Below are 223,839 nucleotides of genomic sequence, written 5' to 3'. Positions count from 1 at the left end.
GAAACAGGTCGAGTCGAGGACGACGCGGTCGTCGAGGACGCGCTCGACGGTCGCCTCGAACGTCCGGCGGTCGGTCTCGGTGAGGTAGCGTTCGGTGGTCACGACCGGCAGAACGCGCTTCGACCACTTACGGGTTCCTGGACCGCTCGCTCCTGTCGCTTCGGGGAAACGCGCGATTTAGCGCGTTCGAGAGGCTGTGAGCCGCGAGGACGGGTGAAATCACGCGACGGACCGTCCCGCCCGTCGTAACGCCTAAGAGCCGAACAACCGTTTTGCGATGTAATGAACTATCAGAGTGTATTTCCGAAAGGGAGGTGTTGCCGTGGGCGTTGAAATCCAGGAGTCGCCCGTCTCCGAGAGCGCGTTCGAGGAGATGAAGACGTTCGTGTTCGACTACCTCGACGCGAGTGTCGAGAACGAGGACGACGGCGGACGGATGCGGTGGTACCCCTGGCACAGTGCGGAGTACCGCTACAACCACATCCTCAACGTGGTCGACCTCGCCGCGCACATCGCCGAACGCGAGGGAGCGGACGTCGACGTCGTCACCATCGCCGCGCTCTTTCACGACATCGCCAAACTCGAAGCCGACCAGGAGGTCCACGCGGAGGAGGGTGCACGCGTCGCCCGCGAGTACCTCACGTCACACGGCGACTTCGCTCAGTCGCTCATCGAGCAGGTGTGTCAGGTCATCTCCGAACACTCGTATCAGGGACCACTCTCGGACGTCTCTCTCGAGACGCGCTGTCTCATCGAGGCGGACATCATCGACAAGGTCGGCGCCAACGGGACGGCGCTGATGCTCCTGCGGATGGGCTACGAGGCGCGGACCCACATGGACGCCGCGGAGATGGTCCAGCGCGTCCTCGAACGCGGGAAGGACGCGTCACGGCGGGTCGAATCGGACACCGCCGGGAGCCTCGTCCACCAGCGGCTCACGCGCGTGAAGTGGTTCCAGGAGTGGCTCGAAGAGGAGGTCCCGAACATGGACCATGACGGGTTCGGCGAGTAGCGCGACAGCGAGTGAACGTCAGAGCGTGTCGAGCACGCCGAGAACGCGCTCCTCGTCCGAGCGGTCGGGACCGACGTCGCTCCCGTCGCGCTCGGACTCGCGGTGGTCGGCCGCCGTCGCGAGCATCGCCGACGAGAGCGACGTCGACGTCCAGCCCAGGTCGGCGAGTTTCGCCGTCGACATCACGTGAGGATACGACCGATACAGCGGGAAGTCCGTCGGGGAGAGTCCGCCGGCGGCGAGTTCCCGCTCGCCGGCGGTCACGACTTCGATATCGGTCCCCATCGCGTCCGCCGCGAGGCCGACGTACTCCCGCAGGGTGGTGAGTCGGCGGTCGCCGACGTTGTACGCCTCGCCCGCGCTCCCGCGTTCGGCGACGAGTCGCAGCGCCTCGGCGACGTCGGGTGCGTACGCCCGATGCCAGACGTTCGTCCCGTCGCCGGGGACGAGCACGCGGTCGTACTCGTGGACGCGGGCGAGCCAGTAATCCGTCCGCTCCGTGTAGTCGTGGGGGCCGTAGACGACACACGGCCGGACCGACATGGCGCGGACTCCGTCCTTCGAAGCCTCGAACACCGCCCGGTCGCCCGCGGCCTTCCGGGCCCCGTACGTGTCGGGGGAGTCGTCCGTCGCCTGTTCGGGCGTACACGGCTTCAGCCCCGTCTCGCCCTCGCGTTTCGGGAGTACTTCATCGCCGTAGGCCGCCCCGCTGGAGACGTAGACGTAGGCCTCGGCGTCGGCGAAGACGTCGACCGCCGTTTCGACCTCACCCGGACGATACGCGACGACGTCGAACACCGCGTCGTAGTCGACGGTCATCGCCGCCGCCTGGAGGTCGGTCTTCACGCCCCGGTCGCCCTGGACGTGGTCGACCCGGTCGTGGGAGGCGAAGGGGTTCTCGTGCGTGCCGCGGTTGAACAGCGTGACGTGGTAGTCGTGGTCGAGGAGGTGGTCGACGAGGTGGCGACCGATGAATCGAGTCCCGCCGATGACGAGTGCGGCGTCCATACGCCGTGCAGTGGGTGCCGACAGTAAAGCGTGTCACCCTCGGCGGGGGCGCGGACAGGTGGCGCGTCTACGGACTCGCACACGGAGCGGACGCGCCACGCACCCGCAGGCGCTCCGTGGCCCCGTTCGGGAGCACACCGTTCGGTGGCCGCGGCATCGGACGAGAACGTTCGGCCGCGCCGAGAGGCCGGACGGCGAAAGGAGAGGCGGGGGAGCAGGAACCGGCGCGGTCAGTCGTCGCTCGTCGTCGCGACGCCGCCGGTGTCGGTGTCGACGGCCGACGCGCTCGCCTCCTCGGGAAGTTCGGTGCGCACGTCGTCACGCGCCCGTTCGGCGATGACCTCGGCGTAGGCGTCGGGCATCACCTTCACGAACTGCGCTCTGACCTCCGCCCAGTCGTCGAGCATCCACTCGGCACGGTCGGAGTCGGTGTACTCCGCGTGGTTTTCGACCAGGCGACGGAGCATCGCCTCGTCGGAGTCGTCGAGCGTCTCTTCGAGGGAGACCATCCCGGTGTTGGCCTTCCGGGCGAACTCGCCGTCGGGGTCGTAGACGTACGCGACGCCGCCGGACATCCCGGCCGCGAAGTTCTTGCCCGTCTCACCGAGGACGGCGACGACGCCGCCCGTCATGTACTCGCAGCCGTGGTCGCCGACGCCCTCGACGACTGCCTTGACGCCGGAGTTCCGAACCGCGAACCGCTCGCCGGCGACGCCGTTGATGTAGGCTTCGCCCTGCGTCGCCCCGTACAGCGCGACGTTGCCGATGAGGACGTTCTCGTCCGCCTCGTACGTCGCAGCGTCGGGCGTGCGGACGATGAGCTTCCCGCCGGAGAGACCTTTCCCGACGTAGTCGTTGCAGGCGCCTTCCAGCCGCATCGTCACGCCGCTGGCGAGGAACGCCCCGAACGACTGGCCCGCGATGCCGTCGAAGCCGATGCTGATGGTGTCGTCGGGCAGGCCCGCGCCGCCGTACGCCTTCGAGATTCGGTTCGAGAGCATCGCGCCGACCGCGCGGTCGACGTTCGAGATATCGGAGGAGATGCGGACGCCGCGACCCTCGTTGAGGGCCGGCTGGGCCTGCTCGATGAGGTCGTGGTCGAGTTGCTTCGCGACGTCGGCGTGTCTCTGTTCTTCGGTCTTGTACCGCGGGCCCGGCGCGGGCTCGGCGATGACCGCCGAGAGGTCGAGGTGCTTCGCCTTCGGGTGGTCGGTCTCGCGCTGGCGGAGCAGCGAGGGACGACCGACCATCTCGTCGACCGTTCGGAAGCCGAGGTCGGCCATGATCTCTCGCAGTTCCTGGGCCATGAACGTCATGTAGTTGATGACGTGCTGGGGCTTGCCGGGGAACCGCTCCCTCAGCTTCTCGTTCTGGGTCGCCACTCCCACGGGACAGGTGTTCTCGTGGCACTGCCGGGCCATCACGCAGCCGCCCGTCACCAGCGAGGCCGTCCCGAAGATGTACTCCTCGGCGCCGAGAAGCGCGGCGACGGCGACGTCGCGACCGGTCATCAGGCCGCCGTCGGTCGACACCTTGATGCGGGACCGAAGGTTCGTCGCCCGGAGCATCTGGTTCGCCTCCGCGAGGCCGAGTTCCCACGGGAGGCCGGCGTTCTTGATAGAGGTCTTGGGCGAGGCGCCCGTCCCGCCGGAGTCGCCCGAGATGTGGACGACGTCGGCGTTCGCCTTGGCGACGCCGGCCGCGATGGTGCCGATGCCCGCCTCGGAGACGAGTTTGACGTTGATGTCGGCGTCGGAGTTGGCGACCTTGAGGTCGTGGATGAGCTGTTTGAGGTCCTCGATGGAGTAGATGTCGTGCAGCGGCGGCGGCGAGATGAGTCCCACGCCGGGGGTGGAAAAGCGGACGTGCGCGATCATCTCGTTGACCTTCTTGCCGGGGAGGTGCCCGCCCTCGCCGGGCTTCGAGCCCTGCGCCATCTTGATCTGCAGCTCCTCGGCGTTCGTGAGGTACTCGGAGGTGACGCCGAACCGACCCGAGGCGACCTGCTTGACGTTGCACTCCTTCTCGGTGCCGAACCGCTCCGGCGGTTCGCCGCCCTCGCCGGAGTTTGACTTGCCGCCGAGGCGGTTCATCGCGATGGAGTTGTTCTCGTGTGCCTCGGGCGAGAGCGACCCGAGCGACATCGCCGCCGTCGAGAAGCGCGTGACGATCTCCTCGATCGATTCGACCTCCTCGATGGGGACGGGGTCGCGGTCGGAGTCGAACTCCAAGAGTCCGCGGAGCGTCTGTAGCTCCTTCGACTGGTCGTTCACCAGTTCGGCGAAGTCAGCGTACCTCTCGTAGCTCCCGGAGCGGACGGCCTGCTGGAGCGTCCCCACGGTTTTGGGGTTCCAGCGGTGGTGTAGGCCGCTCGAACGGTTCTCGTACTCGCCCGAGCGTTCGAGGTCGGGGTCCGCGCCGAAGCCGACCGCGTGACGAGTCAGGAGGTCCTCTTCGATCTGGGGGAGGCCGATTCCTTCCGTACGGATTTCGGTCCCCTCGAAGTACTCGGCGACGAACCCCGAGTCGAGGCCGACCGCCTCGAAGATCTGTGCGCCCTGGTACGATTCGACGGTCGAGATACCCATCTTCGCCATCGTCTTCAGGAGGCCGTCCTCCAGCGCCTTCTTGTACGCCGCGATGGCCTCCGCCTCGTCGGCGCCGTCGGGGCCGGCGACGACGTCACAGATGGTCTGGTACGCGAGGTAAGGGTTGACCGCGTCGGCGCCGTAACCGACGAGCGTCGCGACGTGGTGGACCTCCCGCGGGTCGCCCGATTCGAGGACGAGACCGGCGTGGTTGCGGAGGCCGTTTCTGACCAGGGAGTGGTGGACGGCCCCGGTGACGAGCAGGCTGGGAGCCGCGACACGGTCTTCGCTGAGGGTTCGGTCCGACAGCACGACGACGGTCGCGCCGTCCTCGATGGCGGCCCTGGCGTCGGCGCGGATGCGCTCGACCGCCGATTCGAGGTCGGTGCCCTTCTCGTAGGTGATGTCGACGACGGTCGACGAGATGTCGCCGTCGAGCCTCTCGATACCCTCCAGCTGAGCGTCCGTGAGGATCGGCGAGTCGAGGACGAGTTGCTGGGCGTGTTCGGGGCTCTCGTCGAGGAGGTTCCGCTGGTAGCCGAGACGGGATTCGAGCGAGGTGACCAGTTCCTCTCGGATGTAGTCGAGCGGCGGGTTCGTCACCTGCGCGAACAGCTGTTTGAAGTAGGTGAACAGCGGTCGGTTGATGTCCGACAGCACCGAGAGCGGCGTGTCGTCGCCCATCGACCCGACGGGATCCTTCCCCGACTGGGCCATCGGCTCGATGAGGTGGTTCAGCTGGTCGTGGGTGTAGCCGAACGCCGCCTGCCGTGCGCGGAGGTGCTCGACCCGGTCGCGGGGGAGCATGTCGGCGTCGTCGACGAGGTCGGTGAGGTCGACCTGGTGTTCGCGGACCCACTCGCCGTACTTCTCGTCGGTGAGTCGGTCGAACACCTCCTCGTCGGGGATGACCCGACCCTCGGCGGGGTCGGCCATGAACAGCTGACCCGGCTTGAGCCGGCCGCGCTCTTTGATCTCGGCGGGGTCGGTGTCGAGCGCGCCGACTTCCGAGGCCATGATGAGCGTGTTGTCCGTGGTGACGTCGTAGCGACACGGCCGGAGACCGTTGCGGTCGAGGACGGCGGCGACGCGGTCGCCGTCCGTCGCTGCGACGAGCGCGGGGCCGTCCCACGGCTCGATGAGCGAGGCGTGGAAGTCGTACCAGTCCTTGCGTTCTTGGGCCATCTCCTCGTCGCCCTCGAACGCCTCGGGGATGAGCATCCGGAGGACGTGGGGGAGCTCTCGCCCGGTGTTGAGGAGCAGTTCGATGGCGTTGTCCACGGACGCCGTGTCGGACTGGCCCGGGTCGTTGATGACGGGTTTCAGCGTCTCCAGGTCCTCGCCGAATCCGGGGTCTGCGAGGTCGGTCTCCCGGGCGCGCATCCAGTTGATGTTGCCCTGGATGGTGTTGATCTCGCCGTTGTGGATGATCCCCCGGTACGGGTGTGCGAGGTGCCACGCGCCAAGCGTGTTCGTCGAGAAGCGCGCGTGGACGAGCGTGAGCGTCGTCTTCACGCGCTCGTCGGTGAGGTCGGGGTAGTAGTCGGCGACCTGGTCGCCCTTCAGGAGTCCCTTGTACACCAGGGTTTTGCGGTCGAGCGAGCAGACGTAGAAGCGCTCCGCGCCGGCGACGTTCGCCGACTCGACGGCCTTCTCGACGGCCCGGCGGCCGACGTACAGCGCCCGGTCGAACGCGTCGGTCGACTGGTCGCCGAGGGGGGCGACGAACACCTGTCGAACGTCCGGTTCGGATTCGAGGGCGGTCTTGCCCAGTCCGGCGTTGTCCGTCGGGACGTCGCGCCAGGTGAGCACCTCGACGCCGTGGTCGGCGAGCGTCGACTCCACGAGTTCTTCGAGCGCACGGCGGTCGTCGCCGTTCTGCGGCATGAAGAGCGACCCCACGGCGTACGTCTCGGGGAGGTCGATGTCGACGACTGCCGCAAAGAAGTCGTCGGGGCGCTGGATGAGGACGCCGGCGCCGTCGCCCGTGTCCTCCTCGGCACCGGTGGTGCCCCGGTGTTCGAGGTTCTCTAAGAGTTCGAGTCCATCCGCGACGACGTCGTGGGACGCCCCGCCGTCGAGGTCGATAACGGCCCCTACGCCGCAGTTCGAGCGCTCGTCCGTGGGGTCCGCGAGCCCCGCCGACGTGGCGTGGGTGTCTCTGTGTGGCTTGGTCATACCCCTCGATTGTACTTCGCACTTATCAGGCTACTCATCAAGGGATAAGGGTGTGTTAATCACATATAAGGTGATAATATCAATCCGTATCCGATTAGGACGGGAACGACGGATGCCGAACGGGACGAACGACCGTGTAGGACTCCGGTCCGCGTGCGGCGACGTGGGCAGTCTCCGGGAGCGCGAAGAGAAGGTCGGTCGAGGCGTCTTCGGGTCGCGGCGGTCGAGTGGTTCGACGAGGACTGGTCAGTACGACTTCGCGAAGTACGCCGTCTCGACGGCGTCCTCGCCACAGATCGCACAGTCCTCGCCCTCGTGAATGAGTTCGCCCGGTTCGTCCGCGGCGTGGAACGGCACCATGACGATCTCGGCGGCGATCTGGTCTTTGATCTCGGTCTCGCACGCCTCGTCGCCGCACCACGGGGCCTTCACGTAGCCGCCGTGTCGACCGAGCGTCCCGAGGATGTCGGCCCGGGAGTCGGCCTCGCGGACCGCCCCCTCCAGCGTCTCCTCGGCGGCGGCGTAGAGTTTGGCGTACACCTCGTCGAGGTGTTCTTCCACGGTGTCGACGACGCCCTCGCGAGCGACTTCGTGTTTCTCGCCGTCGGGTCGGTGTGCGAGGGTGAGCGCCTCGTCGTCGACCTCGTTCGGCCCGATTTCGATCCGGAGGGGGACGCCGTTCAACTCCCACTCGTTGAACTTGAACCCGGGGTTGCGCTCGTCGCGGTCGTCGAGTTCGACTCTGACGCCGGCCTCTTCTAACTCGTCGGCGACGCCCTCGGCGTAGTCGAGCACCCGCTCTTTCGTCTCCGACTGCCAGATGGGGACGATGACGACCTGCTCGGGGGCGATGGCCGGGGGAGGACGAGCCCCTGTTCGTCGGAGTGGGTCATGATGAGGGCGCCGAGCGCGCGCCACGAGAGCCCCCACGAGGTCGTGTGAGCGACCTGTTCGTCCTCGTTCTCGTCGGTGTAGGTGATGTCGAACGCCTCGGCGAACGAGGTGCCGAGATGGTGGCTCGTCGCGCCCTGGACCGATTTACCGTCGGGCATCAGCGCCTCGACGGTGGTGGTGGTGTGCGCCCCGGGGAACTTGTCGTGGTCGGGTTTCTGCCCCCGGAGGACGGGGATAGCGAGGACCTCCTCGTACGTCTCCTGGTACTGGTCCAGTCGGAGGATGGTCTCCTCCCACGCGTCGTCGTGGGTGTCGTGGGCGGTGTGGCCCTCCTGCCAGAGGAACTCCTTCGTCCGGAAGAACGGCTTCGTCTCCGTCGCCTCCCACCGCACCACGGAGGCCCACTGGTTCACGCGCAGGGGGAGGTCGCGGTGGCTCCGGACCCACCGACTCATGTAGGGGGCGATGATCGACTCGGAGGTCGGTCTGACGGCCAGTCGCTCGTCCAGTTCCTCGTGCCCCCCGTGGGTGACCCACGCCACCTCGGGGTCGAACCCCTCGACGATGTCCTTCTCGCGTTCGAGGTACGACTCGGGGATGAAAAGCGGGAAGTACGCGTTCTGGACGCCCGTCGCCTTGAACTTCGCGTCCAGCGCGCGCTGGAGGCGCTCCCAGAGCGCGTAGCCCCGCGGACGCGTGATGATGAAGCCGCTCATCCCCTCGGGGGCGTAGTTCGCCAGCCCGGCCTTCTGGACCACTTCGGCGTACCACTCGCCGGTTCGGTGTGATTTCGACTCGGTGATGCCGAGTTCCTGGTCGTCGCTCATTGCCGGTGCGTTGCGTCAGCGCCGTCTTAAAGACCCCGAAGCGGCCAATCCGACGCGAGCGAACCGGTGGGCCCGTCGGCGAACGCGGTCGACATCGACGGCGGTCGTGTGGGGAACGTCCATCCAAGGGATAGTTACTTGTTAACAATCGCCGTATTTCGGACGGGGATGTCAGCGTCGACCAACAGTCCCGAGCGGTACTCCCGCGCGGGACAGACGACGGGGAGACGACTCGAACTCTGGATACGGCCGGGCACTCGTGAGAACGGGGCCAGACGGCTCGTCGCACGGGCCAAGGCACTCGAATCCGACGGCTGCGTCGAGGCGGTCGAGGTCCGCGAGTGGGACGCACATCACGACCTCTCGTCGCGCCTGCACAGCCACCGCGAACGGGAGGCACGGGTGGCGCTCCAGGCGTTCAAGCGCTGGGCGTGGCAACACGGCTCCGAACTGGTGGGGTTCGGCGAGCGCCGCCGCGCCGGACGCGGCCGTATGGGAGCGGAGTACGTCACCCAGCGCGTCCCGTGGGCGCTCCTCGCGGAGTACCAAGACGGGGTGCTGGTGAACGTCACTCCCTGTGACCACGAGCGCCGAGCGCGGTGCGTCTCCGAGCGACTCGAACGGCTCGACGGCCCCGAGTCCGCTGACGAGTTCTCGTCGCGCTCGCGGCTCATCGGCTGACGCGTCGAGGGGCCCACCGGCCGACGCGTCGGAGGCGTCACTCGCGCGAGGGCGGCGACACCGCGAAGGGTCGTGGTCGCGCCACGACCACCCGGGAAGCCGCGTCTGAAAGCCCGCCGCGAGCGCCGCGTCGAGGTCGTCGACGCCGGCCGTTCCCTCCGTGTGAGTGAACACGTCCGCGACGTGGAACGTCGCCTGGGCGAGCAGCGCGAGCGGCTGACCGCCGGCGATGGTCGCCGCCAGTTCCCTCCCCAGCACCTCGTCGACGACGAACCCCGGATAGTCGCCCTCGACGTCGATGTCACGGAGGATGCCGATGTAGGCGGCGACGTTGACCGCGCGCTCCCCGTCGACGAAGACGGCGTCGACCTCCGCGCGGTACTGGTCTTCGGTGACGGGGTCGACGGTCACGCCGAAGACCTCTCCGAGTCGCTCGCGCGTGTCGTTGATCACGCTGACGACGCGTGAGGCCCGCGCCCGTGTCCACTCGTACTCGCGTTCGACCCGGTCGGGAGTGAGTCGCATGGGGAGACGAGGTGAGCGGGGCACTTCGGATTTGCGAAGGCTTTTATAACTCGGCGGTGATAGACCCGATTAAGCGGGTTTTCACTGCCTCTTCCCGCACCGCAGTCACGACACTGCACTACTGACCTAGTCGATAATGCACTCTCTCGGGTCTCCCCTCATCGGCACGCGCTGGACAGAGCGCTCGCCACGGGAGTCGAGAGTCCCGACCGCGGCCACGGAAGAGACAGCCGAGCCCGACCCCGATGCGTCCACAGGATGGGCGAATCGCTCTCAGCTATGAGTTCCGTAGACAAGCAACTCGATGAGTTACAAGCAGAGATCGAATCCGAGCTGCCGACGGACATCTCGGTCTCGGACGTGAAGTACGAGGGGCCGGAGCTGGTGGTCTACACCCGGCACCCGAAACAGTTCGCACAGAACGGCGACCTCATCCGGCGGCTCGCCTCCAAGCTCCGGAAACGGATCACGGTCCGCCCGGACCCCGACGTGCTCGCCTCGCCCAGAGAGGCCGAGGCGCAGGTGCTCGACGTCATCCCCGAGGAGGCGGGCGTCACCTCGCTGGATTTCCACGAGGACACGGGCGAGATCGTCATCGAGGCCGAGAAGCCCGGGATGGTCATCGGCCGGCACGGCTCCACGCTTCGAAAGATCACACAGGAGGTCGGGTGGACGCCCGAGGTGGTTCGAACCCCGCCGATCCAGAGCGCGACGGTGTCGAACGTCCGCAACTTCCTCAAACAGGAGCGCGAGGAGCGCCGCTCGATCCTCGAACGGGTCGGCCGACAGATCCACCGTCAGGAACTGTCGAACGACGAGTGGGTCCGCATCACGACGCTCGGCTGCTGCCGTGAAGTGGGTCGTGCCTCGTTCATTCTCTCGACGCCCGAGACGCGGGTGTTGATCGACTGCGGCGACAAGCCCGGTGCCGAGGGGGAAGTCCCCTACCTGCAGGTTCCCGAGGCGCTCGGTGCGGGCGCGAACACGCTCGACGCGGTGGTGTTGACGCACGCGCACCTCGACCACTCCGCCCTCATCCCCCTGCTGTTCAAGTACGGGTACGACGGGCCCATCTACTGCACCGAACCGACGCGCGACCTGATGGGGCTTCTCACGCTCGACTACCTCGACGTCGCCTCGAAGGAGGGCCGCACCCCGCCGTACGAGTCGGAGATGGTCCGGGAGGCCATCAAGCACTGCATTCCCCTGGAGTACGGCGACGTGACCGACATCGCGCCCGACGTGAAGCTCACGTTCCACAACGCGGGCCACATTCTCGGCTCTGCCGTCACCCACTTCCACATCGGCGACGGCCTCTACAACGTCGCGTTCTCCGGCGACATTCACTACAAGGACACCCGCCTGTTCAACGGCGCGGTCAACGACTTCCCGCGCGTCGAGACGCTCGTGCTCGAATCCACCTACGGAGGACGAAACGACTACCAGACCGACCAGGAGGACTCCGAGCGGAAACTGCTCGACATCATCCGGGAGACACACGACCAGGGCGGGAAGGTCGTCATCCCCGCCTTCGCCGTCGGGCGCTCTCAGGAGATCATGCTCGTCCTCGAAGAGGCGATGCGCAACGACAAGATTCCCTCCATGCCGGTCCACCTCGACGGGATGATCTGGGAGGCGACCGCCATCCACACCACCTACCCGAGTACCTCCGCGACGACCTCCGAGACCGAATCTTCCACGAGGACGCCAACCCCTTCCTCGCCGAGGAGTTCAACCACATCGACGGCGGGGAGGAAGAGCGTCAGGAGGTGAAAGACGGCGGCCCCGCCATCATCCTCTCCACCTCGGGGATGATCACGGGCGGCCCCATCATGTCGTGGCTCCGCCACCTCGGCCCGGACCCGGACTCGAACCTCGTCTTCGTCGGCTACCAGGCACAGGGAACCCTAGGGAGGAGAATCCAGAACGGCTGGGACGAAATCCCCGTCAACGACCGCAACGACATGGGGCGCTCGTCGACCCTCTCGCTGAAGATGGGCGTCGAGACCGTCGACGGCTTCTCCGGCCACGCGGATAGACAGGGGCTGGAGAACTTCGTGAAGACGATGAACCCCCGTCCCGAGAAGGTGCTGTGCGTCCACGGCGACGAGCGCTCGGTGCAGGACCTCTCCTCGGCGCTGTACCACAACTACAACATGCGGACGTTCGCGCCGAAGAACCTCGAGACGTTCCGGTTCAAGTAGTCGGGCCGTCGGCGCCACTCGGTCGACGCCTCGAAGACCGAAGCGGGGCGGCGTCGTATCGCTGCTGCCGCTGGGTCGGCTCAGCCTGTAATCGTGACCGGCCGCGTCGCCGAAAGCATGGTGTCCTGAGAGGTACTGCCCAGGAGCACCTTCTGCACGCCGGAGCGCTTGCGGCCGCCCATGACGATGCAGTCGACGTCGAGTTCTTCGGCGGTGTCGAGGAGTTTCGACACCACTTCACCACCGATCACCAGTCGGTCGATAGTGACCCCCTCGCCGTCGAGGTACGCGGCCGCCTCGACAGCGGCGTCGACTTCCGCGAACTCGTGTGGCGGCGCACCCGCGTAGTCCTGATGGGGAAAGACGTAGCAGACGGTCGCGTCGACGTGTTCCGCGGCGTTCGGCAAGTTCGCGACGTACCGCGCCTGGGCCAACGCCCGATCGACGTCGCGGTCGACCGGGACGAGGACCTCACGCCGGCCCGTGCCGAGTGTGACGGTCCCACCGGTGACCGTGACGGGTCGGTCCGCCGAGAGGACGACGTCCTGAACCGTACTCCCGAGCAGCACCTGTGTCACCCCCGTTCGCTTCCGCCCACCCATCACGATCTCGTCGGCGTCGATGTCGTTCGCGGTGTGGATGATCTTCTGCGGGATGCCGCCGTTGTCGACGACCCGTTCGACCGAAACGCCCGCCTCTTCGAGATGATCGGCCGCCGTGACCGTGCTCTTGAGCGTGGAGAACTCGACGTCTTCGGGTCGGTCGAAGGTGTTCGGGGGAACGACGTAGAGAACGGTCGCCTCGACCGCTGCACCGCTATCGGCGAGGCGGGTGACGTACGTCGCCTGGTGGAACGCTCGGTCCGTGTTGCGGTCGACCGGGAGCAGGACAGAGTACATAACGAATATAAGTTATGATTTGTTTGTAATATATCTGGGCGACGCTTCCGTGCGGATGAGAACGGCCGAGAGTGACGAGCGGGCACGAACGACCACGACGGCGTGGCTTCGCGACCGAGGACGGTCACCGTCCGCTCCTCGCTTCCCGGCCTGCCCGTCGGGCACCCGCCGTCGTCCAGCCCGTAGCTTCAAGCCACGCCTCACACACTCTTCGGTATGCGTCTCGCGCTCATCGCTCACGACGAGAAGAAGCCCGAACTCATCGACTTCGCACAGGAACACGAGGAACTCCTCGCCGCCTGTGACCTCGTCGCCACCGGCACCACCGGAAAACGGCTCCGCGAGGAGACGAACCTCGACATCGAGCGGAAGCAGTCGGGGCCGCTCGGCGGCGACCTTCAGATCGGCGCCGAAGTCGCCGAGGAGAAGTGCCACGGTATCGTCTTCTTCCGCGACCCCCTCACGGCTCAGCCGCACGAACCGGACGTCTCCGCCCTGCTCCGCATCTGTGACGTCCACGACGTCCCGCTCGCGACGAACCGCGCCAGCGCCGACGCCATCGTCGAGGTGATGACCGACGTCTGACCGGAAAGTAACTCTCAGGACACTGTCTCTACACGCGATACTTTTGGTTCTCGACGCCCCAACTCGGATATGGTCCTCCGCGGGTCGTTCAGCGAATCGGTCCGAGTCGCACTGGTCGTGGCGCTCTTAGTCGCCTACAGCACCGCCGGTTCCGCAGCGGCCGCGACTGCCGGAGCGGACGCCGCGCACGCTGACCGCTGTTTCCCGTCGGACGGGACGGAGTTCGTCGTCGGCACCGAGGGCCCACAGATACGGTTCGTCGTCCACCTGTCGCTCCTGTCGGCGGTCCTCCAGGGTGACGAACCGGTCAAAACGGGCACGGACACGAACCTCCCACCGGCCGCACTCGGCGCGCTCGGCTTCGAGGCCGTCGCGACGACCGAAACCGCAGAGGTCGTCTCGCTGCAGACCGGCGTGCTGTTCGAGGGGAGCGAGGACGCCACGGCGTTCCTCTCCGACCCCTTCGGTCCCTTCGCGTTCGCCTTCGACTACCGGCTCACCATCCCCGCGTTCGAGGGGACGGTGGCCGACGCCGACTATCGAGAGAGCGACGTCCCGGTCGACGGTCCGGTCGAGGAGGCGGCCTGTTCGCGCTGACCTCGCTACGCGGTCGAGGAGGCTCAGACCGGCCGAACGCGGACCCCGACGCCGTCCGGGTCGGTGAGAGCGAGCGTGTCCCCGTCGCGGTCGGCCTCGTGGGCCGCGTCGCGGCCGAGCGCGTCGTGAAGTGCGTCCACCTGCGCCGCGTCGGGAACGAGGAACTCGAACCACTCGACACCCCGATGGTCGCCCGCCGGAGTTCGTCGGCCGTTCCACGTGTTCGACCCGACGTGGTGGTGGTAGTCGCCCGCGGCGACGAACAGCGCGCCGGGGTACGACTCCGTCCGGACGTTCAAGCCCAGCGTGTCGACGTAGAAGGCTCTCGACTCCCCGAGCGACGAGACTTCGAGGTGGACGTGGCCGAGGTCCGTTTCGTCGGGGAGCCTGTCGGCGCTCGCGCCCGTCGCGGCGTCCCCGAGCGCGTCGAGGTCGAGCGGGAGCGTGTCCATCTTCACTCTCTCTCCCTCGAAGGTCCACTCCTCGCGCGGGCGGTCGCGGTACACCTCGACGCCGTTCCCCTCGGGGTCGCGGAGGTAGAGCGCCTCGCTCACGAGGTGGTCCGACGCGCCAGATAGAGAGTACGAGGAGCCGTCGACGCGGGAGAGGACATCGCCCAGCGCCGCCCGGGAGGGGACCCGGATAGCGAGGTGAAACAGCCCCGCGGCGTCGCTCGGGCGCGAGGGCGCGTCGGAGTCCTCGTTCAGGAGGACCAGCGGAGTCCCGCCCGCCGAGAGGACGGTCGTGTCGCCGGTGCGGTCGACGTCGAAGCCGAGCACGTCCGCATAAAACGGGAGGAGTCCGTCGACGTCGCCGACGCGGAGCGCGATGCGGCCGGGGTGCGCCGAGGCGGGCATCGAGTACGCGGAGTCGGTGGTCATACCGACCCTTGACGCGGCGGGAACAAAGGTCAGTCGGCGGCCTGGGCGGGGTCGACCACCTCGCCGTCGAGTTCGTCGATTCCGACTCGCTCGCAGAGGTCGTACAGCGGGCACGCCTCGGGCCCGTCGAGACACGCCGGTTTCCGGGCCGAGCAGTACTCCCGACCGAACTGGATCATCGCGGTGTGGCCGAAGCCGCACTTCTCGCCAGGAACGTCGCGCTCTAGGTGTTCTCTTACCTCCTCGTGGTCGGCGTCGGGCGGCGCGAGCCCCATCCGCCGGGCGATGCGGTGGACGTGGGTGTCGACGGGGAAGACGCCGCCGCGCCCTCCGGCAAAGAGGAGGACGCAGTCGGCCGTCTTCGGGCCGACGCCCTTCAGCGAGAGGAGGGTGTCGCGGACCACCCCCGGCTCTCCGTCGCGGACGAACCGGTCGAATTCGGTGGTCGAGCCGTACTCGTCGAGCGCCCACTCCGCCACCCGAACGATGACCTCCGACTTCTGGTTGTACAGTCCAGCGGAGGAGATGGTCTCGGCGAGTTCGTCTTGCGGGGCGTCCGCGAGGTTCTCCGCCAGTTCGTCGGCGGGACCGTACCGATTCATGAGGCTGTCGTGGGCGGGCTGGCTCGCCTTGTCGGAGGTGTTCTGGCTCAGAATCGTCCGGACGAGGCACTCGAAGCCGTCCTGTCCGCCGTAGGCCTTCTGCCAGTACATCGCCCCGAGTTCGTCGACGACGGCCTCCGCGCGCGTGGTCGGTCCCCCTTCGGCGTCGGCGTCGAACGCGGTGAACGCGCCGCCGCCCTGCTCGCCGCCGCTGATGTTCTCGGCGGGTTCGTCTCGCTTCTCGGTCATCGGGTGTGGGGTAGGACTCGGTGGTACAAAGTGTGACGGCCCAGTTGTGGTGACGAGCAGGTGGTGGATGGTCGACGAAGGGCGACGAGTACGGAGAACGTATCCAGTGATTGTAGTCTGTAGAGTCTCCTCTGACTCAGTCGGTGAGAGCGGGATAGTCGTGCGGGGCACGGGCGCGGTGAACCGCCTGGCGCTCGTGCGGTCCTCTCTGTTACGAATACACTCATGAATGTGCAGTTGGCGTATCCAATCACTCCGTAAATCCGCTCACGAACCAAGACCCACCGGGAGAACCCTTTTGCCCGGACCGCCCCAAGCCTCACTATGGCCTTCGAAGCACTCACACTGGTCCCCCTCCAACTGGGATTAGGGCTCGGCGTCGCCGCCATCGGCGTTCTCGTCCTGATCCTCGCCATCGCAACGGTGTGGTCGATGGTCGAAATCGTCGACGCGTACGAGAAAAAGGCGCTGACGGTGTTCGGCGAGTACCGCAAACTCCTCGAACCGGGCATCAACTTCATCCCGCCGTTCGTCTCGCGGACGTACGCGTTCGACATGCGGACGCAGACGCTCGACGTGCCCAGACAGGAAGCCATCACGCGCGACAACTCGCCCGTCACCGCCGACGCCGTCGTCTACATCAAGGTGATGGACGCGCGGAAGGCGTTCCTCGAAGTCGACGACTACAAGAAGGCCGTCTCGAACCTCGCCCAGACCACCCTTCGCGCCGTCCTCGGCGACATGGAACTGGACGACACGCTCAACAAGCGCCAGGAGATCAACGCGAGGATACGGAAAGAACTGGACGAACCCACCGACGAGTGGGGCGTCCGGGTCGAGTCGGTCGAGGTCCGCGAGGTGAACCCGAGCCCCGACGTCCAGCAGGCGATGGAGCAGCAGACCTCCGCCGAGCGCCGTCGCCGCGCGATGATCCTCGAAGCGCAGGGTGAACGCCGCTCCGCCGTCGAGACCGCCGAGGGTGAGAAGCAGTCGAACATCATCCGCGCCCAGGGGAAGAAGCAGTCGCAGATCCTCGAAGCACAGGGTGACGCCATCTCGACCGTCCTCCGCGCCAAATCGGCCGAATCGATGGGCGAGCGCGCCATCATCGACAAGGGGATGGAGACGTTGGAGAAGATCGGTCAGGGCGAGTCGACGACGTTCGTCCTCCCGCAGGAACTCAGTTCGCTCCTCGGCCGGTACGGCAAGCAGTTGACGAACAGCGACGTGCAGGAACAGGCGGGTCTCAACAGCCTCGACTTCGACGAGGAGACGAGACAGATGCTCGGCCTCGACGACATCGACGAGATCCTCGGCCAGATCGACGAGGCCGCCGAGATGGACGTCGAGCAGATGGAGAAGGAAGCCGAGGCCATCAAGGCCGGCAACGTCGACGCCGACATCAAGAGCGCCGACGAGGTGGTCGCCGAGGCCGACGAGCAGTCGGCGATGACCGAGGAGGAAGAAGCCATCACCGAGGTCGACACCGACGGCGGCGACGCGACGGCGGACGACAGCGAGGCGGAGATGGAGTTCGAGACGGACGTCGAAGACCGCTGAGCCCGGTCGTCGACACCGCGTCACTCCCTCCTGACTTCGACGTTCGAACGTTCGACACTGAACAGCGTGTGCTGGACGGGCACCGGCAACGAGAGCGATCGTCCGCCATCGTATAGATATAACAGACTGTCTTTGAAGACATACATTAATGTCAGTGGGGTGTCCAAAATCTCACCCGTGAGAGCCGAGCCCGAAGCCTTTTCATCGAGAACTCGCCTACCTCTATCCGAACCATGACCGACCAACCGAGCGTCGACGAGGAGAAGCGGGCGACGCTCCGCCGCTTCGCCGCGCTCGGAACGGCGACGCCGTTGGTCGGCCTCGGGAGCCGGAACGACGCGGACGCCGGGACGAGCGAGACGCGTACGGCCATCCGCGGTTACCTCGCGACGACGCCCGGCGCGCACTTCTCGAAGGTCCGCGACGACCTCAAACTCGGCACGGGCGAGACCCAGCACCACCTCCGTCTGCTGGTCGACGCCGGTGCCGTCGAGACACGGAAGGACGGCGACTACCGGCGCTACTTCGCCGCCGGGCAGTTCTCCGACTTCGAGCAGGTCGCGCTGGGCTACCTCCGGCGGGAGACCGCCCGTGGCGTGTTGCTCGCGCTCCTCCGCGACCCGACCGCGACGGGCAGCGACATCGCCTCGGCGCTCGGCGTCTCCCGGGCGACGGTCAGCACGACGGCGAAGGAACTCGACGCCGCGGGCGTGCTCTCGCGCGCCGACGGCTACGCGGTCCGGAACCCCGAGACGGTGCTCACGCTCTTGGTCCGGTTCGCGGACTCGTTCGACGAGGACGCCGTCGCGTTCGCCGGCGAGGCCGCCGACTTCATCCGGTTCGAGCCGCGAGACTGACACGTCAGCCGATCCGACCCGCGAGGCCGACGACGGACTGTTTACGACCGACCGTTTGCGACGCGACCGGGTGACTGCCGCTCGTCGGCGCGTCGTCGAACGGAAAAGAGCACGTGTACGTGCGCGGTCGCTCACCGCGGTCGAGGGCGAGCGAGCGTTACCGCGTGACCTTCCACGTCGTCCCCGAGGAGTACCCCCACTTCTCGACGGTGACGTCGAAGTCGCCGTCGAGGATGGCCCGCATGTTCGCGCCGACTTCCTTCGCCGAGAGGCCGAGGTCCTTCGCGATGAGTCGGGACTTGAAGTAGGTCTGGTCGGCGGCGTTGGTCCGGAGGTACTGGAGGATGCGCTGCTGTTTCGTCGAAAGGTCGGTCGCGGCCTGGGTCGTGCTCATACTCACTCCATGGGGTCCGTTCCTCATAGGGGGTTTGGTACACGCGGTTAACAGGCCGCTGTCGTGCGTTTTGCTCCGACGAGCGACGGAAGAATACCGCCTGCCGGGAGGGTGTGGGTACAGTCGCCTAACGCTCACGGCGCGTCGAGCGTCACGCTGACGAGAGAGTCACCGGGGGTGGAGACTACCCGTCGAGGCAACGTATCGAGTCAGAAAGTTCTTGACTGCGCGGGGGTGATTGAGCGCAAATGGGGTCCGCGGCGTCGGTCGAGGTGAGCGTCGTCCTCCCGGCGTACAACGAGGAGGGCAGCATCGAAGGAACCGTCGAGAAGACGCTCCAGACGCTCGATAGCTTTCTCGACGGCGGGTACGAGGTTATCGTCGCCGAGGACGGCTGTGACGACCGAACGCCCGAAATTGCGAGTCGACTCGCCAGGGAAGACCCCCGAGTCCGACACGTCCACAGCGACGAGCGGTTGGGACGCGGCGGCGCGCTCGAACGCGCGTTCTCGGCCGCCGACGGCGAGGTGCTCGTCTACTTCGACACCGACCTCGCGACGGACCTGAGCCACCTCGAAGAACTCGTCGAACGGGTCCGCTCCGGCGAGTACGACGTCGCCACCGGGTCGCGGTGGCTCCCCGGACGCGTCGCGGACAGGCCCGCGAAACGGGGTGTCCCTTCGCAGGGGTACAACGCGCTCGTCCGCCTCTTCCTCCGTTCGGGCCTCAGGGACCACCAGTGTGGCTTCAAGGCCTTCTCGAGGGAGGCGTTCGAACACCTCTCGACGCAGGTCGAGGACAGTCACTGGTTCTGGGACACGGAGATGCTCGTCCGCGCCCAGCGCGAGGGGTTCCGCGTCGCGGAGTTCCCCGTCGAGTGGACGCCGAAGGGCGACACGAAGGTCGACCTCGTCCGCGACGTGTTCGGGATGGGTTCGCAGATCCTCCGCACGTGGTGGCAACTGTCGGTCCAACCGCGCGTCACCCGGCGCGTGACGCTCACCGCCGGCGGCTTCCTGACGCTCCTCGCGCTCGTCTTGATGACGCAGTACATCGACTTCGGGGCGGTCGTGACCGAGATGCAGCAGGCCGACCCGGCGCTCGTCGTCGCCGGCGCGCTCGTGTACGTCCTCTCGTGGCCGATTCGAGGGCTCCGGTACCGCGACATCCTCGCCGAACAGGGGTATCGGGCCAGCGTCGGCTTCCTGACCGGAGCGGTGTTCATCTCACAGACGGGGAACCTCGTCTTCCCCGCTCGGGCGGGAGACGCCGTCCGGGCGTACGTCGTCAAGATGCGTCGGGGCATCCCGTACCCGTCGGGCTTCGCCTCCCTCGCAGTCGAGCGGGTGTTCGACCTCCTGACCATCACGCTCCTCGCGGGGGTCGTCCTCATCGGCTACACGGTGACGGGCCAGACCGCAGAGTTGGCCCGGACCGTGACGGGCGCGGAAGGGGCTGGACGCGTCGCCGTCGGCGTCGCCACGGTCGTCGGCCTCGGTGCCATCGTCGCCGTCGCCGCCATCGTCGCCTCGGCGCGGTCGGGGACGAACTTCGTCCGCCGAGCCGTCCATCGGATCTCGACCGACTCGTACGCCGAGTACGTCGCCGACGTGGTCGAGCAGTTCGTGGGCGACATCCAGCGCGTCGCCGGCACGCGCGCGGGGTTCGGCCGAATCGGCCTCTCCAGCGTCTGCATCTGGACGCTCGACGTCGTCACCGCCGTGTTGGTTCTCAGGGCGTTCGACCCCGGGATGGGGCTCGTGACGCTCGTCTCCGTCGGTTTCTTCGCCGTCAGCGTCGGCAACCTCGCCAAAGTCCTCCCGCTTTCGCCGGGCGGGGTCGGCCTCTACGAGGGCGCGTTCACCCTCCTCGTGGTCGGTCTCACCGGCGTCGGCTACCCGCTCGCGCTCGGTGCCGCCGTGTTGGACCACGCGGTCAAGAACCTCGTCACCGTCATCGGCGGCGTCGCGTCGATGCTCGCGCTCAACGTCTCGTTGACGACCGCCGTCGACCAGGGACCGGGCGATAACGACGTCGAGGTCGACGTGGTGCAAGACGACTGAAACGTTATATACCGAGGGAGGGTGGTGGACGTGAGTAACACATATGTTCGACGTAACAGAGACATCGATCGACGAGGTGCACGCGGCGTACGAAGCGGGCGACCTCACCTGTCGAGAACTCGTCGAGGCGTACCTCGACCGAATCGAGGCGTACGACGAGAACGGCCCCGAACTCAACGCTATCGTCACCGTGAACCCCAAGGCGACGGTGCGGGCGGACGAACTCGACGCGGCATTGGACGCGGACGGGTTCGTCGGCCCGCTCCACGGCATCCCCATCGTGGTCAAGGACCAAGTCGAAACCGCCGACGTCCGGACGACGTTCGGGTCGGAGGCGTTCGCCGAGTACCAGCCGGCGACGAACGCCACGCTCGTCACGCGTCTCGAAGACGCCGGGGCGATTATCCTCGCGAAGACGAACCTCCCGGACTGGGCGACCTCGTGGTTCGGTTACTCGTCGGTTATCGGGCGGACCAAGAACCCCTACGACCTCGCTCGCGACCCCGGCGGGTCGTCGAGCGGGACGGGTGCGGCGGTTGCCGCGAACCTCGGGACCGTCGGTATTGGCGAGGACACTGGGGGTCGATTCGGCTGCCCTCCGCGTACAACAACCTCTTTGGCATCCGCGTCACGCCCGGCCTGTTGAGCCGAAGCGGGATGTCCCCGCTCGTCGCCTCACAGGACACGCCGGGCCCGATGGCGCGGTCGGCCAGGGAGTTGGCGCAGGTCCTCGACGTGACCGTCGGATACGACGCCAGCGACGAGTACACGGCGGTGACCGAACTCACAGACGACGCGGGGCACTACGTCGACTCGCTCGACCCCGGCGCGCTGTCGGGCGCGCGCATTGGCGTCCTCCGCGACGCCTTCGGCGACGAGGACGACCCCGACAGTGGGCCGGTCACGAGCAAGGTCGGCGACGCGCTCGAGACGATGGCCGACGCCGGAGCCGTCCTCGTAGACCCCGTCGAGATTCCGGACCTCGACAGCCACATCGAGAAGACGCTGCTCTACATCCTCCAGTCGAAACGCGACCTGAACGCGTTCTTCGCGGCCCGTGACGACTCGCCGGTCGACTCCGTGACCGAGTTGTACGAGTCGGGACAGTACCACCCGATTCTCGACCTGCTCATCGGTATCGCCGAAGAGGGTCCGGAGAACCCGACCGACGACCCCGGATACTGGGAGAGCGTCGCCGCTCAGACGCAGTTCCAGCGCACCGTGTTGAACGTCTACGCCGCCCACAACCTCGACGTCCTCCTCTGCCCCGACGCGCAGGTCATCCCACCGACGGCCGAGGCGATCGAAGCGGGCGAACTCGATACCCTGACCTTCCCGACGAACACCGTGCTCGCCTCACAGGCGGGGCTGTGTGCGATATCCGTTCCCACCGGACTGACCGACGACGGTCTCCCGGTCGGCGTCGAACTCATCGGCAAGCCGTATCAGGAGACGACCCTCCTGTCGCTCGCACACGCGTTCGAACAGGTCGCCGAGCCGCGCGCTCCGCCGGAGACCGCACCGCCACTCGACGACTGAACACGAACTAGTACTGGTCGCTCAGGAACGGCCCGGCCGCCGCGGCCACCGCGGCTTCGAGCGCGTCGGTCCGTGTCAGTCGTCCGTTGGTGAACGCTCCGGCGGCACCCTGTTTCTTCGCCACGTCGTCGGCCCCGAGCACGTCGTCCATCACGGGACCCAGTTCCTCGCCCGCGCGGAGTCGGGCGGCGACGTGGTCGGGGAGCGGAAGGGTCGGCCCGCCGCCACACGAGAGTCGCTCCCCGTCGGTGACCGCCGCCCACATGACGAGCGCGAGGCCGTCGCCGACGACTTCGACGTCGGGGGCGAGCGGGTCGGTGTCGGCACCGAACGTCTCTCCCCCGTCCTCGACAGTCGCCGCGCCCCCCTCGACCGCTGCCACGCCCCCCTCGATGCCCACGGCGAGGTCGTAGCGGCCGTCGTCTTCGACCGCCAACGCCCGTCGCGCCCGCGTAACCGCGCCACGGCGCGTCTCCTCGTGTCCGAACGGCTGTTCGCTCACGCCGGAGTCGACGACGCACACCTCGACCGTCGCCGCGTCGAACACCCGCGCAGTCGCGTCGCGTTTCACCGGATTCCCGCTGCCGACCGCGATTCGCATACCCGAGGCTGGGACCGCGAGGCGTAAAACCGGTCCGTTCGCTCTCCGGCGTCGTCGAGGTGACCCGACTCGTCGCTCGCATAGAATATATAAAGGTACGGTAACACGTGTCGTGATCGGCCGAATCGAGGCGACTCCCGGACACTTCCGTCCGAAATACGACAAGTTTATATAATACCACTCCGTCGTCAACGCAACAGACTGCTCCGGCCTTTTCGCGGACGCCACGGACGCCGGGAGCACCTGCCGTCGTATCCATGAGCGAGAAAACATACGGACGAACACGACTGCGAGACGCACCGCGCGAACGGGACGAACGAACGAACGAAACCGAAACCACCGGAGACGAACTGACCTGCCCCGAGTGTTCGGGCAACGTCGTCACCGACGACGAGCACGGCGAGACCGTCTGCTCGGAGTGTGGGCTCGTCATCACCGCCGACTCGGTGGACCGCGGCCCCGAGTGGCGCGCGTTCGACTCCCGCGAGAAGGACCAGAAGTCCCGCGTCGGTGCGCCGACGACGAACACGATGCACGACAAGGGGCTGTCGACGAACATCGACTGGCGCGACAGGGACGCGTACGGCAACTCGCTCGGTGCGCGCCAGCGCCAGAAGATGCAGCGCCTCCGCAAGTGGAACGAGCGCTTCCGCACCCGCGACTCGAAGGAGCGAAACCTCAAGCAGGCGCTCGGCGAAATCGACCGCATGGCCTCGGCGCTGGGCCTCCCGGACAACGTTCGGGAGACCGCGTCGGTCATCTACCGCCGCGCTCTGGGTGAAGACCTCCTTCCCGGGCGCTCCATCGAAGGCGTCTCCACCGCGTGCACGTACGCCGCCGCGCGAATGGCCGGCGTCCCCCGGTCGCTGGACGAGATTGCAGAGGTCTCCCGCGTCGAGAAGAGCGAAGTCGCCCGCACCTACCGCTACGTCTCCCGGGAACTCTCCCTCGAAGTGAAGCCCGCCGACCCCGAGCAGTACGTTCCGCGGTTCGCGAGCGAACTCGACCTCTCGGACGAGTCGAAGATGCGCGCCCGTCAGCTTCTGCAGAACGCGAAGGAACAGGGCGTCCACTCGGGGAAGTCCCCCGTAGGGCTGGCCGCGGCCGCGGTGTACGCCGCCTCCCTCCTCACCAACGAGAAGACGACGCAGGCCGCCGTCAGCGAGGTGGCCGACATCTCCGAGGTGACGATTCGGAACCGCTACCACGAACTGCTCGAAGCCGAAGAGCAGGTCGGCCTGGCCTGAGTCGCCGGGAACCGAGGTTCGGGTACCCTTCGTCGGCAAGGTCGTGAGTGGCGACTGTCGAGAGCGTGTGGAGGCTGTCGTCGGGGTGCGAGAGGATTTGGAAGATGCGGAGCGGTCGCTCTCGTTCTCGGTTTTTCGAGTCGACGTCATGCGATTTCACCGACACGCCCACCGCGTCACACCCGACCGCACGGTACTGGACCCCAAGACCTACTAGTCCGGCCACCCTCCATCGGTCGATGCGGACCGAGCACGTCCTCCGTGTCGGGGACAGTCGGGCGTCCGAGATGGCCGACGAGAGCGTCGACCTCGTCGTCACCTCGCCGCCGTATCCGATGATCGAGATGTGGGACGAGCAGTTCGCCGCGCTCTCGCCCCGGGTAGAGGAAGCGCTCGACGAGGGGAGGGGGGACGACGCCTTCGACGGGATGCACGCGCTCTTGGATGCGGTGTGGGACGAGGTCGAACGCGTCCTGCGCCCGAGCGGCATCGCCTGTGTGAACGTCGGCGACGCCACCCGTTCGCTCGGAGACGAGTTCCAGTGTTTCCCCAACCACGCACGGATCACGCGGGCGTTCCGCGAGCGGGGCTTTACATCGCTCCCGGCGGTGCTGTGGCGGAAGCCGACCAACCGGCTGACGAAGTTCATGGGCTCGGGGATGCTCCCGACGAACGCGTACGTCACGCTCGAACACGAGCACGTGCTCGTCTTCCGGAAGGGGCCGCGCAGACGGTTCCCGCCGCACGACGACGCCCGGTACGAGAGCGCCTTCTTCTGGGAGGAGCGCAACCGCTGGTTCTCCGACCTCTGGAAACTCCCCGGGGCGTCCCAGGGGCGAGACGGCGACGGACGCGACCGGGCCGGGTCGTTCCCGCTCGCTCTCCCCCTTCGACTCGTTCGGATGTACTCGACGTACGGCGACCGCGTGTACGACCCGTTCGTCGGCACGGGGACGACGACGCTGGCGGCGATGCTCGCCGGCCGCGACTCCCGTGGGACGGAACTCGAAGCCGACCTGTTAGAGGAGTTCGACGCGCGGCTCGACGACCTGCCCGAGCGGTCGAATCAGCGGCTCGACGCACGCCTCGACCGCCACCGCGCGTTCGTCCGCGAGCGGGAGGAGCCACTGGAGTACGACGCCGTCCACTACGACTTTCCGGTCGTGACGAAGCAGGAACGACACGTCCGCTTCTACGACGTGACCGGCGTCGAGACCACGGACGGAGCGTCCGAAAGGCGATACGTCGTGTCGTACGAGCCGCGGTGAGCGGGCGTGGAACGCAAACGCGAGAAAATGACGAGCAATGTAAACGCGGAGAGCCGACGGTCGAGGAGGCTCAACTGGAGCGCGTAACGAGGGCCGACCGGAGCGGAAACCGACAGCGGACGACGGGCTGACGCGCGGCGGACGGCCGGCCGACACCGTATCCGGACACTTAAGCGGGCGGGGCGTCCTCTTGGAGCAAGAACGAAATGTCGAACCCACGCCGCCGCGCGTTCGTCGCGGCTCTCGTCGCAGTTCTCGGCGCGACAATCGGTATCGCCGGGGCCGGTCACGCGTACCTCCGCGAGTGGCGACGCGCGATCGCGTGGTTCACGTTCGTCCTCGGCGCCGAACTCGTGTTGCTCTCGGTGTTCACGGACCCCGCGACCGTCGTCGGTTCGGAGTCGTCGACGCCCATGACCGTCTCGGCGCTCACGTCGGCCGCCTCGGCGCTCCCCTCGACCGTCACGGGACCGCTTCTCGTCTTGCTCGTGTTGAGCACCGTCGACGCGTACCGCCTCGCGCTCGCGAAGGGCAGCGTGGGCGAGAACACGGGGCCGTCGTGTCCGTACTGCGGACAGGAGGTCGACCCCGAACTCGACTTCTGTCAGTGGTGTACCGGCCGGTTCGAGACGGCGCCCGCGGAGGGAGAGACGGCCGAACCGCGACCGGCGACCCACGACCGCGGGTCGCGTCAGTAGCCCGAATTTACTTCTCGATGATGGACTCCTCGACCGCCTCGCCGAAGTGCCGCGCGGTGTCCTCGTAGTACACCAGCACCTCGTCGCCGGCTTCGAGGTCGGTCACCGCCTTCCGCCCCTCGCGGGTGTGGACCTTGATCGTCTCGGCGTTCTGCAAGAGCGTCTCGATTCGGTCCTCCCCCTCCCCGGTCTCGACCCGCGCCTGCACGCGGAACATCGGCCGCTTCTCGATCTTGCAGCGCCCGACGATGGCCTCGCGCGTGTTGCCCTCGCTGTCGACGACCTGCACCTCGTCGCCGCTCTGCAGTTCGGCGAGGTAGCGTGTCCCGCCATCGGGGGCGCGCACGTACGCGTGGACCGCGCCGGCGTTCACCCGGAAGGGGCGGGAGGCGACGTAGGGCGACTCGGCCGTCTCGGCGTGGACGAAGAACAGTCCTCGGCTCATGGACCCGACGAGCATCCCCTCGTCGTGCTCCATGAGGGAGCCAGTGTCGACGCAGACGCGGTCGGCCATCCCCGTCCGCTCGACGGCCGTCACCTCCGCCCACTGGAGGTCGAGGTGTTCGCGCTCGGCGGCGTCGCGCACTTCGCACGTCCGGCGGATCTCGTCGGGGTCGTCCGAGTCCAGGAGGACCGAGTCGGCACCCTGTTCGAGCGTCTCGAACGCCGTCTTGGCCTCTTCGGCGCTCGTCACGCCCGCGATGAGTTCGGTCTCGTCGCCGATGCGGGCGATGAGGTTCTCCAGCGGGATGATGGTCCAGTCCTCGCCGACGACGACGGTGTGGTCGGCCTCGTGGGCGGCCTCCTCGGCGAAGCGCTCGTACTCCTTCGAGAGGATGCGGACGTACGCGCCCTGTACGCGGTCGTCGCTGCGGCGGAGCGCCGTGAGGTCCGCCGACCCAGAGAAGTCGTTCGGGAGGTCGATGGTGCCGTCGCCCTCTGACTCCTTGCCGACGAAGTACGCGTCCGCTTCCGAGGACACGCTGTCGTCGCTCTCGGCGTCCATCACGTGGACGTCCGCGTCGGTCCGGAACGCGGCCACCCTCACGTCACCGAGGTCGCGGACGCGGTCGACGTCGCCCTCGTCGACGAGCACCCAGTCGACGCCGGCCTCCAGGCCGGCGGTGATGCGTCGTTTCCTCGTCTCCCAGTCGCCGACGCTGTCGTCGGCCTTGAGCCAGACGCTCCGTGTCATGGGAGTAGCCACTCGATGAGCGGGCTTGAACGTGGCGAATCCGACATCCAGCGGCGCGATGCGGCGGCGAGAGGGGAGAAATTACTCCGTCGCGTCCGTCGTGAACCGTTCGGCTTCCGCCGTTGGGTGCTCAGCATCCGCCGTGGGACGCTTGGCTTCCGCCGTGGGATGCTCGGCGTCCGCCGTGAGGTGCTCGGCTTCCGCCGTGGGATGCTCGGCCTTCGCCGTGAGGTGCTCGACCAGTGGTCGAGTGATGCGCGTGACGCGGTACTCGCGTTCGCCGTTCTCGTACACCGACGGCGGCGGTGCGGTGTCCCGATAGCGGTACACCTCCGTGTGGAGCAGGTCGTCCTCGAACCGCGTGGTCGTCGCCGGGAGGAAGTCCACGAGGTCCACGGCGGCGTACTCGTCCCAGTCCGTGTTCCGAACCCGGGGCGAGAGCGGTAGCGAGGGGGCTCTGAGCGTCACGTCAGAACACCTGAAGCCCGCCGTCGACCCACAGCGTGTCGCCCGTGACGTAGCCGGCATCGTCGCTCGCGAGGAAGAGGTACGCCCCCGCGACGTCCGCTGGCTCTCCGGCCCGGCCCAGCGGGACGTGCTTGATGACCTCGCCGGCGCGGACCTCCCGCGGGGCGCTCTCGGACCACCCCTCACTGATCTCGGTGGCGATGTGGCCGGGCGCGACGGCGTTGACGCGGATGCCGTACTCGGCGAGTTCGAGCGCGGCCCCCGCGTGATCATCTTCACGCCGCCCTTCGTCGAGTCGTACTGGACGTGGTCGAACTGTGCGAGTTCCGCGCTGATGGAGGCCGTGTTGACGATACAGCCCTCGACGCCGCGGTCGATCATGTCCTTCGCCGCCACCTGCGTCCCGTAGAAGACGCCCTTCGCGTTGACCTCGTGGAGGCGGTCGAAGTCCGCGGGGTCGAGGTCGAGGATGTTGCCCGACCGGAAGATGCCCGCGTTGTTCACCATCACGTCGACGCCGCCGAACTCGCCCGCGGCCTCGACGACAGTCTCGATGTCCCCGACCTCGGAGACGTCGGTCTCGACGTACCGACCCACGCCACCGGCCTCGTCGACGAGGTCGTGCGTCGGTCGCTCGGCGTCCGTGTCCTTCGGGTCGGGCCTGACGTCGGCGTTTATCACCGCGGCGCCGGCTTCGCCGAACCGTCGGGCGACGGCGCGGCCGATGCCCGAAGAGGCGCCGGTGACGATGACGGTGGTGTCGGCGTAGTCGTAGGAGACGTGGGACATGTGCGGTCGGGCGTACGGGAGACGCCGAGAAAAGTGGCAGTGTCGACACCAGCGGTCGGGTCGCACACCGACGCGACGAGCGCCGTACAGCGAGCGGCCTGAGTCCTCCAACGGGCGGACGACCGCCTCCAGTCGATGCGCCTGCCGTCTACTCGACGACGAAGTGCGAAAAGCCCGAAGTCGACGTCGTGGTGGACCGCTCCATCGACGCCGTCACGCGGGGCTGGTCGCGTTCGAGCCGCTGCATCCGCGTTTCGAAGCAGCGGGGACACTCGACGAGGCCCCCACGCCGAGCGGCCGACCGTGTCATCGGCTCCGTCGCGAGGGGAATCCGGGGGCAACGCGTCGTGGTGTGGAACACGTGCTCGGTGTCGGCGACGACGGGGACGTGGACCGTGGGATTGCGCGGCGTCGGCATGTGTCGTGGCTGGTGGCAGTGTGGCGAGGTGAAGTTACGGTCCCTCGTAGACCGACCGGAACTGCTCGTACAGGTGCTCGTCGAACGAGGCGCGGGTCGGAAACCCCACCCCGCGCTCGACGTCGTCGATTCGGGCGTCGTATCCGGCGACGAACATCGCCCAGGCGAGCGACTCGGTGTGCGTTCGGCCGACGGTTCGGGGTGGGTTGGTCACGCTCGAACTCCGAGGGTTCTGGTGGCCGGGAGCGACAGTCATGGGTTGTGGGTTCGTCAGACGACACTCGGACGGGATAGATAACCCCTTCTCCCCAGAATCAACCGTGATACAGCGTGTCATGCGTGCGTCAGACGCAGGGCAGACAGCCCGCGAGGCGGCCGCGTCAGCGGTCACTTCGCCGCAGGGTGTACGCGCGTCCGAGCAGGTCGAACAAAGTCGAGTCGAGTCGAGTTAGGCCTCGGCGCCGGCCTCTTCGGAGAGACCGGCGACGTCGAGCGCCTCGTCCGCGGAAGCGTCGTCGTGGATGATGGCCGAGACGGCGCGCGTGATGGCCTCGGGGTCGTCGTGCTGGAAGATGGAGCGTCCCATCGAGACGCCGGCGGCGCCGCCGTCCATCGCCCCGCGGACGTTCTGGACGGTCTGTCGGTCGGTCCCCTTCGCGCCGCCGGCGATGACCACCGGGAGTCGAGTGGACTCGACGACGTGACGGAAGGAGTCCGCGTCGCCGCTGTAGGCCGTCTTGACGACCTGCGCGCCGAGTTCCTCCGCGAGGCGGACGGCGTGGCCGAGATACTCGGCGTCGTGTTCGGGGTCCTCGCCTTCGAGGTTGGCGCCGCGGGCGTACGACATCGCGAGGACGGGGACGCCGTACTCGCCCGCGACGTCGGTGATGCGCGCGAGTTCGGATATCTGGTCCGGTTCGTAGTTCGAGCCGACGTTGATGTGGTAGGAGACGGCGTCCGCGCCGGCGCGGATCGCCTCTTTTACCGTGCCCGTGTGCCGTTTGTCGTTCGAGTCCGGACCGACGCTGGTCGAGGCGTTGAGGTGGACGATGTAGCCCGCCCCGTTCTTGTGCGGGTGAACCCGCGGGGCGATGCCCTTCTGCGTCAGAACGGCGTCGGCGCCGCCGCGCGTGATGCCGTCGATGGTCGATTCGATGTCTTTCAGCCCCTTGATGGCACCCAGCGTGATGCCGTGGTCCATCGGGACGATGAGGTAGTTCCCCCCTGTCGAGATGCGGTCGAGTCGTGCGGTGATTCCGGCGTCCATGGTTGTAGTGTGAGAATCTGTAGCAATCGGTGGTTATGTGCGTTCCGTTTGCGGTGTCGATTGCGCGGTTTCGGCGCCCCTGAGCGCGCCCTCTTTCAGTTCGCGAGCCTTCTTTTCGAGGCGACGGGCCGTCTCCTCGGTCGGCGTGTCGTTCTCGTACCCGTCCGCCACGATGTCGACGAGCGCCGAACCGACGATGACGCCGTCGGCACCGGCGCGAACGACCCGTTCGGCGTGCTCGCCGGTCTTGATTCCGAACCCGACCGCCTTGGGGACGTCCCACTCGTCGAGTCGCGCGAGCGACTCGTCGGTCTGGTTGGAGACGTCGTCGCGCGCGCCGGTCACGCCGAGGCGCGCCTGGACGTAGACGTAGCCCGACACCTGCTCCATGATGTGGCGCAGTCTGTCGCCTCTGGTGGTGGGCGCGACGATGAAGACGAGGTCGAGGCCGAACTCGTCGCACGCGGCGCGCAGGTCGTCGGCCTCCTCCGCCGGGAGGTCGGGCACGACGAACCCCTCGATGCCGACTTCGGCGGCCCGTTCGACGAACGCGCGCGGTCCGGGGTCGCCCGTCCCGCTCGCGGCTTCACCGCTCGCCGTTTCCGAGGCGCGTCGTGCCTCGCTCCGCCCGTACTGGTAGATGAGGTTGTAGTAGGTCATACACACCAGCGGGACGTCGACGTCCAGTTCGTCGACGAACTCGAAGAAACGCGTGGGCGTCATCCCGTTGTCCAGCGACCGGACGATGGCCTGCTGGATGGTCGGTCCTTCGGCGATGGGTTCGGAGAACGGTAAGCCGAGTTCGATGATGTCCGCGCCGCCGCGCGCGAGTGCCTCGACGTACTCGATGGAGGACTCGTAGTCGGGGTCGCCCGCCGCGAGGTACGGGATGAACGCGGGGCCGTCGGCGAACGCCTCGGCGATGCCCGACATCACAGCCCCCCACGAACATGTCCATGTCGGGCGCGTTCTCGATGTCGCGCTCTGCCGTCTCCTCGATGACCGTCTCCAGGTCCTTGTCGCCCCTCCCCGAGACGTTCACCACGGTGAGGTCGCCGACCCGGTCGGGGTTCTCCTCTAGGAAGCCGAACGCGTGGGCCGTCTCCAGCGCCGGGATGATGCCCTCGGTCTGGGAGAGTCGGTGAAAGCCTTCGAGCGCGGCGTCGTCGTCTACGGTGACAGGAGTGACGCGGCCGGTGTCGACGAGGTGGGCGAGTTCCGGGCCCACACCCGCGTAGTCGAGCCCCGACGAGACCGAGTGTGACTCCATGATCTGTCCGCTGGAGTCCTGTAGGAGCTTCGTCCGGGCGCCGTGGAGGACGCCCTCGTTCCCCGTCGACAGCGACGCCGAGTTCGGCGCGACGCCCGCGTCCTCGTCGACTGCGAGCGAGGAGCCGCCGGCCTCGACGGCGAACAGTTGGACCTCGGAGTCGTCGATGAAGTTCGCGAACGTGCCCATCGTGTTCGACCCGCCGCCGGCACACGCGAGCACGGAGTCGGGCAGCCGACCCGCCTGCTCTCGGACCTGCCGACGGGCCTCCTCGCTGATGACCGCCTGGAAGTCCCGGACCATCGACGGGAACGGGTGCGGACCGACCACGGAGCCGATGACGTAGTGGGTCGTCTCGACCGTCGTGGCCCAGTCGCGCATCGTCTCGGAGATGGCCTCCTTCAGGGTCCCTCTCCCGACAGTGACGGGGTTGACCTCGGCGCCGTTGATTCGCATCCGGAAGACGTTGGGGCGCTGGCGGTTGATGTCGCGCCTGCCCATGTATATCTCGCAGGGCATGTCGAGGTGTGCGGCGGCCATCGCGGTCGCCGTGCCGTGCTGGCCCGCGCCGGTCTCGGCGATGATGCGCTCTTTGCCCATGTACTTCGCGAGGAGCACCTGTCCGAGGGCGTTGTTGAGTTTGTGTGCGCCCCCGTGGAGCAGGTCCTCGCGCTTGAGATACACCTCCGTCCCGTAGCGCTCGGAGAGGCGGTCCGCACGCTGGAGCGGCGTCGGACGGCCACCGAAGTCCCGCAGTCGGGACCGGAACTCGTCCATGAAGCCCTCTTCGTTCTCGAGGACGTACCGCTGGTACGCGTCGGTGAGTTCTTCGATGGCCGGCATCAACGCCTCCGGCACGTACTGTCCGCCGTAGTCGCCGAACTTTCCGCTCGTGTCCGTGCTCATTGTGTCGTCTCGGTGTTCGTCTCGTCCGTTCGCGTCCGTTCGCTGCGGACGAACCGCTCCGTGTTCGCTCTCACGTCGCCGTCCATGATGGCACTGCCGATGAGGAGCGCGTCGGCACCGGCCCGCCGCATCCGCCGGGCCTCGTCCGGCGTCGTCACGCCGCTCTCTGCGAGGAGCGTCACGTCGTCGGGGGCGTCGGGGGCGACCCGCTCGAACGTCGACAGGTCGACCTCCAGTCGTGCGAGGTCGCGGTTGTTCACGCCGATGATCTCCGCACCCGCGTCGAGCGCGTCTCGGAGTTCCGCGCGGGAGTGGACCTCGACGAGCGGCTGGAATCCTCTCGCTCGCGCCGCGTCGACCATCGTCGAGAGGTCCTCGCCGAGGAAACGGGCGATGAGTAAGACGAGGTCGGCCTCGACGAGGTCTAGCTGTGCCTCGTGCAGGACGAAGTCCTTTCGGAGCACGGGGACGTCGACGGCCTCGCGGACTCGCCGGAGCGCGTCGGGTGACCCCCCGAAGTGTTCCGGTTCGGTCAGCACCGACAGCGCCGTCGCGCCGCCCGAGACCATCTCCCGGGCCAGGTCGACCGGGTCGCTCTCGACGCGCCCGTCGGTGGTCGGACTCGTCGGCTTCACCTCCGCGACGACCGGGACCCGTCCCTCGGCCTCCGCAGCCGCGACCGCCTCGGGGAACGACCGCGCGTCGACGGAGAGACGGGTGTCGCCCCCCGAGCGCCCCCGCGCGGCCGCGAGAATCGAACGCACCGCGGGGGCCATCTCTTCCTCAGTATCGTTCATCAGTGTACACTGATGGACTGATTTGTTCATAAGACTTGCGGGATACGGCGGGCGTCGGAGGGACGGGGCGGTGGAAGACGGGGTTGAAGACGCTCCGGTGACGACTGTGGGGTATGGCTCCGGATGCAGCGACGGATGCGGGTATTTTCGCCCGGTCGTTCGAGGATTGCGTGGTCGAAATCGGTGTCGCAAGCGGCCGCGTCGTCGGCGTCTCCTTCCCCAGCGAGGTCCCCGACGACGCCGCGAGCGACCACGCGCTCCTCGACCGCGTCGAGGCGTACCTCCGAGGAACGGAGGACCACTTCGACGACGTACAGGTGGCGCTCACGGTGCCGACGGCACAGCGGCCGGTACTCGAAGCAGTGCGGAACGTCCCCTACGGAGAGACCATCTCCGTCGGGCGACTCGCCCGTCTCGCCGGCCTCGACCCCGAGAACGACGGAGACGTCGAAGCGGTCGAGACGGCGCTCCGTGAGAACCCGGCCCCGCTGTTCGTGCCCGACCACCGAGTCGAGGCGCCGGGGGCGACCCCCGAGCGGGTCGCTCGGCTGTTTCGCGCCGTCGAATCGTAGGTGTGGAGACGCCAGTGTGAGGAAGGAGTATCGTCGAGGAGACGAGACTTCTTGTACGAGGCCGGGGCCACCGAGTCGTGTGCGGTGAGCCCCGCTCCGGGACGGTCAGCGACGTGACGACACCCCGTCTCGGAGGAGCGCGTGTCGTCCGTCAGCCCCCTCCTCACCCCCTCAGTCCGACGCGGTGGCCGTTCGTTCCTCGTCGGCGTTCCACGTCCGGGCGAAGTCGACGAAGTTCGCGAGGAGTTTCAGCCCCGTCTCCCCCGACTTCTCCGGGTGGAACTGCGTGCCGACGACGTTGCCGCGCTCGTTCGCGGCAATGGCGGCGAACCGTCGGCCGTGCTCCGCCGCGGCGACGGTGTGGTCGTTCACCGCCGTCGCGTACGAGTGGACGAAGTACGCGTAGTCGTCCCCGATGTCCTCGACGAGCGGATGGGCTCGCTCGACGGCGAGGGTGTTCCATCCCATGTGCGGGACCGTGACCTCGTCTGCCGGGAGGCGTTCGACCCGACCGGGGATCAGATCGAGTCCGGCGACCGTCTCCCCATCGGGTGCACCCTCGGTGCTCTCGGTGAACAGCAACTGGAGTCCGACGCAGATACCGAGGACGGGCGTGTCCTCGGCGGCGTCGACGAGCACGTCGTGGAAGGGCCGTGAGTTCCGCATGCACTCTTCGAACGCGCCCACCCCGGGGAGCACGAGCGCCTCCGCGTCGGCAATCGTGGCGGGGTCGGAGCTCTCCTCGACCGTGGCCCCGGCGCGTTCGAGCCCGCGACGGAGGCTCCGGAGGTTCCCGACGCCGTAATCGATGACGGTGACGTTCACGACGGAACGACGCACAGCGATCAAAAGAGCGTGTCGCTCGGTGCAACCGATGGGACCAGTGCGACCGATGCGACTGACAGACCGTTCCGCGAGCTATCCGACGCCGACGCCCTCGTGGACGAGGAATTCCAGCGCGTTCACCAGGTAGTGGGCGACGACGACGACGGCGAGGCTCCCGGTGAGCACGAACGCGGCCGCGAGGACGAACCCCAAGACGCCGGTGACGACGATACCGGCCGGTCCCTGCGCGCCGTGGCCGAGCGCGAACGCGACCGACGAGCCGAGCGCGAGGAGCCACGGCGAGACGCCGAAGCCGGCGGAGAACACGCCGACGAGCACGCCACGAAAGAGGAGTTCCTCGAACCCCGCGATGATGGGGAGAACGAGGAACAGGAGGACGGCCCATCCACCGAGCGAGTCGGGAGCGAGCGCCTCGCGGAGCCCCTCGTCGGCACCGATGCCGAGCCGTTCGCCGACCGAGGCCCCGGCTTCGTTGGCCACGTAGAGCGCCACGCCCAGCGCGACCCCGACACCGAGCATCGACGCCGAGACGAGCGACGAGGAAACGCCGAACGCGGCGAGCGGGATCTGAGTGAACCAGGCACCGGCGAGGAGCAAGAGCCCGAACGTGCCCTGTGAGACAGCGACGTTCGCCAACAGCGCAATCGTCGAGAGCTGAGGCGTCGCGTGCGGTCGGTCGGTCGGCTCGCCGTGACGGGTCGGCGAGTCGAGGACGCGGTCCGCGAGCCGAACGTGGACGTCGGCGACGGCCGGATCGACCGATCCGGGTCGAGGTCGCGACCAGTCGCTCCGCGGGAGCGCGTCACCACTCACGGCCGCTTTCGACGCGTGCGCGAGAAGGAGGAGCAAGACGAGGACGACGCCCGCAAAGCCGGCGAACGTCGCCCAGTCGGGCATTTACTGCGGGCTGGGGCTCGAAGGACCGCGGACGCCCTTCTTCGGAAGCGCCGAGCCGGTGATGGTCTTGAGCCGGTCGACGAGCGAGTCCTTTTCGGGTTCGCCTTCGAGGGCGACGTCGAGAACCTCGCTGATGTGCGAGACCGGGATGATCTCGACCATCTCCTTGTACTCGTCCTCGATCATCACGTCCTGCTCGTTCGCGGCGGGGATGATGACCCGCTTGCAGCCGGCTTTCGCGGCGGCCTCGATCTTGTGCGTGACGCCGCCGACGGGGAGGACGTCACCGCGGACCGAGAGCGACCCGGTCATCGCGAGCGCCTGGTCGACGGGGATGTCTTCGAGCGCCGAGATGACCGCCGTGGCGACCGTGATAGAGGCGGAGTCGCCGTCGACGCCCTGCTGTCCGGTCTGGACGAACTGGACGTGGACGTCCATCTCGGAGAGGTCCTGATCGGAGAACTTCTTGATGATGGCGGAGACGTTCTGGACGCTCTCTTCGGCCATCTCCTTCAGTTGGCCCGTGGCGATGACCTGACCGGGACCCTGCGAGGGGGTCACCTCGGCCATGACGGGCAGCATGATACCGGAGTCCTGCCCCATGACGGCGAGGCCGTTGACGCGGCCGGTGACGAAGCCCTCGTTGACCGAGAGTTCGTAGTCCTTGCGCCGCTGGATGTACTCGTCGGCGATCTGCTGCTCGATGGAGCGGGCGCGACCCTTCGCCTGGAGGACGTGGTCGCGCGTCGTGTTCTCCGCGTCCTCGGAGCGAGCGATGTCGCCCGCCACCCGCACGAGTCCACCGAGGTTCCGGAATTCGAGGGTGAGGTGGCCCTTCCGACCCGCACGGCGGCGGGCTTCGAGGATGACCTCCTCGACGGCGTCGGAGGTGAAGTGCGGAAGACGGCCGTCCTTCGCGACCTCCTGAGCGACGAACCGCGCGTACTTCCGACGCATCTCCGGGGAGTCCTCGATGGTGTCGTCCATGTACACCTCGTACCCGTAGCCCTTGATACGCGAGCGGAGCGCGGGGTGCATGTTCTCCATCGCGTCGAGGTTCCCGGCGGCGACCATGACGAAGTCGGTGGGGACGGGTTCGGTCTGGACCATCGCGCCCGAGGAGCGCTCGGATTGGCCCGTGATGCCGAACTCGCCCTCCTGAATGGCCGTCATGAGGTGCTGCTGGGAGCGGATGTCCAGCGTGTTGATCTCGTCGATGAACAGCACGCCCTTGTTGGCCTTGTGGATGGCGCCGGGTTCGACGCGGTCGTGGCTCGGCGTCTCCATCCCGCCGGACTGGAACGGGTCGTGACGGACGTCGCCGAGCAGCGCACCGGCGTGCGCACCCGTCGAGTCCTCGAACGGTGCCGTCGTCTGGTCGGCGTTGTTGACGATGAGGTTCGGAATCATCGCGTCCCCGCTCCGCGAACCGTAGCGGAACGCGAGATAGATGATACCCGCCGCGAGGATGCCCAGCAGGATCTGCCCGGCGATGATCAGCGAGTAGCCGAGGACGATGGCGATGATGATCCACATCAGGAAGGAGCGCATCTGGTTCCGCTTGCGCGCCTCCTCCTTGTGTGCCTCGACGATCTGCTCACCCTTGCCGGAGGGGACAGTCCGGACCTTGGGCTTGTTCCCGTCGTCGGGGTTGTGGTAGACGAGGACGTCCTGCAGTTCCTCCTTCGGGAGGAGTTCGGACATCGCCTTCGCCAGCATCGACTTGCCGGTCCCCGGCGAACCGATCATCATCACGTGGCGGCGCTGCTTCGCGGCCTTCAGGATGACGTCCCGTGCGTGTTCCTGTCCGATGACCTGATCGACGAGCCGATCCGGTACCTCGATCTCCTGCGTCGAGCCGATCCGGAGGCCACCGAGGAGGTCGTCCTCGGAGGGGTTCTCCTCGATGGTCGCTTCACCGTCGACCTCGACGTCGACGGCGCTCCCGAGGTCGTCGAGGTCGTTGACGGTCTCTCTCTCTGTCTCGTCGGATCCGTTCCCGTGCTCGCGCCGCGGCACGTCGCCAGCGCCGCGGTCTGTCTGCTCCTCCCGCTCGTGGGACTCGCGCGACTCCCCGTCCGAGGGGGCGAGTCGGGGTGGTCTTCACTCCCTCGTTCCGGGGGAGTTTCGTCAGATTCCATGTCGTTGCTCATAGAAGCGTTGCTATCCTGAGACAGGGGTGCGCGACTGATATACTTTCTCCCCGTCGGCGTTCCGAACGCATCACCCAAACCCACTCGTCGGCGGTGCTACGACGTGAATTCGGCGTCTGAGCAGACTCGTGTACTTTATAAAAGGCGGCGGAGAACCACTCTGCCATGCGGGGGTTCTACATCGGACGGTTTCAGCCGTATCACAACGGCCACCACAGGATGGTCGAGGAGATCGCAGCGGAGGTCGACGAACTCGTACTCGGCATCGGGTCCGCGGGCGACTCGCACTCGCCGCGCAACCCCTTCACCGCCGGCGAACGGGTCATGATGGTCACCAAGTCCGTCGCCGAGTTCGACGTCGTCAGCTACGCGGTCCCCATCGAGGACCTCGACCGCAACTCCGTGTGGGTGAGCCACGTCCAGTCGATGTCGCCGACGTTCGACGTGGCGTACTCGAACAACCCGCTCGTCATCCAACTCTTCCGTGAGGCGGGCGTCGAGGTGCGTCAGTCGCCGATGTTCAACCGCGACGTCCTCGAAGGGGCCGAACTCAGGGAGCGAATGCTGTCGGACGGGGACTGGCGGTCGCTCGTTCCCGCCCCTGTCGTCGACATCGTCGAGGAGATCGACGGTATCGAGCGCATCCAGCGCGTCTCCGAGACCGACTCGAACGGCGACGCGACGAGCGACCCCGAGTGAGAGCGGAGATGATCACGCTGAGTTCGGACTTCGGTTCGCCGTACCCCGCCGCGATGCGCGGCGTCCTCCTCTCGCACGACCCCCAGGTTCGGCTGGTCGACGTCGCCCACGACCTCCCCCGTCAGGACGTCCGCGCGGCCGCGTTCTGGACTCGCTTCGTCCTCCCGGAGTTTCCGCCTTCGACGCACCTCCTCGTCGTCGACCCCGGCGTCGGCACCGACCGTGCCGCGCTCGCCGTCCGCGCGGGCGACCACGCGCTCGTCGCCCCCGACAACGGGGTCGCTCTCCCCGCGGCGCGGGCGCTCGCTGGCGAGCAGGCCGTCGAGGTCTTCGCGTACGCGTACGACGAGCCAGCCTCGAACACGTTCCACGGCCGTGACGTCTTCGCCCCCCTCGCCGCGGCCGTCCACGAGGTCGGCGCCGACCGGATCGAGGAACTCGACCGCGTCTCGCCCGCCGAGGAGTACGTCGACCACCGTCTCCCCGAAGCCGACGTCGCGGACGACGGTCTGACCGCTCGTGGCGAGGTGCTCGTCGTCGACGACTTCGGGAACGCCATCACGAACGTCCCGGGCGCGTTCCTCGCTGGACTCGACGACGGCGACCGGGTACGGGTGAACGGCGAGGAGGTCCCCGTCGGTGAGTCGTTCGCGTCGGTCGCGGAGGGCGAGCGACTCGTCACCGTCGGCAGCCACGCGTTCGTCGAGTGTGACGTGAACCGGGGACGGGGCGACGAGGCGTTCGGGCTCTCGGCGGGCGACGAAGTCGTCGTCGAGCGCGAGGAGTGAGGAGACGCGACGGACGGCGGACTCGGAAACCGGAACGCGAGCGGCCCCGTACCGACGGGGGAGAATCGTCGAAGGCGATGAATAGTTCAACCGTTCGACGTGCCCGACACAACGAATGAGCAGCTAAGCCGTCTGCCGACGAACGTTTCCTGCCTTCTGGACGTCCCGAAGGCGGGGAGACACATGTCAGACGAAGACAAGTCGTACGACGAACTACCGGCGGAGGTCACGATTTCGGTTACGAGAGAGGAACTGAACAGCGTCGCGAAGAAGGTCGGGCTCGACGACGGGCGAGCGTTGTACGCGATGCTCGTCGCGCCGTCGGCAGCGGGGGACGTCGGCGACTACGAGAACTGCGTCATCCACTGCAGCAACCTCTTCGAGGGGGATGCGCTCGTCGCGTGCATCGAAGGCTGTGCCAAGGTGACGAGTTCGTTCACGGCGCCGACCGTCGGGCCCGCGACGAGAAGCTGAGCGAGCGAGCCAAGAGCAGAAAAGCCGGTGAGCGGCACCACACCCTGCTATTTTCGCGCCACTGTGTTCGACAGCGGAACGGAAGAGCGACCGGATATCGGCCAGAGAGAAGGCGAGAGCGAGCCGATTACTCGGCGGCGATGACGTCGTCGATGCGGAGGATCATCGTCGCGGCCTCGGTCGCCGACTCGACGGCCTCGCGCTTCACCGCGGCGGGGTCGAGGACGCCGTGCTCGACGGGGTCGCCGATCTCACCGAAGCGGCCGGTGGCGACGACGCCCGCGCGACCCTCGCTCTCGTACCGCGAGCGCAGATCGACCAGTGCGTCGATGGGGTCCATGCCGACGTTCTCCGCGAGCGTGCGCGGGAGCGCCTCGACCGCGTCCGCGAACGCCTCGACCGCGAGCTGTTTTCTTCCTTCGATGCCCGCCGCCTCCGACCGGAGGTGGTCGGCGATGGCGACCTCGGTGCAGCCCGCGCCCGGGACGACACCGCCCTTGTCGATGGCGGCGATGGTGACGTCGATGGCGTCGTTGATGGCGCGCTCCAGTTCGTCGACGACGTGCTCGGTGCCGCCGCGCAGGAGGAGCGTCACCGACTTCGAGGCCGCGCCGCCCTCGACGAACGTGAGTTCGTCCTCGCCGTACTTCTCGATGGAGACCGACTCGGCGTGGCCGAAGTCGTCGGTGTCGATGTCAGTGACAGAGCCGAGGCGCTTCGCGCCCGTCGCGTGGGCGATGCGGCGCGCGTCCGACTTCTTGACGCTCTTGAACGCGAGGATACCCTCCTTCGCGAGGTAGTTCGCGACGCGGTCCGAGATGGACTTCGTGCAGAACACGACGTCGACGCCCGCCTCCTTCAGCGAGGTGGCGTACGACCGCAGTTCGCTTTCCTCGGCGTCGAGCGCCGCGGTGAGCTGTTCGACCGAGGAGATGTTGTACTCGGTGTCGGCCTCGGCCTTGCGGACGTCGAGCTTCACGTCGACGACTGCCACGGTCGCGTCCTCGACGGAGCGGGGCATCTCGTCGTTGACTGGCTCCTTGTCGATGATGACGCCCTCGACGAGTTCGGTCGCCGACGAGGAGGCGCCCGTCCGGGTGTGGACGTTGATGTCGTCGCGGTCGAACCGCTCGGCGTCGTCGTAAACCATCCGGACGGCGCGGACGACGTGCTGGGCGAGGACGTCGGCGGTGACGTCGCCGGTGCCCTTACCTGTCATGGAGGACTCGGCCACCTTCACGAGGAGGTCGTCGTCGAGGTCGACGTCCAGCACCTGCGCGTCGATGGCGTCCTGGGCGAGGCGGGCGGCCTCGGTGTACCCTTCGACGATGACCGTCGGGTGGATGTCGTCGTCGAGGAGGTTCTCGGCTTTCGCGAGGAGCTCCCCTGTGAGGACGGCCGCGGTGGTGGTGCCGTCACCGACCTCGTCCTCTTGGGTCTCGGCGACCTCGACGATCATCTGCGCGGCGGGGTGCTCGATGTCCATCTTGTTGAGGATGGTCGCCCCGTCGTTGGTGATGACGACCTCTCCCGAGGAGTCGACGAGCATCTTGTCCATCCCTCGGGGGCCGAGGGTGGTGCGTACGGCGCTGGCGACCGCCCGGCCGGCACGGATGTTCGAGTCCTGTGCGGACTGGCCGCGGGTTCGCTGGCTGCCCTCTGCGAGAATGAACAACGGCTGGCCCTGCTGCATGCGGGATGACATAGTAATCACCAGTAGATGGTTTGCAGTTCTATATAAGCGTTTCTTCGATTTGCCTGCCAAAACCGCATGACTGCGTAGCAAGGGACGTGTGTGCACGAGTCGCACCTGGGAGACGAGACACGGGGACTGGCTCGTGCGACGGGCCGTCCTCACCCCGCTGGCTTATAGTCCGCCCCGGCGACAGTGACAGCTAGAGGATGCTGGAACTGGAACACGGCTTTCGCGTGGTCGACGTCCGCGCGCGGCTCGACCCGAACGGCGACGAGAGCGCCCGGTTCGGGCGCGAGATGGGTCCCGAGCGTCTCGAACGCGAGTTCCACCAGGCGGGCGTCGTCAGGGCACTCGTCGCGCCGGGGCCCCGTCCGAGAGGGGAGGGTTACCTCAGGGTGAACAACGCGGTGGCGCGGCTGAGCGTCGACCGGCCGTTCGTCCCGCTGGCGCGACTCACGGGGCCGCGCGACCCCAGCGACCGCCCCGCCGCCCGCCTTCGGAACCTCACCGCCTCGCGCGCGGACCACCACACCACGCCGGACGACGTCGAGCAGTACGGCTACGGCGACCGGTTCCACGGGTTCACGCTCGACCCGGCACACGACGGCCTCCCCGACGAGGAGACGCTCGACCGTCTCGACAGCGTGGGCCTCCCCGTCGTGGTCCGCGCCGGGGACGGCTTCACTCTCGCGGCGGTGGAGGCGACGCTCCTCCGGTACTCGTTCCCGGTGGTGCTGGAGCGGTTCGGCGGCTACCCGCTCGACCGCGAGCGGATGCACGCGGCCGTCGACCTGCTCGACCAGTACGACGGCCTCTACGTCGAGACGAGCTTCGTCCGCTACCGGGACGTGCTCGAACGGGGGCTCCTCGAACACCCCGACCGGGTGCTGTTCGGGTCGGGCGCGCCGGCGACACACCCGAACGTCAGCGTGATGGAACTGCTCACGCTCGACGTGAGCGAGGACCTGATGCGCCGCGCGTTCGAGAAGAACGCCGTGCGGGTGTTTCCGGGGCTCGCGTCGTCGGCGTGACGGGGGGAGCGGCTACTGGGAGGAGGACTGCCGCCAGTCGTACTGTGCGACGGCGCGGTCGGCGCGGGTCGAGACGCCGCGGGGATTGCGCGTCGGCGTCCGGTCGCGGGCGCGGGCGACGAGGCCGTCGCGGAAACCCATCGTGATACCGACGGTGACCGACCGGCTGGTGCCGAACCACGACGTCGGCACCGACTCCCCCCGCAACACGTCCTTCGCGGTCGACAGCGCGTCCGACCCGGCGTGGCGGAGCGTCCGCCGAGCGACCTCCGGCCTGAGGCCGTAGTTCTTCACGAGGCGGTACGCGAGCGCACGATACTTCCACTCCCAGTCGCGGGTCTCGACGCCGCCGTCGGTCTCGTGTTCGAGCGACACCTGCATCTCCGGTTCCCACGCGACGCCGTAGCCGAGGCCCGCGAGGCGGTGGGCGGCGTCGCGCGCACCGCCGGTCTGGAGGTACTCGTCGAACCCGTCGAGGTCGTCGAGGGCGTTCCTTCGAAAGGCGACGTTGCCGCCGTCGAAGTACGTGACGTCGCGCTTGCAGATGCGGCGTCGTTCGGGGGCGTCGGCGGTCTGGCCGCCGTAGACGCGGCGGCGGGTCGGCCCGGTGACGACGGGGTCTTCGACCAACCGGTCGCAGAGGGCGTCGGCCCACCCCGGTTCGACGGCGAAGTCGTACCCGAGGAAGGCGACGGCGTCGCCGCTCGCGGCCTGGATACCGGCGTTCCGGGCGACGTTCAGCGTCCGCGCGGAGAGTTCGACGAGAACGTCGACGTCGTCACGGTCGCGCACCATCCCGGTCGTCCCGTCCGCCGAGGGGCCGTTGACCACGACCACCTCGGCGTCGGGAGCGTGGGCGGCCAGCGAGTCGAGGCTGGTGGCCAGCCGATCACGCCCGTTGAGCGTCGGAACGACTACCGAGAGGTCCATGTCCGTCCGTCGGCGAGCGAACACTTAAATCCGGCCGCTCCGCCGCTATTCCGCCTCGCTGGCCCGTTCGACCGCCTCACCGTCCAGTTCCGGAACCTCGGCGTTCCAGTACGAGACGGAAGCGAGTCGCTCGCCGACGCTCGTGTCGCCGACGGCCGTGTCGACGGAGCGGATGTCGGAGGCGATGGCGCCGGGGATCTTCCGGTACACGCCGTAGGGGACGACGAAGTCGTGTGACTCGGTGGCGAGCGAGAGCCCGGCGCCCTCGACGAGCCGTTCGACGTCCTCGCGGGAGTACAGGTGCGAGCCCATCGGGAGGAGCCAGTTGTAGACGACCCGCGTGGAGAAGTCGTTGAACGTGTCGAAGAAGACCTGTCCCTTCGAGACGCGGGCCATCTCCGCGAGGAACTTCGCGGGGGTGTCCGCGAGGTGGAAGAAGCGCATCGCGAACACGGCGTCGAAGTAGTTGTCCGGAAACGGCAGTCGGGCGGCGTCCCCGAGCAGGAACGAGATGTGGTCGGCGACACCCGCTTCGTGGGCCTTTTGACGGCCCTGCGTGAGCATCGCCCGGGAGATGTCGAGCCCGACGACGTCCGCGCCGCGTTCGGCGAGCGTGACCGAAAACCGGCCGGTGCCGCACGCGATTTCGAGGACGCGCTTCCCGTCGACCGGTGAGAGCGCATCGAGCACCGCACCCTTCTCCCGGCGGTCGATGAGCCGACCCCCGCGTGAGAAGCGTTTCGAGTCGTACTCTTCGGCGACGTCGTCCGCCTTGTACCACTCTTTTCCTTTCACTCGTACCGGTTCTGTGAGCGCCTCCACTATGAACGTACTGGAACGTGAACGACGAACAGCCAGCGCACGAGCGCACTGGAACGGCGTGCCGCACCGAGCGCGTCGGTCAGCGTCGACCGCGCGGATGTCAGCGGACGCGCAGACGCGTTCGGACGCGTGGTTTCGTACTCCCCTGTGTGCGACGGCTCCCGGCCGCCGGCCGACCGGGCGCCGGCGTCGTGTAATTATTATGTGTATAAGGTGTACGGATTGTTTTGTCACACATGTAGCTAACCTTTACCACACGGCGTCGCTCTACGGTCGGTATGAGCACCAGTACCGCAGAGGGAGAGGCCGAGAAGCTCTTGTCCGAAACCGAATTCCGCGAGCGGCTCCGCGAACTCCCGCCGAGCGCGAAGCTCGTCGCCAAGGTCCTGCAGATGGACGCACCGCTCTCACAGGGGCAACTCGCCGAGGAGTCGCTCCTGCCCGACCGGACCGTCCGGTACGCGCTCAACCGTCTGGAGGAGTCCGACCTCGTCTCCTCGCGGTACAGCTTCAAGGACGCCCGGAAGCAGGTGTACTACCTCAACACCTGAGAGGGCCTGTTGTCGGTCGGTCCCGGTCGTCGTCGCCCCGGGGGCGGCGGCCGGGACACGGCGACGGGAGACCGTACGAAACCTCGACACCCGAACCGTCCACAGACACGACTGACCACGTACCACCTTTTCCGTGCAGCACACCGCCGTTCCAGTCGACCGATCCGTCCCCACCGGGACGACGAACAGCTACCTCGTCGGCAGCGACCGCGCCCTCCTCGTCGACCCGCCGGCGCGACACGCCGACCTCGACGCGCTCCTCACGGGGCACACCGTCGAACACCTGGCGGTCACGCACACCCACCCGGACCACGTCGGCGGCGTCGCCCACTACGCGGCCGAGACGGGCGCGACGGTGTGGGCGCGTCGCGGACGCGAACGCGCGTTCGAGGCCGCCGCCGGCCTCACGCCCGACCGGGTGATGGCCGAGGGAACCGTCATCGACACCGACGACGGGTCGGTGACAGTGCTCGACACGCCCGGGCACGCGCGCGACCACGTCGCGTTCGAGGTCCGCGAGGACGGGAACGAGATACTCTGTGGCGACCTCGCCGTCGCCGAAGGGAGCGTCGTCGTCGGCGCGCCCGAGGGCGACATGCGCGCGTATCTGACGAGTCTTCGTCGCCTCCGGGCACGCGCTCCCGCCCGACTCCACCCGGGACACGGCCCGCACATCGACGACCCGCGCGCGACGCTCGACCGCCTCATCGACCACCGACTCGCCCGCGAGGCGCGCGTCCGAGCGGCGGTCGACGCCGGCGCGCGAACCCTCGGCGAGGTGGTCGATGCGGCCTACGACAAGGACGTCTCGGGGGTTCGCTCACTCGCTATCGCCACCGTCCGCGCCCACGTCGAGAAGCTCGCGGTCGAAGGGAAGGTGCGGTGGGACCCGGAGAGCGAGCGCGTCGAGCCGAGCGACGGGGTTTAGTCCGGGCCGCCACGAGAGAGGGGTGTGTCATCGTCCTCTCCGCCCCCGTCGCTGGAGACCGAACTCGCCCGCGCCCGCGACCTCGACGTCGCCGCGCTCGCCGACGCCATCGAGTCCATCGGCTTCGAGTGCACCCGCTGTGGCGCCTGTTGCAAGGGGTACGAGACGTGCGGGAGCGACGGCGTTGACGAGGACGGACGAGCCGAAGGCGGGCGGGACGGAAGCGAGCGGGGCGAGGACGAACCGAGCGGACGGGAGCCACACACGGCGACGGTGTTCCCCGACGAGGTTCGGCGGCTGATGGCGGCGGGCGAGGAGGGCGAAGCGTACGACTGGCGCGACGTCGCCCGGCCGATGCCGTACGGGCTCGGCGAGGAGGGAGGGGGAGAGACGTTCGAGTGGGCGCTGCAGACGAGCGACTGTGGCGACTGTACCTTCTACCGCGAGGAGGGGGGCGAAGGGGCGTGTGCGGTCCACGAGGACCGGCCGCTCGTCTGTCGGACGTACCCGTTCAGCGTCGCGCTCGGCGGGACGAGCCAACCGATGGGGGAAGCGGTCGACACCGAGGGGATGGTCCGGGCCCACGAGTGTGAGGGTCTCGGACGCGACATCTCGCGGGAGGACGCCGAGGAACTGGCGACGGCGTTGAAGACGCGGGCCGTCCGCGAACTGGAGGAGGCCATCGGCGTGCGGGACAACTACCGCCCCACGAGCGTCGACGGGGTGGTGGTTCACGACTCCGAGGGACAGAAGCGGCCGGACGGGCGCCCGCTCGGAGAGGGGACGTAGTCGGCACTCGCCGACGTCCCCCGAGGCCCACGGACGGTCCCGGACGGTCGAACGCGTCCGAGGCCGAAACGGGACGAACGACGGCGTCGAACGCCCCGGAGCGGTCAGAGCGGTCGGTACCTCTTTGATGACGGCCGATATGAGTACTGATGGAGGTCTCACTATGGAAATCTCAGATAAGCTCCTGTGTTTGTTCAACGCCGAGGTCCGGTCCGAGGACGACAAGTACGTCGTCGAGGTCCCCCGTCGTGAGGTCGAGACGGGCAGCGTCGACCCGGGCGAGATCTACCGCGTCGCGCTCATCTCCCGGACGGAAGCCGAAGAGTCCCGCCCCGAGCGGAAACAGACCGACACGTCGGAGCCGCAACCCCCCGTCGAGGTCGGCGAACTCCGGTACGTCGAAATCGAGGACATCGGCAAGCAGGGCGACGGTATCGCCCGCGTCGAGCGTGGCTACGTCATCATCGTTCCCGGCGCGGAGGTCGGCGAGCGGGTGAAGGTCGAGGTGACGGAGGTCAAATCGAACTTCGCCGTCGGCGAGATCATCGAAGAGGACTTTTAAGCGTCGTCCGGGCGACCGGGTGGGACAGGTCGGGACCGTCCCGCGTCGTCCCGGTACGGGCTCGAATCGGAATCAGTCGCCCTGCCCGGGCGAGACCGTCACGAACCGCGAGAGGTCGACGTCCGCACTCCCGGGCAGTTCCTCGACGGCGGCGTAGGGGCGTCCGACGACGATGTCGCCCGCCGTGCGCTGGCCGACGCCGGGAATGGACGTGAGTTCGTCCAGCGACGCCGCGTTCAGGTCGAGTGGGTACGGAACGCCGGTCACGGACCGATAACCGTAGTCGACGACGGCGACGTCGAGCGTCTCGCCCAGCGGCCGCTCGCCGGGAATGGCTACGAGAAGCGAGTACGTTCCCAACTGGCGGCCGAACGTCTTGCCGTCCTGATGATACTCGAGGTGGACCTCGTCGAGGACCGTCCCCGGCGGGAGGACGCGCTTCAGCATCGGGCGGTCGATCTCCTCGCGGACCTCTCGCTTGTAGGGTTTGAACTGCTGTTTGTGCTCTTTCGCGATGTCCGCGCCGGCCTCCGACATCTCCGTTCCCGCGAACGCCATCACCTGCCGGATGTTGATGCGGCGGAGCATCAGCCCCTCGTCGTACACCCGTTCGAGAAAGCGCTTGTTGTGCTCGTACGTCTCGGGACGCTCGCCCATGAGGCCGTGGACGAGGTTGATGCCCGGGAGGAGTTTCGGGAGGTGGTCACCCTCAAGCGAGGGGCCGCGCTTCTCCTCGTCGCCGGGGCGCCAGCCCCCTTCCTCGTTGACGACACGGACGGCTTCGAGACACTCGTCGGCCGAGACGAGGAGGTTGTTCTCCGCTTGGACCACGGGATCGGCCGATTCGAGGCCGAACGCCGCCGTGTCGCCGGGCGTGTTGTGCTCGGCGATGATTCTGATCGCCTCCCTCGACCGCTCGGGATAGTCGACGATGGTCACGGGATTCATGTTGTCGAGGTGTAAGGTACCCAGGTCGGGGACGACCTCGCGGATACCGCCGTACAGCTCCCGGAGCGCGTCGGGGTTGGGCGCCTCGCCGTCGCCGCCAAAAGCGAGGATGTCGGCCTGTCTGCCGATTCGGAAGTGTCTCACACCCGAATCGGAGAGGCGGTCGACCTCTCGAACCACCGACCCAGGGGTTCGGAAGTTCGGGTCGCCGTACAGTGGCTCGGTGCAGAACGAGCACCGGTACGCACAGCCGCGGGAAGTCTCCAGTTCCGCGATGAGGTAGTCCGGATGGTTGGGGTGTTGCTCGACGACGAACGCTCCCTTCGAAGCCCACCGCTCCACCTCGCTGTACTCGCGCATGCGGTCGTCGAACCCCTCCAGTCCGGCGGAGACGAGGTCGTACGCGGCGGCCTCGACGTCGCCCTTCGCGACGAAGTCGTAGTCGAGGTCCTTGCGCTCGGTGTCGGAGGCGCCCTCGTTCTTCTCGCCGACGCCGAACTTCACGGGGCCGCCCATCAGCGTCGTCCCGTCGGCGGTCCACGCCAGCTCCCTCACCTCGTCCGGCTCCGCGGGCGTTCCTCCCACGTACTTCCCGGGGACGGTCATGCCGCCGACGTAGACGAACAGGTCGGCGTCGGCGACGGCCCGCCACTTCTGTCGATCATCGCGGAGTTCGTCGATGGTGTGGTACGTGACCTGCTGGGGTGGAACGCCGGCATCGACGAGCGCGCCGGCCGTGTAGCGCGGGTACGTGGAGATGTACGGCGGCACGCCGAAGTGGGCGGGTTCGTCGACGTAGCCGTCGACGATGACGACCTGGAGGGACGCCGGGTCGCGCGTCCCCCCCGACGGCGTCGATGTCGGTGCCTCTGTCATGGCTCGTGGTTCGCTCCCGGCGTGGGTAAACGGCACGGTCCGGGCGGCGCGTGCCGAGTCACAAGCGTTCTCGAGGCGTCCTTAGTGAACAAACGAAATTCTGCTAATTCGCTCGATATCCATACCATAGACTACTTCAACGGGTGATTTAATGATAATCTGCGAGCGGCTGTTGGACTCATGGACGAGTGACAACTAAACCGTCCGCTCGCGGCCAGAGGACGATGACAGCAATCACCGAAAACGGAGAGACGACGAGGGAATGACAGACAAAAATAGATTGAACCGCCGACAACTGCTCAAGTTCACCGGCGCCGGACTCGCGGCCGGGGCACTGAGCAGCGGTGTGGCGAGCGCGGCGTCGACCGAGCGGTACGGCATCCAGTTCGAACGGGTCGTCGACGCGGTCGACGACCTCGGGATGGACCCGAACGGGAATCGCGCTATCGACGGTGCGCTCGAACGGACGATGCGACAGGGGGATACGCTCGTCGAGTTCCCCCCGGGCGAGTACCGCATCCGCGACGAGATTCGAGTCGGAGGCCCCGAGAACTGGGGAATGCGAGGGCTCGGCGACGACCCCGAGGACGTTCGATTCGTCTCGAACTCCAGAGAGGGCCTCCAGGCGATAAACACGTGGAACGGGAACGGTGTGCTCGTCGAGAACGTCGCACTCGACTACAGCCAGCGAAGACGGGGGAAACTCGGACTCAGGATCGTCGTCTACGACAACCTCCGCGTCCAGGACGTCCACTTCATCGGGTTCAATCCGACCGAGAGCAACGGCGCCGTCGTGACCCTCAGTCCGGTGGTACTCGACCCGGACGGCGAGGGAATCGTCGACGGCGTCGAACGGACGGGCGGCACCGAAATCAAGCCACACCGGAGCAAGACGAACGACCCGAACGCCCCGGGCATCATCTGGGCGGGGGCGAGACACAGAGGACGGCTCTACGTTCGGAACAGCCGGTTCGAGAACGCGGGCGAGAACGGCATCTACGCGTCGGCCCCGTCCGGGGACGTTCGGATCGAAGACTGCACGTTCGTCAACAACAATCAGGCGGCGGTCAGAATCGGCGGTGACGGGTCGTACGTCAAAGACTCCGAGTTCATCGTCGACTCGGACGCCGCCGACCGAGTCAACAGTACCCCGCTCATCAACCCGAACATGATCGTCTGGGAGACGGACCAGCGCGGCGAGTCGGGCGGCTCGGTCGAGGGGTGTACGTTCACCTACGACTCGGTCCCCAAGCCCGTCACCGCGCTCTGGGTCGACGGGTCGGCAGGCTCGATGACCGTGCGCGACTGCCAGTTCGAGATGAACGCCGACGGGGTTCGGCCGATTCGTGTCGACGACCCGGTGAGACAGGCTCGCCTCGGCAGGACCGCGGAGCGGCCCTGGGGAGTAACCATCGAGAACGTCACGATCACGGGTGACTCCAGCGGGTCCCCCGCGGTGGAGTTGTTCCGTCGGCCCGACAGCACGGTTCGTGACTCGTGTATTCAGATGACGGGTGGCCGTGACGGCGTCAGCGTCTCCGATTCGAGCGGGTGCGAGGTCGTGAACACGAACATCAACGTGGACGGCCGCCCGACCGTCACGAACAACGCCACGCTCAGCACCTCGAAGCTTCGATTCGACGGGAGTTGTCCCCTCTCCGGAGCCACGAGTGCGGACGACAGCGCCGACGACAGTTCCGACGGCTCCGACGACTCCGACGATGCCAACGACGGCTCCGACGACTCCGACGACTCTAGTGGTGGCTCCGACGACTCCGCCTCCGACGGCGTCCGGAAGCTCGTGGTACACGGGGCGGGGGACGGTCGGTACGACTACCGGATCCGGTACGAGGGAACCGCGTCCACGGACGAGCGAGGGGACTCCGCCAAGAACGGCATCATCGAGGGCGAACTGTACCGGTGGAACACCGACACGTTCGAACTCGAAGGCGAGGTCGTCGAGATCGTCGAACTGACCGACGGCGCGACCGTCACTCTCGACGGCGAGCGCATCGACGACTCGTAAGGCGAATCGGAACGCCTCCGCGTTCACGGCCGACGACGACTGGTCCGGCGGACGTCCCCGCCGCCAGTCGACTCCGGACGCGAACGCCGCCGAACGTTCGAGACGGTCACACGATATCCGTCTTCGAAAAAGGTATCGGCACCCCGCCAGAAGAGTCGAGCATGCCAAAGACGGAGGAACTCCGGTGTCTCAACGACGAGTGTGAGCTGGACATGTTCGAGAACCACTACACGTACGACGTCCCCGACGACCTCTCCGTCGAGGACCTGCAGTGTCCCTACTGCGGGGAGACCGACACGCTCGAACTCATCGAGTTGTGAGCGGAGCACCGGGTGAGTAGCGCAATCGAACAACGCTTTTCTCCCGCCGGCCGCTAGCTCCGGGTACGAACGATGACAGGTATTCGTGAGATCGGAGAGTCGGTCGCCAACACGGTCCTCGAGCGGGTCGGGCGCGGGATGAGTCGCGTTCAGGAACGAAAACCCCTCCCGTACGACCTCCTCGAGAGCGACGACGCGTATTTGGTCGTCTTCGACGCCCCGGGCATCCAGCGCTCGGACGTCCAGGTCCGCTTCCTCGACGGGCAGGTGCAGGTCCGCATCGACCGGTTCCGTGAGTTCTACGAGGGCTTCGAGATGCGCTTCCCCGGCCGCGGTCTCTCGCTCGACGGAGAGGTGACGCTCCCCGACGACGCGGCGGTCAACGCCGACGGCGCGTCCGCGACGCTCGCCGACAACGGCACCCTGCGGATTCGAATCCCCAAAGACGACCGCGCGACGGACGTCGAGGTCCGAGACGAGGAGGTCGAAAGCGACGACACGGACGACGCCGACGCGCCCTGAGCCGGGTCGACACGTTCTCGCTCCTCTCGGACTCGCTCCGAATCGGCTCAGCGGCCCTGGTGTTCGGCCGGAAGGAGCGACGCGAACGCCCGTGACCCGAGCCAGTCGCACACCCTGTCGAGGTCCGCGACGGCGGCGTCGAGGAGTCGCTCACCCGCCTCGGCGCTGCCGTCGGACGGGACGCCGACGACGCCGTTATCCGAGAAGTCCGCGGCGTCGTCGAGTACCATCGCGCCGCCGACGTGGACGCCCCAGACGTCCCCCGCTCCGGCGTCCGCCTCCCCGACCCGCTTCTCGTCGACGAGGTCGGGTGCCAGCGCGCTCACGGCGCTCGTCTCGGCCGCGCCCGCGTGCCCGACGTGGTCGCGGCCGAACAGTTCCTCGTGCTCGTCTGTGAGGTTCGACCACCAGTTCCACGGGACGACGAACGCCGTCTCCGCCGCCCGGAGCCGACGCGCGACCCGCCGGAGTGCGTCGTCGTTACCCCCGTGGCCGTTCACGACGACGACCTTCCGCAGGCCGTGCGCGGCGAGGCTCTCGACGGTCTCTCGCACGTACGCCTCGAACGTCTCGGGCGACACCGAGAGCGTCCCCGAGAACTGCCGGTGGTGGTCGCTCACGCCGACCGCGAGGGGAGGGAGAACGACGCAGTCCTCGCGGTCGAGTCGGGCCGTCACCCCGCGGGCGGCCCGCGTGTCGGTCCCGAGCGGGAGGTGCGGTCCGTGCTGTTCCGTCGCGCCGGTCGGCAAGAGTGCGACGTCGGCGTCGTCGAGCAGGTCGGCGGCCGCGGCGGTCGAGCAGTCCGCGAGCAGTGGCGGGCTCATACGAGGTGCTCGGGAGGGCGACGACTTATCGACGACGAAGAAACGGAGACAGACCGGAGACGACCGGGAGAATTACCCGCAGAACTCGTCGACGCCGCGGGCGGGGTAGCCGACGACGATGTCGACGCCGACCTCTCTGAGTTCGCGAACCTGCTCGCGGACCACGTCGGGCGCGCCGACGAGCGCGTAGTCGCGGACCGCCGCGGAGAGTACCTCTCGGGCGCGTCCCGCGGCCGTGGCGTCGACCGATGCGCCGTCGGGAAGCGCGCGGGCGACGGGACGACGGCGCGCCGCGTACGACCCCACGGCGTCGAGCACGACGTCCTCGTCGTCGGTCAGCACCGTCGGAGCGTACAGCGCCACCTGTCCGTCGAACCCCGCGGCGCGGAGCGCGCGAACGTCCCGCTTCGTCGACCGCGAGAGGAGTTCGTACTGCGTCCCGCCGGCGGCGAGCGCGATGCGTTCGATGCCCTCGGTGCCGACCCACGCGCCGGGGGCTCGCTCGCGCGCCGCGCGGAGTCTGGGAGCGACGGCGCGTTTCTTCTCGTCGTCGGAGAGATACGCGCCGTGGCCCGCGACGAGCACTCGCTCGACGCGCTCGGGGATCGACGCCCAGCGGGAGTCGTCGCCCAGCGGGTCGAAACCGTCGGCGCGCACGGGAATCGTCAGGCGGACCGTCTTCTCGGCGGCGAGGCGGGCGAGGACCTCGGAGTCGGGCAGCGACTCGCGGCCCTCGTAGTCGATGGCGACCGTCGGCAGCGGCACGTCCAGCGCGCGGCGCACGTCGCACTCGGCGGGCTTCAGCGCGAGCGCGTCGAGGCCCGTCTCGGCGACGGCGCGCTCACCAGTCAACATCGTGAGCCACCCCCTGCACTAGCTCCATCGGAAGGACGGTCACCGTCGTCGCGGAACGCGATCCATCGTCTGTGCGACCATGGGGTGAGTATCGAGGTTCGGGACAAAACGCTGTCGTTCTTCGCCCGAGAACGTCGGGCGCTTCGCGTCGGTCGAGGCGGGGAACGACCGATCGCACGCGGCGGGCGAACCTTCCGGATTAACGGCTCGTGAAGTCGTTTTCGGGGGTTTCAGTGACTCTACCACCCCGTTTCTCGGGTCGTGAGAGCCACAGATCGGTTATACGCTCTCTCTCGGAGTAGGAGGAAGTGGAGAACGATCATGACTACCAACAGAGTCGAGTGGTTTGGCAAGCCCATCGAATTCACCTACTCGGAGTCGATTACTGGATACGTGACGGTCATGCTGCGGCTCATCACTGGCTACTGGTTCCTCAACGCCGGGGTGAGCAAGTACACCTTCGTCTCGGGCGAGGCGTTCAACGCGGCCGGGTGGCTGGCGAACGGGACGGCCGGTAGCCCCATCCACGGCTTCTTCCTCTTCGCCGCGGAGACGCCGTGGCTGCTCGGCTTCACGAACCTCGCCATCCCCGTCGGCCAGACGCTCATCGGACTCGCGCTCATCCTGGGCGCGTTCACCCGCTTTGCCGCCTTCTGGGGCGCGTTCCTGATGGTGTTCTTCTACCTGGGGAACGCCGACTGGGCGCACGGCTACGTCAACGGTGACCTGTTCGGTCTCCTGATGTTCGTGGTCGTCGGCACCCTCGCCGCGGGCCGCATCCTCGGCCTCGACCGGATGCTCGAAGCGACGGAGTTCGTTCGCCAGCGCCCCGTGCTGAAGTACCTGCTCGGGTGACCATCAGCACCTCCGGTGCCCGTCTTCGATTCTCTTCTTTCGGCCCGTCTTCGTCTGTCGACCGTCGGTTCCGGTTCGTGTCCCGACCCCGGCAGACCCTCTCTCGTACCGGCTATCGGGTACGCCCTGCGACTCCTCGACTAATGGGAACGCCCTGCTACTCCGCCGCGCTGTCGCCGTTCTGCTCGATGAGGACGAGTCGATTCCCGTAGAGGTCGTACGCGACCGCCTGTACCCCCCACGGAACCGACTCGGGTGGCGAGTGGAACTCGACGCCACGGTCCGTGAGCGTCTCGTACGTCTCCCGGCAGTCGTCGACGGAGAAGGCCAACTCGGGGCTCTCGCCGATCATCGACCGTCGCCGGACCACCTCCTCGTCCTCGAACCAGTCCGGCGACTGGAGGACGATTTCGAGGTCGCCTTCGGGTGGCGCGACGGTCACCCAGCGTTTGTCCTCGCCCATCGGTTCGTCCGCCCGCTTCTCGAACCCCAGTTTGTCGGTGTAAAACGTCGCGGCGTCGGTCTGGTTCCCTACGACGAGGGTCACCTGCGATAGCGGACCGATCATACACGTCGCGGTAGCGGACGCCTCCGCTTCAGCCCACACCTTGCACGTGGAGGCAGGTATCAGACGTCGGACGCCCGCCGTGTGCACGAGAGACTCGTCGAATCGGAGGGAGAACCGTTCGGGTGACCGTTCGTGGAACAGTGCGTGAGCGTGCGCGCGAGGAAGAGATCAGACCGGCAGGTCGGCGTCGGGGTCGACCACGCGGTCGACTTCGGGTGGCATCCGCCAGTCCGTCGTCAGTTCCAGCAGTTGGACGAGCATTCGCCCCGTGGCGCCCCAGACGGTGTAGCCGTCGACGTGGAAGAAGTGGATGCGGATCTCGCCGTAGTGGGGGTGGTCGCGCTGTTCGGACTCGTAGTTGGCGCGGTCGGTGAGGTCCGCGACGGAGAGAACGGCGATTTCGGCGACCTCGCGCTCGTCGGGCGTGTACTCGCGGTCGGGGATCCGCGCGACGAACGGCCGGACCGAGTAGTCGGTGACGGTCTCGATGTCGTCGAGCCTACCGAACAGTTCGACCTCCTCGGGCCGGAGGCCGATCTCCTCGTGGGCCTCGCGGAGCGCGGTCGCCTCCAGCGACTCGTCGCTCGGTTCGCGCCCGCCGCCGGGAAAACTCATCTGTCCGGCGTGCTCGCCGAGGTGGTCCGCGCGTTTGGTGAAGAGGAGGTGGTCCTCCCCGTCGCAGTCGACGGCGGGAGCGACGACCGCCGCCTGCCGCGACATCCCCTCGAGCGAAGCGGGCGTGTGCCGACCGACGCCGGAGAGGTCCATACTCGACACAGCGGGCCGAAGGTCTTAACGCTGTATGCATGGGGCAACGCTTGGTCCGTCAGCCGCCTGCGCGCCGTCGGCACCACCTATGCGTTCGGCCCCTCGTCCCCGTCGTCGTCCTCATCCGACGCCGCCAGCGCGTCTTCGAGCCGTTCGCGAACCTCCCCGACATCGACGGGCGCCCACGCCTCCAGGTCGTAGGTCACGTCGAACAGGTGCTGGATGCGCGCCTCGTCCTCGGCGACGACCGCACGGGCGGCGTCGCCGCGAAGCCGCGTCTCGACCGCTCGCGCCAGCGACTCCCGCACGACCGTGCGCGTCTCGAAGTCGAGGATGTGCGGGAGGTCCTCGGCCTCCTCGGGGAGGGAGGGGAAGGCGACGGGACCGACGGTGAGGAGCGGGTCGTAGGCGGCGTCCCCGTCCACGTTCTCGGTGTCTCCCCGGTCCGCGTCCTCGGCGTCCCCGTCCGCGTCCTCGGCGTCCCCGTCCGCGTCCTCGGCGTCCCCGTCCGCGTCCTCGGCGTCCCCGTCCGCGTCCTCGGCGTCCCCGTCCGCGTCCTCGGCGCCCACTAGGTCAGTGGGCGTGTACTCCACGAGATAGTATCGTTCGACCGCCCAGGCGACGGCGCGGTCGGTCGCCTCTTCGACTCGGTCAGCCCGAACGTCGCCGCGCTGTCGGTACGCGAGTTCGACGAGCGCGGCGGCAATCTCCTCGGAGGAGAGGGCACCGAACAGGTCCACGACGCCCGCGAGTTCGTCGGCGTCGTCGACAGGGAGGACGTCGGCGTCGAACGGCGTCGGGGCGGTCATTCGCGCACCTCCCGGAGGTCTTCTCGGGACCGCTCGCGGACGTCACGGGGCGTGATCGGGGCGTCGCTCCACGCCGGGAGGCGGTCGTCCTCGGTGGGCGGGACGACCGCCTCGGCGTATCGGTCGACCTGTGAGCGTTCCTCTTCCGTGGGGTAGTCGAAGCCGTTGAACGCCGCGTCGGTCGCGTAGGCGCGGACGAACCGGTTCGCCGTCTCCCGGTAGCGGTCGGGGAGGCCGCCGTAGTCGGGCGTCACACCGTGTTCCTCGACCGTCGAGAGGAGCGCCCGGCCGACGCCGCGGGACATGTCGGAGAGACCCGTCGGGCCCGAGACGGCGCGGTGGTCGTGTTCGTACGCGCCGAGGTCGACCTGCGCGCTCCCCTCGAAACCGGCGTGGGCGAACGCGTCGCCGAGGGTACCGACTTCGAGCCCCCACGAGCGCTGCATCCGGAGTCGAGCGGCGAGGTCGCGCGTCGCGGCGAACTCCCCGGCGAGCGCGTAGCGGAACGAGTCGAAGTAGTCGATGACGGCGGCGTCGTGTTCCTCGTCGAGTGCGCGGACCAGCGGCGCGTAGAACAGGCGGAAGAGCCGCCCGTAGAGCCGTCGGTCCTCCACGCGGGCGTAGTACCCCTTCGAGAACGAGTGTCCACGAGCGAGCGGGAACAGGAGACGGTGGACGTACGAGGCGTCGTACGTCTTCGTGTCGGCGTCGTGGAACACGACGAACTCGACGTCGCCGTCGTCGACGAGCGCGGCGCCGAGCGCGAGCCAGACGTCGCGTCCCTTGCCGCGCGTCCCGTCGAGGTCGTGTTCGTCCAGGAGCGCATCCACCCGCGGCCCGTCACACCAGACGACGGTGAGCGGGAGGTCGTACTCGGCGAGCCAGTCGGCGAACGCGCCGGCGCGTTCGGCCGGCGCGCGGAGGGGGACGACGACGCGGGCGGGGGCGACGCGTTCGAGCGACGAGAGGACGCGGTCGGCGGCGAGGCCGGCGTACTCGCGCTCCGTCATCGGCACGACCACCGCGGCCCGGTCGACCGGGGCTGTCGGCGCGGCGTCCCCGAGGTCGTGGAGCGTCGTGACCCGCTCTTGGACGTACTCCATCACCCGATTCAGGGAACCGAGCGGCAAAAGTCCCGCGACAGAGGACCGGAAGTCAGTCGCACTCGCTCTTCGTGTCGGTGAGACGCTCGGCGACGACCCGACTTCCGGTCGACCCGGGGACTCGGCCGAGGGCCCAGAGCGTGCCGAGGACGGCGACCAGGCCGACGAGGCAGAGCGCGGAGCCGGCGAACACCGTGTCGTAGGCGATACCGCGCTCGACGAGCGTCCCGACCGCACCGGAGCCGCCGGCCTGCGACAGCATCATCCCGGCCGAGTAGGCGGCGTAGGCGCTGCCGCGCGTCTCGTCGGGGAACGTGTCGAGTAAGAACGTGTCCATCGCCGGGAAGATGCTGTGGATGACGTAGCCGATGACGGCCGTGACGACGAACAGACCGACGAACCCCGTCGTCGCCGTGAGGACGAACACGCAGGCGGCGAACGCGGCGATGACGCCGAGGATGTAGGGGAGATAGGGGAGTCGGTCGGCGAGTCGCCCCGAGACGAAGAAGGCGGGCACGCCCGCCGCGAACACGACAGTGAGAGTGTTTCGCGCCATCGCGGGCGAGAGGCCCTTCGTCCGCATGTACAGTTCGTAGAAGTTGAACAGCCCCTGCCAGACGAAGCCCGTCGTCCCGAGGAGACAGATGCCGACGACGATGAGCTTCCACTCGTGTCTGATCCCCGCGAGGAGGTCGCGGTCGTCGGCACCGGCGTCCGGGAGGTCCGTCCGCCGCGTGGTCACGAACAGGGCGACGGTGGCGGCGAACGCGCCGACGCCGATACAGACGAACGCGACGCGCCACGAGTACCAGAGCACGAGCGTCACGAGCGGCGCGGCGACAACCGCGGCGACCTGCGAGACCATGCCGTGGATGCCCATCGCCCGCCCGACCGTCTGGGGGTAGAGTTCGCTCACCAGCGGGTTGGCGGCGACGAAGTAGGCGCCCGACGACAGACCCATCAGGAGCGCACCGAAGGCGAGAGTGAAGACGGTGTCGGCGGCCGCGGTGAATCCCGAGGCGACCGTGAGGATCAAGCCCGTTCCGAGGACGACGTGGTGCCGGGGGACGCGCGTGAGAAGCCAGCCGGCCGGGAGCCGCGGGAGGGCGCTGCCGACCCAGACCACCGTCACGATGGCACCGACCGTGGCCTCGCCGACGTCGAACACCGTGATGAACTCCCCGACGAGCGGGGCGAAGACGACGCGTGCGAGGTTCACGAGGAACACCATCGCACAGAGGGTACCGAAGAGGGGACGTCTGCTCACGGGAGGACGATTCACGGGCGGAAGTCACAAGCGTTCCGACTCCCCCGCACGGGTGCGACGCGGTGACAGCTAGCTGTCGAGTGGTCTGCTGTCGTGCCGAGTCACGGATGGTAGACCGATGATGACTATCCGAACGCGGCCACGTGTCGGCCCCACGTCAGACACGGGGTGGGGTCTTTTTCCCCCGGCGTCTCGAACGGCCGCGTATGAAATCGACGCGGAAGGGGCTTCGAGAGGGTGAACTGCACAAGGACAACTACGAGCGCCTCGTCTGCAGCGACTGTGAGAAGACGCTGAAGAAGAAGAACGACCCCGACGAGGTGTTCTCCGTGCGGACCTGCCCCGAGTGCGGACGGCAGTGGAAGGAACTGCGGTAGGGCGAGGGGTCGGGGACGGGTCACTCGAACACCGCGTCGAACGCCCGCGCGCCGAGCGGGTCGAACGTCCCCGCGGCGACGTTCTCGGCGACGTGGGCTCGACTGGCGGTCCCGACGAGCGAGGCGGTCACGCCGGGTGCCGACCGGGCGAAGTTGAGCGCGCGCTGCGCGGCCGTGTCGCCCGCGAGTTCGACGTCGACGTCGGGCGGGAGCGAGCGGGCGAGGTCGCCCTGGCCGATGCTCGCCGAGGTGAACACGTGCAGACCCCGCTCGTGGGCGTATTCGAGCGCGCTCTGTTCACCGCCGTCGCCGTGGGCCGCGCGGGTGAACGCGTCGGCCATCGCCACGTTGAACGGGAGTTGAACGGCCGCGAGCCCCGACTCCTCGGCACCGACGCGCTCAGCCGCTGTTTCCGCGCGGTCGACGACCTCGGCGAGCGAGAGGTACTGGTCGTGGTCGGGCGGTACCCGGAAGGCGTTCCAGGTGGCGACGCCGTACGCCCCGACGTCTCCGTCCGCGCGGCGCTGTTCGAGTCGCTCGAACGCCGCTTCGAGGAGGTCGTACACCGCCTCGCGCGAGCGCACGTGGAGTTGCGTTTCAGGGTTGTGGACGTAGTAGAGGTCGACTCGGTCGAGACCGAGGTTCGACAGCGAGCGGTCGAGCATCGCGTCGAGGAAGTCGGGCGAGAGCGCGTGACTGCCGCGCGCGAGGTCGTCGGGTGCGAGGAGGCCCGTGTCGAGGAACGCCTCGCGGACGTACCGCGAGGGGTCGTCCGGAGGGGAGCCGTCGAAGGGGAGGAAGCCGCCCTTGGTCGCGACGACCACCTCGTCGCGCGCCACCTCCGCACTCGAAAGCGCCCGGCCGACGACGCGCTCGGAGCGCTGACAGCGGTAGTTGATCGCGGTATCGGCGAGGTTGACGCCGCTCTCGAACGCCGTCACGAGCGCGTCGTGGTAGCGGTCGTCGACGGCGTCCGTGGCGTCGCCGAGGTAGGTCCCGATGCCGAGAGAGGAGACGACGCCGGGGGGAAACCGCCGGAAGTAGGTGCGGCCGAAGCTGTCGCCGAAGCGGTTCCGGTACCGCCAGGTGCCCTCGCGAGTGGCCATGTATAGGGTACGTGGAGCGGACCCGTTAGGCGTTCGTGTTCTGAGCGCGGGAGGAGTGTGTGAAGAGCTATCAGTTACAGCGAGGATCAGCGGTTTCGCGTGAAAACCCGGAGAGAGCGAACGAGAGCGGACGCCAGAGCGCTGAAGCCACGGCCTCCCCAGCCGATTCGCTCGTTCACTTCGTTCACTCGCTCATCCCTCGCGTGTGTCGGTCACGGACGGAGCCGTGACCGTCACGCGCCACCGCGGTACGGTTGGCGCGCGGGAGTGAGCGAGTGGAACGAGCGAACGGCGCGCGAGGGTTGCTCGCGGCTCCGTCCGCGAGCGACCGGGTGGGGAGGAACGCGGCTGCGGTCCACCGCGTCCGTGTACCGCGGTGCACCGCGTCGACCACACCACAGACGCTGAACCACAGTACGAAGCTTACGCCACCAGACCGCCGACTTCAGCCCACTTAGTCACGTCTCACCGGACATCGAGTCGAACAGCCGTTTGACGAGCACTTCGCGCTCGATACGCGCGCCACCGTCCGTGTCGACGACGCCGTCACTGTGAGTGATCTGTGCGCCGCCCATCCGCGCGTGGCCGCCCGCCGAGGACCCGGGCACGTCCGTCAGCGCCGTCTCCAGCGTCCGGCCCATGTGGACGCGGTCGTCGCGCGACCGGCCCGAGAGGTAGATGTTGCCGTTCTTCTCGCCGACCACCACCGTCGCGGTCACGCCCTCCATCTTGATGAGTTCGTCCGCGGCCTGCGGAATCGCATCCAGATTCGACAGCGCGCCGATGTCGCTGACGAGGAACGGGCCCTGGACCTGCCGGCCGGCGATGGCGCGCGCCTTCGCCTCCAGCACCTCCTTCGACACCTCGGGGTTGGCGATTCGGTTCAGCAGGTCCTCGTCGATGCCGGGGTACAGATACCCCGCCGCCGAGAAGTCCGGGGCCGAACAGCCCGCGGTGAGCCGGTTGGTGTCGGTGAGGATGCCGTACAGGAGGCCCGTCGAGACGGTCGACGGCAGGGTGTACTCGGCCGTGACCTCCGAGGCGTGCATGTCCGGCGGGACGGGCGTCGCGCCGATGTCGCGGAAGTACTCGGCGACGATGCTCGAACACGACCCGTAGCCGGTCCGGACGTCGGTGAACGCCTCGCCCGTGCCGTCGCCCGGGTGGTGGTCGACGACGGCGAATGGGAGGATGCCCTCGGCGCCCGCGAAGCCCCGCGGTTCGTTGTGGTCGACGAGGACGACCGCTTCCGCGGCGAGGTCCGACACGTGGTCGATAGCGTCCATGTCGAGGTCGAGCACCGTCCGGAACGCGCGGTTCTCCTGATGGCGGATCTGCCCGGTGTACTGCAGCGTCGCCTCGGTGCCGACCTGGCGCGCGATACACGCGACGCCGATGGCCGCGGCCATGGCGTCGGGGTCGGGGTTCGGATGCATCAACACCACGACCTCGTCACGGCTCGCGAGCGTCTCCAGAAACCGCGTCCCCATCGGGCGCTTGAAGCGCAAGAGGGCGTACGCCCCGCCGACCAGCGCGACGGCCGCGAACGCGACCGCTACCGCGAGCTCGGGATACGTCCGCACGAACGACTCGGCCCCATCGAGAACCGACCCGATGTCCTGGAGGAGAACGAGGGGCTCGATTCTCGCGGACATACCCACCCTGTCTGTGCGGTGGGTCATGAAGATTCCCACATTCCGCCCATCGAAAGAGGACAGAATCGGCTCACGCGTCGCCCCGATACGCGTCGACGGCGGCCCGGTAGCCCTCGCGGAACGTCGGATACGCGTACTCGTAGCCGAGCGTTCGGAGGCGGTCGTTCGAACAGCGCTTGCTCGTCAGGATGCGCCGCCGGGCAGCCTCCGAGAGGTCTCCCGCGGCGAGTCGCTCCTCCTTCGTGCGTTTCTCGGGACGGTCGACGCCGCACGCGTCGGCGAGCCAGTCCGCGAATTCCCACTTCGAGACGGGCTCGTCGTCGACGACTAAGAGAACGTCGTCGACCCCCTCTTCGAGCGCGAACCGCACCGCGCCGGCGGCGTCGTCCCGGTGGACCATGTTCAGATAGCCCTCGGTGACCGGTCCCGTCAGATAGCGGTCGAGCCGGTATCGCTCGGGGCCGTAGAGGCCGGCGAAGCGCGCGACCGTCGAGGCGAGCGGGGCCGACAGCGCCACCGCCTCCGCCTCGGCGAGGACGCTCGTCTTGTCCGTGGTCGGGTCGAGCGGGGTGCCCTCGTCGACCCAGTCGCCGCCGTGGTCGCCGTAGACGCCCGTCGAGGAGGTGTAGACGAGCCGTTCGGGTGGCGACTCGCGGGAGGCGAACTCGTCGATAGCGTTCTTGAGACCGTCGACGAACACCCGGCGCGCGGCGTCGGCACCCCGGCCGCCCGAACTGGCCGCGAAGACCAGCCAGTCGGCGTCCGGCACGTCCGAGAGGGTCTCGGGGTCGGTGACGTCCGCGCGGGCCGGGTCGAGACCGGCGTCGGCGACGGACGCCAGTCCCGACTCGGAGCGACGGACGCCGACCACGTCGTGTCCGTGCTCGCGCAGTTGCCGGCCGAGTTCGAGCCCGACGTAACCACAGCCGAGGACGACGACTCTCATGGTCGTACTCAGCGGTCGTTCCGGACGGCGATGACGCGGTGGATGGCCGCGAGTTCGGCGAGCGTCGTCTGCCGACGCCCTTCGAGCGACTGCTGGACCTCCTGACCCGAGAGGTCGAGGTCGGTCTCCGCGGCGAGCGTGTCGACGTCGAGGACGCCCGTCGTCATCCCCATGAGGAGTCGGTCCTGAAGTTCGAGTGTCATGGTCTCGGCGTCGAGGTCCGCGTCAACGGCGAGGACGGCCATCGCCTCTTCGACGGTGAGGTCGGCCTCCTCGCCCGCGGCGAGCGCCGAGAGACGCTCCGCGTCGACGCCGGACTCGGCGGCGACGGCCGCTGCGCCGTGCTCGTCGATGACGTCGGCGAGCGCCCGCTCGTACGCGGCGCGGAGTTCCCCCGCATCGTGTGACGCCGGGTCGTCGACCACGTCGTAGAACATACCGGTGTGTGGACCTGGGGGATGAAAACGGTTGTCACTTCGGTGTCCCGGAACGCTCCGTAGCTCAGGGGGAGAGTCGACCGACCGGGGGACGGTACTGCTCCTCCGGGTTCTCCTCCCAGGGGTACGGCTCGTCCCACCCGGGCGAGTCCTCGACGGCCTGACCGTCGGTGTCGCCGACGCCCGTCTTACCGGGCGGGACCGCGACGAGGACGACGGTACGAACCGAGACGTCGACACGCGACGCACAGCCGAGTTTCTCCTCGCTGCCGTCCTCGTCGATGTCCAGCGTCGCACAGCCGCCGTCACGGACGTACGTCACCGTCTTCCCGGGACCGCCCCGCGTCGTTCGGACGGCGAAGCGCGGGTAGTACCCGCGAACGTGGACGTCCCAGACGTTCACGGTGGCGTACCAGTTAGTCGGCGTCGGGAGGAGCGGGAGACCCGCGGGGAGCACCACTGCCTTCCCCTTCGTCCGCTTCGCGAGTCGGTCCGTCCCGTTTCCGACGGCCGCCCCGACCGCTTCGGTGGCCGCCGCCTTCGAGAACTCCCTGACCGCGCTGGCCGCGTCGTCGACGTACTCGCGCTCGACGCGCGTCTTCTCGCTGTCTCGGGCCTTCGCCACGGCGGCCCGGAGGTGGACCCGAACCCGAGCGGCCTCCCGTCCGTCGAGGCCAGCCTCGTTGACCACGCGCGGGACGAACGAACCGTTCGTGACCGCGAGCGCTCGCGCCGAGGTCCGGTTCCACGTCGCGAAGGCGTCGTCGACGGCTCGGTCCGCGTCCGAGTACGAGAGCGTCGTCTCGCGTCGGAGGACCTCCCGCGTCCGGGAACCGACGTGGTCGAGCGACCGGGAGACTCCCTCGTCGAGGGCGTCGCGTCGAGTCGCCGGCATCGACTCCTCGGCTCGTTCGGCGGCGCGGAGCGTCACGGCCGCGGTGTGAAGCCGGACGGTCTCCGTCTCGGTCGTCTCGAACACGGCGTCGACCGCGTCGCCGTACGGGACGGTGAACACGTTGACGTTCCGCGTCCGCAGCGGGTACTCGGTCCCGTGACGCGTGCTCCACGCCGCGTCGGTGCGGTCGACGCCCTGAACGTCGAGGTACGGCGGGCCGCCCTGCGGGACGAACGCGTCTTCGCCGCCGAGCGGTCCGCCGACGGAGTACGGGTCGGGGGACGTGTCGGTGCGGGTGGACATGACCTCCGTCGCCCAGCCGTCGAGGTCGACGCCCCGGTCGCGCAGGACGCTTTCGAGCCGGTCGTTCGCTCCCGCCGCCGCGTCCGAGCGGTCCGAGAGCCGTGCGTCGACCCGCGCGAGGTACGCCGCCCGGACGGCGACGCGGGCACGGTCGGCGGCGCCGTCGTACTGCGTCGGGGCGTCGACGAGCGCGTCTCGACGAGTGGCGAGCCGTGCTGAGAGGTTCGCCGACGGGTTCGCCCGCCCGGTGGCGGCGTCGCCCATCCGGACGGACGTCGAGGCGTTTCGGACCGCCCGGTTGAGGGCGAGGAGGTCCGCCGTGACCCACTCGCGGAGGTCCGCCGGTCGGTCACCCGTGACCGTCCCGTTCCGGTCGAGCGCGTCCGGGCCGTCGAGCGCTCGCGTCTCGGCGATGCTCCGGACGCCGCCCCGGTCCGCGAGGAACCCGTCGGCCTCTGAAGGAACGTCGCCGAGGTTGGGACCGTCGAGAGCGCCGCCCTCCTCGAAGACGGGAACGACCGGCCTGTCGGGGGTACCGGGAAGCGCCGGGAGGGAGCCGTCGACGGCGACGCCGACGGCGTACCGCTCCCGCACCGTCGCCGTCGACTCGAAGGTCGTGTTTCCTCGCGCCCAGGTCCACCGGAGGGTGTGGCTGACCGCGACGTGCCGGGTCTCGGCCCGGAACCGGGTCGCGTTCGGCGGACGCGCCGGCAGCGACGCCGACCCGGGTTCGACCGTCGCGCGGGACGTGACCGACTCGTTGACGAGCGTGACGTCGGGACGCGGGGGTCGTGGCCGCGGCCACGGCTCCGTCTCGACGAGCGTCGCTTGCGTTCGAAGGGTGAGATTCACCCGGTAGGCGCGTTCGAGCACCTCGTCGAGCGACGGACCCGAATCGCCCTCCTGCAACGCGGCGTACGCCCCGTCGGCCGTGTCGTTGACGCCGACGTCGACCCGTTTCTCCGGCGTCGGGGCGTCCGAACGCGCGAGTCGCGGCACCTGTCTCGGTGCGTCGTCGGGGTCGACCGTCGGCGGCGGGGCGACGCTCGTCGCCAGACTCGTCCCGGGCGTACTCAATCCGGCGCGGGCCTCCTGCTGGGCGAAGCGAGCGAGCGCGGTCCGCTGGGCCGCTCGGCCGGTCGGGTCCGCGTGCCCGTACGCCGCCTGCTGGAGTTCGAGGACGGCCCCGTTCGTCGCCACGCCCACGTGGCGAGTGCTGACGACGTTGCTGACGGGCGCGCCACCCCACTGCCCGTAGCCGCGCGCCCAGGCGAGTGGGTAGAGACGGGCGGTGAGTCGCCGTCCGAGTCCGGGCCCTTCGAGCGGGCCACGCGCCAGCGACTCCTCGAATCCGACTGTGCGGTCGTGGAGCGCGAGGACGGGCGTCGCGACGATGACTGTCCAGTTCGTCGTCTCGCGAGCGACTACCGTCCCCTGCTCTCGGGCGACCACCGAGACGTTGCTGAGGCGCACCTCCAGCGACGTGCCGTTCTCGACGCTGCGGACGCGAACGCGGTCGAGTCCCCGGTCGAGGGCTTCGGCCGTCGGCGTCGCCGGCAGCGAGGCGGCGGCGACGACGTCACCGCGGGAGTACGAAGCGCGCTCGAAACTCTCGCGTGCGGCGACGTAGATTCTGATCCGGAGGCTGTCGCGGAACGGCCGGGAGTCGTTCACGACGTCGCCCCAGGTGTTGGCCGCCGGGTCGACGACGGGCGTTCGCGCGGCGTCCCGAGCGGCGCGCGAAACCGCGGTCCGGAGCGCCGTCTCGGAGGCCGCCGCCGCCCGGTCCATCGCCACCTCGGCGTCCCGGTCGACTCTCGGATTCCCCGTGGCGAGCGTACTCGCGTACGTCGTGCTCCCGAGGAGGAGCAACACGCCGATGAGCGCGAACGGGACCCGCCCGCGGGTGTCGTCTGCCAGCCGCATCAGGACCACGTCCTGACGACGACGGTCACGCGGGCGGTCCGAACCGACTCGGCCGCCGCCCGCGGCGTCTCGAACCGCCGCTCGAAGGACCGTTCGGTTCGTTCGGCGACTGCCACCGCGAGGTCGGTCGTTGCGGGCTCGACGCCCGCGTCGAACGTCGTCTCCGAGCCGTACGTCGACCGCATCGACGCGAACCGCTCGCGGACGACGACGGCGTCTGCCGCGCCGCCGCGCAGCGCGACCCGCGTCCGGCGGGGCGGGAACAACCCGTCGACGGTGCGGCGGGCGGCGACGTCCGCGACGCGTCCGTACCCGCCCGACGAGGCAGCCAGCGCCGAGTCGCGGGCGGCCGGCATCCCGCTGTCGACCGACAGGGTCGCAGCGTGGACCGTCGCGCCGGCCGGCGGCGTGGGACCGACGCGGACCTCCCCGACGAGGCCGCTCCCCGGGAGGGGTCGCCACGTCGCGACGACCTGCGTCCGGCCGTCGAACAGCGGCGTGACGGACGCACGGACCGCGTCGACGAAGCCGGCGGCGTACGGCGAGGTGGGCGTCCCGTCGACCGAGGCGTTCGCGACGGCGGCCTCGGCGAGGAGTTCGGCCAGCGTCCCGTGGCGGACGCGCTCGATCGGCTCGCCGGTCCGGTCGTCGACGCCGAGGTCGTATCCGACAGTGGTGGTGGTCGTCGCGAGCGTCTCGACCGTGGCCTCGTCGCGCTCGGGAGTCACCGTCGCGCCGACGGGGTCGGCAGGGGCGGTCACGACCGAGAACACCGCGGCGCTCACGAGGAGGAGAAACACCGACACGTCGACGACGGTGCTGATTCCCCGCTCGTCGCGACTCATCGCCACACCACCGCCCGGAGCCGGCCGTGGCGCACGCGTCCCGGCCCGAGGCGGACGCTCACGCGCCGGAACGCCCGGTCGCCGCGTACCGCGGCGTCGGGCCCTACCGTCCACTGTCGCCCGTCCGTCGTGAGCGAGACGTTGAGCCGGGAGCCGAGCGGCCGCGCGTCGAGTGCGCGCCCGAGGCGGTCCGGATGGACGACGCCTCGAACGGAGACCTCGTCGTGGACGGCAGCCAGCGCCGGGCCGGCAGCGTCACGGTCGGTCGAGACGCCGGCGTCGGCGACGACGAGCGCGTACGTCGACAGCCCGACACAGACGGCGAACAGGGCGGCCAGCGCCGCGAGCGGTTCGACCTGTCCTCGGCGAGAGGGCGCGGGGTCGAACACGCTCAGACGCCCCCCGGTCTCGCGTCGAGCGTCCCGACGAGCGTGACGTCGACGCCGCCCCACGAGACGTGGCGAACGACCAGGTGGTCGCCCGCGGGCCGCCACGCGGGGTCCCGTGCGCGGGCGGCGCTCACCGCCCGCCCGAACGCCGCGGAGGAGTCGAACGCCGACTCCGGGGTCTCTCCCCGAAGCACGCGGACGAGCCTCGCGTCCCGGGTGACAGAAACGACGCGATAGCCGAGGGTCGCGTGCGTCGTGCCGGCGTCGTTTCGGAGCCCGATGCGTCGCGGGCCGACTCGGATCGTCTGCGCGTCGAGCGCGCGGCTGACCGTCGTGTCGTACTCGGTCGTCGCGACGGCGTCGACGGTCCCGGCGACGTCCGAGGCGTCCGGCGGCGGTGCCGTCGGGAGCGACGTGACGACGCCGAGAACGACGAGTGCCGCGGCCGAGAGGCCGAGCCACGCGTACCACGCATCGACTGGAGCGTCGAACATGGGCGCTCTGGCCGCGTCTCCGTATAAAAAGACTCAGACGAGGAGGCCGGCGGCGACGACGCCGACGAGGAAGGTCGCGCCCGCCAGGACGAGCGCGATGCCGACCCGGTAGCCGACGCGTGTCGGGTCGAGACCCGATTCGAGACCCGTCGCGAGCGCCGTCAGCGTCGCCGCCATGACGAAGACGTACACCCCGAGGACCGTCCGAGTCCCGGAACGGCGAAGGCGGGGCCGACAGCCGCGCCCGTCTCGACGCTCGCGATGCGCGCGGCGAGCGCAACCGTCGCGCCGCCGACGAGCGGGCCGAACACGGCCGCGGTGTTGGCGAGCGTCCCGCTCACCGCCGCGAGTTCCTGCTTCCCTGCCTGTTCGGCGCGTTCGAGTTCGCGCAGTTGCGTCGCCATCGTCACGACAGTCTCGCCGGCGGGCCGTCCCTCGACCGCGGCCACGGAGAGCAGTGTCGCGGCCGCGCGGGTGCGCGGACTCGGCAGATGCGAAAGCACACCGAACTCGCCCAGAAACGCCTCGTAGAGCGTGACGCCGAGCCGACGCTGGACGCCCGACGCCGCCGCGAACAGCGCTCCGGTCTCGGTCGACAGTTCCTCGCCGACCGTCCGGACGGCAGCCTCGACGGACGTCCCGTCGCGGACGTGCCGGCCGACGAGCGAGAGCGCCTCCGGCAGCCCCGCTTCGACGGCGCGGGCGCGCTCTCTGACTGCGACGGCCGGACGGAACCGGGCGACGAGCGCGGCCCCGACGCCCGTGCCGGCGGCGACCACCGGTGCCGCCCACGCGCCGACGACTGCGAGCGTGACGGCCCAGGAGAGGCCGGCCGTCAGGAGGCCCGCGAGAACGGGGAGCCACCACGGGACCTGCGCGTCAGGATGCGTCCGCGACACCGACGGCGTCGCGAACGTGACCGGTCGGCGGACGACGAGCCACCCCGAGGCACCGAGCAGCACTGCGGGGAGGAGGAGGTCGTAGCCGAGCGCGAGCGCCGTGAGCGAGACGGACGCGCCGGCGACGCCCGCGGCCGGGAGGATACCGACGAGCGCCAGCGGGAGCAGGACGCCGAACGCGTACAGGGCGGTCGCGGGGCCACGAACGTCGGCGGCGAACGACGCCATCCGCTCCCGTGTCGCCCTGACGACGACCGAGCGTGCGTGGTCGAGCAGTTCGGCCCGCTCCGACGCGGGTGCGTCGACGGCGGTCGTGACGAGGTCCGCGGCACGTTCGAGCGCCGGAAACCACGGCCGCCAGGCCGCGGCGAAGCTGTCGAGCCCCGACGCGGGCGTCCCGGCCGCCCGTCGGACGTGGTCGTCGAGGCTCCGCGCGAGCGGCCCCGTCCCCGTCCGCGCGGCGAAGCCGACCGCCGGTTCGACGGCCGCGGTGAGCCGCGCGTGGAGGACGACCCGACCGACGAGGTCGCTCGCCGCACACAGCGCGCGCGTCCGCTCGACGGCGGCGAGCGCCGCCGGTCCGCGGTGAACCGCGTGGACGACGGTCGTTCCGCCGACCGCACCGACGAGCAGGGCAGCCTGAACGGAGAGTCCGAGAGCGACACCCACGAGACCAGCGAGAACGGCAGCGAAGAGTCCGGCGGTGTAGCCGGCGCGGACGACCACGTCGGACCGAACGGGGGCGTCGAGAAATGCCAACTGCCGGTCGAGCGACTCGTCGGTGTCGACCGACCCCGGCCAGGGGCCGGCGAGTCCAATGAGTACGTGCGCGAGCGTCGACGTCATCTCAGTAGCCCCGCTCCTCCGGGGCCGTGAGCCCAGCCTCCGCGTGGCATGCGATGGCCTCGCCGCGCTCGGACACCCGGGCGCGGACGTCCGCGTACGACTCGCCCGGGAGCGCGAGCGCCGAGAGGAGGACGCTCTCGCCGCGGTCCAGTACGCCGGTCGACCGGAGTCGGTCGTCCCCGTCCTCGATGTCGAACAACGTGGCGAAGTGGACCCTTTCGTCCGTCGTGCGGACCTCCTCGACGCGCGTCACACGACGGCCGGCCTCGGCGGTGAGCGTCACCACGAGGTCGGTCGCGCCGAAGGCCCGCTCCGAGACGGAGAGGTCCGTCACCATCCGCGCTTTTACCCCGTCGCCGCCGACGCCGTGGACGGTCCCGAGGACCGCGCCGTCGGCCGCACCGACGCGCATCGCTTCGTAGAGGACCTGCGCCTCCTCGCCGCGGACCTCCCCGACCGCGAGCGCACCGTCGCCGAGACGCAACGCCGCCCGGAGCGCCTCGTCGGGCGAGAGCGCGGCCCCGTCGTCGAGTCCGGTCCGTATCGACTGAACGTCGCGGTCCTGCTCGCGGAGCGCGGCGACCGGGAGTTCGGGCGTGTCCTCGACGACGACCGCCCGTGTCGTGGTGGGGAGTTCCCAGAGGAGCGCGCCGAGCGTTGTCGTCTTCCCCGCGCCGCGTGGGCCGGCGACGAGCGTCGCCGCCCCGCGCTCGACGGCGACCGAGAGCAACCCGGCCGCAGAGGCCGGGAGCGTCCCGAGGGAGACGAGGCGGGCGAGCGTCCACGCGGTTTCGTCGTGCGCCCGGAACGCGAAGCCGAGGCCGTCGCTGGCGGGCGGAGCGACACCGGCGAGTCTGATGCGGCGGTCGGTCTGTGTGTCGACCGTCGCGTCGAGCGTCGGCGTCGCCCGCGAGAACGCTCGACCCGATGCCCGTCGGAACCGCGAGGCGAGCGCCGCCGCGCCCTCGGGCGAGAGGTGGACGTTCGTCGCCAGACGAGCGCCGTCGACGACGACGCGAACGGGGTTCTCGTCGACGGGGCTCGTGACGAAGACGTCGGTCACCCGAGAGTCCGAGAAGAGGTCGTCCAGCACGCCGTGGCCGCGGGTGTATCTCGCGAGGAGCGCGCCGAGTTCGTCGACGGGGTCGGCGTCGTCCGCGACTCGTCGGGCCGCCCGGTGGGGAGCGCGAGGCCCGCCCGAGACAGCGCCAGTGGCGAGGAGACGACGCGCAGCGCCGAGGGTTTCCAGCGTCGCCCCGTCGAGGGAGTGCCACGCCGGGAGCAGGTGGTAGCGCCGCCTCCCGTCGGTCGCGTCGTACAGCCGGACGCGCGCCCCGGTATCGAGGTCCCAGGCGTCACGGAGCGTCGCCCCGACGGGCGGGTCGACGTCGACGCGACATCGGGCGACGGTCGGTGCGACGAACGCCCGAAGGACGGAGCCGTACCCGTCCTCCGCGGCGACCCGTTCGGCACCCAGTGCGAGGCCCGTCTCGGCCGCGAGTCGCGCGACGGGTCCGGCCCGTCCGGTCGCCTCGTGTGCGGCACCGAGCGGGTCGTACAGCGCCCGCGCGGCGAGGCGCTCGTCGTGGTGAGCGGCGCGTTCGGCGAACCGCCCCGCGGCGACGAGAAACGCACAGGCGTCGTCGACGTAGGTGCGAACGACGCCGCCGGCGCGGATGCGGACGACGTCGGCGTCGCGTTCGGTGAGCGCCCCGATCACCGTCGCTCGGCAGTCGGGTGAGGAGGTCAGGTCACCTTCCCCGGGACAGTTGTCCGCGTCGACGCGGAGTTCGGTGTCGGGCGTGGTGTGGGTGCCGGCGGGTGTCTCGAAGGAGACGTCACACGAACACGCCACCTCGGACTCGGTTCCCAAAAGCGCCCGCGAGCGGTCGACGAGCGCGGTGAGTAGCGTCATGCGCCGGGGTGGCCCCGTTCCCGTATTTGAACGTTCGCAGAGAACGAGGGCGAGAGTCCAGGGCAGGAGAGAAAGGGCGTTCAGGCAGCGGGGGAGTTCAGGGAGCGAGGGAGCGACGCTCGGCGTCGGCCGGTGTCGCCGTCGAGATCGGGGGTCCCGTCCGGTTCGTCTCCCTCGTCGACCCGGCGTGACCGACCACGCTGACGCGGACGCCGGTCGCCCCGCCCCGCCGAACGAGTGTCAGTCGAAGCGTGTGTCGGCCCGGCGGGAGAACGAGCGGGCGTTCGCCGACGAAGAACCGGACGCCCGCGTCGAGCCGTCGTGGGGGGCTGTCGGCGACGCGGTAGCCGACCGTCGTCGGCGGCTGTCGGGAGTCGTTCGGGAGACCGCCGATGGAGAGATACGCGGCGCGGGCGTCCGCGAACCCGCCCGACGGGAGCGAAACCACGACCGTCCGACCCGCGCCTCGTTCACCGGCGGCGACCGGGTCGTCGGCCGCGACGAGAGCGGCCGAGACGCCCGACAGCCGGGTGGCCGCCGCGTCGAGTCGCGCGGCGGTGCGGTCGGTTCGAGCGTCCTCGACGGCCGGCAGCGACGCGCCGAGCAGCGCCGTCGCGACGACGACCGTGAGAAGCGTTCGGACCGCAGTCACAGCGCGTCCCGGAGTCGCGCGACGAGCGACGACTCGCGCTCGGTTCGAGCGGCGTCGAGAACGCCCGAGGACGGTCGGTCGACGCCGACGTTCGTATCCACGTCCGTGGTCGGACCGGTCGGCTCGGTGTCTCGTCGCTGACCGCCCGGACCTTCGTCGTCCGGCCGGTCCGCGCTCCGACCCTCCGTCGCCGGGACCCGTTCGACGGCGAGTCCCTCGTCGGCGTCGAACACGTGGGCTTCGACCGCCTCGGCCTTCGCGAGCGCCAGCGCCGCCTGGCGTTCGACGTCCTCGGTGACGCCGTCGACGCCGCTGAGGTAACCGCGCACCGCCTGCGTCGTCGCGTCCAGGGTGTCGAGTCGCGCTTCGAGCGCGTCGAGTCGCTCCTCGACGGCGGTGAGTCGTCTCTCGACGCTGGCGGCGTCGGCGAGGTTCGTGAGGTCGGTCTCCCCGTCGGCGACCGCCCGTTCGACCGCGTCGAGCCTGGTTCGGATGTCGTCGGTCATGCGAACCGGTGGCCGCCTCCTCCGATAAAAAAGCTCGTGGGGCGTGGACGGCGAACCACGAGCCCTCAACGGGTCGTGGGTCGCCAACGGGTCGTGAAACACCGAAAATACCATACGCTGACAGGTTTTCCACTCACACATGCAGTCCGCCCTGATCGGCGTCGGTCAGGCGGGCGGAAAACTCGTCAGCGCCCTCCAGGCGTTCGATGCTGACGAGAACCACGGCTCCGTCCGCCACGCGGTCGCGATCAACACCGCCTCGGCCGACCTCCGCCCGCTCCCCAACACGGTACAGACCCTTCTCGTCGGACAGTCACGCGTCTCCGGCCACGGCGTCGGCGGCGACAACGAACTCGGCGCGCAGGTGATGCGCGAGGACCGCGAAGAAGTACTCGACACGGTCACTATCGACTCGGCGACCGAGGCCGTCTTCGTCGTCGCCGGACTCGGCGGCGGCACCGGGTCGGGGGGCGCGCCGGTGCTCGTCCAGGAGTTGAAACGCGTCTACGACGTGCCCGTCTACGCCATCGGCGTCCTCCCCGGGCGAGACGAAGGAGCGATGTACCAGGTGAACGCGGGGCGCTCGTTGAAAACGCTCGCACGCGAGGCCGACTCGGTCCTCCTCGTCGACAACGATTCGTTCCGACGGGCGGGCGACAGCCTCGGGTCGGGCTACGAGCGGATCAACGAGGCCATCGCGCGCCGACTCGGACTCTTGCTCGCGGCGGGCGAGGTCGACACCGGGAGCGACGTCGCCGAATCGGTCGTCGACGCGTCGGAACTCATCAACACCCTTCGGAACGGGACGCTCGCGACGATCGGTTACGCGGACGCGTCGGTCGCGCGCGATGCCGCCGAGAACGTCAACGTCGTGACGAGCACGACCCGCCGGGCGCTCCTGACCGGGACGGCCATCGAGGCCGACAGCGCCGACGCGGCGCTCGTCGTCGTGGCGGGGCGGCCGGAAGCCATCCCGCGGAAGGGCGTCGAGCGTGCGCGACGCTGGGTCGAGGAGGAGACCGGGTGTATGCAGGTCCGCGGCGGCGACTTCCCCGTCGCCTCGGAGAAACTCGCGTCGCTCGTTCTGTTGAGCGGCATCGAGCGGACGGCGCGGGTAGAGTCGTTCTTCGAGCGCGCGCGTGAGGCGGCGAGCGGGAGTGAGAGCGAGTCCGACGCGTCGGGGTCGGGGTCGGAGCCGAGAGAGTCGGCGGCCGACCAGTGGGCCGTCGACGAACTCGACGACCTCACCTGATTCCGGAAGGACCGCCCGGGGGAACCGCTACTGCCGGACGAGGCTCGCGCCGTCGAAGTCGGTGCGGGTGTATTCGAGTTCCATCAGGTCGAGGATGGTGGGCGCGATGTCGAACAGGTCCGCGTCCTCGATGGCGACGTCGGGGTCGTCGACGATGAGGGTCGCGTTGTCGAACGAGTGCATCCCGTTGCGCGGGCCCTGTGCGAACACCGACTCCTTGGCCTTGAAGCCGGACTTGAGGTCGAAGCCGTGGTTCGGCACGACGACGAGGTCCGGGGCGATGTCGTCGTGGTCGCCGCGGAACGCCTCCTCCTTCTCGACGACCTGTGCGGCGACCTTCTTCCCGTCGGGCCCCTCCCACGCTTCCAACGCCGCTTTGAGTTCGTCGCGGACGGACTCGTACTCCTCCTGCGGGACGGAGCCACGCGGCTCTCTTCCGTCGAGGTTGATGTAAAAGCGCCCGGGGATGAGCGAGTACGCCCGGGTGTCGTCGGAGATGTCGCCGAGTTCCTCGTGGTCGTCGTCGTCGTACGAGAGCCAGCCGTTCTCTTCGAGCCAGGCGTTGCAGTTGACCTCGTGGTCGAGCGACGTGAAGCCGTGGTCGGAGGCGACGACGAGCGTCACGTCGTCGGGGAGCATCGAGCGAATCTTCCCGATGTACTCGTCGACCTTGCGGTAAAAGTCCAAGAAGAGTTCGCGGTTCTCCTCTTTCAGCCCCTCGGTGTCGCCGGTCGCGCCGGGCGCGAGGCGCTCGTAGTCCTTGAAGAGGAAGTGGTTGACCCGGTCGGTCGTCATGAAGACGCCGAAGAAGAGGTCCCAATCGTCCTCCTGAATGTAGTGGCTGAACGCCTCGAACCGCCTGTCGATAGTGCGGTGGGCGTCGTCCATGAACTCGCTTTTGTCCTCCTGGTGGCCGAGTTTGGCGTTGACGTCGATGGCGTAGTCGATAGACTGGAGGTAGCTGGCGAAGTCGTCGGGGTACGCCGCCTTGTCGACGGAGGGCGAGAGGAAACCCGAGACCATCCGCTGGACGTTCCGCTGGGGCGGGAACGTGACCGGGACGTTGAGCACAGTCGCGTCGCGGCCGTCCTGGCTGACGCGGTCCCACAGTCGGGTCGCCTGGACGTCACGTCCCATCGGGACGTACGTGTCGTACGAGCCGACTTCCCGGTCCTGAAAGCCGTAGACGCCGGTCTCGCCGGGGTTCACGCCGGTGGTGAGCGAGGGCCAGCAGGCGCTCGATTCGGGCGGGACGATGCTGTCGATGGGGCCGGCGCTCCCCTCGTTGATGAGCGAGGCGACGTTGGGGAACTCGTCGGGGTGCTCCGAGAGGAGCGTGAACGGAACCCCGTCGATTCCGATGAAGGCGACGCGCGGGTGGTCGGTTCCGCGCAGTCGGTCGAACAATCCCATACCCGTCCATACCGAGGGGGGCCCCAAGAAGCTTCTTTTCCAGTGACGTTCTTGCGAAGACCTCGGAGAGAAGCGAGAGCGCCGGGTTTTTCGAACGGGGGCGACGAACTGCCCGAGAGAGGGGATAGATGGAGTCGAACGACACGGGGGACGCGCGACACACGGGCGCGGTGAGGCCACACCACCGAGGTGGCTTCGCCGCTTCGAGCCTTCGTTCGGTTCCCTCGCGAAGACCTCGCGCGCGGGTCGCGGACCGACGTCTGCGACGCCACGCGCTACCGCACCGTCCTCTGCGGTGGTGGGGGGCGCGCGATGAACGAGCGAACGAACGTGAGCGAGTGAGCGCGCGAGGGGCCTGCTCGCGGCTCCGTCCGCGAGTGACCCGGCTGGGGAGGGTTGAGGCTGTGGCTCACCGTGCCCGTGTGCCGCGCGGTAGTCTCGCTGTCCCACACTGACGAGACTCCGCACAGAACGTGTGTCACCTCCACAGCACCCAGCCCGGCTAGACGACTGTCCACCTAGCGGCGAAGGAGCAAAGTCCGACCCGTGGGTAGAACAGGTGTGAAAGAGTACCAGCAGAAACAGCTGTTGGAACGCGTCAATCGGGAGGGTGCGACCGTCGGCGCGGACATCCCCGACCGCATCGCCGTCCAGGGGGAGGAGGTGAACCTCCGGGAGTTCGTCTTCGAGATCAAGCGCCGCGACACCATCCCGCCGGGCGAGCGCGACCGGGTCGAGCGCGCGAAGAAGAACCTCCGCCGCGAGCGACTCCAGCGCGTCCAGCAGATCGAGCGCAACGAGGTCAGCTACGAGGAAGGGGCGGAACTCGTCGAGAGCGTCATCGGCATCGACCGGGCGCTGAACGCGCTCGAACAGCTTCGTCCGGCGGACCTCGAACGCGAGGCGAAGGCCCAGCACGCGGCCGACCAGAAGCGGTGGATGAAGTTCCTCAAGCAGGCGCTGGGGCGCGAAGACGCCAACAAGCCCAACCGCCGATGAGCCGGAACGACGAAGTCGCGAGCCTGTTCGAGGAGTTCGCCGACCTCCTGGAGGCCCAAGACGTCGCCTACAAACCCAACTCGTACCGCCGGGCGGCCGAGAACATCAGCGAGTACCCACAGCCCATCGAGGAGGTCGCCGCGGAAGGCGCGGAGGCGCTGGAAGAGATCGACGGCGTCGGCGACGCCATCTCCTCGAAGATACTCGAGTACTTCGAGACGGGCGAAATCGAGGAGTTGGAGAAAGCCCGCGCGGCCCTCCCGGTCGACATGGCCGGCCTCACCCGCGTCGAGGGCGTGGGACCGAAGACCGTCGGCACGTTGTACGAGGAGTTAGGAGTCGAGACGCTCGACGACCTCGAATCCGCGGCCCGGGAGGGAAAGATACAGGAGGTGAAGGGCTTCGGGAAGAAGACCGAGGAGAACATCCTCGAGAACATCCCGTTCGCCCGGGAGTCCCGAGAACGGTCGCTCCTGGGAGACGCTCGCCCCGTCGCGGACGACCTGCTGGAGTACCTCCGAGGACGCGACTCGGTCGTCGAGGCGGATGTAGCCGGGTCCATCCGGCGGTGGCGCGAGACGGTCGGGGACATCGACGTGCTGGTCGCCGCCGAAGAGCCAGAACCCGTCGTCGCGGCGTTCACCGACTGGGGCGGCGTGACGGGCGTCATCGAGTCGGGGACGAAGAAGGCGGCAATCCGCTCGGACGGCGAGCGGGTCGACCTCCGCGTCGTCGTCCCCGACGAGTACGGCGCGGCGCTGCAGTACTTCACCGGGAGCAAAGAGCACAACGTCACCCTTCGGAACCGGGCCATCGCCCGCGACCTGAAGATGAACGAGTACGGCGTCTTCGACGTCTCAGAGGTGGATGACCCCGACGCCGGCCAGCGCGTCGGCGAGCGGGTTGCGGGAAAGACCGAAGAGGAGATGTACGAGGTGCTGGACCTCGCGTGGATGCCGCCCGAACTCAGAGAGGACACCGGCGAGGTTGACGCGGCGGCCCGCGGGGAATTGCCGGACCTCGTGACCACCGACGGAGTCAGGGGTGACCTCCACACCCACACGGACTGGTCGGACGGACGCGCCACCCTCGAAGAGATGCTCGCGGGGGCCACGGAGCGAGGCTACGACTACCACGCCGTCACCGACCACGCCACCGGGCCGGGAATGGTCGGTGGCGTCGGCCTCTCGGACGAAGAACTCGAAGAACAGGCGTCGGTCGTCGCCGACGTCGCCGACGGTTTCGAAATCGAAGTGTTCCACGGCGTCGAGGCGAACATCGACGCCGACGGCGGCCTCTCGGTCGGCGAGGGACTCCTCGACGAACTGGACGTCGTGGTCGCCTCGCCGCACGCCGCGCTCGACCAGGGGCGCGAGGAGGCGACCGCACGGCTCGTCGAGGCAGTCGAACACCCGGCGGTCGATATCCTCGGGCACCCGACGGGCCGGCTGTTGAACCGCCGCAAGGGGATGGAACTGGACTACGAGCGCATCGCCGAGGCGGCAGCCAGCGCGGGAACGGCGCTGGAGGTGAACGCCAATCCTCACCGATTGGACCTCTCCGGCGCGGGCGTCCGCGCGGCGGTCGACGCCGGGGCGCCGGTCGTCGTGAACACCGACGCGCACTCGGTGGGTGAGTTCGACTACGTCCGGTACGGCGTCCACACCGCGCGGCGCGGGTGGGCCGAGGCGAGCGACGTGCTCAACACGTGGGGCGTGGACGAGGTTCGAGCGTTCCTCGACGACTGAATCGATACCGATGGCTCGACGGCTCCTCCTCGACGTGATGCTCGGCAAACTGGCGCGCTACCTCCGGATGTGTGGGTACGACGCGGCGTACGCGCTCGACCACGGCGTCGAGGCCGACGACGACGTCCTGGCGCTCGCCCGCGACGAGGACCGGCAACTCGTCACACGGGACCGACAGTTGGCAGAACGTGCGCCGGGGGGAGTCCACGTCGGCAGCCGGGAAATCGAGGACCAGCTTCGCGAACTGCGACGGGAGGGGTTCGAACTCACGCTCTCCGACCGACCGACGCGGTGTGGGCGGTGCAACGGCCGGGTGGAACCAGTCGACGCGGGAGAGGCAGTCCCCGACTACGCCCCGGACCCCGCCGACACGCCGTGTCACCGGTGTCGTGACTGCGGGCAGGTGTTCTGGAAGGGGAGCCACTGGGACGACGTCCGAGAGCGACTCGCGCGGCTGTGAGTTCGAGAGTCGTTCAACGGTGTTTCAGTTCGACTCGCCTCGCGTGGAACGGCACCGTATCGACGTTCTGGACGGCGTGGGGTCCTCGGGGCGGATGCGGCGTCGCGCTCGACCTGGAGACGGAGTACCTTGCGGAGTCGGTATCGAAGAGAAACGGAGGTGAACGCGAACTTAGTGGCGAGAACGGTCGTGACTGTGTATCTCGTGAGACCGCTCAGCGCGGCGTCCACTCGTCGCAGGCGTCCATGTCGTCCATCAGGTCGTCGTGGAGGCCGCAGTAGGGTCGGATGCCCTCGCCCGTCCGGACGTAATCGAAGTGCTGACAGCTCCCGCAGTACTGGTCGCCGACCTGGCGAGGGGTCGGTTCGTCGCCCGGGTTGGGGACGAACTCGGTGCCGTCGTCGCCGCTCCCGTCGAGCGGCGAACGGATGTCGGAGGAGGCCGCCCCACCGTCGGAGGCCGGCGTCGACGACAGCGAGGCCGACTGTGGCTCGGAGGACGACTGCGACGACTGCGGTGTCTGTTTCGGCGAGAACATCGCCGAACTCCACGAGGTACCGTCGCCGGTTCCCTCGGGCCCCGTCTGGGTCTCGACGCCGCCGTCAGGCTGGGAGCCGAAGAGGCCGACGCTGCCCGCGCCGGGCTGTGGCACCTCGACGACCTTCGTCTCGCCCTGGCGGGTGACCTCCATCTTCACCGTCCCGCCGGGTGCGTTCCGCGTCTTGAAGTTGGCGATGCCGACGAAGAGCCACCAGAACGTCGTGATCGCGCCGAAGAAGTAGATGCCGACAGTCGGTAAGGTGAGGTCCATCAGTCCGGCCCCGCAGTTCGACCCGGACCACTGGCAGGGGTACGCGTGCCAGAACATGCCGACGCCGAGGACGGCGATGGTGGCCCCGACGAGCGCGGCCATCCGCGTGCGTCTGGCGGAGGGGAGGATCGTCAGGACGCCGAGGAACACCGCGGGAACCCCGATGCCGCCGAGGACGCCACCGACGTGACGGCTGTTCGTGATGCCTTCGACCGTCGCCGTCGTGTAGAGGAGGTCCGTCGCCGCGACGAGGATCCCGCTCAGCACGAGGAGTGCACCGACGAGGAAGAGGCCAACGCCTGCGTACAGCCGCCGGAGGTCCGGGCGGTGTGTGCCCGACCGTCCCTCCCCGGTGTACACCTCCGAGAGACTGGTCATACGCCCGAATACAGCGGCCGTGCACAAAACGCTACGTCAGACATCCGCAAGACGCCGTGGACGTGCGGCTCCGTGCAGGTCGCGTCGGGCCGTCGTCCGGTCGTGTCGGGAACGTGATCCGGGCGGACCGGGCGGGGCGGACGGGGAGACCGAACGGGGCAGGGCGGGAAGGGAAGGGTTTACTGTCGGTGATTGCCAAGCGACGCGCATGGCAGACGACGAAGACGCAGAGGAAGAGGAGGCGCCTGCCGTCGAACTGGGCGAGCGCGAACCCGTCGAGGGGCAGCCGCTCGCACGAGTCGCGTCCCGACTGACCTGGCCGCACGAGAAGAGCCGCGTCATCGAGAAGGAAGGCGGGAGCGTCATCCGAACGCCCGACGGTCCCCAGTCGCTCGCGGACGTCCTCGCGGACGTCGACGTCACGTACTTCGACACGCGGCAGTCCTTCGTGACGGCCGTCACGGCGGCGGCCGGGGACGCCCCTGTTCAGACCGAGTGAGGGCGTGACGCGACTCGAACGGTTCTCTCTCGCTCGACTCGACCGACTCTCGTGGGTCCAGCGGACGCTCCTCGTCGGACTGGTCCTCTCCGTGCTCTGGAGCGCCTGGCAGATACCGCACGGAAACCTCACGATGCGCGCCCTCCGGGATACCGTCGTCTTCATCGCGTTCCCGGCGGCGCTCGCCATCACGCACGGCCGACACCTCGGCTGGCGCGTCGACCGCCGCGCGGTGCGGAACGCCGTCCTCATCGCGCTGTTCGTCCTCCCCTTTTACCTCGTGGGCTCGTCGCTTCCGAGCATCCGCGCGTACTACCCGATGTGGGAGACGTCGACGGCGCTCTCTGCGTTCCTCCCCCACGCGCTCCAGCAGTTCGTGGTGGTCGTCGCCGCCGAGACGTACTACCGCGGCCTCCTCTGTGTCGGCGTCCGAGACGAACTGGGCTTCAAGAGCGTCTTCATCTCGCCGGTCGTGTACGCGCTCCACCACGTCGGGAAGCCACCCATCGAACTGCTGCTTTCGGGACCGACGGACGTCCTCTTCGGTGCCGTCGACTACGACGCTAACTCGATTCTCCCGTCCATCGTCGCCCACGGGCTGGGACTCGCGCTCCTCGACTGGCTCGTCCTCCACCCGCCGCTTTTCCCCCCCGAACAGGTCCTCGAGTGGCTGTCGTTCCTCCCGATTCCGCTGTGAGCCCCTCGGCCATGCCTCTCCGCTGCGTTTCGACGGTGGTGTATTGCGCTCGAATCGCACTACCGTGCCTTTTCGTCCGTCGCTGTCGAAGAGATGAGCGATGACACTCCCAATCGATCCGTCCGTCCTCACGAGCGAGGACATCGGCGAGCACCACGCGACGCTCCACATGGAGCACGAGGAAGCCATCGAGCACGTCCGCGACGCGTTCAAGCAGGCGGGCTTCGGGACGGCCGTCGAGTTCTCCCTCTCCGATTTGCTCCACGAGAAGATCGGTGCCGACCGCGACCCCTACTACGTCCTCGGTGCGTGCAACCCCGAGGTCGCAGACAGAGCCCTCGACGCGACCGACAACAGACTCGGCGGACTGGTCCCGTGCAACGTCGTCGTCTGGCAGGTCGAACCCGGCGTTCAGGAGGTCTACCACGTGAGTATCATGCGCATCGCTCGGCTGGTGGGGATGGCGCCCGACGACGAGGAGATGGCCGACATCGTCGCCGCCACCGGCGAGATGGTCGAGGAGGCGTGGGGGAACCTCGACACGGCCGTCGAAACCGAAGCCGACGACTGAGCCGACGCGTCCGGCCTACGCGAAGCGTTCGTCGTCCCCGGCGTCGGTGGCGGCACTCTCCCCGGTAGCGTTCTCGTCCGCGCCGTCGGCATCGAGTTCGGACTCCAACTCCTCGACACGCGCTTCGAGGTCGGCGACGCGGTCGCCTTTGAGATACCGCCACCCGAGGAAGGCGGCGACCACCGGAACCCCGAACAGCGCGACGAGGAGCAGGAGGATAACGAGCAGTTCCGGCCCGCCGGGAACGCCGGGGAACAGTGGGACCATATCCGAGAATCCGGCCCGGGGAGTAATCGGCTTTTGGTTCCGCGTCGGTCGCCGGGAGGGCAAACGAGGGGTTACTCCCCGACCGAGAAGTCGGTCAGCGTCGCCTGCAGGCCGGAGACCATCGTCGACTTCCGCCGGAGTCGCTGGAGCGAGACGGGGAGGTACGGCGACACCGACCGCACCGCGTCGTCGAGCGTCTCCGCGTCACCCCCCTCGTCGAATGCGTTGCGGACGCTCTCTCGCACCTGCCAGACCCCACACGGCCCCCAGTAGTCGTCGGAGACGTGTCTGAGGACGAGCGCCTTCGCCTGTCGGCCGCGCGATTCGAGGTGTTCGAGGACGCCCAGTCGGGAGGCGTGGTACGCGCCTGCGGTCTCTTCGACGTAGCCGGTCCGCCCCTCGTGTCCCTCGCGGTCCGCGGCCAGCCAGACGCCGGCCTCGGGGTCGGGGTTCCAGACGCTCCCCGGCGCTTTCATCTCGACGAGTTCGAACTCCCACTGTCCGGGGACGAGCACGACCCAGAAGGCGTTCCCGAGGAACTCGTTTCGGTACACCTCGACCGAGTCGACGGACGGAGCGTCGCGGATTCGACCGCGGAGATACTGCCCCAGCGTGTCGTCGACGGCGGTGATGGACCACCGCGTCGGGACCAGTTTTCGGTTCCGGGCCTGTCCGAGCGCGCCCGCCGAGAGGATGGTGTTGATGTCGTAGACGTCGAACCCTCGTCGGTAGAGGTAGGTCATCGCCCCCTGCGCGTTCCAGTCGTCGTCCTCCAGCGTCTTCTCGACGGGGCGAGGGACGTGTGGGTTCTCCCCCAACTGTGCGGAGCGGGCCCGTGCGCGCGGACCGGTCGGTGTGGCGATGTCCTCGCGGCCGGGTTCGAGGTCGAGGTCGGGCGTCCCGTCCAGGCCGATCTCGACGGTGACGGGGCGGTCCGCGATGGCGACCTCCCGCTGGACGCCGAGGAAGCCGTCCCACGCGTCGTGGACGGACTCGACTTTGGTGGATTGGTTCGAGTTGAGAAGCGAGGTCCGACGCTCGAACACGTCGGAGATGGAGACGCCCTCGTCGTACCACTGGCCCGAGGTTTCGAACGTCGCGGCGTCCTCGTCGTGGCCGACGGGCGAGAGGATGCCCGTCGAGACCCGCGGGTAGTTGGCGCGTCCGACGAAGATGGAGGGTGAGACACCCCCGTACAGCGAGTCGCCCTGAACGACCTCGTCGAACCGGTCCTGGAACGTCTCGAGGTGGTCGAGGATGGCGTAGGACTTCTCCTCGACGAGGCGGCGGCGCTCGGCGCGCTCGTTCTCCTCGATGTCGAGATACTCGTCGAGACGCATTCGGTCGTGCTAGGGTCGGTTCGATGATAAGGGTTGTCGGCCGTGGCGCTGTTTCCGGTGGAGACGGCCACGGGCGACCGCCCACTCGCTCACCCGCGCGCCCGCTCCAGAATCGCGTCGCGGGCCCGCTTCGCACACCCCTTGTCGTTCCAGCCGAAGTGGAGCGTGCGCTCGTTGACCGGGTCGGAGAGGAGTCCTCCGGCGTCGGGAGCGACGCCGGCCAGTTCGAGTTGGAGGTAGCCGATCGTAATCCCGCCGTCGAAGTCGACACCGGTGATCTCGTCGACGGGAACCGTCGTGTCGTCGAACGACGAGCGTGCGGGCCGGTCGATGACTACCCGCTCTTCGTACACCGCGAGCGTCCCGTCCTGGAACTCGCAGACGACGACTGCCTCGGCGTGACGGTCCTCGTCGACGGCGTCGGCAGTCCCTCGTGAGTCGGCCTCGTCACGGTCCCCACGCCAGGGGAAGTCTATCATCGTTCTCGTGTACCGCGCGAGACGGCAAGAAGCGTCGGGTCCAGGGTCGAGGTCGCTTCCGGTCCGTCGACCGGCCGCTCAGTTGTGGATGCCCATCGCCTCGATCTGTTCTTGGTACCGGTTCCGAATCGTGACCTCGGTGACCTGCGCGACGTCGGCGACCTCCCGCTGGGTCTTCTTCTCGTTACAGAGGAGCGAGGCGGCGTAGATGGCCGCCGCCGCGAATCCGGTGGGGGATTTCCCCGAGAGCAGTCCCTTCTCGGCCGTCGTCTCGATGATCTCCTCGGCCTTCGACTGGACCTCCTTCGGGAGGTCGAGTTCCGAGCAGAAGCGCGGGACGTACCGTTTCGGGTCGACCGGCTTCATCTCCAGCCCGAGTTCCTGCGAGATGTACCGATACGTCCGCCCGATCTCCTTGCGCTCGACGCGGGAGACCTCGGCGATCTCTTCGAGCGACCGCGGGATGCCCTCCTTGCGGCAGGCGGCGTAGAGCGCACTGGTGGCGACGCCCTCGATGCTCCGCCCCCGGATGAGGTCCTCGCTGAGCGCACGTCGATAGATCACCGAAGCGACCTCGCGTACCGAACGCGGAACGCCCAGCGCGGAGGCCATCCGGTCGATCTCCGAGAGGGCGAACTGGAGGTTGCGCTCGCCCGCGTCCTTCGTCCGAATGCGTTCCTGCCACTTTCGAAGGCGGTGCATCTGCGAGCGTTTCTTCGAGGAGATCGACCGGCCGTAGGCGTCCTTGTCCTTCCAGTCGATGGTCGTCGTCAGGCCCTTGTCGTGCATCGTCTGGGTCGTCGGGGCACCGACCCGCGACTTCTGCTGGCGCTCGGAGTGGTTGAACGCCCGCCACTCCGGCCCGGGATCGATCTGCTCCTCCTCGATGATGAGTCCCGTCGGTTCGTGGATGAGTTCGCCGTCTCCCGTCCGGATGATCTCCTCGGAATCCACCTCGTCGAGGTCTATCGTCTCCGTGTCCTCGTCCTCCTCGTCCGCGTCCACGTTCCATCGACGCCGGTCGCCATCGCGCTCGCGTTGACGGGTGGGCCGTGTCATCACATTTTTCACTACCATTCCCACTGACACTTAAGCGTGCGGGCCCGTGTGGGTATGGATGACACAGGAACCCGGATCGAGGGGAGGGCGAACGCTCTTAATACGTGCTCGCCGAAGCGGGAACGATGCCAAGCGTTGCGTGCGACCCGGAGGAGGCACGGCGACGGCTCGAAGCGGCCGGCGTCGACGTCGAACCCGGGAACACCGAGTACGAGCGGTGGCGGGCGTCGCACGAGGGAGCCGTCGCCGTCGCCTACGACGACAAGGTGGTGGTGCAGGGGGCGACGCCCGTCGACCTCCTCGCCCACCTGCGTGAGAGTGGCGGCCGCGCACACGTCTACTTCGACGGCGCGTGTCGGGGGAACCCGGGACCCGCCGCGGTGGGCTACGCCATCGTCACGTCGGATGGCGTCGTCGCCGAAGGGAACGAACGCATCGGGCGGTCGACCAACAACCGTGCGGAGTACGAGGCGCTCGTCCGCGCGCTGGAAGTCGCCCGCGACCACGGCTTCGACGAGGTGGACGTCCGCGGCGACTCCGAACTCGTCGTCAAGCAGGTCCGCGGCGAGTGGAACACGAACGACCCCGACCTCAGAGAGCGGCGCGTCACCGCGCTCGAACTCCTCTCGGGGTTCGACCGCTGGTCGCTCGAACACGTTCCGCGGGAGATAAACGACCGCGCCGACTCCCTAGCGAACGAGGCCCTCGACGATGGCTGACGACCTGCCCGACGAACTACCGGCGGACCTGCTCGACGACGCCGAACGGCTGACTCGACTCGCACGCGACGTACCGAACCCCGACGAGGCGGCGGCTCACCGGAACCGACGGGACGAACTCCTGGCCGAACACGGCTACACCGCCCGATACCGTGAGGACGACGACACGCTCGTGTTGAACCCGTCGGACTGGTTCGAAGACGGCGTCGCCCGCACGGACCGTATCGACGACCTCTCCCGAGCGGTCGAGGTTCCCCTCTCGGACGCGGGCGCGGACGACGACTGGCGCGAGGTCGAAGCGGAGAACGCCGCGCTCGTCGAACGGGTGAGCGAGGAGCACGGAGCCGTCCACGCGGCGAACGCGCGCGCCTTCGCCGATTTCCTCGGCAACCACTACACCCGGCGAATCGAGGCGGCCTCGGGGAGAGAGGTACGGGAGTTCCTCACCGAGTACTACCCACGTAACGCCTGGCCGACGGCGGAACAAAAAGCGGTGGTCGAGGAGTCGTTACGACTCCTGTTCGATGCGGCCGGCCGTGACCGACCGAGTTACAGGTGACCGTCGACGAGTTCGCGGACCTCGTCCGCGCGCTCCTCGCTGGTGACGAACTTCGACAGCATCCAGTTGAAGCGGTCGAGGACGGTCTGGTGGCCGTCGTCGGTGAGTTCGTACTGATTCGTCCGCTTGTCCAGTTCGCTCTTGTTCACGAGCCCCATCTCGACGAGGTCGTCGAGGTTCGGGTAGAGTCGCCCGTGATTGACTTCTGTGCCGTAGTAGTCTTCGAGGTGTCGCTTGATCGCGAGTCCGTACATCGGTTCCTCAGCGAGGATAACGAGGATGTTCTGTTGGAACGCGGTGAGGTCCCGCGCCATGCCAGACTCGGTGCCCAGTGATTGTGCCTCTGACATACCTCTGGACATGTCACCCGACTACTTAACACTTCGTATACCATTATTTATTTCGGTATCTACAGTATTAAAATATCATATTTAGAGATAGAATTTATCCGTTTAAGTCCCCTGAACCGGTCGTTTCCGCGAGGTAGTGATTGAGTGTATCACTCGTGATCGGATCGCACATCCACTCGTGAGGCCGCGCGCTGCAATAAATGACCGCCTGCCGTCCGTCGGAGGGTCCGCTCGGAGATACCGACGGATTTTTGCGCCACTCAGCGGACGGACACGTATGGTCAACCTCTGGGAAGACATGGAGACCGGTCCGGACGCGCCGGACGTCGTCTACGCCGTCGTGGAGTGTCTGAAGGGAGAGCGAAACAAGTACGAGTACGACAAGGACGTGCCCGGCGTCGTCCTCGACCGGGTCCTCCACTCGAACGTCCACTACCCCTCCGACTACGGTTTCATGCCGCGGACCTACTACGACGACGGCGACCCGTTCGACGTGCTCGTCCTCGTCGAGGACCAGACGTTCCCCGGTTGCGTCATCGAGGCTCGACCCGTCGCCCTGATGGGGATGGACGACGACGGCGAGAAGGACGACAAGGTCATCGCCGTTCCCACCGAGGACCCCCGCTACGACCACGTCACCGACGTCGACGACCTGACCGCACAGACGAAAGCCGAGATCTCGGAGTTCTTCGAGACGTACAAGAACCTCGAAGAGGGCAAAGAGGTCGAGACGCTGGGCTGGGAGGACGCGCAGGCCGCGAAGGAGGCCATCGAGCACGCGATGGACCTCTACGAAGAGAACTTCGCGTAACCTCCTCGAACGACCGGTCGAACGGGCTTTTTGCCGCTGTTCTCGGACGGACGAGGCGTGTCCTCCCTCCGACCGTCGCGGCCGGAGGAAGCCGTCGAACGACCGACGGCGACGGCCCGCGGGGTCCTCGACGAGCGCTGTGGGCAGAACCCGTATGTGTCTCGGTTATACCGGGTTGCCGGCCAATAAATTATGCGCATGGGTAATTTTTTGCGGGGAGAGGACGTAGCCGATGGTGAGATGAGTTCGAGACGACCCCGCGTCGGCATCGACCACCGGACCGTCGTGCCCGCCCCGGCACTCGACGAGGACGACCGGTCGGCCGCCGACACCGACGAGACGTAAACCGCCGCGTTGTACTTCCCGTGCGCAGGAGGGCAACCCCTTTTAGCACCACGCTATTAGGCGTGGGTAATGGCGAAGTGTGACGCGTGCGGCAAGCACGAGAACTTGCCGTACCAGTGTCGGCGCTGTGGACGCACGTTCTGCGGGGAACACCGCCTCCCGGAGAACCACGACTGTCCCGGCCTGAACGACTGGGACGACCCCTCCGGCGTCTTCGAGAGCGACTTCGACGACTCGGTCGAAAAGCGTGGGAGTCGTTCGAAGGGCGTCCTCGACCGGGTGACGTCGACCGGCGGGCCGCTCGGGTACTTCCGCGGGAACATGAGCTACCTGTTCCTCGGTCTGATGTGGGTCACCTTCGCGTTGCAGCTCCTCTTTCAGTTACTCGGTCTGAGCCCCGCTCTCTACCGCACCGTGTTCGTTCTCAGCCCTGGGAACATCGAGTACGTGTGGACCTGGGTGACCTCTATCTTCGCACACGGCGGCTTCACCCACATCGCGTTCAACAGCATCGCGCTGTACTTCTTCGGCCCCGTCGTCGAGCGCTACCTCAACACCAGGCGGTTCACGGCGCTCTTTTTCGGCGCGGGCGTCCTGGCGGGCCTCGCACAGGTCGGGACGACGCTCCTGACGGAGGGCGCGGCGGGTCCCGGCGTCGTCGGCGCCTCGGGCGCCATCATGGGCGTTCTCGGCGTCCTCACCGTGTTGAACCCGAACCTGAAGGTGTACCTCTACTTCATCATCCCCATGCCGCTGTGGGTGCTCACCTTCGGCTTCGCGGCGTTCAGCCTCTGGGCCGGGTTCGGTGCCGCGAACGGCGTCGGCGCGCTCGGCGGCAACGTCGCCCACTTCGCTCACCTCGTCGGCCTCCTCGTGGGATTGGCCTACGGCGGCCGGGTCAAGGGACGGGTCGGCGTCCCCAAGTCGCTGCAGTTCGGCGGCGGCGGCGGTGGGGGAGCGGGAGGACCGGGTCGCGGTCGGTTCTGAACCATGGAGCCGCGCTACCCCCAGTACCTCCCCGACCCCACCGCGACGCGCGAGGAGATGGAGGCCCTCCAGCGCCGGGTCGCCGAGGCGGCCACCTTCGACGACGCGTTCACGTTCGACCCGACCCGCGTCGGGCGCGGTGACGACGAACAGACGACGCTCGGGGGCGAGCGGGGGGGACCCTCTGGACCGGACGCCCCAGTCGTCGCCGGCGTCGACCAGGCGTTCCTCGACGACGCGGCCGTCAGCGCCGTCGTCTGCCTCCAGGGTGGTGAGGTCGTCGAACGCGCACACGCCGTCTCTGAGCTGTCGATTCCGTACATCCCTGGATTGCTCTCGTTCCGCGAGGGCGGCCCCATCGTCGACGCGCTCGAACGGGTGCAGACGAACCCGGACCTGCTCGTCTTCGACGGGAGCGGCCGGATTCACTACCGACAGGCCGGCCTCGCGACGCACATGGGCGTCGTCTTCGACCGCCCGAGCGTGGGCGTCGCGAAGTCGCTGCTCTGTGGTCGCCCCCGCGAGTCGGTCGACGGCCGACCAGAGGGGTGGCGCACGCCGATTCTCGCCGACAGCGACGTCGACGTGCCCGACGGCCGCGTCATCGGCTACGCCGTCCAGTCGAGACAGTACGAGTCGTCTCGGAAGATCAATCCGCTCTACGTCAGCCCCGGCCACCGGGTCTCGGCCGAGACCGCCGCCGACCTCGTGCTCCGCTGCTGTGACGGGTACAAACTCCCCGAACCCACGCGCCTCGCAGACCAGTACGCGGCCGAGGTGAAAGCCGAGTACACCTGAACAGCCCTGCAGAACCTCCGCAATCGGTGGCACTTAACCGTCCGCGTTCCGACGTACCGGCGTGCACCCCAAGACGGTCCTCATCACCGGTTGTTCGTCAGGAATCGGCCGCGCGACGGCGCTCGCCTTCCTCGACGAGGAGTGGGAGGTGTACGCCACCGCCCGCAACCCCGCCGACATCGAGACGCTGGGCGACCGCGGCTGCGACATCTCCACGCTCGACGTCACCGACCCCGAGGACGTCGAGCGCGTCGTCTCCCGCATCGTCGACGAGCACGGCCGCATCGACTGCCTCGTCAACAACGCGGGCTACGCGCAGTTCGGTCCCATCGAGGACGTGCCCACCGACAAGGTCCACGAGCAGTTCGACGCCAACGTCTACGGCCCCCACCGACTGACTCGCGCCGTCCTCCCCCACATGCGCGAGCAGGAGTCGGGGACCATCGTCAACGTCTCCAGCGTCGCCGGGCGACTCTCCTTCCCCGGCGGCGGCGTCTACTGCGCCTCGAAGTTCGCGCTCGAAGCCATGAGCGACGCGCTCCGCGTCGAAGTCGAGGACAAGGGAATCGACGTCGTCCTCATCGAACCCGGCCCGGTCGACACCCAGTTCAACCAGCGGGCCGCGGAGGAGGCCGACGAGGAAGAAATCGAGCGCTCCGAGGCGTACGCGCCGTTCTACAAGGCGTTCGACGACGCGCAGGCTGTCGGCGAGGGCGGGTTCTGGGAGGAACCGCCCGAACGGGTCGCAGAGGACATCGTCAACGCCGCGTCGGCGACGAAGCCCGCGGCGCGCTACCCCGTCGGGACCGTCGCGTCGATTGCCGTCCTGGGCCGGTTCGTCCCCGATTCGCTCAGAGACAGCGCGTTCGGTCTCCTGCGAAAGCTCTCCTGAGGGCCGGGCGGGTTGCTTGCGACGGCGACGGCACTCACGGAGCGTCGCCGAGACGCACCGGTCAGCCGCGAGAGCGCCTCACAGTCACACCCGCACGTCCGGGTCGAGCAGCGAGGCTACTCGCGCTCCGTCCGGGCGTCGTTCAGCGAATCGACGACACCGTAGGCGCCGAATCCGACACCCACGACGGTTCCGAACAGGAACCACGCGTTCTGTGTCTGCTGATACTGCAGCAGCGCGAAGACGGTGATGAGCGCACCGCCGACGAGCGGATACCACGGGGAGCGGAGAAAGCCCCTCGTGAACGCCGCGAGGGTCATCAAGACAGCGATGGAGGTGAAGAACGCCAGTTCGAGACGACCAACTGGCTGCCCTCGAACCACGGCCAGGAGGGCGATGATCGCGAGCGTGAGGAGTCCGAGCAGTCCACCGGTGTCGGGGCGGCGAAGCGTGAACATCGTGTCCGATCGGTAACACCGTGTGTGACGGTCACACGTCGCGAACAGATAGGTTCTGCGGGGACGCACCGGTCGTCGAACCGTCTACGAACTCACTGCAGACACGCCGCGACGACTTTCAGCGCGGCCTCCCCCTGCACCTCGTCGGCGAGGAGGGGAACGCGCTTGACGTCGTGTCCGCGGAAGAGGTCCATCGCCTCCGAGAGCGCGGCCTGCTGGACCTTCCAGCGCCGCTTGCAGAACTCGCAGTTCTCCAGGTCGGGCGAGACGACCCACTCGGGGTCGACGTCGCTCGTGACCTCGGCGAGGTTCTCCATCACCTGGTTCACCACGACGGTCTGGACCGGAATGCCGAACTCGTCCAGCCGTCTGATGAGGCGCTGTGATTCGAGCACGCTCATCTTCTCGGGCACCATCACCACGCGGAAATCCGTCCGCGACGGGTCTCTGAGCACCGCTCGAAGGCGCTCGATGCGCTCGGCGAGTTCCTCCAGTTGGGCCAGCGGCTTTTCCGACTCGGACCCGGCTCCGAACATCCCCTTGATGCCGTCCATCAGCCCCGAGAACTGCTCGCGCATCTTGAGGAGTCGACCCGCCATCGAGTCCATCACTTCGGGGAGTTCGAGCAGTCGAAGGGTGTGGCCCGTCGGCGCGGTGTCGATGACGACGCGGTCGAACCGGGGGTCGTCGAGGTACTCCAGAAGCTGCTGCATCGCCGCCGCCTCGTCCGCGCCGGGCATCGGTCCACTCAGGGGGGAGTCGCCGCCGAAGAGGTCGCCGAGACCGCCCATGCCCGCGCCCATCGGGCCGTCGCCGGCACCTCCAGGACCGCCGGTGAAGGGGTTGTCGCCCGCAGCGCCACCCACGCCGGAACCGGACTCATCCGTGAAGGGGTTCTCGTCGCTGCCGGCGGCACCACCTGGACCGGCCGTCGCCCCCGCGGGACCGCTGTCGTCGTCGGCGCCGAACCCGGGGTCGAACTCCCCGCCGGCGAACGGCCCCTGTGCGACCGCCTCGGGGTCGATTTCGGCGGCGTACAGGGGGAGGTCGTCGCGAATCTGCGTCGGTCTGGGCGGGACGTCGACTTCGAGAGTGTCCGAGAGGGAGTGGGCGGGGTCGGTCGAGACGACGAGCGTGGCCGTCCCGTCCGCGGCGGAGGCGAGCGCCGTCGCCGCCGCCATCGTCGTCTTACCGACGCCGCCCTTCCCGCCGTAGAGGACGTACTCGGGCGCGTCGACGCCGACGGGCAGGTCGGCGTCGCTCTCCTCGATCGGCCCGGTCTCCACCTCGATAGGGTCTCCGCCCGCGCCGCCCTCTCCGCCCCCGTCGTCGTGGACGTGCCCGTCGTCCGCGTCGTCAACGGAGTCGACCGCCTCGACGTCGATGTTCGTCATACCCGTTCTCGACCGTCGAGCTTTGTGTACCCGTCGGTCTGGAAGATACGGAGGTGAGAACGGCGCGTCGAGACGCCTCACCGACGAACAGCGCGGTCACGTACGGGAGAGAGTCGGTGTGCGAACTGGTACGGGAGATGAGCTAGAGCATCGATACAGATGCGAACACGGTGGTCGCGCGGTGCGCGGACGCGGTGAGGCCACACCATCGAGGCGGCTCCGCCGCTTCGAGCCGTTCGTTCGCTCGTATGCGCTCGTTCGCGGGCGACCCGAACTCGACACGTCCGTCGAACGTGCCACGGACACGCCCCCGAGGAGCCGCAGAGAACGACAGAACGGACATCTACCGAACGGCTCGAAAGCCGTACTCAGGAGAAGTATTCGGCCAACCGCTCTGCGGCCTCCTGCGCCCGGGGCGTACACAGCGCGAAGCGGATCCACTCGTCACGAGCCGTCCCGAAGGCTTCGCCGGGCATCCCCGCCACGCCGGCCTCGTCGATGAGCGTCTTCACGTTCTCCATCGTCCCGGGGAAGCCGTCGAAGCGCGCGAGCACGTAAAAGGCCCCCTCGGGCCGGGTGTAGTCCGCGCCGGCCGCGTCGAGCGCGTCGCAGAAGGCGTCGATGCGAGTTCGAAGCGAGTCGCGGACGTCCTCGTAGTACTCGGGACCGGTGCTCTGTAGCGCCGCGAGAACCGCCGCCTGCGACGGGCGCGCGCCGGTGACGTTGACGAGCATGTGTCTCGTTTTGGCCTTCTCGACCAGCGACTCGGGGAAGACGGCGTAGCCGACGCGAAAGCCCGTGATAGCGAACGTCTTCGAGTACGACGAGGTGACGATGCGGTGGTCGGAGTCGATAGTCAGCGCGGACTCGAAGTCGCCCGAGAAGTCGAAGTGGTCGTACACCTCGTCGGCGAGGAGGAGCGCGTCGTGCGCCTCCGCGAGCGAGACGAGTTCCTCGATGGTCTCGCGGGGGTACACCGCCCCCGTGGGGTTGTTCGGCGTGTTGACCACGATGCAGACCGTCTCGTCCGTGATCGCTTCGCGCATCGCGTCCATGTCGAGTTGGCCGTTCTCGTGGACCGGGACCATCCGGACGCGCCCGCCGAGCATCTGCGCCTTCCCCGGGTAGTACGGGTAGACGGGGTCGGTGAGGACGAACTCGTCGCCGGCGTCGCGCTCCATCGCCCGGGCCATCGCGAGGTAGTTCGCCTCGCCGCCGCCGATGGTGACGATGACTCGCGAGGGGTCGACGTTCCGGCGCTCGGCGATCTCCTCTCGCAACTCGCGGAGGCCGTCGCTCGGGGGGTACTGAAACGCCGCGGTGGGTGCGTCGGCGTACTCGTGGAGCCCCTCACGCAGGGCGGCGGGCGGGTCCCAGTCGGGGTTGCCGCTCACCATGTCGACGACGTCCCGGTCCGCGTGGTGTGCGTACTGGATGACGTGGAAGAACAGCGGCTCGTCGTAGTCCATGTGGGTGGATGGAAACCGAGGGTGTTGGCGTTTTCGTCCTGGATTCGATGGGGTTTCGGAGCTGAGAGACAGTCGAAGTTCGGACGAACGGGACCGAGCGGTTCGAGATGAGACGGAGAGAGACGCGACCGACGATACACGGACGCGGTGGACCGCAGCCTCGGCCTTCCCCACCCAGTCGCTCGCGGACGGAGCCGCGAGCGGTCCTCGTGAGGGGACCGAGCGAACGGCTCGAAGCGACGCAGTCGCTTCGGTGGATGACTGAGCGAACGAGTGAAACGAGTGAGTGAAGGAGTCGGTTGGGGAGGGCGTGGCCACAGCGCCCTGGCGACCGCTCCCGTCTCGCACTCACAGTCTCGTTCTCGTCGTCGTACACGGACACAGAACGCATCGAGGCACAGGGAATGATAACGTGGCGAAACGCTTGAGTCCCCCGCGGAGCCAGGAAAAGCGTGAACAAGAAGGGACACGTGCTGAACGCGGTGCTCCTCGGCGTCGGCCTCGGGCTCATTCTCACCGTCGACCCGACCACGCGGCCGACGACCGACGTCGCCGTCGAGGTGCTCACGCGTGTCGTCGAACTCTCGGTGCCCGTGACGCTCGGGGCGCTCTTCCCCGACGTCGACACCGCCTTCGGCAAACACCGCAAGACGCTCCACAACCTCCCCGTGTTGGGGGTGTTCCTCGCGTTCCCGTTCCTCTTCGGGAACCTCCAGTTCGTCTGGATCGGTGTGGCGACCCACTACCTCCTCGACGTGGTCGGGAGCCGGCGGGGTATCGCGCTGTTTTACCCCCTCTCGAAGACCGAGTACGGCTTCCCGTCGGGCGTGACGACGAGTTCGAAACACGCCGACGCGGTCACCGTCGTCATCACCCTCTTCGAGTTGGCCCTGCTCGCGGGCGTTCACTACTTCGCCTTCCGCTCGACTCGGGGCTCACGAACGTACAGGACCTCGTAACGGCGTCGATGGGGTCGCTCGCGCTCCTCGTCTGAGACGGTTCACTCGACCCACTCGACCCACCGCACTCCTCAGCGTCGGTACACCGAGACGTCGTCGAACCGGCCCCGGTAGGCGATGTGGTCGGGATGGGTCGGCTCCATGCCCGAGAGGAGGAGGCGGTCGACCTTCCCCCAGGTGTTCTCGTGCCCGAGGTGGGTGAACTCGGCGACGCCGCGGAGTCGGTGGCCGACGCCCGACCGACGCATCACCCGCCGAGGTGCCCCGGTTCTGAGCGCGCGCACGAGGGCCGACTCGTCGTCGATGGACGTCTCGAACGCCGTCCACGCCTCGCCCACCGTCGAGTGGAGGTGCGCGTACGACGACCCGAACGCCGGCATCGACGTCTCGCGAACGACGCGACCCATCGCCTCGTTCTGCCACGGGAGGCACTTCGCGTTGTAGCGTTCGACGCCGTCGATCCGTTCTCGGAAGCGCCGGACGTCGTCGAGACCGAGGCTCACGGACAGGAGGTCGGGATGGGGAACGAGAACGGCCGCGCCCTGTCGGTCGCACTCCGCGATGGCCGCGTCGAGGGTGATGAAGTCGGGGACGGGGTCCGAAAGCCCCACGGCGAGGACGTGTTTGCGGTCGTGCCACGGCCCCGTGAACACCTCCCGGGCGGGGACGACGAGGAGGTCGTCGTCGGTGTGCTCGCGGGCGCGAGCGCGGATGTCGGGGAGCCGGGAGAAATGCGGCGCGTACACGAGGACGTCGAGGCCGCGGGCCTTCGCTCGCTCGACGACGCGGTCGTCGAGGAGCTTCACGTGCATGTCGACCCGAGTCTCGTCGCCGGGCGGCGCCTCGCGCGTCACATGCGATGGGAAACGGAGCCGGAAGTTAGTGGTTGCTATTCGGCGTGAATCGAGTGACTGCGGGCGTTCGAGAGCGTGAGCGAGAGTGAGAGAGTTCGTCGTCTCGGGTGTCGATGAGGGTCGGGGTGTACGAATCAGCGAGGCGTTGTGGCCGGGGCAAGCACGATACCACGAGCGGAAACAGTGACCGACGGCGCGAGGGACGAGAGAGCAACCGCGCGATGCACGGGCGTGGTGTCGCCACGCCCTCCCCAGCCGATTCGCCCACTCGCTCACAGGTTCGCTCGTGGGCTCTATCCCTCGCGCGTGTCGCGCGACACGGAGGCCGCGCCGTCACGCGCCACCGCCTCATCTTGTGGCGGTCGGCGCGCGAGGTTTTCGTGAGAGAACCGAACGAACAGCTCGGAGCAACTCCGTTGCTCCGGTGGGCGAGGCTACGGGTCACCGCGTCCGTGTACCGCTCGGACCGCACGTTGGACCGACCAGTTCCCTCGACAGTGGTCGGGTCCGACGACGAACACCAGACGCAACGACGGTCAACCGTCTGTAACGTACACTGCTACCGCTCGACACCCACGAAACCGTTTTGTCGCCCGCCCGCAACCACCCTGCATGTCCCCCTGGCAGTGTGCCATCCGCGGGTGTGGGGCGGAGTTCCCCGACGCCGAGGACACCCTCGTCCACCAGGCGACCGAACACGAGTACCACACCTGCAAAATCTGTACGGCGGAGGTCCCCGAGGGCTACTTCGCCATCCGTCACGCGCTCGAAGAGCACAGCCGTGCGGAGTACGTCCGAGCGTACGACGCCGGCCCCGACGACATCCGCGAGCGCGAGGCGGTTCGAAGGGCCATCGAGTCGACGGTCGACGTGTCGAGGGTCGCCGAACGCCTCGACGCGGACGGTCGGCTCTGAGCGGGCGGAGTGCGTCCATCAGAAACCGAAACGACGTGTTCGTGGCGTGCGCCGGCGGCGGCCGTTCCTCGCGCGTGGGCGGAACAGAGTGGGGCGAGCGGGACGAGTGAGACCTTGAAGAACGCCTCAGCGTTTCTCAGTGGCTCGCGGCCTTCGGCCACTCGCTCTTCGAGGAACGGTTCGCTTCGCTCACCGTTCTTCGGAATCTGCTCGCGGCGACGAGAGTCGCCGCTCGCACGGCCCGAGGAGCTATCGCTCCTCGCTGTCGAGCACGCGGATCTGGTCGCCGCGGACCGTCACCGGAATCGGAACGGTCGCCTCGTACAGTTCGACGGTGACCTGGTCCTTGCCCTCGTCGATGCGCTGGACGCGGGCCTTCTCGCCCTTGAACGGCCCGGAGACGAGTTCGACGATGTCGCCCTCGGCGATGCCCTCGACGTCGGGCGTCGGCGAGAGGAAGTGCTCGACCTCGGCCATCGACGACCGGCCGACCTGTCCGCCTGAACTGACGAGGCCGCGAGCGTGCGGAATCTCCTCTAAGACGCGTTCGATGACCGCGTTGTTGTCGGCCTCGACCATCACGTACGAGGTCAAAGAGTCCGGGGCGAGCACGGCGTGAATCTCGGACTCCTCGCGGTTGGCGATCATGTCGGCCACCGTGCGTTCCTGGCTCGCGGTGGTCTTGACGGCGAATATCGGCATCGCTACACGCCTCCGGGGAGGAAGCTCATCACGGCGAAGATGACGAAGCCGAGGAACCCGACGAGGAAGATACCCGCACCGGCGATCTTCGAGATCTGTGAGAACTCCTCCCACGACGGGGTCGACGCGAGCTTCAACACCCGAACGTAGCTGGTGAGATCGTATTTGACGTCCATGGTTGTTGTCGGCGCTAGGCGGGCGGGCTTTTTCTATCTATTGATGACTTCGTGGGCGCGTGCAGTGTCGTGAGCGTGTCTGGGGATGTAGAGACCGCGCGGTGGACGGACGCGGAGAGACCACGTCCTCCCCGGCCGAGTCGCCTACTCACGACCCCGTCCGTATCGAGCACGGAACGGACGGACAGAAACGGAGGACGACCCCGCGAGAGAGCGCGACCGCGATTACTCGACGAAGTCGATGTCGTCGACGTCGTCCGCCTGCGGCTGGACGTCGGTGCGACCGTAGATCTGTGGGGAGTCCACGCCGGTGACGACGATCATCGTCCGCATCTTGCCGTCGAGGTCCTCGTCGATGGAGGTGCCCCAGATGATGCGCGCTTCGGGGTCGATGCGCTCGTAAATCTCCTCGACGACGCCCTCGGCCTCCTCGATGCTCATGTCGGAGCCACCGGTGACGTTCACCAGCGCGGAGTTCGCCCCGGAGATGTCCACATCGAGTAACGGAGAGCGGAGCGCGCTCTTGACCGAGTCCTGTGCCTTCTGTTCGGAATCCGACTCCCCGAGGCCGATCATCGCGACGCCGCCGCGCTCCATCACGGTCTTGACGTCGGCGAAGTCGAGGTTCACCAGACCCGGCTTCGTGATGAGTTCGGTGATGCCCTTGACCGAGCGCATCAGTACCTCATCAGAGACCTTGAACGCCTGCTTGACGGGGAGCTTCCCCACGGCATCGAGGAGGCGGTCGTTCGGAACGACGATGACCGTGTCGGCCACGTCTCTGAGTCGCTCCAACCCGGCTTCAGCGTTCGTCCGTCGTACCTCGCCTTCGGCGGTGAAGGGCGTCGTGACGATGGCGATGGTGAGCGCGCCGGCCTCGCGGGCGGCCTTCGCGACCACCGGAGCCGAACCCGTGCCGGTGCCGCCACCCAGGCCGGCGGTGACGAACACCATGTCCGAGCCCTGGATGGAGTCGTGGATGTCCTCCTGCGATTCGAGCGCGGCCTCCTCGCCCACCTGGGGGAGCGACCCGGCGCCGCGTCCCTGGGTCTTCTGCTCGCCGATGAGAATCTTGGTGTCGGCCTGGACGTTGACCAGGTGCTGAACGTCCGTGTTGGCCGCGACGAGCTTCGCGCCCTTGATCCCCTCCTCGGCCATTCGGTTGACGGTGTTGCCGCCCGCGCCGCCACAGCCAACGACCGTGATGTTGGTCTGTAAGTCCTTGAGGACGTCCTGCAGTTGTTCGTCAGTCATCGTTCCCGTCGGCCCTGTCGAAGATGATGGTTCGTCGACACCGTTTGTCGTCCCATCCTCCATCTTCTCGGCCTCCTCGATCGCGCTGTCGACGATGGAGTCCATACGTATGCGCACTCCTTTCCGACCAAGACACATTACCTTTCCCCCTCCGTCATACGCCTGTCTGACGGTTTTTCGGGCGATTCCGTCGATTCATACTGAGAACCTGACAGTTCGGTCGCGGTGGACGTCCTCGGGGGAGACTTCCCGACCCTCGACGTCGACCGACTGCCCGCCGGCGAGTCGTCCGAACGCCGGTCCCTCCGGAACGCCGAGGTCGGCCGCCGCCTCGGCGTCGAACGCGCGTTCGCGGGCGACGACGACGCCGTCCTCGCGGGTGACCTCGTCGTAGCGGGCTCGGAGAACGTCACAGAGCGCGCTTACGAGGCGGTCGTACGGGTCGGCGTCCGCGGCTTCGTCGCCGTCTAAGCCGCGAGGAATGGCCACCCGGCCGGTCGGTCGACGACCGCTCTCCTCGGTGTGGAAGGCGACGGTGTGGTCGTCGACGGCCGCGCGCGCCGCGTCGTGGTCGACGCCGAGCGTCCCGTCGACGAACTCGCGGGAGAGGTCGGCGACGTCGAAGGGGACGTCGGACGACTCACCGACGCCGACCCGCGCGTGTGCGCCGAACCGAACGCCGTCGTCGACCGTTCCAAGGTCCGCCTCGACGTGTTCGACGAGGTCACGCGGGACCGCCCGCGTCTCTCGGAGGAACGTCTCGCTCACGACGCGGTAGCCGAGGTCCGCGATGGTTTCTGTGAGCCGTGGCCGGTCGCCGTCGACGAGCGCGAGGGTCGCGGCGCTCTCCTCGAACGCCGCGCGGACGACGTCCCCGTGCTCTCCGACCGGTCCCATGGCTTCGAGCGGCCAGTCCGCGCCGACGTGGCCGACGGCCCAGTCCGTCTCGCGGACGACCCGCGCGAACCGCGGGGCGTAGTGGCCGCCGCCGAAGCCGACGACGTGTCTCGTCTCCTCACCGTCGGCCCGGTCGGCCGAGACACCAGCGAGGTCGAGGACCGCCCGAGCGACCGCCCGAGCGCCCTCGGGGTCGTCCCACTCCCGTGGATCAGAACCGAGTTCGACGAACATCGACGGGACGCCGACCCGAGAGGGGCCGTGGTGGGTACACTCGATGCCGACGTCGTACTCCTCGGGCGCGTGCGCTGCGAGCGCTTCGACGACTTTCTTCTGTGCACCGGGACACGCGCGGGCCAGTTCGCCGTCTCGTCCCCCGTACTCGGCGGGGCCGAAGTTGCCCGTGAAGTGCGCCGAGAGCAGCGGGCCGGTCTCGCCCGAGTGCCGCGAGAGAAAGCACAGACAGTCGGGGTCGTCGAAGGCCTCCGAAACGCCGTCGAGGTGGAGGTGGAGGTCCTCGAACGTTCGGAGTTCGAAACCGGGTCGGGCGTAGTAGGTGCCGCCGCCCGCTCCCTCACGGCGGGTGTCGTCGACCCGTTCGTCCCACTCCGCGAGGTCGAGGACGTGTTCGCCGATGTGTTCGGAGGCGCGGTCGGCGCGGCTGACGACGAGCGCAATCACGTCCCGTCCTTGCCGACGGTGGGGTAAAATCGAGTCGGTTTCGAGCCGTTCGCCCGGCTAATCGGCGTGGTCGGCGCTGGCCTCGGCCGAGCCGATAGCCTCCCGAGCGGTGGCTCTGGTTTTGCCGAACAGCCAGCGGAGTTCGTCGCGCCGGGCCGCAAAGAGCACGAGTCCGATGAGGAGGTAGACGACGGTGTAGCCGTACAGGATGTAGAGGCTGTACGTCGAGGCGAGCGGTTCGGCGACCGTCCGGATGACGACGAACTCCGCGACGACCTGCGTGATGAAGAGGCCGAAGAGCGCGACCGCCTCGCGGATGGAGATTTCGAAGTTGGTCAGGATGGCGATGGCGAAGAAGCTCTGCGCGGCGGTGATCCAGATTTCGGCCACCTGCTTCTGGTCGAACGGGAGCGGAGCGACCCGGCCGGCGGCGATGGAGTAGACGACGGCGAGCGTCCCGATGAGGAGCGTCCACTGGTTGAGCTTCGAGGAGATGAGCGCGTTGAACCCCGCCGTCGACCGCGCCTTGTTGACGAGGTAGGCGACGACGATGAGTTCGGGCGACTCGGAGGCCAGCGGCGCGACCCACTGGATCATGAAGAAGGGCGGGACGCCCGCCTGCTGGCCGAGTTCTTCGAGGCCGTGCGCGAACGGTTCGACCGCGGTCAGGATGAGCAGCCCCGAGAAGGCAAAGAGGAGAAGCACCGTCGCGATTCGCCTCGGCTTGCGGTACGCCTGGAAGTACGCGGGGACGCCGACCTGTTCCTCGTGGGAGTCGACGTCGCCGCGGATGATGATGCCGATGTAGAGCGCGTAGAGGCCGACGAGGACGACGGTGTCGACGACGCCGATGCCTCCCATCGTCTCGCCGCCCGCGAGCGTCGCGGCGCTGAAGGGAACGAAGAACGCGAACAGCGTCGCGGCCAGGAGGAACGCGATTTCCGTGGAGATGTCGCGGTCGAGGTGGACGACGTCGCCGAGGAAACCCGACCGGCGTTCGACGGCCGGGTCGTTCGTGGAGTGCGCCTTGTACACCGTGAACACCGCGATGGCTGACCAGCCGAGGCCGATGAGGATGCGGTTCGCGCCGGTCATGTTGGCGACCGCGAGGTTCGCCGCCTCGGCCCCGCGTGGCGTTCCGATGTTCGCCCCGGCGGTCCACGCGTACAGCGCGTCGACGGCGTACTCCGGCGCGACGGCGAGGACGGCGAGGACGGCCAGCGCGAACGCCCGGGGGACGTCCTTCTCGGCCGTCTCCGCACCCCACGCGAGGAGGAACGACGCGCCGAGCACCGCGAGGCCGCTGATGGCCACGGTGGTGAGAGTTTCGAACGAAGCGTTCGCGTTTGTCGCCCACGAGAGCGACCAGGGAAGCGTGAGCGCCACCGCGAGCGAAACCGCGAAGAGGGGGTGGCGCAGTCGGGAACTCATATCCGAGACGAACAGAGGGAGACAGATATTGATTCCCCTTTCAGGTCGGAGACGGCCTCCCCTCGAACGGGTGACGACGAGGGGTTTCGCGGCGAGCGAAGAGGAGTGCGTTTATGCGACGGAAGGTAGTCGCCGAAGGTATGCAGGTGTTCGGACTCGTCGGCAACCCCGTCGGGCACTCGCTGTCGCCGCCGATGCACGAGGCCGCGTACGACGCGCTCGGCATCGACGCGCGCTACGTCACCTTCGAACCGGGCGTCGACGACATCGAGCGGGCCGTCGGCGGCGCCGAGGCGCTGGGGATCAGTGGGCTCAACGTCACCATCCCGTTCAAACAGGACGTCCTCGGCCTCGTCGACCCGGACCCCCTCGCAGAACGCATCGGCGCGGTCAACACCGTCGACTTCTCCGGGGCGACTCCGAGAGGGTACAACACGGACGCGGCGGGCGTGACTCGCTCGTTCGCCCACCACGGCGTCCCGCTCGACGGACGCGACGCCGTCGTGGTCGGGGCGGGCGGGGCGGGGCGGGCAGTCGCGTTCGCGCTCGCCGAGTCGGGGTGTCGCGTCCACGTCGCCAATCGAACGGTCGAGAAAGCCGAATCGCTCGTCGAGTCCATCGACGGTGCCTCCGCGGGTGGACTCGACACGCTCGACAGAGTGAGCGAGGCGGACGTGCTCGTCAACGCGACGAGCGTCGGGATGGAGACAGAGGAGTCGCCCGTCCCGCGCGAACACCTCCACGCCGACCTCGCCGTGCTCGACGCGGTGTACAGCCCCATCGAAACCCGACTCCTGCGCGAGGCGAGCGAAGTCGGCGCGACGACGGTCGACGGGGCGTGGATGCTCCTGTATCAGGGCGTCGAGGCGTTCGAGCGGTGGACCGGACGGGACGCGCCCGTCGAGGCCATGAACGAGGCGCTGCGCGCGCGGTTGTCGTAGAGTGAGGCGCTCTCGCGTCGACCCGGACGCCGAACCGCGGGACGCGACGTGCGCATCCGACGAATTTTAAATACGGGCGGGCGTAAGTCGAGGCATGACACGGGCCTGGAAGGAACACGCGGAACTGGACGTGACGGGAGCGGATCGGTAATGGGGCTCTTGGATACTCTCAAGTCGCTCCTCGGCATCGGCGGCGGTGACCGCCGAAGCGACGAGGACGTCGGCGTGACCGTCGAGCGCGACACGCGCGCGGCCGAAGGGTCCGACCCCGAACCGGAGACGGCGTCCGAGAGCGCGGTGAAAGCGCCCGCGGACGAGGCCGTCGACAGCGACGAGACGGACGACGCGGACGACGCGGCCGCCGCCGGGACCGACGCGGCGGCGTCGACCGGGTCGATGGTCGACGCGGACGCCGAGGTCGCAGAACCCGCCGAGGCGGTCTCCATCGGCGGTGACGAGTCGGCGGAGACCGACGTCGACACCGAACCACCCGAGACCGACGAGGCCGCCGCCGCGGGAGGCGACGCGAGCGCCTCCACCGGGTCGATGGTCGACGAGCACACGGCCGACGAGGCGACAGAACCCGCCGAAGCCGTCGATACGGACGCCGAGGCAGTCGGCGACATCGAGGAGGTCGAAGCCGAAGCCGAGACGGGAGCGGCCGACGACGACGCGGAGACGAGCGCGGGCGAAGTCGACCACGAGGAGACCGTTGCGGTCGAGGACGCCGAGACCGCCGACCTGATCGACGAGGACGCGGCCGACGAGGAGGAGACGCCGGCCGAATCGGCGGAGGCGGTCGACACCGACGAGGGCGAGACGGTCGAGGAGGCGGCCGACGACGCGGCCGACGCAGCGACCGCCGGGTCCGACGAGTCGCCCGACGTGCTGAAGGGCATCGGCCCGGCGTACGCTCGCCGACTCGCCGACGCCGGTATCGACACCGTCGCCGACCTGGCGGCCGCCGACGCCGACGCGCTCGGCGACGAGATCGACGTCTCCCCGAAGCGCGTCTCGCGGTGGATCGACCGGGCGAAAGAGTACTAACCCTCTGCTCGTCTGATCGCGTCACGAAACCGTTACTTACGCCCGCCAGTTCCGCAGTGATATGGAACCGGTGACCGGACGGAACCCGTTCCGCGAGGCCCCGCCCGCTGCTCGCGTTCCCGTCGAGGTTCGCGTCACGGTCGACGACCCCTCCGCGGCGTACCGCCGGGCGCGGACCGACTCGGCGCCACACGGAGAAGCCGCACGTCGGCGTCCAGTTCCACCCCGAGAGCATCCTCACCGAGGCCGGAAAGACGATGGTGGCGGCGTTCGTCGACTCGTGCCGATGAGCGAGGACCCGACGGCGTCCACAGGCGACGATGGCGGCGGAAACGGCGACGGCAGGGGAGACGGCGAGTACCTGTATCACGTCGACGGCGACCTGCTCCCGGCAGAAGAGGCGACCGTCTCGGTCCGCGACCGGGGGTTCATGTACGGCGACGCGGCGTTCGAGACGCTCCGAGCGTACGGCGGCGAGGTGTTCGCGTGGGACGCCCACGCCCGTCGACTCGCCGGGACGTGCGAGGTCCTCCAACTCGACCACGGCCTCCCCGACGCGGACCTCCACCGACGCGTCCGAGAGACGCTGACGGCGAACGACCTCGACGACGCGTACGTCCGGCTCTCGGTCACCCGGGGCGTCCAGCCGGGAAAGCTCACTCCGGACCCCGAAGTCGACCCGACGGTCGTCGTCCTGGTCGACGAACTCCCGCGGGGGGCCGCGAGAGCACACCCGTCTGGGACGGCCCGGCGACGGTCCAGACGGTGAAGACGCGTCGCGTTTCCGACCGTGCCATCCCCTCGCGTGCGAAGACGCACAACTACCTGAACGGGATTCTCGCCCGGCTCGAACTCCGCGTGACCGGTGCGGACGAGGCGCTCGTGCTCGACGCCGAGGGGTACGTCGCCGAGGGTGCGACGAGCAACGTCTTCTTCGTCTCCGAGAAGGCGCTGTGCACGCCGTCGCTCGACGGTCCGGTGCTTCCCGGCGTAACCCGCGACGTCGTCATCGACCTCGCCCGGGAGGAGGGAATCCCCGTCCGCGAGGAGCAGTTCACCCCCGACGACGTCCGAAACGCCGCCGAGGTGTTCGTGACGAACACGACGTGGGAACTGCGGCCCGTCGAGACCGTCGACGGCATCGAGTGCGGCGGCGGTCCGGTCACGACGCTCCTCTCGCGACTGTTCGACGAGCGAGTCGAGCGGGAACACTACCGGGGTCGCGTCGGCGACGCCGACAGGGAGAGTGAAGACGACCACGAAGACGGCGTCGCCGGCGTCGACAGCCAGTGGGACGTCGGCGGCGATTGAACCCCGAGCGAGGGCGACGACACGCCGGCACTGTTCACGCCGGAACACCGCCTCGAGTACCCCTCACTGACGGCCGTCACCACGGTCTGTCAGCGCGACACCAGCGCTATCGGCGCCCTGGCGTCGAAGATATCAACCGAAAAAGTTGGACAATCTGACCTACGCGTCGTACGACGCGCGTTTTGAAGAGGACGTCGTCCGGCAATTGATTCGCAACGATGGCGGGCGGGGGGAACCGGGGACCATCACCCCGCCGAGTTAGGCGTTCCCCACACGCTCGTCGAGGGCGAGGCGGACGCGACGTGGGTGTTCATACCGTGGGAGGGTATTCAGACCGAACGCGACGGCATCGACCTGAACGCCTTCGCCCTCGACGACTACGACGTCTCGCACGGGTACACGCCGGTGCTGCTCGCCCACCCCGAGGGAATCGACGTCGACGCGCTGTACACGAACGCGCTCTTCGACCGGACCTGATCCGGACCGAGAACCGCAACGATTGATTAGGTCTCACCCCAAGCCCCGGCATGGACGACGACCGGCACGTCGCGTCGCTCGACGACGTCCCCACGGACGGGACGCTTCTCGTCACGCTTCGGAACGGCGACGGACTCGAAGAGGTCATCCTCACCCGGCTCGACGACGGCGTAGCAGCGTACAAGAACTATTGTCAGCACTGGACCGACGTTCGGCTCGACAAGGGGTCGGGAGCGCTCGTTCGGAACGACGAAATCGTCTGTCAGAAACACGCCGCGACGTTCGAGTCCGGTTCCGGGTACTGCAACTTCGGCCCGTGTGAGGGGTCGTATCTCGCCACCGTCGACGTCGAAGTCGACGACGGCGAGGTGTTCGTCTCCGAGGACGGCTACACCTTCGAACACGTCGGGGAGTCGGACGACGAATCGCGGTCGTCGGGCAGTCGGATCGGCTTCGGCGGCTGAGTCGATCGAATTCGATAGAAGTCGATGGAGACGAGAGTCCAACTCTCCGGACCGTCAGCTGATTTCGAAGTGTCTCTCGACCCGGACAGACCGACCGACTGCCGCCGAACGCCGACGCGACTCGACTCGACTCGCGCTCCATCGACTCGGACGCCCGTCGACGGAGGCGCGGCCGGGTCGTCGACTCGGTGTTCAACGAGTTCTGTCACGAGCACAGCGATATCGGTGATGAGTACACTGCCGGTGTGGAAACTGTTAACCTCTAGCAGTACGACGATGACGATGTCCCCAGTCGCTATCGGGGACCGCAGGCACTCAGTCACCCCGTGACACTGCCGCGAAGCTACCGGTCACGTCAGTCTCGCCCCACCCCCCTCAGCGTCCGGAGCCACGTCCCGTGCCACTGTGGCTCTCGGACGCTCGAGTCGCGTTCTACGGGAGTCTCATTCGACACCGACCACAGTGACGGGAACTGGCGAGTCGAGGACGACCGACTGCGTGACGCTCCCGAACACCGCCTTGCCGACCGGCGTCCGCCTCCGCGCGCCGACGACGACGAGATCGGCGTCGACGTCTGCCGCGAGGGCAACGATACCGTCGGCGACCGGGTGGTAGGTCTCGCGCGTCTCGACGGCGAGTCCTGCTTCGGTCAGTCGCTCGCGTGCTGTTTGGACGCCGTCGCTCTTCCGTGGAGGGAGCGGTTCACCGCGCGGGTCGCGTTCGTCCGCCTCGACGTACGCGTGCGTCACTGTGACGTCGAGTTCCTCGCTTCCGGGGAGCGAGGCGACGAAGTCCGCCTGTTTACGTGCCTGGTCGACATCGTCACTGACCGCAACGAGCACTCGGAACACGTCCTCCCGTTTCGACGGCAAGCACATAACTCACGCTGCCTCGCCACGACGGAACAAACGATTTTAGCACCCGACAGACGAGCGGACTGATCATGAAGGCTCGCACGCGGTGGACCGTCGTCGTCTTCTCGTTCGTCGCCTGCCACGGCGTCGTCTCCCAGACGCGCGGTCCTCTGCTGGCGAGTTTCGAGCAGTCGTTCGAGGTCTCACAGGGTCTGCTCGGTGCTGTCGCGCCCGCCGCGACCGTCGGTCTCCTCCTCTCGGTACTGTTTCTCGGAACGAACGCGGGCCGCGTGGGCGTCAGACGGACGCTCCTCGCGGGGGTCGGCCTCACGGTCCTCTCGCTCGCGTCGCTCACGCTCGTGCAGTCGTACTGGGTGCTCGTCGGCTCGTTCCTCCTCCAGGGGCTCGGTGTCGGTGCCGTCCGCGCGCTCGACCGGCCGCTCCTCGGCCACCTCTACCCCGCCGTCCGGGGTCGGATGTTCAACCTCTACGCGCTCACCTGGGCCGTCGGGGCGACCATCGGCCCGCTGTTCGTCAACTGGGTCCTCGCCGCGACCGACTGGCGGATGACGTTCCTGTTCCTCCTCCTCCCGCTGTTGCCGGTCGTCGTCCTGCTCTGGCGGGCGTCTCCACCCGAGGAGATGCACCACGAACAGCGCATCTCGCTCGGAGACGTGCGGAGCCTCCTCGCTCGACCCGCCGTGCTCGGGATGGCTGCGGCCCTCGTTCTCAGCGGCTCCATCGAGGGGACGATGTTCGCGTGGTTCGCCTACTACGCCGGCGAGTTCGTCCCGCGGGCGCGCGCGAACGTCTTGCTCTCCGGCTTCCTGGTGATGTACGTCCCCGGTCGGTTGCTCTACAGTTACCTCTGTGATCGCCTCCCGCCGCTGACGCTCGTCCTCGGCCTCTCCCTCGTGGGGGTTCCCGTCACCGCCCTCGCGTTCACCGCCCGCTCGGGCCTCGTGCTCGCGGCCGGGGCGCTCGCGCTCGGGTTCGTCGTCGCCGGCTTCTTTCCGACCCTCTCGGCGTTCGGTATCGACAACGCGTCGGAGTACAGCGGTCCGGTCAACGCCATCGCGACCGGGGCGAACTTCCTCGGCATCACCGCCGCGCCCCTCGTCGTCGGTGTCGTCGCCGAGCAAGCCGACATCGTGACCGGGATGCGACTGCTCGTCCCCGCGATGGCCGGACTGGTCGTCGTGGTCGTGCTGACGCGCTGGCGACTCGCCCGTCCTGCGTGACCTCGTCGGCGCGTCCCCCCGCCACCCTACTGACTAGTTTTATCGCGCTCCGACGAGCAGAACGGATATGCCCCGACCCGAGGACTCGATGCGCGAACGGCTCTTTGGACACACCCCCGACGTCGCCGACTCGGCGTTCGTCTCGCGGCTCTCGTACCTCATCGGCGAGGTGAGCGTCGGCGAGCGCGCGAGTCTCTGGCCGTTCACGTGCCTTCGTGGTGACGGCGGGGCTGTCACCGTCGGGGAGGGGACGAACGTCCAGGAGTTCTCGATGCTCCACGGCGCCGAGGTCGGGGACCACGTCACCGTCGGTCACAGCGTCGTCGTCGACTACGCCACCGTCGAGGACCACTCGCTCGTTGGGATGAACAGCTGTGTCCTCCGCGACGCCACCGTCGAATCGAACTGTCTCGTCGCGGCCGGAGCCGTGGTGCTCCAGGGCCAGACGGTCCCGGAAGGCCACCTCGCGTACGGCGCTCCCGCACAGACCAAACCGCTCACCGACGACCAGCGCGACGAAATCGAACGGGTCCACCAGCACTACGTCGACCTCTCCCGGGAGTACAAGCAGACCGGGCGGTTCGAGTGAGTCGACGGGGTGAACGGCGGCGGCTTCGGTATCTCTTAGTGAGTGGCGCGCCATCCGCTCGCATACGCCATGTCCAGCCAGCAGCAGGAGGCAGTCGTCCACGAACCGAGCGAGGAGTTCGTCGAGTCGACCAACGTCGCCGCGTTCATGCGCGAGTACGGTATCGACGACTACGACGAACTCATCGAGCGCACCACCTCCCGTGTCGAACACGTCGACGAGTCGGGCATCGAGTGGTTCTGGGACCTCCTCCCCGAATATCTCGGCATCGACTTTTACACCCCTTACGACCAGGTCCGCGACGACACCGACGGCCCCCAGTTCTCGAAGTGGTACCCCGGCGGGGAGTTGAACCTCGCGCACAACGTGGTGGACCGACACGCCCACGTCGACTCTCAAACCAGAAACAAAATCGCGTGTCTCTGGGAAGGCGAACCCGGCGACGTCCGCGAGATTACCTACCACGAACTCGCCCGCCAGTCGAACAAAATCGCGAACTACCTCGAAGCGAGCGGCATCGACACCGGTGATACGGTCGGCCTGTACATGCCGATGGTCCCCGAGGTCATCTCCATCTTGTATGGGTGTTTCAAAGTCGGCGCCATCGCCGTCCCCATCTTTTCTGGATTCGGCGTCGAGGCCACCGCCACCCGAATCGAAGACTCCGAATGCTCGGTCCTCTTTACCGGTGATGGGTTCTATCGGAGAGGAAAGCCCCTGACGCTCAAAGAGAGCGCCGACGAGGCTATCGACGAGGCCGGCCACGTCGAACACACGGTCGTGTACGACCGGTTGGGCGACGACGCCGACGTCCCGATGCACGACCGAGACGAGTGGTGGTCAGAGGCCATCGAGACCCACTCGGACGCGTACGACACGAAATCGTTGCCCTCGAACCAGGAGTCGATGCTGCTGTACTCGTCGGGTACGACGGGCAAACCCAAGGGCATCGTCCACACCCACGCGGGGGTGCAGATGCAGTGTGCCAAAGAGATGTACTTCGGCTTCGACCACCAGCCCTCGGACCGGTTCTTCTGGGTGTCCGACATCGGCTGGATGATGGGCCCGTGGACGCTCATCGGCAACCACACGTTCGGGGGCACCGTCTTCATGTACGAGGGCGCGCCCGACCATCCAGAGCCAGACCGGTTCTGGGAGATGATCGACCGCCACTCCCTGTCGACGTTCGGTATCTCGCCCACAGCAATCCGCGCCCTTCGCAAGCACGGCGACGAGTGGGTCGACGACCACGACCTCTCGTCGCTCCGACTCTTGGGGTCGACGGGCGAACCGTGGGACCCCGAGTCGTGGCAGTGGTTCTACGAGAACGTCGGTGGCGGGGACGCGCCCATCATCAACATCTCGGGGGGGACCGAAATCTGCGGGTGTTTCCTCATGCCGATGCCCACCCAGCCACTGAAACCCACCTCACTGGGCGGTCCAGGCCTGGGCATGGACATCGACATCGTGAACGACGCGGGTGACTCGATTGCGGACACGAACGAGCGGGGCTTTCTGGTCGCGCGCGACTCGTGTCCGTCGATGACCAAATCGCTCTGGGAGGGCGACGACCGATACCTCGAAGAGTACTGGTCGACGTGGGAGGACCTGTGGGACCACGGCGACTGGGCGCAAAAAGACGAAGACGGCTTCTGGTTTTTGCACGGACGGGCCGACGACGCGCTGAACGTCGCGGGACGCAAGGTGGGACCGGCCGAAATCGAAGGCGTGCTCACCGAACACGACTCGGTAAACCAGGCCGCGGCCGTGGGCGTCCCCGACGACACGACGGGGACCGCCGTCGTGGCCTACGTGATGCTCGAAGACGGTTTCGAGGGAAGCGACGACCTCCGCGCGGAGCTGTCGGCGCTGGTGGGCGAGGAACACGGCAAGCCGTTCCGCCCGCGCGAACTCCTGTTCGTCTCGGAGCTCCCCAAAACCCAGTCGGGCAAGATCATCCGCCGGGCCATCTCGTCGATCTACCAGGGCGAAGACCTCGGCGACATGTCGAGCATCGAAAACCCCGCCGCGCTCGACGAACTCCGAGACGCCGCCTGACGCCGCTGTCGGGCGTCGTCAGTTCGTTTTCGTTCCCGTCGATTCACGGGGAGAAATAGAGAGAACAGCGGCAGGGCCACGAGGCCGAGGCACGCGGTCAGGGGGTCAGTCCGAGCGTTCCGCGTAGGGGGTGATGCCGGCGGCCTCCATCCGTTCGTGGAAGCGTTTGCGTCGGACTTTGCGCTGCTCGTCGGACATCCGCTCGTTGGTCCAGATCTTGCCGCTGGTGTCCTGGTGGACCTCACAGGAGTCGATTTCCTCGAGCGATTCGACGCGCTCGCACACCTCGTCGTCGATGTCGAGGAAGTACGTACAGCGCTGTGAGGTCAAGAGAAGGGTGACCTCGACGTCCCTCCCGTCGAGGACGATAGACTCGACGAGGCCCAGGTCGACGATGTTGATGGGGTGCTCGCTCATACAGCTACACGGGTCGAGCACCTCGCTCAGTTGCTCTTTGATTTTCGTCTTGCGCTCGTCGTCGAACTCCGTGTCCGGCGTGACGTGCGTGGCCGGTTCCGTCCTCGCGTACGGGTCTGTGTGTGCGGCCATGGGTACTCAGTCGTCGGACGCGAGGGCCGACTCGGCTTCGTACGTCGACCACGGTTCGGCCGGGAACTCGCCAGTCTCATGGCGCTCTTTGCGGAGTTGGTCCCACTTGTCGCCCTCGATGTCCTTCTTGATCTGCTCGGGGTCTTTGTCGAGGAGACGAAGCGCGTTCTTGCCGAGAACCTTCTCCTTCATGTCCTGAGTGACCTCGGGATAGTCGTACTCCTCGATGAGGTCCTCGGGCATCTCGAAGTTCCAGATGCCCTCGATGGGTGGCTGGGGATGCAGCGCCGTCGCGCCGCCGGCGTAGACGATGCGGTCGGGACCGGCCCAGTAGAGCATCTCACCCAGCGCTTTCGCGAACTTCCGCGGACGGGTGTTGACCATACACGCGGTGTTCTCGAGGTTGGCGTAGACGTTCTTGTGGCTCGCCATCGCGAACACCGTCTCCTCGACGAACGAGAAGCCCGCGTGGATGATCTCGAAGTTGAGGTCGGGGAACGAGTTGGCCGCGTCCTCGACGTCGCCGGGCTGGAAGTATCGGACGGGAGCCGTGGCGAACGGGATGAACTTGTGGATGGCCAAAGTGTCCACCTCGGAGTCGGCGATTCGCTCCAGCAGCGGCCAGACGGCGTCTTCTGTCAACTGAAGCGAGAGGTCGTTGCCGTTCTGGTAGCGCGCCGGGTAGAACTTGATCCCCTCGACACCGTCCCGAGAGGCGTACTCCTCGATCTGGTCGCCCGCGTCGTCCTCCAGCGGGTTGACGTCGACGTACATCGACACGCGCTCGGGGTTCTGCTCCATGAACTCGAACCCCTTCTCGCGGGAGACGTACCCGTCGTGGAAGTAGTCGTCCAGCGGCAGGGAGTGGTACACCGAGTAGTCGATCTGACTCTCCAAGAAGAGCAGTCGAGCGAGTTCTTCGGGCTGGTGGTCGCGGTAGAAGACCTCCTTCGACGGGACGTAGCCGTCGGGGAGGAGTTTCTCGCCGAGTTCGAACGTCTCGTCGTCCCACCGCTGCGCGTGTGGGTGTTTGTGATTCTCCGGCGTGTGGTTGAAGCAGTGTGACACGGAGTCCACTACCAGTGAGCCACTCTCTAGCATCTCACTGTGTACGTCTTGATACCGATTATTAAACATTGGGGTCTTCGTGTGTGGCGGGAACGGGAAGTGGCGGGGCAGTGCGTTGACGTACTGAGCGATGGAGGAGTGTGAGCGAGTGTAAGAGCGAACGGACAGGAGAGAACGGACAGCGAGCGCGCGGTACACGGGCGCGGTGAAGCCACACCCACCCGAGTAACAGAGCCACTCCGGTGGGTGAGACGTACACCGTCCTGGCAACCCCCGGTGTCCCTGTTTTCAGTGATTCCACCGGCGACGACCCCTCACACAACCACCGGGTCGGACTCCCACGGTACCGACACTCCCCCAGAGCCAGCGAGAAACACTTAATTGGGACGAAAGACCACACCACTCTGTAATGTCCGAGCGACTGCAGGGGAAGACAGCACTGGTCACCGGTGGCTCTTCGGGGAACGGCCGCGCCATCGCGCGACGGTTCGCCGAGGAGGGCGCGAGCGTCACCGTCGCCGACGTCCGCGCGGACCCGCGGATGGGCGGCGAACCGACGCACGAACTCATCGAGAGCGAGGGCGGCGCCGCCCGGTTCGTCGAGTGCGACGTGCGCTCGGTGGCGGACCTCCGAGCGGCGGTGGATGCGACCGTCGAGGCGTTCGGCTCACTCGACGTGATGGTGAACAACGCGGGCGTCGAACGGCAACTCCCCCTCGGCGAGGTCACCGAGGAGGACTACGAGTGGCTGATGGACATCAACCTCAAAGGGGTGTACTTCGGCAGCCAGGTCGCCGTCGAGGCCATGCGCGAGCAGGGAGCGGGCGGGAGCATCATCAACATGTCCTCCATCGGGGGAATCCGCGGGCTGGAGAACTCGTCGCTGTACTGCACCTCGAAGGGCGGGGTGACGAACCTCACCCGCCAACTGGCGGTCGAACACGGCGAACACGGGATCAGAGTCAACGCGCTCAACCCCGGCTTCATCGAGACGGCGATGACGATGGAGGACGGCGAGACGGCGGAGGGCATTCTCGCACAGACGCCCCTGGGCCGCGCGGGTCAGCCCGAAGAAGTCGCGGAGGCGGCGCTCTTTCTCGCGTCGGAGGAGTCGTCGTTCGTCACCGGCCACAACCTCGTGATGGACGGCGGCTTCACCGCGTGAGCGGCGGGAGAGCGAGAGAGCGAGTGTGGCCCCACTCGGGCGAATTCGGCGTCGCGCGTAACTGTTAACAGGTCGTCTCTCGAACGGTCAGGTAGCATGGCGCAAGCGTCAGCTATCGAGAGCGAGGAGTACGGACTGTGGATCGACGGCACCGACCGACCGGCGAGCGGCGGGCGAACGCTCGCCGTCGAGAACCCCGCGACGGGCGAGGTGCTGACCCACGTCGCCGCCGCGACGGAGGCGGACGTGTCCGCGGCGGTGTCGGTCGCGGCGTCGGCGTGCGACGAGTGGGCCGCGCGGGTACCGAAAGAGCGGACCAGAACGCTTCTGGCCGTCGCCGAGGCGATTCGGGAGCACGCGGACCGCCTCGCACGCATCGAGACGCTGGAGAACGGGAAGCCGCTCTCGGAGGCCCGCGACCAGGTCCGTCGGTGTGCGCGACACTTCGAGTACTACGCCGGCGAGGCGGACAAGATCGAGGGCGAGTCGATTCCGCTCGGCGACGACTACGTCGACTACACCCGTCACGAACCGCTCGGCGTCACGGCGCACATCGTCCCGTGGAACGTTCCCATCTACCTCTTCGCGCGAAGCGTCGCGCCCGCGCTCGCTGCGGGCAACACGGCGGTGGTGAAACCCGCGGAGGAGACGCCGGTCGGCGCCCTGACGGTCGCCCGCCTCGCGGAGGAGGCCGGACTCCCCTCGGGCGTCCTCAACGTGATTCCAGGAGACGGCGTCGAGGCCGGCGCGACGCTGACGTCCCACCCTGACATCGACTGCGTGACGTTCACCGGGTCGGGAGCGACGGGTCGCGAGGTGGCGAAAGCCGCCGTCTCGAACGTCAACGAGGTCCACCTGGAACTCGGAGGAAAGAGCCCGCTTCTGGTGTTCCCGGACGCCGACCTGGGTCGAGCGGTCGAGGAGACGGTCAGCGGCATCTTCACGAACGCGGGACAGGTCTGCTCGGCGAGTTCGCGGGTGCTCGTCAACGAGGCCGTCCACGACGAGTACGTCGACAGACTGGTCGACGCGGTGGCGGGCCTCTCGGTCGGCCCCGGCGTCGACGACCCCGACGTCGGTCCGCTGGTGTCCGGAGAACACCGGGAACGGGTCGCGGAGTATCTCGACCTGGGTCGAGAGACGGTCGGCGACCCGCTCGTCGGCGGCGACACGCTCGACCGACCCGGCTACTTCGTCGAGCCGACGGTGTTCGACCGCGTCGACAACGACAGCCGGATCGCACAGGAGGAGGTATTCGGCCCGGTGCTGACGGTCGGGGCGTTCGCCGACGAGGCCGAGGCGGTGCGCCTCGCGAACGACACCCGGTACGGTCTCGTCGCGGGCGTGATGACGCGCGACGTCGGACGAGCCCACCGGGTCGCTCGTGACCTCGACGCCGGACAGATATACGTCAACGAGTGGTTCGCCGGCGGGAACGAGACGCCGTTCGGTGGGTACAAAGAGAGCGGCATCGGCCGCGAGAACGGACGGCAGGCGATCCACAACTACACACAGCTCAAGAACGTCTGCGTCCGACTCGACTGAGTCGCCCTTTACCCCCAGGTCAGTGAACCACCGTCGTCGGGCGCTCGGAGCGCCGGACGACCTGTTCGGCGACGCTCCCGAGAAGGATGCGAGCGACGCCCGTCCGTCCGTGGCTTCCCATGACGATCTGGTCGACGTCGTGGTCGTCGGCGCAGTCGATGATCTCCTGGGCGGGCTTTCCGTCCGCGACGACGGTCGTCACGGAGACGTCGTAGTCGTCGGTGAGCGCCGTCGCCTCTTCGAACAGGTCCTCGGCGTCCTCGGTGGCCTTCTGGTACCAGCCTTCGAGACGGCCGCGGCCGCCACGACCGGGGTCCGTGATGGACTCGCTGTAGTCGATGACGTGCAGGAGGACGAACTCGTCCCGCTCGTGAACCGAGAGGGCGTACGCGAGCGCGTTCTGTGCCTGCGGCGAATCGTCTAGTGCGACGAGTGTGCGTCCCATATCTGTGCTGCGCTAGCATTGAACATGAATCTTTGGTCGGAGACGGTGCAAAGCGAACGACCGCGAGAGGGGTACGAAGCGGAGGGTGAGTTACTTCACCACGTCTATCTTCGCGCGGTCGATCGAGAGCGCCACCGCGGCGACGACCACGAGCCCTAAGATGATCTCCTGGACGAACGAGTCGATGCCGAGCAGGTTCATCCCGTTGTTCAGCACCGCGATGACGAGCACGCCCAGAATGGTCCGGTGGGGCCCGCCGACGCCGCCGGTCAACGCCGTCCCGCCCATGACGATGGCGGCGATGCTGGGCAAGAGGAGCCCGCTCCCGATGTTCGGCGAGGCCGACGAGATGCGCAGCGTCAGCAGGACGCCGGCGGTGCCACAGAGCAGCCCCGACAGCACGAAGGGGTAGATCTTGTAGCGGTCGACCTTCGCGCCGGCCAGTTCGACGACGCGCTCGTTCTCGCCCAGCGCGAAGCAGTACCGGCCGAACTTCGTCCGGAAGGCCAGGACGATGGTGGCCACGTAGATGAGCAGCCCCCAGAGTACGAGGTTGGGGACGCCGAAGACGTCGCCGGTCGAGATGGTGCGGATGGCGGAGTTCCGGAAGGTGATGGTCGAGCCACCGGTGATGATCTTCCCGACCCCAGCCAACACCGAGAGCGTCCCGAGCGTGACCAGGAACGAGGGCACCTTGAGCTTCGTGAAGACGACGCCGTTGAACAGACCGGCGAGCATCCCGACGCCGATGGCGAGCGGAATGGCCAAGAGGCCCAGGCCGAACTGCGAAATCAGGACGACGGTCACGACGCCCGTCAGCAACACGACCGACTCGACCGAGAGGTCGATGCTCTGCTGGAGGATGGGGAAGGTCCCCGCCAGCGCCACCAACAGCAGCGTCACGGCGTTCTTCGCGACGTTGTCGAGCAGGTTGGCCTCGGTGAAAAAGCGCTCCGTCGTGAACGTGAAGACGAGCATCAGCCCGAACAGCATGACGAACGGGCCCAGATCCTGTACCCAGTCGTGGAGGGTACGCTGCTCTCGTTGGTTGGTGATCCACTCGCTGACGCTACTTGTACTCATTGTCAGATCATCTCCTGTATCAGGTCCTCTTCGGTCGGTTTGTTACCCGGTGAGGCGTCGAAGGGTTCGCGGACGAACTCGCCTTTCGCCATCACGGCGATGCGGTTGGACATGCCGATGACCTCGGGCAGTTCGTCGCCGATGAAAACGATAGAGACCCCCTTGTCGGTCAGCTCACGGCAGAGCCGGTACACCTCCTCTTTGGCACCGACGTCGATGCCCCGAGTCACGTTGTCCATCACGAGCACCGGGGTCTCCTGGGCCAGCCAGCGGGCGATGACGACCTTCTGCTGGTTCCCGCCGCTCAGGCCGTGCACCAGCGCGTTGGGGCCCGGCGTTTTGATGGACAGCTCCTCGATGGCGTCGAGCGTCGCCTCCTCCTCGGCATCCAGATCGAGCAGCGGCAGGTTGCCGTTCATGTCCCGGACCATCGCCAGGGAGGTGTTGACCAGCACCGACTGGTAGAGCAGCAGGCCCTCGGACTTCCGGTCTTTCGGGATGTAGCCGACGCCCGCGTCGACCATGTCCGAGACCGTCGGGTTCTGCAGCGTGGTGCCGCCGACGGAGACCGAGCCCCGAGTCGCGTCGAGGTCGCCCGCGAGCAGGCGCCCGAGCCGCTGCTTGCCCGACCCCTCGACGCCGACGATGCCGAATATCTCACCTTCACGGATGGAGAAGGAAATCGGGCCGACGGTGTCCTCGTGGGCCACCCCTTCGACGGTCATCGCCGTCTCGCCGAGGTCGGCCTCGCGCCGCTGGTCGGGGACGCGGTAGTACTCGTCGGCGGTCTCCCGACCGACCATCGCCTGCTGCAGCGAGTCCGTAGTTGCTTCGGCCGCGGTCGTGGAGCCGACGCGCTCCCCGTCCTTGAGGACGTAGATCCGGTCGGAGATCTGCAGTACCTCGTCGAGTTCGTGGGAGACGAAGACGAACGTCGCCCGTTCTCGCAGGTCGTTCACGAGGTCGAAGAGGATCTTGCGGCCGCTCTCTTCGAGCCCGGCCGTCGGCTCGTCGAGCAGGATGACGGGGTTCTCGGACTTCTGGGAGACGTGGAACGCCTTCGCGATTTCGAGCATCTGGCGCTCGTTGAACGTGTAGTTACGCACGCGCTCGTCCACGTCGATGTTGATACCCAGGTCGTCGACGAAGGCCTGGGCCTCCTCGCGCATCTGTTCCTTCTCGAGCACCCCGAAGCGCTCCATCTCCCGTCCGAGATAGAGGTTCTCGTACCCCCGCATGGTCGTGATGACGTCCTGCTCCTGGTGGACGAGCGAGACGCCGTGGTTCGCCGCTTCACGCGGATTCGTGAACGTGACCGGGTCTCCGTCGACGTACAGCTGTCCCTCGTCCGCCTGCAACACGCCGGTCAGGATGTTCAACAGCGTGCTCTTTCCCGCGCCGTTCTCCCCGACCAGGCCGATGACCTCGCCGTGGTCGACGGCCAGCGACACGTCTTTGAGTGCTTGCACGTGGCGGAACGACTTCGAGATACCCTCGACGCGGAAACTGTGGTCCTCACTCTCGGAGCTGGCCCGGTCCCCGTCCATCGCGTTGGTGTGTGTCTGTGATGCCATGGGGGCGTGTGATGAGGGTTATTTGAGCGGATTCGTCTGGAAGCGGTCCCGGTACAGCTGGGTCGTCTCCTCCTGGACGGTGTCGTCGGTGTAGACGCCCGGCAGGCTGTAGTCGCTCGGCTTGTCCGCGTCCTTCCAGTCGAGGACCTCCTTCATGTCCGCGAGGTTCATGGGCTGCATGTCGATCTGGGGGTCCCAGGCGTCCTCGCCGGCCTCGACGACGGACATTTTCGTCCAGTCGTAGGGCGTCTCGCCCGAGAAGATGGCCTCGTTGTAGTCGGCGGCGTCGACGACCGGGAGCCGGTCGATGGCGTCGGTCCACTCGTCGGGGTTCTTGACACAGACCGGCGCGTTGAACGACATCATCTTCTCTGCGTCGCTGAGCGTGTGGCCGTTGATGTAGTCGTGGCACTTCGCGACCGACCAGCCGGCCTGCCACGGGCCCATGCCCGAGACGGTCCCGGTCATCCGGTCCTCGGCGATGGCCGCGAGCCCGGGCTCGCTCGCGTCGATGCCGACGACGGGCACGTCGATGTCGTTCTCCTCGAGGATGGTGAGCCCGCCCAGCGCGACGGCGTCGTTCTGACCGAAGTAGCCGTCGATGTCGTCGCCGAACTGGGAGACCTTGTCGTTCATGACGCTGCGGGCGTCCGAGCGGATCCAGTTGCCCGGCTGGCGCGGCCCCGCCATCTCGATGTCCGGGTACTCCTGCATCGCCAGGTCGACACCCTTGTTCCGACCGATGTTGGGGGCTGTCCCGCGGTTGCCCTCGATGTGGACGAACATCCCGCTGCCGCCCATCGCCTCGAACAGCATCTTCGCGGCGGTGTAGGCGTGGTTGACGAAGTGGGGCGTGAAGAACGTCACGTACTCCTCACCGGCGTCCTGTGGGACGAACCAGTCGGCGATGGTCACCGCGAGGACACCCGGCGTGCCGCTTTCCGCCAGCGTCTCCGCGAGTGTGATTGCGGCGGCGTTGGTGTAGGTCTGCCCGACGATGAAGTCCGCGTCGTTCGACACCGCCGTGTCGAACTGCTGTTGCTGTGTCTGGACCTCGCCGTTGTTCGTCTGGACGTTCGTCTCGTAGCCGAAGGCCTCGGCAGCCTCGAGGTAGCCCTTCTCCCAGCTGAGCCAGTAGGAGTTCTGTCGGTTGGCGATGGAGGCCATCGAGGTCATCGAGCCACCGCCGGAGCCGGAACCCGAGGAACCGGAGGAGTCGCCGTTGCTCGACCCGCCGGAGCCGGAGTTCGACCCGCTCGATGTGGCCGAACCGCCCGACGAACCGCCGCTGCCAGTACATCCTGCGAGCCCACCCAGCGTGACCGCCGACCCACCGGCGACGGTCTGCTTCAGGAAGCGACGCCTGGACTGGTTGCTGCTATCTCGTACCATGTTTACGACGTCCTCATGTGGTTAATCCCTCGGTATATAGTTTATGATTGAAAATCACGACAGTTCCCAGGAGCCGTTGACTCGGCGCGGCGTCTTCTCGGTACACGGCGTCGCGGCGGCGGTCAGTACATCACTTTCCCCGCCGAGACGTTGAGGTCCTGCCCGGTGATGCGGTCGGCGTCCGACGAGCAGAGGAACGCGACGGCGTTCGCGATGTCCTCGCGGGTCACCAGTTCCTGGCGGGGGCTCTCGTTCTCTGCGCTCTGTCGGACCGCCTCGTAGCTCTGGCCCGTGGCCTCCGCCTTCTGCTCGAAGACCTGTCGGATCCGGGGCCCGTCGACCGACCCGGGACAGACCGCGTTGACGTTGATGTCGTGTTCGCCGACTTCGGCGGCGAGCGTTCGGGTGAAGCCGATGAGTCCCATCTTGGTGGTCGCGTAGGGCGTCCGCTTGGTGAGCGGGCGTTTTCCGGTCACGGAAGCGATGTTGACGATGCGGCCGTACCCCGCGGATTTCATCGGCGGGAGCAACGTTCGACAGGTGTAAAAGGGGCCGCGGAGGTTCACCGCAAGCGTCTCGTCCCACTCCTCGGAGCTGATCTGCTCGCACGCGGAGGTCGGACCCGCGATGCCCGCGTTGTTGACGAGGTGCTCGATGGTGCCGAACTCGCCCAGAGCGGTCTCGACCGCCGTCTCGACGCTGTCGAGGTGCTTCAGGTCCGTCTGGAGCGCGAGCGCGCGTCGACCCTCCGCTTCGACAAGGTCGACCGTGGACGCCATCTCCTCTTCGTCGAGGTCGGCGATGACGATGTCGTTCCCGCGAGCCGCCAGTTCGGCGCAGATGGCCTGGCCGATACCACGCCCTCCACCGGTCACTAGGGCGGTGCTATCTCGTTCCATATCTCCCCAAGCCCGATGAAGGTATATAAAGATAGTGACCATCCGCTCGAAGAGCGTCCGGACGGCGGGCCGCGACTCCCGAAATAGTAAAGTTCCGACGCGGAGTCGTCGGAATATGGCATACCAGGGCTACGACGACTTCTTCGGGAAAAAGCTCATCATCACCGTCGCGACCACCGGCGGCCTCCACGGAAAGGAGGCGAACCCGAACCTCCCCACCCAACCCGAGGAGGTGGCGAAGGACCTCGCCGAGTGCGAAGCGGCGGGTGCGTCGATGGTTCACCTCCACGCCCGCGACGAGAACGACGAGGACACCAAGTCGGTAGAGCGCTTCCAACTCCTACGGGACGCCATCGACGAGTACTGCGACGACATGATCGTGAACTTCACCACCGGCGGCGGCGGCATCTACACGCGCGAGGAACGCATCGCGCCCGTGCTCGAAACCGAGCCTCGGCCCGAACTCGCGACCATCGACCTCGGCCCGATCAACTTCGGCCAGACGCGGACGGCCGAGAACACGCGCGAGCAGAACGAGGAGTACTCCGAGCGGATGCGCGACGCCGGCGTGAAGCCCGAACTCGAACTGTTCAACCCCGGCCACATCCCCGAGGCGGAACACCTCATCGAGGAGGGACTCCTCGACGAGCCGTACTGGGCGACAGTCATCTTCGGGATGCAGAACGGGATGCCTCCCGGCCCGCGAAACCTCGTGAACTTCGTCGACAACCTCCCCGACCCCGTCGAGTGGCAGTGTCTCGCCGTCGGCAAACACCAGCTGCCGATGACCACGGCCGCGATTACGATGGGCGGGCACGTGAGGGTCGGAATGGAGGACAACGTCTACTACCGCCGCGGGGAACTCGCCGAGAGTAACGCACAGCTCGTCCGACGGACCGCACGGATCGCCGACGAACTCGAACGCGAAGTCGCCTCCCCGACGGAAGCGCGCGAGATACTCGGGCTCTGAATCCGCGTTCGGCACCTGCGAATCGGTTCTCGGACGGCGCGTCTCGACCCTCTCGACGACCGTCTCACTCGTTCACGAGCGACGAATCTCGGTCTCCAGGGGCGAGGCGACTTCGTGTCCTGTCTTAACCTACCATGAGATGTCGGCGTGACGGGGCGCCGAGCGATTTGCGCGTACCGAATATTAAATAGGGAGGGATGTGACTCCCCCCCATGAGCACCCAAGGCGGCGGCCGGACGTTGCAGACGACGGCGACCTCGTTGCGCGTCGTCGAGACCCTTCGGGACTTGGACGGGGCCCGGGTGACCGAGCTGGCGGAGGCGATGGACCTGGCACCGAGCACCGTCCACGCGCACCTGACGACGCTCGCGGAGAACGAGTACGTCGTCAAGACCGGCGACGTCTACCACCTGAGCCTCGCGTTCTTGAGCCTCGGCGACTACGTTCGCAACAGGCGAAAGGCGTACCGCATCGCCGAGTCGTACACCGAACAGCTCGCCGAGGAGACCGAGTGCCGCGCGGTGTTCGCCGTCGAGGAGAACGGCCGAGGGGTCTACATGTACACGTTCTCGGGGCAGCACGCCGTCTGGACGTACTCGACGGTCGGCAAGCGGTTCCACCTCCACCAGACGGCCGCCGGGAAGTCCATCCTCTCACGGCTCCCTGACGGGCGCGTGGGGGCGATCATCGACGAGTGGGGCCTCCCCGCGGCGACGGAGAACACCATCACCGACGCCGACACCCTGGTGGCGGAGCTCGAATCCGTCCGCGAGCGCGGGGTCGCGTTCAACCACGAGGAGCAACTCGACGGCGTCAAGGCCGTCGGCGTCCCCGTGAACGGCCCTGACGGTCAGGTGATCGGGGCGTTCAGCGTTGCGAGTCCCGCCAACCGGATGACCGACGACCGGTTCGAGACGGGGCTCCCCGAGACGCTGCTCGGCGTCGCCAACGAGTTCGAGCTGGAGAACTCGATGAGCTGATGGATTACACTAATACAACCGTAATGGATCGGAGTAACGAACGTTCGTGATGATTCGACGCTCGCGAATGCCTGGCGGGCCCATACACCCGATAGCCGGGGTCGTTGAACGCTTCGAGCGTGGGCCGTTCCCCCTCGGCGGCGGCGATGAGAACCTCGACGCGTTCGCGAAGGCCGACACGTGCTCGTTCGTCTGCGCGCGATTTTAGCTGCCCCTCTCGAATATACAATTAATTATATTGCGTATCGAAATACACCCGCCGAAAGTCCGAGTCGGGTCCGGCCGACAGCGAGGGATAACACCGCCGCCACCAGGAGACGTCGGTGCCCGCGAACCGTTATTTCGGTTCCAGTCCCACACGTGATGTGAACACGACCGCATCCCCCGACGGGCCCCACCAGGGCCAGCCGATCAGATACGCGGGCGCGCCGCTGCGTGTGGCTGACGCGGCAGTCGTCCTCCTCCACGGCCGGGGCGCGACCGCCCGGAGTATCCTCGACCTGGCCGACGCGTGTTACGTCCACGGCGTCGCGTACGCGGCCCCACAGGCACAGTACAACCGCTGGTATCCGGGGTCGTTTCTCGCGCCGCGCGACTCGAACGAACCCGAACTGTCCTCGGCGCTCGCGGCCGTCGACGCCGCCGTCAGCGACGTCACCTCCTCCGTCCCGCCCGAACGCGTCGTCGTCGGTGGGTTCTCACAGGGAGCGTGTCTGGCCGCGGAGTACGTCGCGCGGAACCCTCGCCGGTACGGTGGTCTCGTCGTCCTGAGCGGCGGCCTCGTCGGTCCCGAGGGGACCGACTTCGAGTACGGGGGTGACCTCGCCGGAACGCCCGTCTTCCTCGGCTGTAGCGACGTCGACCCCTACGTCCCGCTCGAACGCGTCCACGCGTCCCGTGACGCGTTCGAATCGCTCGGCGGCGACGTCACCGAGCGGATCTACGAGGGGATGGCTCACACGACCACAGACGACGAACTCGCGTTCGTCACCGACCTCCTCGCCGACCTCGTGAGAGAGGCGGGAGCGGAGACCGACGAGAGGGGAGGGGACGGCCGATGAACCTCCCGCCGTCGACGCCGGGGATGCACCACGTCTCGGTCATCACCGGAACGACCGCCGAGACGCACGGATTTTATTCAGAAGTCCTTGGACTCAGATTCGTCAAACGAACGGTGAACTACGACGACCAGTTCATGCACCACCTCTACTTCGGCGACGAGCGCGGGCGGCCGGGGACGCTCCTGACGTGTTTCCCGTTCGAGCGCGGGCAGGAGGGTCGCGTGGGGCGGCCACAGCCGACGGCGACGGCGCTCTCGGTCCCGCGAACGAGCATCGAGTACTGGACAGAGCGTCTCGCAGGCGTCGAACGCACGGAGCGGTTCGGCGAACCGGTGCTCCGGTTCACCGACGGCGCGGGCCAACCGCTCGAACTCGTCGGAAGCGGGGGAAAGAGAGAGCCGTGGACGGGTGGGCCGGTGCCATCGGAACACGCCATCGGCGGACTGCACAGCGTGACGCTCGCCTCGGCGAGTCCGTTCCAGACCGCCAGCGTCCTCGACGCGCTCGGCTTCACGCTCGAATCACAGGCCGGTGACCGGGTTCGGTACCGGGTCGAGGGAGGAGAAACGGGCGCTGTCGTCGACGTTCTCGATTCGAACCTCCCGTTCGGCCGCGAGGGCATCGGGACGGTCCACCACGTCGCGTTCCGCGTCGCCGACAGGGAGGCGCTCGAAGCGTGGCGCGACGTGTTCATCGAGGACGGCCTCTCACCCTCCCGGGTGCGCGACCGGCGGTACTTCCACTCGCTGTACGTCCGCGAACCCGGCGGCATCCTCTTCGAACTGGCGACAGAGGGTCCGGGACTGACCGTCGACGAGTCGGTCGACGCGCTCGGCGAGAGCCTTCAGCTCCCGCCGTGGCTCGAAGCGGACCGCGAGATGATAGCCCCACAGCTCCCGCCGATACCGGACGAGGAGCGGTGAGAGAGAGAGGGGAACGCGCGCGTTCTCAGTAGCCGAGTTGCTCGCGGACGAGGACCAGAGAGGTCCGGCCCTCGGCGAGTTCCTTGCGGAAGATCAGCTGTTTGGCGATGGCGCTCTCGACGCCGTAGGCGTCCTGTGCGCGCTCGTTCTCCAGGGGGTATGCGACGCTTTCGAGCCGGTCGAGAGCGGCGTCGAGGTCCTCGACCACCTTGTTGACGCCGCTGACGACGACGACGTTCTCCGCGGCGAACGGGTACGCGCCGATGCGGCTGCCGGAGCGGTCCGCGGCGACCAGTTCACCCGTGCGCGCGACGGCGTTGATGCCGCCGACGAAGTAGTCGGCCGTCTGGGCCTCCCGTCGGGCGGTGGCCCGCTCCTCGTCGTCGTCGATGGCCCACACCTGGGCGTGGAGGTTCTCCCACGCGTGGTCGCCCTCGGTGAGGTAGTCCATGAATCCGATCTCTTCGAGGGTCGTCGAGTGACCGTCCATCACGGAGGCGCCGTCGGGGATGAGAGACGAGACGGCTTCGAGCGCCTCCTCGGAGGTGTCGACGACCGTGACGTCGAACCCGTTCGCTTCGAGGTTCGCGACGGCCTCGTCGAGTTCCTCGTCGCTCGGGAGTTCGTCGAGTTCCTCGGCGATTCCTACGTCGTCGTAGTCGGTTTTTAGCTGGGACATGAGGGGGAATGCCGCGATGACGCGACGAGTCGGACTACACACGGCGAACGCATAAGCGCTCGCGGACGCCCGCGTCACGGGGTTACGCGCGTGTTACCGCCGTCTGTCGAGAGACGGGGCTCGGCGCTCGAAGGGTGACTACCTCGAAAAGAACGGGAGGGAGATGTGAACGACGGTCGTTCCGCTCGTGCCGTTCGCTCCACTCCCTGATTCAAATCTCCTCGTCGAATTTCGCACGGACTCACTGTAGTCACGCCGAGACGAGACTCGGCGCTTGGAAGGTGAGTCCGAGAGAAGTAGCGGGAGGTAGATTTGAACTACCGATCTCCGGGTTATGAGCCCGGCGGAATCTCCTGGCTATCCCATCCCGCTACTGGGTACGAATCGGCGGTTGCGGTTAAGGGTTATGATTACGACGCCGTATGCTACTTTTCGGCGTGATACGGTCTCTTGTGACAGTGTCCCCGTCGTCGCCGCTGAGGGAGGAGCGGCGACGGCCGGGACCGACTCACTGGAAGCGTCAGCTACGCCCCACCCGCCACGTGACGAGGCTCTCCGCGACGTAGTTGACGAGCATTCCGGTCCCGATGCCGGCGACCTTCGAGACGACGAACCAGCCGTCGATATCGAGGACGGTCAGGTCGAGAGCGACGACGCGGTAGAAGAACCGGAACGTCGCCAACTGGACGAGGATGCCGCCCGCACGGACGAGGTTCGACCGCAGGAGTCGACGGAGCGCGGCGCCGACACCCGCCGACCCCTGCTCGGCGAACGTCCAGTTGTCGTTGAGGAGGAACATGACGACGATGGCCACCTCGATACCGACGAACACCGCGAGTTCGGGAAAGACGCCGAGTTCGCGCAGCACCGTCGACGTCGTCACGTCGAAGACGGCGCCGACAGCACCGACGGAAGCGAACTTGCCGAAGCGTCGGCCCGAGAGGAGCGCGTCGACGACCGACATGGGCGTCAGTCGTCCACCGCGTCGGCACCGAGTCGCTCGACGAGCGAGGGGCCGCTGTCGCGGGACCGGTCGAGGAGGGTGTGCAGGCGGTCCTGGCGGAGCGACCGGGCGCGGTGCCGAGAGCGAACCAGCGCCAGTCCCAGCCGGAGGGTCGTATCGGCGGTCGAAACCGTCGACTCGGGGTGGTCCTCCCACGTGACCGGCACCTCGGCGACGCGGCAGTCGAGCGCCCCGGCGACGGCGATGAGTTCGATGTCCCACGCGAACCCCGGTTCGTAGAGGTGTTCGCGGACCGCGGCCCACGTCTCGGTCGAGAGCGCCTTCGCGCCGCACTGGTAGTCGTAGAGGGAGACGTCGAGGAACCGGCGGGCGAGCCACGCGAAGCCGTCGCCGAGTCGGCGGCGGGCGAGCGTCTGGTGGGAGACGATGTCGGCGGCGGGGTGTCTCCGCGAGCCGACGGCGAGGTCCGCACGGCCGTCGACGACCGGCCGGACGACGTCGGCGAGCGAGTCGGCCGGGGTCGAGCCGTCCGCGTCGGCGAACGCGAGGGTCGACACACGGGGGGCGAGCGATTCGAATCCGGCGGTGATGGCCGCGCCCTTCCCGCGGCGACCGTCGCTCGTCGACACCTCGACCGGCACCGAACACGCGCGGAGGGCATCGAGGGTCCCGGGGCGGGGGTCGTCGAGTTCGACGCGGAGGACGGCGGGGGAGCACACCTCGTCGATGGCCGCGAGGTAGCTCGTGAACCGCGCGGTGTCGGGGCGGTAGGCGGGGACGACGACACCGACGTTACTCATTGCGGGTGGGTTACGCAGGGTGGCTAAAAAACCGACCGATACCCTCACGCGGGCGCTCCTCGCGTGTCACGGACGGCGACGCGGCCGGGGCACCGACGGCGACGCGGCCGGGGCACCGACGGCGTCAGTCGCCGATCACCGCGGAAACGAAGACGACGAACCCGACGGCACCGACGACGCCGAACGCCGGGAGTGCGACGAGGACCCACTCCTCGGAGAGGTTCCCGGCCTCGATAGCCGCCTGCACGACGGTGAACCCGACGACCGTGCCGAGGAGCGTCAGCCCGCCCACGATGGCTCGTCGCCTGTCGAAGGGCGCGTCGCCTCTCTGACCCCCCTCGCCCGCGTCCGCCGGTGGCGTGCGGTCGTCCATCACGTGGACGGAGGGGGCGTTCCCCCTTCAAACGGGTGGCTCACAGCGTCCGGCGCGGTCCGACGTCGACGCGACCCGGGGCGGTCCGCCGTCCCGCACTCCAGTCACTCACGGTGACGTATCGGCGTCGACGACGGAGACATAAAGCGTATAACGAGTCGGGTGCGTCGGAAGGGTGTATGGAGTACGCGCTGGTTCTCCGCTGGCTTCTGCTGTTCGCGCTCGTCGGCGCGGCCGGCGTCCCCATCGCCGCCCGTCTGTTCTCGGTTCCCGGGCGCGGCGCGGGGTTCGCACTCCCGGTCGCGCTCGTCGTCCTCACCCTGCCCGCGTACTGGGTCGGTCACCTCTCGCTCACGGCGGGACTGGTCGTCGGGGGTGCGTCCTCGTCACCGCGGCGCTCCTGTCGGGGCTCGACCGGAACGCGCTCCGTAGGGGGAGCGTTCGACCCAGTCCCGACCTCACGCTCGACCGCCGCGCGCTCGCGGAGTCGGCCGTCGTCTTCCTCGTCGCCTTCTCGCTCCTCGTCGCCGTCCGGGCGGTCGACCCGGCGGTCCACGCGCTGGGCGGCGAGAAGTTCCTCGACTTCGGCCTCCTGAAGTCGCTCTCGCGGACGACGGCGCTCCCGCCGGAGGACGTGTGGTTCGCGGGCGAACCCGTCCGCTACTACTACGGCGGCCACCTCGTCACGGCCCTGCTCGCGCGGCTCTCGTTCACGCCGCCGCGCTTCGCGTACAACCTCGGACTCGCGGGCTTTTACGCGATGCTCGTCACCGCGGCGTACGACCTCGCGGCGTCGGTCGCTGCGGCCCGGCAGGGTGAGGGCGCCGACCGACCGAGGGCGTCGTCGGCACGGCTGGCCGGCGCGTTCGGCGCGTTCTTCGTCGGCCTCGCCGCCAACCTCCACACCGCCGCGAGCGTCGCGCTGGGACTGCTCCCCGCGGGGCCGAGAACCGCGGTCGCGACCTGGGTCGCGAGTGGGACCGACGCCGAGCCGAGCGAGGTGCTGGAGGGGTCGTCCAGTTTCTTCTACTTCGACGCCTCGCGGGTCATTCCCGGCACCATCAACGAGTTTCCCCTCTTTGCGTGGCTCAACGGCGACCTCCACGCGCACATGATGGGCCTCCCCTTCCTCCTGCTCGTCGCCGGCCTCGCGTTCGTGTACTACGAGACTCCGGCGGAGGAGCGGACGCGACGCCGTCTCCTGGTGTTCGGGGCCGTGCCGGCCGTCGCTGGCCTCCAGTCGGTGGTCGACACGTGGAGCTTCCCGACCCTGTTCGGCCTCGTCTTTCTCGCAGTCGCGTTCGCGCCCGCCCACCCGCTGTCGCTGTTCACGGAGCGCACCGTCCGGTCGTTCGAGTCCCGGCTTCAGGGTGAACTGCTTCGGCTCGGCGGCGCGCTCGGCGTGGCGGTCCTCGCGGGCGTCGTCGGCGTCGTCCTCTCGGCGCCGTTCGTCCTGCTCGCGAGCGGCGGGGGGAGCAGTCGCTCGCTGGAGATTCTCGCCGCCGCCGAGCGGAGTTCGCTCGCCGGACTGCTCCTCGTCCACGGCGGGTTCGTCCTCGCGTTCGGCGCGTACCTCTTCGGGCGGGTCGGCCGGTCGGTTCCGATACTCGTCGGCGTCGCGGCCGTCGCGCTCGTCGCGAGCGCCATCGGTCTGCCCGTGCTGCTCCTGACCGTTCCACTCCTGGTCCTCGGCTTCGTCGCGCTCCGGTTCGACCGGCCGGTGGGCTTCGAGACGGTCCTGATCGTCGGCGGGGCCGGCCTGGTGACGATGGTCGAACTCGTCTATCTCACCGAGCAGGCGGGTCCGCTGCGCATGAACACCGTGTTCAAGTTCTACATCCAGGTGTGGGCGCTGTGGGGCGTCGCCGCCGGGGCCGTCGTCGCCGGGTTGCTCCGTGGCCGGCCCGCCGGGACGGAGACGAGCACGAAATCGAGGAGTCGGGAGGCGGTCGCCGCCGACGGAAGCGGGGGCGACAGCAGGGATATGAGACCGGAGTTCGGCGTGGTGCGGCGGGTCGTGATCGTCGGCTTCGTCGTCGCCCTCGTCGTCTCGACGAGCGCCTACGGAACGCTCGCGCTCGGCAGCCACTTCGAGAACGCGCCCGAGGCGACCCTCGACGCGACGGCGTTCATCGAATCACAACACCCCGAGGAGGCGCCCGCCATCGACTGGCTCGACGACCGCGAGGGGCAGCCGACCCTCCTCTCCGCGCCGGGGACGACGTGGCACTCGCGGGGAGGCACCGACGAGCGCGAGCGCGGGATGTACGCGTGGACATCGAACCCCGCGGCGAGCATGACCGGGATTCCGACGGTCGCGGGCTGGCAACACGAGGTCGGCTACCGCGGCCCCGACGCGTACTACTCGCGCGTACGCGACGTGGACACGATGTTCCTCGGCCAGCCCGGAGAGCAGGCGCGGCTCCTCCGACAGTACGACGTCGAGTACGTCTGGGTCGGGCCGTCGGAACGGCTCAGATACGACGACATCACCGTCACCGACCTCGACGGCGTCGAAGTCGCCTACCGGGAAGGGTCGGTGACGGTGTACCGGGTCGAAGAGGAGTCGCTGCCGGACGAGTAAGAGATCAGACGCCGCGCTTCTGAATGACGGTGAGCGCCTCGGCGTCGACGGAGTCGACTTCGAGGAAGTGGGGGACGTACTCGCGCTTGTCGAACGCCTCGCGCTCCGCTTCGGTCCCGATGGTACACCACAACTGGACCTCGTCGGGGCCGTGGAACTCGCCCTGTCGGTCGATGGCGAAACAGACCTGCTCCTCGCCGTCCCACTCGATGATGGCGTCTCGCCGGATGCCGGGGTCGCCGCGGACGATGAGCTTCTTCATACTCCCGGGTTCCGGCGACGCGGGCTTAATCTCTTCGGGATTCCGCGAGGGGAGCAAGCTTCATTCGTCGCCCCCGAGTCGGGCCGGGTATGTCACCTGGGACACGGCGCGAGCGTCCGAGTCGGTGGCGCGACCCGCCGGACCCACCGGCCGGGTACGGGCCGCCGTCCCCCTTCGAGTATCCGGCCCTGTGGCTCCAGGTCGCCGCGTTCGGTCTGGCTCTCGCCTCGCTGGTCGGCTACGCGGTCGTGCTCCTCGCGCTCCGGGGACCGGGTCTCGTCGAGCGGTTCGTCCGCGTCGACCCCATCCCCGATGGCCTCGTCATCACGCCCGACCTGTTCCTCCTCGGCGGCGTCTTCGTCGCGGTCGTCGTCGGGGTTCCGGTCGTCCACGAACTCGTCCACGCCACCGTCTATCGACTCCTCGGCTACGACGTCTCCTACGGGGTCGCCCCGGCCGTCGGCGGCTTGTACGTCGCCGCGTTCGGGCAGTTCCAGACCCGTCGCGCGAACCTCGCCGTCGCGTTCGCGCCGCTGGCCGTCCTGACGCCGGTCGGTCTGCTCGGGATGGTCCTCGGCGGCCCGGTCGTGCAGGCGGTCGCGTATCTCGGCCTCGTCTTGAACACCGCCGGTGCCGTCGGCGACCTCTACCTCGCGTGGGTGCTCGTCCGGCTTCCGGCCGGGACCCTGATGTTCGAAGCCGTGCCGCCGAACGCGTACGTCTACGAACCGCTCTCGGCCGAGCGGTGACACGGGAGCCGAGACGGCACCGCCACCGCGCTACTCGTCACGGGCGGCGAGAGCGGTGTGGATCTGCGCGTTGACGACGAAGCCGACCAAGAGGACGAGCGCGGCCAGATAGAGCGTCGTGAGGAGGATGATGACGCCACTGAGGACGCCGTACACCGCGTATCGGCCGGCGTTGACGGAGTAGAGGTGAAGGGCCGCTTGGAGGAGGGTCCAGCCGAACGAGGCGGTGACTGCACCGGGGAGCGCTTCCCACGGCGACGTCACCAGTCCCGACGGAACGTAGTACAGCGCGACGAACGCGACCGTGAGGGCGAGCCACAGTCCGGCGAAGGCGACGAGTCCGACGACGCGGCCGAGGGAGAGAACCGAGATGAGGAGGTTCACCGTGACGACGGTGAGAGCCGCCGTCACCAGACTGCCGACGACGGCGACGGCGTCGAGAAGCCACTGTCCGAGCGACCCCCCGGCGGTTCCCTCGACCCGCTGGACGACGGTTCGGACGTCGCCGACGAAGTTCGCACCGCTCCATCCCAGGACGGCCACGGCGAGCAGGCCCGCACCGGTTCGACCGGACGCGGTGGTCACCGACCGGTCGACCAGTCGCCTGACTGCCGGGGTGAGAAACTGCGGGAAGGTCCGCGAGAGTTCCGTCGCGTACTGTCCACCGACGGCGGCGAAGACCAGCACCAAGAGCGGGACGAACGAAACGAACGCGTAGTACGCGAGCGCCGCCGCCGGATAGCGAATCTTCTCCTCGATGGTCGTCCGGACGATGGCGACGATGACGGCCAGACACCCGGCCAGGCGACGCATGGGAGGGGGCTTGTACGTCCCGACAAAAATACCCCGAGACGTTCGTTCGCCGGGGCGGACCACACCGAACCGCGTGTGAACTACTGTCGAACGGCGAGGAGCCCCCACGAGCGAGAGAAGAACCAAACGGGTTTTAACGAGCGACGTCAAAAACCCGGCAAGGTAGATAACATGCAGATACCTCGCCGATTTAATACGTACTGTCCGCACTGCAACGCGCACCACGAACACGAGGTCGAGAAGGTCCGTACCGGCCGCGCGACGGGGATGAAGTGGGCCGCCCGCCAGGAGCGCCGTGGCGAGGCCACCATCGGGAACGCCGGCAAGTTCTCGAAGGTGCCCGGTGGCGACAAGCCGACGAAGAAGACCCACCTGAAGTACCGCTGTTCCGACTGTGGCAAGGCGCACATGCGCGAGGGCTGGCGCGCCGGCCGACTGGAGTTCCAGGAGTAACCATGGCAGGCTCGTACTACCGCGTCAAGTGCACCGACTGCGAGAACGAACAGATCGTCTTCGGTAAGGCGTCGACCGCTGTCAACTGCGCCGTCTGCGGCACGACGCTGGCGACGCCCACGGGCGGGAAGGCACAGATCGACCACGAAATCGTCGAAACCGTCGAGGCCCGCTGAGGGGGTTACAGATGAAGTACAGTGGCTGGCCCGACAAAGGCGAACTCGTGGTCGGCAAGGTCGACGACATCGCCGACTTCGGCGTCTTCATCGACCTCGAAGAGTACGAGGACAAGCGCGGTCTGGCTCACATTTCGGAGGTGGCCTCGGGCTGGATCAAGAACGTCCGCGACCACGTCCGCGAGGGACAAACGGTCGTCGCGAAGGTGCTCGACGTCAACGAGTCCTCACAGCAGATCGACCTCTCGATCAAGGACGTCAACGAGCACCAGCGCAAGGAGAAGATCCAGGAGTGGAAGAACGAGCAGAAGGCCGACAAGTGGATGTCGCTCGCCTTCGGCGAAGACGTCTCCGACGAGCAGTACTCGGCCGTCGCGAACGCCGTCCTCGCGGAGTTCGACAGCCTCTACGACGGGTTCGAGCAGGCGGCCATCCACGGCGCTGCCGCGCTCGAAGACGTCGACTTAGACGAAGAAGAGGTCGAAGCGTTCGTCGAGACCGCCCGCGAGAACGTCTCCGTCCCGTACGTGAACGTGACGGGCTACGTCGACCTCCGCTGTCCGGTCGGCGACGGCGTCGAGCACATCCGCGAGGCGCTCAAGGCCGCCGGCGGCAACGGCGACGTGCCCGAGGGGATCGAGCTCGAGGTGACGTACGTCGGGTCGCCCGAGTACCGCATCAAGGTTCGCGCGCCCGACTACAAGACGGCCGAGTCCGAACTCGAAACGGCCGCCGGACGCGCGCGGTCGGTCATCGAGTCCCACGGCGGGACCGCCACGTACCACCGCGAGCGACACGAAGACGACGAGTAGGGCCGTCGAGCGTGAGATGAAGTCCGACATCCGGGTCTGTGCCGCCTGGCGCGAGGCGCACGACCGGCCCGTGTACGCCCTCTCCGACACCTGTCCCGTCTGTGGCTCCGAAACCACGAACAGCGCCCCGGCCCCGTTCGACCCCACCGACGCCTACGGCGAGTACCGGCGGCGGTTGAAACGCAGGCGTCGCGGAGATGGGGAAGCGCCCGACTGACCGGGGTCGCTACCGTCAGGCCGCGTCCAGCGTGACCGAGACCGTGTTCCCCCGCGTCCCGCTTCCGAACGCGAGGTCGCCACCGGAACGGTCGACGGCCCAGTAGACGAGCCACAGCCCCAGTCCGCTGCCGTGGTAGACGGAGCGGACGTCGCGCTCGCCGCGGAGGACACGGATCTCCTGGATCGGAATCGGCGGGCACTCGTCAGCGACCGAGAGCGTGACCGTCCGGGCGTCGCTCGTGCCACCGGCCCCGTCGTCGTCGCTGTCGGCGACCCCGTCATCGCTGCCGACGACGCTTTCCCCGTCGCCATCGTCCTCGTGGTCGACCCTGACGGTGAGCGTGACCGTCGGGTCGTCCACGTCGGCGTGTTCGACGGCGTTCGTGAGGAGTTCGTAGATGGCGAGAGAGAGCTTCGGAACCGCACGGACGTCGACCGTCTCCGGAAGCGACACCTCGATGGTCGCCTCCGGATACCGCTCCCGGACGCGTCCGCAGATGTCCGTCGTCACCGCGACGAGGTCGACGACGACGGGGTCCGGGTCGTTGGTGAGGAGGCCGACGACGTCTCGCTCCTTGTCGACCGTCCGCAGGAGGTGTTCGCCCGCCCGGACGATGCGGGCGACGTCGGCTTCGACGGCTTCGCCCCCGTTCGAGCGGGCCTGTTCCGCGTGTCCGAGGATGAGGTTCATCTCGTTGCGGAGGTTGTGACGGAGGAGGCGGTCCATCACGAGGAGTTGGCGCTCGCGCTCGCGTCGGTCGGTCACGTCCCGGGCGAAGCCGACGACGGCCGAGACCGATCCGTCGTCGTCGACGAGCGGGTACCCCTGGACCCAGACCCACGTCCGGTAGCTGTTGGTGGCGTCGACGCGGTATTCGAGGTCGACCGACTCGCCGTCGGAGAGCCGCGCCATCGTCTCGTGGACCCGGTCACGGTCCGCGGGGTGGACGCCGTTGATGAAATCGGTCGGGTCGGCCCGAAGGTCGTCGACCGACCGTCCCCACACCGTCTCGTACGCCGAGTTGATGAACAGCACCTCCGAGTAGTCGCCCGAGAACATCCAGAGGACGTCGTTGGTGTGTTCGGTGATGGTGAGGAACCGCTGGTGAGTGCGGCGCTGTTCCGCCTCGGCCTCTCGCCGCGGGCTGACGTCGCGACAGGTGACGACGTACTCGTCGGAGCCGAGCGCCGGTTCGGTCGACATCTGCGCGGCCAGCCAGACCCACGAGCCGTCCGCCGCGCGGTAGCGAAACTCCGTGGGCGACAGCGCCCGTGCGTCGGCGTCGCGAGGAGCGGCGTCGACGAGGCGCGTGAACACCGAGGAGACGCGTGGACGGTCGTCAGGGTGGACGAGGGAGAGGGCGTCCCGCCCCAGAACGTCGTCGGGCGCGTAGCCGAGTACACGCTCGACCGCGGAGTTCGCGTATCGGAAGCGGCCCGACTCGTCGAGGAGCACGACGATGTCGAGGGTGCGGTCGAGCAGCACCGTCTCGACCGGCGTAGTGTCCATTGTCCACAGTGGCAGGGTGGAGTATCAAAACCTATCCGTTCGACATTCACACCTGATAACCTGAGGACACGGCGCCGACACGTTCGGGACGGGCGTCGCGATCGGTCGCAGAACCGAGAGCCGCGCACTCGTCTCCCACGCCCCATCACCGACCAACGCCCTCTTATGACCCGCCGCCACGACTAGAGCACATGGATGACATCGAAGTCGAGGTGTTGGCGGAGCCGGAGCTGTCGGACCCGATACTCATCGAGGGGCTCCCGGGCGTCGGCCACGTCGGGAAGCTGGCGGTCGAACACCTCCTCGAAGAGTTCGAGAGCGAGGTCGTACGGCGGGTGTACGCGACCGAGTTCCCGCCGCAGGTAACCATCACCGACGGCGTCGCCGAACTCGCGTCGGCGGAGCTCCACGCCGTCACCATCGCCGACGAGGCGACCGACGACGAGACCGACGGTATCGACCTCCTCGTGCTGACGGGGGACCATCAGGCGCAGACGAACGCGGGTCACTACCGCCTGACGGAGGCGTTTCTCGACCTCGCCGAGGAGATAGGCGTCCAGCAGGTGTTCGCGCTCGGTGGGGTCCCGACCGGCGAACTGGTCGAGGAGCCGAGCGTCCTCGGTGCGGTGTCGGCCGGGGAGCACATCGAGGCGCTCGAAGACGTCGGCGTCGAGTTCCGCGAGGACGAACCGGCGGGCGGCGTCGTCGGCGTCTCGGGGCTCATGCTCGGCCTGGGCGGACGCCGCGGCCTCGAAGTCGCCTGTCTGATGGGCGAGACGAGCGGCTACCTCGTCGACCCCAAGAGCGCACAGGCCGTCCTCGTCGTGCTCGAAGACGTCCTCGGCTTCGACGTCAGCTTCGAGGCGCTCGAAGAGCGCGCCGAGGAGATGGAGGAGGTCGTCGGCAAGATCCAGGAGATGCAGGATCAGCAGGGGTCGGTCCCGACCGACGACGACCTCCGGTACATCGGCTGACGGTCCGGGTCAGTCGGCGCGACGGAGCAGAGATCAGGAGTCGAACGACACCTCGAACCGCGCCCCGCCAGCCGCGCTCTCGGTGACGTCGATTCGCCAGCCGTGTGCTTCGACGACGCGCTCGACGATCGCGAGGCCGAAACCCGTCCCCGCCTGGTTCGTCGTGACGCCGCGCTCGAAGACCTGTTCGCGGTCGTCCGGGGCGATACCGACGCCGTCGTCCTCGACGGCGAATCCCCGTCGGTCGTCCAGCGCGACGAGTCTGATGGTGACCCGCTCCCCGTCGGTCGAACCGTGTTCGACCGAGTTCCGAAAGAGGTTCTCGAACAGCTGTCGGAGGCGACTCGGGTCGGCGTCGACGGTGAGGTCCGAGTCGAGGTCGACCGCGAGCGTGGCTTCGTCGGTCGCGACGGTGTTCCACGCCCGGCGGGCGACGTCGGAGACCGACGTCGAGGTGGGGTTCGACACGGCCTCGCCCTGCCGCGCCAGGTCGAGGAGGTCGTCGATGAGCGTCGACATCCGGTCGAGGGAGGCCTTGACGTCCCCGAGGTTCTCCCCGTCGCCGGTCTTCTCGTACAGGTGGAGTCGGCCACGGGCGACCTCCAGCGGGCTTCGGAGGTCGTGTGAGACGACCGAGGCGAACTCCTCGAGCCGGTCGCGTTGTCGCCTGAGCTGTTCGGCCTGTTCGGTTCGCGTCGTCGTGTCGGTGCCGACGGCCATCAGCGAGACCACCTCGGCGTCGTCGGTCGCTGCGGCGTCGAACGTACCGCCGCCGAGCACCTCGTCCTCGGCGAGCGCACCGTAGACGGGATAGATGGTGGCACTGACCGTCCCGGCACCCTCCTGGGGGAAGTACCGGCACTCGAACGACGCGGCTTCCCCGCCCGAAGCCGCCTCCACGGCGTCTCTGACGGTCGCGACCGAGTCGTCGTCGGGCGCCCACCACGGGGTGTCCCAGAAGGGCAGGCCGACGGCCGAGTCGGGGTCCGAAAGCGTCGACCGCGCCGTGTCGTTCACCTCGCGGAGCGTCCCGTCGGGGTCGAGGATGCCGGCGAACGTCCGCGGGTTGTCGAACAGCGCGCGGAACCGCCGGGTCGCCCGCTGGAGGTCGCGCTCGTGCCGTTCGCGTTCGAGTTCGTAGCTCACCCACCGCGTCAGCAGTTCGACGAACGCGGTCTGTGACTCGGTGAACGGCTCGTTTCGGGGCTCGGTGTCGGCGAAGCAGAGCGTCCCGTACAGGTCGCCGTCGACGCTGACCCTCCCGCCGAGGTAACACTCCAGCCCGAACAGTTCGTAGCCGGGGTCGTCCTCCCAGCCCTCGTCCACAGCCGCGTGACCGACCGCGAGGAGGCCGTCGGCCTCGAGCGTCCGCCGGCAGTACGACGTCGAGAGCGGACACGACTCGCCGGGCTGGAGGAGGGGATGGTCGCCGACCGCGTGGACGATGCGCTGGGTGTCGTCGTCGATTCGAGTCAGGAAACCGAGGCGCACGTCGATCCGGTCGCAGACGAGCGCGAGCGTCCGCTCGATGCGCTCGTCGAGCGAGAGGCTCGCGTCCGTCGTCACCGTGTACAGGTCGTGAAGCGACCGCTGGACGTCGTCCAGTTCCCGCTGGAGGACGGTCGGGTCGGGAGCGTCGTCGGGGCGCTCCGCCTCACCGACCAACTCACCTCCTCTGCGCGTCCGACGCGCGAGGGCGTTCCGCAGGCGTGCCGCGAGGAGCGCGTCTGGGGCGTCCGGGTCGACGACGTCCGTCGCGCCGGCCGCGAGCACCGCGTCGACGGTCGCCGAGTCGCCCGGGTCGACCGCGACGACGACCGGCAGCGTCGCGTCCCGTTCGCGCACCGTCTCGACGAACGCCGCTCGTGGTCGCGTCCGCTCGTGTTCGTCTGACGCCGCACCGAGCAGGAGACAGTCGGCCGACGCCAGCGACGTGAGCGCCGCGTCGGGGTCGGCCGTCGTGAGCACGACGGCCGGTTCGTCGCGCGTCAGTGCCCCTTTCGCCCGGTCGACGAACGTCGTTGACGCGTCGACCAGGAGAACGCGCTCGCGCCGACCGATGGTGGCCGTCGGACGACAGCCGGCGGGACTCATGGCCGATATCGAAATCGGACGTATAAAACGGATTCGGCCGTGGTATCACCAGCGAAAACCGGTCAGGCGACGACGATGTCGTCGTCCTCGGGGGCAGGGACGGAGAGCGTCCCGTCGAGCGCCACCGTCGCCGTGCCGCCGACGGCGACCTCGGGGCCGTCCTCGTCGTCGGTGACCCGCGTGCGGACGAGGCCGGGCCGGTCGACGAAGTGTCCCTGCTCGAATCGGAGGTCGGCGTACCCCTGCTCGTCGTCGTAGACGTCGACGTGGCGGAGATACGCCGCGCAGGCGGCGGCGGCCGTCCCGGTCACGGGGTCCTCCGTGACGCCGATACCCGGGGCGAACGCCCGGGCGTGGAGCGCGGAGTCGGAATCGAGCGTGTCGAACGTGAACGCGTAGACGCCGGCCGCGTCGTGTTCGGTCGCGAGGGCCTCGACGAGGTCAGCCTGCGGCGCTGCACCGCCGAGGTGGGAGAGGAAGTTGACGGGGACACAGAGCCACGGCAGACCGGTCGACGCCACCGCGGGCGGGAGGTCCGCGCCGACGTCTTCGAGCGCCGCCGGGTCGATGCCGAGCGCCTCACCGACGCGAGCGTAGTCGAGGTCGACGAGTTCGACCGTGGGCTCCCGACCGGTGAGCCACACGAGCGGGGCGTCGTCGCCAGCCTCGGTCTCGATGTCGATTCCGACCGTCCCGACGTTGGTCGCCACCTCGTGCGTGCCGGGGTCGAGTGCGCCCTCGCGCGCCAGAAGCGAGAACGCGGCGACGGTCGCGTGGCCGCAGAGGTCGACCTCCTGAGAGGGCGTGAAGTACCGGACGCGGTGGAGCGCCTCCGAGGAGGGACGGACGAACGCCGTCTCGCTCGCGCCGAGTTCGCGCGCGATGGCCTGCATCTGGTCCTCCGTGAGGTCGCCGGCGTCGGGCACGACACCGGCGGGGTTCCCCGTGAGCGGTTCGTCGGTGAAGGCGTCGACGAGGAGCGTTCGACACGCGGTGGTCATGCCCGCGAGACGGGTGGGCGACTCAAGAAGCCACCGTCTCCGCGTTCAGTGCACGGTGTGCCGTGTGTGCGGTCGGCCGTGCGGTGTGAGACGCCGTCGGAGAGTCGGAAGACCTGTCGTGGCCGTGTCCCGGTCGCCCTCCCTGAAGACGGCGACGGGCGGAACGGACTCACAACGGGCCGTCTCAGGAGAGGGACGTGTTCTCCTCCGGGTTGCGGGCGCCGAGTCCTTGCATCAGTTCGCGCATGTTCGCACAGTGGGGACAACCGAACACGCGGTCGTCCTCCGTGCCGAAGACGCGGACGAAGTCGGGCGTAACGAACGAATTACAGTTGGTGCAGGTGTGCATGATGGAACCACTGTGTGACACGTTAACAGACACGAAGACGTGTTAAAGTTATGACGCCGATACCGGGCGTGCGAGTCGGGTCTCTTAACAACCTCGCCACACCCTATCACGAACGGTGACCGAGAGACATGGGTGATCTCCCCGAGGAGTTCAAGTGTACGATCACGAACTGGGACTACATCTACGGCCTCTGTCGGGACGTCTCCGACGAGGTGAAAACGTCCGAGTTCGAGCCGGACGTCATCGTCGCGCTCGCGCGTGGCGGCTGGTTCGCGGGCCGGTGTATCTGTGACTTTCTGGGACTCGACGACCTGACGAGCCTGAAGATGGAGCACTACGTCGGAACCGCGCAGAAGTCGGGCGAACCCGAGGTTCGGTACCCGATGCCGGAGGGGAGCGTCGCCGGAAAGGACGTCCTCATCATCGACGACATCGCCGACACCGGCGGCTCCATCGAGCGCGCTCACGAGTACGTCCACGAGCGCGAACCGAGCGCCGTCCGGACGGCCACCCTTCAGCTACTGGGCACGAGCGAGTTCGACCCCGACTACGTCGGCGAGCGCCTCGACGAGTGGGCGTGGGTGGTCTACCCGTGGAACTTCATCGAGGACATGATCGACCTCGTCTCGGGCGTGATGGAGAAGGCCGACGAGGAGACGTTCGAGACCGACGACGTTCGCCACCACCTCTCGTCGTACCACCGGATCGACCGCATCGAGATGGAGATCGCCCAGCCGGGCCGCCTCCCGGAAGTGATGACCGAGATGGAACGGCGCGGCGTCGTCGAGAGCGCGGACGGGTCCGCCTGGCGACTGGTCGGAGAGGAGTGACCGACCGCGACGACGGGGGACGGACGACGGTGTCGGCGAGGCGGCAGATGACGATGCAGACGAAGCAGCGGCCCGGGAGAGGAGCGAGGCCGACCCCATCGACGCGCTCGAAGCGGGGTTCGCACTGAAGGACGAGCGGCGCACCGGCTGGCAACTCCGCGGTGTCGACGACCCCGAGTCGGTCGCCGCCCACACGTGGGGCGTGAGCCTGCTCTGTCTCGCGTTCGCCGACGAGGCCGGCGTCGACCCCGACCGCGCGCTCCGACTGGCGGTCGTCCACGATCTCGCGGAAGCGCGGACCGGCGACGTGCCCACCCGTGTCGACCCGAGCAAGCAACCACTCTCGGCCGAGGAGAAAGAGCGCCGCGAGCGGGCCGCGATGGCCGAACTGGCCCGTCCGTTTCCCCCAATCGAGGAGGCGTGGGAGGCGTACGAGCGCCGCGACACCCACGTCGCGCGGTTCGTCAAGGACATGGACCTCGTCGACATGTGTCTGCAGGCGCTGGCGTACGAGCGCGGCGAGCGGTACGCGGGCGAGTTCGACAGCGAGTTCGCGGCGCTCGACGAGTTCTTCGCCACCGCCGAACCGCGGCTCTCGACCGACGTCGGGCGGCGACTGTTCGAGGAGACTCGAGCGCGCTACGAGGCGCTCAGAGAGCGCGGGACGGACGAGTAATCGGAGCGAACGCCGGTGGCGGTCGGTCTGATCACCCCGGCGGCCAGCCGTCCCGACACTCGTCCAGCGAGGACGCCGGCGGGGACTGATCGAGCGTGATCCGGTCGATGACGAAACTGTCGCCGTTCGACGCCTGCCAGACGAGGATGTACGTCTCACCCTCCGCGAGGCAGTTCAGATGGCCGTCCGAGGGGCCGTAGCCGTCCAGGTGGATGCTCTCGCCGCCGCGCATGTACCGGTCGCCCTCGTAGATGTCCGACCAGGTCACCGTGTTGCCGTCGCTGTCGCGGATCAGTATCGACTGGCCGTCGACCCGGTCGCCCACCTCGTGGACGAGACGGAGATACGCCACGCCGTGGTTGTCGGCGCCGTCGAGCGTCGGTTCGACGTCGATGTGGGGGATGGGCGCGGGGTCGGAGACGCTCGTCGTGACTTCCTCCCCGAGAGTCAGCCCCGCGAGGCCGACCGACCCGGCCACCACGAACACGATTACTACGGTCATCAACGACCCGACGACGGACGTCGTGCCGCGGTCCGCCCCCCGCCACCGGAGCCATCTCCCGAGTATACTCATTATTTTATGACTGTTTTTCTAAGTGATAGTAGTTCCGGTGCGGAGTCGACGGTTCGAACCGACGGATTTGTTACGACCCACGGGCCTCCCCTCCGTATGTCGCTTCTCTCTATCTTCGCGACGGCCATCCTCCCTATCTTCGCTATCGCGGTCGTCGGGTTCGTCCTCGGGCGGACCCGGGATATCGACCCGGGGCCGCTGAACACGGTGACGGTGTACGTCCTCGCGCCGGCGCTCGTCTTCCACAGCCTCGCGACGACGGAACTGGCGGCCGGGACGCTCGCCAGCGTCGCCCTCGCCGTCGTCGCCTACCACGTGGTGATGATCCTCATCGCGGAGGGGGTCGGACGACTCGTCGACGGGGCCACGACGGGGGTGAGCGCCATCGTCCTCGTGAGCGCCTTCCCGAACTCGGGCAACTTCGGCATCCCCGTCTCCGAGTTCGCGTTCGGCGAGACGGGGCGGGCGACAGCCGTCCTCTACCTCACGACCCAGTCCGTGTTGGTGTACACCGTCGGCATCTACATCGCCTCCCGCGGAAGCAGCGAGGGCGCGCTGGCGGGGGTAAAGCGGGTGTTCACCGTCCCGCTCATCTACGCCGTCCTCGCCGCGCTCGCCGCCCGTTCGCTGAATCTCGTTCCGCCGGCGGAGTCGACGGCGATGGAGACGCTCGGGCTCGTCGGCGACTCGGCCATCCCGATCATGCTGCTCATCCTCGGGCTCCAACTCGCGGAGACGAACTACGGCGCGACCCTCCGACAGGTCGGGACCGCCACGGTACTCAAGATGGGCGTCGCCCCGCTGGTCGCCGCCGGCGTCGCGCTCGCCATCGGCTTCTCGGACCCGACGGTGGGGCGGGTGGTCGTCCTCGAGAGCGCGATGCCCGCCGCCATCACGCCGCTCATCCTCCTCGTCGAGTTCGGCGAGGGGGAGGTCGGAGGCGTCCCCGTCGAGTCGTTCGTCTCGACGGTCGTGCTCGTGACGACGCTGGTGTCGATTCCCGTGCTCACGGGACTCATCGCGCTCTTGGACGCCGGGCTGTTGTTTTGAAGTGGCGTCGCTGATGGAGCGCGTGAGAGACGGGAGAGAGACGTACCGGTGGGTACAACGCGGACTCCGTCGTCGGGGGCACCACGGCGAAGAAGGACGCCGCGCGGGGCACGGACACAGTGGACCGCAGCCTCGTGCCCCCCCCAACCGGATGCTCGCACACGGAGGCGCTCGCGTCCCCTCGCGCGTTCACTCGCTCCCGTCGGTCGCTCGCTCTCACGCGCCGATCCAACCGCACTAGCCGGATGCGGTGGCGCGTGACGGTGCGCGGTTTCGTCCGCGCACCTCACGCGCGAGGGATGAGGCCACGAGCGAACGAAGTGAGCGAGTGGCCGAATCGGCTGGGGAGGCCTGTGGCTTCACCGCGCCCGTGTGTCGCGCGGTCGCTGTCTCTCCGCTCACTCACTCGACAACCGGACCACACCGACAACCGGACCACATCGACAACCGGACCACATCGACGACCGGGCCACGGATTCACTCGACCGAATCCGGAACCGACCACAGAGTCACTCAGCGGACGACACGAAACGAACTACACGACGTCGACGCGATACACCCGTCCCCCCAGGTCGTCGCTCACGTACAGCGTCCCGTCGAGCGCCAGCACGTCGACCGGGCGGCCGGTCGCCTCGTCCATCCCTTTCCCGTCGGGGAGGAACCCGAAGAGGAACGGCTCGGGCGAGCCGAGCGTCCCCTCCTCGTACGGCACGCGAACGACCTCGAACCCGGTCGGGTCCTCGCGCCCCCACGACCCGTGGAGGGCGACGAACATGTCGCCGCGGTACGCCTCGGGGAACGCGGAACCGGTGGCGAAGTCGAACCCGAGCGGGGCACAGTGGGGCGGGAGTTCGACGGCGGGCGCGAGTGCGTCGGTGGGGGCGTCGGCCGACACCGACTCGTTCACCGGGACGTTCGCCCCGTAGTAGTGGGGGAAGCCGTAGTCGCCGCCCTCGGCGACGACGTTGATCTCGTCCGGTGGGAGGTCGGGGCCGAGGTCGTCTGTGCCGTTGTCGGTGGCGAAGAGGCGGCCGTCGTGCCACGCGATGCCGACGGCGTTCCGCAGGCCCGTCGCGTACGTCGTCGGGTTCGACCCGTCGAGGTCGAACCGCGTGATAGCGGTGAGGTAGTCCTCGTTCCCCGCCGTGCAGTCGCCGGAGAGACAGTTCCCCGCCGAGAGGTAGAGGTGGCCGTCGGAGAGGGCGAGACTGCGCGTCCAGTGGTACTTGCCGGCGGGGATGTCGTCGGCGAGCACCTGCATCGAGTCGGAGGCGACCGCGACGCCGTCGAGGTCGTATCGAAGGAGTTGGTCCGCGGTAGCGAGGTAGAGCTGACCGTCGAGAAAGTCGATGCCGTGGGGCCTGTCGAGGTCGGCGACGACCGTCGTGACCTCGGTTGCCGTCTCGTCGTCGGTCGAGAAGGCGACGACCCGGCCCTGAGAGGGGACCGTGACGTAGACCGCGCCCTCGTGGGCGGCGAGCAGACGGGGACCGGGTTCGGGTCCGGGCCGGAACTCGCCGCCGCCGAGCGAGCCGTCGTCGGCGAACGTCGACACGCGGAACCCGTCGGGGACGGAGAGACCGGAGACGGCGGGGGACGCAGCCGTCTCGTCCGTAGCCGAGGGGGGCGAGAACGTCGTCGTGTCGCCCGTGTCCGCGGTCGACCCCGGGGCCGAACTGGTCGCACAGCCGGCGAGTGCAGAGAGAGACGCCACAGCGAGGAACTCACGGCGGTTCATTGACGAACAGTAGGAGCGGCTGAACATGGTTACACAGGGCGTAATCGCGGCACAACGGACGGTACGCCGACCGTTTGCTGTGGTAGGAGGATGCTATCCAGGGATGGGCAGACCGCTCCAGCCACCACGGTTTAGTAGGCGCTCGACGCACTCGCGGTATGCTCGGCTTCATCGGCGGCAGCGGAATCTACGAGGCGCTCCCCCTGGACGACACCCGCGAGGAGACGGTGACGACGCCGTTCGGGGACCCCTCGGCCCCCATCGTCGTCGGCGAGTTCGCCGACACCGGCCGCGAAGTCGCGTTCGTGCCTCGGCACGGCCGGGACCACCAGTACTCACCGACGACACTCCCCTACCGGGCGAACATCTACGCGCTGAAGGAACTCGGCGTGACGCACGTCATCGCGTCGAACGCGGTCGGGAGCCTTCGAGAAGAACTCCCGCCGCAGACGCTCGTCGTCCCGGACCAGACGTACGACCGGACGAAACGCCGCCCCCTGACGTTCTTCGACGAGGGTATCGTCGTCCACCAGCCCTTTGCCGAGCCGTACTGCCGGGAACTCTCCGCACACCTCGCGGAGGCGGCCCGCGAGGCCGCGGGAACCGACGTCGTCGAGGGCGGCACGTACGTCTGTATCGAGGGGCCGCAGTTCTCCACCGTGGCCGAGAGCGAGTTCTACCGCGCACAGGGGTGGGACGTCGTCGGCATGACGACCATCCCGGAGGCGAAACTCGCCCGCGAGGCGGAAATCGCCTACGCCACCGTGACGGGAGTGACCGACTACGACGTCTGGAAGGAGGGGTCGCAGGTGACCCTCGAAGAGGTGCTGGAGAACGCACAGGCGAACGAAGACGCCATCAAACGGACGGTCGAACGCGCCATCGAGACGCTTCCCGACGACCACGCGTGCAGCTGTCACACGGCGCTCGAGGGGACCATAAACACGCCCAGTCACGCGATTCCGGAGTCCACGAAGGACCGACTCGCACCCCTCGTCGGCGACTACCTCTGATCGAGTGTCAACCAGTCGTTAAGGTGTGGTAATGGAGTAATTGTTTAATATTGATGTATACTATAAAGGAGAGAAGGAATGTCCTTAGATGGGAACTCTCGACGACTATCTCCAACTGCTCGGGAACGAACAGCGACGGCAACTCCTTCAGGCACTGCTCGGTAGCGAGGGACCGGTGACGGTCGACCCTGGCGACCCGGCCGCACACGCGCGGCTCTATCACATCCACCTCCCGAAGCTCGAATCGGCCGGACTCGTCGACTGGAACAGACGGGGGGGAACCGTCGTCCGCGGGCCGGCGTTCGACGACATCGTCCCGTTGCTCGAGGCAATCGAGGGGATGACCGAGGGGAGCGAAAGCGGAACGACGGGCGGGGGAGGCGAGAGCGAGGCGGCAAACGGGGAGGACGGCCAGGCAGCGGCCGATAAAGAGGACGAGACGGACGACGCGTAGGGTGTCGCAGGCTCAGTCGGCGACCGCCTCGTCGCCGACGGCGACGACGGCCGGGTTCTGCACCCAGAGGTCGCCGAACAGTTCGTCCTGCTGGAGGTGGACGACGCCGCGGTGTGCGAGAAAGAGCAGCGCGAGGAACGTCTGGACCCGCCGGCCGCCGACGTCGCGGATTTCCGCGAACAGCACCTCGTCGCGCCCCTTGTCGTAGTGGGTCCGGAGCGCCCGCTCCACGTCGGCGATGGTCGACTCGATGTCCTCCATGTGGGTGGTCCCGGTGACGTCCGCCTCGCCGGGTTCGCCCTCGTCGCGGAAGTCGTCCGCGGCGTGGTAGTCGAGCGTCTGTGTCCCCCGGTTGTATCCCTGAGGAGAGCCGCTCGTGTCGTACGTCCGCCCCTCTTTCCACCACGAGCCGTGTTCGGCCTCGCGGAGGTCACGGACGAGTTCGTCGAGCGTCTCGGGCGACCCCCGGGCGTGTTTGCGGTCGAGCCTGCGGTCTATCTCGGACTCCAGCGCGTCGATGGGGTCGTAGTCGAACTCCCCCCCGCTCATCTCGGCGGCCCACGACTCCTCCGGTTCGGGGTCGTCGGGTGCGAGTATCTCGTCGCTCTTCATCCGCAGGAGGACGCTCGCGTAGAAGAGCGCCCGACCCGACGTCCGGAGGTCGCTCTCGTCTAACCGTTCGAGGAACGCGTCGGTCACGGCCACGATGTCGATGTCCCAGGGGTCTATCTCACCCTCTTCGGCGAGTTGGACCAGGAGTTCGACCGGTTCGACCTCGCCGTCGTCGTCCGAGTCGGAGACGTCCGTCGCGTCGGTCAGGAGCTTCGACGCCCCGTCCGTCGAGTCCGGCTCACCGTTCGTCGACTCGGTGCTATCCGTCGGCGCCGACTCGCCGTTCGTCGACTCGGAGCCGTTCCCGAACGGCGCGGGGGCCGGCTCCGACTCCCCGTTCGACCCCTCTCGTGGCGTGGTCAGGTCGAGCGAGAAGTCGGCGACGTCGTCCGGGGTGCCGTCACGATAGAACCCGTTCCCGTTCCCGTTTCCGTTCCGGCTGTCCCCACCAGCACCACCCCCCGCAGGCACGTCCGCGTCGGTCGCCTCCGCGGCCTCTTCTTCGCGTCGGTCGGCCCCGGACCCGGACTCGGACTCGGGTTCGGCCGATTCGTCAGTCATCCGCGGGCACCTCCTCGGCGTCACCGCCGAGACGGATGCCCGTCACTGCCGAGACGTTGTTGCCCTGCATGGTGACGCCGATAGCCCGCTCGGAACGTTCCAGCAGCGCCGACCGGTGGGAGACGACGACGAACTGCGCGTCGCCCGCGAGGTCGTCGACCATCTCGCCGACGCGCTCGGCGTTCGCGGCGTCGAGGAAGGCGTCGATCTCGTCGAGCGCGTAGAAGGGCGCGGGGTTGTACCGCTGGATGGCGAAGATGAACGCGAGCGCCGTGAGCGACTTCTCCCCGCCGGACATCGCGTCCAGTCGTTGGATGGGCTTGTCCCCCGGCTGGGCCTTCATCGTCAGTCCGGCCTCGAAGGGGTCCTCCGGGTTCTCGAGTTCGAGCGCGCCGGTCCCGTTCGAGAGCCGCTCGAAGATGTCGGTGAAGTGCTCGCTGATGGCGTCGAACGCCTCCATGAACGTCTCCTTCTTCAGCGACTCGTACCGCTCGATGCGTTCTCGGATCCCGTCGCGTTCCTCGACGAGCACGTCGCGCTTCTCGCACATCTCGTCGAGGTCCTCGGAGACGCGGTCGTACTCGTCGATGGCCAGCATGTTCACCGGTTCGAGCGCCTCCATCTCCCCTTCGAGTCGCTCGATTTCTGACTCGACGGTGTCGTGGTCAGGCACCTCGTCGGGGTCGTAGTCGCCCACTTCGGTCGAGAGTTCGTCGATCTCCCACTCGAGGCGGTCGACCGACGATTCGAGCGATTCGAGCTTCGACTCGACCTTGTTCACCCGGTCTCTCTGCGCGTCGCGCTTCGCCCGGGCCTCTTGGACCTCCGACTGGAGCTCTCGCCGCTCTTCTTTCAGCTCGGCCAGTTCGTCTTCGAGGTCGGCGACTGCCTCGCGCTTCGCTTCGAGACGTTCCTCCTGTGTCTCGATCTCGTCTTCCTTCTCGGCGATGGTCTCCGTCGCGTCGGCCTTCCGGTTCTGGGCCGACTCGATGGTCTCTTCGAGGTCCTCGATGGCCTCCTCGGCGTACTCCTTCTCCAGGGAGAGTTCGTTCAGCCGGGCGTCGAGGTCGTCCATCCGCTCCTCGTGCTCGTCGATCTCGGCGCGGAGGTCGTCCGCCTTCGCCGAGAGTTCCGGGATCTTCGAGTCGGCGAGTTCCTGCTCCAGTCCCTCGATGTCGGCCTCGACCGACTCGATATCGTCCTCTTTGGTCTCGATGTCCGCGTCGAGCGCCGACATCTCGTCGGAGACGGACTCGCGTTTTCCCTCTAACTCCTCGATTCGCTCCTCGAGCGTCTCGACGCGGGCTTCGGCCTCCTGTAGCTCCTCTTCGGCGTGCTCGACGTCCGTCTCGACGGACCGGACCTGGTCACGCGCGTTCGAGGCCCGCCCGCGAGCGTCGTCGAGACGGCTCTCGACGTCGTCGATCTCTTCGGAGAAGGAGCGCCGCGTCTCTTCGAGTTCCGATATCTCCTCGGCGAGCCGTTCGAGCTTTCCTTTGCCCGACTTCGAGAAGGAGTAGCGGGAGCCTGAGCCGGAACCGCCGGTCATCGCGCCCGATTTCTCGACGAGGTCGCCGTCGAGCGTCACCATCCGGTACTGGCCCATCAGGTCCCGTGCCGTCTGCATGTCCTCGACGACGAGCGTCGCGCCGAGGACGTAGGAGAACACCGGGTCGTACCGGGCGTCGAAGTCGACGAGGTTCCGTGCGAAGTCGACGACGCCCGCGTGAGAGGGCTTTCGGGGGAGGCTCCGGTCGTCCATCTTCGAGATGGGCAGGAAGGTCGCACGGCCGGCGTTCCTGGATTTGAGGTAGTCGATACACGAGGAGCCGACGCCGTCGTCGTCGACGACGACGTGGGCCAGCCGACCGCCGGCGGCCGTCTCACACGCGGTGGCGTACTCGCCGGAGACGGCACCGAGTTGGCCGACGGTGCCGTGGACGCCCGAGATGCTCGCGTTGAGTATGGTCGTGACGGACCGTGGATAGGAGTCGTCGCCGTCTCTGCCCGCGCGGGCTTCGAGTTCGGCGTACTCGTTCTGCTTGCCTCTGAGGTCGCTCTCGACCTCCGAGAGCTGCTCTTTCAGTTCTTGCTTCTTCTCGCGGAGGTCGTCGATGACGTCGTCGATCTTCGCCTTGTTCTTCTCCGCCTTGTCCAGTTCGGAGTGCAGTTCCGAGATGCGCCTCTTCTTCTCGGGATGGCCTCTTTCGCCTCGGAGAGTTCGTCGCGCGCCTCGGAGAGTTCGTTCGAGCGGCGGCGGGCGTCGTCGAGGAGGCGGTCCTTCTCGCGCTGGAGGTCGTTCCGCTCGGATTTGAGCGACTCCCGGCGCTCTTTCTTCTCCTGGAGGTCGGACTTCAGTTCGTCGAACGCCGTGTCGACGCTCTCGATCTCCGCTTCGACCTCGGCGAGGTCGGCCTCGGTCGACTGGGTCTCGGATTTGACCGACGCCTTCTCGACTTTCGTCTGTCTGATCTCGCTTTCGAGGTCCGAGATGCGCTCGTTCTTGCGGTCGAGTTCGACGAACGCCTTCCGGCGCTCGTTCTCTGCGCCCTCCTTGCGCTCTTCTGCGGCCTCGATGTCGTTCTCCAGCGAGCGGATCTCGCCTTTGATCTCCTCCATCTCGGACTTGATTCTCAGCTGCTCGTCCTCGCCCTTCCGCTCGATTTCGCGGGTGAGCTCCTCCAGTTCGGATTCGAGTCGGGAGACCGCTCCCTGCCGCTCGTCGAGCGTGGCCTGAACGTCGGCGAGTTCCTGCTCGGTCGCCTCGACCTTCTTCTCTGTAGACGCGAGGTCGGAGCGTTTCTCCTCCAACTCGGCCGCCTTCAGATACCCCTCGTACTCCTCTTTCTCCTCGCGGAGGTCCTGGTACTGGAGAGCCGTCTCGCGCTCGTCCTCTAGCTGTTCGAGTCGGTCTTCCTTCTCCTCGATGCGGAGGTCGACCTCCTCGACCCGCTCTTTGACCGCCTCTAACTCTTCGAAAGCGTCGGCCTTCTTCGCGTCGAACTCGGCGACGCCGGCGATCTCGTCGACGATCTCTCTCCGGCGATACGGCGTGGTGTTGATGATTTCGGTGACGTCGCCCTGCATGACGACGTTGTAGCCCTCGGGCGTGATGCCCGCCTGCGCGAGGAGGTCCCGAATGTCCGAAAGGTTCACCGAGCGCCCGTTGAGGTAGTAGTACGAGTAGTAGTTCTCCTCGGTCCGCTTGACGCGGCGCTTGACAGTTATCTCGTCGACGTCGCCGACGTCGTCCGTCCCGGCGGCGGAGGCGACCTGCGAGCGCGAGAGCGTGCCGTCGTCGTTGGCGAGGACGACCGTGACGGACGCCTCACGGGGGCCCGAGACGTCGCTGTCCCCGTCGTGGCCGGGGTTGTAGATGAGGTCGGTGAGCTTCTCGGCGCGGATGCCCCGCGTTCGAGCCAGGCCGAGCGCGAACAGGACGCCGTCGATGATGTTCGACTTGCCCGATCCGTTCGGGCCCGTCACTACCGTAAAGTCCTCGTAAAAGGGGATGCGGGTCTTCCGGCCGAAACTCTTGAAATCGTCTAAGACGAGCTCTTTGATGTGCATGGGGTGCTCGCGAGTGGAGTCGCGAGCTTACGCGACGATGATGTCGCTTCCGTCCTGCTCGGACTCCGTTTCCTCCTCCTTATCGTCCTCGGTCTTAGCCTCTTCGCCGCTGTTGTTCCCCTCCGGTCCGACGGTGTCTTCGAGCGTCTTCTCGTGTTCGTCGGCGTCGACGAAGCGCTGTTCGGGTTCGTCCTCCTCGGCCGCCGGTTCGGCGTCGGCGTCCGCGTCGGAATCTGTCTCGGTGTCGGCCCCGTCGTCCGCCGCGTCCGTCTCCGTCTCCGGTTCGCTCCGCGGCTTCGCCCGCACCGCCGGGTCGTCGACTTCCACCGCGTCCTCGAGTTGCCGGAGTCGCTCCTTCGTCTCGACGAGTTCTTCGGTGAGACCGTTGACCGCTGCCTGGAGTTCCGACGCCTTCCGTTCGAGTTCCTCCACGCGATTACTCATGCTCACTAGCCCTCGTGGCGTTTGCATAAAGGTGCGTCAGACGGACGGATGACAACGGGGCCCACAGCCGCTACGGCTATCAGTTCTGATGTCGGTACCGAGGAAATCGACGACCGTGCGGGTGAGAACGCGACGACCACGAGGCGGGCGAGAACGACGACTGCGTAGATGTGAACGCGACGACCGCGCGACACGCGCGAGGGATGAGCGAACGGACGGAGTGAGTGAGCGAATCGGCTGGGGAGTCTTCGTAAGCGAGTGCAACGAGCGAACGAATGGCTCGAAGCGGCTCCGCCGCTTCGGTGGGTGTGGCGTCACCGCCCTGGCGACCGTGCGGTGTTCCTGCTGTCCGTGCCCGCGGTCGAGCACCCCCTCACCGCGGCCCGTACCCGTAATCGAACACTCTCCGCAGTGCCGTCCGTATCCGCGACCTAGATCCGTTCCTCTGACCCGTCTCCGCAGTCGAACACCGCTGACCGCGATTCGACCGTCCCGTTAGTCTTTAGCCCGCCGGCGTCGAACCGCGTTCAATGACTGCTCAGGCGCTCGAAGGGCGCGAACTCGCGTGCGTCATCGGGCTCGAGGTCCACGTCCAGCTCGAGACCGACACGAAGGTCTTCTGCGGCTGTTCGACCGAGTCTGTGGAGGGCGAAGAACCGAACACGCGGACCTGCCCGGTCTGTCTCGGCCTGCCGGGCGCGTTGCCCGTGCTGAACGAGGCCGCCGTCGAGTCGGCCGTGAAGGTCGGCAAGGCGCTCTCGGCCGACGTCGTCGCGGAGACCACGTTCCACCGGAAGAACTACTACTACCCCGACCTGCCGAAGAACTTCCAGATCACCCAGTACGACGCGCCCATCTGCGCGGACGGCCACCTGGAGGTGTCGGTCGAGGGGAACGCGAGAGAGATCGGTATCGAGCGCGCCCACCTCGAAGAGGACCCCGGGAGCCTCCGGCACGTGAGAGAGGGAACCCGGCCCATCGAGAACCGGACGGTGAGCGTCGACCGCGCGGACTACACGCTCGTCGACTACAACCGGGCGGGAACGCCGCTGATGGAGATCGTCACCCGACCCGACTTCCGCTCGCCACAGGAGACGCGGGCGTTCCTCGCCAAACTGGAGGAAGTCCTCGAATACCTGGGCGTGTTCGACGCGAGCCGAGATGGCTCCCTGCGGGTGGACGCGAACATCTCGATGGTGGCCGCCGAGGAGGTGGAGGAGGACGGCTCCATCCCGACGGAGACGCTCGAATCGGCCAACCGGACCGAGGTGAAGAACATCTCCTCGCACAAGGGAGCCGAGAAGGCGCTCGCGTACGAGGTCACCAGACAGAAGAACGCCATCAAGCGCGGTCGGAGCGTCGAACAGGAGACGCGCCACTGGGACGAATCGAGAGGGATCACGGTGTCGATGCGCTCCAAGGAGGAGGAGAAGGACTACCGCTACTTCCGCGAGGCCGACCTGCCCGCGCTCCGGGTGGCACACTGGCGCGACGAAATCGCCATCCCCGAACTGCCGGACGCCCGCCGCGACCGCTTCCAGTCGGAGTACGGTCTCGACGCCGAATCCGCCTCGAAGCTCACCTCGACCAAGGAGGTGGCGGACTTCTACGAGGATCTGGCCCACGCGTTCGACCCGGACCTCGCGGCGACGTGGGTCGCGGACACCCTTCTCGGTGAACTGAACTACCGCGACATGCGGATCACCGACATCGAGGGGCGACTCGACGAGGTCGAACGGCTGGTCGAACTCGTCGCCGAGGAGGAGATCACGGCGAAGAACGCCCGCGAGACCGTGTTGCGAACGATGCTCGACGAGGGGAAGACGCCGGACGAAATCGTCGAGGAGGAGGGACTCGGCAAGACGGACGACGACACCATCGAGACGTTCGTCGAGGAGGCCATCGAGGAGAACCCCGACGCGGTGGCGGACTACGACAACGGCGAGGACGGCGCGCTCAACTTCCTCGTCGGACAGGTGATGCAGAAGTCGAAGGGGAGCGCCGACCCCGGGACCGTCAACCAAGCCCTCCGCGAGCGACTCGACTCCTGAGCGGTCGCCTGTCGCTGCCCACCGGTACCGCCTCGCTGTCGGGAACCGTCCGATCGAGTGACCGGCGGGGTGGCTCAGCCGCCGTCAGCCGAACGTGTGCAACGCACCCGTGGCGTGGACTAGTCGAGCGCCCGGTGGACGTACGCGTCGAGTTCGACGAACTCCGGGTCGCCACAGACGGGGCAGTCGTCGGGCGGGTGGAAGTGGCGTTGGCCGTCCTCGCTCGTGACCGACCCGGCGTACGTCACCTGACAGTTCAGACAGACGTACTGTTCGACTTGCTCTGGTGCGTGAGCCATGCGCATAAGTCATCCTCCATTGACAATAGTCCTTCCGCAGCGGCGACGGCCAGGCAACTCGACCCCTCGGTCGGCCGCCGGGAGCGTCCGCCAGACGTCGTCCGAGACGGGCGGGTCGTCCAAGACGAGAACACGCCGAGGTCGAGACGCGGCAGGTGCCGCGGACGCGCCGGGGCTCAGAACGGCAGGTCGGCCTCGACCTCGACGTGCAAGAGGTCGAGGTACGCCGACCCGTGCGTGGAGTCCTCGCGGAAGTCCGCCCGCGGGACGGCGTTCACGGTCGCCGTATCGTCCTCCTCGATGGAGACGCCCTTCCACCGGCGGCCGCCCAGAATACCGGTGAGGCCGTCGAACCCGTCGCCGCTCACCGAGACCCGCCGAATCTCGGCGAAGAGGCTCTCACGCTCTTCGAGGTAGACGGGGTCGCCACACGTCGGACAGTGGCCGATGTCCCGCCGGCGGCGACCCGGTTGGTGGAGTCGCGTGACGTGCCCGGACGTGCAGACGAACGCCGCCTCCATCAGATCGGAGATGCGCTCGGGGGCGGCGTCGAACGTCACCTCTAGCTGGACGAGTTCGTTCAGGTGCGCCATGAGGTTCGAGTCGAACGGCTTGAACCCGCCGGGGAGGTCGTCGACGTGGAGGATGAGCACGTCGAACGACCGCTCCCAGACGTCGTCGAGGTCGAGGCCGCGGACGTGCGAGGCGAACGTCTCGACGCCCATCCCGAGCGTCCGGTCGGGTCGCGTCCGGAGTTCGCGCTCGCTCGCGCCGGCGTCGAGCAGGTCCGGATACGAGACCACGAGACCGCGCTTTACCGGGTAGTCGGTCGCGACGGCCCGCACGCGCCGCGCCTGTCGCTCGTCCGCGTCGTAGGCGTCCCAGTAGCGCTCCCAGGCCGCACGCAGGTCGGCTTCGGACTGCATAGGGGAGCTACGTCACGTGTTAGCAAAACACTCACCTAGAGAGAAGACGATTGTCACGAAGGGGAGAACGACGGGACGAGCGCGACGGCGACGGTCGGAGGTCCCGGGTGGAGGCAGGCGGAGGCTCCCGACGAACGAGGGACGACCCCCACGACGGGTCGAAATAGCCCCATCACGGTCGCCAGAGACAACCGCACCGCGACCACTGCGTTCCGAAGTTCGCGCTCGTCCGCGTCGCGCACGCACGCCTTGACCCGTTGCAGTCGTGCGGTTTTCTTCCACGAAACCTTTACCCACTCGCTGCGCATAGCGGAGGTCAATGACCAGCGGCCCGGAGTTGATCGTCACTGAAAAGGACAACGCCGCGCGACGGATCGCGGACATCCTGAGCGGCGGCACCGCCGAGACCGAACGGATGAACGGCGTGAACGTCTACACCTGGGGAGGCAAGCGCGTCGTCGGTCTGTCGGGCCACGTCGTCGGCGTCGACTTCCCGGCGGAGTACTCGGACTGGCGCGACGTCGAACCCGTCGAACTCATCGACGCGAGCGTCGAGAAGCGGCCCACGCAGGAGAACATCGTCCGCGCGCTCAGACGACTCGCACGGAAGGCGGGGAGTGTCGTGATCGCGACCGACTACGACCGCGAGGGCGAACTCATCGGCAAGGAGGCGTACGAACTCGTCCGCGAGGTGAACGAGGACGTTCCCGTGAGCCGGGTCCGCTTCTCCTCCATCACCGACCGGGAGGTGACGGAGGCGTTCGCGAACCCCGACAGCCTCGACTTCGACCTCGCCGCCGCGGGCGAGGCGAGACAGATCGTCGACCTCATGTGGGGGGCGGCGCTGACGCGCTTCCTCTCGCTGTCGGCGCGTCAACTGGGCGAGGACTTCATCTCCGTCGGCCGGGTGCAGGGTCCGACGCTGAAGCTCATCGTCGACCGCGAGCGCGAAATCGACGCGTTCGACCCCGAGGACTACTGGGAACTGTACGCCGACCTCACGACCGCGGGCGGAGCGGACGAGGCAGAAGAGAAGTTCGAGGCGCAGTACTTCTACATCGACGACGACGGCACCGAAGCCGAGCGGGTCTGGGACCAGACCCAGGCGGAGACGGCGCACATGGCGCTCGCGTCCGCACAGTCGGCCACCGTCACGGACGTCAGGCGACGGACCCGGACGGACACGCCCCCGGCGCCGTTCAACACCACGCAGTTCATTCGCGCCGCGGGGAGCATCGGCTACTCCGCTCAGCGCGCGATGAGCATCGCCGAGGACCTCTACACCGCCGGGTACATCACCTACCCGCGGACGGACAACACGGTCTACCCCGAGGACCTCGACCCGCGCGAGTTGCTGGAGGCCTTCTCCGGTTCGACGTTCGCCGACGACGCGGAGTCGCTGCTCGACCAAGAGGAGATCGAACCGACCGCAGGCGACGAGGAGACGACGGACCACCCGCCCATCCACCCCACCGGCGAACTCCCCTCGCCGTCGGCGCTCTCCGACGACGAGTGGGAGGTGTACGAACTCGTCGTGCGGCGCTTCTTCGCGACGGTGGCGCCGCCGGCGACCTGGGAACACCTCCGGGTCGTCGCCGAGGTCGGCGGCGAGTCGCTGAAGGCCAACGGGAAGCGACTCCTCGAACCGGGCTACCACGCCGTCTACCCGTACTACAACTCCTCGGAGAACATCGTCCCGGACGTCGAAGAGGGGGAGGAACTGGCGGTGTCGAACCTCAGGCTGGAGGAGAAACAGACCCAGCCGCCGAGGAGATACGGCCAGTCGCGGCTCATCGAGACGATGGAGCAGATGGGTATCGGGACCAAGGCGACCCGTCACGACGTCATCCAAAAGCTGTACGACCGCGGCTACATCGAGAGCGACCCGCCGCGACCCACGCGGCTGGCACGGGCTGTCGTCGAGGCGAGCGAGGAGTTCGCCGACCTCATCGTGTCGGAGGAGATGACCGCCCAACTCGAACAGGACATGGCCGCCATCGCCGAGGGGAAGGCGACGCTCGACGACGTGACCGAGGAGTCCCGCGAGTACCTCAGACACGTCTTCGAGGGACTGATGGAGAACCGCGAGGCGCTGGGCGACCACCTCCAGAAGTCGATGAAGGCCGACAAGACGCTCGGTCCCTGCCCCGAGTGCGGCGACGACCTCCTGGTCCGAAAATCGCGACACGGCTCGTACTTCGTCGGCTGCAACGGCTACCCCGACTGCACGTACACCCTCCCGCTTCCCTCGACGGGGCGACCGCTCATCTTAGAGGAGACGTGCGAGGAACACGGCCTCCGCGAGGTGAAGATGCTCGCCGGGCGGAAGACGTTCGTCCACGGCTGTCCGCAGTGCAAGGCCGACGCCGCCGAGGAGGAGGAGGACCTCGTCATCGGGGCGTGTCCCGAGTGTGGGGAGAGCGCGGCGTCGGAGACGCCGCGGGACGGAGACGGAGACGGTGAAACCGTCGACGGAGAACACGGAGGCGAACTGGCCATCAAGCGCCTCCGCAACGGTTCGCGGCTCGTCGGCTGTACGCGGTACCCCGACTGCGAGTACTCGCTGCCGCTACCCCGGAGAGGCGACGTCGAGGTGACCGACGACCGCTGTGAGGAACACGACCTCCCCGAACTCCACATCGTCTACCCCGACTCCGACCGGGAACCGTGGGAACTCGGCTGTCCCATCTGCAACTACCGGGAGTACCAGGCGCGGCAGAACGGCTCCGAACTGGAGACCATCGAGGGAATCGGCGAGAAGACGGCCGAGAAGTTGAAGATGGCCGAGATAACCGACGTGGAGTCGCTGAAGAACGCCGACCCCGACGAGATAGCGGCGAGAGTCGACGGCGTCGGCGCCGAGAGAGTCCGGCAGTGGCAGGCGAAGGCGGACTGACGCATCGCTCGCTCGGGCCGACTCACGCAATCCGCGCTCTTTTTAGTCGTCCCCCATCGACAGGGCATCAATGACCGGGCCGTGGGAATCGTGGGACCACATCCTGAAGGTGGACCCCGACAAGGACCTCGTCGGCGACGAGACGTTCGCGGACGTCTGCCAGACGGGGACGGACGCCATCGAAATCGGCGGAACGACCGGGATGACCAAACACAACATGAGCGCGGTGATCGACGCCTGCGCCGAGTACGGCGTCCCGCTCTACCAGGAACCGTCGAACCCGGGCGTCGTCATCGACTCCGACGCGCTCGACGGCTACCTCATCCCGACCGTCTTCAACGCGGGCGACGTCTTCTGGGTGACGGGCGCGCACAAGGAGTGGGTCCGCATCGCGGACGGCCTCGACTGGAAACGGACCCACACCGAGGCGTACATCGTCCTCAACCCCGAGTCGGCGGTCGCGGAGTACACCAACGCCGACTGCGACCAGTCCGCGGAGGACGTCGCCTCCTACGCGCGGGTGGCGGAGCGGATGTTCGGCCAGGAGATCGTCTACATCGAGTACTCGGGGACGTTCGGCGACACCGAGAAGGTCGCCGCCGCGCGGGACGCGCTCGACGACGCCACGCTGTTTTACGGCGGCGGTATCCACGACTACGACTCGGCGTACGAGATGGGAAAGAACGCCGACACCATCGTCGTCGGCGACCTGCTCCACGACGAGGGCTGCGACGCCGTGCGCGAGACCGTCGAGGGCGTGAAGGACGCACACGCGGACTGACCGCCCTGTTACCGTTCTGTTCCATTTTCAGGTGTAAAATACCGAAGTGGTAAAATATAGGCAATATTTATCTCTCCTCGCGCTAAGAGAGGGGTATGAGTCGACGTGCCGCACCGTCCACGCCCGGACCGACCGCCCAGCCACCGCTCCCCGTCGATGTCACCCACTCGGTCCACACGCCGACGGAGGCGGAAACCGTCTCCATCTGTCGAACCGCCGTCGGCGACGCGCTGCGGAGCGTCATCCACTTCACGCGCGACGACTCGGAACTGCTGTACCTTCGAAAGGACCTCTACGGCGACGACCGCCGCCGCGCGCTGGAGGTAAAAGCGAGCCTCGTCGAGCGCGAGCGCGTCGGCTTCTCCTCGGACGAACGGTACGAGCCCCACGCCGCGGGGGCCGGAAGCGACCCGGCGCTCGGCGACTACGAGTTCACCGTCCGCGTCTTCACCGACGGCTTCGTCTGTCGGGTCATCGTCGGCGACCACGGACTCCTCCTCACGGCGGAGGACCTCGACGTCGACCGGGTCGAGGAGGTCGCCGTCGCCCTCCGTGGACTGCTCGCGACGGCGTACGGGTGAGTCGGCGACGACCGGACGTGGGCGGTGTCGCGCTCGGGTGACGTGAGCGAGGCCGTCGCGGCAGCGACGGAAGGCGACGTCCGGAGGAGGGTTCGTCGTCTCCATCGGGGAGAGGCGGAGCGCTCCGAAGGCCCAGCGCACGGAAGCGATACGGAACGGAATGACGGCGTTTAAGACCGGGCCACCGGAATCAGGGAACATGCAGGACCGAACCTACACGGCCGACGCCGAACCCGGCGACACGGTCACGGTCGCCGGCTGGGTCCACGAGATCAGGGACCTCGGTGGAATCGCGTTCCTCATCCTTCGAGACACCACTGGGAAGATTCAGGTCAAGTTCGAGAAGGAGGAGATGGACGACGACCTCGTCGAGACGGGGCTGGGCGTCCACCGCGAGAGCGTCATCGTCGTCACCGGCGACGTCGAGGAGGAACCGCGCGCGCCGACGGGCGTCGAAGTCACCCCCGCCTCCGTGGAGGTGCTCGCCGAGGCCGACCCGCAGCTACCGCTCGACCCCTCCGGGAAGGTCGACGCCGAACTCTCTACCAGACTCGACAACCGGACGCTCGACCTCCGAAAGGAGGAAGTGAAGGCCATCTTCGAGATCCGCGCCGAAATCCTTCGCTCCGTGCGCGAGGCGTTCCGCTCGCTTGGCTGCACCGAGATCAACACCCCGAAAATCGTCGCCACCGGTACCGAAGGCGGGACCGAACTCTTCCCCATCACGTACTTCGGCCGCGAGGCGTTCATGAACCAGTCGCCGCAGTTGTTCAAGCAGCTGATGGTCGGCTCCGGGCTGGAGCGGGTGTTCGAGATCGGACCCATCTTCCGCGCCGAGGAGCACAACACGCCCCGACATCTCAACGAGGCGACCTCCATCGACTTCGAGTCGGCGTTCGCCGACCACACCGAGGCGATGGACGCCTGTGAGGAAGTGGTGAGAGCCGCCTACGAGGGCGTCGCCGAGAACTGCCAGAAGGAGTTAGAGGCGCTCGACCTCACCGACGAGTTCGAGGTCCCTCCCGAAGAGTTCCCTCGGCTCACCTACGAGGAAGCCATCGAGCGCATCAACGCGACGGGCGAACTCGACGAGCAGTTGGTGTGGGGCGACGACCTGCCGACCGAGGGCGAGAAGGCACTGGGAGAAGACGTCGGTTCTCACTACTTCATCACCGACTGGCCCGCCGAGATCAAGCCGTTCTACATCAAGGACCACGACGACGACGAGCAGCTGTCGACGGGGTTCGACATGATGCACCCGCGGATGGAACTCGTCTCGGGCGGCCAGCGTGAACACCGCTACGACCACCTGGTGGAAGGCTTCGAACAGCAGGGTCTGGACCCCGAGGCGTTCGAGTACTACACGAAGATGTTCAAGTACGGCATGCCCCCGCACGCCGGCTGGGGTCTCGGCTGTGAGCGCCTCGTCATGACGATGCTCGGCCTGCCGAACATCCGCGAGGGCGTGTTGTTCCCACGTGATAGACAGCGGTTGAGCCCGTAGGCGAAACCGCGGTCAGAACGTGGGAGCCCGTGGAATCTCCGATTCCACGCTGTTTCCGCGAGACCGGCAGCGACTGTCGCCGTAAGGCGACGTCGCTGACCGACGAGCGGAGCGAGTCTCGTCGAACCGCCAACGAACGCACCCGTCCGGCGATGTCGTTACCCGGCGAGTGCCAGCCACGGAGCCTTTACCCATCGAGTCTAACCCCCCGACACAATGAGCGAACAGGAGCGAGAGCTCTCGACGCACGTCCTCGAAGAGGCAGGCCAGCGCGGTGAGACACTCCTGATAGACGACCTCATCGAACTCGTCGCCCGCTACGACGACGACGGTCGGGACGGCGTCCGCGTCGACCGCCTCGTCGCGTACGCGGAGCGGCTCGCCGAGGGAGGGCACCCGGTCGACCCCGACAGCATCCGGCCGGCCGTCGACGACCGCCTCGTCGACGACACCACGTGGGTCGGAGAGGACGCGCTGTACGCGACGGGCGAGGGGAGGGTGAGCCTCTTCCCACAGTCGTGGTACGACGAACTCGCCGGCGAGCGCGACGTCCGGCGGTACGTCGAGGTGCTGACGACGGCCATCGCCGACAGCGACGCGGGGCTCCAGCGCGGGGGGGCCGGGGAACAGAAGGCGGGCGACGGCGTCCCGCAGAGCTTCCTCATCGACGTCGCAGCCGTCGTCGGCGGCCTCGACCGGGAGGCGGTGAGAGGCGAGGTCGAACAACTCCGAGTGGAGGGCGTCCTCGCCGAGGACGCCGACCAGCATCCCGACGGAAACGTGAGACTGGCCGAGGACGCTCGCTGACGCGGCACGGACGCTTGGTCACTCGCGTGGGGAGAGGCACTGTTCGAACGCGTCGCTCGGATAGGGTCGAAGACAGCGGTGCGGAAAAACGCGGGTAGGGGTGTCGGTGGTTGATACCGAGTCGCCGTCCCATCCTCGTGGTGTGGCGGCGACTGACCGGACGCAAGACGAGTATCTTAACGTATCGGCCCGGGCATCAGTTCCGAGAGTCAGCGGTGCGCCGGATGGCGGGGGGTGAGGACGGGGCGCACGGCGAGGCGGAAATCTGAAGCGTTATACGGCACTCGTGGGGTAAGAGACAGTAGATGACCGACCAGTCGACGGCGACCGCGTTCGTGCCGGGCCACGTCACCGGGTTCTTCAGCGCCCACCGAACGGGCAACCCGGCGACGACTGGGTCGCGTGGCGGCGGTCTGACGCTCTCGGACGGCGTCCGCGTGCGGGTCGTCCCGTCGGAGACGACGCACGTCGCTCTCGGCGGGGAACGCGTCGAGATGGAACCGGTCGAGCACGTCCTCGACGCGTTCGACGCGACGGCGCGCGTCACTATCGAGAGCGAACTCCCCGTCGGGTCGGGCTTCGGCGTCTCCGGCGCGGCCGCGCTCGGAGCCGCCTACGCGAGCAACACGGTGTTCGACGGCGAGCGATCGGAGAACGACCTCGTCGAACTGGCGCACGTCGCCGAGGTGGTCGCCGGCACGGGTCTCGGCGACGTCGTCGCCCAGGCGCACGGTGGCGTCCCCATCCGGGTCGAACCGGGCGCGCCGGGTCACGGCGTGCTGGACGGCGTCCCGACGAGTTCGCGCGTCGAGTACGTCACCTTCGGGGAACTGTCGACCGCCGAGGTCATCGAGGGCGACACGACCCGGCTCAGCCGGGCGGGCGAGCGCGCGCTCGGTGAACTCCGCGAGCGACCGACCCTCCGACACCTGCTCCGACTCTCTCGGCGGTTCGCCCGCGAGGCGGGACTGCTCGTCCCCGAGGTCGAGACGGCGATCGACGCTGTCAGTGATGCCGGCGGGGAGGCGGCGATGGCGATGCTCGGCCGGTCGGTGTTCGCCCTCGACACCGGGCTGTCGGACGCGGGATACGACCCACAGGTGTGTGAGACGTACCCCTCGGGGGCGCATCTCGAACGCTGAACGAGGCGGCGGCGCGGCGGCAGAGGACGGGCGGAACGAAGACGGCCGATTTTTACCCTCGCGGCGACCTCACACCACCATGAGCGACGCGGAGCTATCGGAGTTACCGGAGTCACACCCCCGGTATCTGTCGCTGCGGACGCGACACCGTATCGAGGAGGGCGTCGAGAAGGGCATCACCTCGAAGCAGGGCCTCATCGCCGAGGGACGCGGCGAGGCGTTCGACTATCTGCTCGGCGAGCGGACGCTCCCGACCGCCGACGACGCCGCGCGGGCGGCCGCCGCGCACCTCCTCCTCGCGCGCCATCCGGTCATTTCGGTGAACGGGAACGTCGCCGCGCTCGTTCCCGAGGACGTGGTCGAACTCGCGGCGGTCGTCGACGCCGACGTCGAGGTGAACCTGTTCAACCGCACCGACGAGCGAATGCAAGCCATCGTCGACCATCTGCGGGAACACGGCGCGGGAGAGGTGAAAGGCCTGAACGGCGACGCCCGGATTCCCGGACTGGACCACAAGCGCGCGGTCGTCGACGCCGACGGCATCGGCGACGCCGACGTCGTCCTCGTCCCGCTCGAAGACGGTGACCGCGCCGAGGCACTCGCCGCGGTCGGCAAGACCGAAATCGTCGTCGACCTCAACCCCCTCTCACGGTCGGCGCAGACGGCCACCGTTCCCATCGTCGACAACATCGTCCGCGCCCTGCCGAACATCACGACGCACGCGCGGGACCTCGCGGGGCGGCCGCGGGAGGAACTGGAAGCCGTCGTCGAGACGTTCGACACCGCGGGGGCACTCGCGGAGGCCGAGTCCGCGATTCGTGGCGGGAGGCTCGAATCGGATGCCGAGTCCGATCCGCGGACGAACGGCGAGCGGAAGTAGCGGGACCCGAGCGGGGGTGAGAAGCCGAGCGAGGCAGGGGAGCGTCGAGCGTTCGGAAGCGCGTCAGGTGACGCCGCTGACCAGCGTCGCGAGGTACTGAGAGGCGTCGCGCCGTCTCCGCACCTCGATTCGTGTGACCCACTTCACCCACTGGAAGCCCCGTCGGTCCGGTGCGACGAGTCTGAGCGGGAAGCCGTGACCGTGTGAGAGTCGGTCCCCGCCCACGTGCGTCGCGAGGAGGAAGCCGCGGGCCTCGTCGAGGGGGAAACTCCAGCGGTAGCCCGTCACCGAGTGGACGGTCACCCACCGAGCACTCGCGTCGACGCCGGCCTCGTCGAGCAGCGTACCGAGGGCGGCGCCGCGCCAGTCCTCGACGGTGTACCACCCGCTCGTGCAGTCGAGGAGCGCTCGCCGTTCGTCCGCCGTGTCGAGCGTCTCGTCCGACAGGTCAAGCGGCGTCTCGACGAGGCCGTCGACTCGGAGTCGCCACTCGTCGATGTCGACGGGGGCGGGGTCGTCCGCGACCCACGAGGTGACCGGGAATCCCTCGCCTTCGACCGGTTTCGAGCCCGTGAACCGCCGTGTTTCCCCACCCCCGACGACGCGGTTCGTCAGTTCCTGGCCGCGGACCACGAGCGCCCCACCGAGGAGGAGTGCGCCGTACTGCAACGCGGTGCGTCGGCCCTCGAAGTCGACGCGACGGACGGGACGGTAGCGGGCGCGAAGGTGGAGCACGACGAGCGGAACCAGGAGGAGACCGAGGCCGATGTGGACGTTGAGGAGCGTCCAGAACGCGAGGTCGACGTCGACGCCGAACACCCACGCCGCCCCCGTCGAGAGCGCCGCGAGCGCGACGACGGCGGTGAGAATCGAGAGCGGAGTCGCGCGGTCCCACCGGTCGCGTCGGAGCCGCGGCCGTACCCTTCGAAGCTTGAAGAACAGCAGGACGAGGAGCGTGAGGCCGACGACGCGGTGAACCCAGAAGAGCGGCCACTGCGCGGTCGCGCCGGCACCGAGCGAGACCACTCCCGTCAGCGTCTCGACGAGGACGCACGCGAGGATGGACCAGTCGACGAGGCGCGGTCGGGGTTCGAGCGCGGCGAGCGACGGCCCGGCCATACGGGTGGAAAGGGGTCGACGGGGATGAACGCGTCGGCCTCGCGGGCGCGTCAGCGACGGTCGACCGCAGTCGGGGCGCGAACGACTGTGCGCCGGTGTGTGACACGAACGCCTGCGCGCCAGTGTTGGCACGAACGCCCAAGTGGGACGCTCCCGTCGAGGGGGACGATGCCAGCCGCACTCGTCACCGGTTCCTCCCGGGGTATCGGCCGCGCTATCGCCCTTCGCTTCGCCCGCGACGGCTACGACGTCGCCGTGAACTTCCACACGAACGCTGACGCCGCGGCCGACGTCGCCGAGAGCATCAGGGACGCGGGGCGGGAAGCGACCGTCGTCGGCGCCGACGTGAGCGACCCCGACGCGGCGGCACGACTCGTCACGGCCACGGAGGAGGCGTTCGGCGGTCTCGACCACGTCGTCAACAACGCCGGCATCGACCAGCACGTCTACACCGAGGACCTGTCGCCGGCGGACTTCGACCACGTGATGGACGTGAACGTCAACGGCGCGTTCAACGTGACGAAGGCGGCGCTGTCACGTCTCGAAGACTCGGACGACGACCCCTCCGTCACGAACGTCTCCTCCATCCTGGCGTACACCGGCGCGCCGGTCGAGTGTCACTACGCCTCGTCGAAGGGTGCGCTGGTGTCGCTGACGAAGAGCCACGCGGGGGACTTCGCGCCGAACGTCCGCGTGAACGCCGTCGCACCCGGTCACGTCGAGACGGACATGACCGCGGACCGCAGCGCCGCCGAAAAGCGCGAGGAGCGCGCGGAGATTCCGCTCGGGCGATTCGGGCGTCCCGCGGAGATCGCCGACGCGGTCGCGTACCTGCGCGACGCGACGTTCGTGACGGGAGAGACGCTGAACGTCAACGGCGGCGAACTGATGCGCTGAAGTCGGCGTCGAGCCGGATTCAGGCGTCGTCGAGCGCCCGTTCGATGCGGTCGAACCCCTCGTGGAGTCGGTCGAGGCTGTTGGCGAAGCTCAGTCGGAGGCGGCCCTCGCCGGCGTCGCCGAACCCGCCGCCGGGCGCGAGAACGACGCCGTGTTCGGTGAGGAGGTGCTTCGCGACTTCGAGGCTCGTTCCGGGGAGGTCGACGTCGAGGAAGGCGTAGAAGGCTCCTTCGGGGTGGGGACAGTCGAGGCCGTCTATCTCCTCGACCCGGGATATCACGGCGTTCCGACGCTCGGCGAAGGCGTCGTACATCTCCTGAAACGGCTCCTGTGGGCCGGTGAGGGCGGCGAGGGCGGCGTGCTGGGCGACGCTTGAGGTGCAGGCGGTCGTCGATTCTCTCACCTTGGTCGCCTCGTCGACGACCGAACTCGTCCCCGCCAGCCAACCGACGCGCCACCCGGTCATCGCGTGGCTCTTCGAGCAGGAGCCAATCGTAAGAACGTGGCTCGCGTCGTCGACCAGGGCGGCGATGCCCCGCGAATCACCGTCGTAGGTGAGCGAGAGGTACACCTCGTCGGCGACGACGTAGGCGTCGTGGTCGGCGGCGGCCTCGACGACGGCCCGGACCGCATCGGGAGAGGCGACCCGGCCGGTCGGGTTCGAGGGACGGCAGAGCATCACGGCTGCCGTCTCGGGCCCCATGGCTTCGATCACCCGGGACGCGTCGAGGTCGAATCCGGTCTCGACCGGCATCGGAACTTCCCGGGGAACGCCGTCGGCGAGGCGGGCCTGCATCCAGTAGTTCGGCCACCCCGGCGAGGGGACGACGAGTTCCTCGCCGGGTCCCACGGTCGAGAGGACGGCGAGGTGGAGCGCCTCCATCCCGCCGGTGGTGACGAGGACGTCCTCGGGGGCCGTCTCGACGGCGAAGTCGCGGTCGAGCGTCGACGCGATGGCCCGCCGGAGCGCCGGGAGGCCCGCGTTCGAGGTGTAGTGGGTCCGGCCCTCGCGTGCGGCGCGCGTCGCGGCGTCGATGACGTGTTCGGGCGTGTCGAAGTCCGGTTCGCCGACTTCGAGGCGGACGAGGTCCTGCTCGGAGGACTGGGCGAGGTCGAACATCACCCGGATGGAAGAGTGTGAGCAGTCGCGGACTCTCGCGGTCGGGGTGGGCATACCGAGGGGAGGTGGATGGGGGAGTTAAGCGTCCGGGTCGTCGCCACCGAGCGGGCGACCGGACCGTGCGTCGACGCCACACGTTTTTCGGCTCGGCGGCCGGGTTGCCACACATGGTCGAGCCGAACGCGCGCCGAGTGGCGGTCGTCGTCGGCCGGGACGCCGTCGTGTACCCCGGAGTCGCGGCCGGGTCCGCGTCCCTCCTCTCTATCGTTCTGTCGGCCACGTTCGAGACCGTCCTGTTCGCCGTGTTTGCGGTCGCCGCGATTGCGACCGGGTTCGGGGCGATGGGCGGAAGTGCGTCGGACGACGCGCTCCAGGCGGGTGCCGGCAAGTAGCCTCGTCCTCTCAGTCGTCCGCCGTCGCCGCGGTGTCGAGGAGGGAGTCCGGCGGACCGCCCGCCAGCCGGTCGCGGTTGTGCGGTTCGGCGAAGTCGATGTCGGGTCCGGTCGGGACGAGCCGAGCGGGGTTGATGTCGCCGTGGCTCTGATAGTAGTGGTCGACGATGTGCTGGAGGTTCACCGTCTGTGCTACCCCCGGAAGCTGGTACAGTTCCTTCGTGTAGTTCCAGAGGTTCGGATACTCGTGAATCGCCCGCCGGTTGCACTTGAAGTGGGTGTGGTAGACGTGGTCGAACCGGACCAGGGTGACGAACATGGCGATGTCGGCCTCGGTGAGGACGTCGCCGGCGAGATACCGGTTCTCTTCGAGGCGCTCCTCGTAGCGGTCGAGGGCGTCGAACAGGTCGCTCACGGCCTCGTCGTACGCCTCCTGACTCCCCGCGAAGCCCGCGCGGTAGACGCCGTTGTTGATGGGCTCGTAGATGTCGTCGAGGAGTTCTTCCACCTCGTCCCTCCGGCCCTCGGGCCAGAGGTCGACGTCGCGCTCTGCCAGCGAGTCGAAGGCGACGTTCAGCATCCGCATGATCTCGCGGGACTCGTTGTTCACGATGGTCTCCGCCTCTTTGTCCCACAACACGGGGACCGTCACCCGTCCCGTGAAGTCGGCGTCGGCGCGGGTGTAGATGTCCCGCAGATAGGGCTCGTCGTACAGCGGGTCGGGGTACTCCTCGGAGAACTCCCAGCCGTCGTCGATGCGAACCGGTTCCACGAGCGAGAGCGAGACGACGTCTTCGAGTCCCTTCAGCGCCCGCGTCATCGCCGCGCGGTGTGCCCACGGGCAGGCCCGGCAGATGTACAGGTGGTACCGGCCGGCCTCGGCGGGGAACTCGGCGTCCGGGTCGGGAGCGGCACCGTCGCGGACGTCCTCGCCGCCGACCCATCGACGGAACGAGGTCTCCTGACGGTCGAACTCGCCGTCGTCGTTCGTCGACTCGTAGGCGTTCGTCCGCCACTCGCCGTCGACGAGCATGTTCATCGAATCACCGCAGGGCGTGCCTGCATGAGTGAGAGAAGGGGCTCGTCGCCGAAAAGCGTTGCTCGGTACTGCGCCGGTCGGTGAGAGCGAACGGACACCCCTCTCTCACCGCACCCACTACTCGAAGATACTACGCGGTAGTATCACACACGCCGTCGGTTAATATTCAGTCATATACCTCAGGGATATATTAAGTATACGAACAATTATGAGGATACCAGCGCTGTATTCCGATGCATGGTATCAATAGACATCGAGACGGAGGACGGACAGCGAGAAATCCTCCGTCGAATGTTGACCATCAGGGCGTTCGATACGAAGGCTGGCGAGTTGTTCGCCGACGGGGAGTTGCCCGGCTTCGTCCACCTCTACATCGGCGAGGAGGCCGTGGGAGTCGGGGCCATCTCGGCGCTGGAAGAACAGGACTACATCACCAGCACCCACCGGGGCCACGGCCACTGCATCTCGAAGGGGCTCGACACCTATCAGATGATGGCCGAACTCTACGGGAAGCGGGACGGCTACTGCAACGGCAAGGGTGGCTCGATGCACATCGCCGACGTTGACGCGGGGATGCTGGGGGCGAACGGCATCGTCGGCGCCGGGCCGCCGCTGGCGACGGGCGCGGCGCTGACCGCCGACTACAAAGGCGAGGACAAGGTCGCACTGGCGTTCTTCGGCGACGGCGCCGTCGCGCAGGGACAGGTCCACGAGGGCATCAACCTCGCCGCGACCTGGGACCTCCCGGCCATCTTCGTCGTCGAGAACAACCACTTCGGCGAGGCGACGCCGATGGAGCAACAGCACAACGTCGAACACCTCTCCGCGACGGCCGAGGCGTACGACATCCCCGGTTTTACTGTCGATGGAATGGACGTCACCGCCGTCTACGAGGCCGTCAAGGAGGCGCGCGAACGCGCGTCTTCGGGTGAAGGACCGACGTTCATCGAGGCCGATACGTATCGGTACGAGGGTCACTTCGAGGGCGACCACCAGCCCTACCGCACGGAGGAGGACATCGAACTCTGGAAGGACCGCGACGCCATCGAGACGTTCAAGAACCGACTGGTCGAGGCGGGTGCCATCACCCAGGAGGAGTTCGAGGAGATGCGCGACGAGATCGAAGCGGAGATCGACGACGCCGCCGAACGCGCGAAGGAGGCGGACTACCCCGACCCGTCGGAGGCGTACGAGGACATGTTCAACGCGACAGTACCCGAGATCAACGACTTCGCGGCGCGGATGCGCGCCGACGGAGGTGAGAGATAATGAGCACTGACACCGCGAGCGGAGGTGGGTTCTCCGACACGGAGACGATGACCGTCCGCGAGGCCATCCGGCAGGCGCTTCGCGAGGAGTTAGAACGCGACGAGGACGTGTTCGTCATGGGCGAGGACGTCGGCCGTTTCGGCGGCGTCCTCGGGGTAACGGGCGACCTCGTCGAGCAGTTCGGCGAGGAGCGGGTCCGGGACACCCCCATCAGCGAGGCCGGGTTCACGGGCGCGTCCGTCGGCGCGGCCGCGACCGGCACCCGCCCCGTGGTGGAGATCATGTTCTCGGACTTCATCGGCGTCTGCTCCGAGCAGATCCTCAACCAGATGGCGAAGAACCGCTACATGTTCGGCGGGAAGACCGAGATGCCCGTCACCATCCGAACGACCGAGGGTGGCGGGATGGGCGCCGCCAGCCAGCACTCGGGCACCATCCACACCTGGTTCGCGCACCTCCCGGGCATCATGGCCGTCGCCCCCGGCACGGCGCACGCAGCGAAGGGCCTGACCAAGGCCGCCATCCGCTCGAACGACCCGGTCATCGTCTTCGAGAACAAGCAGATCTACGAGCAGGAGGGCGAGGTGCCCGTGAGCGAGGACTACACCATCCCGCTCGGCACGGCGAGCGTCGAGCGCGAGGGCGACGACGTCACCGTCGTCGCCACACAGCGGATGGTCGGCGAGTCGCTCGGACTCGCCGACGAGTTGGAAGGGGAGACGAGCGTCGAGGTCATCGACCTCCAGTCGCTGTACCCGATGGACACCGACACGCTGCTGAAGAGCGTCGAGAAGACGGGACGCCTCGTCGTCGCCGACGAGAGCCCCCTCTCGTACGGGACCCACGCTGAGGTCGTGGCCAGAGTCCAAGAGGAGGGCTTCTTCAGCCTCGACGCGCCCATCCAGCGCGTCGGCGTCGCTGACACCCACATCCCGTTCAGCCCGGTGCTCGAAGAGGAGATCCTCCCGCACGCCGAGGACGTCCGCGCGGCCATCGACCGCGTGGTCTGAGTGGGCGCGACCGTCGGTCTGGTCGTCAACCCTGCCGCGGGACGGGACATCCGCCGCCTCACCGGCGGCGCGAGCGTCAGCGACGACTACGAGAAACGCCGGACCGCCGAGTGCGTCCTCTCGGGGCTGACGCTCGTCGACGACGTCGAGGTGCTCGTGATGCCCGACCGCGGAAGCTTAGGTCAGCGACTCGTCGAACGCGCGCCCGACGACCTCGACGTGGGGCTCTTGGAGATGACCGTCGGCGGCGACGGTCAGGACACCAGGCGCGCAGCGGAGATATTCGCCGACGAGGCGGACGTCATCGTCGTCCTCGGGGGCGACGGGACCAACAGGGACGTCGCGCACACCTCGGGTGACGTGCCGCTGGTGAGCGTCTCGACCGGGACGAACAACGTCTTCCCGAACGCCATCGACGGCACCGTCGCGGGCGGTGCCGCCGGCCTGATCGCGACCGGGGGCGTCCCCCGAGCGGAGACGACCTACCGGCACGGGATGGTCGATGCCGTCGCGGAGACGCCGAACGGCGAGCGCCGCATCAAAGGGCTGGCGACCCTCGGCGTCCTCGACCACAAGTTCATCGGCACCCGCGCCATCCTCGACGCCGAGAAGATCATCGGCGGCGTGGTCTCGCGGGCGTTCCCCACCGAGATCGGCCTCTCGGGAATCGCCGGGGACTCACCGTCCACCCGCCGCAAAACCCCGGCGGCGTCGGCTACCGACTCGGCCCGGCCGACGAGTGTGCCGACCGGGTGCGGGCCATCACCGTCCCCGGCGTGGTCGAACGCCTCGGCATCCGCGAGTGGGAGCGGCTGGACGACGACCAAGTCATGACGTTCGAACTCCCCCGCGGCGTCGTCTCCGTCGACGGCGAGCGCGAGTTGGAACTCAGGGAGGCCGTCGTCGACGTCCGCCCCGTCGCGGACGGCCCCCGGGTGGTCGACGTCGACGCGGTGTACGACCACGCCGCACGCAACGGCTTCTTCCGAAGGGGCTGACCCTTCCGGGCCGCTGTCGTCGGAGGACTCGCCGGCGTCGGCCTCTCCGAGTGGGTCAACCGAGGCGGTCCGCTGTACCGTCAGTACTGCGTTCGGTCCCGGGACGAGTCTCGCATCGGGCCGTGCCAGGACACGTCGGCTCGATGGTTCCGACTTCGATTCTATCCGAAACTATCATCATGTTTACGTAGAAGTATATTTTCGACGGCGACGAATCGGAGGCATGGACCCGACAGTTCCAGACCTCGGCATCGATATTCCGGAGATCAGCCAGATCGCGTTCGTCGTCCGAGACATCGAGGACGGGATGGACCGCTTCGGCGGCGTCCTCGGTCTCGGCCCGTGGGAGATTTACCGGTTCGAGCCGCCGACGCTGACCGACACCACGTATCGAGGCGAACCGCACGACTACTCGATGATCCTCGCGCTGACGTTCGTCGGGGAGACGATGATCGAACTCATCGAACCGCTGGAGGGACCGAGCATCTACACCGAGCACCTCGACGAACACGGGGAGGGACTGCACCACGTCGCCTGCTTCGCCTTCGACGACACCGAGGCCGTCGTCAGGGAGTTCGAGGAGGCGGGAATGCCCGTGCTCCAGAGCGGGGTGTTCGGCGAGGTGCCGTACTGGTACTTCGACACCCAAGAGCAGTTGAACGGCGTCGTCTTCGAGACGGCGACGAACCTGGAGGCGATGCAGGAACCGGATCGGACGTACCCCGAGTAGGGCGACCGGTCACCGTCCCCCGGCGGCGATGACGAGCGGCCAGGGGTTCTCGACGTGTTCGACCAGCGAACCGAGGAACCGCGCCGCGTCGGCCCCGTCGACGATACGGTGGTCGAACGAGAGGTCGAACGAGATGCGCTTTCTGACGCCGACCTCGTCCTCCCCGACGGGAACGACTTCGTCCTTGATGGTGTTCACCCCGAGGATGGCGACCTGCGGGGGGTTGATGACGGGGTCGAACGACTCGACGCCCAGCACCCCGAGGTTCGAGACGGTGAACGTCCCGCCCGAGAGGTCCTCCATCGTGTACTCGCCCGAGAGCGACTTCTCCGTCACGGCTCGGCGCTTCTCGGCGAGTTCCGACAGCGAGAGTTCGCCCACGTTTCGCACCACCGGCGCGATGAGTCCCTCCTCGATGTCGATGGCGATGCAGATGTCCTGCGTCCGGTGGAGGCGGTGAACCTCCTCCTCGAACGTGGCGTTGAACGCGGGGTGTTCGTCGAGCGTGGCCGACAGCGCCAAGAGCAGCACGTCGTTGACCGTCACCTTCACGCCGAGCGCGTCGTCCGCGGCGTCGGCGGCCGCGAGCAACTCCTCGGCGTCGGCCCCGCGGTGTTCCGTGACGTGGACGGCCTCGCGGTCGCTCTGGCCCAGTCGGTTGGCGATGGTCCGGCGCATCCCGCTCAGCGGCCGCTCCTCGTCCCGGGTGCCGACGTCGGCTTCGGCCGCCTCCTCACCCTCGGCTGTCGGTTCGACCGTCGACTCGCCGTTTGCGGCCGCGCGGACGTCCCCCTCGGTGATGGCGCCGCTGGGGCCGGAGCCCTCGACGGCCGCGAGGTCCACGCCCAGTTCCCGGGCGAGTCTGCGGACGCGCGGCGGGGCGAAGACGCGACCCTCGGCGGCCGACGCCTCGGCCACCTGTTCCGTCTCCTCCGTCGGGGCCGACTCCGCCGCCGCTTCGACGTCCTCCTCCGACACCGCACCCTGCGGGCCAGTCCCCTCGACGGTCGTGAGGTCCACACCTAACTCCTCGGCGCGTTTCTTCGCTCGCGGCGTCGCCTTCACCGACTCGGCCGCCGCTTCTTCTCCTCCCTCTGCCGCGGCCTCGACGTCCTCCTCGGAGACGGCCCCCTGCGGGCCGGTCCCCTCGACGGTCGTGAGGTCGACGCCCAGTTCTTCGGCGCGTTTCTTCGCCCGCGGCGTCGCCTTCACCGACTCCGCCGACGCCGACGCCGACCCTCCTTCCGAGACCGCGGAGGGTCCGTCGAGACTCGCGGCCTGTGGCGACGCGTCGCCCGAGCCACCGGTCGCGGCCGCGTCGGCCGTTTCACCCGACTCGCTTGCGGCCGCCTCGCCCCCGGCCTCGCCTTCGACCAGTCCCGAGACGTCCTCGTCGGCTCCGCCGACGACGGCGACGTCCCCACCCGGTTCGACGCTGTCGCCGACGCCGAGAAGCAGTCGGTGGACGACGCCGTCCTCGCGGACCTTGATCTCCCCGGTCGTCTTCTCGGACTCGATTTCGGCGACGACCTGCCCCGACTCCACCTCGTCGCCCTCGTCGACGAGCCACTCGACGATGGTTCCCTGGTCCATGTCCATTCCCAGTTTCGGCATCTTGACAACGTAGCCCATGTCACACAGATACACGCAGGAACGGGTGAAAAAACTACAACCCCCGGCGAAACAGGACTGCCGTCTCGAACTCAGGAGTCGGCGACGGTCCCGGCGGTCAGTCGGGCGTAGCCGAGCGCATGCGTCTCGTGTTCGACGTCGACACAGCGGTCGAACAGGGCGCGGTGGGCGGCGACGACCCGCCGGTCGAGGAGCGCCGCCGGCGACGTACTCACCCGAGAACGGGTCCCCGGCGGCGAAGTTCCGCGGACGACGGCCCTGAACAGACCGTTGAGCGGGCGGCCGAGCGGGTGCGTGCTCCGCGCGAGGTCGAGCAGCCCGAGCCGGCCGCCGGGACCGACGACGTCGGCCCAGTGGTCGACGGCGTCAGCCGGGTCCGCGAGCATGCCCGAGACGAACGAGGCGAAGACGGCGTCGGCGTCGCGGACGGGCGGGCGGGTGGCGTCGCCGCGGACGACGCCGACGGGTGCGCCCGGTCCCGTGTCGGGGAGCGTGGAGAGCCGGTCGCGGGCGACGGCGAGCACCCCGGGGGTGAAGTCGACGCCGAGGACCCGTCCCTCGGGGCCGACCTGGCCGGAGAGAAACGGGAGGTTCGCGCCCGTCCCACAGCCCATGTCGACGACGACGCCACCCGCGGGGGGGGCGAGCCGGTCGGCGGCGCGCTCGCGGAGGCTCTGGACGCCCGGCGAGCGGCGGGCGATGGTGTCGTACAGGCGGGCCCACCGCGAGTAGAAGTCCTGCGTGGTGGCGACGCCGCCGTCGGGGCGGTTGTGGGAACGAGAGGTCACAGCAGGTCGCGGACGCAGTCGGCGACCGTCGGCGCGTCCGGGCCGAGGAGGTACGTGATGGGTTCGATGCCGTACCCGCCGGTCTGGTAGAGGACGAACACGTCGGTGAGTTCCGGTGCGTCGGCGAGCACCGACCGGACGCCCTCGACCTCGCTGTCGCCGTCGGGCTCGAACGCCAAGCAGGTGTAGCCGGCGTCGGCGAGTGCGTCGACGAGGTCGGGGTCGTAGCGGATGTTGGCCGCGGCCCGCGCGTCCGTGTGCTCGCGCGCAGCCAGGAGGACCGAAGCGACGTACTCGCTCACACCGAACTCGGGGTCACCCGGCACCGTCGCCTGCCCCTTCACGTCGAAGATGCGCCCCGGAACCGCCGCGACGTCCTCGACGCCCGTCGCCTCCGGGAGGCACTCGACGAGGTTCGAGCCGACGTTCGGGATGAGGGTCGAAAAGCCCGAGGCGTTCGTGAGCGTCCTGACTCCTCTCCGAACGGAGGAGCGGACGCGTTCCGTGGCCCGGACGGCGCTGTCGGGGTCGTGGATGCGGGCGTGGTCGACCGCTGCGAGCGCCGGCATCGCCCCCTCGTGAAGGTCCGCGAGGATGTCACCGCGCTCCAGCCGGCGGACGAGCACCTCGCTCTCGACGAGCGCCTGTACGGGCGTCATGTCGCCGCTGGCGAGCCCTTCGCCGACCCGCTCGACCAGCGCGCGGACGCGGTCGTCCGTCTCGATTCGGTCGTTGCGGGCCACCTCGCCGTGGGCGTACTTCGAGACGGCGCTCTGGCTGATTCCGAGCGCCGAGGCGACCTCGCTCTGGGTGAGCCCTCTGGCACGGAGGTCCTCTGCGAGCATCGAGCGGAACGTCGGGAGGAACTCCTCGACGACGACTTCCTCGATGAACTTCATCGGTCGGCGAACTCCGGGTCCTCGCCGATGCGTGACGCCTGCGGCCCACGCTGGTCCTGATACTTCGAGCCCCGTTCGGTTCCGTACGGACGCGTCGCGGGCGACGTCAACTCGGTGAACGTCAACTGCGAGATGCGCATGTCGGGCGTGAGCGCGACCGGGGCGCTCCCGAGGTTCGAGAGTTCGAGCGTGATCTGTCCCTTGTACCCGGGGTCACAGAGCCCGGCCGTCGCGTGGACGACGATTGCGAGCCGGCCGAGCGACGAGCGCCCCTCGACGTGTGCGACGAGGTCCGGCGGGATTTCGACCCGCTCTTTCGTCGTGCCGAGCACGAAATCGCCCGGGTGGAGGATGAACTCGTCGCCCTCGTCGACGTGGGTCTCTCGGACGTACTTCGACACCTCGTCCTCCCGGTTGGGGTGGATACACGGGATGTTCGTCCGTTGGAACTCGAGGAACTCCGAGCCGAGACGGAGGTCGATGCTCGACGGCTGGACCTGCATATCGACGTCGTCGAGGGGTTCGACGACGAGATCCCCGTCGCGCAACCGCGCGAGGAGGTCCGTGTCGGAGAGAATCATACAGGGTGGCAGTCGGCGACGGATTTAGTTGTTCGTGTCGGCGGCGACCCGCTGCTCCCACGTTGGCCGTCGATCCGGATGGTCGCCGATCCGTTGCGGGAGAGACGCGGAGGGCCGGCGAGAGCGTCGGGCTGCGGGCGGACGGGACGACGGTCCCCGAGTCGAAGTCGGTCGCGGCGGTCCCCGAGGGAGAACTCGTCGTCGTCGCCACGGAGTACGCCGAGTCGACGACGGGTTCCGGCGAGTCGGCGGCGTCCGACGACGAGCGAGCGGGCGACGCGCGGACGCGGATAGCAGGAGACTTACGCCCCGGGGCGGCGAGAGGAGGATATGAAGCAAGCCATCGCCGCGCGGACCGACCTCGGCATGGGGCGCGGGAAGCTCGCCGCACAGGTCGCCCACGCGTCGCTGTCGGCGTACGAGGACGCCTCCCCCTCGACGCGAAAGGCGTGGAAAGGGTCCGGACAGAAGAAGGTCGTCCTCAAGGTGTCGGGCGAGCAGGCGGTGTTCGACGTCGCCTCGGAGGCCGAGCGCCTCGGCATCCCCAACGCGGTCATCCGCGACGCCGGCCACACCCAACTCGACCCGGGAACGGTCACGGCGGTGGCGGTCGGGCCCGCCGAGGACGACGAGGTCGACCGCGTGACCGGCGACCTCTCGCTCTATTGATGCGCGAGGCCCATCCACGCGAGCGGACGGTCGGTATGGAGTGGTACGCGAGCGACGCCGACGGCGTTGGCGGCCGCCTTCGAACCCATCCCGAGGACTTTCGCGTGCGAGAGGTCGAGACAGTCGAGGCCGCCCCCGTCGACGGCGACCCGGGCGACTACGCGCACCTCCTGGTTCGGGCGACGCTCCGCGGCTGGGACACTAACGACTTCGCCGCCCGCCTCTCGGACGCGCTGGGGATGAGCCGCGAGCGCGTCTCGTGGGCCGGGACGAAGGACAAACACGCCGTGACGACCCAGCTGTTCTCCCTGCAGGGCGTCTCGGCCCAGCAAGTCCCCGACGTGAACGACGCGGAGGTCGAGGTCGTGGGTCGTCTCGGCCGGGCCCTCCAGTTCGGCGACCTCGCGGGCAACGACTTCTCCGTCAGGGTGCGCGACCTGGCCTGTGACACCGAAGTCGCCCGTGAGCGGGTGAGCGCGGTCACCGACGCGCTCGCGGAGTTCGGGGGGGACGGCACCGACGGCGAGAGCGAGAGGGCGGTCGGCGTCCCCAACTACTTCGGCCACCAGCGGTTCGGGTCGCGCCGGCCCGTCACGCACACCGTGGGCTTGCACGTCGTCAGGGGCGAGTGGCGCGAGGCGGTGCTCGCGTACTGTGGCAGTCCCGCGGAGACCGAACCCGAGGAGACGCAGGAGGCCCGGGCCGTCGTCGACGGGGAGGCCGCGAGCGACGACCCCGACTGGCAGCGGGCGCTCGACGCGATACCGGGGTACCTGCGGTACGAGCGGTCGATGCTGCACCGGCTGGCGGAAGGGACCGAGGAAGGCGAACGCGAAGCCGACCGCTTCCGACGCGCGCTCGAAGCCGTCCCCTCCAACCTCCAACGGCTGTTCGTCAACGCCGCGCAGTCGTACGCCTTCAACAGAATCGTGAGCGAGCGCCTTCGGCGGGGGGTCCCGCTCGCACGCCCCGTGGAGGGCGACGTGGTCTGTTTCGCCGACCGCTCGCTCGACGAGGCGTTCGGCGTGCCCGACACGAGCCGCGAGCAGCGCGTCACCGAGCGGCGCGTCGGCGTGATGGAGAAACACTGTGCGCGCGGTCGGGCGTTCGTCACCGCACCGCTCGTCGGAACCGAAACCGACCTGGGCGAGGGCGAACCCGGCGAAATCGAACGTGAGGTGCTCGACGACCTGGACCTCGCCCCCGAGGACTTCTCCCTGCCGGGGGCGTTCGACTCGACCGGGACGCGACGGGCGGTGCTCGTTCGGACGCGGCTCGACGCGGAGGTCGACGAGGACGGTGCGACGTTCGACTTCGCGCTCCCGCGGGGGTCGTACGCGACGGTACTCCTGAGAGAGTTCCTGAAGAGCGACCCGCTCGAACTCTGAATTTCAGTCAATCTACCACCCGCCGTCGACGTAGAGCAGTTCCCCGGTCACGTAGTCGGCGGCATCGCTGGCGAGGATCAACACGGTCGCTCCGAAAAGAGTCGCACGCGACGCCTCCCATGGTGGCGTCGACGTTCACGCGAATCGTACACGGGGTGGGCCTCACAACACGTACCCGGGTCGTGGCGGGAGAACGGCGGGAAACGGACGCGTTTTTAGCGTACCGTCACCACCGTCGACCATGAACTGTCGGCGGTGTGAGTCCCCGCTCGAACGCCCGGGCGACTACTGTCTCACCTGCGACACCGCCAACTGCGACACGGTCGTCGTCGACGTGTCGCGGGACAGAGCGACGCTGTCGATGCTCGACGAGGAGGCGGTCGTGGGAGAGTTCACCGTCACCACCGTCCCCGAGGACGAGGACGGGGAACGCGCGGTCGTCGAACTCCGGAACTTCGCCGGCCTCGTCGCCGACGAGGTCCACCGCAAGCGCCCCGACGAGGTGTACGTCTCCGGCGACCACCGCGTCATCCGCGAGATCCGAGCCCAGTTACACCACGACGTCTTTCGGGTGCGAGACGACTCCGACCCCGTCGGGTCCGTGCTCTCTCGGAGGGGCGAACGGGCGCTCGACGTGGTGGAGGCCGCGCCGAAGGAGAAACTCGGGGGGAGTCACACCACGCTCATCGGCGGACGGGAGGGGAGGCGAGCCATCGGGGTCGTCGCCGAACATCCCCACGTGAAGAAGGTCGTCCCCGGGCCCATCGAGGCGGGCGGGATGAGTTCTCGAAAGGGGTTGCGCGCGAAGGTGACGCGCGCGGACGGGAACGGCAACGTCCGACTCCTTCTCAGGGCGGGGTCGAGCGTCCAGGAGAACCGCGTCGTGACGACGGCGATGGACCGCGAGACGGGCGAACGCGTGCGTGAGGACCTCAACGCGGCGCTCCGCGAAGAAGGGTTACAGGAGGAGTAAGCGGACTCAAAGAGTCGGTGAGACGCCCACCTGCCGGTACCACGCCACCGTCTCGGCGATCGCGTCCTTGTGCGAGGTCGGTTCGAGTTCGAACGTCGAATCGAACTTCGCCGACGAGACGACGAACGGTTCCTCGAACTCGTAGCGCATCTCGTCGAGTTCGCGCATCGTCGGCGAGACGACGCCGGCGAGGCGGACGAACCACCCGGGTGCGACGCGCATCCGTGGCTCGACGCCGGCTTCCTCGGCGACCAGTTCGACGAACTCCCGGGTCGTGAGCGTCGCCGCCGAGGGGACGTGCCAGACTTCCCCCCACGCCCGCTCGTCGTCGCCGAGGAGGACCAGCGCGCGGGCGAAGTCACCGACGTAGGTGTAGGTGTGTGGCTGGTCCGGGTCGCCGATGACTTCGGCTCGCCTCCCATCGATGAGGTTCCCGAAGACGCGCTCGCCGACCGTCGACTCGCGGACGCGCGGGCCGTAGAAGTCGGAGGCCCGGGCGAGGGTCGCGCGGACCTCGCCGGCCTCGTGGGCGTCGAGGACGCGTCGGGCCATCTCCGCCCTGACCGTTCCTTTTCTCGTCTCGGCGTCCCACGGGAGGTCCTCGGTGACGGGACCGTCGACCGCGCCGTAGCAGTAGAGGTTGTCCGCACAGACGAGGGCGGCGTCGGCCGCCATCGCGCCCGCGAGGACGCCCTCCCAGATTGGCGGGAACGCCGCGGGCCAGTCGGTGTACGGTGCGTTCGTGCAGTTGTAGACGACGCTCGCGCCCGCACAGGCGCGGCGGGCGGCGTCGTGGTCCGTCACGTCGGCGGCGGCCACCTCGACGTCGGCGTGGACGTCGGCGACGCCGCTGCGGTTCACGACGCGGACGTCGACAGCGTCGCCGTCGCGCGAGCGGAGTTCGTCGACGACGGCGAGACCGAGCGGGCCGGTCCCGACGACGACGTGGAGCGGTCGACTCATACGTCGGAGACGAGCGCGAGGGGCATAATTCTGTGTCGTCGAGCGCGACGACTCGTAGGGTTTATCCCTCCGCTCGGGGTACATCGCGGTACTATGGCCGACAGCAAAGCGAGCAAGGTCGGGAGCGCCGGCCGGTTCGGCGCGCGGTACGGGCGCGTGGCCCGCCGACGTGTCAAGGAGATCGAAGCGGAGATGCGCGACTCGAAGGTCGACGGCGACGACGTCAAGCGCGTCGGGACGGGCATCTGGAAGAACGAACGCACCGGCGAACTCTTCACCGGCGGCGCGTACCGCCCGCAGACGCCCGGTGGCCGGCAGGTCACCCGCTCGATCCGCGCGGCACTCAGCACCGAGAGCGACGAGTAGGACCGATGAGTTACAAGTGTTCCCGCTGCAAGCGCGACGTCGAACTGGACGAGTACGGCGGGGTCCGGTGCCCGTTCTGTGGGCACCGCGTCCTCCTGAAAGAGCGCGCGCCGACGGTCAAGGAAGTCCCCGTCGAGTAGCGGCGGGGAGCGGACGGTGACACCGACCCTCGCACCCGACGACGACTACCCCCACAGTATCGGGTTGTCTTTCGAGTACGACGACGAGCGGGTCGCTCGGGTCGTCGGCGACGCCGTCGCCGTCGAGGTGGGAGAGATCGACGACGACCGCTCGACCGCACGCGTCGCTCGCGACGGGGACCGCCTCGCGGTCGACGTGTTCGCGCGCGACCTCGTCGCCCTCCGCGCGGGCGTCAACACGTGGATTCGCCTCGTCGAGACCGCCGAGGACGTCTGTTCGCTGGCGGCGTGAGCGCCCGGCCGACGGAGAGGTGGACGTATCGAGACGACACGACTACCGGGGGTACGCGAACGTGTGTCTGTCGTCCCCGGTGAGCGTGCGCGGACGGGTCGTCTCGAACACCCGAACGCCGTTGAGCCAGAGTCGGAACTCGGCGAGTTCCCAGGAGGCCTCGAAGTTGCTCTGCTTGTGGACCGTGACGCCGTCTATCTCCGCGAGGCGGATGGGGTCGTCGGTGGTCCGGTCGGTCGAAAAGAACGGGTCGACCGCGAACCGGTCGCGGTCGCCCGGTTCGAAGTCGTTCGAGCCGAAGAAGTCCTCCGTGAGTGCCGTGTTCAGGCGCCACCGTTCGCCCGCGAGTTCGAGGAAGACGGCGCTGTCCGTCCCGTCGTCGCCCGTGACGAGTTCGACCAGGATGCTGTCGACGACGTCGTGTCCGAGGGCCGCCCGGGTTCCCGACTCGGGGCGCAGGTCGTACCGGTCGAGCGCGGCACGGACGCTCTCGCGTCCCCGCGCTCGATTCCGCGGGTCCCCGAGCGCCGACACCGAGTCGCGAACGCTCGCGTCGGCGTGGGCCTCGTAGCGGTCGAGGACCGCCCGCGCGTACGCGTCTGCTCCGTCGGGGTTCGGGTGGAACGACGGCGCGAACGTGCACATCAGGTGTTCGATGAACGCGTCGTCGCCGACCCCGACCATTCCCAGGAAGCCCTCGATGCCATCGAGCAGGTCCTCGAAAGAACCGTCGACGTGTGTCTCACCGCCGTGACAGACGGCGTGTCGCTCGTCACCGACCGTCGCGTGGCCCATCGAGGGAGCGGGCCACAGCCAGGCGCGGTCGGCGTTCGTGCTGTTTTCCGGGCCGAACCCCGGCGACGCGAAGAGGACGCCCGGCCCGTCGAGTTCGCGGTCGGCCTCCGCGACGGCCTTGCGGACGTAGTGGCGCTGCCGGCGGTTGAAGAAGAGCACGTTCTGGACGGCGAACGCCTTCCCGAGTTCGCCGAGCAGTCCGGCCGCGACGCCGACCGGGAGGCCGAACACCAGCGCGAGCGCCAGCGTCAACTCGGCGAGTTTCAGGTCCGACTCGTCGCTCAGAAAGGGGAAGTAGCCCGTCACGACGATGAGTGCCGTCGGGAACTTCCGCCGGGTCCGCTCGACGAGGTACGTCAGGTGGTCGTAACAGTGTCGCCGCGTCGCCGCGTCGATGTCGTGGTGGTCGGCCCAGGGCGTCACCACGGCCGTCGTCCCCACGTCGTTGATACCCCCGTCGAGGAGGACCAGGTCGACGTCGTCGACGCGGTCGTACGCGCGGTCGGTCTCCGTTCTGAGGTCGCGACCCGCGGGCGGGTCGTGGCCGAAGTAGTCGTACGGGAGGCGGTCGAGTTGCTGGAGGATCGTGAGGCCGCCGTACGGCTTCTCGTGGCGTCCAGTGCGCGTTCCGACCGGGCCGATGTCCTGTTCGACGCCGGTCCGAACCGACTCCGCACGGTAGTCCTGACGGAGGCTCGGACGGCCGTGAGCCACGCCGATGACCGCCCCAGAGTGCGCCTTGACGTTCCGTTCGGGGAGTCGCTCGCCACCCGAGAGCGCGCGGTAGACCTGCGCGACGTACTTCCGGTCGTGGCGAAGCCCCTGTCCCCACATCGCCGAGTCCCCGATGGCCACCATCGTCCCGATTTGACCCTCGCTCCCGGCCTCGGTGTCGCTCATCTCACCCCTCCAGGTCGGCGATGCGGCGTTCGAGGTCCGTGATGCGTGCTCGGAGACTCTCGGTCGTGCCGTCGCCCGCGGGGTCGAGGCGGACGTCGCCCGTTTCCCCGTCGAGGACGAGTCGCTTCCGCCCGTCGCCGTCGCGAATCTCGACCGACCCGGCGACCCCGTCGGCACCCAAGAGGAGCGTTCCCTCGCGGCCGTCGAGTCGAATCCGAACGTGTTCGCGGTCGACGGCCTTCGGCGCGCCCGTGTCGAGGTGGATTCGCTCGGTACCGTCGCCGTCACGCATTCGGAGGTCGCCGTCGCGGCCGTCCGTCCCGTGAGAGCCGAGTGTGAGGTTTCCCTCGCGTCCGTCGACGTAGACACGGACGTGTTCGCGGTCGACAGCCTTCGGTGCGCCCGTGTCGAGGTGGACGCGTTCGACCCCCGCTCCGTCCCGCATTCGGAGGTCGCCGTCGCGCTCGTCGCCGCCGAGGACGACGTTTCCCTCCTCGGTGTCGAGGAGGAGGGTTTCGGGGTTGTCGCGTCGACGCCGAAGACGGACGCGCCCGACGACGTCGATCTCGTCGTCGACGAAGACGATGTCGCTCCGTTCGGCGCTCGCGTCGCTCCGCGCGAGGACCGCGTCGGTGAACAGCCGGTACCGTCGCCCGTTCGGGAGGCGGAGTCGCACGTCGTACGGAGCCCCCGGTTCGAGGCGCGCGGGGTCGTCGATCCGCAGGTCGTGTCTGAACATGACCGTGTCGTCGAGGTCCACCAGCGTCGCTCCGCCGTACTCGACTCGAAGCGGAACGGACGGCGCGCCGCCGTCCGCGGCGGTCAACACGAGGGCGTCCCGCCAGATGGCCCGCCCCACTGCGGCGACCTGTCGCTCCACTTCGGGGTCGACAGCGTCGAGGTCGTCCGGGTCGATGGGCGGTCCCGGCGGTCCCCGATGCCCCGGGTCGTCGGGGTCGACCGGTCCGTCCGGACCGACCGGCCCATCGGGTCCGTCGACGCGTGGGCGCGCCGTCGCAGACACGCTGCCGTCGATGTCGATGTCGATGTCGGCATCGGGAACGGTCGCGTCCGCGACGCTCGTGACGAGCGGCGACGGGAACGAGAGCGTCTCGGGTTCGTCCGGGTCGGCGACGGTCTGTCGGCCGTCGAGGGGGCGGGCGTTGAACCGGTACGACAACACCCGACCGTCGCTCGCCTCCCCGGCCCACAGACAGCCGTGCTCGAAGAAGGCGACGGTGACGCCGCCTCGCTCGTGGGGGTCGGTGAGCGGGAAGCCCAGCCAACCCTGTTCGGCCCCCATCCGCCGCCACTGCGTCTCGATGTCGCCGTAGATGGCGACGCCGCCGACGCCGTCGACCCAGTAGATGGACCCGGCCTCGAAGCGACTCACCGGCGTCCGCCCGTCGGCCGCGCGCCCCTCGTCGCTGGTCGGGAACTTCAGATTCCGTCGCCCCGTCTTCGGGTTTCGGTTCGGGCCGCCCCGTTCGAGGTACGCCCGCAGTATTCCCCCGTGGACCTCGTGTGCGCCCGTGGCGGGGTGCCAGTAGATTCGCCCCCGCTCGAACGTCCGCACCCGGCCGCCGTGTCCGGCGTCCTCGACGCCCGTCTTCGGCGCGCCGAGTCCGCGGCCCGACCGGTCGAGTTGCCGACGTTTGGCGTCGATGGCTCGCTCGGCTTCCGTCCGATCGTCGTCCGGTGGGGGTGTCGTCCCGCCCCCACCCGACGGGACGTCCGGTCCGCGCCCGCCGCCGGGGTCAGTCTCGCCCTCCTCGTCCGGGAACTCCTCGAAGTCGTCGATGTCTTTCATGCCCGGGTGGGGTTCACGTGACAGATAGTTAAGTATTGATAGAGTATATCTATCACGTTTCTATCGCGCGAACGACGCGCCGACGACCGTCGCCAACCCGTCGTCGGCGAACGGATGACGGGAACGACTCACACGATTTCGGGACTCACGAGGACGAATACGGGGCTTTTTCAGGGTGGATACCTTCCCCTCGCGTATGCAGGGAAGCCTACCGCCGGAAGCGCAGGAGAAACTCGAAGAACTGCAGGACCTCCAGGAGACGGCCCAGAAGGTCGCCGCCCAGAAGGAGTCCGCGGAGTCGACGCTGAACGACGCCCAGACCGCCCTCGACGCGCTCGACGACATCGACGAGGACACCGTCATGTACCGCGAGGTCGGCGAACTGCTCGTCGAGACCGAGTACGACGAGGCCTACGAGAGCCTCCAGGACCGCGTCGACACGCTCGAGATCCGCGTCGAGCAACTGAACAAGCAGGAGTCGCGCGTCCAGGAGCAGTTCGAGAGCCTCCAGCAGGAACTGCAGCAGATGCTGCAGGGCGGCGCCGGTGGCGGCCCGATGGGTCCCGGCGGCGCGGGCGGCGCGTAATCGAAGCGATGCCGACGGACGAGGAAGTCGTCCAGGCCGCCTCGGAGGCCGCCGAGGGCCTCATCTTCGAGCGGTACAAACAGAGCGCGGTTCGCGACGTCGACGTCACCGTCACGTTCGAGGAGGGCGTCCTCGAAGTCGACGTCTACCTGAACGCGCCCGACGACGAGAAGGCCCAGCGGGTCGCCGACGAGGCCGCACGGGCGGCGCAGGACGCCGTCGACGACCTGTTCGCGGCCGAGGCCGAGGCTGACGAACCGCAGTAACGTACACCGTAGGACGCCGCCGAGGCGGACACGACCGGCGTCCACACGTCGTCTCTTTTCGCCCCGAGCCACAGCGCCGTGCTCTCTCGCCTCGGACGACCGGGTCGCCCGAGGCGTACGAGCGGAGCGGCGGACCGAAGCCGTGACAGGTCACCGCAGGGGCTATTACGGTTCGTGCTGTATGGTAACACATGTCTGTCTGGCACACAGGGGGAACGACGCCGCTCGACCGGCTGAAGTCGCGGTACGACCGTGACCTGCGGTGTGGGGAGTGTGGCTACGTCGACGAAGAGGGGGAGTGGCAGGCGCGGACGACCGGCGACCGCGTCGACTACCGGCACCTCTGTCCGAGTTGTGGCGCCGTCGAGCGCCGGACGCTCAAGCTACGGCGCTGACTAACGAAAAGCGGTCGAGCAGAACAGGCGGTGAGTGACGGCTGTCGGGTGGGGTCAGGCGAGGAAGAAGATGAGGACGCTGACCGCCATCGCGGCGAGAATGACCGCCCCCGCGAGGGCGCCGCCGAGCGAGACGACGGCGTTGGCGTGACTCGCGAGCGTCTCCGTCCGGTCGTTTCCGAAGACGGTCACCTCGGCGCGTTCGGTCGCCATCCCCGCAGTGACGGGTTCGCGGTCGTCGAGCGCCTCGTCCACGAGGTCGGAGACGAGCGCGACGAACTCGTCGTGGTCGATGGCGGCACCGACCTGGTTGTCCGCCTCGACGGTGTTGACGATGTGCGTGTCCGTGGTCATCACCTCGCTCTCGTCGACGCGGTCGCCGAGGGCGTCGACGACGCGGTCGCGCAGACCGGGGTCCATGTTGTTGCCGTCGACGAGGACGTACGCCGTCGTGTGGCCGTCCACGTCCGTGACCGTGACGCGGATGCCGAGCGGGCCGATGCCGTCGACGGGCGTCCACGGCGTCCGGTCCCACGCGATGCCGAGTTCGAGTTCGCCGCGCGGCGCGGTGGCGAGGCGACGACCGACGTCGCCCGCGGCCTCGATCATGTCGAAGGAGCGTTTCGAGCCTGGCGTGACGTGCCCGAGGTCGGGGCCGTCGAGCCCGTTGTTGGAGTTGTGCGCGTCGACGAGGAGGACGTCTCGAAGGCCGGTCGTCCGCGCCTCGGCCGCCGCGGAGAGGCCGACGGCGTACTCCACGTCGTCGGCGAAGCCGGGGGCGTAGGTGGACACGAGGAGGGCGCTGTCGTCGAACGCCTGGCCCAGCATCTTCGCCTCGCCGGACTGCACGCGGATTCCCGGCGTCGCCTCCCGCGAGTAGGTGATCTTCCCGAACGCACGGTCGGCCGCGTCGAGGATGGTGTCGACCTCGCGTTCGGTGACGAGGTTGAAGTCGTGACCCGCGGTCGCGTGCGGCGGGAAGGCCATGCCGTCGGTTCGGGCGGCGACCCGTTCGGGGAAGTTGCCGCCGCCGATTTCGCCCATCGGCCCCGGGTGGATCATCGGGAGGATCCACCGCGCCTTCTCGGTCCCGTCGAGGCGGCGGAACGAGAGCACGGTCACGGGGACGACGGCCTCTTGGCCCAGTTGCTCGAAGAAGTCCTCCAGTTCGCGCGTGCCCTCGATGTGGCCGATGAAGCCGCGGAGGAAATCGAGCATCGACACGCCGAGCGAGCGCTCCCACGGCCGGTCGATGGTGCGGACGAACACGTACACCGCGGTGGCGTAGATGAACGAGGTGACGACGAGCAGGGTGAAGTGGTTCGGGCCGACGATGAGCAGTTCGGGCGGCGCGCGGTCCGCCCTGGCGAGGTAGGGCATCAGGTACGCCTGGAGGAGGGGGCCGCCCACTTCGAGGAAGCGGACGGTGCCGCTGTAGACGAACAGCAACACGGCGGAGGTGACTGTCTGGATGCTCGCGGGGACGGCGGCGACGAGGATAGACGACCGCGACACCGCCATCACGACCAGCAGTCGGAACGCGAAGATCGACGAGAGCGCGACCACGAGCACGTCGAAGACGAACGTCTGCCCGAGCGGCGTGAGAACGGTGACGACGGCCGCGGCCGTCAGGGCGACGACGAGGATGAACTCACAGACGAGCGCCAGCAGTGAGGAACGGTTTGGCGTGAGCTTCCCCCGAGAAAGCGGTCGACGCCGGCGGTCCCGACCGAGGCGACGACCGTCGGGATGCCGATGTAGAATATCCCCTCCCAGGCGTCCTGGCCGACGATGAACACCCGCCGCCACGACGCCGTCGACGTGCCGGAGTCGAACGCCGCGATACCGGCCATCGCGGCGATGAGGAGGGCGAAGCCGAGGCTGGTGTACCACCGCGGCGCGCGGAAGATGAACCGCGACAGCCCAGCGAGATCGCTCTGTGTCGCCGTCATCGTCTCCCCTTTCCCGTCGAGGTGGTAAAATCCTCTCCTTCGCCGTCAGACGGGTGGCAGACGCTCTCACCGTCCTGATTTTCCCCGGTGATGTCGTGTAACGAACGGGGCTCGTCGCCTCGGAACGCCTCAGCGCCGACAGCGGGCGACGAAGTTCTCGAACACCTCGTCGCCGCGCTCGGTGTGGGCGACCTCGGGGTGCCACTGGACGCCGTAGAGGTCCTCGTCGGCGTTGCTCATCGCCTCGACGTCGCAGACGTCGCTTCGGGCCGTCAGCGTGAACCCGGGCGGGACCTCCGTCACCTCGTCGGCGTGGCTCGCCCAGACGCGCGTCGTGGGGGCCAGCGAGCCGACGAGCGGGTCGTCCGGGTCGACGATGTCGACGTCGACGTCGGCGTACCCGCCGTACTCACCACTCCCGACAGAGCCGCCGAGTTCGTCCGCGATGAGTTGCATGCCGAGACAGATGCCGAAGACGGGAACGTCGACGTCGAGGTACTCGCGGGCGTGGCCGACGCGCTCCATCGACGGCCCGCCCGAGAGGACGACGCCGTCGACGTCTCCGACGACGTCTTCGGGTGGTGTGTCGTTGTCGACGAGATCGGCGTCGACGCCGAGGTCACGGAGCGCGCGCTGTTCGAGGTGGGTGAACTGCCCGTGGTTGTCGACGACGGCGATACGGGTCATTGCGCCGAGATAGTTCGGAGGAACCTAAAAGCGAATCGGAAGTCGGTTCCCGCCACGACACCCCTCGCTGGAACGTCGCGGACGCTCCCGCAGGAGGGACTCGGTACACCGCCGAACACGACTGATCACTCGGGCCGCACGGCAGCGAGCGTCGACACGTCTGTGCCGTCGTGAGCGGTTGTGAGGCGAAATGAACATCGTTCAGCGAAGCTGACCGGTACGGCTATACATCAGTCGGCCACACAGTAGCCAACACATGATCGGGGGGTCATCGTCCTCGGAGACGAGGGCTTCGAGGGAGTCACGACAGTCCGGGAGGCGCTCGCCCACCTGGGAGTCCGTGTGGTCGAGACGGTCGAGGAGGCGGTGTCCCTGCCACGGGAGGGCGACTGCGACTGCGTCGTCGCCACGGCCGGCCCGGCCCGGGAGTTCCTCGACCGCGTCGACGGCGACCCCGCCTGTCCGCTCGTCGTGGTGACCGCGGGGTCGACAGCCCCCCTGACGGACCACGCGCGCGTTCGCCACCACCGCGCCGACGACCTCGCAACGCTAGAGTCGCGCGTCGTCGACGCCGTCCTGGCCGACCGGCAGCGACAGCAGAGTGCGGACGGCGAGCGGACGACCGACGAGGAACTGATCGAGCGCGAGGCCGCCTACCGGACGCTGGTGGAGAACGTCCCGAACGGCGGCGTCGCGCTGTTCGACCGCGACCTGCGGTACACGCGGGTCGGCGGCGAGGTGTTCGAGCAGATCGGCCTCGACCCCGACGACGTCGCGGGGGAGTCGCTGGAGGAGGTCCACTCGCCGTCGTTCCTCGACGCACACGGCGACGCCTACCGGCAGGCGTTCGACGGCGAGCGGTCCACCGTCGAGTTCGCGTACGAGGACAGACGGTTCCGACTGGACGTCGTGCCGGTCACCGAAGGCGACGAGGTCGTAGCCGGGCTGGCGATGGCCCGCGACGTCACCGACGAGGCCGAGCGCCGGCGCGACCTCTTCGTGCGGTCGCGCGCGATGGACGCCGCCGCCATCGGACTGTGTCTCACGGACCCCACCGAACCGGGCAACCCGCTCGTGTACGTCAACGAGGGGTACGAGCGGATGACCGGCTACGAGGCCAGGGAGGTGCTCGGGAAGAACCCCAGACACCTCCAGGGTCCGGAGACGGAGGCCGAAGCGAGACGGAAGATGCGCGAGGCCGTCGCGAACGCCGAGTCGGTCGCCGTCGACATCACGAACTACCGGAAGGACGGCACGCCGTTCGTGAACCACGTCGAGATCACGCCCATCTTCGACGACGAGGGCGACCTCGTCCACTTCCTCGGCTCGCAGGTGGACGTGACCGACCAGCACGAGCACCAGCGCGCGCTCGCCCGGCAGAACGAGCGGCTGGCGGAGTTCACGGCCATCGTCAGCCACGACCTCAGGAACCCGCTGGCCGTGGCTCGCGGGCGGGTCGAACTCGCCCGACGGACGGGCGACCTGTCGCACCTCGACCACGCGGAGGCGAGCCTCGAACGGGCGTCCGAACTCATCGACGAGATGCTCGACCTCGCTCGCGAGGGGCGGACGCTCGACTTCGACCGTGTCGAACGCGTCTCGGTTGGGAACGTCGCCCGTGCCGCCTGGGACACCGTCGACACGGCGGGGGCGACTCTCGCCGTCGAGGCGGAGTGGGAGGTCGACGCCGACGAGAGCCGCCTCCGACAACTGTTCGAGAACCTCTTTCGGAACAGCGTGGAGCACGGTTCCACGAACAGCCGGCCGGAGACCGACGATTCGGTCGAGCACGGGTCGAGCGACACCGAAACGCCGGTCGAGGTCCGTGTCGGGCGGCTCGACGCCGGGTGTGGCTTCTTCGTCGAGGACGACGGCCCCGGCGTCCCCGACGACATCCGCGACACCGTCTTCGACGTGGGCGTCACGACCGTCGACGGCGGGACGGGGTTCGGGCTCGCTATCGTCCGGAACGTCGCCGAAGCACACGGGTGGGACGTCGGCCTGACGGAGGGAGAACAGGGCGGTGCGCGCTTCGAGTTCGTCCTTCCGTGTCCCGACGACGACTGAACGGACGCTCTCCCTCCCCGGTTGTCACGACGAGGGCCGTGCCGCCGCCCTCGACCGTACGACCGTTCCGAGCGCGAGCAGGAGGAGGCCGGCCATGAACAGGGGCAGGAGCCACATCGCGCGGGTGATGCCGGTCGCCTCGGCGACGAACCCGACGAGCGCGGGCGAGACGACGACACCGAGCGTGGCCGCGGCGTTCGCCACGGCGTTGATGGGGCCGCTCACCTCCGGCAGGGCACCCGTCGCCCACGCCTGGACGGTGGGGTAGACCGCCGAGACGAAGAAGCCGAGGGTGAAGCTCGTGACGCCGGCCGCGAGCGCGGTCCGGACCGAGAGCAGGGCGAGGAGGGCGACACCGCCGCCGACCGCTGCCGCGAGGACGACCCGCTCGGGACCGACGCGGGCGACGACGCGACCGGCGAGAAACCGCCCGGGAACGTACGCGACCAGGTAGACCGAGAGGAGGAGCGTCGCCGTCTCGCGGGCGAGAAACGTCGTGGCGTAGAAGGGGAGCCAGGTGAAGACGCCGGCCTCGACGGCGACCGAGCAGAAGAGCGCGAGCACCATCGTCCGGACCGTCGCGTGCGAGAGCAGGTCCGGGAGGCCCGAGAGGGCGAACGAGCGCTCGCGCCCGACGGAGGGTGGGAGGTCCAGACGGGAGACTGCGACGGCGAGGACGCCGAAACACGCCGCGGCGACGAGGTAGGTGAGCCGCCAGTCGCCGAGCGCGATTGTCGCGGTGGCGAGGAGCGGCCCGGTCGTCGCGCCGACGGCCCACGACATCTCGTAGAGGCTGAACACGCGGGGGCGCGCCGACGGGTAGAGGTGACTCAACACCGGGCGGTCGAGCGCGCGGACGACGCCCGCGGCCGCCGTCGCACCGACGATGGCGACGACGAGCAACGCGAACGTCGGCACCCACCACACCACGAGGAGGGCGAGGGAGACGCCGGCCAGTCCGAGCGTGAGCGCCCGTTCGAAGGCGACGTCACCGGCTCGGAGGCCGACGACGAGGACGACGAGAAAGGAGGCCGCGGAGGCCAGCGGCGCGAGCAGACCGAGTTGGGCCTCCGTGACGCCAAACGTCGTCTGAAAGCTGGGGAGCAGCGCCCCGCGCGTCTGGAGGAGCAGGCCGACGAGCGCCGCGAACGCGAAGACGACGAGCGCCCACTGGCGGCGGAGCGACGGGTCGACGGCGGCGGTGCCGGCTTCGGTCTCGGCTCCAGCATCGGCGTCGGCGTCCGAATCGGCTGCCTCCGGAGCCGCCGTCGAATCCATGCGAAGGCGTCGAGCCGGGGCGGTGAAAAAGGCGCTCTTACGAGACGACGCGGGTCAGCGGTCGGTCTCGTCCCCGGAAGGGGCGTTAGAAGACTCGGCGCGCTCGCGGGCCGACGAGAAGCCGAGTTCGGCCTGCTCCTTGCTCCGGCGTTCCTCGCGGGCGGCGAGCGCCTCCGTGGTCGGGGAGGCGTCGTCGTCGATGCGGGCGAAGGAGTTGTGGACCTTCGCGTGGCACCACCGACAGAGCGTCACGGTGATCTCGTGGCTCGTCCCGCGGTCGTGGTACGAGAGGTGGTGCGTTTCGAGGAGCGGCCGGGCCGACTCGTGGGCGAGGCGGACCTCCTCCAGGCCGCAGCGCTGGCAGGCGCTCTCGCGGGCCGTCGAGCGGTAGTGGGGGCAGTCGCGCCACTCCACGCCGTCGTCGGCGACGACGCACTCGTAGTCCGCTCGGCGACGCTCTTCGGCGAACTCGGGGTCGTGACCCGCGCGCTCCAGGGCGTACCGACACCGGCCGTCGCTCGTCAGGTGGTCGCACGGGCCGGCGACTTCGTAGGGGTCGTCGACGCCGACGGGCGTTCCCTCGGGCGTGCGCTCCATGCGCGTGAGAGGACGTACACGGAGTTGAAACTGTGGGCGGATTCGGCGACTGGGGGAGGGCGGAGAGCGTGCGTCCCGGTGGCTGGGGAGGGGTTCGTCGTCACGACTGCTCGGTTCGGTGAGAACATCGAGCGGTGCACGGACGCGGTGTGACCGTAGCCTCACCCACCGGAGCAACTCCGTTGCTCCGAGCCTGCACGCGTTTCACTCGTGCAGACACCGAAGCGGCGTCGCCGCTTCGAGCCGTTCGTTCGGTTCCCTCACGGATACCTCGCGCGCGCCGTGCCGCCCGGTGGCCGTGTCGTCGTTCGTTCTCCCGGCGCGATTTCGAGCCACGCTCCGTCTCACATCACGTGCGTCGTCACATCACCTCACGGTTCGCGCGGGACGCTGATGTCGCGCACGTCGCCGCCGCACTGCTCACAGCGCATGGGCTGGCTCTCGCTATCGAGACGCCTGCCGCAGTCGAGACATTCGAACGTGCGGACGTCGGGGGTGTCGGACGGGTCGTGTGGCATCACATCGTGAGGTGCAGTAGCACGGCGCATAAAGCGTCGACCACGCTCTGACAGCGTGAGAACGGGAGACAGAAGAGAGCGAAAACGAGAAGAAAGCGAAGACGAGAAGAAAGCGAAGACGAGAAGAAAGCGAAAACGAGAGGGGAGAGAAGACGGGCCGACGGGAGGGCTTTTCTCGGTCCCGGGCGAGGCCTGAACGTGCGACTCGTACACGAACACGACGGCACGACTCGGACGCTCGCCTCGCGGGTCGACGTCGCCGAGTCGAGGCTGGCGCAGGCGCGTGGACTGATGTTTCGCCGCTCGATTCCCGAGGAGTACGCGCTCGTCTTCCCGTTCGACGGCGTGGGGAAGCGGAGCCTCCACATGGTCTGCGTCCCGTTCCCCATCGACGCCGTGTGGCTCTGCGACGAGGAGGTAACGAAGGTCAAGCGACTCCATGCGTGGACCGGCCTCGGGTGGGGACGCGCGGACTGCGTGGTGGAGTTGCCGGCCGGTGTCGCCGAGGGGGTCGAAGTCGGTGACCGAGTGCGCGTCGTCGACGAGTGAACCGGGGCCGACGACGCCGGACCACGCCGACGAACCGGCGAACCGGCCCCAAACCGGCCGATTTATAACGAGGGACACGTATCCCCTCAGTACAATGTCGGAACACACCCCGACGGAGGATAGAGGAAGTCGCCGCGAGGCGGCTGGCTGTGAAATTCCCCGGCGAGACTGACCGACAGGACCCCATTTTGACAGACACTGACCTCTTCGAGGGTAGCGACGGCTCCCTCGTCTCCGACACGACAGTACAGCTCCTCGACACCACGCTGCGCGACGGCGAGCAGGCGCCCGGCATCTCGCTGACGCCGAGCGAGAAAGCCGACATCGCCCGCGCGCTCGACCGCGCCGAGGTCCAGTACGTCGAGGCCGGCAGCGCCTGCACCGGCACGGGCGAGCGCGAAACCATTCGGAAGGTAACGTCGCTCGACCTCGACGCGACGGTGACGTCCTTCTGTCGCGGTATCCAGACGGACGTCGACCTGGCGCTCGACTGTGACGTCGACGGCATCAACCTCGTCGTCCCCGCGAGCGCGAGACACATCGAGGACAAGGTCGGGACGACGTACGAGGACAACGTCACGTCGACCCAGGAACTGGTCGAGTACGCCAAAGACCACGGCCTCTGGGTCGAGGTCATCGGCGAGGACGGCTCCCGGGCGGATCTGGACTACCTCGAAGAGCTACTGGGGAGCGCGCTCGACGCGGGAGCGGACCGCATCTGCTTCGCGGACACGGTCGGCCACGCGGGCCCCGAACGCGCCTACGAGGCGGTCTCGCGGCTCTCAGCCCTGGGCCCGACGAGCACCCACACCCACGACGATTTGGGCCTCGGGATGACGAACGTCTACGCCTCACTGAAAGCCGGCGCGGACCTCGTCCACTGCACGGTCAACGGCATCGGCGAACGCGCGGGCAACGTCGCCCTCGAAGAGGTCGCCATCGCCCTCCACCACGTCTACGGCGTCCACACGGTGAAACTCGACGAACTGTACGACCTCGCGCAGGTCGTCTCGCGGCGGACCGGCGTCGAACTCCCGCCGAACAAGGCCGTCATCGGGCAGAACGCCTTCACCCACGAGAGCGGTATCCACACCGACGGCACCCTGAAAGACGACGCGATGTACGAGCCCTACTCGCCAGAGACGGTCGGGAGGGAGCGACGGCTCGTCCTCGGGAAGCACGCGGGCCGGGCGGGCGTCCGCGCCGCGCTCGACGAACACGGCGTCGATGTCTCGATGGACGAACTCAAGCAGGTCGTCCAGCGCGTGAAGGAACTCGGCGACCGGGGCAAGCGCGTCACCGACGCCGACCTCCTCACCATCGCGGAGGACGTCCAGGGACGCGAGCGCGACCGCCGGGTCGAACTCGTCGACCTCACCGCGGCGTCCGGGGGACGAACCCCGACCGCGAGCGTCCGTCTCCTCGTCGACGGCGAGGAGCGCGTCGCGAGCGGAACCGGGTCGGGCCCGGTCGACGCCGCCGTCGAGGCCGTCCGCGCCGCGCTCACGGCGAGCGCCGACGCGGAGTTAGAATCGTACCACGTCGACGCCATCACCGGCGGGACGGACGCGATGGTCACCGTCGAGGTGGAGATGTCTCGCGGCGACCGCTCCGTGACGGTCGCGGCGTCGGACGCCGACATCACGCGGGCGAGCGTCCAGGCCATGATCGACGCGCTCGACCGCCTGCTCACGGCCGACTCGACGCACGTCCCGGCGGACGACTGACGACTGGCGGATGACAACTGACGGCTGACGACCGACCGTTCGGCCGCACGTCGCTCTCGCTCGCTCGTCTTCCGCTCGTCGTATCCGCGAACGCCCGCTTCGACGGCGGCGAAGCGACGTGTAAAAGTCGGACGCGTTCGTACACCCGTCCGTGTCGGGGTATCTCGTCGAGGTGAAGCGGTCGGCGCGGAAGTCGAACGCCGCCGTCGGCAGCGTCGTCTGCCAGCGTGGCGCTTCGCACCGATTCGCCTCCCGCGACGAGGCCGAGTCCTGGGCGGCCGACCTCACCGACGACGACGCACACGTCTGGATCCGCGCCGCGAACCCCGACGACCGCTCCGACGTCGACGCGTACCTCGTCGGGTGGCTCCACCGGGGGAAGCCCCCACTCGACGGGACACTCGATTCGACCGAGGCCGCGGGGCGTCCGGATGGACGAGAACGCGAGCACGAACAGGCGTGGCTCGCGGACTACGAACGGGTCGCCGCCGAATCGACCGGCGACGAGACGGCGACACGGTACGGTGGCGAGCGCATCACCGACTGGCTCGCCTCACAGTGAGTCGCCGCAGTTGGGACACGCGTCGGGGTACGGTTTGCCGTCGACGACGGCGACGCCGTACTCCGCGTTCGTCGGCTCTTCGCGGTAGATACGGTTTCCGCAGGAGTCACACGTTTTCATTCGGGTCGTCCGGGTCGACGCGGACCCGCCTCATCAGCGTTTCGTCGCTTGACGCGGTGGCGAGTGTGGCAAGACGTCTCAGTCGTCGCCTGGGATCCGTCGGTCACGAACCGAGTCTTCGACGCGAGAGGCCACGGACGGCATCGGTTCCCGCGGCGGTGAGACGAGCGTAAACGGGACGCCGGCCCCGCAAACGCGGTCCTCGTAGCACGTCTCGCACTCGACGAGGCCCGCGTCGCGCGCCTCGGCGCGTGAGACCTCTCGCGACGACGGAGGGCAGTGACGACAGCGGCGGGTCGTGTGGAACTCCGGCGCGTGGTCGGCGGACGGAACGTAGACGGTCGGGCTTCGTGACGACTGCATCGGGTGGTGTCTGTCCGCGTAGAGGAGAGTATGGTAGATATACGCTCGCCCCTGAGCATCAGGACTGAGAATCCTGACAGGCAAGTTCAATATTCGTGAAAATATCGTATCGAAGAACGTCCCCGCACCCGGTCGTCGACCCTGCCGATGTGTCGGGGAACGGAATCGGGGAACCTGTTCGGTCGGTCAGTCGACACCGTGGCCCGCCGACGGAACCGTCGAGTCGGCGAGGGGAGACTCGGACGGTCTCCAGCGACGGACGCACGCACCTCAGGCGGCGACGACTGCGTCATCGCGAAGAACGCGAGCGGGCGAGCCCTGTGGCGTCCGCACGCCGTGCGAACGGTTAGCCGGACAGGCGTCGGTCGAGGCCAGCGTGCCCGTGCCAGCACAAGAGTGATGTGATTCGCAGCGGTAGCTGTGGCACATCGCCGTGTAAACTGGTCACACGCCGAACGACGAGCGCACACCCGACGTGTCCGGGACCGAGAGCGAGAGAGTACCCGACGACAGCGAACGACCACCGATGTCATCAGAGAGCCCCGACGGCGAGTTCACGTGCGACCTCTGTGGGCGCACGTTCGAGAGCAGAAGAGCGTTGAAAACACACGCGCGGACCGAGCATCAGATGCAGATGTGAGAGAGAGGGCAGTGGTCAGGCACGACTACCCGGAGCGCACTGCCGAGTCGTGGCCGGAGTGGGCGCGGATCGGGGAGGGCCAGGAGCGACGTCACGCCTCGACGAGACCGAGACGCGACGGTGCATCAGACAGCGCGACGTGGTGATACATGGCCGAAAGCCCACCACGTCCAGGGAGTCCAGCTAACCGATAGCAGTCTCCCTACGAGTATTCCGAACGGCAAGGTCGGGAGACCGAGAGAGCCGCAGACGGCCTACTCGTCACCAAGCTCGAAGAACCGGCTTTCCCACTCGCGGCGTTCGAGCAGCGCCTGCCGTCCCGCATCGGATAACACGTAGTAGTTCGTGCGTCGGTCGATTTCTCCCCTCTCGACGAACCCCTTGTTTACCAGCGTGTCGAGGTTGGGGTAGAGACGGCCGTGGGTCGTTTCGACTCCGAGTTCTTCCTCCAACCGGTCTTTGATTTCCTGGCCTGATGGCCGATCAAGCGCGGCGGTTACGTACATGAGGTCGCGTTGGAACCCAGTCAACTGAAAGAGAGACATGTGACTGTGATACCAACAGTCTCCAGTGTGTTAACTAGTTCGATGCTAGAATCGGGCGAATCGAGTCGGGCCTCTCCCGGGACAGATTTCTTGGCTGACACCCGGAACGGACGGATGTGTATGCCCGGGCGGTGTTCGACCGTAGAGTCGACTGTGCGACGGTGAAGAGAGACTGAGGCGGGGTCACGCGATGCGAGCTTGGGTTCCAACGCGAAACTCACCGCGTCAACCGCCTCGACTCTCACTCAGTAGACACCGTACAAAAACCTCGGTGTCAAATTATCGACTTTGAGAGGTGTCCGTCGAGAGTTGTTCGCCGTCGGGGGAAACTGGTCGTCGTGGCGGGGAACTGTCGCTCGTGAGCGCCGGTGTGACCGACTCGAACTCGCGGGGTCAGCGGCCCCCGTGGACCCGTGCGTACAGCGAGCCCGGGAGAAAAACGGGAGCAGCGACAGCAACGAACAACGGGCGTGGACGTGTGCCGACGCTGCGGGTTGGTTGTGGCTCACTCTCCCGGTTCCGTCCGTACTGCGCAACGCGTGTCTCGTTGCACTCCGAGACGAGGTCGACGCCCGGCACGTCGATGCGTTCACCCGCTGCCGTTCTCCAGGGTGATACTCGGGGCGAGAGGTTCATACGTCACCTGCTCGTCCTCCGAGATGCCGAGGCGCTGGGGGGGAGTCCCACCTCTGGCACTCACCCTGCTTCGTTCGCGAAGTTCGGCCCTCCAGCCCAGGCATGTCCCACCATGTTCCGGAGTGGGTCGTCGCTCGACCCACTCCGCTCCGATCAAGTCGAGCGTCGGCCGTCTTCATCCCAGCCGAGTCGTACAACCCCGACCCGTGCGTCGGGCGTGAGCGTGCCGGGCGTCGTGCCGTCAGTCGGGGGCGTCGGTCTCCTCAACGACTTCGAAGAAGTGCTTCGGCGGTTCACTCATGAAGTGGTCCTGTGCCTCGGCTTCAGTGGCGAACTGCTCGCCGCAGGCGCAACACCGGATGTCAGCCATCTCCGTCCTCCCGTGGGTCGTTCACGAGCCGCCAGAGCGCGGCCGATTCGGGGACGTACTCGATACGGCTGGCGACGTAGAGGCGGTCGAGGCGAGACGAGACGGACGGCCGCGTCGGCCCTGCGACGTCGACGCTGTATCCCGTTTTCTCGTGTCCATCGGCCTCCCGGAGCACACCGAGGGCGTCAGCCGTGGCGTCGTTCATCTTCGACAACATCTGATAGCTACTCATGGGACCACCACTCCCTTAATCGTACGCGCGACGACGCGATGGGGGGCCGGTACCGACCGCGAGCCCCCGACCGACGGCGGTCCAGAACAGGAACCGCGACCAGGCCCCGTTTCGTCGGACAGTGGATGTGGCTGGCGTCTCGCTGTTCAGCGGTCGGCCTTTTCGGTCTCATCCGACCCCCAGGGCATCGAAGAGATATCCGGGGTGCCCGGCACCTTGTCTAACTTCTTCGAGACCGACAGTAGCAGGTCCGCCTCGGGCGTCATACCAGTGATTCGGATGAAACGGTTATCGCGGTCGTACTCGATATGCGTGGCATCCGCTATTCTCGGAAGGTGGTTGTGTTTCAGGGTGATAAGCTGCTCAGCGTAGTCGTCGGACGAGGCGGGACCCGGGGAACCGTTCTCCCGCCGAGCGACCTCTCGTGCGAGTTCTTCGAGCGCGACAGGCCCGTCCGCCTGATCGAGATAGTACAACGCGAACCGACGGCGTTCCTGACTGAGTAGCTGAAAGAGCTCGTCCAACGAGTTCATCGTGTAGCTCTCGGTTGCGGTGTAGAAAAACCAATTCTTAGCTACACTTACTATACCACTATGACACGAGGACGCGTCCGACAACCTCGGCTGGAGACGAAGTCACGACGTGAGCGGGGGCGAGAGAGTCCACGCCGGAACCCCTTCGGCGACACCACTGGTCAAGCGTTCAGATGAGAACGGAAGGAGTAGCGCCGAGGGTGAGATTTGAACTCACGTGTCCGAATGGACAGTAGATTTCGAATCTACCGCCTTGGCCAGGCTAGGCTACCTCGGCTCATCTGCTACTGGACGGTGAGGTAAGTAATGGGTTTCGATTTCCGAAAGCGACACGCCGGTGCAGTCCTCGAGCCGACGGTTAGGACTCGACGACGAGGTAGGTGCGTGCGCCGCGGCGCTCCAGCGAGCACTCGACGGCGTCGGGTGCCTGCATGCGGACGTAGTCGTCGACCGTATCGGCCGGGAGCTCGGTGATCTCGATGCGGCGTCGCGTTCGGAGCTCACGGGTGTCGTTCGAGGCGAGCATGAACGGAGAAACGGGTCGAACGGGCTTGTAGCTCCGCCTAGCGCGGTGAAAGTGAAAGTGTGAGACAGCGAAGCGACACGTCCGCCGAGGGGCGAAAGACGGTTTGGGGGTCGGAATTGGGTGAGAATACCGTCGCAACGGGGGCACAGTCCCGTCACAGTTCGGAATATCTTCATCCGTGTTTTCGCCCCAGTCGCAGTCGACGACAATGAAGCCGAACCAGACCGCGTCCGACCGCGACGACTCGTCCTCGACCAGTTCCCGCGCCTCCCGCCGCGCCTTCCTCGGCTCGGCCGCGACGCTCAGCGCACTCGCGTTCGCCGGGTGTATGGGCTCGGACGGCTCCGGGGCCGCGACCGAGACGGCGACCGACACGCCGATGGCGACGGCCACGGAGACGCCGACGCCGACCGAAGAGCCCATGACGGAGACCGAAACCGAGACGATGCAGCGGGTCGACCCCGACGTGCCGGTCCTGAACTACGCACTGACGCTCGAACACCTCGAGAACGCCTTCTACCGCGACGGCCTCGCGGCGTTCTCCGACGACGAACTGATGAGCGCGAGCGTCCTCTCGAACTTCGACGAGCAGGTCCGGATGGACGTCCCCGAGTACCTGACGGTGGTCGGCGAACACGAGGCGGCGCACGTCGAAGCCATCGCAGCGACCGTCGAACAGTTGGGCGGGACGCCCGTCGAGGAGGCCGAGTACGACTTCGGTTACGAGACTCCCTCGGAGTTCCTGGGCGTAGCGCAGGCGCTGGAGAACACCGGCGTCGCCGCCTACGCCGGCGCGGCACCCTCCATCCACAGCAACGACGTGCTCTCGGCGGCGGCGGGTATCCACAGCGTCGAGGCGCGCCACGCCAGCTTCCTCAATCTCGTCAACGGCGACAGTCCCTACCCGAAGGCAGTCGACGAGGCCAGGTCGATGGCGGAGGTCCTCGAAATCGCCGGGCAGTTCGTCACCTCGGACACGAGCGGGATGTCGGAGTCGCCGGAGACGATGGAGAAACCCATCGCGCGCAAACAGGAGAACGAGGTGAGCGACCTCGACGTCCTGAACTACGCACTGACGCTCGAACACCTCGAGAACGCCTTCTACCGCGACGGCCTCGCGGCGTTCTCCGACGACGAACTGATGAGCGCGGACGCGCTGTCGGTGTTCAGTGAAGACCTCCGGGCGACGGTCCCGGGCCGCCTCGCGACGGTCGGCGAGCACGAGGCCGCCCACGTGACGGCACTGACCGACGTCGTCGAACAGTTGGGCGGGACGCCCGTCGAGGAGGCCGAGTACGACTTCGGCTACGAGACTCCCTCGGAGTTCCTGGGCGTAGCGCAGGCGCTGGAGAACACCGGCGTCGCCGCCTACGCCGGCGCGGCACCGACGGTCCAGAACGACGACATCTTCGCGGCCGCCATCGGCATCCACAGCGTCGAGGCCCGTCACGCGAGTTTCCTCAACGAACTCAACGTCTCGTCGCCGTTCCCCGCCGGGGTCGACGAGGCGATGACGATGGCCGAGGTGCGAGAGGTCGCCGGGCAGTTCATCGTGAACTGAGATGGCGGACGGCTCCCCCGTCGAGCGCGACCGCACGTCCAGCACGCACCCCACGGGGCGCTGTCGCCCGTGACCGTCTGGCTCGACGTCGCCCGCGTCGCCGCCGCCGCGAACCTCCTCTTACTCGCGGGGCTGGGAGCCGTCTGGGGCCGAAACTACCTGACGTTCCGGTCGACGCACGCGGCCGGACTGGTGGTGTTCGCTGCTCTGCTGTTCGCGGAGAACGCCGTCGCGCTCTACGTCTACCAGGCCGATCCGACGCTCTCGGCCTGGTTCGCGACGGCCGTCCCCGTGGTCGCCTGGCGTGCCCTGTTGGCGCTGCACGTCCTCGAAACGGTCGCGCTCGTCGCGCTCGCGCGCGTGACGTTCGACTGACCGCGTCGTCCGTAGTTCACAGCAGCACTACAGTCTAGCTCGATTACACAACAGCTATTATCGCGAACGGAGTATTCGAACGTGGAGGGACGAACAAGTCACACGCTCCCTCCCATTCCCTTACATCGTCCGCACAGCACCATCGAGAGGCGTCAGAACGGCCAGCGGCGTCACTCGTCAGCGTCGGTCACGTCGTCACGCTCCGCGCCGCCTGGTCCCGATTCCGCCTCCGACAGGTGCGACGTGTCCGCGAGGACGTCGACGTCCCAGCCCCAGGGGTACGAGGCGAGTCGGGTGACGCCGGCGAGTGGGGTCGATACCTCCCGCCGTCCGGTGAACGCGTCGACGACGCTGGCGACGGTGAGGCCGTGTCCGACGAAGAGGCTCGTCTCGGGGCTGTCGGCGAGGAGTCGTCGGACCGCCCGGACGCTCCTGTCGGCGGCCTCCTCGTCGGTCTCGGGGTAGTTCGGCCGGAGCACCGAGGCGTGCGTCGGGTCGACCGTGTCGAATCGCTCGGCGAGTTTCCGCGGCGTCAACACCGACGGCGCGACGTCGAACCACGCGGGGTTGAGGTGCTCGGAGAGGCCGGAGTCGACGAACACGGAGCGGTCGAGGGCGCGCGCGACGAGGTGGGCAGTTTCGGTCGCACGGAGGAACGGCGAGGCGTAGATGGCTTCGATGCCCTGCCCGCGGAGGCGTTCGCCGACCCGCTCGGCCTGCCAGCGCCCTCGCTCGGTCAACGGGGGTCGTGTGGCCTGTCGGCGTCTTCCGCCCACGCTGGGTCCGCCTCGTCTCGGCGCTCACCGTGCCGGACGAGCCACAGGACGCGACTCATGACCGTACTCACGGGGGAGCGCTGTATGTATGTTGTGTCGAGCACGCCGCGCGTCCCACGGGACGCGCGGTCGGAATCACGCCCGACGGTCGGCCGTACTCTTAATACCGGACCGTCCAACGTCGGGACGTGCCGCACGAAGGGATGCCGTCCGACCACGGACGCGACCGGGCGGCGGCCCCACGACGGACCCGACAGTCGAACGACCGACAACGGACCGTTCGGGCGACGACACCGTTCACGAACCCATGAAGATATACACCCGCCGCGGCGACGAAGGACAGACCGACCTCAGGGACATGTCCCGGGCCTCGAAGGCGAGCCCCCGCATCGAGGCGTACGGGAACGTCGACGAAGTGAACTCGCTCGTCGGCCGTGTCCGACCCACCGGATACGACGACGTCGACGAGTGGCTCGCGACCGCACAGAACCACCTCCACATCATCCAGGCCGACTTCGCGAACCCCGCACCCGACGAAGACGACCCCGTGCTCCGGGAAGAACACACGGCACAGGTCGAAGAGTGGATCGACGCCGCCGACGAGGAACTCGAACCGCTCTCCTCGTTCATCCTCCCCGGCGGCGGCGACTCGGGGGCGCGACTCCACCACGCTCGGGCGGTCTGCCGACGAGCCGAGCGGCGCGCCGTCGTGTTGCTACAGGACGAACCCATCAACGCCGAGGCAGTCGCGTACCTCAATCGACTCTCGGACTTCCTGTTCGTCGCCGCGCGGCTCGTCAACGCCCGCGACGGCGTCCCCGAAGAGAGCCCGACGTACTGAGTGGAGTCAGGGCTCGAACGCCTCGACTGCCGCCTCGACGACCGTGACGTCCTCCTCGACGCTGCCGCCGGAGACGCCGACGGCACCGACGACGTCCCCGTCGACTTCGAGGGGAACCCCGCCGCCGAACGTGACGATGCGCCCGTCGTTCGTCCCGCCGATGCCGTACAGTTCCTCGCCGGGCTGGGCGAGGTCGCCGACGGTCGCCGAGTCGAGTTCGATCGTCACCGCCGTGTACGCCTTGTTCTGCGCGATGTCGACGCTCGCGAGGAGCGCGCCGTCCATCCGGTGGAAGGCGACGAGGTTCGCCCCGTCGTCCATCACGGCGATACACATCGGGACATCGATGTCGGCGGCGCGGTCTTCGGCGGCGTCGATCATCGTCTTCGCGGCGTCGAGGGTTACGTGTGTCATCGTTGTGAGCCAGGGAACGTATCAGTGCATAACGATTTAAAATTTGTTTTTCTCCGAGACACGTCGGCCCCGAACGCATCGAACGCGGCGTAAGCGTAAAGTGACACCCGGAGGACATGGACGCAGCGACGAGGGCGGCCGGGTCGTCCGGACGCGTCCCAACTCGCGGGAAGAACACAGATGTCGAACACCGGTGACCGAGCGCTCGACGAGACGCACGAATCGGTCTACGAGCAGTACGTCCTCGACGTCCGCATCGTCGAGACGACGGGCGCGGAGGAGCCACGGTACCGGTTCGAAGCGCCCGACCACGTCGGAGTGGTCTTCGACGACGCCGAGACGGCGACGCTGTACGCCGACGTCTACTTCTGCACCAACGGGTTCGTCGAGGAGGGAACGGGCGAGCGCGGCGTCCCCCCGGCGGTCATCGGGGCCGGCCGGGCCGTCCTCGCGGCGTATCTCCTCACGCGACCCGGAATCGACCGCGACTGGGTCGCGTCGTTCTTCGGGAAGAAGCCACATCGGGTCCGAAAGTACGTCGAGTGGGTCCGCGGGCAGGCCGACGAGATCAGAGCCGGCGTGACGGAGCGGGAACTCGGGTAGGGGCGAGCGGCGGAAACCCATTCGAGCCCAACTTTCCGTCCGAATAAACAGTTTGATTAATCGTGAAAAATTTAAAAGAAGGCGAGTGAGTCAATCGCGGTATGGTCGACTTCAGTCGACGGAACCTGATGGCGAGTTCGGTAGCAGCAGCGCTCGGAGCGAGCGTCGCGGGGAGCGCGAGCGCGAGCGAGAGCGAGATCGACGAGTCCGATACGGAGGGTGCCCCCAGCGTGAAGGGCGAACTCAAGCGCTTCTCGAACACCTCCTTCGGTGCCGAGGTCACGGGACCGTTCGTCTTCGCGGACGGGTCGCTCCTGCACAGCCTCCAGCACCCCTATCAGGGCACGCGTGACCCCGACCTGTTCGACGACACGGTTCCCGAGTACTCGGAGCCCGAACCGGCGACGAAGGCGAACGAACCGCCGTACGACCGGGCCGGTATCGGCTACTTCAGCGGGTTCCAGTTCGAGATGGGCGGGTCGAACGACGACTTCGAGGAGGTGTCGATTCCGACGACCGTCGAGGAACAGGGCCGCGTTCGGTCGGCCGAGCACACCTTCGAGATCCTCGCACAGGCGCGAGACTCCATCAACAACAACGAGGAGCGCCTCGGCGTGACGCAGACGCCCGATCAGTTCGACATCACGATGGACGACTTCGAGGGGACACAGTACGGGGCGGCCGCGACCAACCCCGACTGCAACCAGTTCGTCGCCACGAACGACGAGGGCACGGAGGGGTACCTCTTCACCAACTGGGAGAACAGCCCCGGCAACGTCTCGCGCATCCCCGTCGCACAGACCGACGACGGCGAGTGGGAAGCCGACCTGGAGAACGCCATCAACATGGCGAACACGGACGCGCTTCGTGACCTGGGAGGGACGCGCATCAACTGCTACGGCGACCTCACCCCGTGGAACACGATGGTCTCCTCCGAGGAGAACTACTCGCATCCGCGTGTCTCGCTGACCACCACCGTCGGCGATTGGGTCGAAGCGGGGAGCGGCGTGGGCATCGTCGGTGCCGCGCACTTCTGGAACCGCCCGAACCCCTCCACCATTCCGGGAGACATCGGCCAGTACTACGGGAGTCAGGGAGCGTGGTACCCGCAGGGCGCGTTCGCGCTGGCCGGCGTCGAGTTCCTCGCGTACTACCTCGGCGCCGACCGGGACGACCAGAGCGCCGACGCGAACACGACGACACCCATCGACGACGTTTACCCCAACCCCTACCGCTACGGCTACCACGTCGACTACCGCGACCCGGCCGGCGACCCGCCACAGCCGATCAAGTACTACGTGATGGGCCGGGCCTCCTGGGAGGCGCCGGACTTCCAGAACGACCTCAAGACGGTGTACGGCTGCTCGGACGGCGATTCGAAGGGCATCTACAAGTTCGTCGCCGACGAGGAGATTCCCAGCTACGACGACCCGATGGACGTCGAGGGCACCCTCTACGCGCCCAAGATCACCAACACGGACGAGACCACCGCGGACCCGCCGGCCTCGCCCGCGGACGTCTCACTCGAGGTCGAGTGGCTGCCGCTCGGTCACGCCTCCAACGTGGAGTGTGAGGAGTGGATCGCCGAGTACGACGACGTCACGCAGATCGACTACCTCGAAACCCACGCCGACACGGACTGGGAAGAGGACGTGGAAACGGCGATCGAAGAGGCCGACCTCGAGGTCATCGAGAACGGCAACCAGAACTACATCACGAACGAGGAGATCGTCGAGTGGGCCGAACAGTGGGAGGCAGAGGGTCACGACGGCGTCGACGAGGAACTCCGCAAGGTGCCGTTCCTCGAAACGCGCGCCGCGGCCAAAGAGATCGGTGCGTCCATCGAGTTCAACAAGGCCGAAGGCGTCGACAGCGTCTCGGACGCCGGTCCCGGCGACTACGTCTACTTCGGCATCTCCGAGTTCAACGACGACCTCTCGGACGAGACGGGCGACGTCCAGATGGACCGCGTCGACGGCGGCGTGGTCTACCGCGGAAGACTCGACCTCGACTACGACGTCTCGACGCTCGAACCCGTCATCGTCGGCCCGGACTTCACCGACGGTCCCGACGCGGCCAACGACTCGCTGCGCAACGTCGACAACGTCTACGTGATGGACGACGGCCGCGTCCTCTGCTGTGAGGACGGTTTCGCCGAGTCGGGGCGGTCGTACCCCAACGACTGTCTGTACGTCTACCAGCCGAACCCCATGCTGACGGCGGAGTCGGTCGCGGTCGACGTCGGCGGGAGCGCCGAGAGCGCCCTCACGCTCTCTCACCCGCCCGACGTGCTGAACGAACTACCGAACGTCGGCGGCCAGGTGACCGTCAGCGTCGCCGACGCGTCCGTCGCGACCATCACGGACGCGAGTTACGGCGACGGCGTGACCGCGTCGGGGAGCCCCGCCGTTATCGAGGACGGAGGGGCGGCGCGGTTCCCGCTCGGCCCGGTCGAGGAGGTCGAGATGGACGGCGTCGAGACGGCGATCGCGACGGTCACGGTCGCCGGGAACGCCGCCGGTGAGACGTCGCTCGAGGTGACGACGCCGCTCGAAGAGAGAGTCCCCGAGGACATCGAATTCGAGACGAAGGACGGGACCGTACGCGTCAGCAGTGACAGCGGCAGCGAGGAAGAAAACGGTGAGGACGGGAACGGCGACGAGGATAACAACGGCAACGGTGGCGAAGGTGGCAACGGCGGTGACGGCGACGACGGTAACAGCGGCAACGGTGGCGAAGGTGACAACGGCGGTGACGGCGACGACGGTAACAGCGGCAACGGTGGCGAAGGTGACAACGGCACCAGCGGCGAGAACGGCAACGAGGGGAACGGCGACGGCGGCCAATAAGACCGAGCCGTCGCTCTCGGTGACAGGGCGGTCGTCGACCGTCGCTCCCTCGCCGACGGGTCAGTACCCGTCGAGAGCGGGACCAACCTCTCACCACCGATATATATCCGAATTATAAACGTACTACCCCCCGCTCCCGTCAGTCCCCGATGTGAACGTCGCATCCGCCCGACGAGGACGGGCTGTGGCGACGAACGAGACAACCCATGTCGAAGACGGACCACCAGCCGACCGGCGCGGAACAGGTATCGGTGTACGAACAGTACGTGCTCGACGTTCGAGTCGTCGAACTCTCCACCCCCGAGAACGACGAGCCGCGGTACCGGTTCGAGGCACCCCAGCACCGGGGCGTCGCGTTCGACGACCCCGAGATGGCCACGCTGTACGCCGACGTCTACTTCTGCGTCAACGGGTTCGAGGAGGCGGGCACCGGGGAGCGCGGCATCCCCCCGGTGGTCGTCGCGGCCGGCCGGGCGGTGCTGGCGTCGTACATGCTCACCCAACCGGGTCACGACGAGTTGTGGGTCGCGTCGTTCTTCGGGAAGAAACCGTACTGGGTCGACAAGTATACGGGCTGGGTACGCGAGCGTGCCGAAGAGATTCGAGCGGGAGCCGAAAAGCAGGGTCTCCAGTAACCCCGTTCACACCGCCTCGCCATCGCCCGTGACGGGGGCCGTTTCGAGGACGAGTTCGGCCCGACGGAGCCGTCCTTCGTAGATAGATAATAAATTTTAAATTTTTTACTTTTTATGACTTTTCGTATGTTTTTGACTGAGACATCGATCAGACAGATATGTCGCCGTCGTTCCGCCGAGACACGTCGGATGACACGGTCGGAATCGTCGTTGATACCGACCGAACAGACGTACCGATATCGCCACCAAATCCAGATTCAAGCGCTCTATAGCTTGTTTACACGGGCGGCCAACCTCCCGTGAGAGACTATGTAATGGAACGTATGACACACACGAGTGCGTAGTACTGTTCACCGCCCCGTAAGGCAACCGCGAGTTACGTGTAATTTAGAGATATATTATAAAATACTTTTATGAAACGGTTATGCTGTCCACCCGCATGGTCGATTTTAGTCGACGGAACCTGATGGCGTCATCGGTGGCTGCCGCGCTCGGCGTGGGTGTGGCCAGCGGTGCCGCGAGCGCGAGCGAGACGGAGATAGACGAATCGGACACACCGGGTGCGCCGAGCGTAAAGGGCGAACTCAAGCGCTTCTCGAACACCGCGTACGGGGCGGAGGTCACGGGACCGTTCGTCTTCGCGGACGGGGGGCTTCTGTACAGCAACCAGCACCCCGCAGCGGACAACATCGGACCGTTCAGCAACCCCGGAGTGGGCTACTTCAGCGGGTTCCACTTCGACCTGGACGGCGACAACGACGACTTCTCGGAGCTACCGATTCCCGAGACCGAAGAACAGCGCCGCCAGATCCGGTCCAGCGAGGGCGAGTACGTCTACCTCGCGCAGGCCCGCGAGCCCATCGGTCAGTCGGAGCGCTTCGGCGTGACGCAGACGCCCGACGGAACCGACATCACGATGGACAACTTCGCCGGCACGCAGTACGGTGCCGCCGCGACCAACCCCGACTGCAACCAGTTCGTCGCCACAAACGACGAGGGGACGGAGGGGTACCTGTACACCAACTGGGAGAACAGCCCCGGCAACGTCAGCCGGATCAAGATCAGCCAGACCGACGACGGCGAGTGGGAGGCAGACCCCAAGGACGCCGCCAACATGGCGAACACGGAAGCCCTGCGCGACCTGGGTGGGACCCGCATCAACTGTTACGGCGACCTCAGCCCGTGGAACACGATGGTCTCCTCCGAGGAGAACTACGCGCACACCCGTGTCAACCTGACGAGCACCGTCGGCGACATCGTCGAGAACGGTGGCGACGGACTCACCGGCGCGTGTCAGTTCTGGAACCGACCGAACCCGGCGTCGATTCCGGGCGTCGTCGCCGACTACGCCGACAACGGCGACATCAGCGGGAGCTTCTACCCCCAGGGCGCGTTCGCCCTGTCGGGCGTCGAGTTCCTCGCGTACTACCTCGGCGCGGAGCAGGTCGACCAGAACGGCGACACCAACGGTATCAACCCCATCGGCGACGTCTACCCCAACCCCTACCGCTACGGCTACCAACTCGACTTCCGCAACTCCGACGCGGCGAACGCCGAAGACGTCGAACCGATCAAGTACTACGTGATGGGCCGGGCCTCCTGGGAGGCGCCGGACTTCCAGAACGACCTCAAGACGGTGTACGGCTGCTCGGACGGCGATTCGAAGGGCATCTACAAGTTCGTCGCCAACGAGGAAATCCCCGGCTACGACGACCCGATGGACGTCGAGGGCACCCTCTACGCGCCCAAGATCACCAACGACGCAGCCAACGTCGAAGAGTCCGGCGAGCGCAGTTCGCCGGCCGACGTCACCCTCGAAGTCGAGTGGATCCCGCTCGGTCACGCCTCCAACGCGGAGTGTGAGGAGTGGATCGCCGAGTACGACGACGTCACGCAGGTCGACTACCTCGAAACCCACGCCGACACGGACTGGAGCGAGGACACGGAAGCAGCGCTGAAGGAGGCCGACCTCGAAGTCATCGCGAACGGCAACCAGAACTACATCACGAACGAGGAGATCATCGAGTGGGCCACCCAGTACGAGGAGAACGGCTGGAACGGCGTCGACGAGGAACTCCGCAAAGTGCCGTTCCTCGAAACGCGCGCCGCGGCCAAAGAGATCGGCGCGTCCATCGAGTTCAACAAGGCCGAGGGCGTCGACAGCCGACCCGGCTCCGGTCCCGGCGACTACGTCTACTTCGGCATCTCCGAGTTCAACGACGCGCTCTCCGACGAGGAGGGCGACATCCGGATGGACCGCGTCGACGGCGGCGTGGTCTATCGCGGCGAACTCGACGCGAACTACAACGTCTCGACGCTCGAAGCGGTCATCGTCGGCCCGGACTTCACGGACGCTGCGGAGGTCGCGAACGACGCGCTGCGCAACATCGACAACGTCTACGTGATGGAAGACGGCCGCGTCCTCTGCTGTGAGGACGGGTTCAACGAGTCCCGGCGCTCGTACCCCAACGACTGCCTGTACGTCTACCAGCCGAACACCCAGGTCTACGTCAGTTCCGTCGCCGTCGGTCAGGGCGAGTCCGTCCAGGCGGACGTCATGGCCAAGCACGTCCCCGACGGAATCGCCGGCGGCGAGTTCACGGTCGAGGTCGCCGACCCCAGCGTCGTCGAGATCACGAGCGCCTCCTACCCCGACGCGGTCGGCCTCTCGGCCTCGCCCACCATCGAAGCGGGGGCGACGGCGACGTTCAAGTTCGCCGACACGAACATGGCGATGCAGCCGGAGGGCACCGAGTTCAAGCTGGCGACCGTCACGCTCAGCGGCATGGGCGCGGGCTCCACGGACATCGACACCAGCGCGTCGCTCGACGACGACAACGGGAACGCCATCGACGTCGAGCCCCGTTCCGGGGTTGCGATGACCGGCCCCGCCAGCATCGGTGCCGGCGGCGCCGCGCCGCAGGACCCCGACGGCGATGGTCTCTACGAGGACGTCAACGGCAACGGCCGCGTCGACTACGACGACGTCGTCACCCTGTTCAACAACCTCGAGAACAGCAACGTGAAGTCCAACGCGCGGGCGTTCGACTTCAACGGCAACGAACAACTCGACTACGCCGACCTCGTCACGCTGTACGAGGAGGCCGGTGTCGACGGCGACGGCGGGAGCAGCGACGACGACGGCGACAGCGACGACGGTAACGGAAATAGCGGTAACAACGGTAACGGTAACAACGGTAACGGCAACGACAGCGACAGCAGCGACAACTGAACCGAGCGGACGGACACGGGCGGCACGCCGCCGCGTCCCCGCTCGTTCGGCACCCACCCACAACTCCACACACATGCCACGAGAGACAGACCGGTTCCGAATCGCTATCGTCGGCGTCCTCGCCCTCGCACTCGGCGCCTCGGCGCTGACCGGAGCGGCCGCCGCCCAGACCGACAGCCCGACCATCCGCGTCGAGAGCGCGACCGTTCAGCCGGGCGAGACCGCGACCGTCGACGTCGTCCTGACGTCGGCCCCGAAGGCCTCGCCGGGTTCGCTATCGACCTCTCGGTCGGAAACAGCAACGCCCTCATCCAGGGTGCGAGCTACCCGGACACGTTCGGGCTGACCTCCGAGCCCGCTCTCTCCGAGGACGGGTCGAGCGTCACGCTCGAAGCCGCGGACCTGAACCAGCAGGTCCAGCCCGGAGCGAGCGACGTCGTGCTCGCGACCGTCGAGGTGTCCAGCGGGATGGCCGGTGACATCACCCTCTCCGTCGAACCGCTCCAGTTCGACGCCGACGGCGGCGCGTCCGTGGACCCCGCAAGCGAGTCGGGAACCGTGACCGTCACCGCCGGTGAGGACACCGCAGCGACCGAGGGTGACGCGGGCGACGCCGACTCCGAAACGGGAGACGCCTCGGCCGCACCATCGGACGCCGAAGGCGCTGATGGCACCGCGGCCGAGACGACCGCGACCGAGTTCGCCTTCCCCGCCGGCGGCATCGCGCTGACCGCGCTCGCGCTGACGCTCGTCACCGCGTTCGTCGCTCGTCGTCGTCGATAGCCCGGCGGACGACTCGTTCGCGCGCTCCCCCCGCGGATTCCCTCGACCGACCCGCTCTTTTGGCGCGTTCGCGTGTCCGCGCGTTCACACCACGAGTCGACACCCGCGAACACGTCTCGACGCCCGCGAACCGTTCACCACGCGCCCAGCGTCACACGTCCGGGAGCGAAACGACTTCCCGGTGGCCGCCGAGTGTCGACACACGAATGCAGGCGTTCCCCTCGTACCCACCCGCCGCCGAAGCGCCACCGGCACTGTTCGAGCGCGGCCACCTCTGGCTGCACGAACTGGTCGACGGCGCACCGCTGCGGTTTCAGGCGCAGGAGGACGGGCGGCTCCGGTTCGGCGACGACGTTCGGGTGTTCGGCGACGACGCGCCGCCGGCGTACGGTCACGCCGTGCGGCACGTCCGCGAGTCGTTCGACCGCGGCGCGCTCAGAGCGGCGGTCGACGACGTCGAGTCGGTCGTCTTCTTCGGTCGCGCGATGCACCGCCGCGGGGTCGACTACGACTGGGATGCGACCCCCAGCTTCCTCGGCGTCGACGTCTGGTCCGAAGGGGAGTACCGTCAGCCGGACCGCGTCGAGAAGATCTACACCCGACTGGGGCTCGACCCGCTCAACACGGTCCGTGCGGAGGTGCGCGCGGTCGACTTCGGTCCCGGGTCGTACGAGTTTCCCACCTCAGCGTGGTACGACGGCCCGGCCGCCGGCGTCCTGGTCCGGAACAAGACCGGGCTCCGCTGTGCGCTCTCGAACCCGTCCGTCGGCGACTCCGGGGGAAGCACCGACGCCGACACCGGGGCGGGTGCGAGCGCGAGCGTGGACGGCGACACGGGGGCGACTGTCGACGACGCCGAGGGGTTCGCTCGACGTCACGTGACGACAGAGCGCCTCGACAGCGTGGCTCGGCAGCTTCAAGCGGAGGGGCGGCCGGTGACGTTCGACGCGCTGTACGGCCGGGTCGTCGACCGCGTCGCCCGCGCACACCACCGACGGCTCTTCGAGGGGGGAATCGACGTCCGCGCGTTCCGGTCGGCCGCCGCCGAGACGACGAGCGCGTACCTCGCCGGGCGTGACGACCAGGGCTGAGGGTCGGACCGAGATTCAGACCGCCGTGTCGCCGAGCGAGATGTCTCCCCGTTCGAGCGCCTCCAGCAGGCGTTCGTCCAGCGGTCTGTCCTCCCAGTCGTCGGACCGCTCGGACTCGGGAACGCGGTCGAGCAGCGGGACCAGCGAGGCGTGGACGTGCCGCCCGTGTCGCCCGCAGGCGGGACAGGTCAGCACGATGTATCTGACCCCGTACGAGCGCTCCGTGGGCTCGCGACAGACCGAACAGAGGTACGTCTCGGACACGTCGGCGTTCGGGACCGGACGAACTCAACGGTTTCCCTCGGGGCGCGTCGAGCGCGCTGCGCGGAGAGGGAGGCGTCACTCGGGGGTACGCGTGCTCCATTCGACGGGGGTCGGGTCGTACCCCGCGCCGACGCAGAAGCGCATCGCCCCGGGGAGGCTGTCGACGGTGAGGTCGTCGATGTCGACCATCTCGCCGTCGAGGCTGAACCGGACCGGGCCCCCCTCGTGAGTGACGTGGAGGTGTGACGTCTTCACGCGGGTGAGGTGACGGGCGCGCCGCCGGAGGAGGCTGTCCGCCGCACCCATCGTCAGGTAGTCGAGGACGGGGGCCTCCTCGATGATGACGACGTTGACGAGTCCGTCCTCCATGTTCGCCTGGCGCATCCGCTCACCGGGGAACCGGCGGCCGTTCCCGATGAGGAGCAGCAGCGCGTCGCCGACCCAGACGGGGTCGCGGTCGGAGCCGGCCGAGACGTGCAGTCGCAGTCCCTCGAAGTCACGGGCCGTCGACAGCGTCGACAACACGTACGCCAACACGCCGAGCTGTCGTTTGCGCTCGCGGGAGGTCCGCGCGCTCGACTCCGCGGTCAGGCCGCCGACGCAGGAGTTCAAGAAGACACGGTCGTTCGCCAGCCCGAGGTCGAGCCTGCGGCGCTCACCCGACTCGACGACGGAAAACGCGTGGTCGAGGCCGCGGATGCCGACGTTGTCGGCGAAGTCGTTGCCCGTCCCCGCGGGGAGGACGCCGAGCGTGACGTCGTCGAGTCGGTCCGCGTCACGCACTCCGCGGACGACCTTGTTCAGCGTCCCGTCGCCGCCGCAGGCGACGACCGTCTCCGTACGCGCGGCCGCCTCGACCGCCAGGTCGACCGCGTGGTCGCCGCCCTCGCTATCGAGCACCTCCCAGCCGCGTTCGGCCGCGAGCCGCTTCGCGTTTCGTGAACGCGTCCGGTCACCGCTGTTCGGGTTCCTGACGACGACCGGGGAGGGGCTGTCCATCGTCGACTGCTCACGCCCGGGGGAGTAAGCTGTGGCGCCAGGTGTCAGCGGGGAGTCACCGGGGCCGGAGAGCGTCGTTTTACGACGCCCTGTTCCCCACAGGAGGTATGCTCGACTGCGACCTCCACACCCACAGCCGGTTCTTTCATCTCCGACCGGAGGTGGCAGCCTGGTACGACCCGTTCGGCGTGCGTGTGGCGCTTCGGGTGGCCCGGTCTCGCGGACTGGACGGTATCGCCGTTACGAACCACGACTGCTTCCGCCCGGAGGCGCTCGTCGACGACGCCTGCATCCCGGGCATCGAGACATCGACCACGCGGGGGCACCTCCTCGTCGTCGGTCCGGACCCGCCGACACGGACGGTCGCCGGACAGTTGACCCCGCACGAGGCGGTCGACCTCGCCCACGAGCGAGGGTGTGCCGCCATCGTCGCCCATCCGTTCCGGAACTCGACGCTTCGAGCCGCGAACGCCGACTTCGACGCCATCGAACTGAACGGGAAGCGCCCCGAACACCGCCGGAAGATAGAGCGTCTCGCCCGCGAGCGTGACCTCCCACTCGTCGGCGGGAGCGACGCGCACGTCCCGTTCGAGGTCGGTCGACTCTCGACGCGGCTGGACATCGACCGCCTGACGCCCGCAGCCGTCGTCGACGCCATCCGCGACGGACGGGCCTTCCGCGCGCTCGGTGCGGTGTACCGACGGATCCACCGCGTAAACTACCCCACCCTACTCGCTCACGGCTTCGCCGTTCGCTTCGGTGAGGGTGGGGCTTTCGCGTGGACTCCCGTTCTGGCCAGTGCTGGCAGGCTCGTAATCGCCGTTCGCGTTCAACGTCCCGCGATTCAAGCGCACGTTTACCGGTGCGCCTCCGCCCGACGACGTTTGCGCCGAGCGGAGATGCTTCAGACCGATATTCTTCGCCGCGTTGTAGTCCGCGTGCGGTGAGTACCCGCACTTCAGGCACTCGAATACGTCCTGTCCACTCGAGGTCGGGCGGTTTCCCTCGTAGGTGAACCCGCACTTAGAACACCGCTGGGAGGTGTAGGCGGGACTCACCTGTTCAACCGAGATGCCGACCACCTCGGCTTTGTACTCGACATATTCGAACAGGCGTCGGAACGCCCACGCGTGGAACTTCTTTGCGCGGGGCATCCGCTCACGAATCCCTGTCAGGTTCTCGAACGCGATCACGTCGCAGTCGTATTCGACAGCTTCCGCGACGAGTTGTTTCGAGACGGTGTGTAAGAAGTGGTCGTAGCGGCCCGTCTCGGTACGTCCGACCGACTGGATGGTTTCGTGAGCGGCCCGCGTTCCACGCTGTTGGAGCGACCCGCGCCGCTTCTCGAACTCGCGGTGCCAGTGGTTCAACTCCGACCCGTTCCAGAAGGTGCCTGTAGATGTGACGGCGACATTTTCGATGCCGAGGTCAACGCCGAGGACTGTCCTGTGCTCGTCGTTGCCGTCGTCGGCAGTCTCGAACTCCACGTCCGCCTTTGTTCGGACGTGAAGGTAGAACTCACCGTCGCGATAGTGAAGTTCCCCGCCCGTCACTTCGTAGTCGTCGTTGAACAGGTACTCCGAGTGGGGCGTCTCGCGTCCCTCGTCGGGGAGGACGTATTCGGCGGTGATGCGTCCTCCGACGGTCGAGAGTGTCGCGTGGTCGTCGTTGAACGTTGCACACCTCTTGTCGTAGACGAGCGTCGGGGCTGTGAAGTGCGGTTTCCCCGCGTAATCGCCTTGCTTCCAGCGAGTGACGACGCTCTGGACGGCGTCGGCGGCCTTGTTGCGAGCGTTCTGGACGAGGTTCGCTTGCAGTCGCGTCTCGGCCCGCACGTCGTCGTAGGTTTCCCGTTGGAGTTCGGCTTTGCTCGTAGTCTTGTACTCGCCTTTCCACGCGTGGTCTACGACGTAGTTGGCGGCCCACAGGAACTCGGAGATGGTTTCTTCGAGGAGGTTAGCATCGCTGTCGGCCACGTTGAGCTTGACCGGAACGGTGCGACGTACCTCCATCCGTGTTTCAGATGTAGCTCTTGTCTTTATATTTATAATGATTCGAAGGGGAGTCAGTCGGCCATTGAATGTGGTTGGTGTAGTCCTCATGACGGTTTCCTCCCCGACCTACTCACTCACTTCGTTCGCTCCTTGAGGTCGGGGGCTCCACCATACATTACGCTGAAAACGGGGCGTCGGTGAGTCCGCTCGCGTCGTCCGCCGTGCCGGACGGTCCGTCAGAGCGCACATTTATCACCTGTGCATCACTGAGTATTGACCATGTCGAAAGTCGAACTCTCGCTACCGGACCGCATCGATAACGACATCCGCCGACTCGTCGACCAGGGCGAGTTCGTCAACCGTGACCAGGCCGTCGAGGAACTCCTCTCGATGGGGATGTCCGCGTACAACACCACGTCGACCGACGATAGCCAGGGCCCCGAGGAGAACCTCTTCTCGCAGGCCGTCGAGGACCAGCAGGACCCCGCCGCACGCAGCGACACGGGCGACGACTACTCGTTCTAGGGCGGACGTCGGCCGTCTCGACCCGGCCGTCCGGCGCGATGCGACGCACACGAAGGGACGCGCGGCCGACGGAGTCATGGGCTCGTCGCCCCTCCCCTCGGGCGTGCAGCCCGTCCTCTCGGCGACCGAACGACAGCGGTTCGACGAGCGGTCCGACCAGACCTTCTACGACAGTCCGCGGTTCGTCACACACGCCGACAGCGCGTTCCTCGCGCGGTTGACCGCGCTCTACGCCAACGTGCTCGCCCCCGGTGACCGCGTTCTCGACGCGATGAGCAGTTGGGTGTCTCACCTTCCGGACGGGGTCGAGTACGAGGTGGTCGGTCACGGGCTCAACGCGGAGGAACTCGCCGCGAACGACCGCCTCGACGAGTGGTTCGTCCAGGATTTGAACACCGAACAGACCCTCCCGTTCGAGGAGAACGAGTTCGACGCGGTCCTGTGTGCGCTCTCCGTCCAGTACCTGCAGTACCCGGGTCGGGTGTTCGCCGAGTTCCGCCGGGTGCTCGGTGAGGGCGGCGTCCTCGTCGTGAGCTTCTCGAACCGGCTGTTCCCGACGAAGGCCGTCCGGGCGTGGCGCGGGGCGTCGATGGAGGGACGCGTCGGCCTGTTGAACCGGGCACTCGACGCGGCGGGCGGGTTCGAAGAGCACGAGGTGATTCGAGAGCGGCCGGGAACGGACCCGTTCTACGCCGTCGTCGCGCGTGCGACCTGAGAGGCCGTTCGTGTCAGGTCGACGGCGGAGACGCGTCACGTACGGCGTCCGGTCGTCGGTGGCTCGGCGCTCGGGGCGGACCGTCGATGAACGCGTTGCGATGCCGGAGGACGGCACGGTCGGCGGTCGGAACGAAAACCGACGGGGGCGGCGAGCCTCGGTCCGAGCTACAGCCCGAGATAGAGGTTCATCAGTTCGTCCTCGTCGGCGAGGTCGGTCGGTTCGCCGTGGAACTGCACCTCACCCTCGGCGAAGATGTAGACGTAGTCGGTGATGCGGAGCGCCGCGGAGACGTTCTGCTCGATGAGGACGACGCGAGCGCCCCTGTCGACGAGCGTCGTGACGAGGTCGAACGCGTCGTCGACCAGTTGTGGTGCGAGACCCGCGGACGGTTCGTCGAGCAGGTAGGTGTCCGCGCCGGACATCATCGCCCGACCCAGGCTGACCATCATCTGCTGGCCGCCCGAGAGGTTCCGCGCCTTGTCCCCCATCTTGTCTTCGAGCGCGGGGAACGCGTCGAGGACCTCGTCGATACGCCGTTCGACCGTCTCGCCGTCGTCGACGGTGAAGGCGCCGACGCGGAGGTTCTCCTCGACCGAGAGGCTGTCGAAGACGCCACCGCCCTGCGGGAGCGTCGCGATGCCGTTGGTGACGGTTTCCTCGGGCGGCCGGCCCGTCAGGTCGACGTCGCCGTACCGGACGCGTCCCGACCAGACCGGGACGACGCCGTTCACCGCCTTCATGAACGTCGACTTCCCGGAGCCGTTCGGACCGAAGATGGAGGTGACGCCGTCGCGGTTCTCGAAGGAGATGCCGTGGAGCACCTCGTGGTCGTCGTAGCCGGTGACCACGTCCTCGGCGATCAGCGTCGGCGGGCCGGCGTCGGTGCTCATATCGGCACCCCCTCGTCGTCCGCGGCGGTACCGAGGTACGCCTCGCGGACCCGCTCGTCCTGTCGCACCTCGTCGAACGTCCCCTCGGCGATGAGCGCGCCCTGGTCGAACACGGAGACGCTGTCGACGATGGACCGGATGACGTTCATGTCGTGTTCGACGACGACGAACGTGGTCCCCTCGTCGTTGAGGTCGCGGATGTGGTCCATGATGCGCTCTTCCAGCGCCGGGTTGACGCCCGCGGCGGGTTCGTCCAACATGATGACCTCCGGGTCCAGCATCAGGACCCGCGCCAGTTCGAGCAGTTTCTGCTGCCCGCCGCTCATGCCGCTCGCTTGGTTCTCCGCGATGTGGTCGATGTCGAGGAACGCCAGAATCTCGTCGGCCCGGGCCTGCTTGTCGAAGTCGTCGGTCGTCTGGACCGCCAGCATGTTCTGCCGGACCGTCATGTTCTCGAACGGTGAGACGATCTGAAACGTTCGGCCGAGCCCACGACGAGCGATCTTGTGGGGCTTCCAGCCCGTGATGTCGGTCCCGTCGAAGGCGACCGAACCGCCGTCGGGCTGGTAGAAGCCGGTGACGGTGTTGAAGAACGTCGTCTTCCCGCTCCCGTTCGGGCCGATGATGCCTCTGATCTCGCCCCGAGGCACCGACAGCGAGATGCCGTCGTTCGCCCGGAGCGCCCCGAACGTCTTCGTCAACTCCTCCGTCCGGAGGATGGTGTCTCGTTCGCTCATAGGAGGTCGAACTTCTCCGCGAGTTCGCGCGCGTTGTTTCGGATGTCGGTTCGGTCGACTTCGCCGCGCAGGATGCCGACGACGCCGCTCGGCGCGAACAGCACGACGATCATGATGAGGACGCCGATGAGCGGGAGGTAGATGGTCGACTGTCCGAGGAACACCGACGAGAGACGCTGGAGCAAGAAGACGAGAATCCCGCCGATGATGGGGCCGGTGATAGTCCCGAGTCCACCCAGAAGCGCCATGATCACCATCTGGTCGGTGATGATCGCCGCGAGGACGTCGTTCGGGTGGATGAACGTGATGAAGTACGCGTGGACGCTGCCGAACAGCGCCGCGATGGCACACGACAGCACGTACACCTGTCGCTTTACTCGGGTGGTGTCGATGCCGAGCGACTCGGCGGCGTCCTCGTCGTCCCGGAGCGCCTTCACGCGGAACCCGAACTCGCTGCGCTCGAAGACGACGTACGTCACGGCGATGGTCGCGAGACACAGCGCCAGCATGAGGTAGTAGAACAGCGACGTCGAGAGTTCCCCGACCGGGAGCCCGAAGCTCCCCGCGGCGGTCGGCAGGCTGAGTCCGAACGTTCCGCCGGTGATGTCGAGGTTGAGCGCCAACTGTTTGAACGCCTCCGCGAGCGCCCAGGTCGCGATGGCGAAGTACGCCCCGGTCAGGCGGAGCGTCGGGACGGCGACGAGGTAGGCGATGACGGCGGCGACGGCGGCGGCGACCACGAAGCCCGCGAGAAACGGGAGGCCGAACGTGACCATCACGGCGCCGGTGGCGAACGCGCCGATGCCGAAGTACGCGCCGTGTCCGAAGTCGAGGTAGCCGGCGTAGCCGCCGATCATGTTCCACGACTGTGCGAGGCCGATCCACATGAGGGCGCCGAGGCCGATACGGGTCCAGAACGCGCCGAGGGCCATCGGGAGGGCGACCAGCACGACGACGGCGACGAGGACGACGAGCCAGACCGGGACGTCCCCGAGCCGCGTCGAGAGCACGTCGGTCGTCTTCTCGCTCATGAAGCCCACTCCCCTTTCCCGAGGATGCCGGCCGGCGAGACGAGCAGTACCACGTAGATGAGCGCGAACAGCACGAGGAGGACGACCTGGCTGCTCGCGTACACCGCCGTCAGGGACTGGGTCAGCCCCAGCACGATACCGCTGAGAATCACGCCGGGGAGGTAGCCCATCCCGGCGAGCACGACCATGAAGAACGCGAAGGCGGTGTACTGGAGACCCATCCCCGGATTGGCGGTGAACACCATCCCGATGAACACGCCCGCGGCCGCCGTCAGCGCGGCGTAACTCCCGTAGGCGATGGACTGGTACCGGTTGATCTTGATCCCCATCAGGCGGGCGTTCGTCCGGTCCTCGGCGATGGCGCGGATGGCCATCCCGCCCTTGGTGTTGTAGAGGTAGTACATGAACGCCGCGAGGGCGACGACACCGAAGACGGCAGTCGCGGCGCGGACGTACGGGAAGATACCCACGCTGGGGACGGTGAGACTCCCCTGTAGCAGCGACGAGGGGACGTCGCGGTTGTTGGGTCCCAAGACGGTGAGGACGGTCCCGCGGAAGAACGTCGCCAGCCCGAAGGTGAACACGAGCCCCATCAGCAGCGGCTGGGGCCGGTCGCCCGTCGTGACGTGGTGGATGAGCGGCTGGACGAAGAAGCCGAGGACGAAAAAGCCGACGAGGACGAACGGGATGACGAAGACGCCCTCGGACCCGAGCAGGGGGGCGGCGAGTCCGCCGAGGATGGCGCCGAGCATCACGTACTCGCCGACGGCGAAGTCGACGACCTCCAGCACCCCGAACGCCAGCGAGAAGCCGACGCCGACGGTGACGTAGATGCCGCCCAGCAGCAGGCCGTTGACGATTGTCTGAATCAGCAGTCCGGTCTCGACCATCGCTCGTTACCGTTCACTCCAGCTCGGAATCGGGTACGTCGCCTCGCCGACGGCCTGGTCCTCCGGTCCGACGATATTCGGCGACCCGTCCTCGGCAAGCTGGATGAGGAGCGAGGTCGTGTTGATGTTGTTGTGGTAGTACTCGCCCTCGGTCTCGAACCGCACGTCCCCGTAGAACGTGTTGACCTCGATCCCTTCGAGGACGGAGATGAGTTCGTCCTTGTCGTCCTGTGAGAGCGGCGGCGCGGAGCCGAGCTCTTTGAACGCCTCCTGGAAGACGATGCCGGCGGCCGTCGATCCGGCCTGCGTGTAGTCGGGAGCGCTGCCGTAGGCGGCCTGCGCGGCGTCGGCGTAGGCGCTCGGCGAGTCGAACAGTACGCCGCCGGAGCGGTCGGCGCTCGGGAGCCAGACGGTCGCGCCGAACGTGTGGGCCGCGCCCGCACCCGCGCCGTCCTTGTAACTCCCCGTGTTGACGCCGTAGTGCATCATGAAGCCGTTCGGCGAGTAGTCGAACTGCTCGGCGGCGTTGATGAGGTTGACGTGGCTCCCGATGTGTCCGCCGTGGAGGTGGAGGTCCGGACCCGCGCTCTTCGCCTGGGAGACGACGTTCGCGTAGTCGGCGCCCCGCGGGAAGAGCTGGAAGTCGAGGACTTCGACGCCGGCGTTCTCGGCGGCCGTGCGCATCGCCTCCGCGGTGCTCTTCGAGAAGGGTTCGTTGACGCCGGTGATGTAGACCGATTCGGCGTTCGGGTCGAGGTTCAACAGCGCCTCCCCGGTTTCGCTGGCGATGATCGAGACCGTCGGAATCGTCCCGAACGAGTACTCGAACCCCTGTTGCCAGATCTGTGGCGACTCCGCGCTGCCCGTGATGTGCGGCATGGAGTTCTGTTCCATGATCGGACAGACGGCCAGCGTGACGTTACTGGAGTAGGGGCCAAGCACGGCGTCGACGTTCTCGCTGGAGATCATCCGCGAGGCGGCGTCGGCGCCCGAACTGGGCTTCGACTGTGCGTCGGCGTAGACGATTTCGACGTCGTACGACTCCCCGCCGACCTCGATGCCGCCGTTCTGGTTGACCGTGTCCGCCCAGAGGTCGTATCCGCGCTTGGTGACGCCACCGCCGAAGCGGAGGTCGCCCGACAGCGACGTGACCGCGCCCAGTTTGAACCGGTCGCGGCCGCCGCCGGTGCTTCCGGTCGAACCCCCGCTCTCGGTGTCAGTGCTGGTGCCGCCCGAACTCCCTCCCCCGCCCGACTCGCTCGGACTGCCGGAGCCACTCGAACCGCCGCCGCCGGAACAGCCCGCGAATCCGACCGCGATTGCGCCTGCACCCGCCGTTTTCAGGAACCGCCGACGCGACTTGTTCGTGTGATCGTCTGACATACAATGGAGCTGGTATATAGACCACATCCTAATACTTTGTGATTTTATGACGTGGGGTGTGACAGCGAATAAATATCAACTACTGCGTCAGAAAACCGTCGAGGCTCTCGCGTCGGAGAGCGACGGAGAGCCGTGGCGTCGGTTCGAGCGCCGCTCGTCCTGGTCGATGGACGGCACAACAAGCGAGTTCGGGGCGGAGAGTGCGAGACGAGTCGTTGGTGGACGCGGCGACGACAAGGACGGCGAGTCGACGACGAGGGCGTGTCAGTCGCGCCTGGAGTCGTCCTCGGCGCGGCGGTCGTCGGCGCGGCGGTCCTCGGAGAGGACCGTCGTCTGGAGCGTATCGATGTCGGTCGCCTCCCTGATGTCGTCCATCGTGGGGACCTCGGCTCCGTTGGACCCTTCGCCGGTGGCGACACCGCTCGTCAGGATGCTCCGGATACCCTCCTCGATGGTCATGTCGACGTCGTGGACCCGAGACTGGGGGACGTGCGTGAGAAAGCCGCCGGTGACGGGGTTCGGAGCCATCGGGAGGAACATCGTCACCATCTCGTCGTGTCCGGTCGCCACGTTCACCGAGTCGGGCGACGGCCCCGTCTCGAAGCCGATGACGTACAGTTCGTCGCCGAGACACTCGACCAGTTTGACCTCCCTGAACTCGTCGGCTCCCTGGTCGAGCATCGCGTCGCTCATTCGCCGGAAGCTCCCGTAGACGGTCCCGACGCCCGGGATCGACGTGATCGCGAGGTCGACGTAGTCGATGACCATCTCGCCGTAGCGGTTGTGACCGACGGTTCCGACCGCCACGACCACGCTGAGGAGTACGACGACCGTGATGAGTTCGGTGTAGAAGTCGGTGACCGTCGAGTACAACCCGGCTTGCACGATGACCTGCCCGAAGCCCGCGTCCGTCAGGCGCTCGATGACGCCGGCCCACTGGAGGATGCCGATGACGGGGACGAGCGCGTCCGTCAACAGGTCGAGCATCATATCGACGAGGTAGACCGTGATGACGACCGGGATGAGGATTGCGAAGCCGGTGAGGAGCACCTCGAGTGCGGTCTCGTAGGCGCTCTTGCCCGCCTCGACCGGGTCCGGCGCTTCGGCGTCGTTACTCACGGACAACCACGACCGAGGAGAGCTGACAGGAGGGACACGTCGTGTCGTCTCTCGGCTTCGACGGGGACCGTCGTGACGGCTTCGACCCGGTCGCTGGCCGTCGGGCGCGCGGGAGACTGACTCGCTCGAACCGTTTCACGTTCTGCTTCATGGATAGTTGGTATCGGTCGGCTACCAAGTGCCTTTAGGTTGCATGGACGTGGGGGGTGGACGCCGCGGAGACGGCTGTCGAGCGACGACCCACAGGTTCTATACCTCCCTAGAGAACGTCTACGACGTGCGACAGCAATCGCGGGCATCGACGGTGATACGGTCGACGGTCGCCGTCGTGCGCGAGCGACACGTCACTGCGGACGCGGCCGGCCTTGCATACTACGCGTTCAACTCGCTCGTCCCCCTTCTGGTTCTGGCGTACGCCGCGCTCACGACGTTCGGGACGGTACCGGCGCTCGCCCACGCGCTCGAACTGGTGACGGGGGTCAGTGCGGGGGAGTTCGAGGGGGTGATCAGTCAGCTCGGCGGGAGCGGCGCCGGTCGGATTCGAGCGGTCACCCTCGCGCTCGTCATCTCCGTCTGGAGCACCCACCGGATGTTTCGGGCCGTCGACAGCATCTTCGCCGAGGTGTACGGCGTGCGCCGCGAGCGGTCGACCACCCGCGGCTTCCTCGACAGCACGCTCGTGCTGGTGACCGTCACGGTCGGCGTCGCGGTGATGGCTGGGCTCGGCGTCGCCCTCGCGGTGCGTGTCTCCGGGCTGCTGTGGCTCGGACTCGGCCCGGTGGTGCTGTGGCTCTCGCTCGCGGTCGTCTTCGTCCCGATGTACTACGTGCTGTCGGGACCGGACGTCTCGGTCGCCGAAATCGCCCCCGGTGCGGCGTTCGCCGCGAGCGTCTGGACCGTCTCGCTTCTCGTGTTCCGCCTCTATCTCACCACCTCGGAGACCGTCGAACTGTACGGCATCGCCGGTGCCGTCCTGCTCGTCCTCACGTGGCTGTACGTCGGCTCGTTCGCGCTACTCGTCGGGGTCGTCCTGAACGCGGTGAGAGCCGGCCGCGTGGACGTCGACGAGGCGTGGGTACCGGGCGAGACGGACGCGTGAACCACGAGCCGACCACGGGGCAGTGGGCCGAATCGGTCCCGTGTGCCGACAGTCCGGAGAAGCTGACTCCTCGAATGTCAATAGAGATACATTTATCGTGTTACATGTCAACAGGAAACTCAATGATTCTCACCGAACTGGTGACGTCGCTGGTCGGACGGGGGGGACCGCGCCTGTACGAGTGTCGGCACTGTGGGGCCACGCTCCTCAAACGGACCGATCCGTGTCCGTACTGTGGCCCGACGGAAGTCGTCGCGTTCGACCTCGAAGAGTAAGCGTAGCGTTCGACGACGAGACGAGTGGGTGGGGCGACCGCTGGAAGACGAGAATCGAAGGGACGAGGACGAACGGGGGTGGTCGGAGCGGTTTCGCGGCGTGAGATTCGGAGGCCAACGGTTAAACCCCTCGCCGTGAACGGACGGGGTATGCGAGCGCCTCTCCTCGCGAGCACCGGCATCGTCGCCGGCGTCCGATACGACCTGCGGACGCTCCACGGTCTCTGGATGGCGCTGGCTTTCCCACAGCTCCGGGAGTCTCATCCGGTGCTGGGCCAGTGGTATCCGCAGACGACGGGCCAGCGCGTGGCGTATCGGCTGTGGGCCGTCCTCGGTGGGCTGGGTCTGCTCGTCGGTTACCCCCTCACCGTGGCGGGCTTCGCGGTCCGCTTCTACGCCCGACGCTTCGACCGGACGACGACGCGCATCGGGGTGGTCGGGACCGTCCTCCTCGCCGTCGTGGTCTGGGGCGGGCTCACGGCACTCGCGCGCCTCCGGTTCTCCCCCGAGGGCTTCCTCGCCGTCGCCGCCGCCGGTTCCGTCGCCGTCGTCGCCACCGTGCTCGCGCTCGCCTTCGCTCACGTCGGCGGGCGCCTGACGACCGTCCTCTTCGCGTACCCGCTCGGCGTCGTCGCCGT

219 protein-coding genes, 2 tRNA genes and 14 pseudogenes (2 of these 235 cut by a window edge) are annotated in these 223,839 nt (G+C 67.8%); 112 read left to right on the top strand and 123 right to left on the bottom strand.

Annotation, left to right across the window (positions count from 1 at the left end):
* A protein-coding gene (locus C2R22_RS04870; protein WP_103424760.1) for an alanyl-tRNA editing protein crosses the window boundary here: on the bottom strand, positions 1-102 show its 5' portion. It extends 627 nt beyond the left edge of the window; only the first 102 of its 729 coding nucleotides appear in the window; the start codon lies at positions 100-102; the stop codon falls past the left edge of the window.
* A 220-nt stretch (positions 103-322) separates the two neighbouring features.
* Here C2R22_RS04870 and C2R22_RS04865 point away from each other — a divergent pair, with 220 nt between their 5' ends.
* Positions 323-1,012 carry an HD domain-containing protein gene (locus tag C2R22_RS04865; RefSeq protein ID WP_103424759.1) on the top strand — a complete coding sequence of 230 codons (690 nt, stop codon included), beginning with the start codon at positions 323-325 and terminating at the stop codon, positions 1,010-1,012.
* Between the two features lie 18 nt (positions 1,013-1,030).
* On the opposite strand, the gene C2R22_RS04860 is transcribed toward C2R22_RS04865, so the two are convergent.
* The 3 genes and pseudogenes from C2R22_RS04860 to proS all read right to left on the bottom strand — a co-directional run bounded on the left by C2R22_RS04860 (position 1,031) and on the right by proS (position 8,507).
* Positions 1,031-2,020 carry an NAD-dependent epimerase/dehydratase family protein gene (locus tag C2R22_RS04860; RefSeq protein WP_103424758.1) on the bottom strand — a complete coding sequence of 330 codons (990 nt, stop codon included), beginning with the start codon at positions 2,018-2,020 and terminating at the stop codon, positions 1,031-1,033.
* A 230-nt stretch (positions 2,021-2,250) separates the two neighbouring features.
* On the bottom strand, positions 2,251-6,786 hold the full coding sequence (gene gltB / locus C2R22_RS04855) for a glutamate synthase large subunit (protein ID WP_103424757.1): 4,536 nt from the start codon (positions 6,784-6,786) through the stop codon (positions 2,251-2,253).
* Positions 6,787-7,032: 246 nt separating this feature from the next.
* Positions 7,033-8,507, bottom strand: a pseudogene (gene proS / locus C2R22_RS04850) (proline--tRNA ligase).
* 168 nt (positions 8,508-8,675) lie between these two features.
* Between proS and C2R22_RS24860 the strand changes: the two are divergent.
* Positions 8,676-9,188 carry an HTH domain-containing protein gene (locus tag C2R22_RS24860; protein ID WP_162562303.1) on the top strand — a complete coding sequence of 171 codons (513 nt, stop codon included), beginning with the start codon at positions 8,676-8,678 and terminating at the stop codon, positions 9,186-9,188.
* Between the two features lie 69 nt (positions 9,189-9,257).
* On the opposite strand, the pseudogene C2R22_RS26130 reads toward C2R22_RS24860, so the two are convergent.
* Positions 9,258-9,713: pseudogene (locus C2R22_RS26130) on the bottom strand (hypothetical protein); the annotation flags it as partial.
* Positions 9,714-9,992: 279 nt separating this feature from the next.
* Here C2R22_RS26130 and C2R22_RS04840 point away from each other — a divergent pair.
* Positions 9,993-11,917, top strand: a pseudogene (locus tag C2R22_RS04840) (beta-CASP ribonuclease aCPSF1).
* Positions 11,918-11,997: 80 nt separating this feature from the next.
* On the opposite strand, the gene C2R22_RS04835 reads toward C2R22_RS04840, so the two are convergent.
* Positions 11,998-12,816 carry a universal stress protein gene (locus tag C2R22_RS04835; protein WP_103424756.1) on the bottom strand — a complete coding sequence of 273 codons (819 nt, stop codon included), beginning with the start codon at positions 12,814-12,816 and terminating at the stop codon, positions 11,998-12,000.
* Between the two features lie 216 nt (positions 12,817-13,032).
* Between C2R22_RS04835 and C2R22_RS04830 the strand changes: the two genes are divergently transcribed.
* Together C2R22_RS04830 and C2R22_RS04825 are read left to right on the top strand one after the other, a co-directional pair.
* Positions 13,033-13,401, top strand: a complete 369-nt coding sequence (locus C2R22_RS04830) for a methylglyoxal synthase (RefSeq protein ID WP_103424755.1) — start codon at positions 13,033-13,035, stop codon at positions 13,399-13,401.
* Positions 13,402-13,470: 69 nt separating this feature from the next.
* Positions 13,471-13,998: a DUF7332 family protein gene (locus C2R22_RS04825; RefSeq protein ID WP_103424754.1), complete on the top strand. Its 528-nt coding sequence runs from the start codon at positions 13,471-13,473 to the stop codon at positions 13,996-13,998.
* Positions 13,999-14,021: 23 nt separating this feature from the next.
* Here the strand turns inward: C2R22_RS04825 and C2R22_RS04820 are convergent, their stop codons facing one another.
* Positions 14,022-14,879, bottom strand: coding sequence for a VOC family protein (locus tag C2R22_RS04820; RefSeq protein WP_103424753.1), 858 nt, complete (start codon positions 14,877-14,879; stop codon positions 14,022-14,024).
* Between the two features lie 29 nt (positions 14,880-14,908).
* Positions 14,909-15,730, bottom strand: coding sequence for an endonuclease III domain-containing protein (locus C2R22_RS04815; protein ID WP_103424752.1), 822 nt, complete (start codon positions 15,728-15,730; stop codon positions 14,909-14,911).
* A gap of 324 nt (positions 15,731-16,054) precedes the next feature.
* Between C2R22_RS04815 and C2R22_RS04810 the strand changes: the two genes are divergently transcribed.
* Together C2R22_RS04810 and C2R22_RS04805 are read left to right on the top strand one after the other, a co-directional pair.
* Positions 16,055-17,290, top strand: coding sequence for an SPFH domain-containing protein (locus C2R22_RS04810; RefSeq protein WP_103424751.1), 1,236 nt, complete (start codon positions 16,055-16,057; stop codon positions 17,288-17,290).
* 233 nt (positions 17,291-17,523) lie between these two features.
* Entirely contained in the window at positions 17,524-18,147 is a 624-nt protein-coding gene (locus C2R22_RS04805) for a winged helix-turn-helix transcriptional regulator (RefSeq protein WP_103424750.1), read from the top strand.
* 157 nt (positions 18,148-18,304) lie between these two features.
* On the opposite strand, the gene C2R22_RS04800 is transcribed toward C2R22_RS04805, so the two are convergent.
* Positions 18,305-18,541, bottom strand: coding sequence for a DUF7123 family protein (locus tag C2R22_RS04800; protein ID WP_173862776.1), 237 nt, complete (start codon positions 18,539-18,541; stop codon positions 18,305-18,307).
* Between the two features lie 248 nt (positions 18,542-18,789).
* Here C2R22_RS04800 and C2R22_RS04795 point away from each other — a divergent pair, with 248 nt between their 5' ends.
* Positions 18,790-20,604 carry a flippase-like domain-containing protein gene (locus C2R22_RS04795; RefSeq protein ID WP_103424748.1) on the top strand — a complete coding sequence of 605 codons (1,815 nt, stop codon included), beginning with the start codon at positions 18,790-18,792 and terminating at the stop codon, positions 20,602-20,604.
* A gap of 43 nt (positions 20,605-20,647) precedes the next feature.
* A pseudogene (locus C2R22_RS27360) lies at positions 20,648-22,143 on the top strand (amidase).
* Positions 22,144-22,150: 7 nt separating this feature from the next.
* Here C2R22_RS27360 and C2R22_RS04785 read toward each other — a convergent pair.
* A complete protein-coding gene (locus C2R22_RS04785; protein WP_103424747.1) occupies positions 22,151-22,744 on the bottom strand; it encodes a DUF84 family protein in 594 nt (197 codons plus the stop codon).
* A gap of 257 nt (positions 22,745-23,001) precedes the next feature.
* Between C2R22_RS04785 and C2R22_RS04780 the strand changes: the two genes are divergently transcribed.
* From C2R22_RS04780 to C2R22_RS04770, 3 genes are all read left to right on the top strand, one after another.
* Positions 23,002-23,991, top strand: coding sequence for a transcription initiation factor IIB (locus C2R22_RS04780; RefSeq protein ID WP_103424746.1), 990 nt, complete (start codon positions 23,002-23,004; stop codon positions 23,989-23,991).
* Between the two features lie 239 nt (positions 23,992-24,230).
* Positions 24,231-25,259, top strand: coding sequence for a DNA-methyltransferase (locus C2R22_RS04775; RefSeq protein ID WP_103424745.1), 1,029 nt, complete (start codon positions 24,231-24,233; stop codon positions 25,257-25,259).
* Positions 25,260-25,465: 206 nt separating this feature from the next.
* The gene (locus C2R22_RS04770) at positions 25,466-25,957 is read left to right on the top strand and encodes a zinc ribbon domain-containing protein (protein WP_103424744.1); all 492 of its coding nucleotides are present in this window, start codon (positions 25,466-25,468) and stop codon (positions 25,955-25,957) included.
* A gap of 7 nt (positions 25,958-25,964) precedes the next feature.
* Here the strand turns inward: C2R22_RS04770 and C2R22_RS04765 are convergent, their stop codons facing one another.
* From C2R22_RS04765 to trpC, 9 genes and pseudogenes are all read right to left on the bottom strand, one after another.
* Positions 25,965-27,152: a 3-dehydroquinate synthase II gene (locus C2R22_RS04765; RefSeq protein ID WP_103424743.1), complete on the bottom strand. Its 1,188-nt coding sequence runs from the start codon at positions 27,150-27,152 to the stop codon at positions 25,965-25,967.
* A gap of 81 nt (positions 27,153-27,233) precedes the next feature.
* Positions 27,234-27,620 (bottom strand): hypothetical protein, encoded by a 387-nt coding sequence (locus C2R22_RS27355; RefSeq protein ID WP_162562379.1) that lies wholly within the window; start codon positions 27,618-27,620, stop codon positions 27,234-27,236.
* Position 27,621: 1 nt separating this feature from the next.
* Positions 27,622-28,409: pseudogene (locus tag C2R22_RS27350) on the bottom strand (SDR family NAD(P)-dependent oxidoreductase).
* A gap of 148 nt (positions 28,410-28,557) precedes the next feature.
* Complete coding sequence (locus C2R22_RS04750) at positions 28,558-28,827, bottom strand: hypothetical protein (RefSeq protein ID WP_103424742.1); 270 nt, start codon at positions 28,825-28,827, stop codon at positions 28,558-28,560.
* A gap of 34 nt (positions 28,828-28,861) precedes the next feature.
* The gene (locus C2R22_RS04745) at positions 28,862-29,041 is read right to left on the bottom strand and encodes a hypothetical protein (protein ID WP_162562378.1); all 180 of its coding nucleotides are present in this window, start codon (positions 29,039-29,041) and stop codon (positions 28,862-28,864) included.
* A 234-nt stretch (positions 29,042-29,275) separates the two neighbouring features.
* On the bottom strand, positions 29,276-30,094 hold the full coding sequence (locus C2R22_RS04740) for a 2-amino-3,7-dideoxy-D-threo-hept-6-ulosonate synthase (RefSeq protein WP_103424740.1): 819 nt from the start codon (positions 30,092-30,094) through the stop codon (positions 29,276-29,278).
* Between the two features lie 33 nt (positions 30,095-30,127).
* Positions 30,128-31,027, bottom strand: a complete 900-nt coding sequence (gene trpA, locus C2R22_RS04735; RefSeq protein WP_103424739.1) for a tryptophan synthase subunit alpha — start codon at positions 31,025-31,027, stop codon at positions 30,128-30,130.
* A gap of 4 nt (positions 31,028-31,031) precedes the next feature.
* Positions 31,032-32,270, bottom strand: a pseudogene (gene trpB, locus C2R22_RS04730) (tryptophan synthase subunit beta); the annotation flags it as partial.
* A complete protein-coding gene (gene trpC / locus C2R22_RS04725; RefSeq protein ID WP_103424738.1) occupies positions 32,267-33,067 on the bottom strand; it encodes an indole-3-glycerol phosphate synthase in 801 nt (266 codons plus the stop codon). The pseudogene trpB and the gene trpC, both read right to left, overlap by 4 nt.
* A gap of 113 nt (positions 33,068-33,180) precedes the next feature.
* Here trpC and C2R22_RS04720 point away from each other — a divergent pair, with 113 nt between their 5' ends.
* Complete coding sequence (locus C2R22_RS04720) at positions 33,181-33,639, top strand: methylated-DNA--[protein]-cysteine S-methyltransferase (protein WP_103424737.1); 459 nt, start codon at positions 33,181-33,183, stop codon at positions 33,637-33,639.
* A 171-nt stretch (positions 33,640-33,810) separates the two neighbouring features.
* Here the strand turns inward: C2R22_RS04720 and hisH are convergent, their stop codons facing one another.
* The 3 genes and pseudogenes from hisH to lonB all read right to left on the bottom strand — a co-directional run.
* A complete protein-coding gene (gene hisH, locus C2R22_RS04715; RefSeq protein ID WP_103424736.1) occupies positions 33,811-34,464 on the bottom strand; it encodes an imidazole glycerol phosphate synthase subunit HisH in 654 nt (217 codons plus the stop codon).
* Between the two features lie 93 nt (positions 34,465-34,557).
* Positions 34,558-35,382: a CPBP family intramembrane glutamic endopeptidase gene (locus C2R22_RS04710; protein ID WP_103424735.1), complete on the bottom strand. Its 825-nt coding sequence runs from the start codon at positions 35,380-35,382 to the stop codon at positions 34,558-34,560.
* Positions 35,383-37,440: pseudogene (lonB, locus tag C2R22_RS04705) on the bottom strand (ATP-dependent protease LonB); the annotation flags it as partial. It abuts the gene before it with no gap.
* A gap of 260 nt (positions 37,441-37,700) precedes the next feature.
* Here lonB and C2R22_RS04700 point away from each other — a divergent pair.
* The 3 genes from C2R22_RS04700 (at position 37,701) to C2R22_RS04690 (ending at position 39,496) form a co-directional block, all read left to right on the top strand.
* The gene (locus tag C2R22_RS04700) at positions 37,701-38,234 is read left to right on the top strand and encodes a nicotinamide-nucleotide adenylyltransferase (protein WP_103424733.1); all 534 of its coding nucleotides are present in this window, start codon (positions 37,701-37,703) and stop codon (positions 38,232-38,234) included.
* Between the two features lie 8 nt (positions 38,235-38,242).
* On the top strand, positions 38,243-39,022 hold the full coding sequence (locus C2R22_RS04695; protein WP_103427570.1) for an SAM hydrolase/SAM-dependent halogenase family protein: 780 nt from the start codon (positions 38,243-38,245) through the stop codon (positions 39,020-39,022).
* A gap of 183 nt (positions 39,023-39,205) precedes the next feature.
* The gene (locus C2R22_RS04690) at positions 39,206-39,496 is read left to right on the top strand and encodes a hypothetical protein (protein ID WP_103424732.1); all 291 of its coding nucleotides are present in this window, start codon (positions 39,206-39,208) and stop codon (positions 39,494-39,496) included.
* Positions 39,497-39,623: 127 nt separating this feature from the next.
* Here C2R22_RS04690 and thsA read toward each other — a convergent pair whose 3' ends face one another.
* Positions 39,624-41,201: a thermosome subunit alpha gene (thsA, locus tag C2R22_RS04685; RefSeq protein WP_103424731.1), complete on the bottom strand. Its 1,578-nt coding sequence runs from the start codon at positions 41,199-41,201 to the stop codon at positions 39,624-39,626.
* Between the two features lie 197 nt (positions 41,202-41,398).
* Here thsA and C2R22_RS04680 point away from each other — a divergent pair, with 197 nt between their 5' ends.
* Complete coding sequence (locus C2R22_RS04680; RefSeq protein ID WP_103424730.1) at positions 41,399-42,223, top strand: amidohydrolase family protein; 825 nt, start codon at positions 41,399-41,401, stop codon at positions 42,221-42,223.
* Between the two features lie 12 nt (positions 42,224-42,235).
* Here the strand turns inward: C2R22_RS04680 and C2R22_RS04675 are convergent, their stop codons facing one another.
* Positions 42,236-43,153: a glycosyltransferase family 2 protein gene (locus tag C2R22_RS04675; protein WP_103424729.1), complete on the bottom strand. Its 918-nt coding sequence runs from the start codon at positions 43,151-43,153 to the stop codon at positions 42,236-42,238.
* Between the two features lie 45 nt (positions 43,154-43,198).
* Positions 43,199-43,948 carry a class I SAM-dependent methyltransferase gene (locus C2R22_RS04670; RefSeq protein ID WP_103427569.1) on the bottom strand — a complete coding sequence of 250 codons (750 nt, stop codon included), beginning with the start codon at positions 43,946-43,948 and terminating at the stop codon, positions 43,199-43,201.
* 305 nt (positions 43,949-44,253) lie between these two features.
* Here C2R22_RS04670 and C2R22_RS04665 point away from each other — a divergent pair, with 305 nt between their 5' ends.
* The 4 genes from C2R22_RS04665 (at position 44,254) to C2R22_RS04650 (ending at position 46,805) form a co-directional block, all read left to right on the top strand.
* On the top strand, positions 44,254-44,526 hold the full coding sequence (locus tag C2R22_RS04665) for a MarR family transcriptional regulator (protein WP_103424728.1): 273 nt from the start codon (positions 44,254-44,256) through the stop codon (positions 44,524-44,526).
* Between the two features lie 133 nt (positions 44,527-44,659).
* Positions 44,660-45,454, top strand: a complete 795-nt coding sequence (locus C2R22_RS04660) for an MBL fold metallo-hydrolase (RefSeq protein WP_103424727.1) — start codon at positions 44,660-44,662, stop codon at positions 45,452-45,454.
* Between the two features lie 24 nt (positions 45,455-45,478).
* Positions 45,479-46,243: a YkgJ family cysteine cluster protein gene (locus C2R22_RS04655; protein WP_103424726.1), complete on the top strand. Its 765-nt coding sequence runs from the start codon at positions 45,479-45,481 to the stop codon at positions 46,241-46,243.
* Positions 46,244-46,406: 163 nt separating this feature from the next.
* Positions 46,407-46,805 carry a TRAM domain-containing protein gene (locus tag C2R22_RS04650; RefSeq protein ID WP_103424725.1) on the top strand — a complete coding sequence of 133 codons (399 nt, stop codon included), beginning with the start codon at positions 46,407-46,409 and terminating at the stop codon, positions 46,803-46,805.
* A 72-nt stretch (positions 46,806-46,877) separates the two neighbouring features.
* Here the strand turns inward: C2R22_RS04650 and C2R22_RS04645 are convergent, their stop codons facing one another.
* On the bottom strand, positions 46,878-48,629 hold the full coding sequence (locus tag C2R22_RS04645; RefSeq protein ID WP_103424724.1) for a radical SAM protein: 1,752 nt from the start codon (positions 48,627-48,629) through the stop codon (positions 46,878-46,880).
* Positions 48,630-48,891: 262 nt separating this feature from the next.
* On the opposite strand from C2R22_RS04645, the gene C2R22_RS04640 reads away from it, so the two are divergent.
* The 3 genes from C2R22_RS04640 to C2R22_RS04635 all read left to right on the top strand — a co-directional run bounded on the left by C2R22_RS04640 (position 48,892) and on the right by C2R22_RS04635 (position 51,497).
* The gene (locus C2R22_RS04640) at positions 48,892-50,655 is read left to right on the top strand and encodes a right-handed parallel beta-helix repeat-containing protein (protein ID WP_109745688.1); all 1,764 of its coding nucleotides are present in this window, start codon (positions 48,892-48,894) and stop codon (positions 50,653-50,655) included.
* 161 nt (positions 50,656-50,816) lie between these two features.
* Positions 50,817-50,975 carry a DUF7559 family protein gene (locus C2R22_RS25555; RefSeq protein WP_173862775.1) on the top strand — a complete coding sequence of 53 codons (159 nt, stop codon included), beginning with the start codon at positions 50,817-50,819 and terminating at the stop codon, positions 50,973-50,975.
* 72 nt (positions 50,976-51,047) lie between these two features.
* Positions 51,048-51,497: an Hsp20/alpha crystallin family protein gene (locus C2R22_RS04635; protein WP_103424722.1), complete on the top strand. Its 450-nt coding sequence runs from the start codon at positions 51,048-51,050 to the stop codon at positions 51,495-51,497.
* A gap of 47 nt (positions 51,498-51,544) precedes the next feature.
* On the opposite strand, the gene C2R22_RS04630 is transcribed toward C2R22_RS04635, so the two are convergent.
* A complete protein-coding gene (locus tag C2R22_RS04630) occupies positions 51,545-52,321 on the bottom strand; it encodes a creatininase family protein (RefSeq protein WP_103424721.1) in 777 nt (258 codons plus the stop codon).
* Between the two features lie 72 nt (positions 52,322-52,393).
* Entirely contained in the window at positions 52,394-53,176 is a 783-nt protein-coding gene (locus C2R22_RS04625) for a DUF7388 family protein (protein ID WP_103424720.1), read from the bottom strand.
* A gap of 321 nt (positions 53,177-53,497) precedes the next feature.
* Here C2R22_RS04625 and C2R22_RS04620 point away from each other — a divergent pair, with 321 nt between their 5' ends.
* Positions 53,498-54,031: a DoxX family protein gene (locus C2R22_RS04620; RefSeq protein ID WP_173862774.1), complete on the top strand. Its 534-nt coding sequence runs from the start codon at positions 53,498-53,500 to the stop codon at positions 54,029-54,031.
* A 157-nt stretch (positions 54,032-54,188) separates the two neighbouring features.
* Here C2R22_RS04620 and C2R22_RS04615 read toward each other — a convergent pair whose 3' ends face one another.
* The 5 genes from C2R22_RS04615 to C2R22_RS04595 form a co-directional block, all read right to left on the bottom strand.
* Complete coding sequence (locus C2R22_RS04615) at positions 54,189-54,599, bottom strand: VOC family protein (protein ID WP_103427567.1); 411 nt, start codon at positions 54,597-54,599, stop codon at positions 54,189-54,191.
* 168 nt (positions 54,600-54,767) lie between these two features.
* On the bottom strand, positions 54,768-55,367 hold the full coding sequence (locus C2R22_RS04610) for an NUDIX hydrolase (protein ID WP_103424719.1): 600 nt from the start codon (positions 55,365-55,367) through the stop codon (positions 54,768-54,770).
* Between the two features lie 86 nt (positions 55,368-55,453).
* The gene (locus tag C2R22_RS04605) at positions 55,454-56,176 is read right to left on the bottom strand and encodes a DUF7109 family protein (RefSeq protein WP_103424718.1); all 723 of its coding nucleotides are present in this window, start codon (positions 56,174-56,176) and stop codon (positions 55,454-55,456) included.
* On the bottom strand, positions 56,173-57,279 hold the full coding sequence (locus C2R22_RS04600; RefSeq protein WP_103424717.1) for a glycosyltransferase family protein: 1,107 nt from the start codon (positions 57,277-57,279) through the stop codon (positions 56,173-56,175). The genes C2R22_RS04605 and C2R22_RS04600 overlap by 4 nt, the downstream gene beginning before the upstream one ends.
* Before the next feature lie 52 nt (positions 57,280-57,331).
* Positions 57,332-58,510, bottom strand: a complete 1,179-nt coding sequence (locus tag C2R22_RS04595) for an MFS transporter (RefSeq protein ID WP_103424716.1) — start codon at positions 58,508-58,510, stop codon at positions 57,332-57,334.
* Between the two features lie 242 nt (positions 58,511-58,752).
* Here C2R22_RS04595 and C2R22_RS25550 point away from each other — a divergent pair, with 242 nt between their 5' ends.
* Positions 58,753-58,923, top strand: a complete 171-nt coding sequence (locus tag C2R22_RS25550) for an HVO_0758 family zinc finger protein (protein ID WP_173862773.1) — start codon at positions 58,753-58,755, stop codon at positions 58,921-58,923.
* 20 nt (positions 58,924-58,943) lie between these two features.
* On the opposite strand, the gene C2R22_RS04590 is transcribed toward C2R22_RS25550, so the two are convergent.
* The 13 genes from C2R22_RS04590 to C2R22_RS04530 all read right to left on the bottom strand — a co-directional run bounded on the left by C2R22_RS04590 (position 58,944) and on the right by C2R22_RS04530 (position 72,737).
* The gene (locus C2R22_RS04590) at positions 58,944-60,029 is read right to left on the bottom strand and encodes an aldo/keto reductase (protein WP_103424715.1); all 1,086 of its coding nucleotides are present in this window, start codon (positions 60,027-60,029) and stop codon (positions 58,944-58,946) included.
* A 458-nt stretch (positions 60,030-60,487) separates the two neighbouring features.
* The gene (locus tag C2R22_RS04580; protein WP_245902884.1) at positions 60,488-61,684 is read right to left on the bottom strand and encodes a DHH family phosphoesterase; all 1,197 of its coding nucleotides are present in this window, start codon (positions 61,682-61,684) and stop codon (positions 60,488-60,490) included.
* A gap of 70 nt (positions 61,685-61,754) precedes the next feature.
* Entirely contained in the window at positions 61,755-62,630 is an 876-nt protein-coding gene (locus C2R22_RS04575) for an SDR family oxidoreductase (protein ID WP_103424712.1), read from the bottom strand.
* An 8-nt stretch (positions 62,631-62,638) separates the two neighbouring features.
* Complete coding sequence (locus tag C2R22_RS04570) at positions 62,639-63,067, bottom strand: DUF5791 family protein (protein WP_103424711.1); 429 nt, start codon at positions 63,065-63,067, stop codon at positions 62,639-62,641.
* 64 nt (positions 63,068-63,131) lie between these two features.
* On the bottom strand, positions 63,132-66,191 hold the full coding sequence (locus tag C2R22_RS04565; RefSeq protein WP_103424710.1) for a DUF7286 family protein: 3,060 nt from the start codon (positions 66,189-66,191) through the stop codon (positions 63,132-63,134).
* On the bottom strand, positions 66,191-67,036 hold the full coding sequence (locus C2R22_RS04560; RefSeq protein WP_103424709.1) for a DUF7284 family protein: 846 nt from the start codon (positions 67,034-67,036) through the stop codon (positions 66,191-66,193). The genes C2R22_RS04565 and C2R22_RS04560 overlap by 1 nt, the downstream gene beginning before the upstream one ends.
* Entirely contained in the window at positions 67,033-67,425 is a 393-nt protein-coding gene (locus tag C2R22_RS04555) for a DUF7285 family protein (protein WP_103424708.1), read from the bottom strand. The genes C2R22_RS04560 and C2R22_RS04555 overlap by 4 nt, the downstream gene beginning before the upstream one ends.
* 2 nt (positions 67,426-67,427) lie before the next feature.
* Complete coding sequence (locus tag C2R22_RS04550) at positions 67,428-67,919, bottom strand: DUF7283 family protein (protein WP_103424707.1); 492 nt, start codon at positions 67,917-67,919, stop codon at positions 67,428-67,430.
* A 33-nt stretch (positions 67,920-67,952) separates the two neighbouring features.
* Positions 67,953-68,096, bottom strand: a complete 144-nt coding sequence (locus tag C2R22_RS26120; RefSeq protein WP_245902883.1) for a hypothetical protein — start codon at positions 68,094-68,096, stop codon at positions 67,953-67,955.
* Positions 68,081-69,664 carry a hypothetical protein gene (locus tag C2R22_RS04545; protein WP_245902882.1) on the bottom strand — a complete coding sequence of 528 codons (1,584 nt, stop codon included), beginning with the start codon at positions 69,662-69,664 and terminating at the stop codon, positions 68,081-68,083. The genes C2R22_RS26120 and C2R22_RS04545 overlap by 16 nt, the downstream gene beginning before the upstream one ends.
* Before the next feature lies 1 nt (position 69,665).
* Complete coding sequence (locus tag C2R22_RS04540; RefSeq protein ID WP_103424706.1) at positions 69,666-71,579, bottom strand: ATPase, T2SS/T4P/T4SS family; 1,914 nt, start codon at positions 71,577-71,579, stop codon at positions 69,666-69,668.
* A gap of 97 nt (positions 71,580-71,676) precedes the next feature.
* Positions 71,677-72,231, bottom strand: coding sequence for a DUF7311 family protein (locus C2R22_RS04535; protein ID WP_103424705.1), 555 nt, complete (start codon positions 72,229-72,231; stop codon positions 71,677-71,679).
* Positions 72,228-72,737 carry a DUF7310 family coiled-coil domain-containing protein gene (locus C2R22_RS04530; RefSeq protein WP_103424704.1) on the bottom strand — a complete coding sequence of 170 codons (510 nt, stop codon included), beginning with the start codon at positions 72,735-72,737 and terminating at the stop codon, positions 72,228-72,230. Before C2R22_RS04530 ends, C2R22_RS04535 begins: the two co-directional genes overlap by 4 nt.
* Positions 72,738-72,876: 139 nt before the next feature.
* Between C2R22_RS04530 and C2R22_RS04525 the strand changes: the two genes are divergently transcribed.
* A complete protein-coding gene (locus C2R22_RS04525; RefSeq protein ID WP_103424703.1) occupies positions 72,877-73,989 on the top strand; it encodes a tubulin/FtsZ family protein in 1,113 nt (370 codons plus the stop codon).
* Between the two features lie 27 nt (positions 73,990-74,016).
* Here the strand turns inward: C2R22_RS04525 and C2R22_RS04520 are convergent, their stop codons facing one another.
* Entirely contained in the window at positions 74,017-75,402 is a 1,386-nt protein-coding gene (locus tag C2R22_RS04520) for an alkaline phosphatase family protein (RefSeq protein ID WP_103424702.1), read from the bottom strand.
* 561 nt (positions 75,403-75,963) lie between these two features.
* Between C2R22_RS04520 and C2R22_RS04515 the strand changes: the two genes are divergently transcribed.
* The 3 genes from C2R22_RS04515 to C2R22_RS04505 are packed head-to-tail and all read left to right on the top strand — an operon-like array spanning position 75,964 to position 78,609.
* Complete coding sequence (locus C2R22_RS04515) at positions 75,964-76,401, top strand: DUF5788 family protein (RefSeq protein WP_103424701.1); 438 nt, start codon at positions 75,964-75,966, stop codon at positions 76,399-76,401.
* Positions 76,398-78,149: a DNA polymerase/3'-5' exonuclease PolX gene (gene polX / locus C2R22_RS04510; RefSeq protein WP_103424700.1), complete on the top strand. Its 1,752-nt coding sequence runs from the start codon at positions 76,398-76,400 to the stop codon at positions 78,147-78,149. The genes C2R22_RS04515 and polX overlap by 4 nt, the downstream gene beginning before the upstream one ends.
* A gap of 10 nt (positions 78,150-78,159) precedes the next feature.
* Positions 78,160-78,609 carry a Mut7-C RNAse domain-containing protein gene (locus tag C2R22_RS04505; RefSeq protein WP_103424699.1) on the top strand — a complete coding sequence of 150 codons (450 nt, stop codon included), beginning with the start codon at positions 78,160-78,162 and terminating at the stop codon, positions 78,607-78,609.
* A gap of 214 nt (positions 78,610-78,823) precedes the next feature.
* Here C2R22_RS04505 and C2R22_RS04500 read toward each other — a convergent pair whose 3' ends face one another.
* A complete protein-coding gene (locus C2R22_RS04500; protein WP_103424698.1) occupies positions 78,824-79,798 on the bottom strand; it encodes a DUF7139 domain-containing protein in 975 nt (324 codons plus the stop codon).
* Positions 79,799-80,006: 208 nt separating this feature from the next.
* Between C2R22_RS04500 and C2R22_RS04495 the strand changes: the two genes are divergently transcribed.
* The 3 genes from C2R22_RS04495 (at position 80,007) to C2R22_RS04485 (ending at position 81,565) form a co-directional block, all read left to right on the top strand.
* Complete coding sequence (locus C2R22_RS04495) at positions 80,007-80,297, top strand: DUF5789 family protein (RefSeq protein WP_103424697.1); 291 nt, start codon at positions 80,007-80,009, stop codon at positions 80,295-80,297.
* A gap of 4 nt (positions 80,298-80,301) precedes the next feature.
* Positions 80,302-80,994, top strand: a complete 693-nt coding sequence (locus C2R22_RS04490) for a CPBP family glutamic-type intramembrane protease (protein ID WP_103424696.1) — start codon at positions 80,302-80,304, stop codon at positions 80,992-80,994.
* 100 nt (positions 80,995-81,094) lie between these two features.
* On the top strand, positions 81,095-81,565 hold the full coding sequence (locus C2R22_RS04485) for a DUF302 domain-containing protein (RefSeq protein WP_103424695.1): 471 nt from the start codon (positions 81,095-81,097) through the stop codon (positions 81,563-81,565).
* A 15-nt stretch (positions 81,566-81,580) separates the two neighbouring features.
* Here C2R22_RS04485 and C2R22_RS26855 read toward each other — a convergent pair whose 3' ends face one another.
* The 4 genes from C2R22_RS26855 to C2R22_RS04465 all read right to left on the bottom strand — a co-directional run bounded on the left by C2R22_RS26855 (position 81,581) and on the right by C2R22_RS04465 (position 84,710).
* The gene (locus C2R22_RS26855; RefSeq protein WP_103424694.1) at positions 81,581-81,832 is read right to left on the bottom strand and encodes a preprotein translocase subunit TatA; all 252 of its coding nucleotides are present in this window, start codon (positions 81,830-81,832) and stop codon (positions 81,581-81,583) included.
* 71 nt (positions 81,833-81,903) lie between these two features.
* Entirely contained in the window at positions 81,904-83,172 is a 1,269-nt protein-coding gene (gene nreA, locus C2R22_RS04475; RefSeq protein WP_103424693.1) for a DNA repair protein NreA, read from the bottom strand.
* 89 nt (positions 83,173-83,261) lie between these two features.
* Positions 83,262-83,651, bottom strand: a complete 390-nt coding sequence (locus C2R22_RS04470) for a hypothetical protein (protein ID WP_103424692.1) — start codon at positions 83,649-83,651, stop codon at positions 83,262-83,264.
* Positions 83,652-83,729: 78 nt separating this feature from the next.
* Complete coding sequence (locus tag C2R22_RS04465; RefSeq protein WP_103424691.1) at positions 83,730-84,710, bottom strand: transcription initiation factor IIB; 981 nt, start codon at positions 84,708-84,710, stop codon at positions 83,730-83,732.
* A 125-nt stretch (positions 84,711-84,835) separates the two neighbouring features.
* Between C2R22_RS04465 and rnhA the strand changes: the two genes are divergently transcribed.
* The gene (gene rnhA, locus C2R22_RS04460) at positions 84,836-85,429 is read left to right on the top strand and encodes a ribonuclease HI (protein ID WP_103424690.1); all 594 of its coding nucleotides are present in this window, start codon (positions 84,836-84,838) and stop codon (positions 85,427-85,429) included.
* 4 nt (positions 85,430-85,433) lie between these two features.
* Positions 85,434-85,988, top strand: a complete 555-nt coding sequence (locus C2R22_RS04455; protein WP_103427566.1) for a DUF7108 family protein — start codon at positions 85,434-85,436, stop codon at positions 85,986-85,988.
* Here C2R22_RS04455 and C2R22_RS04450 read toward each other — a convergent pair.
* The gene (locus C2R22_RS04450) at positions 85,979-86,338 is read right to left on the bottom strand and encodes a PadR family transcriptional regulator (RefSeq protein ID WP_103424689.1); all 360 of its coding nucleotides are present in this window, start codon (positions 86,336-86,338) and stop codon (positions 85,979-85,981) included. The two genes, C2R22_RS04455 and C2R22_RS04450, sit on opposite strands and share 10 nt — an antisense overlap.
* 277 nt (positions 86,339-86,615) lie before the next feature.
* On the opposite strand from C2R22_RS04450, the gene C2R22_RS04445 reads away from it, so the two are divergent.
* The 4 genes from C2R22_RS04445 (at position 86,616) to C2R22_RS04430 (ending at position 90,171) form a co-directional block, all read left to right on the top strand.
* Complete coding sequence (locus C2R22_RS04445) at positions 86,616-87,149, top strand: inorganic diphosphatase (protein WP_103424688.1); 534 nt, start codon at positions 86,616-86,618, stop codon at positions 87,147-87,149.
* A gap of 414 nt (positions 87,150-87,563) precedes the next feature.
* On the top strand, positions 87,564-88,481 hold the full coding sequence (locus tag C2R22_RS04440) for a rhomboid family intramembrane serine protease (protein ID WP_103424687.1): 918 nt from the start codon (positions 87,564-87,566) through the stop codon (positions 88,479-88,481).
* Between the two features lie 3 nt (positions 88,482-88,484).
* A complete protein-coding gene (locus tag C2R22_RS04435) occupies positions 88,485-89,279 on the top strand; it encodes an endonuclease V (protein WP_103424686.1) in 795 nt (264 codons plus the stop codon).
* 61 nt (positions 89,280-89,340) lie between these two features.
* Entirely contained in the window at positions 89,341-90,171 is an 831-nt protein-coding gene (locus tag C2R22_RS04430; protein WP_103424685.1) for an SDR family oxidoreductase, read from the top strand.
* Between the two features lie 116 nt (positions 90,172-90,287).
* On the opposite strand, the gene C2R22_RS04425 is transcribed toward C2R22_RS04430, so the two are convergent.
* The 3 genes from C2R22_RS04425 to C2R22_RS04410 all read right to left on the bottom strand — a co-directional run bounded on the left by C2R22_RS04425 (position 90,288) and on the right by C2R22_RS04410 (position 93,492).
* On the bottom strand, positions 90,288-90,629 hold the full coding sequence (locus C2R22_RS04425; protein WP_103424684.1) for a hypothetical protein: 342 nt from the start codon (positions 90,627-90,629) through the stop codon (positions 90,288-90,290).
* Positions 90,630-90,721: 92 nt separating this feature from the next.
* Entirely contained in the window at positions 90,722-92,023 is a 1,302-nt protein-coding gene (locus C2R22_RS04420) for an ArsA family ATPase (RefSeq protein ID WP_103424683.1), read from the bottom strand.
* Positions 92,024-92,391: 368 nt separating this feature from the next.
* The gene (locus C2R22_RS04410; RefSeq protein WP_103424681.1) at positions 92,392-93,492 is read right to left on the bottom strand and encodes a pyridoxal phosphate-dependent aminotransferase; all 1,101 of its coding nucleotides are present in this window, start codon (positions 93,490-93,492) and stop codon (positions 92,392-92,394) included.
* A 452-nt stretch (positions 93,493-93,944) separates the two neighbouring features.
* Here C2R22_RS04410 and C2R22_RS04405 point away from each other — a divergent pair, with 452 nt between their 5' ends.
* Positions 93,945-94,451 carry a metal-dependent hydrolase gene (locus C2R22_RS04405; RefSeq protein WP_103424680.1) on the top strand — a complete coding sequence of 169 codons (507 nt, stop codon included), beginning with the start codon at positions 93,945-93,947 and terminating at the stop codon, positions 94,449-94,451.
* A gap of 71 nt (positions 94,452-94,522) precedes the next feature.
* Here the strand turns inward: C2R22_RS04405 and C2R22_RS04400 are convergent, their stop codons facing one another.
* Positions 94,523-95,263 (bottom strand): PHP-associated domain-containing protein, encoded by a 741-nt coding sequence (locus tag C2R22_RS04400; RefSeq protein ID WP_103427565.1) that lies wholly within the window; start codon positions 95,261-95,263, stop codon positions 94,523-94,525.
* A gap of 654 nt (positions 95,264-95,917) precedes the next feature.
* Here C2R22_RS04400 and C2R22_RS04395 point away from each other — a divergent pair.
* Entirely contained in the window at positions 95,918-96,220 is a 303-nt protein-coding gene (locus tag C2R22_RS04395) for a DUF7565 family protein (RefSeq protein WP_103424679.1), read from the top strand.
* Positions 96,221-96,469: 249 nt separating this feature from the next.
* On the opposite strand, the gene C2R22_RS04390 is transcribed toward C2R22_RS04395, so the two are convergent.
* From C2R22_RS04390 to C2R22_RS04370, 5 genes are all read right to left on the bottom strand, one after another.
* The gene (locus C2R22_RS04390; RefSeq protein ID WP_103424678.1) at positions 96,470-96,922 is read right to left on the bottom strand and encodes a transcription elongation factor Spt5; all 453 of its coding nucleotides are present in this window, start codon (positions 96,920-96,922) and stop codon (positions 96,470-96,472) included.
* A gap of 2 nt (positions 96,923-96,924) precedes the next feature.
* Complete coding sequence (locus C2R22_RS04385) at positions 96,925-97,098, bottom strand: protein translocase SEC61 complex subunit gamma (protein WP_103424677.1); 174 nt, start codon at positions 97,096-97,098, stop codon at positions 96,925-96,927.
* A 225-nt stretch (positions 97,099-97,323) separates the two neighbouring features.
* Positions 97,324-98,457 (bottom strand): cell division protein FtsZ, encoded by a 1,134-nt coding sequence (gene ftsZ / locus C2R22_RS04380; RefSeq protein ID WP_103424676.1) that lies wholly within the window; start codon positions 98,455-98,457, stop codon positions 97,324-97,326.
* Between the two features lie 90 nt (positions 98,458-98,547).
* Entirely contained in the window at positions 98,548-99,930 is a 1,383-nt protein-coding gene (locus C2R22_RS04375; RefSeq protein ID WP_103424675.1) for a D-aminoacyl-tRNA deacylase, read from the bottom strand.
* A 57-nt stretch (positions 99,931-99,987) separates the two neighbouring features.
* Positions 99,988-101,361: a sodium:calcium antiporter gene (locus tag C2R22_RS04370; RefSeq protein ID WP_103424674.1), complete on the bottom strand. Its 1,374-nt coding sequence runs from the start codon at positions 101,359-101,361 to the stop codon at positions 99,988-99,990.
* 140 nt (positions 101,362-101,501) lie between these two features.
* Between C2R22_RS04370 and C2R22_RS04365 the strand changes: the two genes are divergently transcribed.
* From C2R22_RS04365 to C2R22_RS04340, 6 genes and pseudogenes are all read left to right on the top strand, one after another.
* Positions 101,502-102,302 carry a shikimate dehydrogenase gene (locus C2R22_RS04365; protein WP_103424673.1) on the top strand — a complete coding sequence of 267 codons (801 nt, stop codon included), beginning with the start codon at positions 101,502-101,504 and terminating at the stop codon, positions 102,300-102,302.
* Positions 102,303-102,452: 150 nt separating this feature from the next.
* Positions 102,453-103,349, top strand: a complete 897-nt coding sequence (locus tag C2R22_RS04360; RefSeq protein ID WP_103424672.1) for a helix-hairpin-helix domain-containing protein — start codon at positions 102,453-102,455, stop codon at positions 103,347-103,349.
* 185 nt (positions 103,350-103,534) lie between these two features.
* Positions 103,535-103,639, top strand: a pseudogene (locus C2R22_RS04355) (glutamine amidotransferase-related protein); the annotation flags it as partial.
* Positions 103,636-104,660: pseudogene (locus C2R22_RS04350) on the top strand (aminotransferase class IV). The pseudogenes C2R22_RS04355 and C2R22_RS04350, both read left to right, overlap by 4 nt.
* 204 nt (positions 104,661-104,864) lie before the next feature.
* On the top strand, positions 104,865-105,137 hold the full coding sequence (locus C2R22_RS26850; RefSeq protein ID WP_103424671.1) for an ABC transporter substrate-binding protein: 273 nt from the start codon (positions 104,865-104,867) through the stop codon (positions 105,135-105,137).
* Positions 105,138-105,187: 50 nt separating this feature from the next.
* Positions 105,188-105,601 (top strand): Rieske (2Fe-2S) protein, encoded by a 414-nt coding sequence (locus C2R22_RS04340; RefSeq protein ID WP_103424670.1) that lies wholly within the window; start codon positions 105,188-105,190, stop codon positions 105,599-105,601.
* A gap of 443 nt (positions 105,602-106,044) precedes the next feature.
* Here the strand turns inward: C2R22_RS04340 and C2R22_RS04335 are convergent, their stop codons facing one another.
* Positions 106,045-106,452, bottom strand: a complete 408-nt coding sequence (locus C2R22_RS04335) for a universal stress protein (protein ID WP_103427564.1) — start codon at positions 106,450-106,452, stop codon at positions 106,045-106,047.
* Positions 106,453-106,544: 92 nt separating this feature from the next.
* Here C2R22_RS04335 and C2R22_RS04330 point away from each other — a divergent pair, with 92 nt between their 5' ends.
* The 3 genes from C2R22_RS04330 (at position 106,545) to C2R22_RS04320 (ending at position 110,343) form a co-directional block, all read left to right on the top strand.
* A complete protein-coding gene (locus tag C2R22_RS04330) occupies positions 106,545-107,696 on the top strand; it encodes an MFS transporter (protein WP_103424669.1) in 1,152 nt (383 codons plus the stop codon).
* An 88-nt stretch (positions 107,697-107,784) separates the two neighbouring features.
* A complete protein-coding gene (locus C2R22_RS04325; RefSeq protein WP_103427563.1) occupies positions 107,785-108,285 on the top strand; it encodes a gamma carbonic anhydrase family protein in 501 nt (166 codons plus the stop codon).
* Between the two features lie 69 nt (positions 108,286-108,354).
* On the top strand, positions 108,355-110,343 hold the full coding sequence (locus C2R22_RS04320) for an AMP-binding protein (RefSeq protein ID WP_103424668.1): 1,989 nt from the start codon (positions 108,355-108,357) through the stop codon (positions 110,341-110,343).
* A 105-nt stretch (positions 110,344-110,448) separates the two neighbouring features.
* Here the strand turns inward: C2R22_RS04320 and C2R22_RS04315 are convergent, their stop codons facing one another.
* Positions 110,449-110,892: a metal-sulfur cluster assembly factor gene (locus C2R22_RS04315; protein WP_103424667.1), complete on the bottom strand. Its 444-nt coding sequence runs from the start codon at positions 110,890-110,892 to the stop codon at positions 110,449-110,451.
* Positions 110,893-110,898: 6 nt separating this feature from the next.
* Positions 110,899-111,969 carry an amidohydrolase family protein gene (locus tag C2R22_RS04310; protein ID WP_245902879.1) on the bottom strand — a complete coding sequence of 357 codons (1,071 nt, stop codon included), beginning with the start codon at positions 111,967-111,969 and terminating at the stop codon, positions 110,899-110,901.
* 400 nt (positions 111,970-112,369) lie between these two features.
* On the opposite strand from C2R22_RS04310, the gene C2R22_RS04305 reads away from it, so the two are divergent.
* Together C2R22_RS04305 and C2R22_RS04300 are read left to right on the top strand one after the other, a co-directional pair.
* Positions 112,370-113,125: an SDR family NAD(P)-dependent oxidoreductase gene (locus tag C2R22_RS04305; RefSeq protein ID WP_103424665.1), complete on the top strand. Its 756-nt coding sequence runs from the start codon at positions 112,370-112,372 to the stop codon at positions 113,123-113,125.
* A gap of 96 nt (positions 113,126-113,221) precedes the next feature.
* Positions 113,222-114,670 carry an aldehyde dehydrogenase family protein gene (locus tag C2R22_RS04300; RefSeq protein ID WP_103424664.1) on the top strand — a complete coding sequence of 483 codons (1,449 nt, stop codon included), beginning with the start codon at positions 113,222-113,224 and terminating at the stop codon, positions 114,668-114,670.
* A gap of 19 nt (positions 114,671-114,689) precedes the next feature.
* On the opposite strand, the gene C2R22_RS04295 is transcribed toward C2R22_RS04300, so the two are convergent.
* The 5 genes from C2R22_RS04295 to C2R22_RS04275 all read right to left on the bottom strand — a co-directional run bounded on the left by C2R22_RS04295 (position 114,690) and on the right by C2R22_RS04275 (position 120,063).
* Positions 114,690-115,115 (bottom strand): universal stress protein, encoded by a 426-nt coding sequence (locus C2R22_RS04295; RefSeq protein ID WP_103424663.1) that lies wholly within the window; start codon positions 115,113-115,115, stop codon positions 114,690-114,692.
* 90 nt (positions 115,116-115,205) lie between these two features.
* Positions 115,206-116,108, bottom strand: coding sequence for an ABC transporter permease (locus C2R22_RS04290; RefSeq protein WP_103427562.1), 903 nt, complete (start codon positions 116,106-116,108; stop codon positions 115,206-115,208).
* A gap of 92 nt (positions 116,109-116,200) precedes the next feature.
* Positions 116,201-117,772, bottom strand: a complete 1,572-nt coding sequence (locus tag C2R22_RS04285) for a sugar ABC transporter ATP-binding protein (protein WP_245902877.1) — start codon at positions 117,770-117,772, stop codon at positions 116,201-116,203.
* Between the two features lie 18 nt (positions 117,773-117,790).
* Entirely contained in the window at positions 117,791-119,164 is a 1,374-nt protein-coding gene (locus C2R22_RS04280) for a substrate-binding domain-containing protein (RefSeq protein WP_173862772.1), read from the bottom strand.
* A 122-nt stretch (positions 119,165-119,286) separates the two neighbouring features.
* Positions 119,287-120,063, bottom strand: a complete 777-nt coding sequence (locus C2R22_RS04275; protein ID WP_103424661.1) for an SDR family NAD(P)-dependent oxidoreductase — start codon at positions 120,061-120,063, stop codon at positions 119,287-119,289.
* Positions 120,064-120,178: 115 nt separating this feature from the next.
* On the opposite strand from C2R22_RS04275, the gene C2R22_RS04270 reads away from it, so the two are divergent.
* From C2R22_RS04270 to C2R22_RS04255, 4 genes are all read left to right on the top strand, one after another.
* Positions 120,179-121,033: a BKACE family enzyme gene (locus C2R22_RS04270; protein ID WP_103424660.1), complete on the top strand. Its 855-nt coding sequence runs from the start codon at positions 120,179-120,181 to the stop codon at positions 121,031-121,033.
* 212 nt (positions 121,034-121,245) lie between these two features.
* A complete protein-coding gene (locus tag C2R22_RS04265) occupies positions 121,246-122,013 on the top strand; it encodes an IclR family transcriptional regulator (protein ID WP_103424659.1) in 768 nt (255 codons plus the stop codon).
* Between the two features lie 365 nt (positions 122,014-122,378).
* Positions 122,379-123,074: an alpha/beta hydrolase gene (locus C2R22_RS04260; protein ID WP_103424658.1), complete on the top strand. Its 696-nt coding sequence runs from the start codon at positions 122,379-122,381 to the stop codon at positions 123,072-123,074.
* Complete coding sequence (locus C2R22_RS04255; protein ID WP_103424657.1) at positions 123,071-123,997, top strand: ring-cleaving dioxygenase; 927 nt, start codon at positions 123,071-123,073, stop codon at positions 123,995-123,997. The genes C2R22_RS04260 and C2R22_RS04255 overlap by 4 nt, the downstream gene beginning before the upstream one ends.
* Before the next feature lie 25 nt (positions 123,998-124,022).
* Here C2R22_RS04255 and C2R22_RS04250 read toward each other — a convergent pair whose 3' ends face one another.
* From C2R22_RS04250 to C2R22_RS04230, 5 genes are all read right to left on the bottom strand, one after another.
* Positions 124,023-124,676, bottom strand: a complete 654-nt coding sequence (locus C2R22_RS04250) for a lactate utilization protein (RefSeq protein ID WP_103424656.1) — start codon at positions 124,674-124,676, stop codon at positions 124,023-124,025.
* Between the two features lie 297 nt (positions 124,677-124,973).
* Positions 124,974-125,048, bottom strand: a tRNA-Met gene (locus C2R22_RS04245).
* A gap of 148 nt (positions 125,049-125,196) precedes the next feature.
* Entirely contained in the window at positions 125,197-125,640 is a 444-nt protein-coding gene (locus C2R22_RS04240) for a GtrA family protein (protein WP_103424655.1), read from the bottom strand.
* Between the two features lie 5 nt (positions 125,641-125,645).
* Positions 125,646-126,440, bottom strand: a complete 795-nt coding sequence (locus C2R22_RS04235) for a glycosyltransferase (protein WP_103424654.1) — start codon at positions 126,438-126,440, stop codon at positions 125,646-125,648.
* A gap of 124 nt (positions 126,441-126,564) precedes the next feature.
* Complete coding sequence (locus C2R22_RS04230; RefSeq protein ID WP_103424653.1) at positions 126,565-126,813, bottom strand: hypothetical protein; 249 nt, start codon at positions 126,811-126,813, stop codon at positions 126,565-126,567.
* 179 nt (positions 126,814-126,992) lie between these two features.
* Here C2R22_RS04230 and C2R22_RS04225 point away from each other — a divergent pair.
* Positions 126,993-129,397, top strand: a pseudogene (locus C2R22_RS04225) (DUF2298 domain-containing protein).
* Between the two features lie 4 nt (positions 129,398-129,401).
* On the opposite strand, the gene C2R22_RS04220 reads toward C2R22_RS04225, so the two are convergent.
* Entirely contained in the window at positions 129,402-129,659 is a 258-nt protein-coding gene (locus C2R22_RS04220) for an HAH_0734 family protein (RefSeq protein ID WP_103424652.1), read from the bottom strand.
* An 89-nt stretch (positions 129,660-129,748) separates the two neighbouring features.
* Here C2R22_RS04220 and C2R22_RS04215 point away from each other — a divergent pair, with 89 nt between their 5' ends.
* Positions 129,749-130,408, top strand: coding sequence for a DUF3267 domain-containing protein (locus C2R22_RS04215; RefSeq protein WP_103424651.1), 660 nt, complete (start codon positions 129,749-129,751; stop codon positions 130,406-130,408).
* 30 nt (positions 130,409-130,438) lie between these two features.
* Here C2R22_RS04215 and C2R22_RS04210 read toward each other — a convergent pair whose 3' ends face one another.
* Complete coding sequence (locus C2R22_RS04210) at positions 130,439-131,221, bottom strand: YhjD/YihY/BrkB family envelope integrity protein (protein WP_103424650.1); 783 nt, start codon at positions 131,219-131,221, stop codon at positions 130,439-130,441.
* Positions 131,222-131,392: 171 nt separating this feature from the next.
* Here C2R22_RS04210 and C2R22_RS04205 point away from each other — a divergent pair, with 171 nt between their 5' ends.
* The 4 genes from C2R22_RS04205 to C2R22_RS04190 are packed head-to-tail and all read left to right on the top strand — an operon-like array spanning position 131,393 to position 132,879.
* Positions 131,393-131,674 carry a 50S ribosomal protein L44e gene (locus C2R22_RS04205; RefSeq protein ID WP_103424649.1) on the top strand — a complete coding sequence of 94 codons (282 nt, stop codon included), beginning with the start codon at positions 131,393-131,395 and terminating at the stop codon, positions 131,672-131,674.
* A 2-nt stretch (positions 131,675-131,676) separates the two neighbouring features.
* Positions 131,677-131,850 (top strand): 30S ribosomal protein S27e, encoded by a 174-nt coding sequence (locus tag C2R22_RS04200; RefSeq protein ID WP_103424648.1) that lies wholly within the window; start codon positions 131,677-131,679, stop codon positions 131,848-131,850.
* A gap of 11 nt (positions 131,851-131,861) precedes the next feature.
* Positions 131,862-132,662, top strand: coding sequence for a translation initiation factor IF-2 subunit alpha (locus tag C2R22_RS04195; RefSeq protein WP_103424647.1), 801 nt, complete (start codon positions 131,862-131,864; stop codon positions 132,660-132,662).
* A 16-nt stretch (positions 132,663-132,678) separates the two neighbouring features.
* Positions 132,679-132,879: an RNA-protein complex protein Nop10 gene (locus C2R22_RS04190; RefSeq protein WP_103424646.1), complete on the top strand. Its 201-nt coding sequence runs from the start codon at positions 132,679-132,681 to the stop codon at positions 132,877-132,879.
* A gap of 15 nt (positions 132,880-132,894) precedes the next feature.
* Here C2R22_RS04190 and C2R22_RS04185 read toward each other — a convergent pair whose 3' ends face one another.
* Positions 132,895-134,391, bottom strand: coding sequence for a PAS domain-containing sensor histidine kinase (locus C2R22_RS04185; protein ID WP_103424645.1), 1,497 nt, complete (start codon positions 134,389-134,391; stop codon positions 132,895-132,897).
* A 191-nt stretch (positions 134,392-134,582) separates the two neighbouring features.
* Here C2R22_RS04185 and C2R22_RS04180 point away from each other — a divergent pair, with 191 nt between their 5' ends.
* Positions 134,583-135,365: a proteasome assembly chaperone family protein gene (locus C2R22_RS04180; RefSeq protein ID WP_103424644.1), complete on the top strand. Its 783-nt coding sequence runs from the start codon at positions 134,583-134,585 to the stop codon at positions 135,363-135,365.
* Between the two features lie 33 nt (positions 135,366-135,398).
* Here the strand turns inward: C2R22_RS04180 and C2R22_RS04175 are convergent, their stop codons facing one another.
* From C2R22_RS04175 to C2R22_RS24840, 3 genes are all read right to left on the bottom strand, one after another.
* Positions 135,399-137,459 carry a GAF domain-containing sensor histidine kinase gene (locus tag C2R22_RS04175; RefSeq protein ID WP_103424643.1) on the bottom strand — a complete coding sequence of 687 codons (2,061 nt, stop codon included), beginning with the start codon at positions 137,457-137,459 and terminating at the stop codon, positions 135,399-135,401.
* Positions 137,460-137,521: 62 nt separating this feature from the next.
* Positions 137,522-138,460, bottom strand: coding sequence for a PhzF family phenazine biosynthesis protein (locus tag C2R22_RS04170; RefSeq protein WP_103424642.1), 939 nt, complete (start codon positions 138,458-138,460; stop codon positions 137,522-137,524).
* A 184-nt stretch (positions 138,461-138,644) separates the two neighbouring features.
* Positions 138,645-138,830 carry a DUF7563 family protein gene (locus C2R22_RS24840; RefSeq protein WP_162562302.1) on the bottom strand — a complete coding sequence of 62 codons (186 nt, stop codon included), beginning with the start codon at positions 138,828-138,830 and terminating at the stop codon, positions 138,645-138,647.
* Positions 138,831-138,937: 107 nt separating this feature from the next.
* Here C2R22_RS24840 and C2R22_RS04165 point away from each other — a divergent pair, with 107 nt between their 5' ends.
* Positions 138,938-139,639 (top strand): phosphoribosyltransferase, encoded by a 702-nt coding sequence (locus C2R22_RS04165; protein ID WP_103424641.1) that lies wholly within the window; start codon positions 138,938-138,940, stop codon positions 139,637-139,639.
* A 97-nt stretch (positions 139,640-139,736) separates the two neighbouring features.
* Positions 139,737-140,315, top strand: coding sequence for an HD domain-containing protein (locus tag C2R22_RS04160; protein ID WP_103424640.1), 579 nt, complete (start codon positions 139,737-139,739; stop codon positions 140,313-140,315).
* Positions 140,316-140,346: 31 nt separating this feature from the next.
* Here the strand turns inward: C2R22_RS04160 and C2R22_RS04155 are convergent, their stop codons facing one another.
* Positions 140,347-140,889 (bottom strand): archaellin/type IV pilin N-terminal domain-containing protein, encoded by a 543-nt coding sequence (locus C2R22_RS04155; RefSeq protein ID WP_103424639.1) that lies wholly within the window; start codon positions 140,887-140,889, stop codon positions 140,347-140,349.
* Between the two features lie 96 nt (positions 140,890-140,985).
* Between C2R22_RS04155 and C2R22_RS04150 the strand changes: the two genes are divergently transcribed.
* Positions 140,986-141,939, top strand: coding sequence for an AEC family transporter (locus C2R22_RS04150; RefSeq protein WP_103424638.1), 954 nt, complete (start codon positions 140,986-140,988; stop codon positions 141,937-141,939).
* Positions 141,940-142,474: 535 nt separating this feature from the next.
* Here C2R22_RS04150 and C2R22_RS04145 read toward each other — a convergent pair.
* Entirely contained in the window at positions 142,475-143,677 is a 1,203-nt protein-coding gene (locus tag C2R22_RS04145; RefSeq protein ID WP_162562375.1) for a PQQ-dependent sugar dehydrogenase, read from the bottom strand.
* 158 nt (positions 143,678-143,835) lie between these two features.
* On the opposite strand from C2R22_RS04145, the gene mtnP reads away from it, so the two are divergent.
* Positions 143,836-144,690 carry an S-methyl-5'-thioadenosine phosphorylase gene (gene mtnP, locus C2R22_RS04140; protein WP_103424636.1) on the top strand — a complete coding sequence of 285 codons (855 nt, stop codon included), beginning with the start codon at positions 143,836-143,838 and terminating at the stop codon, positions 144,688-144,690.
* Between the two features lie 88 nt (positions 144,691-144,778).
* A complete protein-coding gene (locus C2R22_RS04135) occupies positions 144,779-145,144 on the top strand; it encodes a hypothetical protein (protein WP_103424635.1) in 366 nt (121 codons plus the stop codon).
* Between the two features lie 12 nt (positions 145,145-145,156).
* On the opposite strand, the gene C2R22_RS04130 is transcribed toward C2R22_RS04135, so the two are convergent.
* From C2R22_RS04130 to C2R22_RS04120, 3 genes and pseudogenes are all read right to left on the bottom strand, one after another.
* Positions 145,157-146,317, bottom strand: a complete 1,161-nt coding sequence (locus C2R22_RS04130) for a segregation and condensation protein A (RefSeq protein WP_103424634.1) — start codon at positions 146,315-146,317, stop codon at positions 145,157-145,159.
* Positions 146,310-149,887: pseudogene (gene smc / locus C2R22_RS04125) on the bottom strand (chromosome segregation protein SMC). Before smc ends, C2R22_RS04130 begins: the two are co-directional and overlap by 8 nt.
* Before the next feature lie 27 nt (positions 149,888-149,914).
* On the bottom strand, positions 149,915-150,331 hold the full coding sequence (locus C2R22_RS04120; RefSeq protein WP_103424633.1) for a DUF7518 family protein: 417 nt from the start codon (positions 150,329-150,331) through the stop codon (positions 149,915-149,917).
* Between the two features lie 530 nt (positions 150,332-150,861).
* Between C2R22_RS04120 and gatB the strand changes: the two genes are divergently transcribed.
* Positions 150,862-152,382 (top strand): Asp-tRNA(Asn)/Glu-tRNA(Gln) amidotransferase subunit GatB, encoded by a 1,521-nt coding sequence (gatB, locus tag C2R22_RS04115; protein ID WP_103424632.1) that lies wholly within the window; start codon positions 150,862-150,864, stop codon positions 152,380-152,382.
* Positions 152,383-152,501: 119 nt separating this feature from the next.
* On the opposite strand, the gene C2R22_RS04110 is transcribed toward gatB, so the two are convergent.
* Both C2R22_RS04110 and C2R22_RS04105 read right to left on the bottom strand, forming a co-directional pair.
* Positions 152,502-152,681: a hypothetical protein gene (locus tag C2R22_RS04110; RefSeq protein WP_103424631.1), complete on the bottom strand. Its 180-nt coding sequence runs from the start codon at positions 152,679-152,681 to the stop codon at positions 152,502-152,504.
* Between the two features lie 176 nt (positions 152,682-152,857).
* Positions 152,858-153,607, bottom strand: a complete 750-nt coding sequence (locus C2R22_RS04105; protein WP_103424630.1) for a minichromosome maintenance protein MCM — start codon at positions 153,605-153,607, stop codon at positions 152,858-152,860.
* Positions 153,608-153,926: 319 nt separating this feature from the next.
* On the opposite strand from C2R22_RS04105, the gene C2R22_RS04100 reads away from it, so the two are divergent.
* From C2R22_RS04100 to C2R22_RS04070, 7 genes are all read left to right on the top strand, one after another.
* Complete coding sequence (locus tag C2R22_RS04100; RefSeq protein WP_103424629.1) at positions 153,927-156,503, top strand: DNA topoisomerase I; 2,577 nt, start codon at positions 153,927-153,929, stop codon at positions 156,501-156,503.
* Between the two features lie 70 nt (positions 156,504-156,573).
* On the top strand, positions 156,574-157,284 hold the full coding sequence (locus tag C2R22_RS04095) for a phosphoglycerol geranylgeranyltransferase (protein ID WP_103424628.1): 711 nt from the start codon (positions 156,574-156,576) through the stop codon (positions 157,282-157,284).
* A 95-nt stretch (positions 157,285-157,379) separates the two neighbouring features.
* Positions 157,380-157,865, top strand: a complete 486-nt coding sequence (locus C2R22_RS04090) for a DUF7522 family protein (RefSeq protein ID WP_245902876.1) — start codon at positions 157,380-157,382, stop codon at positions 157,863-157,865.
* 199 nt (positions 157,866-158,064) lie between these two features.
* Positions 158,065-159,369 (top strand): aspartate--tRNA(Asn) ligase, encoded by a 1,305-nt coding sequence (aspS, locus tag C2R22_RS04085; protein WP_103424627.1) that lies wholly within the window; start codon positions 158,065-158,067, stop codon positions 159,367-159,369.
* A gap of 216 nt (positions 159,370-159,585) precedes the next feature.
* The gene (locus C2R22_RS04080; RefSeq protein ID WP_103424626.1) at positions 159,586-160,176 is read left to right on the top strand and encodes a hypothetical protein; all 591 of its coding nucleotides are present in this window, start codon (positions 159,586-159,588) and stop codon (positions 160,174-160,176) included.
* A gap of 305 nt (positions 160,177-160,481) precedes the next feature.
* Entirely contained in the window at positions 160,482-161,318 is an 837-nt protein-coding gene (locus C2R22_RS04075; protein WP_103424625.1) for a pantoate kinase, read from the top strand.
* A gap of 79 nt (positions 161,319-161,397) precedes the next feature.
* Positions 161,398-162,198, top strand: coding sequence for a 4-phosphopantoate--beta-alanine ligase (locus C2R22_RS04070; protein WP_103424624.1), 801 nt, complete (start codon positions 161,398-161,400; stop codon positions 162,196-162,198).
* 63 nt (positions 162,199-162,261) lie between these two features.
* Here the strand turns inward: C2R22_RS04070 and C2R22_RS04065 are convergent, their stop codons facing one another.
* Positions 162,262-163,317 (bottom strand): molybdopterin-dependent oxidoreductase, encoded by a 1,056-nt coding sequence (locus tag C2R22_RS04065; protein ID WP_103424623.1) that lies wholly within the window; start codon positions 163,315-163,317, stop codon positions 162,262-162,264.
* A 168-nt stretch (positions 163,318-163,485) separates the two neighbouring features.
* Between C2R22_RS04065 and C2R22_RS04060 the strand changes: the two genes are divergently transcribed.
* Positions 163,486-164,214, top strand: coding sequence for an SDR family NAD(P)-dependent oxidoreductase (locus tag C2R22_RS04060; protein WP_103424622.1), 729 nt, complete (start codon positions 163,486-163,488; stop codon positions 164,212-164,214).
* Between the two features lie 19 nt (positions 164,215-164,233).
* Here the strand turns inward: C2R22_RS04060 and C2R22_RS04055 are convergent, their stop codons facing one another.
* Positions 164,234-165,388 carry a pyridoxal phosphate-dependent aminotransferase gene (locus C2R22_RS04055; protein ID WP_103424621.1) on the bottom strand — a complete coding sequence of 385 codons (1,155 nt, stop codon included), beginning with the start codon at positions 165,386-165,388 and terminating at the stop codon, positions 164,234-164,236.
* Positions 165,389-165,501: 113 nt separating this feature from the next.
* Here C2R22_RS04055 and C2R22_RS04050 point away from each other — a divergent pair, with 113 nt between their 5' ends.
* Entirely contained in the window at positions 165,502-165,726 is a 225-nt protein-coding gene (locus C2R22_RS04050) for a hypothetical protein (RefSeq protein WP_103424620.1), read from the top strand.
* A gap of 10 nt (positions 165,727-165,736) precedes the next feature.
* Here C2R22_RS04050 and C2R22_RS04045 read toward each other — a convergent pair whose 3' ends face one another.
* Entirely contained in the window at positions 165,737-166,765 is a 1,029-nt protein-coding gene (locus tag C2R22_RS04045) for a glutathione S-transferase family protein (protein ID WP_103424619.1), read from the bottom strand.
* 237 nt (positions 166,766-167,002) lie between these two features.
* Here C2R22_RS04045 and C2R22_RS04040 point away from each other — a divergent pair, with 237 nt between their 5' ends.
* From C2R22_RS04040 to C2R22_RS04025, 4 genes and pseudogenes are all read left to right on the top strand, one after another.
* On the top strand, positions 167,003-168,034 hold the full coding sequence (locus tag C2R22_RS04040) for a thiamine pyrophosphate-dependent dehydrogenase E1 component subunit alpha (protein ID WP_103424618.1): 1,032 nt from the start codon (positions 167,003-167,005) through the stop codon (positions 168,032-168,034).
* The gene (locus C2R22_RS04035; protein WP_103424617.1) at positions 168,034-169,044 is read left to right on the top strand and encodes an alpha-ketoacid dehydrogenase subunit beta; all 1,011 of its coding nucleotides are present in this window, start codon (positions 168,034-168,036) and stop codon (positions 169,042-169,044) included. Before C2R22_RS04040 ends, C2R22_RS04035 begins: the two co-directional genes overlap by 1 nt.
* Positions 169,045-170,042: pseudogene (locus C2R22_RS04030) on the top strand (NAD(+)/NADH kinase).
* A gap of 223 nt (positions 170,043-170,265) precedes the next feature.
* On the top strand, positions 170,266-170,772 hold the full coding sequence (locus C2R22_RS04025) for a VOC family protein (protein WP_103424616.1): 507 nt from the start codon (positions 170,266-170,268) through the stop codon (positions 170,770-170,772).
* A 9-nt stretch (positions 170,773-170,781) separates the two neighbouring features.
* On the opposite strand, the gene C2R22_RS04020 is transcribed toward C2R22_RS04025, so the two are convergent.
* From C2R22_RS04020 to dcd, 4 genes are all read right to left on the bottom strand, one after another.
* Positions 170,782-172,386 (bottom strand): 2-oxo acid dehydrogenase subunit E2, encoded by a 1,605-nt coding sequence (locus tag C2R22_RS04020; protein ID WP_245902982.1) that lies wholly within the window; start codon positions 172,384-172,386, stop codon positions 170,782-170,784.
* A gap of 89 nt (positions 172,387-172,475) precedes the next feature.
* Entirely contained in the window at positions 172,476-173,192 is a 717-nt protein-coding gene (locus tag C2R22_RS04015) for a class I SAM-dependent methyltransferase (protein WP_173862771.1), read from the bottom strand.
* Positions 173,189-174,091: a thiamine-phosphate synthase family protein gene (locus C2R22_RS04010; RefSeq protein WP_103424613.1), complete on the bottom strand. Its 903-nt coding sequence runs from the start codon at positions 174,089-174,091 to the stop codon at positions 173,189-173,191. Before C2R22_RS04010 ends, C2R22_RS04015 begins: the two co-directional genes overlap by 4 nt.
* Positions 174,088-174,672: a dCTP deaminase gene (gene dcd / locus C2R22_RS04005; protein WP_103424612.1), complete on the bottom strand. Its 585-nt coding sequence runs from the start codon at positions 174,670-174,672 to the stop codon at positions 174,088-174,090. The genes C2R22_RS04010 and dcd overlap by 4 nt, the downstream gene beginning before the upstream one ends.
* 330 nt (positions 174,673-175,002) lie before the next feature.
* On the opposite strand from dcd, the gene pth2 reads away from it, so the two are divergent.
* Both pth2 and truD read left to right on the top strand, forming a co-directional pair.
* Entirely contained in the window at positions 175,003-175,341 is a 339-nt protein-coding gene (gene pth2 / locus C2R22_RS04000) for a peptidyl-tRNA hydrolase Pth2 (RefSeq protein ID WP_103424611.1), read from the top strand.
* Positions 175,341-176,729: a tRNA pseudouridine(13) synthase TruD gene (truD, locus tag C2R22_RS03995; protein WP_103424610.1), complete on the top strand. Its 1,389-nt coding sequence runs from the start codon at positions 175,341-175,343 to the stop codon at positions 176,727-176,729. The genes pth2 and truD overlap by 1 nt, the downstream gene beginning before the upstream one ends.
* A gap of 12 nt (positions 176,730-176,741) precedes the next feature.
* Here the strand turns inward: truD and C2R22_RS27345 are convergent, their stop codons facing one another.
* Positions 176,742-176,813 carry a hypothetical protein gene (locus C2R22_RS27345; protein WP_109745706.1) on the bottom strand — a complete coding sequence of 24 codons (72 nt, stop codon included), beginning with the start codon at positions 176,811-176,813 and terminating at the stop codon, positions 176,742-176,744.
* A 157-nt stretch (positions 176,814-176,970) separates the two neighbouring features.
* Between C2R22_RS27345 and C2R22_RS03990 the strand changes: the two genes are divergently transcribed.
* Positions 176,971-177,702: a DUF2103 domain-containing protein gene (locus C2R22_RS03990; protein ID WP_103424609.1), complete on the top strand. Its 732-nt coding sequence runs from the start codon at positions 176,971-176,973 to the stop codon at positions 177,700-177,702.
* Positions 177,703-177,708: 6 nt separating this feature from the next.
* Here the strand turns inward: C2R22_RS03990 and C2R22_RS03985 are convergent, their stop codons facing one another.
* The gene (locus C2R22_RS03985) at positions 177,709-178,665 is read right to left on the bottom strand and encodes an NAD-dependent epimerase/dehydratase family protein (RefSeq protein ID WP_103424608.1); all 957 of its coding nucleotides are present in this window, start codon (positions 178,663-178,665) and stop codon (positions 177,709-177,711) included.
* A gap of 93 nt (positions 178,666-178,758) precedes the next feature.
* Between C2R22_RS03985 and C2R22_RS03980 the strand changes: the two genes are divergently transcribed.
* Genes C2R22_RS03980 through C2R22_RS03970 form a run of 3 tightly spaced genes read left to right on the top strand, consistent with a single transcriptional unit; the run spans position 178,759 to position 179,463 of the window.
* Positions 178,759-179,031, top strand: coding sequence for a 50S ribosomal protein L37ae (locus C2R22_RS03980; RefSeq protein ID WP_103424607.1), 273 nt, complete (start codon positions 178,759-178,761; stop codon positions 179,029-179,031).
* A gap of 5 nt (positions 179,032-179,036) precedes the next feature.
* Positions 179,037-179,171: a DNA-directed RNA polymerase subunit P gene (locus tag C2R22_RS03975; protein ID WP_103424606.1), complete on the top strand. Its 135-nt coding sequence runs from the start codon at positions 179,037-179,039 to the stop codon at positions 179,169-179,171.
* 16 nt (positions 179,172-179,187) lie between these two features.
* Entirely contained in the window at positions 179,188-179,463 is a 276-nt protein-coding gene (locus C2R22_RS03970) for a KEOPS complex subunit Pcc1 (RefSeq protein WP_103424605.1), read from the top strand.
* Between the two features lie 42 nt (positions 179,464-179,505).
* Here the strand turns inward: C2R22_RS03970 and C2R22_RS03965 are convergent, their stop codons facing one another.
* Together C2R22_RS03965 and C2R22_RS03960 are read right to left on the bottom strand one after the other, a co-directional pair.
* Entirely contained in the window at positions 179,506-181,158 is a 1,653-nt protein-coding gene (locus tag C2R22_RS03965; protein WP_103424604.1) for a hypothetical protein, read from the bottom strand.
* A gap of 1 nt (position 181,159) precedes the next feature.
* Positions 181,160-182,968 carry an LGFP repeat-containing protein gene (locus C2R22_RS03960; RefSeq protein ID WP_103424603.1) on the bottom strand — a complete coding sequence of 603 codons (1,809 nt, stop codon included), beginning with the start codon at positions 182,966-182,968 and terminating at the stop codon, positions 181,160-181,162.
* 196 nt (positions 182,969-183,164) lie between these two features.
* On the opposite strand from C2R22_RS03960, the gene C2R22_RS03955 reads away from it, so the two are divergent.
* From C2R22_RS03955 to C2R22_RS03945, 3 genes are all read left to right on the top strand, one after another.
* Positions 183,165-183,554, top strand: coding sequence for a prefoldin subunit beta (locus tag C2R22_RS03955; RefSeq protein ID WP_103424602.1), 390 nt, complete (start codon positions 183,165-183,167; stop codon positions 183,552-183,554).
* Between the two features lie 8 nt (positions 183,555-183,562).
* Complete coding sequence (locus C2R22_RS03950; RefSeq protein ID WP_103424601.1) at positions 183,563-183,820, top strand: DUF3194 domain-containing protein; 258 nt, start codon at positions 183,563-183,565, stop codon at positions 183,818-183,820.
* 191 nt (positions 183,821-184,011) lie between these two features.
* Positions 184,012-184,215, top strand: a complete 204-nt coding sequence (locus tag C2R22_RS03945; protein WP_103424600.1) for an HVO_0649 family zinc finger protein — start codon at positions 184,012-184,014, stop codon at positions 184,213-184,215.
* Positions 184,216-184,269: 54 nt separating this feature from the next.
* Here C2R22_RS03945 and C2R22_RS03940 read toward each other — a convergent pair.
* Positions 184,270-186,167: pseudogene (locus C2R22_RS03940) on the bottom strand (DUF2070 family protein).
* A gap of 129 nt (positions 186,168-186,296) precedes the next feature.
* Complete coding sequence (locus C2R22_RS03935) at positions 186,297-186,854, bottom strand: GMP synthase subunit A (RefSeq protein ID WP_103424599.1); 558 nt, start codon at positions 186,852-186,854, stop codon at positions 186,297-186,299.
* 342 nt (positions 186,855-187,196) lie between these two features.
* Here C2R22_RS03935 and C2R22_RS03930 point away from each other — a divergent pair, with 342 nt between their 5' ends.
* Positions 187,197-188,921, top strand: a complete 1,725-nt coding sequence (locus C2R22_RS03930) for a PAS domain-containing sensor histidine kinase (RefSeq protein ID WP_103424598.1) — start codon at positions 187,197-187,199, stop codon at positions 188,919-188,921.
* Positions 188,922-188,945: 24 nt separating this feature from the next.
* Here the strand turns inward: C2R22_RS03930 and C2R22_RS03925 are convergent, their stop codons facing one another.
* From C2R22_RS03925 to C2R22_RS03915, 3 genes are all read right to left on the bottom strand, one after another.
* On the bottom strand, positions 188,946-190,199 hold the full coding sequence (locus C2R22_RS03925) for an MFS transporter (RefSeq protein ID WP_103424597.1): 1,254 nt from the start codon (positions 190,197-190,199) through the stop codon (positions 188,946-188,948).
* A 54-nt stretch (positions 190,200-190,253) separates the two neighbouring features.
* Positions 190,254-190,796, bottom strand: coding sequence for a DUF7097 family protein (locus C2R22_RS03920; RefSeq protein WP_103424596.1), 543 nt, complete (start codon positions 190,794-190,796; stop codon positions 190,254-190,256).
* Positions 190,797-191,167: 371 nt separating this feature from the next.
* Positions 191,168-191,314 (bottom strand): rubrerythrin-like domain-containing protein, encoded by a 147-nt coding sequence (locus C2R22_RS03915; protein WP_162562374.1) that lies wholly within the window; start codon positions 191,312-191,314, stop codon positions 191,168-191,170.
* A gap of 198 nt (positions 191,315-191,512) precedes the next feature.
* Between C2R22_RS03915 and C2R22_RS03910 the strand changes: the two genes are divergently transcribed.
* The 3 genes from C2R22_RS03910 to C2R22_RS03900 all read left to right on the top strand — a co-directional run bounded on the left by C2R22_RS03910 (position 191,513) and on the right by C2R22_RS03900 (position 194,152).
* On the top strand, positions 191,513-191,863 hold the full coding sequence (locus tag C2R22_RS03910) for a DUF192 domain-containing protein (protein ID WP_103424594.1): 351 nt from the start codon (positions 191,513-191,515) through the stop codon (positions 191,861-191,863).
* Positions 191,864-192,051: 188 nt separating this feature from the next.
* Positions 192,052-193,590, top strand: a complete 1,539-nt coding sequence (locus C2R22_RS03905) for a (R)-citramalate synthase (RefSeq protein WP_245902873.1) — start codon at positions 192,052-192,054, stop codon at positions 193,588-193,590.
* A 151-nt stretch (positions 193,591-193,741) separates the two neighbouring features.
* Positions 193,742-194,152, top strand: coding sequence for a hypothetical protein (locus C2R22_RS03900; protein ID WP_103424592.1), 411 nt, complete (start codon positions 193,742-193,744; stop codon positions 194,150-194,152).
* On the opposite strand, the gene C2R22_RS26845 is transcribed toward C2R22_RS03900, so the two are convergent.
* Together C2R22_RS26845 and C2R22_RS03895 are read right to left on the bottom strand one after the other, a co-directional pair.
* Entirely contained in the window at positions 194,144-194,272 is a 129-nt protein-coding gene (locus C2R22_RS26845; RefSeq protein WP_281259259.1) for a hypothetical protein, read from the bottom strand. The two genes, C2R22_RS03900 and C2R22_RS26845, sit on opposite strands and share 9 nt — an antisense overlap.
* Positions 194,273-194,350: 78 nt before the next feature.
* Complete coding sequence (locus C2R22_RS03895) at positions 194,351-194,635, bottom strand: hypothetical protein (protein ID WP_103424591.1); 285 nt, start codon at positions 194,633-194,635, stop codon at positions 194,351-194,353.
* Between the two features lie 526 nt (positions 194,636-195,161).
* Between C2R22_RS03895 and C2R22_RS27340 the strand changes: the two genes are divergently transcribed.
* On the top strand, positions 195,162-195,275 hold the full coding sequence (locus C2R22_RS27340) for a C2H2-type zinc finger protein (RefSeq protein ID WP_162562373.1): 114 nt from the start codon (positions 195,162-195,164) through the stop codon (positions 195,273-195,275).
* Between the two features lie 254 nt (positions 195,276-195,529).
* Here the strand turns inward: C2R22_RS27340 and C2R22_RS03890 are convergent, their stop codons facing one another.
* From C2R22_RS03890 to C2R22_RS24835, 6 genes are all read right to left on the bottom strand, one after another.
* Positions 195,530-195,820: a PadR family transcriptional regulator gene (locus tag C2R22_RS03890; protein ID WP_103424590.1), complete on the bottom strand. Its 291-nt coding sequence runs from the start codon at positions 195,818-195,820 to the stop codon at positions 195,530-195,532.
* An 877-nt stretch (positions 195,821-196,697) separates the two neighbouring features.
* On the bottom strand, positions 196,698-196,826 hold the full coding sequence (locus tag C2R22_RS26840; RefSeq protein ID WP_281259258.1) for a hypothetical protein: 129 nt from the start codon (positions 196,824-196,826) through the stop codon (positions 196,698-196,700).
* Positions 196,819-197,058, bottom strand: a complete 240-nt coding sequence (locus tag C2R22_RS03885) for a MarR family transcriptional regulator (protein ID WP_103424589.1) — start codon at positions 197,056-197,058, stop codon at positions 196,819-196,821. The genes C2R22_RS26840 and C2R22_RS03885 overlap by 8 nt, the downstream gene beginning before the upstream one ends.
* Before the next feature lie 146 nt (positions 197,059-197,204).
* Complete coding sequence (locus C2R22_RS03880; protein ID WP_103424588.1) at positions 197,205-197,591, bottom strand: DUF7344 domain-containing protein; 387 nt, start codon at positions 197,589-197,591, stop codon at positions 197,205-197,207.
* A 192-nt stretch (positions 197,592-197,783) separates the two neighbouring features.
* Positions 197,784-197,868 (bottom strand) — tRNA-Ser (locus C2R22_RS03875).
* An 81-nt stretch (positions 197,869-197,949) separates the two neighbouring features.
* Positions 197,950-198,117, bottom strand: coding sequence for a hypothetical protein (locus C2R22_RS24835; protein WP_162562372.1), 168 nt, complete (start codon positions 198,115-198,117; stop codon positions 197,950-197,952).
* Between the two features lie 208 nt (positions 198,118-198,325).
* Between C2R22_RS24835 and C2R22_RS03870 the strand changes: the two genes are divergently transcribed.
* Together C2R22_RS03870 and C2R22_RS03865 are read left to right on the top strand one after the other, a co-directional pair.
* Positions 198,326-199,678 (top strand): ferritin-like domain-containing protein, encoded by a 1,353-nt coding sequence (locus C2R22_RS03870; RefSeq protein ID WP_103424587.1) that lies wholly within the window; start codon positions 198,326-198,328, stop codon positions 199,676-199,678.
* A gap of 69 nt (positions 199,679-199,747) precedes the next feature.
* On the top strand, positions 199,748-200,053 hold the full coding sequence (locus C2R22_RS03865) for a hypothetical protein (RefSeq protein WP_103424586.1): 306 nt from the start codon (positions 199,748-199,750) through the stop codon (positions 200,051-200,053).
* Between the two features lie 170 nt (positions 200,054-200,223).
* On the opposite strand, the gene C2R22_RS03860 is transcribed toward C2R22_RS03865, so the two are convergent.
* Positions 200,224-200,793: a histidine phosphatase family protein gene (locus tag C2R22_RS03860; protein ID WP_162562371.1), complete on the bottom strand. Its 570-nt coding sequence runs from the start codon at positions 200,791-200,793 to the stop codon at positions 200,224-200,226.
* Positions 200,794-201,136: 343 nt separating this feature from the next.
* On the opposite strand from C2R22_RS03860, the gene C2R22_RS03855 reads away from it, so the two are divergent.
* Positions 201,137-201,670, top strand: coding sequence for a cob(I)yrinic acid a,c-diamide adenosyltransferase (locus tag C2R22_RS03855; protein WP_103424584.1), 534 nt, complete (start codon positions 201,137-201,139; stop codon positions 201,668-201,670).
* Positions 201,671-201,676: 6 nt separating this feature from the next.
* Here the strand turns inward: C2R22_RS03855 and C2R22_RS03850 are convergent, their stop codons facing one another.
* On the bottom strand, positions 201,677-202,084 hold the full coding sequence (locus tag C2R22_RS03850) for a GlcG/HbpS family heme-binding protein (protein ID WP_103424583.1): 408 nt from the start codon (positions 202,082-202,084) through the stop codon (positions 201,677-201,679).
* A gap of 180 nt (positions 202,085-202,264) precedes the next feature.
* Here C2R22_RS03850 and C2R22_RS03845 point away from each other — a divergent pair, with 180 nt between their 5' ends.
* The 7 genes from C2R22_RS03845 (at position 202,265) to C2R22_RS03815 (ending at position 211,277) form a co-directional block, all read left to right on the top strand.
* Positions 202,265-202,687, top strand: coding sequence for a hypothetical protein (locus C2R22_RS03845; protein ID WP_103424582.1), 423 nt, complete (start codon positions 202,265-202,267; stop codon positions 202,685-202,687).
* 101 nt (positions 202,688-202,788) lie between these two features.
* Positions 202,789-205,536: an alkaline phosphatase PhoX gene (locus C2R22_RS03840; RefSeq protein WP_173862770.1), complete on the top strand. Its 2,748-nt coding sequence runs from the start codon at positions 202,789-202,791 to the stop codon at positions 205,534-205,536.
* Positions 205,537-205,742: 206 nt separating this feature from the next.
* Positions 205,743-206,171, top strand: a complete 429-nt coding sequence (locus tag C2R22_RS03835; protein ID WP_103424581.1) for a hypothetical protein — start codon at positions 205,743-205,745, stop codon at positions 206,169-206,171.
* Between the two features lie 439 nt (positions 206,172-206,610).
* The gene (locus C2R22_RS03830; RefSeq protein WP_173862769.1) at positions 206,611-209,403 is read left to right on the top strand and encodes an alkaline phosphatase PhoX; all 2,793 of its coding nucleotides are present in this window, start codon (positions 206,611-206,613) and stop codon (positions 209,401-209,403) included.
* 73 nt (positions 209,404-209,476) lie between these two features.
* Positions 209,477-209,749, top strand: coding sequence for a hypothetical protein (locus C2R22_RS03825; RefSeq protein ID WP_103424580.1), 273 nt, complete (start codon positions 209,477-209,479; stop codon positions 209,747-209,749).
* A gap of 92 nt (positions 209,750-209,841) precedes the next feature.
* Positions 209,842-210,186, top strand: a complete 345-nt coding sequence (locus C2R22_RS03820) for a hypothetical protein (RefSeq protein ID WP_103424579.1) — start codon at positions 209,842-209,844, stop codon at positions 210,184-210,186.
* 206 nt (positions 210,187-210,392) lie between these two features.
* Positions 210,393-211,277 (top strand): hypothetical protein, encoded by an 885-nt coding sequence (locus C2R22_RS03815; protein WP_103424578.1) that lies wholly within the window; start codon positions 210,393-210,395, stop codon positions 211,275-211,277.
* A 15-nt stretch (positions 211,278-211,292) separates the two neighbouring features.
* On the opposite strand, the gene C2R22_RS03810 is transcribed toward C2R22_RS03815, so the two are convergent.
* The gene (locus C2R22_RS03810) at positions 211,293-211,541 is read right to left on the bottom strand and encodes a hypothetical protein (protein WP_103424577.1); all 249 of its coding nucleotides are present in this window, start codon (positions 211,539-211,541) and stop codon (positions 211,293-211,295) included.
* Positions 211,542-211,616: 75 nt separating this feature from the next.
* Positions 211,617-212,540: a diacylglycerol/lipid kinase family protein gene (locus tag C2R22_RS03805; RefSeq protein ID WP_103424576.1), complete on the bottom strand. Its 924-nt coding sequence runs from the start codon at positions 212,538-212,540 to the stop codon at positions 211,617-211,619.
* Positions 212,541-212,647: 107 nt separating this feature from the next.
* On the opposite strand from C2R22_RS03805, the pseudogene C2R22_RS03800 reads away from it, so the two are divergent.
* Positions 212,648-213,151, top strand: a pseudogene (locus C2R22_RS03800) (PHP domain-containing protein); the annotation flags it as partial.
* 117 nt (positions 213,152-213,268) lie between these two features.
* On the opposite strand, the gene C2R22_RS03795 reads toward C2R22_RS03800, so the two are convergent.
* A complete protein-coding gene (locus C2R22_RS03795; protein ID WP_103424575.1) occupies positions 213,269-214,552 on the bottom strand; it encodes an RNA-guided endonuclease InsQ/TnpB family protein in 1,284 nt (427 codons plus the stop codon).
* A 261-nt stretch (positions 214,553-214,813) separates the two neighbouring features.
* Here C2R22_RS03795 and C2R22_RS03790 point away from each other — a divergent pair, with 261 nt between their 5' ends.
* On the top strand, positions 214,814-215,059 hold the full coding sequence (locus C2R22_RS03790; RefSeq protein ID WP_103424574.1) for a DUF7120 family protein: 246 nt from the start codon (positions 214,814-214,816) through the stop codon (positions 215,057-215,059).
* A 76-nt stretch (positions 215,060-215,135) separates the two neighbouring features.
* Positions 215,136-215,774, top strand: a complete 639-nt coding sequence (locus C2R22_RS03785) for a class I SAM-dependent methyltransferase (protein WP_394342376.1) — start codon at positions 215,136-215,138, stop codon at positions 215,772-215,774.
* A 167-nt stretch (positions 215,775-215,941) separates the two neighbouring features.
* On the opposite strand, the gene C2R22_RS25815 is transcribed toward C2R22_RS03785, so the two are convergent.
* From C2R22_RS25815 to C2R22_RS03760, 6 genes are all read right to left on the bottom strand, one after another.
* Positions 215,942-216,667: an ABC transporter ATP-binding protein gene (locus C2R22_RS25815; RefSeq protein ID WP_216824789.1), complete on the bottom strand. Its 726-nt coding sequence runs from the start codon at positions 216,665-216,667 to the stop codon at positions 215,942-215,944.
* Entirely contained in the window at positions 216,664-217,404 is a 741-nt protein-coding gene (locus C2R22_RS25810) for an ABC transporter ATP-binding protein (RefSeq protein WP_216824788.1), read from the bottom strand. Before C2R22_RS25810 ends, C2R22_RS25815 begins: the two co-directional genes overlap by 4 nt.
* Positions 217,401-218,435, bottom strand: a complete 1,035-nt coding sequence (locus C2R22_RS03775; protein ID WP_103427556.1) for a branched-chain amino acid ABC transporter permease — start codon at positions 218,433-218,435, stop codon at positions 217,401-217,403. The genes C2R22_RS25810 and C2R22_RS03775 overlap by 4 nt, the downstream gene beginning before the upstream one ends.
* Entirely contained in the window at positions 218,432-219,325 is an 894-nt protein-coding gene (locus tag C2R22_RS03770; RefSeq protein WP_103424573.1) for a branched-chain amino acid ABC transporter permease, read from the bottom strand. Before C2R22_RS03770 ends, C2R22_RS03775 begins: the two co-directional genes overlap by 4 nt.
* A gap of 6 nt (positions 219,326-219,331) precedes the next feature.
* Positions 219,332-220,708 carry an amino acid ABC transporter substrate-binding protein gene (locus tag C2R22_RS03765; protein WP_162562370.1) on the bottom strand — a complete coding sequence of 459 codons (1,377 nt, stop codon included), beginning with the start codon at positions 220,706-220,708 and terminating at the stop codon, positions 219,332-219,334.
* Between the two features lie 264 nt (positions 220,709-220,972).
* The gene (locus tag C2R22_RS03760; RefSeq protein WP_103424571.1) at positions 220,973-221,827 is read right to left on the bottom strand and encodes a DUF502 domain-containing protein; all 855 of its coding nucleotides are present in this window, start codon (positions 221,825-221,827) and stop codon (positions 220,973-220,975) included.
* A 277-nt stretch (positions 221,828-222,104) separates the two neighbouring features.
* Here C2R22_RS03760 and C2R22_RS03755 point away from each other — a divergent pair, with 277 nt between their 5' ends.
* The 3 genes from C2R22_RS03755 to C2R22_RS03750 all read left to right on the top strand — a co-directional run.
* Complete coding sequence (locus C2R22_RS03755) at positions 222,105-222,926, top strand: YihY/virulence factor BrkB family protein (protein WP_245902872.1); 822 nt, start codon at positions 222,105-222,107, stop codon at positions 222,924-222,926.
* A gap of 122 nt (positions 222,927-223,048) precedes the next feature.
* Positions 223,049-223,201, top strand: coding sequence for a hypothetical protein (locus tag C2R22_RS25545; protein WP_173862768.1), 153 nt, complete (start codon positions 223,049-223,051; stop codon positions 223,199-223,201).
* Positions 223,202-223,351: 150 nt separating this feature from the next.
* Positions 223,352-223,839 carry the 5' portion of a hypothetical protein gene (locus C2R22_RS03750; RefSeq protein WP_103424569.1) on the top strand. The gene runs 271 nt beyond the window's last position, so only the first 488 of its 759 coding nucleotides appear in the window; its start codon is at positions 223,352-223,354; its stop codon lies beyond the right edge, outside the window.

Origin of the sequence: Salinigranum rubrum (genome assembly GCF_002906575.1) — an archaeon.
Lineage (GTDB): Archaea > Halobacteriota > Halobacteria > Halobacteriales > Haloferacaceae > Salinigranum > Salinigranum rubrum.
This window is presented reverse-complemented; position numbering and strand designations above follow the sequence as displayed.

Coding starts and splice junctions, on each gene's coding strand:
- C2R22_RS04695 (WP_103427570.1), top strand. CDS start 38,243: ATGATCACGCTGAGTTCGGACTTCGGTTCGCCGTACCCCGCCGCGATG.
- C2R22_RS04155 (WP_103424639.1), bottom strand. CDS start 140,889: ATGAGTATACTCGGGAGATGGCTCCGGTGGCGGGGGGCGGACCGCGGC.
- C2R22_RS04025 (WP_103424616.1), top strand. CDS start 170,266: ATGGACCCGACAGTTCCAGACCTCGGCATCGATATTCCGGAGATCAGC.
- C2R22_RS04600 (WP_103424717.1), bottom strand. CDS start 57,279: ATGGAGTACGTCCAAGAGCGGGTCACGACGCTCCACGACCTCGGGGAC.
- C2R22_RS25545 (WP_173862768.1), top strand. CDS start 223,049: ATGATTCTCACCGAACTGGTGACGTCGCTGGTCGGACGGGGGGGACCG.
- C2R22_RS04630 (WP_103424721.1), bottom strand. CDS start 52,321: ATGAGCCCGCCACTGCTCGCGGACTGCTCGACCGCCGCGGCCGCCGAC.
- C2R22_RS03770 (WP_103424573.1), bottom strand. CDS start 219,325: ATGGTCGAGACCGGACTGCTGATTCAGACAATCGTCAACGGCCTGCTG.
- C2R22_RS04485 (WP_103424695.1), top strand. CDS start 81,095: ATGACACTCCCAATCGATCCGTCCGTCCTCACGAGCGAGGACATCGGC.
- C2R22_RS04145 (WP_162562375.1), bottom strand. CDS start 143,677: ATGAACCGCCGTGAGTTCCTCGCTGTGGCGTCTCTCTCTGCACTCGCC.
- C2R22_RS04150 (WP_103424638.1), top strand. CDS start 140,986: ATGTCGCTTCTCTCTATCTTCGCGACGGCCATCCTCCCTATCTTCGCT.
- C2R22_RS04270 (WP_103424660.1), top strand. CDS start 120,179: ATGGCATACCAGGGCTACGACGACTTCTTCGGGAAAAAGCTCATCATC.
- C2R22_RS04645 (WP_103424724.1), bottom strand. CDS start 48,629: ATGACAGAGGCACCGACATCGACGCCGTCGGGGGGGACGCGCGACCCG.
- C2R22_RS04360 (WP_103424672.1), top strand. CDS start 102,453: ATGGGGCTCTTGGATACTCTCAAGTCGCTCCTCGGCATCGGCGGCGGT.
- C2R22_RS03945 (WP_103424600.1), top strand. CDS start 184,012: ATGTCTGTCTGGCACACAGGGGGAACGACGCCGCTCGACCGGCTGAAG.
- aspS (WP_103424627.1), top strand. CDS start 158,065: ATGCAGGACCGAACCTACACGGCCGACGCCGAACCCGGCGACACGGTC.
- C2R22_RS04080 (WP_103424626.1), top strand. CDS start 159,586: ATGAGCGAACAGGAGCGAGAGCTCTCGACGCACGTCCTCGAAGAGGCA.
- C2R22_RS04545 (WP_245902882.1), bottom strand. CDS start 69,664: ATGACGTCGACGCTCGCGCACGTACTCATTGGACTCGCCGGCCCCTGG.
- C2R22_RS26845 (WP_281259259.1), bottom strand. CDS start 194,272: ATGAAAACGTGTGACTCCTGCGGAAACCGTATCTACCGCGAAGAGCCG.
- C2R22_RS04395 (WP_103424679.1), top strand. CDS start 95,918: ATGTCCCCCTGGCAGTGTGCCATCCGCGGGTGTGGGGCGGAGTTCCCC.
- C2R22_RS04750 (WP_103424742.1), bottom strand. CDS start 28,827: ATGCCGACGCCGCGCAATCCCACGGTCCACGTCCCCGTCGTCGCCGAC.
- trpC (WP_103424738.1), bottom strand. CDS start 33,067: ATGAACGATACTGAGGAAGAGATGGCCCCCGCGGTGCGTTCGATTCTC.
- C2R22_RS04540 (WP_103424706.1), bottom strand. CDS start 71,579: ATGACGCTACTCACCGCGCTCGTCGACCGCTCGCGGGCGCTTTTGGGA.
- C2R22_RS04400 (WP_103427565.1), bottom strand. CDS start 95,263: ATGCACGTGAAGCTCCTCGACGACCGCGTCGTCGAGCGAGCGAAGGCC.
- C2R22_RS03990 (WP_103424609.1), top strand. CDS start 176,971: ATGAACTGTCGGCGGTGTGAGTCCCCGCTCGAACGCCCGGGCGACTAC.
- C2R22_RS04240 (WP_103424655.1), bottom strand. CDS start 125,640: ATGTCGGTCGTCGACGCGCTCCTCTCGGGCCGACGCTTCGGCAAGTTC.
- C2R22_RS04680 (WP_103424730.1), top strand. CDS start 41,399: ATGCTGGAACTGGAACACGGCTTTCGCGTGGTCGACGTCCGCGCGCGG.
- C2R22_RS25810 (WP_216824788.1), bottom strand. CDS start 217,404: ATGAGCGAACGAGACACCATCCTCCGGACGGAGGAGTTGACGAAGACG.
- C2R22_RS04820 (WP_103424753.1), bottom strand. CDS start 14,879: ATGACCACCGACTCCGCGTACTCGATGCCCGCCTCGGCGCACCCCGGC.
- gatB (WP_103424632.1), top strand. CDS start 150,862: ATGACTGCTCAGGCGCTCGAAGGGCGCGAACTCGCGTGCGTCATCGGG.
- C2R22_RS04595 (WP_103424716.1), bottom strand. CDS start 58,510: ATGGTGTTCCTCGTGAACCTCGCACGCGTCGTCTTCGCCCCGCTCGTC.
- C2R22_RS04165 (WP_103424641.1), top strand. CDS start 138,938: ATGGGTGATCTCCCCGAGGAGTTCAAGTGTACGATCACGAACTGGGAC.
- ftsZ (WP_103424676.1), bottom strand. CDS start 98,457: ATGGACTCCATCGTCGACAGCGCGATCGAGGAGGCCGAGAAGATGGAG.
- mtnP (WP_103424636.1), top strand. CDS start 143,836: ATGCTCGGCTTCATCGGCGGCAGCGGAATCTACGAGGCGCTCCCCCTG.
- C2R22_RS04095 (WP_103424628.1), top strand. CDS start 156,574: ATGACCGGGCCGTGGGAATCGTGGGACCACATCCTGAAGGTGGACCCC.
- C2R22_RS03855 (WP_103424584.1), top strand. CDS start 201,137: ATGAAGATATACACCCGCCGCGGCGACGAAGGACAGACCGACCTCAGG.
- C2R22_RS04690 (WP_103424732.1), top strand. CDS start 39,206: ATGTCAGACGAAGACAAGTCGTACGACGAACTACCGGCGGAGGTCACG.
- C2R22_RS04200 (WP_103424648.1), top strand. CDS start 131,677: ATGGCAGGCTCGTACTACCGCGTCAAGTGCACCGACTGCGAGAACGAA.
- C2R22_RS26855 (WP_103424694.1), bottom strand. CDS start 81,832: ATGGTCCCACTGTTCCCCGGCGTTCCCGGCGGGCCGGAACTGCTCGTT.
- C2R22_RS03960 (WP_103424603.1), bottom strand. CDS start 182,968: ATGAAAGACATCGACGACTTCGAGGAGTTCCCGGACGAGGAGGGCGAG.
- C2R22_RS03840 (WP_173862770.1), top strand. CDS start 202,789: ATGGTCGACTTCAGTCGACGGAACCTGATGGCGAGTTCGGTAGCAGCA.
- C2R22_RS04470 (WP_103424692.1), bottom strand. CDS start 83,651: ATGATAGACTTCCCCTGGCGTGGGGACCGTGACGAGGCCGACTCACGA.
- C2R22_RS04130 (WP_103424634.1), bottom strand. CDS start 146,317: ATGACTGACGAATCGGCCGAACCCGAGTCCGAGTCCGGGTCCGGGGCC.
- polX (WP_103424700.1), top strand. CDS start 76,398: ATGAGCCGGAACGACGAAGTCGCGAGCCTGTTCGAGGAGTTCGCCGAC.
- C2R22_RS03765 (WP_162562370.1), bottom strand. CDS start 220,708: ATGTCAGACGATCACACGAACAAGTCGCGTCGGCGGTTCCTGAAAACG.
- C2R22_RS04640 (WP_109745688.1), top strand. CDS start 48,892: ATGACAGACAAAAATAGATTGAACCGCCGACAACTGCTCAAGTTCACC.
- C2R22_RS04810 (WP_103424751.1), top strand. CDS start 16,055: ATGGCCTTCGAAGCACTCACACTGGTCCCCCTCCAACTGGGATTAGGG.
- C2R22_RS03955 (WP_103424602.1), top strand. CDS start 183,165: ATGCAGGGAAGCCTACCGCCGGAAGCGCAGGAGAAACTCGAAGAACTG.
- C2R22_RS04505 (WP_103424699.1), top strand. CDS start 78,160: ATGGCTCGACGGCTCCTCCTCGACGTGATGCTCGGCAAACTGGCGCGC.
- C2R22_RS04650 (WP_103424725.1), top strand. CDS start 46,407: ATGGAAATCTCAGATAAGCTCCTGTGTTTGTTCAACGCCGAGGTCCGG.
- C2R22_RS04315 (WP_103424667.1), bottom strand. CDS start 110,892: ATGGCCGCACACACAGACCCGTACGCGAGGACGGAACCGGCCACGCAC.
- C2R22_RS24835 (WP_162562372.1), bottom strand. CDS start 198,117: ATGCTCGCCTCGAACGACACCCGTGAGCTCCGAACGCGACGCCGCATC.
- C2R22_RS25550 (WP_173862773.1), top strand. CDS start 58,753: ATGAAATCGACGCGGAAGGGGCTTCGAGAGGGTGAACTGCACAAGGAC.
- C2R22_RS03775 (WP_103427556.1), bottom strand. CDS start 218,435: ATGAGCGAGAAGACGACCGACGTGCTCTCGACGCGGCTCGGGGACGTC.
- C2R22_RS03790 (WP_103424574.1), top strand. CDS start 214,814: ATGTCGAAAGTCGAACTCTCGCTACCGGACCGCATCGATAACGACATC.
- C2R22_RS04590 (WP_103424715.1), bottom strand. CDS start 60,029: ATGGCCACTCGCGAGGGCACCTGGCGGTACCGGAACCGCTTCGGCGAC.
- C2R22_RS04070 (WP_103424624.1), top strand. CDS start 161,398: ATGAGCGACGCGGAGCTATCGGAGTTACCGGAGTCACACCCCCGGTAT.
- C2R22_RS04825 (WP_103424754.1), top strand. CDS start 13,471: ATGGTCCTCCGCGGGTCGTTCAGCGAATCGGTCCGAGTCGCACTGGTC.
- C2R22_RS04215 (WP_103424651.1), top strand. CDS start 129,749: ATGTCACCTGGGACACGGCGCGAGCGTCCGAGTCGGTGGCGCGACCCG.
- C2R22_RS03965 (WP_103424604.1), bottom strand. CDS start 181,158: ATGAGCGACACCGAGGCCGGGAGCGAGGGTCAAATCGGGACGATGGTG.
- C2R22_RS03885 (WP_103424589.1), bottom strand. CDS start 197,058: ATGAGTAGCTATCAGATGTTGTCGAAGATGAACGACGCCACGGCTGAC.
- C2R22_RS04330 (WP_103424669.1), top strand. CDS start 106,545: ATGAAGGCTCGCACGCGGTGGACCGTCGTCGTCTTCTCGTTCGTCGCC.
- gltB (WP_103424757.1), bottom strand. CDS start 6,786: ATGACCAAGCCACACAGAGACACCCACGCCACGTCGGCGGGGCTCGCG.
- C2R22_RS03915 (WP_162562374.1), bottom strand. CDS start 191,314: ATGCCACACGACCCGTCCGACACCCCCGACGTCCGCACGTTCGAATGT.
- C2R22_RS04100 (WP_103424629.1), top strand. CDS start 153,927: ATGACCAGCGGCCCGGAGTTGATCGTCACTGAAAAGGACAACGCCGCG.
- C2R22_RS03895 (WP_103424591.1), bottom strand. CDS start 194,635: ATGCAGTCGTCACGAAGCCCGACCGTCTACGTTCCGTCCGCCGACCAC.
- truD (WP_103424610.1), top strand. CDS start 175,341: ATGCGCGAGGCCCATCCACGCGAGCGGACGGTCGGTATGGAGTGGTAC.
- C2R22_RS04250 (WP_103424656.1), bottom strand. CDS start 124,676: ATGTCCCAGCTAAAAACCGACTACGACGACGTAGGAATCGCCGAGGAA.
- pth2 (WP_103424611.1), top strand. CDS start 175,003: ATGAAGCAAGCCATCGCCGCGCGGACCGACCTCGGCATGGGGCGCGGG.
- rnhA (WP_103424690.1), top strand. CDS start 84,836: ATGCCAAGCGTTGCGTGCGACCCGGAGGAGGCACGGCGACGGCTCGAA.
- C2R22_RS04435 (WP_103424686.1), top strand. CDS start 88,485: ATGGAGCCGCGCTACCCCCAGTACCTCCCCGACCCCACCGCGACGCGC.
- C2R22_RS04280 (WP_173862772.1), bottom strand. CDS start 119,164: ATGGTACGAGATAGCAGCAACCAGTCCAGGCGTCGCTTCCTGAAGCAG.
- C2R22_RS04445 (WP_103424688.1), top strand. CDS start 86,616: ATGGTCAACCTCTGGGAAGACATGGAGACCGGTCCGGACGCGCCGGAC.
- C2R22_RS04525 (WP_103424703.1), top strand. CDS start 72,877: ATGCAGTCCGCCCTGATCGGCGTCGGTCAGGCGGGCGGAAAACTCGTC.
- C2R22_RS04710 (WP_103424735.1), bottom strand. CDS start 35,382: ATGCCCGACTGGGCGACGTTCGCCGGCTTTGCGGGCGTCGTCCTCGTC.
- C2R22_RS04295 (WP_103424663.1), bottom strand. CDS start 115,115: ATGGGACGCACACTCGTCGCACTAGACGATTCGCCGCAGGCACAGAAC.
- C2R22_RS04110 (WP_103424631.1), bottom strand. CDS start 152,681: ATGGCTCACGCACCAGAGCAAGTCGAACAGTACGTCTGTCTGAACTGT.
- C2R22_RS04835 (WP_103424756.1), bottom strand. CDS start 12,816: ATGTACTCTGTCCTGCTCCCGGTCGACCGCAACACGGACCGAGCGTTC.
- C2R22_RS04090 (WP_245902876.1), top strand. CDS start 157,380: ATGAGTCGACGTGCCGCACCGTCCACGCCCGGACCGACCGCCCAGCCA.
- C2R22_RS03950 (WP_103424601.1), top strand. CDS start 183,563: ATGCCGACGGACGAGGAAGTCGTCCAGGCCGCCTCGGAGGCCGCCGAG.
- C2R22_RS03830 (WP_173862769.1), top strand. CDS start 206,611: ATGGTCGATTTTAGTCGACGGAACCTGATGGCGTCATCGGTGGCTGCC.
- dcd (WP_103424612.1), bottom strand. CDS start 174,672: ATGATTCTCTCCGACACGGACCTCCTCGCGCGGTTGCGCGACGGGGAT.
- C2R22_RS03890 (WP_103424590.1), bottom strand. CDS start 195,820: ATGTCTCTCTTTCAGTTGACTGGGTTCCAACGCGACCTCATGTACGTA.
- C2R22_RS03880 (WP_103424588.1), bottom strand. CDS start 197,591: ATGAACTCGTTGGACGAGCTCTTTCAGCTACTCAGTCAGGAACGCCGT.
- C2R22_RS04320 (WP_103424668.1), top strand. CDS start 108,355: ATGTCCAGCCAGCAGCAGGAGGCAGTCGTCCACGAACCGAGCGAGGAG.
- C2R22_RS04560 (WP_103424709.1), bottom strand. CDS start 67,036: ATGAGTCGCGACGAGCGGGGAATCAGCACCGTCGTCGACGTGTCGGTG.
- C2R22_RS03935 (WP_103424599.1), bottom strand. CDS start 186,854: ATGACCCGTATCGCCGTCGTCGACAACCACGGGCAGTTCACCCACCTC.
- C2R22_RS04420 (WP_103424683.1), bottom strand. CDS start 92,023: ATGACGAACATCGACGTCGAGGCGGTCGACTCCGTTGACGACGCGGAC.
- C2R22_RS04220 (WP_103424652.1), bottom strand. CDS start 129,659: ATGAAGAAGCTCATCGTCCGCGGCGACCCCGGCATCCGGCGAGACGCC.
- C2R22_RS03785 (WP_394342376.1), top strand. CDS start 215,136: ATGGGCTCGTCGCCCCTCCCCTCGGGCGTGCAGCCCGTCCTCTCGGCG.
- C2R22_RS03925 (WP_103424597.1), bottom strand. CDS start 190,199: ATGGATTCGACGGCGGCTCCGGAGGCAGCCGATTCGGACGCCGACGCC.
- C2R22_RS04205 (WP_103424649.1), top strand. CDS start 131,393: ATGCAGATACCTCGCCGATTTAATACGTACTGTCCGCACTGCAACGCG.
- C2R22_RS04665 (WP_103424728.1), top strand. CDS start 44,254: ATGAGCACCAGTACCGCAGAGGGAGAGGCCGAGAAGCTCTTGTCCGAA.
- C2R22_RS04500 (WP_103424698.1), bottom strand. CDS start 79,798: ATGACCAGTCTCTCGGAGGTGTACACCGGGGAGGGACGGTCGGGCACA.
- C2R22_RS04195 (WP_103424647.1), top strand. CDS start 131,862: ATGAAGTACAGTGGCTGGCCCGACAAAGGCGAACTCGTGGTCGGCAAG.
- C2R22_RS03805 (WP_103424576.1), bottom strand. CDS start 212,540: ATGGACAGCCCCTCCCCGGTCGTCGTCAGGAACCCGAACAGCGGTGAC.
- C2R22_RS04425 (WP_103424684.1), bottom strand. CDS start 90,629: ATGTTCACGCTTCGCCGCCCCGACACCGGTGGACTGCTCGGACTCCTC.
- C2R22_RS04805 (WP_103424750.1), top strand. CDS start 17,524: ATGACCGACCAACCGAGCGTCGACGAGGAGAAGCGGGCGACGCTCCGC.
- C2R22_RS04055 (WP_103424621.1), bottom strand. CDS start 165,388: ATGCCCACCCCGACCGCGAGAGTCCGCGACTGCTCACACTCTTCCATC.
- C2R22_RS04800 (WP_173862776.1), bottom strand. CDS start 18,541: ATGAGCACGACCCAGGCCGCGACCGACCTTTCGACGAAACAGCAGCGC.
- C2R22_RS27340 (WP_162562373.1), top strand. CDS start 195,162: ATGTCATCAGAGAGCCCCGACGGCGAGTTCACGTGCGACCTCTGTGGG.
- C2R22_RS04780 (WP_103424746.1), top strand. CDS start 23,002: ATGAGCGAGAAAACATACGGACGAACACGACTGCGAGACGCACCGCGC.
- C2R22_RS03845 (WP_103424582.1), top strand. CDS start 202,265: ATGTCGAACACCGGTGACCGAGCGCTCGACGAGACGCACGAATCGGTC.
- C2R22_RS04575 (WP_103424712.1), bottom strand. CDS start 62,630: ATGAGAGTCGTCGTCCTCGGCTGTGGTTACGTCGGGCTCGAACTCGGC.
- C2R22_RS24860 (WP_162562303.1), top strand. CDS start 8,676: ATGTCAGCGTCGACCAACAGTCCCGAGCGGTACTCCCGCGCGGGACAG.
- C2R22_RS04230 (WP_103424653.1), bottom strand. CDS start 126,813: ATGGACGACCGCACGCCACCGGCGGACGCGGGCGAGGGGGGTCAGAGA.
- C2R22_RS04620 (WP_173862774.1), top strand. CDS start 53,498: ATGACTACCAACAGAGTCGAGTGGTTTGGCAAGCCCATCGAATTCACC.
- C2R22_RS04275 (WP_103424661.1), bottom strand. CDS start 120,063: ATGGAACGAGATAGCACCGCCCTAGTGACCGGTGGAGGGCGTGGTATC.
- C2R22_RS25815 (WP_216824789.1), bottom strand. CDS start 216,667: ATGAGCACCGACGCCGGCCCGCCGACGCTGATCGCCGAGGACGTGGTC.
- C2R22_RS04040 (WP_103424618.1), top strand. CDS start 167,003: ATGGTATCAATAGACATCGAGACGGAGGACGGACAGCGAGAAATCCTC.
- C2R22_RS03815 (WP_103424578.1), top strand. CDS start 210,393: ATGCAGGCGTTCCCCTCGTACCCACCCGCCGCCGAAGCGCCACCGGCA.
- C2R22_RS04615 (WP_103427567.1), bottom strand. CDS start 54,599: ATGATCGGTCCGCTATCGCAGGTGACCCTCGTCGTAGGGAACCAGACC.
- C2R22_RS26120 (WP_245902883.1), bottom strand. CDS start 68,096: ATGGCGGCGACGCTGACGGCGCTCGCGACGGGTCTCGAATCGGGTCTC.
- C2R22_RS04450 (WP_103424689.1), bottom strand. CDS start 86,338: ATGTCAGAGGCACAATCACTGGGCACCGAGTCTGGCATGGCGCGGGAC.
- C2R22_RS03795 (WP_103424575.1), bottom strand. CDS start 214,552: ATGGAGGTACGTCGCACCGTTCCGGTCAAGCTCAACGTGGCCGACAGC.
- C2R22_RS04765 (WP_103424743.1), bottom strand. CDS start 27,152: ATGACACGGAGCGTCTGGCTCAAGGCCGACGACAGCGTCGGCGACTGG.
- C2R22_RS04050 (WP_103424620.1), top strand. CDS start 165,502: ATGGTCGAGCCGAACGCGCGCCGAGTGGCGGTCGTCGTCGGCCGGGAC.
- C2R22_RS04385 (WP_103424677.1), bottom strand. CDS start 97,098: ATGGACGTCAAATACGATCTCACCAGCTACGTTCGGGTGTTGAAGCTC.
- C2R22_RS04190 (WP_103424646.1), top strand. CDS start 132,679: ATGAAGTCCGACATCCGGGTCTGTGCCGCCTGGCGCGAGGCGCACGAC.
- C2R22_RS04120 (WP_103424633.1), bottom strand. CDS start 150,331: ATGAGTAATCGCGTGGAGGAACTCGAACGGAAGGCGTCGGAACTCCAG.
- C2R22_RS03850 (WP_103424583.1), bottom strand. CDS start 202,084: ATGACACACGTAACCCTCGACGCCGCGAAGACGATGATCGACGCCGCC.
- C2R22_RS04265 (WP_103424659.1), top strand. CDS start 121,246: ATGAGCACCCAAGGCGGCGGCCGGACGTTGCAGACGACGGCGACCTCG.
- C2R22_RS04625 (WP_103424720.1), bottom strand. CDS start 53,176: ATGTTGACTGGTGAGCGCGCCGTCGCCGAGACGGGCCTCGACGCGCTC.
- C2R22_RS04210 (WP_103424650.1), bottom strand. CDS start 131,221: ATGCGTCGCCTGGCCGGGTGTCTGGCCGTCATCGTCGCCATCGTCCGG.
- C2R22_RS04300 (WP_103424664.1), top strand. CDS start 113,222: ATGGCGCAAGCGTCAGCTATCGAGAGCGAGGAGTACGGACTGTGGATC.
- C2R22_RS03870 (WP_103424587.1), top strand. CDS start 198,326: ATGAAGCCGAACCAGACCGCGTCCGACCGCGACGACTCGTCCTCGACC.
- C2R22_RS03980 (WP_103424607.1), top strand. CDS start 178,759: ATGGCCGACAGCAAAGCGAGCAAGGTCGGGAGCGCCGGCCGGTTCGGC.
- C2R22_RS04530 (WP_103424704.1), bottom strand. CDS start 72,737: ATGACCGACGACATCCGAACCAGGCTCGACGCGGTCGAACGGGCGGTC.
- C2R22_RS04495 (WP_103424697.1), top strand. CDS start 80,007: ATGGCAGACGACGAAGACGCAGAGGAAGAGGAGGCGCCTGCCGTCGAA.
- C2R22_RS04180 (WP_103424644.1), top strand. CDS start 134,583: ATGGATGACATCGAAGTCGAGGTGTTGGCGGAGCCGGAGCTGTCGGAC.
- C2R22_RS04775 (WP_103424745.1), top strand. CDS start 24,231: ATGCGGACCGAGCACGTCCTCCGTGTCGGGGACAGTCGGGCGTCCGAG.
- C2R22_RS04740 (WP_103424740.1), bottom strand. CDS start 30,094: ATGGACGCCGGAATCACCGCACGACTCGACCGCATCTCGACAGGGGGG.
- C2R22_RS04340 (WP_103424670.1), top strand. CDS start 105,188: ATGGACGACGACCGGCACGTCGCGTCGCTCGACGACGTCCCCACGGAC.
- C2R22_RS03920 (WP_103424596.1), bottom strand. CDS start 190,796: ATGGAGCGCACGCCCGAGGGAACGCCCGTCGGCGTCGACGACCCCTAC.
- C2R22_RS04135 (WP_103424635.1), top strand. CDS start 144,779: ATGGGAACTCTCGACGACTATCTCCAACTGCTCGGGAACGAACAGCGA.
- C2R22_RS04045 (WP_103424619.1), bottom strand. CDS start 166,765: ATGAACATGCTCGTCGACGGCGAGTGGCGGACGAACGCCTACGAGTCG.
- C2R22_RS04305 (WP_103424665.1), top strand. CDS start 112,370: ATGTCCGAGCGACTGCAGGGGAAGACAGCACTGGTCACCGGTGGCTCT.
- C2R22_RS04020 (WP_245902982.1), bottom strand. CDS start 172,386: ATGCCGAAACTGGGAATGGACATGGACCAGGGAACCATCGTCGAGTGG.
- C2R22_RS25555 (WP_173862775.1), top strand. CDS start 50,817: ATGCCAAAGACGGAGGAACTCCGGTGTCTCAACGACGAGTGTGAGCTG.
- C2R22_RS04565 (WP_103424710.1), bottom strand. CDS start 66,191: ATGCGGCTGGCAGACGACACCCGCGGGCGGGTCCCGTTCGCGCTCATC.
- C2R22_RS04285 (WP_245902877.1), bottom strand. CDS start 117,772: ATGGCATCACAGACACACACCAACGCGATGGACGGGGACCGGGCCAGC.
- C2R22_RS04060 (WP_103424622.1), top strand. CDS start 163,486: ATGCCAGCCGCACTCGTCACCGGTTCCTCCCGGGGTATCGGCCGCGCT.
- C2R22_RS04440 (WP_103424687.1), top strand. CDS start 87,564: ATGGCGAAGTGTGACGCGTGCGGCAAGCACGAGAACTTGCCGTACCAG.
- C2R22_RS04770 (WP_103424744.1), top strand. CDS start 25,466: ATGTCGAACCCACGCCGCCGCGCGTTCGTCGCGGCTCTCGTCGCAGTT.
- C2R22_RS04675 (WP_103424729.1), bottom strand. CDS start 43,153: ATGGACCTCTCGGTAGTCGTTCCGACGCTCAACGGGCGTGATCGGCTG.
- thsA (WP_103424731.1), bottom strand. CDS start 41,201: ATGTCATCCCGCATGCAGCAGGGCCAGCCGTTGTTCATTCTCGCAGAG.
- C2R22_RS04290 (WP_103427562.1), bottom strand. CDS start 116,108: ATGCTGTTCGGGCTGATGCTCGTCTTCACGTTCACGACGGAGCGCTTT.
- C2R22_RS04325 (WP_103427563.1), top strand. CDS start 107,785: ATGCGCGAACGGCTCTTTGGACACACCCCCGACGTCGCCGACTCGGCG.
- C2R22_RS03985 (WP_103424608.1), bottom strand. CDS start 178,665: ATGAGTCGACCGCTCCACGTCGTCGTCGGGACCGGCCCGCTCGGTCTC.
- C2R22_RS04390 (WP_103424678.1), bottom strand. CDS start 96,922: ATGCCGATATTCGCCGTCAAGACCACCGCGAGCCAGGAACGCACGGTG.
- C2R22_RS04010 (WP_103424613.1), bottom strand. CDS start 174,091: ATGAAGTTCATCGAGGAAGTCGTCGTCGAGGAGTTCCTCCCGACGTTC.
- nreA (WP_103424693.1), bottom strand. CDS start 83,172: ATGCGTCTCGACGAGTATCTCGACATCGAGGAGAACGAGCGCGCCGAG.
- C2R22_RS04720 (WP_103424737.1), top strand. CDS start 33,181: ATGGCTCCGGATGCAGCGACGGATGCGGGTATTTTCGCCCGGTCGTTC.
- C2R22_RS04365 (WP_103424673.1), top strand. CDS start 101,502: ATGCAGGTGTTCGGACTCGTCGGCAACCCCGTCGGGCACTCGCTGTCG.
- C2R22_RS04410 (WP_103424681.1), bottom strand. CDS start 93,492: ATGGACTACGACGAGCCGCTGTTCTTCCACGTCATCCAGTACGCACAC.
- C2R22_RS04235 (WP_103424654.1), bottom strand. CDS start 126,440: ATGAGTAACGTCGGTGTCGTCGTCCCCGCCTACCGCCCCGACACCGCG.
- C2R22_RS04550 (WP_103424707.1), bottom strand. CDS start 67,919: ATGTTCGACGCTCCAGTCGATGCGTGGTACGCGTGGCTCGGCCTCTCG.
- C2R22_RS04605 (WP_103424718.1), bottom strand. CDS start 56,176: ATGACCGCCCCGACGCCGTTCGACGCCGACGTCCTCCCTGTCGACGAC.
- C2R22_RS04175 (WP_103424643.1), bottom strand. CDS start 137,459: ATGAGTCCCGCCGGCTGTCGTCCGACGGCCACCATCGGTCGGCGCGAG.
- C2R22_RS04105 (WP_103424630.1), bottom strand. CDS start 153,607: ATGCAGTCCGAAGCCGACCTGCGTGCGGCCTGGGAGCGCTACTGGGAC.
- C2R22_RS04635 (WP_103424722.1), top strand. CDS start 51,048: ATGACAGGTATTCGTGAGATCGGAGAGTCGGTCGCCAACACGGTCCTC.
- C2R22_RS04830 (WP_103424755.1), top strand. CDS start 13,033: ATGCGTCTCGCGCTCATCGCTCACGACGAGAAGAAGCCCGAACTCATC.
- C2R22_RS04815 (WP_103424752.1), bottom strand. CDS start 15,730: ATGACCGAGAAGCGAGACGAACCCGCCGAGAACATCAGCGGCGGCGAG.
- C2R22_RS04580 (WP_245902884.1), bottom strand. CDS start 61,684: ATGTCCGCGAGAATCGAGCCCCTCGTTCTCCTCCAGGACATCGGGTCG.
- C2R22_RS04785 (WP_103424747.1), bottom strand. CDS start 22,744: ATGCGAATCGCGGTCGGCAGCGGGAATCCGGTGAAACGCGACGCGACT.
- C2R22_RS03825 (WP_103424580.1), top strand. CDS start 209,477: ATGCCACGAGAGACAGACCGGTTCCGAATCGCTATCGTCGGCGTCCTC.
- C2R22_RS04700 (WP_103424733.1), top strand. CDS start 37,701: ATGCGGGGGTTCTACATCGGACGGTTTCAGCCGTATCACAACGGCCAC.
- C2R22_RS04860 (WP_103424758.1), bottom strand. CDS start 2,020: ATGGACGCCGCACTCGTCATCGGCGGGACTCGATTCATCGGTCGCCAC.
- C2R22_RS04570 (WP_103424711.1), bottom strand. CDS start 63,067: ATGTTCTACGACGTGGTCGACGACCCGGCGTCACACGATGCGGGGGAA.
- C2R22_RS03835 (WP_103424581.1), top strand. CDS start 205,743: ATGTCGAAGACGGACCACCAGCCGACCGGCGCGGAACAGGTATCGGTG.
- C2R22_RS03975 (WP_103424606.1), top strand. CDS start 179,037: ATGAGTTACAAGTGTTCCCGCTGCAAGCGCGACGTCGAACTGGACGAG.
- C2R22_RS26840 (WP_281259258.1), bottom strand. CDS start 196,826: ATGGCTGACATCCGGTGTTGCGCCTGCGGCGAGCAGTTCGCCACTGAA.
- C2R22_RS04185 (WP_103424645.1), bottom strand. CDS start 134,391: ATGGACACTACGCCGGTCGAGACGGTGCTGCTCGACCGCACCCTCGAC.
- C2R22_RS04065 (WP_103424623.1), bottom strand. CDS start 163,317: ATGGCCGGGCCGTCGCTCGCCGCGCTCGAACCCCGACCGCGCCTCGTC.
- C2R22_RS04255 (WP_103424657.1), top strand. CDS start 123,071: ATGAACCTCCCGCCGTCGACGCCGGGGATGCACCACGTCTCGGTCATC.
- C2R22_RS04465 (WP_103424691.1), bottom strand. CDS start 84,710: ATGACACGGCCCACCCGTCAACGCGAGCGCGATGGCGACCGGCGTCGA.
- C2R22_RS04520 (WP_103424702.1), bottom strand. CDS start 75,402: ATGGGATTGTTCGACCGACTGCGCGGAACCGACCACCCGCGCGTCGCC.
- C2R22_RS04795 (WP_103424748.1), top strand. CDS start 18,790: ATGGGGTCCGCGGCGTCGGTCGAGGTGAGCGTCGTCCTCCCGGCGTAC.
- trpA (WP_103424739.1), bottom strand. CDS start 31,027: ATGTCGGGCATCGCCGAGGCGTTCGCCGACGGCCCCGCGTTCATCCCG.
- C2R22_RS04370 (WP_103424674.1), bottom strand. CDS start 101,361: ATGAGTTCCCGACTGCGCCACCCCCTCTTCGCGGTTTCGCTCGCGGTG.
- C2R22_RS04035 (WP_103424617.1), top strand. CDS start 168,034: ATGAGCACTGACACCGCGAGCGGAGGTGGGTTCTCCGACACGGAGACG.
- C2R22_RS04075 (WP_103424625.1), top strand. CDS start 160,482: ATGACCGACCAGTCGACGGCGACCGCGTTCGTGCCGGGCCACGTCACC.
- C2R22_RS04170 (WP_103424642.1), bottom strand. CDS start 138,460: ATGACCACCGCGTGTCGAACGCTCCTCGTCGACGCCTTCACCGACGAA.
- C2R22_RS04610 (WP_103424719.1), bottom strand. CDS start 55,367: ATGGACCTCTCCGGCGTCGGTCGGCACACGCCCGCTTCGCTCGAGGGG.